At 67.6% G+C, this 219,169-nt stretch carries 224 protein-coding genes, 6 pseudogenes and 1 riboswitch (1 of these 231 running past the window's edge); of the genes and pseudogenes, 130 read left to right on the top strand and 100 right to left on the bottom strand.

What is annotated here, in order from left to right; translation table 11 throughout:
• From RTY13_RS02510 to RTY13_RS02500, 3 genes are all read left to right on the top strand, one after another.
• A protein-coding gene (locus tag RTY13_RS02510; protein WP_312780876.1) for an amino acid permease crosses the window boundary here: on the top strand, nucleotides 1-1,108 show its 3' portion. The gene continues 188 nt to the left of window position 1, outside the view; the window shows 1,108 of its 1,296 coding nt (coding positions 189-1,296); its start codon lies off the left edge, out of view; it ends in the stop codon at nucleotides 1,106-1,108.
• An 86-nt stretch (nucleotides 1,109-1,194) separates the two neighbouring features.
• Complete coding sequence (carA, locus tag RTY13_RS02505; RefSeq protein WP_312780874.1) at nucleotides 1,195-2,355, top strand: glutamine-hydrolyzing carbamoyl-phosphate synthase small subunit; 1,161 nt, start codon at nucleotides 1,195-1,197, stop codon at nucleotides 2,353-2,355.
• 1 nt (nucleotide 2,356) lies between these two features.
• A complete protein-coding gene (locus RTY13_RS02500; protein ID WP_312780873.1) occupies nucleotides 2,357-3,325 on the top strand; it encodes a hypothetical protein in 969 nt (322 codons plus the stop codon).
• Nucleotides 3,326-3,328: 3 nt separating this feature from the next.
• Here RTY13_RS02500 and RTY13_RS02495 read toward each other — a convergent pair whose 3' ends face one another.
• Complete coding sequence (locus RTY13_RS02495; protein ID WP_312780872.1) at nucleotides 3,329-3,790, bottom strand: hypothetical protein; 462 nt, start codon at nucleotides 3,788-3,790, stop codon at nucleotides 3,329-3,331.
• 76 nt (nucleotides 3,791-3,866) lie between these two features.
• Nucleotides 3,867-4,133 carry a hypothetical protein gene (locus RTY13_RS02490; protein ID WP_312780870.1) on the bottom strand — a complete coding sequence of 89 codons (267 nt, stop codon included), beginning with the start codon at nucleotides 4,131-4,133 and terminating at the stop codon, nucleotides 3,867-3,869.
• A gap of 196 nt (nucleotides 4,134-4,329) precedes the next feature.
• Here RTY13_RS02490 and RTY13_RS02485 point away from each other — a divergent pair, with 196 nt between their 5' ends.
• The 3 genes from RTY13_RS02485 (at nucleotide 4,330) to rpoD (ending at nucleotide 9,488) form a co-directional block, all read left to right on the top strand.
• Complete coding sequence (locus tag RTY13_RS02485) at nucleotides 4,330-5,466, top strand: patatin-like phospholipase family protein (RefSeq protein WP_312780868.1); 1,137 nt, start codon at nucleotides 4,330-4,332, stop codon at nucleotides 5,464-5,466.
• A 128-nt stretch (nucleotides 5,467-5,594) separates the two neighbouring features.
• The gene (dnaG, locus tag RTY13_RS02480) at nucleotides 5,595-7,475 is read left to right on the top strand and encodes a DNA primase (RefSeq protein WP_312780867.1); all 1,881 of its coding nucleotides are present in this window, start codon (nucleotides 5,595-5,597) and stop codon (nucleotides 7,473-7,475) included.
• A gap of 75 nt (nucleotides 7,476-7,550) precedes the next feature.
• Nucleotides 7,551-9,488: an RNA polymerase sigma factor RpoD gene (gene rpoD / locus RTY13_RS02475; RefSeq protein ID WP_312780866.1), complete on the top strand. Its 1,938-nt coding sequence runs from the start codon at nucleotides 7,551-7,553 to the stop codon at nucleotides 9,486-9,488.
• A gap of 220 nt (nucleotides 9,489-9,708) precedes the next feature.
• Here the strand turns inward: rpoD and RTY13_RS02470 are convergent, their stop codons facing one another.
• The 4 genes from RTY13_RS02470 to RTY13_RS02455 all read right to left on the bottom strand — a co-directional run bounded on the left by RTY13_RS02470 (nucleotide 9,709) and on the right by RTY13_RS02455 (nucleotide 11,612).
• Nucleotides 9,709-10,056, bottom strand: a complete 348-nt coding sequence (locus tag RTY13_RS02470; RefSeq protein ID WP_312780865.1) for a DUF1428 domain-containing protein — start codon at nucleotides 10,054-10,056, stop codon at nucleotides 9,709-9,711.
• Between the two features lie 145 nt (nucleotides 10,057-10,201).
• A complete protein-coding gene (locus RTY13_RS02465; RefSeq protein WP_312780864.1) occupies nucleotides 10,202-10,693 on the bottom strand; it encodes a VOC family protein in 492 nt (163 codons plus the stop codon).
• Nucleotides 10,690-11,166 (bottom strand): SRPBCC family protein, encoded by a 477-nt coding sequence (locus RTY13_RS02460; protein WP_312780863.1) that lies wholly within the window; start codon nucleotides 11,164-11,166, stop codon nucleotides 10,690-10,692. The genes RTY13_RS02465 and RTY13_RS02460 overlap by 4 nt, the downstream gene beginning before the upstream one ends.
• Before the next feature lie 2 nt (nucleotides 11,167-11,168).
• Nucleotides 11,169-11,612 carry a VOC family protein gene (locus RTY13_RS02455; RefSeq protein ID WP_312780862.1) on the bottom strand — a complete coding sequence of 148 codons (444 nt, stop codon included), beginning with the start codon at nucleotides 11,610-11,612 and terminating at the stop codon, nucleotides 11,169-11,171.
• 57 nt (nucleotides 11,613-11,669) lie between these two features.
• On the opposite strand from RTY13_RS02455, the gene RTY13_RS02450 reads away from it, so the two are divergent.
• On the top strand, nucleotides 11,670-12,359 hold the full coding sequence (locus RTY13_RS02450; RefSeq protein ID WP_312780861.1) for a helix-turn-helix domain-containing protein: 690 nt from the start codon (nucleotides 11,670-11,672) through the stop codon (nucleotides 12,357-12,359).
• A 158-nt stretch (nucleotides 12,360-12,517) separates the two neighbouring features.
• On the opposite strand, the gene RTY13_RS02445 is transcribed toward RTY13_RS02450, so the two are convergent.
• A complete protein-coding gene (locus RTY13_RS02445; protein WP_312780859.1) occupies nucleotides 12,518-12,733 on the bottom strand; it encodes a flagellar basal body rod C-terminal domain-containing protein in 216 nt (71 codons plus the stop codon).
• Nucleotides 12,734-12,957: 224 nt separating this feature from the next.
• Between RTY13_RS02445 and RTY13_RS02440 the strand changes: the two genes are divergently transcribed.
• Together RTY13_RS02440 and RTY13_RS02435 are read left to right on the top strand one after the other, a co-directional pair.
• On the top strand, nucleotides 12,958-14,958 hold the full coding sequence (locus tag RTY13_RS02440; RefSeq protein ID WP_312780857.1) for a DEAD/DEAH box helicase: 2,001 nt from the start codon (nucleotides 12,958-12,960) through the stop codon (nucleotides 14,956-14,958).
• A gap of 50 nt (nucleotides 14,959-15,008) precedes the next feature.
• Nucleotides 15,009-15,347 (top strand): Mpo1-like protein, encoded by a 339-nt coding sequence (locus tag RTY13_RS02435; RefSeq protein WP_312780855.1) that lies wholly within the window; start codon nucleotides 15,009-15,011, stop codon nucleotides 15,345-15,347.
• 254 nt (nucleotides 15,348-15,601) lie between these two features.
• On the opposite strand, the gene RTY13_RS02430 is transcribed toward RTY13_RS02435, so the two are convergent.
• Nucleotides 15,602-16,156 carry a 3D domain-containing protein gene (locus RTY13_RS02430; protein WP_409450270.1) on the bottom strand — a complete coding sequence of 185 codons (555 nt, stop codon included), beginning with the start codon at nucleotides 16,154-16,156 and terminating at the stop codon, nucleotides 15,602-15,604.
• Nucleotides 16,157-16,558: 402 nt separating this feature from the next.
• Here RTY13_RS02430 and RTY13_RS02425 point away from each other — a divergent pair, with 402 nt between their 5' ends.
• The 4 genes from RTY13_RS02425 (at nucleotide 16,559) to RTY13_RS02410 (ending at nucleotide 19,316) form a co-directional block, all read left to right on the top strand.
• Nucleotides 16,559-17,590, top strand: a complete 1,032-nt coding sequence (locus RTY13_RS02425; RefSeq protein ID WP_312780852.1) for a S1/P1 Nuclease — start codon at nucleotides 16,559-16,561, stop codon at nucleotides 17,588-17,590.
• Between the two features lie 90 nt (nucleotides 17,591-17,680).
• Complete coding sequence (locus RTY13_RS02420; RefSeq protein ID WP_312780850.1) at nucleotides 17,681-18,466, top strand: RNA methyltransferase; 786 nt, start codon at nucleotides 17,681-17,683, stop codon at nucleotides 18,464-18,466.
• A gap of 135 nt (nucleotides 18,467-18,601) precedes the next feature.
• Nucleotides 18,602-18,931, top strand: a complete 330-nt coding sequence (locus tag RTY13_RS02415) for a GIY-YIG nuclease family protein (RefSeq protein WP_312780849.1) — start codon at nucleotides 18,602-18,604, stop codon at nucleotides 18,929-18,931.
• A 61-nt stretch (nucleotides 18,932-18,992) separates the two neighbouring features.
• Nucleotides 18,993-19,316, top strand: a complete 324-nt coding sequence (locus tag RTY13_RS02410) for a YnfA family protein (RefSeq protein WP_312780848.1) — start codon at nucleotides 18,993-18,995, stop codon at nucleotides 19,314-19,316.
• On the opposite strand, the gene RTY13_RS02405 is transcribed toward RTY13_RS02410, so the two are convergent.
• The 3 genes from RTY13_RS02405 to RTY13_RS02395 form a co-directional block, all read right to left on the bottom strand.
• Nucleotides 19,313-20,014 carry an NAD-dependent deacylase gene (locus tag RTY13_RS02405; protein WP_312780847.1) on the bottom strand — a complete coding sequence of 234 codons (702 nt, stop codon included), beginning with the start codon at nucleotides 20,012-20,014 and terminating at the stop codon, nucleotides 19,313-19,315. The two genes, RTY13_RS02410 and RTY13_RS02405, sit on opposite strands and share 4 nt — an antisense overlap.
• The gene (locus RTY13_RS02400) at nucleotides 20,011-20,304 is read right to left on the bottom strand and encodes a hypothetical protein (RefSeq protein WP_312780845.1); all 294 of its coding nucleotides are present in this window, start codon (nucleotides 20,302-20,304) and stop codon (nucleotides 20,011-20,013) included. The genes RTY13_RS02405 and RTY13_RS02400 overlap by 4 nt, the downstream gene beginning before the upstream one ends.
• 61 nt (nucleotides 20,305-20,365) lie before the next feature.
• Nucleotides 20,366-21,253 carry a LysR family transcriptional regulator gene (locus RTY13_RS02395; RefSeq protein ID WP_312780844.1) on the bottom strand — a complete coding sequence of 296 codons (888 nt, stop codon included), beginning with the start codon at nucleotides 21,251-21,253 and terminating at the stop codon, nucleotides 20,366-20,368.
• 168 nt (nucleotides 21,254-21,421) lie between these two features.
• Here RTY13_RS02395 and RTY13_RS02390 point away from each other — a divergent pair, with 168 nt between their 5' ends.
• The 9 genes from RTY13_RS02390 to RTY13_RS02350 all read left to right on the top strand — a co-directional run bounded on the left by RTY13_RS02390 (nucleotide 21,422) and on the right by RTY13_RS02350 (nucleotide 29,829).
• Entirely contained in the window at nucleotides 21,422-22,528 is a 1,107-nt protein-coding gene (locus tag RTY13_RS02390) for an S-(hydroxymethyl)glutathione dehydrogenase/class III alcohol dehydrogenase (protein WP_312780843.1), read from the top strand.
• A 17-nt stretch (nucleotides 22,529-22,545) separates the two neighbouring features.
• Nucleotides 22,546-23,010, top strand: a complete 465-nt coding sequence (locus tag RTY13_RS02385) for a GFA family protein (protein ID WP_312780841.1) — start codon at nucleotides 22,546-22,548, stop codon at nucleotides 23,008-23,010.
• 95 nt (nucleotides 23,011-23,105) lie between these two features.
• A complete protein-coding gene (locus tag RTY13_RS02380) occupies nucleotides 23,106-23,492 on the top strand; it encodes a VOC family protein (RefSeq protein ID WP_312780840.1) in 387 nt (128 codons plus the stop codon).
• Between the two features lie 80 nt (nucleotides 23,493-23,572).
• Nucleotides 23,573-24,274 carry a hypothetical protein gene (locus RTY13_RS02375; RefSeq protein ID WP_312780839.1) on the top strand — a complete coding sequence of 234 codons (702 nt, stop codon included), beginning with the start codon at nucleotides 23,573-23,575 and terminating at the stop codon, nucleotides 24,272-24,274.
• 65 nt (nucleotides 24,275-24,339) lie between these two features.
• Entirely contained in the window at nucleotides 24,340-24,897 is a 558-nt protein-coding gene (locus RTY13_RS02370; protein WP_312780838.1) for a hypothetical protein, read from the top strand.
• Between the two features lie 15 nt (nucleotides 24,898-24,912).
• Nucleotides 24,913-25,746 (top strand): S-formylglutathione hydrolase, encoded by an 834-nt coding sequence (fghA, locus tag RTY13_RS02365; protein WP_312780836.1) that lies wholly within the window; start codon nucleotides 24,913-24,915, stop codon nucleotides 25,744-25,746.
• A 6-nt stretch (nucleotides 25,747-25,752) separates the two neighbouring features.
• Entirely contained in the window at nucleotides 25,753-25,998 is a 246-nt protein-coding gene (locus tag RTY13_RS02360; protein ID WP_292083576.1) for a hypothetical protein, read from the top strand.
• Nucleotides 25,999-26,113: 115 nt separating this feature from the next.
• Entirely contained in the window at nucleotides 26,114-27,946 is a 1,833-nt protein-coding gene (locus tag RTY13_RS02355) for a DUF885 domain-containing protein (protein ID WP_312780834.1), read from the top strand.
• A gap of 92 nt (nucleotides 27,947-28,038) precedes the next feature.
• Nucleotides 28,039-29,829: a DUF885 family protein gene (locus RTY13_RS02350; protein ID WP_312780832.1), complete on the top strand. Its 1,791-nt coding sequence runs from the start codon at nucleotides 28,039-28,041 to the stop codon at nucleotides 29,827-29,829.
• Nucleotides 29,830-29,910: 81 nt separating this feature from the next.
• On the opposite strand, the gene RTY13_RS02345 is transcribed toward RTY13_RS02350, so the two are convergent.
• Nucleotides 29,911-31,041, bottom strand: coding sequence for a DUF1176 domain-containing protein (locus RTY13_RS02345; RefSeq protein ID WP_312780829.1), 1,131 nt, complete (start codon nucleotides 31,039-31,041; stop codon nucleotides 29,911-29,913).
• Between the two features lie 197 nt (nucleotides 31,042-31,238).
• Between RTY13_RS02345 and RTY13_RS02340 the strand changes: the two genes are divergently transcribed.
• Both RTY13_RS02340 and RTY13_RS02335 read left to right on the top strand, forming a co-directional pair.
• A complete protein-coding gene (locus RTY13_RS02340) occupies nucleotides 31,239-32,459 on the top strand; it encodes an NADP-dependent isocitrate dehydrogenase (RefSeq protein WP_312780827.1) in 1,221 nt (406 codons plus the stop codon).
• 265 nt (nucleotides 32,460-32,724) lie between these two features.
• A complete protein-coding gene (locus tag RTY13_RS02335; RefSeq protein WP_312780825.1) occupies nucleotides 32,725-33,291 on the top strand; it encodes a DUF2939 domain-containing protein in 567 nt (188 codons plus the stop codon).
• Between the two features lie 235 nt (nucleotides 33,292-33,526).
• Here RTY13_RS02335 and alaS read toward each other — a convergent pair whose 3' ends face one another.
• The 7 genes from alaS to RTY13_RS02300 all read right to left on the bottom strand — a co-directional run bounded on the left by alaS (nucleotide 33,527) and on the right by RTY13_RS02300 (nucleotide 44,128).
• Complete coding sequence (gene alaS / locus RTY13_RS02330) at nucleotides 33,527-36,172, bottom strand: alanine--tRNA ligase (RefSeq protein WP_312780823.1); 2,646 nt, start codon at nucleotides 36,170-36,172, stop codon at nucleotides 33,527-33,529.
• Nucleotides 36,173-36,304: 132 nt separating this feature from the next.
• Nucleotides 36,305-36,787, bottom strand: a complete 483-nt coding sequence (rraA, locus tag RTY13_RS02325) for a ribonuclease E activity regulator RraA (RefSeq protein ID WP_312780821.1) — start codon at nucleotides 36,785-36,787, stop codon at nucleotides 36,305-36,307.
• A 318-nt stretch (nucleotides 36,788-37,105) separates the two neighbouring features.
• Nucleotides 37,106-38,185, bottom strand: coding sequence for a recombinase RecA (gene recA, locus RTY13_RS02320; RefSeq protein ID WP_312065489.1), 1,080 nt, complete (start codon nucleotides 38,183-38,185; stop codon nucleotides 37,106-37,108).
• A 144-nt stretch (nucleotides 38,186-38,329) separates the two neighbouring features.
• Entirely contained in the window at nucleotides 38,330-39,841 is a 1,512-nt protein-coding gene (locus RTY13_RS02315; RefSeq protein ID WP_312780819.1) for a CHAD domain-containing protein, read from the bottom strand.
• A gap of 88 nt (nucleotides 39,842-39,929) precedes the next feature.
• On the bottom strand, nucleotides 39,930-40,679 hold the full coding sequence (locus RTY13_RS02310; protein ID WP_312780817.1) for an SDR family NAD(P)-dependent oxidoreductase: 750 nt from the start codon (nucleotides 40,677-40,679) through the stop codon (nucleotides 39,930-39,932).
• Nucleotides 40,680-40,804: 125 nt separating this feature from the next.
• Complete coding sequence (gene acs, locus RTY13_RS02305) at nucleotides 40,805-42,745, bottom strand: acetate--CoA ligase (RefSeq protein ID WP_312780815.1); 1,941 nt, start codon at nucleotides 42,743-42,745, stop codon at nucleotides 40,805-40,807.
• 30 nt (nucleotides 42,746-42,775) lie between these two features.
• Nucleotides 42,776-44,128 (bottom strand): DcaP family trimeric outer membrane transporter, encoded by a 1,353-nt coding sequence (locus RTY13_RS02300; protein WP_312780814.1) that lies wholly within the window; start codon nucleotides 44,126-44,128, stop codon nucleotides 42,776-42,778.
• A 172-nt stretch (nucleotides 44,129-44,300) separates the two neighbouring features.
• On the opposite strand from RTY13_RS02300, the gene RTY13_RS02295 reads away from it, so the two are divergent.
• Nucleotides 44,301-44,915 (top strand): response regulator transcription factor, encoded by a 615-nt coding sequence (locus RTY13_RS02295; RefSeq protein WP_312780812.1) that lies wholly within the window; start codon nucleotides 44,301-44,303, stop codon nucleotides 44,913-44,915.
• Between the two features lie 165 nt (nucleotides 44,916-45,080).
• Here RTY13_RS02295 and RTY13_RS02290 read toward each other — a convergent pair whose 3' ends face one another.
• Nucleotides 45,081-48,470 (bottom strand): PAS-domain containing protein, encoded by a 3,390-nt coding sequence (locus RTY13_RS02290; protein ID WP_312780810.1) that lies wholly within the window; start codon nucleotides 48,468-48,470, stop codon nucleotides 45,081-45,083.
• 89 nt (nucleotides 48,471-48,559) lie between these two features.
• Nucleotides 48,560-50,215 (bottom strand): MFS transporter, encoded by a 1,656-nt coding sequence (locus RTY13_RS02285; protein WP_409450279.1) that lies wholly within the window; start codon nucleotides 50,213-50,215, stop codon nucleotides 48,560-48,562.
• A 266-nt stretch (nucleotides 50,216-50,481) separates the two neighbouring features.
• Between RTY13_RS02285 and RTY13_RS02280 the strand changes: the two genes are divergently transcribed.
• Entirely contained in the window at nucleotides 50,482-50,637 is a 156-nt protein-coding gene (locus RTY13_RS02280) for a hypothetical protein (RefSeq protein WP_312780807.1), read from the top strand.
• A gap of 6 nt (nucleotides 50,638-50,643) precedes the next feature.
• Here RTY13_RS02280 and RTY13_RS02275 read toward each other — a convergent pair whose 3' ends face one another.
• The 3 genes from RTY13_RS02275 to RTY13_RS02265 all read right to left on the bottom strand — a co-directional run bounded on the left by RTY13_RS02275 (nucleotide 50,644) and on the right by RTY13_RS02265 (nucleotide 54,170).
• Complete coding sequence (locus RTY13_RS02275) at nucleotides 50,644-52,089, bottom strand: NAD-dependent succinate-semialdehyde dehydrogenase (protein WP_312780806.1); 1,446 nt, start codon at nucleotides 52,087-52,089, stop codon at nucleotides 50,644-50,646.
• Between the two features lie 81 nt (nucleotides 52,090-52,170).
• Nucleotides 52,171-52,776: a response regulator FixJ gene (gene fixJ, locus RTY13_RS02270; protein WP_312780805.1), complete on the bottom strand. Its 606-nt coding sequence runs from the start codon at nucleotides 52,774-52,776 to the stop codon at nucleotides 52,171-52,173.
• Nucleotides 52,773-54,170 (bottom strand): sensor histidine kinase, encoded by a 1,398-nt coding sequence (locus RTY13_RS02265; protein WP_312780803.1) that lies wholly within the window; start codon nucleotides 54,168-54,170, stop codon nucleotides 52,773-52,775. Before RTY13_RS02265 ends, fixJ begins: the two co-directional genes overlap by 4 nt.
• Before the next feature lie 429 nt (nucleotides 54,171-54,599).
• Between RTY13_RS02265 and RTY13_RS02260 the strand changes: the two genes are divergently transcribed.
• From RTY13_RS02260 to RTY13_RS02195, 14 genes are all read left to right on the top strand, one after another.
• A complete protein-coding gene (locus tag RTY13_RS02260) occupies nucleotides 54,600-55,340 on the top strand; it encodes a TorF family putative porin (protein ID WP_312780801.1) in 741 nt (246 codons plus the stop codon).
• Between the two features lie 33 nt (nucleotides 55,341-55,373).
• Nucleotides 55,374-57,323 carry a methyl-accepting chemotaxis protein gene (locus RTY13_RS02255; protein WP_312780800.1) on the top strand — a complete coding sequence of 650 codons (1,950 nt, stop codon included), beginning with the start codon at nucleotides 55,374-55,376 and terminating at the stop codon, nucleotides 57,321-57,323.
• On the top strand, nucleotides 57,323-57,604 hold the full coding sequence (locus RTY13_RS02250; protein WP_312780798.1) for an STAS domain-containing protein: 282 nt from the start codon (nucleotides 57,323-57,325) through the stop codon (nucleotides 57,602-57,604). Before RTY13_RS02255 ends, RTY13_RS02250 begins: the two co-directional genes overlap by 1 nt.
• On the top strand, nucleotides 57,601-57,966 hold the full coding sequence (locus tag RTY13_RS02245) for a response regulator (RefSeq protein ID WP_312780796.1): 366 nt from the start codon (nucleotides 57,601-57,603) through the stop codon (nucleotides 57,964-57,966). The genes RTY13_RS02250 and RTY13_RS02245 overlap by 4 nt, the downstream gene beginning before the upstream one ends.
• A gap of 10 nt (nucleotides 57,967-57,976) precedes the next feature.
• On the top strand, nucleotides 57,977-60,295 hold the full coding sequence (locus RTY13_RS02240; protein WP_312780794.1) for a chemotaxis protein CheA: 2,319 nt from the start codon (nucleotides 57,977-57,979) through the stop codon (nucleotides 60,293-60,295).
• A 5-nt stretch (nucleotides 60,296-60,300) separates the two neighbouring features.
• On the top strand, nucleotides 60,301-60,774 hold the full coding sequence (locus tag RTY13_RS02235) for a chemotaxis protein CheW (RefSeq protein ID WP_312780793.1): 474 nt from the start codon (nucleotides 60,301-60,303) through the stop codon (nucleotides 60,772-60,774).
• On the top strand, nucleotides 60,771-61,637 hold the full coding sequence (locus RTY13_RS02230; RefSeq protein WP_312780791.1) for a protein-glutamate O-methyltransferase: 867 nt from the start codon (nucleotides 60,771-60,773) through the stop codon (nucleotides 61,635-61,637). Before RTY13_RS02235 ends, RTY13_RS02230 begins: the two co-directional genes overlap by 4 nt.
• Nucleotides 61,634-62,674, top strand: coding sequence for a chemotaxis response regulator protein-glutamate methylesterase (locus tag RTY13_RS02225; protein WP_312780789.1), 1,041 nt, complete (start codon nucleotides 61,634-61,636; stop codon nucleotides 62,672-62,674). Before RTY13_RS02230 ends, RTY13_RS02225 begins: the two co-directional genes overlap by 4 nt.
• 11 nt (nucleotides 62,675-62,685) lie before the next feature.
• Nucleotides 62,686-63,075, top strand: coding sequence for a response regulator (locus RTY13_RS02220; RefSeq protein ID WP_105563813.1), 390 nt, complete (start codon nucleotides 62,686-62,688; stop codon nucleotides 63,073-63,075).
• Entirely contained in the window at nucleotides 63,072-63,617 is a 546-nt protein-coding gene (locus RTY13_RS02215) for a chemotaxis protein CheD (protein WP_312780788.1), read from the top strand. Before RTY13_RS02220 ends, RTY13_RS02215 begins: the two co-directional genes overlap by 4 nt.
• Nucleotides 63,617-63,973 (top strand): hypothetical protein, encoded by a 357-nt coding sequence (locus RTY13_RS02210; protein ID WP_207823086.1) that lies wholly within the window; start codon nucleotides 63,617-63,619, stop codon nucleotides 63,971-63,973. Before RTY13_RS02215 ends, RTY13_RS02210 begins: the two co-directional genes overlap by 1 nt.
• Entirely contained in the window at nucleotides 63,973-64,563 is a 591-nt protein-coding gene (locus RTY13_RS02205; protein WP_312780787.1) for a response regulator, read from the top strand. The genes RTY13_RS02210 and RTY13_RS02205 overlap by 1 nt, the downstream gene beginning before the upstream one ends.
• Nucleotides 64,564-64,573: 10 nt before the next feature.
• The gene (locus RTY13_RS02200; protein ID WP_312780786.1) at nucleotides 64,574-65,032 is read left to right on the top strand and encodes a chemotaxis protein CheE; all 459 of its coding nucleotides are present in this window, start codon (nucleotides 64,574-64,576) and stop codon (nucleotides 65,030-65,032) included.
• A 71-nt stretch (nucleotides 65,033-65,103) separates the two neighbouring features.
• Nucleotides 65,104-65,778 carry a DsbA family oxidoreductase gene (locus RTY13_RS02195; RefSeq protein WP_312780785.1) on the top strand — a complete coding sequence of 225 codons (675 nt, stop codon included), beginning with the start codon at nucleotides 65,104-65,106 and terminating at the stop codon, nucleotides 65,776-65,778.
• 99 nt (nucleotides 65,779-65,877) lie between these two features.
• Here the strand turns inward: RTY13_RS02195 and RTY13_RS02190 are convergent, their stop codons facing one another.
• From RTY13_RS02190 to thiC, 4 genes are all read right to left on the bottom strand, one after another.
• A complete protein-coding gene (locus tag RTY13_RS02190) occupies nucleotides 65,878-66,693 on the bottom strand; it encodes a hypothetical protein (protein WP_312780784.1) in 816 nt (271 codons plus the stop codon).
• Between the two features lie 73 nt (nucleotides 66,694-66,766).
• Nucleotides 66,767-67,450: a nucleotidyltransferase domain-containing protein gene (locus RTY13_RS02185; RefSeq protein WP_312780783.1), complete on the bottom strand. Its 684-nt coding sequence runs from the start codon at nucleotides 67,448-67,450 to the stop codon at nucleotides 66,767-66,769.
• A 150-nt stretch (nucleotides 67,451-67,600) separates the two neighbouring features.
• Nucleotides 67,601-68,422, bottom strand: coding sequence for a pentapeptide repeat-containing protein (locus tag RTY13_RS02180; RefSeq protein ID WP_312780782.1), 822 nt, complete (start codon nucleotides 68,420-68,422; stop codon nucleotides 67,601-67,603).
• Between the two features lie 262 nt (nucleotides 68,423-68,684).
• Entirely contained in the window at nucleotides 68,685-70,598 is a 1,914-nt protein-coding gene (gene thiC / locus RTY13_RS02175; RefSeq protein ID WP_312780781.1) for a phosphomethylpyrimidine synthase ThiC, read from the bottom strand.
• A 63-nt stretch (nucleotides 70,599-70,661) separates the two neighbouring features.
• Nucleotides 70,662-70,771, bottom strand: a riboswitch (TPP riboswitch).
• A gap of 56 nt (nucleotides 70,772-70,827) precedes the next feature.
• Here thiC and RTY13_RS02170 point away from each other — a divergent pair.
• The 4 genes from RTY13_RS02170 (at nucleotide 70,828) to RTY13_RS02155 (ending at nucleotide 73,998) form a co-directional block, all read left to right on the top strand.
• The gene (locus RTY13_RS02170) at nucleotides 70,828-71,280 is read left to right on the top strand and encodes a GNAT family N-acetyltransferase (protein ID WP_312780780.1); all 453 of its coding nucleotides are present in this window, start codon (nucleotides 70,828-70,830) and stop codon (nucleotides 71,278-71,280) included.
• Between the two features lie 238 nt (nucleotides 71,281-71,518).
• Nucleotides 71,519-72,211 (top strand): aspartate/glutamate racemase family protein, encoded by a 693-nt coding sequence (locus RTY13_RS02165; RefSeq protein ID WP_312780779.1) that lies wholly within the window; start codon nucleotides 71,519-71,521, stop codon nucleotides 72,209-72,211.
• 9 nt (nucleotides 72,212-72,220) lie between these two features.
• The gene (locus tag RTY13_RS02160; protein ID WP_312780778.1) at nucleotides 72,221-73,156 is read left to right on the top strand and encodes a nucleoside hydrolase; all 936 of its coding nucleotides are present in this window, start codon (nucleotides 72,221-72,223) and stop codon (nucleotides 73,154-73,156) included.
• On the top strand, nucleotides 73,153-73,998 hold the full coding sequence (locus tag RTY13_RS02155; protein WP_312780777.1) for a ribokinase: 846 nt from the start codon (nucleotides 73,153-73,155) through the stop codon (nucleotides 73,996-73,998). The genes RTY13_RS02160 and RTY13_RS02155 overlap by 4 nt, the downstream gene beginning before the upstream one ends.
• 40 nt (nucleotides 73,999-74,038) lie before the next feature.
• Here the strand turns inward: RTY13_RS02155 and RTY13_RS02150 are convergent, their stop codons facing one another.
• Nucleotides 74,039-75,178 (bottom strand): zinc-dependent alcohol dehydrogenase family protein, encoded by a 1,140-nt coding sequence (locus tag RTY13_RS02150; RefSeq protein ID WP_312780776.1) that lies wholly within the window; start codon nucleotides 75,176-75,178, stop codon nucleotides 74,039-74,041.
• 103 nt (nucleotides 75,179-75,281) lie between these two features.
• Here RTY13_RS02150 and RTY13_RS02145 point away from each other — a divergent pair, with 103 nt between their 5' ends.
• Nucleotides 75,282-75,674 carry a thioesterase family protein gene (locus RTY13_RS02145; RefSeq protein ID WP_312780775.1) on the top strand — a complete coding sequence of 131 codons (393 nt, stop codon included), beginning with the start codon at nucleotides 75,282-75,284 and terminating at the stop codon, nucleotides 75,672-75,674.
• On the opposite strand, the gene RTY13_RS02140 is transcribed toward RTY13_RS02145, so the two are convergent.
• Nucleotides 75,671-75,880 carry a hypothetical protein gene (locus RTY13_RS02140; protein ID WP_312780774.1) on the bottom strand — a complete coding sequence of 70 codons (210 nt, stop codon included), beginning with the start codon at nucleotides 75,878-75,880 and terminating at the stop codon, nucleotides 75,671-75,673. The two genes, RTY13_RS02145 and RTY13_RS02140, sit on opposite strands and share 4 nt — an antisense overlap.
• Nucleotides 75,881-76,002: 122 nt before the next feature.
• On the opposite strand from RTY13_RS02140, the gene RTY13_RS02135 reads away from it, so the two are divergent.
• Nucleotides 76,003-76,776, top strand: coding sequence for a YebC/PmpR family DNA-binding transcriptional regulator (locus RTY13_RS02135; RefSeq protein WP_292085645.1), 774 nt, complete (start codon nucleotides 76,003-76,005; stop codon nucleotides 76,774-76,776).
• 19 nt (nucleotides 76,777-76,795) lie between these two features.
• Here RTY13_RS02135 and RTY13_RS02130 read toward each other — a convergent pair whose 3' ends face one another.
• The gene (locus tag RTY13_RS02130) at nucleotides 76,796-77,458 is read right to left on the bottom strand and encodes a hypothetical protein (RefSeq protein ID WP_312780773.1); all 663 of its coding nucleotides are present in this window, start codon (nucleotides 77,456-77,458) and stop codon (nucleotides 76,796-76,798) included.
• Between the two features lie 127 nt (nucleotides 77,459-77,585).
• Here RTY13_RS02130 and RTY13_RS02125 point away from each other — a divergent pair, with 127 nt between their 5' ends.
• Together RTY13_RS02125 and RTY13_RS02120 are read left to right on the top strand one after the other, a co-directional pair.
• A complete protein-coding gene (locus tag RTY13_RS02125; protein WP_312780772.1) occupies nucleotides 77,586-78,284 on the top strand; it encodes an MgtC/SapB family protein in 699 nt (232 codons plus the stop codon).
• Between the two features lie 62 nt (nucleotides 78,285-78,346).
• On the top strand, nucleotides 78,347-79,051 hold the full coding sequence (locus RTY13_RS02120) for an MgtC/SapB family protein (protein WP_312780771.1): 705 nt from the start codon (nucleotides 78,347-78,349) through the stop codon (nucleotides 79,049-79,051).
• 134 nt (nucleotides 79,052-79,185) lie between these two features.
• Here RTY13_RS02120 and RTY13_RS02115 read toward each other — a convergent pair whose 3' ends face one another.
• Entirely contained in the window at nucleotides 79,186-80,421 is a 1,236-nt protein-coding gene (locus RTY13_RS02115; RefSeq protein WP_312780770.1) for an MFS transporter, read from the bottom strand.
• A complete protein-coding gene (locus RTY13_RS02110; protein WP_312780768.1) occupies nucleotides 80,414-80,827 on the bottom strand; it encodes a MarR family winged helix-turn-helix transcriptional regulator in 414 nt (137 codons plus the stop codon). Before RTY13_RS02110 ends, RTY13_RS02115 begins: the two co-directional genes overlap by 8 nt.
• Before the next feature lie 94 nt (nucleotides 80,828-80,921).
• Between RTY13_RS02110 and ruvC the strand changes: the two genes are divergently transcribed.
• From ruvC to RTY13_RS02025, 17 genes are all read left to right on the top strand, one after another.
• On the top strand, nucleotides 80,922-81,440 hold the full coding sequence (gene ruvC / locus RTY13_RS02105; protein WP_312780767.1) for a crossover junction endodeoxyribonuclease RuvC: 519 nt from the start codon (nucleotides 80,922-80,924) through the stop codon (nucleotides 81,438-81,440).
• The gene (ruvA, locus tag RTY13_RS02100; protein ID WP_312780766.1) at nucleotides 81,437-82,060 is read left to right on the top strand and encodes a Holliday junction branch migration protein RuvA; all 624 of its coding nucleotides are present in this window, start codon (nucleotides 81,437-81,439) and stop codon (nucleotides 82,058-82,060) included. The genes ruvC and ruvA overlap by 4 nt, the downstream gene beginning before the upstream one ends.
• A 148-nt stretch (nucleotides 82,061-82,208) precedes the next feature.
• Nucleotides 82,209-83,237: a Holliday junction branch migration DNA helicase RuvB gene (gene ruvB, locus RTY13_RS02095; protein ID WP_312780765.1), complete on the top strand. Its 1,029-nt coding sequence runs from the start codon at nucleotides 82,209-82,211 to the stop codon at nucleotides 83,235-83,237.
• A gap of 74 nt (nucleotides 83,238-83,311) precedes the next feature.
• Entirely contained in the window at nucleotides 83,312-83,713 is a 402-nt protein-coding gene (locus RTY13_RS02090) for a hypothetical protein (protein ID WP_312780764.1), read from the top strand.
• Between the two features lie 3 nt (nucleotides 83,714-83,716).
• The gene (ybgC, locus tag RTY13_RS02085; RefSeq protein WP_312780763.1) at nucleotides 83,717-84,172 is read left to right on the top strand and encodes a tol-pal system-associated acyl-CoA thioesterase; all 456 of its coding nucleotides are present in this window, start codon (nucleotides 83,717-83,719) and stop codon (nucleotides 84,170-84,172) included.
• A gap of 124 nt (nucleotides 84,173-84,296) precedes the next feature.
• Nucleotides 84,297-85,052 carry a protein TolQ gene (tolQ, locus tag RTY13_RS02080; protein WP_312780762.1) on the top strand — a complete coding sequence of 252 codons (756 nt, stop codon included), beginning with the start codon at nucleotides 84,297-84,299 and terminating at the stop codon, nucleotides 85,050-85,052.
• Nucleotides 85,053-85,055: 3 nt separating this feature from the next.
• Nucleotides 85,056-85,517, top strand: coding sequence for a protein TolR (gene tolR / locus RTY13_RS02075; protein WP_312780761.1), 462 nt, complete (start codon nucleotides 85,056-85,058; stop codon nucleotides 85,515-85,517).
• A 6-nt stretch (nucleotides 85,518-85,523) separates the two neighbouring features.
• The gene (locus tag RTY13_RS02070) at nucleotides 85,524-86,402 is read left to right on the top strand and encodes a hypothetical protein (RefSeq protein WP_312780759.1); all 879 of its coding nucleotides are present in this window, start codon (nucleotides 85,524-85,526) and stop codon (nucleotides 86,400-86,402) included.
• 329 nt (nucleotides 86,403-86,731) lie between these two features.
• The gene (gene tolB / locus RTY13_RS02065; protein ID WP_312780758.1) at nucleotides 86,732-88,108 is read left to right on the top strand and encodes a Tol-Pal system beta propeller repeat protein TolB; all 1,377 of its coding nucleotides are present in this window, start codon (nucleotides 86,732-86,734) and stop codon (nucleotides 88,106-88,108) included.
• 152 nt (nucleotides 88,109-88,260) lie between these two features.
• The gene (gene pal / locus RTY13_RS02060) at nucleotides 88,261-88,815 is read left to right on the top strand and encodes a peptidoglycan-associated lipoprotein Pal (protein ID WP_312780757.1); all 555 of its coding nucleotides are present in this window, start codon (nucleotides 88,261-88,263) and stop codon (nucleotides 88,813-88,815) included.
• Nucleotides 88,816-88,924: 109 nt separating this feature from the next.
• A complete protein-coding gene (locus RTY13_RS02055; RefSeq protein ID WP_312780756.1) occupies nucleotides 88,925-90,076 on the top strand; it encodes a DUF3667 domain-containing protein in 1,152 nt (383 codons plus the stop codon).
• Between the two features lie 56 nt (nucleotides 90,077-90,132).
• Nucleotides 90,133-90,975: a tol-pal system protein gene (locus tag RTY13_RS02050; protein WP_312780754.1), complete on the top strand. Its 843-nt coding sequence runs from the start codon at nucleotides 90,133-90,135 to the stop codon at nucleotides 90,973-90,975.
• 131 nt (nucleotides 90,976-91,106) lie between these two features.
• Entirely contained in the window at nucleotides 91,107-92,357 is a 1,251-nt protein-coding gene (locus RTY13_RS02045; RefSeq protein ID WP_409450268.1) for an ATP-binding protein, read from the top strand.
• 52 nt (nucleotides 92,358-92,409) lie between these two features.
• A complete protein-coding gene (ftsH, locus tag RTY13_RS02040; RefSeq protein WP_312780751.1) occupies nucleotides 92,410-94,386 on the top strand; it encodes an ATP-dependent zinc metalloprotease FtsH in 1,977 nt (658 codons plus the stop codon).
• Between the two features lie 183 nt (nucleotides 94,387-94,569).
• Complete coding sequence (locus tag RTY13_RS02035) at nucleotides 94,570-95,784, top strand: acyltransferase family protein (RefSeq protein ID WP_312780750.1); 1,215 nt, start codon at nucleotides 94,570-94,572, stop codon at nucleotides 95,782-95,784.
• Between the two features lie 63 nt (nucleotides 95,785-95,847).
• Nucleotides 95,848-96,486 carry a hypothetical protein gene (locus tag RTY13_RS02030; protein ID WP_312780749.1) on the top strand — a complete coding sequence of 213 codons (639 nt, stop codon included), beginning with the start codon at nucleotides 95,848-95,850 and terminating at the stop codon, nucleotides 96,484-96,486.
• Nucleotides 96,487-96,490: 4 nt separating this feature from the next.
• The gene (locus RTY13_RS02025; RefSeq protein ID WP_312780748.1) at nucleotides 96,491-96,796 is read left to right on the top strand and encodes a transcriptional regulator; all 306 of its coding nucleotides are present in this window, start codon (nucleotides 96,491-96,493) and stop codon (nucleotides 96,794-96,796) included.
• Nucleotides 96,797-96,955: 159 nt separating this feature from the next.
• Here RTY13_RS02025 and RTY13_RS02020 read toward each other — a convergent pair whose 3' ends face one another.
• Together RTY13_RS02020 and RTY13_RS02015 are read right to left on the bottom strand one after the other, a co-directional pair.
• Entirely contained in the window at nucleotides 96,956-97,387 is a 432-nt protein-coding gene (locus RTY13_RS02020; protein WP_312780746.1) for a GreA/GreB family elongation factor, read from the bottom strand.
• A 35-nt stretch (nucleotides 97,388-97,422) separates the two neighbouring features.
• Nucleotides 97,423-97,563 carry a hypothetical protein gene (locus tag RTY13_RS02015; protein WP_312780745.1) on the bottom strand — a complete coding sequence of 47 codons (141 nt, stop codon included), beginning with the start codon at nucleotides 97,561-97,563 and terminating at the stop codon, nucleotides 97,423-97,425.
• A gap of 250 nt (nucleotides 97,564-97,813) precedes the next feature.
• Between RTY13_RS02015 and folP the strand changes: the two genes are divergently transcribed.
• On the top strand, nucleotides 97,814-98,641 hold the full coding sequence (folP, locus tag RTY13_RS02010) for a dihydropteroate synthase (RefSeq protein WP_312780744.1): 828 nt from the start codon (nucleotides 97,814-97,816) through the stop codon (nucleotides 98,639-98,641).
• On the opposite strand, the gene RTY13_RS02005 is transcribed toward folP, so the two are convergent.
• Together RTY13_RS02005 and RTY13_RS02000 are read right to left on the bottom strand one after the other, a co-directional pair.
• Nucleotides 98,611-99,153, bottom strand: coding sequence for an SRPBCC family protein (locus tag RTY13_RS02005; protein WP_312780743.1), 543 nt, complete (start codon nucleotides 99,151-99,153; stop codon nucleotides 98,611-98,613). The genes folP and RTY13_RS02005 overlap by 31 nt on opposite strands.
• Complete coding sequence (locus RTY13_RS02000) at nucleotides 99,150-99,461, bottom strand: metalloregulator ArsR/SmtB family transcription factor (protein ID WP_312780742.1); 312 nt, start codon at nucleotides 99,459-99,461, stop codon at nucleotides 99,150-99,152. Before RTY13_RS02000 ends, RTY13_RS02005 begins: the two co-directional genes overlap by 4 nt.
• An 81-nt stretch (nucleotides 99,462-99,542) precedes the next feature.
• Here RTY13_RS02000 and RTY13_RS01995 point away from each other — a divergent pair, with 81 nt between their 5' ends.
• The 3 genes from RTY13_RS01995 to RTY13_RS01985 all read left to right on the top strand — a co-directional run bounded on the left by RTY13_RS01995 (nucleotide 99,543) and on the right by RTY13_RS01985 (nucleotide 101,368).
• Nucleotides 99,543-99,884 carry a multidrug efflux SMR transporter gene (locus RTY13_RS01995; RefSeq protein ID WP_312780740.1) on the top strand — a complete coding sequence of 114 codons (342 nt, stop codon included), beginning with the start codon at nucleotides 99,543-99,545 and terminating at the stop codon, nucleotides 99,882-99,884.
• Nucleotides 99,885-99,955: 71 nt separating this feature from the next.
• Nucleotides 99,956-100,732 (top strand): bifunctional hydroxymethylpyrimidine kinase/phosphomethylpyrimidine kinase, encoded by a 777-nt coding sequence (gene thiD, locus RTY13_RS01990; RefSeq protein WP_312780738.1) that lies wholly within the window; start codon nucleotides 99,956-99,958, stop codon nucleotides 100,730-100,732.
• A gap of 63 nt (nucleotides 100,733-100,795) precedes the next feature.
• Nucleotides 100,796-101,368 (top strand): nucleotidyltransferase family protein, encoded by a 573-nt coding sequence (locus tag RTY13_RS01985; RefSeq protein WP_312780736.1) that lies wholly within the window; start codon nucleotides 100,796-100,798, stop codon nucleotides 101,366-101,368.
• Between the two features lie 195 nt (nucleotides 101,369-101,563).
• Here the strand turns inward: RTY13_RS01985 and RTY13_RS01980 are convergent, their stop codons facing one another.
• A complete protein-coding gene (locus tag RTY13_RS01980) occupies nucleotides 101,564-101,950 on the bottom strand; it encodes a hypothetical protein (protein ID WP_312780734.1) in 387 nt (128 codons plus the stop codon).
• A 262-nt stretch (nucleotides 101,951-102,212) separates the two neighbouring features.
• Here RTY13_RS01980 and RTY13_RS01975 point away from each other — a divergent pair, with 262 nt between their 5' ends.
• Genes RTY13_RS01975 through RTY13_RS01965 form a run of 3 tightly spaced genes read left to right on the top strand, consistent with a single transcriptional unit; the run spans nucleotide 102,213 to nucleotide 104,687 of the window.
• Nucleotides 102,213-102,551 (top strand): hypothetical protein, encoded by a 339-nt coding sequence (locus RTY13_RS01975; protein ID WP_312780732.1) that lies wholly within the window; start codon nucleotides 102,213-102,215, stop codon nucleotides 102,549-102,551.
• Nucleotides 102,552-103,232 (top strand): response regulator transcription factor, encoded by a 681-nt coding sequence (locus tag RTY13_RS01970; protein WP_207825428.1) that lies wholly within the window; start codon nucleotides 102,552-102,554, stop codon nucleotides 103,230-103,232. It abuts the gene before it with no gap.
• A 6-nt stretch (nucleotides 103,233-103,238) separates the two neighbouring features.
• Nucleotides 103,239-104,687, top strand: a complete 1,449-nt coding sequence (locus RTY13_RS01965) for a sensor histidine kinase (RefSeq protein WP_312780731.1) — start codon at nucleotides 103,239-103,241, stop codon at nucleotides 104,685-104,687.
• 34 nt (nucleotides 104,688-104,721) lie between these two features.
• Here RTY13_RS01965 and RTY13_RS01960 read toward each other — a convergent pair whose 3' ends face one another.
• Nucleotides 104,722-105,168 carry a hypothetical protein gene (locus tag RTY13_RS01960; protein ID WP_312780729.1) on the bottom strand — a complete coding sequence of 149 codons (447 nt, stop codon included), beginning with the start codon at nucleotides 105,166-105,168 and terminating at the stop codon, nucleotides 104,722-104,724.
• 120 nt (nucleotides 105,169-105,288) lie between these two features.
• On the opposite strand from RTY13_RS01960, the gene RTY13_RS01955 reads away from it, so the two are divergent.
• The 16 genes from RTY13_RS01955 (at nucleotide 105,289) to RTY13_RS01880 (ending at nucleotide 121,562) form a co-directional block, all read left to right on the top strand.
• Nucleotides 105,289-106,068, top strand: coding sequence for a LytTR family DNA-binding domain-containing protein (locus RTY13_RS01955; protein WP_312780728.1), 780 nt, complete (start codon nucleotides 105,289-105,291; stop codon nucleotides 106,066-106,068).
• A 92-nt stretch (nucleotides 106,069-106,160) separates the two neighbouring features.
• Nucleotides 106,161-107,525 (top strand): hypothetical protein, encoded by a 1,365-nt coding sequence (locus RTY13_RS01950; RefSeq protein WP_312780727.1) that lies wholly within the window; start codon nucleotides 106,161-106,163, stop codon nucleotides 107,523-107,525.
• 18 nt (nucleotides 107,526-107,543) lie between these two features.
• A complete protein-coding gene (gene ccmI, locus RTY13_RS01945) occupies nucleotides 107,544-108,359 on the top strand; it encodes a c-type cytochrome biogenesis protein CcmI (protein WP_312780726.1) in 816 nt (271 codons plus the stop codon).
• 33 nt (nucleotides 108,360-108,392) lie between these two features.
• On the top strand, nucleotides 108,393-108,884 hold the full coding sequence (gene ccmE / locus RTY13_RS01940; protein WP_312780724.1) for a cytochrome c maturation protein CcmE: 492 nt from the start codon (nucleotides 108,393-108,395) through the stop codon (nucleotides 108,882-108,884).
• Complete coding sequence (locus RTY13_RS01935; RefSeq protein WP_312780722.1) at nucleotides 108,881-110,869, top strand: heme lyase CcmF/NrfE family subunit; 1,989 nt, start codon at nucleotides 108,881-108,883, stop codon at nucleotides 110,867-110,869. Before ccmE ends, RTY13_RS01935 begins: the two co-directional genes overlap by 4 nt.
• A complete protein-coding gene (locus tag RTY13_RS01930) occupies nucleotides 110,866-111,357 on the top strand; it encodes a cytochrome c-type biogenesis protein (protein ID WP_312780720.1) in 492 nt (163 codons plus the stop codon). Before RTY13_RS01935 ends, RTY13_RS01930 begins: the two co-directional genes overlap by 4 nt.
• A 136-nt stretch (nucleotides 111,358-111,493) precedes the next feature.
• The gene (locus RTY13_RS01925) at nucleotides 111,494-113,056 is read left to right on the top strand and encodes a Do family serine endopeptidase (RefSeq protein WP_312780718.1); all 1,563 of its coding nucleotides are present in this window, start codon (nucleotides 111,494-111,496) and stop codon (nucleotides 113,054-113,056) included.
• 66 nt (nucleotides 113,057-113,122) lie between these two features.
• The gene (locus RTY13_RS01920; RefSeq protein ID WP_248117903.1) at nucleotides 113,123-113,794 is read left to right on the top strand and encodes a response regulator transcription factor; all 672 of its coding nucleotides are present in this window, start codon (nucleotides 113,123-113,125) and stop codon (nucleotides 113,792-113,794) included.
• Between the two features lie 9 nt (nucleotides 113,795-113,803).
• Nucleotides 113,804-115,219, top strand: a complete 1,416-nt coding sequence (locus RTY13_RS01915; RefSeq protein ID WP_312780716.1) for a HAMP domain-containing sensor histidine kinase — start codon at nucleotides 113,804-113,806, stop codon at nucleotides 115,217-115,219.
• Nucleotides 115,219-118,119, top strand: a complete 2,901-nt coding sequence (locus RTY13_RS01910; RefSeq protein WP_312780714.1) for a bifunctional [glutamine synthetase] adenylyltransferase/[glutamine synthetase]-adenylyl-L-tyrosine phosphorylase — start codon at nucleotides 115,219-115,221, stop codon at nucleotides 118,117-118,119. Before RTY13_RS01915 ends, RTY13_RS01910 begins: the two co-directional genes overlap by 1 nt.
• A 64-nt stretch (nucleotides 118,120-118,183) precedes the next feature.
• Nucleotides 118,184-118,843 (top strand): EF-hand domain-containing protein, encoded by a 660-nt coding sequence (locus tag RTY13_RS01905; RefSeq protein ID WP_312780712.1) that lies wholly within the window; start codon nucleotides 118,184-118,186, stop codon nucleotides 118,841-118,843.
• 62 nt (nucleotides 118,844-118,905) lie between these two features.
• Complete coding sequence (locus tag RTY13_RS01900) at nucleotides 118,906-119,478, top strand: RNA polymerase sigma factor (protein ID WP_312780710.1); 573 nt, start codon at nucleotides 118,906-118,908, stop codon at nucleotides 119,476-119,478.
• Between the two features lie 16 nt (nucleotides 119,479-119,494).
• Complete coding sequence (locus tag RTY13_RS01895; RefSeq protein WP_312780708.1) at nucleotides 119,495-119,920, top strand: hypothetical protein; 426 nt, start codon at nucleotides 119,495-119,497, stop codon at nucleotides 119,918-119,920.
• Nucleotides 119,917-120,447, top strand: a complete 531-nt coding sequence (locus RTY13_RS01890; RefSeq protein WP_312780706.1) for a periplasmic heavy metal sensor — start codon at nucleotides 119,917-119,919, stop codon at nucleotides 120,445-120,447. The genes RTY13_RS01895 and RTY13_RS01890 overlap by 4 nt, the downstream gene beginning before the upstream one ends.
• Nucleotides 120,448-120,607: 160 nt before the next feature.
• Complete coding sequence (locus RTY13_RS01885) at nucleotides 120,608-120,877, top strand: hypothetical protein (RefSeq protein ID WP_312780704.1); 270 nt, start codon at nucleotides 120,608-120,610, stop codon at nucleotides 120,875-120,877.
• A 274-nt stretch (nucleotides 120,878-121,151) separates the two neighbouring features.
• Complete coding sequence (locus RTY13_RS01880) at nucleotides 121,152-121,562, top strand: hypothetical protein (protein ID WP_312780703.1); 411 nt, start codon at nucleotides 121,152-121,154, stop codon at nucleotides 121,560-121,562.
• A gap of 172 nt (nucleotides 121,563-121,734) precedes the next feature.
• On the opposite strand, the gene RTY13_RS01875 is transcribed toward RTY13_RS01880, so the two are convergent.
• The 3 genes from RTY13_RS01875 to RTY13_RS01865 form a co-directional block, all read right to left on the bottom strand.
• A complete protein-coding gene (locus RTY13_RS01875) occupies nucleotides 121,735-124,131 on the bottom strand; it encodes an ATP-binding protein (protein ID WP_312780702.1) in 2,397 nt (798 codons plus the stop codon).
• 113 nt (nucleotides 124,132-124,244) lie between these two features.
• Complete coding sequence (locus RTY13_RS01870) at nucleotides 124,245-124,823, bottom strand: hypothetical protein (RefSeq protein WP_312780701.1); 579 nt, start codon at nucleotides 124,821-124,823, stop codon at nucleotides 124,245-124,247.
• A gap of 87 nt (nucleotides 124,824-124,910) precedes the next feature.
• Entirely contained in the window at nucleotides 124,911-125,324 is a 414-nt protein-coding gene (locus RTY13_RS01865; RefSeq protein ID WP_312780700.1) for a CBS domain-containing protein, read from the bottom strand.
• A gap of 136 nt (nucleotides 125,325-125,460) precedes the next feature.
• Here RTY13_RS01865 and RTY13_RS01860 point away from each other — a divergent pair, with 136 nt between their 5' ends.
• A complete protein-coding gene (locus RTY13_RS01860; RefSeq protein WP_312780699.1) occupies nucleotides 125,461-125,745 on the top strand; it encodes a hypothetical protein in 285 nt (94 codons plus the stop codon).
• Nucleotides 125,746-125,757: 12 nt separating this feature from the next.
• Here the strand turns inward: RTY13_RS01860 and RTY13_RS01855 are convergent, their stop codons facing one another.
• Entirely contained in the window at nucleotides 125,758-127,650 is a 1,893-nt protein-coding gene (locus tag RTY13_RS01855; protein ID WP_312780697.1) for a VWA domain-containing protein, read from the bottom strand.
• A gap of 181 nt (nucleotides 127,651-127,831) precedes the next feature.
• Here RTY13_RS01855 and RTY13_RS01850 point away from each other — a divergent pair, with 181 nt between their 5' ends.
• The 4 genes from RTY13_RS01850 to RTY13_RS01835 all read left to right on the top strand — a co-directional run bounded on the left by RTY13_RS01850 (nucleotide 127,832) and on the right by RTY13_RS01835 (nucleotide 133,180).
• The gene (locus RTY13_RS01850; RefSeq protein ID WP_312780695.1) at nucleotides 127,832-129,697 is read left to right on the top strand and encodes a monovalent cation:proton antiporter-2 (CPA2) family protein; all 1,866 of its coding nucleotides are present in this window, start codon (nucleotides 127,832-127,834) and stop codon (nucleotides 129,695-129,697) included.
• Between the two features lie 6 nt (nucleotides 129,698-129,703).
• Nucleotides 129,704-131,014: a nicotinate phosphoribosyltransferase gene (locus tag RTY13_RS01845; protein WP_312780694.1), complete on the top strand. Its 1,311-nt coding sequence runs from the start codon at nucleotides 129,704-129,706 to the stop codon at nucleotides 131,012-131,014.
• 87 nt (nucleotides 131,015-131,101) lie between these two features.
• Entirely contained in the window at nucleotides 131,102-131,674 is a 573-nt protein-coding gene (locus RTY13_RS01840) for an NADPH-dependent FMN reductase (protein ID WP_312780693.1), read from the top strand.
• A 54-nt stretch (nucleotides 131,675-131,728) separates the two neighbouring features.
• Nucleotides 131,729-133,180, top strand: coding sequence for a deoxyribodipyrimidine photo-lyase (locus tag RTY13_RS01835; protein ID WP_312780691.1), 1,452 nt, complete (start codon nucleotides 131,729-131,731; stop codon nucleotides 133,178-133,180).
• Here RTY13_RS01835 and RTY13_RS01830 read toward each other — a convergent pair.
• On the bottom strand, nucleotides 133,177-133,833 hold the full coding sequence (locus RTY13_RS01830) for a methyltransferase (protein WP_312780690.1): 657 nt from the start codon (nucleotides 133,831-133,833) through the stop codon (nucleotides 133,177-133,179). The two genes, RTY13_RS01835 and RTY13_RS01830, sit on opposite strands and share 4 nt — an antisense overlap.
• A 134-nt stretch (nucleotides 133,834-133,967) precedes the next feature.
• Here RTY13_RS01830 and RTY13_RS01825 point away from each other — a divergent pair, with 134 nt between their 5' ends.
• From RTY13_RS01825 to RTY13_RS01815, 3 genes are all read left to right on the top strand, one after another.
• A complete protein-coding gene (locus RTY13_RS01825) occupies nucleotides 133,968-134,372 on the top strand; it encodes a hypothetical protein (protein ID WP_312780689.1) in 405 nt (134 codons plus the stop codon).
• Nucleotides 134,372-134,569 (top strand): helix-turn-helix transcriptional regulator, encoded by a 198-nt coding sequence (locus RTY13_RS01820; RefSeq protein WP_312780688.1) that lies wholly within the window; start codon nucleotides 134,372-134,374, stop codon nucleotides 134,567-134,569. The genes RTY13_RS01825 and RTY13_RS01820 overlap by 1 nt, the downstream gene beginning before the upstream one ends.
• A gap of 145 nt (nucleotides 134,570-134,714) precedes the next feature.
• Nucleotides 134,715-135,653, top strand: a complete 939-nt coding sequence (locus RTY13_RS01815) for an alpha/beta hydrolase (RefSeq protein WP_312780686.1) — start codon at nucleotides 134,715-134,717, stop codon at nucleotides 135,651-135,653.
• A gap of 183 nt (nucleotides 135,654-135,836) precedes the next feature.
• Here RTY13_RS01815 and RTY13_RS01810 read toward each other — a convergent pair whose 3' ends face one another.
• A complete protein-coding gene (locus RTY13_RS01810; RefSeq protein ID WP_312780685.1) occupies nucleotides 135,837-136,667 on the bottom strand; it encodes an RsiV family protein in 831 nt (276 codons plus the stop codon).
• Between the two features lie 22 nt (nucleotides 136,668-136,689).
• Complete coding sequence (locus RTY13_RS01805; protein ID WP_312780684.1) at nucleotides 136,690-137,709, bottom strand: UbiA family prenyltransferase; 1,020 nt, start codon at nucleotides 137,707-137,709, stop codon at nucleotides 136,690-136,692.
• 126 nt (nucleotides 137,710-137,835) lie between these two features.
• Between RTY13_RS01805 and RTY13_RS01800 the strand changes: the two genes are divergently transcribed.
• Complete coding sequence (locus RTY13_RS01800; RefSeq protein ID WP_312780683.1) at nucleotides 137,836-138,051, top strand: DUF4287 domain-containing protein; 216 nt, start codon at nucleotides 137,836-137,838, stop codon at nucleotides 138,049-138,051.
• 9 nt (nucleotides 138,052-138,060) lie between these two features.
• On the opposite strand, the gene RTY13_RS01795 is transcribed toward RTY13_RS01800, so the two are convergent.
• Together RTY13_RS01795 and RTY13_RS01790 are read right to left on the bottom strand one after the other, a co-directional pair.
• A complete protein-coding gene (locus RTY13_RS01795) occupies nucleotides 138,061-138,465 on the bottom strand; it encodes a helix-turn-helix domain-containing protein (RefSeq protein WP_312780681.1) in 405 nt (134 codons plus the stop codon).
• Between the two features lie 13 nt (nucleotides 138,466-138,478).
• A complete protein-coding gene (locus RTY13_RS01790; RefSeq protein WP_312780679.1) occupies nucleotides 138,479-140,476 on the bottom strand; it encodes a TonB-dependent receptor in 1,998 nt (665 codons plus the stop codon).
• A gap of 186 nt (nucleotides 140,477-140,662) precedes the next feature.
• Here RTY13_RS01790 and RTY13_RS01785 point away from each other — a divergent pair, with 186 nt between their 5' ends.
• Nucleotides 140,663-141,304 carry a hypothetical protein gene (locus RTY13_RS01785; protein WP_312780677.1) on the top strand — a complete coding sequence of 214 codons (642 nt, stop codon included), beginning with the start codon at nucleotides 140,663-140,665 and terminating at the stop codon, nucleotides 141,302-141,304.
• A 4-nt stretch (nucleotides 141,305-141,308) separates the two neighbouring features.
• Here RTY13_RS01785 and ppk2 read toward each other — a convergent pair whose 3' ends face one another.
• Nucleotides 141,309-142,052 (bottom strand): polyphosphate kinase 2, encoded by a 744-nt coding sequence (gene ppk2 / locus RTY13_RS01780; protein WP_312780676.1) that lies wholly within the window; start codon nucleotides 142,050-142,052, stop codon nucleotides 141,309-141,311.
• A gap of 97 nt (nucleotides 142,053-142,149) precedes the next feature.
• Here ppk2 and RTY13_RS01775 point away from each other — a divergent pair, with 97 nt between their 5' ends.
• Entirely contained in the window at nucleotides 142,150-143,247 is a 1,098-nt protein-coding gene (locus RTY13_RS01775) for a serine hydrolase domain-containing protein (RefSeq protein WP_312780675.1), read from the top strand.
• Between the two features lie 226 nt (nucleotides 143,248-143,473).
• Nucleotides 143,474-143,677, top strand: a complete 204-nt coding sequence (locus tag RTY13_RS01770) for a cold-shock protein (protein ID WP_292083547.1) — start codon at nucleotides 143,474-143,476, stop codon at nucleotides 143,675-143,677.
• Between the two features lie 168 nt (nucleotides 143,678-143,845).
• On the opposite strand, the gene gluQRS is transcribed toward RTY13_RS01770, so the two are convergent.
• A complete protein-coding gene (gluQRS, locus tag RTY13_RS01765) occupies nucleotides 143,846-144,694 on the bottom strand; it encodes a tRNA glutamyl-Q(34) synthetase GluQRS (RefSeq protein WP_312780674.1) in 849 nt (282 codons plus the stop codon).
• A 7-nt stretch (nucleotides 144,695-144,701) separates the two neighbouring features.
• Complete coding sequence (locus tag RTY13_RS01760) at nucleotides 144,702-145,835, bottom strand: JmjC domain-containing protein (RefSeq protein ID WP_312780673.1); 1,134 nt, start codon at nucleotides 145,833-145,835, stop codon at nucleotides 144,702-144,704.
• 48 nt (nucleotides 145,836-145,883) lie between these two features.
• On the opposite strand from RTY13_RS01760, the gene RTY13_RS01755 reads away from it, so the two are divergent.
• The 7 genes from RTY13_RS01755 to RTY13_RS01725 all read left to right on the top strand — a co-directional run bounded on the left by RTY13_RS01755 (nucleotide 145,884) and on the right by RTY13_RS01725 (nucleotide 151,128).
• A complete protein-coding gene (locus RTY13_RS01755) occupies nucleotides 145,884-146,540 on the top strand; it encodes a DNA-3-methyladenine glycosylase (RefSeq protein ID WP_312780672.1) in 657 nt (218 codons plus the stop codon).
• Nucleotides 146,537-147,187, top strand: coding sequence for a trimeric intracellular cation channel family protein (locus RTY13_RS01750; RefSeq protein ID WP_312780670.1), 651 nt, complete (start codon nucleotides 146,537-146,539; stop codon nucleotides 147,185-147,187). Before RTY13_RS01755 ends, RTY13_RS01750 begins: the two co-directional genes overlap by 4 nt.
• Before the next feature lie 10 nt (nucleotides 147,188-147,197).
• Nucleotides 147,198-147,596, top strand: coding sequence for an ASCH domain-containing protein (locus RTY13_RS01745; protein ID WP_312780668.1), 399 nt, complete (start codon nucleotides 147,198-147,200; stop codon nucleotides 147,594-147,596).
• 137 nt (nucleotides 147,597-147,733) lie between these two features.
• A complete protein-coding gene (locus RTY13_RS01740; protein ID WP_207827356.1) occupies nucleotides 147,734-148,309 on the top strand; it encodes an HNH endonuclease in 576 nt (191 codons plus the stop codon).
• 175 nt (nucleotides 148,310-148,484) lie between these two features.
• A complete protein-coding gene (locus RTY13_RS01735; protein ID WP_035308713.1) occupies nucleotides 148,485-149,720 on the top strand; it encodes a tyrosine-type recombinase/integrase in 1,236 nt (411 codons plus the stop codon).
• Nucleotides 149,721-150,421: 701 nt separating this feature from the next.
• Nucleotides 150,422-150,808: a hypothetical protein gene (locus RTY13_RS01730; RefSeq protein WP_054764216.1), complete on the top strand. Its 387-nt coding sequence runs from the start codon at nucleotides 150,422-150,424 to the stop codon at nucleotides 150,806-150,808.
• A gap of 98 nt (nucleotides 150,809-150,906) precedes the next feature.
• Entirely contained in the window at nucleotides 150,907-151,128 is a 222-nt protein-coding gene (locus tag RTY13_RS01725; RefSeq protein WP_035308709.1) for a hypothetical protein, read from the top strand.
• Between the two features lie 18 nt (nucleotides 151,129-151,146).
• Here RTY13_RS01725 and RTY13_RS01720 read toward each other — a convergent pair whose 3' ends face one another.
• The 3 genes and pseudogenes from RTY13_RS01720 to RTY13_RS17685 all read right to left on the bottom strand — a co-directional run bounded on the left by RTY13_RS01720 (nucleotide 151,147) and on the right by RTY13_RS17685 (nucleotide 154,822).
• Nucleotides 151,147-152,052 (bottom strand): hypothetical protein, encoded by a 906-nt coding sequence (locus RTY13_RS01720; protein WP_052005029.1) that lies wholly within the window; start codon nucleotides 152,050-152,052, stop codon nucleotides 151,147-151,149.
• A gap of 83 nt (nucleotides 152,053-152,135) precedes the next feature.
• Nucleotides 152,136-154,526 (bottom strand): annotated as a pseudogene (locus RTY13_RS01715) (error-prone DNA polymerase); the annotation flags it as partial.
• Entirely contained in the window at nucleotides 154,487-154,822 is a 336-nt protein-coding gene (locus tag RTY13_RS17685; RefSeq protein ID WP_409450278.1) for a GcrA family cell cycle regulator, read from the bottom strand. The gene RTY13_RS17685 and the pseudogene RTY13_RS01715, both read right to left, overlap by 40 nt.
• On the opposite strand from RTY13_RS17685, the pseudogene RTY13_RS01710 reads away from it, so the two are divergent.
• Both RTY13_RS01710 and RTY13_RS01705 read left to right on the top strand, forming a co-directional pair.
• Nucleotides 154,808-155,239 (top strand): annotated as a pseudogene (locus RTY13_RS01710) (efflux RND transporter periplasmic adaptor subunit); the annotation flags it as partial. The gene RTY13_RS17685 and the pseudogene RTY13_RS01710 sit on opposite strands and share 15 nt — an antisense overlap.
• 8 nt (nucleotides 155,240-155,247) lie before the next feature.
• Nucleotides 155,248-155,559, top strand: a pseudogene (locus tag RTY13_RS01705) (efflux RND transporter permease subunit); the annotation flags it as partial.
• Here the strand turns inward: RTY13_RS01705 and RTY13_RS01700 are convergent.
• From RTY13_RS01700 to RTY13_RS01690, 3 genes are all read right to left on the bottom strand, one after another.
• Nucleotides 155,531-156,739, bottom strand: coding sequence for a hypothetical protein (locus RTY13_RS01700; RefSeq protein WP_312780664.1), 1,209 nt, complete (start codon nucleotides 156,737-156,739; stop codon nucleotides 155,531-155,533). The pseudogene RTY13_RS01705 and the gene RTY13_RS01700 overlap by 29 nt on opposite strands.
• A 32-nt stretch (nucleotides 156,740-156,771) precedes the next feature.
• Nucleotides 156,772-157,449 (bottom strand): ParB/Srx family N-terminal domain-containing protein, encoded by a 678-nt coding sequence (locus RTY13_RS01695; RefSeq protein WP_312780662.1) that lies wholly within the window; start codon nucleotides 157,447-157,449, stop codon nucleotides 156,772-156,774.
• A gap of 159 nt (nucleotides 157,450-157,608) precedes the next feature.
• The gene (locus RTY13_RS01690) at nucleotides 157,609-158,571 is read right to left on the bottom strand and encodes an ArdC family protein (RefSeq protein WP_058096495.1); all 963 of its coding nucleotides are present in this window, start codon (nucleotides 158,569-158,571) and stop codon (nucleotides 157,609-157,611) included.
• 235 nt (nucleotides 158,572-158,806) lie between these two features.
• Here RTY13_RS01690 and RTY13_RS01685 point away from each other — a divergent pair, with 235 nt between their 5' ends.
• From RTY13_RS01685 to RTY13_RS01655, 7 genes are all read left to right on the top strand, one after another.
• Nucleotides 158,807-159,400, top strand: a complete 594-nt coding sequence (locus RTY13_RS01685) for a DUF6088 family protein (RefSeq protein WP_058096496.1) — start codon at nucleotides 158,807-158,809, stop codon at nucleotides 159,398-159,400.
• On the top strand, nucleotides 159,393-160,409 hold the full coding sequence (locus RTY13_RS01680) for a nucleotidyl transferase AbiEii/AbiGii toxin family protein (RefSeq protein ID WP_058096497.1): 1,017 nt from the start codon (nucleotides 159,393-159,395) through the stop codon (nucleotides 160,407-160,409). The genes RTY13_RS01685 and RTY13_RS01680 overlap by 8 nt, the downstream gene beginning before the upstream one ends.
• Before the next feature lie 12 nt (nucleotides 160,410-160,421).
• A complete protein-coding gene (locus RTY13_RS01675; RefSeq protein ID WP_012115023.1) occupies nucleotides 160,422-162,218 on the top strand; it encodes an ATP-dependent nuclease in 1,797 nt (598 codons plus the stop codon).
• Nucleotides 162,219-162,227: 9 nt separating this feature from the next.
• Complete coding sequence (locus tag RTY13_RS01670) at nucleotides 162,228-164,054, top strand: UvrD-helicase domain-containing protein (protein ID WP_012115024.1); 1,827 nt, start codon at nucleotides 162,228-162,230, stop codon at nucleotides 164,052-164,054.
• 22 nt (nucleotides 164,055-164,076) lie between these two features.
• Nucleotides 164,077-164,973 carry a 3'-5' exonuclease gene (locus tag RTY13_RS01665; protein ID WP_012115025.1) on the top strand — a complete coding sequence of 299 codons (897 nt, stop codon included), beginning with the start codon at nucleotides 164,077-164,079 and terminating at the stop codon, nucleotides 164,971-164,973.
• 219 nt (nucleotides 164,974-165,192) lie between these two features.
• On the top strand, nucleotides 165,193-166,326 hold the full coding sequence (locus RTY13_RS01660; RefSeq protein WP_312780647.1) for a hypothetical protein: 1,134 nt from the start codon (nucleotides 165,193-165,195) through the stop codon (nucleotides 166,324-166,326).
• Nucleotides 166,327-166,645: 319 nt separating this feature from the next.
• Nucleotides 166,646-166,876, top strand: coding sequence for a helix-turn-helix transcriptional regulator (locus tag RTY13_RS01655; RefSeq protein ID WP_012114961.1), 231 nt, complete (start codon nucleotides 166,646-166,648; stop codon nucleotides 166,874-166,876).
• A 21-nt stretch (nucleotides 166,877-166,897) separates the two neighbouring features.
• On the opposite strand, the pseudogene RTY13_RS01650 reads toward RTY13_RS01655, so the two are convergent.
• From RTY13_RS01650 to RTY13_RS01630, 5 genes and pseudogenes are all read right to left on the bottom strand, one after another.
• Nucleotides 166,898-167,530, bottom strand: a pseudogene (locus RTY13_RS01650) (IS5 family transposase); the annotation flags it as partial.
• A gap of 10 nt (nucleotides 167,531-167,540) precedes the next feature.
• Entirely contained in the window at nucleotides 167,541-168,017 is a 477-nt protein-coding gene (locus RTY13_RS01645; protein ID WP_012114960.1) for a peroxiredoxin family protein, read from the bottom strand.
• Between the two features lie 34 nt (nucleotides 168,018-168,051).
• Complete coding sequence (locus RTY13_RS01640) at nucleotides 168,052-168,858, bottom strand: SDR family NAD(P)-dependent oxidoreductase (protein ID WP_012114959.1); 807 nt, start codon at nucleotides 168,856-168,858, stop codon at nucleotides 168,052-168,054.
• The gene (yghU, locus tag RTY13_RS01635; protein ID WP_012114958.1) at nucleotides 168,855-169,739 is read right to left on the bottom strand and encodes a glutathione-dependent disulfide-bond oxidoreductase; all 885 of its coding nucleotides are present in this window, start codon (nucleotides 169,737-169,739) and stop codon (nucleotides 168,855-168,857) included. The genes RTY13_RS01640 and yghU overlap by 4 nt, the downstream gene beginning before the upstream one ends.
• The gene (locus tag RTY13_RS01630) at nucleotides 169,633-170,946 is read right to left on the bottom strand and encodes an NADH:flavin oxidoreductase/NADH oxidase (protein WP_312780641.1); all 1,314 of its coding nucleotides are present in this window, start codon (nucleotides 170,944-170,946) and stop codon (nucleotides 169,633-169,635) included. Before RTY13_RS01630 ends, yghU begins: the two co-directional genes overlap by 107 nt.
• A gap of 544 nt (nucleotides 170,947-171,490) precedes the next feature.
• Here RTY13_RS01630 and RTY13_RS01625 point away from each other — a divergent pair.
• A complete protein-coding gene (locus RTY13_RS01625) occupies nucleotides 171,491-172,069 on the top strand; it encodes a TetR/AcrR family transcriptional regulator (protein ID WP_232014870.1) in 579 nt (192 codons plus the stop codon).
• Between the two features lie 170 nt (nucleotides 172,070-172,239).
• Here the strand turns inward: RTY13_RS01625 and RTY13_RS01620 are convergent, their stop codons facing one another.
• From RTY13_RS01620 to RTY13_RS01595, 6 genes and pseudogenes are all read right to left on the bottom strand, one after another.
• On the bottom strand, nucleotides 172,240-172,728 hold the full coding sequence (locus RTY13_RS01620) for a peroxiredoxin family protein (RefSeq protein WP_012114951.1): 489 nt from the start codon (nucleotides 172,726-172,728) through the stop codon (nucleotides 172,240-172,242).
• Between the two features lie 50 nt (nucleotides 172,729-172,778).
• On the bottom strand, nucleotides 172,779-173,291 hold the full coding sequence (gene msrA, locus RTY13_RS01615; RefSeq protein WP_012114950.1) for a peptide-methionine (S)-S-oxide reductase MsrA: 513 nt from the start codon (nucleotides 173,289-173,291) through the stop codon (nucleotides 172,779-172,781).
• Entirely contained in the window at nucleotides 173,291-173,737 is a 447-nt protein-coding gene (gene msrB, locus RTY13_RS01610) for a peptide-methionine (R)-S-oxide reductase MsrB (protein ID WP_012114949.1), read from the bottom strand. Before msrB ends, msrA begins: the two co-directional genes overlap by 1 nt.
• Before the next feature lie 151 nt (nucleotides 173,738-173,888).
• Complete coding sequence (locus RTY13_RS01605) at nucleotides 173,889-174,764, bottom strand: LysR family transcriptional regulator (protein WP_012114948.1); 876 nt, start codon at nucleotides 174,762-174,764, stop codon at nucleotides 173,889-173,891.
• Nucleotides 174,765-175,035: 271 nt separating this feature from the next.
• Nucleotides 175,036-175,193 (bottom strand): annotated as a pseudogene (locus RTY13_RS01600) (IS5/IS1182 family transposase); the annotation flags it as partial.
• Nucleotides 175,194-175,254: 61 nt separating this feature from the next.
• Entirely contained in the window at nucleotides 175,255-175,557 is a 303-nt protein-coding gene (locus tag RTY13_RS01595) for a hypothetical protein (RefSeq protein WP_012114947.1), read from the bottom strand.
• A gap of 35 nt (nucleotides 175,558-175,592) precedes the next feature.
• Here RTY13_RS01595 and RTY13_RS17680 point away from each other — a divergent pair, with 35 nt between their 5' ends.
• The 5 genes from RTY13_RS17680 to RTY13_RS01575 all read left to right on the top strand — a co-directional run bounded on the left by RTY13_RS17680 (nucleotide 175,593) and on the right by RTY13_RS01575 (nucleotide 183,948).
• Nucleotides 175,593-176,105, top strand: a complete 513-nt coding sequence (locus RTY13_RS17680) for a topoisomerase DNA-binding C4 zinc finger domain-containing protein (RefSeq protein WP_012114946.1) — start codon at nucleotides 175,593-175,595, stop codon at nucleotides 176,103-176,105.
• A 123-nt stretch (nucleotides 176,106-176,228) separates the two neighbouring features.
• Nucleotides 176,229-176,513 (top strand): JAB domain-containing protein, encoded by a 285-nt coding sequence (locus RTY13_RS17675; RefSeq protein WP_409450277.1) that lies wholly within the window; start codon nucleotides 176,229-176,231, stop codon nucleotides 176,511-176,513.
• Nucleotides 176,510-177,421 carry a toprim domain-containing protein gene (locus tag RTY13_RS01585; protein ID WP_312780635.1) on the top strand — a complete coding sequence of 304 codons (912 nt, stop codon included), beginning with the start codon at nucleotides 176,510-176,512 and terminating at the stop codon, nucleotides 177,419-177,421. The genes RTY13_RS17675 and RTY13_RS01585 overlap by 4 nt, the downstream gene beginning before the upstream one ends.
• 38 nt (nucleotides 177,422-177,459) lie before the next feature.
• Entirely contained in the window at nucleotides 177,460-179,526 is a 2,067-nt protein-coding gene (locus RTY13_RS01580) for a ParB/RepB/Spo0J family partition protein (protein WP_052004749.1), read from the top strand.
• A 141-nt stretch (nucleotides 179,527-179,667) separates the two neighbouring features.
• The gene (locus RTY13_RS01575; protein WP_035307822.1) at nucleotides 179,668-183,948 is read left to right on the top strand and encodes a strawberry notch-like NTP hydrolase domain-containing protein; all 4,281 of its coding nucleotides are present in this window, start codon (nucleotides 179,668-179,670) and stop codon (nucleotides 183,946-183,948) included.
• 170 nt (nucleotides 183,949-184,118) lie between these two features.
• Here RTY13_RS01575 and RTY13_RS01570 read toward each other — a convergent pair whose 3' ends face one another.
• The 3 genes and pseudogenes from RTY13_RS01570 to RTY13_RS01560 form a co-directional block, all read right to left on the bottom strand.
• Nucleotides 184,119-184,424 carry a hypothetical protein gene (locus tag RTY13_RS01570; protein WP_035307824.1) on the bottom strand — a complete coding sequence of 102 codons (306 nt, stop codon included), beginning with the start codon at nucleotides 184,422-184,424 and terminating at the stop codon, nucleotides 184,119-184,121.
• A gap of 115 nt (nucleotides 184,425-184,539) precedes the next feature.
• A complete protein-coding gene (locus tag RTY13_RS01565; RefSeq protein WP_035307825.1) occupies nucleotides 184,540-184,977 on the bottom strand; it encodes a DUF305 domain-containing protein in 438 nt (145 codons plus the stop codon).
• Between the two features lie 30 nt (nucleotides 184,978-185,007).
• Nucleotides 185,008-186,825 (bottom strand): annotated as a pseudogene (locus RTY13_RS01560) (heavy metal translocating P-type ATPase); the annotation flags it as partial.
• 26 nt (nucleotides 186,826-186,851) lie between these two features.
• Between RTY13_RS01560 and RTY13_RS01555 the strand changes: the two are divergent.
• A protein-coding gene (locus tag RTY13_RS01555; RefSeq protein WP_312781766.1) for an IS3 family transposase occupies nucleotides 186,852-188,002 on the top strand; the annotation gives its coding sequence in 2 pieces (ribosomal slippage) (nucleotides 186,852-187,065 and nucleotides 187,065-188,002; 1,152 coding nt in all).
• A gap of 15 nt (nucleotides 188,003-188,017) precedes the next feature.
• Here RTY13_RS01555 and RTY13_RS01550 read toward each other — a convergent pair.
• From RTY13_RS01550 to RTY13_RS01495, 12 genes are all read right to left on the bottom strand, one after another.
• Nucleotides 188,018-188,518, bottom strand: a complete 501-nt coding sequence (locus tag RTY13_RS01550; protein ID WP_312780631.1) for a TnsA endonuclease N-terminal domain-containing protein — start codon at nucleotides 188,516-188,518, stop codon at nucleotides 188,018-188,020.
• Nucleotides 188,519-188,646: 128 nt separating this feature from the next.
• Nucleotides 188,647-189,189, bottom strand: coding sequence for an alginate export family protein (locus tag RTY13_RS01545; protein WP_054764187.1), 543 nt, complete (start codon nucleotides 189,187-189,189; stop codon nucleotides 188,647-188,649).
• A gap of 315 nt (nucleotides 189,190-189,504) precedes the next feature.
• Entirely contained in the window at nucleotides 189,505-189,990 is a 486-nt protein-coding gene (locus RTY13_RS01540) for a methyltransferase family protein (RefSeq protein ID WP_054764186.1), read from the bottom strand.
• Complete coding sequence (locus RTY13_RS01535; protein ID WP_137721941.1) at nucleotides 189,987-190,115, bottom strand: DUF2474 family protein; 129 nt, start codon at nucleotides 190,113-190,115, stop codon at nucleotides 189,987-189,989. The genes RTY13_RS01540 and RTY13_RS01535 overlap by 4 nt, the downstream gene beginning before the upstream one ends.
• Entirely contained in the window at nucleotides 190,115-191,116 is a 1,002-nt protein-coding gene (cydB, locus tag RTY13_RS01530; RefSeq protein ID WP_035308644.1) for a cytochrome d ubiquinol oxidase subunit II, read from the bottom strand. Before cydB ends, RTY13_RS01535 begins: the two co-directional genes overlap by 1 nt.
• The gene (locus tag RTY13_RS01525) at nucleotides 191,106-192,533 is read right to left on the bottom strand and encodes a cytochrome ubiquinol oxidase subunit I (RefSeq protein ID WP_066627970.1); all 1,428 of its coding nucleotides are present in this window, start codon (nucleotides 192,531-192,533) and stop codon (nucleotides 191,106-191,108) included. The genes cydB and RTY13_RS01525 overlap by 11 nt, the downstream gene beginning before the upstream one ends.
• 9 nt (nucleotides 192,534-192,542) lie before the next feature.
• Complete coding sequence (locus RTY13_RS01520; protein ID WP_035308649.1) at nucleotides 192,543-193,337, bottom strand: sulfite exporter TauE/SafE family protein; 795 nt, start codon at nucleotides 193,335-193,337, stop codon at nucleotides 192,543-192,545.
• Between the two features lie 8 nt (nucleotides 193,338-193,345).
• A complete protein-coding gene (locus RTY13_RS01515; protein WP_066627968.1) occupies nucleotides 193,346-194,623 on the bottom strand; it encodes an FAD/NAD(P)-binding oxidoreductase in 1,278 nt (425 codons plus the stop codon).
• Nucleotides 194,620-195,042 (bottom strand): TIGR01244 family sulfur transferase, encoded by a 423-nt coding sequence (locus tag RTY13_RS01510; protein ID WP_035308653.1) that lies wholly within the window; start codon nucleotides 195,040-195,042, stop codon nucleotides 194,620-194,622. Before RTY13_RS01510 ends, RTY13_RS01515 begins: the two co-directional genes overlap by 4 nt.
• Nucleotides 195,043-195,071: 29 nt before the next feature.
• Complete coding sequence (locus RTY13_RS01505; RefSeq protein WP_035308654.1) at nucleotides 195,072-195,491, bottom strand: DUF6691 family protein; 420 nt, start codon at nucleotides 195,489-195,491, stop codon at nucleotides 195,072-195,074.
• Complete coding sequence (locus tag RTY13_RS01500) at nucleotides 195,488-195,922, bottom strand: YeeE/YedE family protein (protein ID WP_035308657.1); 435 nt, start codon at nucleotides 195,920-195,922, stop codon at nucleotides 195,488-195,490. Before RTY13_RS01500 ends, RTY13_RS01505 begins: the two co-directional genes overlap by 4 nt.
• A 12-nt stretch (nucleotides 195,923-195,934) precedes the next feature.
• Nucleotides 195,935-196,876 carry an MBL fold metallo-hydrolase gene (locus tag RTY13_RS01495; protein ID WP_035308659.1) on the bottom strand — a complete coding sequence of 314 codons (942 nt, stop codon included), beginning with the start codon at nucleotides 196,874-196,876 and terminating at the stop codon, nucleotides 195,935-195,937.
• 104 nt (nucleotides 196,877-196,980) lie between these two features.
• On the opposite strand from RTY13_RS01495, the gene RTY13_RS01490 reads away from it, so the two are divergent.
• The 3 genes from RTY13_RS01490 to RTY13_RS01480 are packed head-to-tail and all read left to right on the top strand — an operon-like array spanning nucleotide 196,981 to nucleotide 198,477.
• Nucleotides 196,981-197,640 carry a peroxiredoxin gene (locus RTY13_RS01490; protein WP_035308662.1) on the top strand — a complete coding sequence of 220 codons (660 nt, stop codon included), beginning with the start codon at nucleotides 196,981-196,983 and terminating at the stop codon, nucleotides 197,638-197,640.
• Nucleotides 197,637-198,056: an ArsR/SmtB family transcription factor gene (locus RTY13_RS01485; protein ID WP_035308664.1), complete on the top strand. Its 420-nt coding sequence runs from the start codon at nucleotides 197,637-197,639 to the stop codon at nucleotides 198,054-198,056. The genes RTY13_RS01490 and RTY13_RS01485 overlap by 4 nt, the downstream gene beginning before the upstream one ends.
• Before the next feature lie 25 nt (nucleotides 198,057-198,081).
• On the top strand, nucleotides 198,082-198,477 hold the full coding sequence (locus RTY13_RS01480; protein WP_035308666.1) for a cupin domain-containing protein: 396 nt from the start codon (nucleotides 198,082-198,084) through the stop codon (nucleotides 198,475-198,477).
• Nucleotides 198,478-198,480: 3 nt separating this feature from the next.
• Here RTY13_RS01480 and RTY13_RS01475 read toward each other — a convergent pair whose 3' ends face one another.
• The 10 genes from RTY13_RS01475 to dsbD all read right to left on the bottom strand — a co-directional run bounded on the left by RTY13_RS01475 (nucleotide 198,481) and on the right by dsbD (nucleotide 208,503).
• Nucleotides 198,481-199,974, bottom strand: a complete 1,494-nt coding sequence (locus RTY13_RS01475) for a murein L,D-transpeptidase (protein ID WP_081836188.1) — start codon at nucleotides 199,972-199,974, stop codon at nucleotides 198,481-198,483.
• Nucleotides 199,975-200,009: 35 nt separating this feature from the next.
• Complete coding sequence (locus RTY13_RS01470; protein WP_035308668.1) at nucleotides 200,010-200,783, bottom strand: substrate-binding domain-containing protein; 774 nt, start codon at nucleotides 200,781-200,783, stop codon at nucleotides 200,010-200,012.
• Nucleotides 200,783-201,682, bottom strand: coding sequence for an MBL fold metallo-hydrolase (locus RTY13_RS01465; RefSeq protein WP_312780623.1), 900 nt, complete (start codon nucleotides 201,680-201,682; stop codon nucleotides 200,783-200,785). The genes RTY13_RS01470 and RTY13_RS01465 overlap by 1 nt, the downstream gene beginning before the upstream one ends.
• Nucleotides 201,683-201,746: 64 nt before the next feature.
• Nucleotides 201,747-202,397, bottom strand: a complete 651-nt coding sequence (locus tag RTY13_RS01460; protein ID WP_312780621.1) for a peroxiredoxin — start codon at nucleotides 202,395-202,397, stop codon at nucleotides 201,747-201,749.
• A 99-nt stretch (nucleotides 202,398-202,496) separates the two neighbouring features.
• On the bottom strand, nucleotides 202,497-203,021 hold the full coding sequence (locus RTY13_RS01455) for a DsrE family protein (RefSeq protein ID WP_052005017.1): 525 nt from the start codon (nucleotides 203,019-203,021) through the stop codon (nucleotides 202,497-202,499).
• A 29-nt stretch (nucleotides 203,022-203,050) separates the two neighbouring features.
• Nucleotides 203,051-203,668: an SAM-dependent methyltransferase gene (locus RTY13_RS01450; protein WP_035308670.1), complete on the bottom strand. Its 618-nt coding sequence runs from the start codon at nucleotides 203,666-203,668 to the stop codon at nucleotides 203,051-203,053.
• Nucleotides 203,669-203,679: 11 nt separating this feature from the next.
• Nucleotides 203,680-205,107, bottom strand: a complete 1,428-nt coding sequence (locus tag RTY13_RS01445) for a bifunctional metallophosphatase/5'-nucleotidase (RefSeq protein WP_035308671.1) — start codon at nucleotides 205,105-205,107, stop codon at nucleotides 203,680-203,682.
• A gap of 8 nt (nucleotides 205,108-205,115) precedes the next feature.
• Nucleotides 205,116-205,790 carry a DsbA family protein gene (locus RTY13_RS01440; protein WP_035308672.1) on the bottom strand — a complete coding sequence of 225 codons (675 nt, stop codon included), beginning with the start codon at nucleotides 205,788-205,790 and terminating at the stop codon, nucleotides 205,116-205,118.
• 23 nt (nucleotides 205,791-205,813) lie between these two features.
• Nucleotides 205,814-206,608, bottom strand: coding sequence for a TlpA disulfide reductase family protein (locus tag RTY13_RS01435; RefSeq protein WP_312780618.1), 795 nt, complete (start codon nucleotides 206,606-206,608; stop codon nucleotides 205,814-205,816).
• Nucleotides 206,605-208,503, bottom strand: a complete 1,899-nt coding sequence (gene dsbD, locus RTY13_RS01430) for a protein-disulfide reductase DsbD (RefSeq protein ID WP_224764426.1) — start codon at nucleotides 208,501-208,503, stop codon at nucleotides 206,605-206,607. Before dsbD ends, RTY13_RS01435 begins: the two co-directional genes overlap by 4 nt.
• A 62-nt stretch (nucleotides 208,504-208,565) precedes the next feature.
• Here dsbD and RTY13_RS01425 point away from each other — a divergent pair, with 62 nt between their 5' ends.
• The gene (locus RTY13_RS01425) at nucleotides 208,566-209,219 is read left to right on the top strand and encodes a response regulator transcription factor (RefSeq protein ID WP_035308676.1); all 654 of its coding nucleotides are present in this window, start codon (nucleotides 208,566-208,568) and stop codon (nucleotides 209,217-209,219) included.
• A complete protein-coding gene (locus tag RTY13_RS01420) occupies nucleotides 209,216-210,547 on the top strand; it encodes an ATP-binding protein (protein WP_035308677.1) in 1,332 nt (443 codons plus the stop codon). Before RTY13_RS01425 ends, RTY13_RS01420 begins: the two co-directional genes overlap by 4 nt.
• 398 nt (nucleotides 210,548-210,945) lie before the next feature.
• On the opposite strand, the gene RTY13_RS01415 is transcribed toward RTY13_RS01420, so the two are convergent.
• The 3 genes from RTY13_RS01415 to rpmB form a co-directional block, all read right to left on the bottom strand.
• Complete coding sequence (locus RTY13_RS01415) at nucleotides 210,946-211,110, bottom strand: hypothetical protein (protein WP_312780615.1); 165 nt, start codon at nucleotides 211,108-211,110, stop codon at nucleotides 210,946-210,948.
• Nucleotides 211,107-212,813 (bottom strand): M1 family metallopeptidase, encoded by a 1,707-nt coding sequence (locus RTY13_RS01410; protein ID WP_312780614.1) that lies wholly within the window; start codon nucleotides 212,811-212,813, stop codon nucleotides 211,107-211,109. The genes RTY13_RS01415 and RTY13_RS01410 overlap by 4 nt, the downstream gene beginning before the upstream one ends.
• Before the next feature lie 262 nt (nucleotides 212,814-213,075).
• Complete coding sequence (gene rpmB / locus RTY13_RS01405; protein ID WP_312780612.1) at nucleotides 213,076-213,372, bottom strand: 50S ribosomal protein L28; 297 nt, start codon at nucleotides 213,370-213,372, stop codon at nucleotides 213,076-213,078.
• 215 nt (nucleotides 213,373-213,587) lie between these two features.
• Here rpmB and RTY13_RS01400 point away from each other — a divergent pair, with 215 nt between their 5' ends.
• On the top strand, nucleotides 213,588-214,082 hold the full coding sequence (locus RTY13_RS01400) for a DUF3617 family protein (protein ID WP_312780610.1): 495 nt from the start codon (nucleotides 213,588-213,590) through the stop codon (nucleotides 214,080-214,082).
• Nucleotides 214,083-214,166: 84 nt separating this feature from the next.
• On the opposite strand, the gene RTY13_RS01395 is transcribed toward RTY13_RS01400, so the two are convergent.
• Together RTY13_RS01395 and fdxA are read right to left on the bottom strand one after the other, a co-directional pair.
• The gene (locus tag RTY13_RS01395; protein WP_296172362.1) at nucleotides 214,167-214,733 is read right to left on the bottom strand and encodes a CarD family transcriptional regulator; all 567 of its coding nucleotides are present in this window, start codon (nucleotides 214,731-214,733) and stop codon (nucleotides 214,167-214,169) included.
• 312 nt (nucleotides 214,734-215,045) lie between these two features.
• Complete coding sequence (gene fdxA, locus RTY13_RS01390) at nucleotides 215,046-215,387, bottom strand: ferredoxin FdxA (RefSeq protein WP_207825511.1); 342 nt, start codon at nucleotides 215,385-215,387, stop codon at nucleotides 215,046-215,048.
• 170 nt (nucleotides 215,388-215,557) lie between these two features.
• Between fdxA and RTY13_RS01385 the strand changes: the two genes are divergently transcribed.
• Nucleotides 215,558-216,193: a YceI family protein gene (locus RTY13_RS01385; RefSeq protein ID WP_312780606.1), complete on the top strand. Its 636-nt coding sequence runs from the start codon at nucleotides 215,558-215,560 to the stop codon at nucleotides 216,191-216,193.
• A 121-nt stretch (nucleotides 216,194-216,314) separates the two neighbouring features.
• On the opposite strand, the gene RTY13_RS01380 is transcribed toward RTY13_RS01385, so the two are convergent.
• Complete coding sequence (locus tag RTY13_RS01380; protein WP_312780605.1) at nucleotides 216,315-216,602, bottom strand: RNA-binding S4 domain-containing protein; 288 nt, start codon at nucleotides 216,600-216,602, stop codon at nucleotides 216,315-216,317.
• Entirely contained in the window at nucleotides 216,599-219,097 is a 2,499-nt protein-coding gene (locus RTY13_RS01375; RefSeq protein ID WP_312780604.1) for a helicase-related protein, read from the bottom strand. Before RTY13_RS01375 ends, RTY13_RS01380 begins: the two co-directional genes overlap by 4 nt.
• Between the last annotated feature and the right edge of the window lie 72 nt (nucleotides 219,098-219,169).

The raw sequence follows: 219,169 nt of genomic DNA, 5'->3' as shown, positions 1-219,169 counted from the left end.
GTTCGGCGGTCTGGGCCGGATGCAGCCGGACGCCGACGGCCTGTCGGACTTCACCCGGCGCGGCATGGGCCGCTTCATCGGCTATCAGACGGGGCTGGCCTACTGGGCCGCCTGTCTGGCGGGCAACGTGGCCCTGGCGGTGGCCGGCACCGGCTATCTGGCCTTCTTCATTCCGGCGCTGAAAGAGCCCTTGTGGGCGGCGGTCAGCAACCTGGCCCTGATCTGGCTGACAACGGCGGCCTACGCCAGCGGCGCGAAAACCGCTGCACGGTTCGGGGCCATCACCCTGGGTCTCGGCCTGATCCCCATTGTCCTGGCCATCGTCGCGGGAGCCATGGCCTTCAGCGGCGACACCTTCGCGGCCTCGTGGAGCCCGGGCGATCAGCCCCTGCTGAAGACGGTGCCGGCCTCGCTGGCCATCATCTTCTGGGCCTTCCTGGGCGTCGAGAGCGCCGCGGCCCTGTCCAGCCTGGTCAAGAACCCCTCGGTCGACGTGGGCCGCGCCTCGCTGGGCGGCGTCGCCCTGGCCTTCATTGTCTATGTCGCGGCCAGCATCGCCGTCTTCGGCGTCATTCCGGCCGACGTCCTGGTCCATTCGACCAGCCCCTATGCTGATCTGGTAGCGCGGGTCATGGGCTCGTCCGTGGCCGGTCTGGTCGCGGCCTGCGCCGTGATCAAGGTGCTGGGCACCATCGCCGGCTGGACCATGCTGGCGGGCGAGACCTCGCGCGGGGCCGCCGAGGCCGGCTGGATGCCGCGTTGGTTCGGCGGGGCGCAAAAGGGCAAGACGCCGCTGAGCAACCCCATCCTCAACTGCGTGGTCATGAGCGCTCTCGTCATCGCCAGCGCCCAGCCGACCCTGGGCGAGCAGTTCGGCGTCCTGATCGGCGTCACCTCGGTGCTGACGCTCTGCCTCTACGCCCTGTGTTCGATGACGCTGTGGAAGCTGACCACCAAGACTGGCTGGCGCGCCCTGGCTGTCGTCGGCGTGGTCTTTTCGGCCTTTGCGGTCGCGGCGGCGGCGGGCGGCTATATCCTGCCCAGCGTCGGATTCTTCGCCCTGACCAGCCTGGCCTGGGTCTGGGTGCGAAAGGGCCAGAAGGTTTAATCTCCGGGGCGTGTTGACCCCGCCCCTGCATCTCTTTAGTCACGCCGCCGTTTGTCTGCCCGTATTCATTGTTAGGAGCCTGCGCCATGACGACCCAGATTCTGTCCGGCGCCACTGGCGTCCTCGCGCTCGCTGACGGCACCATCCTGCAGGGGATCGGCGTCGGCGCCGTCGGCACGGCCCTCGGCGAGGTGGTCTTCAACACCGCCATGACGGGCTATCAGGAAATCCTGACCGACCCCTCCTACATGAGCCAGATCCTGGCCTTCACCTTCCCGCACGTCGGCAATGTCGGCGTGAACGTCGAGGACGTGGAGCAGATCGGCGACGGTTCGGGGACCTCGGCGCGCGGCGCCATCTTCCGCGACGTCCCGACCGATCCGGCCAACTGGCGCGCGGGTGGCGACCTCGACGCATGGATGAAGCGCCGTGGCGTGGTCGGTCTGTCAGGTGTGGACACCCGCGCCCTGACCAAGATCATCCGCGACAAGGGCGCGCCTCACGCTGTCATCGCCCACCACCCGGACGGCCAGTTCGACCTCGACGCCCTGGTGGCTCAGGCCAAGGCCTGGACCGGCCTGGTCGGCCTGGACCTGGCCAAGGACGCCTCGACGCTTCAGGCCTTCGACTGGAACGAAGGCGTATGGGAATGGCCCGCCGGCTATCCCAAGGTCGATGCGACCGACAAAAATGTCGTGGTCGTGGACTATGGCGTGAAGCGCAACATCCTGCGCGCCCTGGCCTCGACCGGGGCGAAGATCACCGTGGTTCCGGCCAATACCCCGGCCGAGGACATCCTGGCCCGCAATCCTGACGGCGTGGTTCTGTCGAACGGTCCGGGCGACCCGGCCGCGACCGGCGAATACGCTGTGCCCGAGATCAAGAAGCTGGTCGCCAGCGGCAAGCCCCTGATGGGCATCTGCCTGGGCCACCAGATGCTGGCCATCGCGCTCGGCGCCAAGACCATCAAGATGGATCAGGGCCACCACGGCGCCAACCATCCGGTGAAGGACCTGACCACGGGTAAGGTCGAGATCGTGTCGATGAACCACGGCTTCACCGTGGACCGCGACAGCCTGCCTGACGCCGTGGTCGAGACCCACGTCAGCCTGTTCGACGGCACCAGCTGCGGCATCGCCGTCAAAGACAAGCCGATCTTCAGCGTCCAGCACCACCCGGAGGCCTCGCCCGGGCCGACCGACAGCCTCTATCTGTTCAACCGCTTCGCCGAGTCGATGAGGGCCTGACGTGTCGGGGCCGGCGGCGAAATCGGCCTATCTCGGCTGGGTTGCTGACGCGATCAGCGGGGAGAGGGGCATCGCCTCGCCCGCGACCAGGGCGCCCAGCGATCTGATCCTGGGTTACGCCACCGGTTATGACGTCGCCGACGTGGCGCCGTTCGTGCGGTCCTTGCGCGCGGTCTGGGATGGTCCTCTGGTCCTGGTGGTGGATCAGGACCCGGCCCTGCTCGCCTTCCTGGCGGAACATGACGTCGAAGGCGTCGCGCCGCGTTCGGTCGGCGCGGGCGCCTGGGCGCCCCATGCCGTGATGGCCCGGTTTGCCGCCTTCGACGCCCTGATGGCCGAGCGTCCCTGGGCGCGACACGTCCTGATGACGGACGTCCGCGACGTGGTGTTCCAGGCCGATCCCTTCGTCCCCGCGCCACAGGGCTCCGAGTTCTTCTCGGAATACGATGAGGGAACGCTGGCCGATCACGCCTTCAACATGAAGTATCTGCGCGGCGTCGGCGGGTGCGACATCGCCCGCGCCCTGTCCGACAAGCCGTGCGTCTGCGTCGGCACCGTGGTCGGAGGCCGTGACGCCATGATGCGTTTCTGCCGGACCCTGTTGATGCTGGCGGCCATTCCCCGCTCGGAAATCGGCGGCGCCTTCGGCGCTGATCAGGCGGCCTGCAACATCGCGCTTCATCTCGGCATGATCGAGGGCGAGGTGAAGCCTAACTACGGTCGGGTGGCGACGCTCGGTCTGACGCCGGGGGCGGAACTGACGGTCGCGGATGGACGCATCGTCAACCCTGACGGCGGCGTCAGCGCCATCGTTCACCAGCACGACCGCCATCCTCATCTGCTGGAAGCGGCCTATGGGCGATGGGGCGATGGACTGGAACGACGCGAACGCGTGCGACTCCAGAGCGCCGCCCAACGCCGTCGCAAGCTGAAGGACTCCCTCCTGCGCCGCCTGCCCGAGTTGCGCTGACGATCAGCCGACGAAACCGTCGCGGATCGAAATTGACCGTTTCAGGCGTTCGGCGCGCTGGCCCCAACGTTTGGGGTCGGTGGCGGCGGCGACCACGCCGATGACGGCGCCCTCGGCGTTCTTCAAGGGGTAGGAGTCGACGAAGACCGGCTGAGGACCGGCCTCGCCGCCCAGCAGCCAGACCTCGTCCGTGATCGGCTCGCCCGACTTTATCGCGCGGATCACGGGCAGATCCTCGAGTCTGGCGATCGAGCCGTCCTGGGCGAAAACCTGGAAACGATCGGCGTAGTCTTCGGGACGTGCGCCGATCGGGTCCTTGATCTCCAGCCCCGGCACGCCGCCTGCCACCGCCAGCACTTCGCCGCTGGGCGCCGCATGCAAAATGACGGCGCCGCCCAGTCTTTCCGCCATGACGTCCAGCAGAGGACGAAGAAAGGCGGCGTGGGGGTGATCAGCGTCAGACATGGAAAAGCTCAGCAATCTTCTTCAGACCTAGGCTCGAACCCTGAATTTTTCTGTAATTCTCGCGGTTGCGAAAGCCCTAGGGCAGTTGGACAAAGGTCGAATGCCGGCGCAGTTCACAGGCCTTGCGCACCGCGACCGGCGCGGCCGAAATCCAGTAGGCGGCGTCGTCGGTGCGGCGGGCCAGTTTTCGCTCCTGACCGCGGCGACGGCGCGCGGCGGCGTTGTCCAGCAGGCGCGCGTGCAGGGCGCGGGGCGTCAGGAACGGAATGGCGGGGGAGCCGGGGACGGCGACGGCGTCGGGGCCTTGGGGCTCCACCGCCGGGCGGGCGATGGCGATGAACATCAGAAGCTTCCGTAAAGCGAATCAATCCACAGGTTGTGGATAACATGGTTGTCGCGCGGCATTTCGTTCGCATTCGGACGAGGGCGAGGCCGGGACGGCCTTCTTGGTTAATGAAAACCTAACGCGGATTTTCGGGCCCGGCGCTTTTCCATCTGTCATCGATCCCGCCTAGGGTGGCGGGCCTTGGAGGACGCCCATGAGTTTCAGCCTGTTGCGGACGGTCGCCGTCGTTCTGAGCGCCGGACTGCTGTTGTCGGCCTGCGCCAGCGGGGCGCGCAGCGATTTCGGCCTGAACGAGCGCGACGCCGCCTTTCCCGTGGGCTTCCCCAATGTCCGCTATTCCGTCGAGGACGAAGCGGCGGCTCAGAGCATCGAGCAGCAGCTGGGCGAGGGCGTGCCCAAGGGGGCGGACGGTCATTTCGACCTGATCGCCCTGTCCGGCGGCGGGGCCAACGGCGCCTTCACGGCGGGCCTGATCAACGGCTGGACCGCCAGCGGCAAACGGCCCGATTTCGAGGTGGTGACGGGGGTGTCGACCGGCGCCCTGGCCGCCCCCTTCGTCTTCCTCGGTCCGCGCTGGGATGCGCGGTTGAAGGAGGCCTATACCGGCGGCGAGGCGACCGGGCTGCTGAAGAGCCGGGGGCTGCGCGCCTTTGTCGGGTCGGGCGTGTTCAGCGGTCTGCCGCTGCGTGAACTGGTCGAGCGCAATGTCGACGAGGCCCTGCTGGCCGAGGTGGCGGCCGAGCACGCCAAGGGCCGGCTGCTGCTGGTCGCCACCACGGATCTGGACGCCCAGCGCGGCGTCATCTGGAACATGGGCGCCATCGCCGAGCGCGGCGGGCCGGAGGCCCTGGCTCTGTTCCGCGACGTCCTGATTGCCTCGGCCAGCATTCCCGGCGCCTTTCCACCCGTCATGATCCGCTCGCAAGCGCAGGGCGCGGTGTTCGAGGAGATGCACGTTGACGGCGGGGTGATGAACCCCTTCGTGGCCCTGCCGCAGATCATGTGGAACTGGGACGACGTGTCGGGCGTGTTTCAGGGCGCGCGCCTGCACGTCGTGGTCAACGGCAAGGACGCCCCGCGCTTCGCCGTCACCCGCGACGCCGCCGTTCCGGTTCTGACCCGCAGTCTGGACGCGGTCCTGGGCGGCCAGCTTCGCGCCACCATCGCGGCCAACCGCGCCTTCGCCAGCCGCAACGGGCTGGAGTTCCATGTCGCCGCCATTCCCGAGGATTACGACGGCGCCAACAGCCTGGACTTCAACCAGGCCTCGATGCAGGCCGTCTATGATCTGGGCGAGGCCCTGGGCCGCACCGGCGAGGCGTGGAAGTAGGGTGGCGTCCGGTTTCGACGCACTTATCCCTGATCTTCACAGGGCTGTGGACAAGGTCGTCGGGGATCATCATGTCTTGAGATCGCGGCGGGCCTTTCCCTCATCGCCACGCCGGGGTGTCTGAAGACGTGCGTTTCGACGATCGTTTCCTCGAAGAATTGAAGGCCCGCCTTCGCCCGTCCGACGTCATCGGCCGGACGGTGAAGCTCAAGCGTCAGGGGCGCGAATATGTCGGTCTCAGCCCCTTCTCGAAGGAGCGGTCGCCCAGCTTCTTCGTCAACGACGACAAGGGCTTCTTCCACGACTTTTCGTCCGGCAAGCACGGCGACATCATCAGCTTCCTGCAGGAGACCGAGCGTCTCAGCTTTGTCGAGGCGGTGCAGCGGCTGGCGGGCGAGGCGGGGATGCAGCTTCCCGCCGAGGACCCGCAGTCAGCCGAGCGCGAGGCCAAGAAGCAGGGCCTGACCGACTGGATGGACCTGGCCCAGAAATGGTTCGCCGCCAACCTGCGCCGCTCGGTCGGCAAGGCGGCGCGCGAATATCTGGAAAAGCGCGGCCTGCCCGAGGATCAGTGGGAGCGCTTCGGCCTGGGCTACGCACCCAATGACCGCGAAGGGCTGAAGAACGCCCTGATCCAGCGCGGGGCCAAGCCGGGGGATCTGGTCGAGGCGGGCATGCTGATCTCGCCCGACAGCGGCGGTGCGCCTTATGACCGGTTCCGCGACCGGCTGATGTTCCCCATTCTGGACGCGCGCGGGCGGATCGTCAGCTTCGGCGGACGGGCCATGAACCCCGACGACCGGGCCAAGTATCTGAACGGGCCGGAAAGCCCGCTGTTTCACAAGGGCGCCACCCTCTACGGCCTGCCCGAGGCGCGCCGCATCCTGGGGGCCGAGAGCCGGGGCGAGCAGGGGATCATCGTCGTCGAAGGCTATATGGACGTCATCGCCTGCCAGCGCGCGGGCTTGCCGGCGGTCGCGCCCATGGGCACGGCCCTGACCGAAGAGCAGATGGAGCGTTTGTGGCGGGTCTCGGCCGAGCCGGTGCTGTGCTTCGACGGCGACGCCGCGGGGCTGCGCGCCGCCTATCGCTCGATCGAGCGGTCGCTGCCCCTGCTGAAATCGGGCCGGTCCTTCCGTTTCGCCCTGCTGGACGCGGGGCAGGACCCGGACGACATCCTGCGCGACAAGGGGGCGCCGGCCCTGCGTCACGCCCTGAGCGAGACCCGGCCCTTCATCGAGGTCCTGTTCCGCCGCGAAGCCGAGGCCGAACCGCTGGACACGCCTGAGCGCAAGGCCGGGCTGAAGGGACGTCTGCGTCAAGCGGCCAGCGCCATTCAAGACAAGGACCTGGCCGAGCAGTACCGGCGCGACCTGTTCGAGCGTTTCGACGCCCTGTTCCCGCGCCAGCAGCAACAACAGACTTTCCAGCAGGGCGGACGGCCCGGTCCCGGTGGGCGCTGGCGCGGTCCGCCGCCCAAGCTGGGCCAGACGGCCGAGGGCGCCCAGGCCATGCAGGCCCTGTTCCGCTCCATCGAGCCGGTGGCCGCCGCCCTGGCCCACGGCGCGGTGGATGATCCTGAGCGAATGGACGATCATCTGGAGGCCATCGCCCGGCACGGCTTCGGCGATCCAGCCCTGGACGGACTGGCGCAGGAACTGGTCCGGTTACGCTTTTCGGGGCAGAGCCTTGACTCGGCCGCGATCCGACGCCATCTGGCCCACTCGGGTCATGATGCCTTGATGCACGAGGTCGAGAAGGCGGCGGCGAAGTCCGGCGCGCCATTCCTGGCTGCAGACAAGCCCCTCGGCGAGGCGAGGATCCGGTGGTCGCAGGCGTTCGACGCTCTGACCCGCGTAGCGGCGTTGGAGCAGGCGCTGGCGTCAGCAAAGTCGGATGCCCACAAGGCGTTCGACAACTCGGCCTTCACCCTGGTGAAAGCCGAGCGCGATGCATTGCGACGGGCCATCAAGACCGGAACGATTTGGGAAGACGCGGCTTCTTCGTAACCAACGAAGTCGTCGGGCGTTGTATTTTCGCCGCAGGGGACTGATCACCCTCCAGCGGTCGTGGAGACAGACTGAATGAGCGCGCAGACCGAGACGCAGGACACCGAAGCCAATACCGACGGGCCCCTGCTCGATCTGACGGACGCCGGCGTCAAGAAGTTCATCAAGCAGGCCAAGGCCCGCGGCTATGTCACGATGGAGGAGCTGAACAAGGTCCTTCCGTCGGAAGAAGTGACCCCGGACGCCATTGAAGACACCCTGGCCATGCTGTCGGAAATGGGCGTCAACGTGGTCGAGGCCGAGGAAGACGCCGCAGAATCGACCGGCACCGACGTGGCCGCCGCCGCCGAGACCTCGGTGGCCGAGACTCCGGCCAAGTCGGCCTATGACCGCACCGACGACCCCGTGCGCATGTATCTGCGCGAAATGGGGTCGGTCGAACTGCTGAGCCGCGAGGGCGAAATCGCCATCGCCAAGCGTATCGAGGCCGGCCGCGACGCCATGATCTCGGGTCTGTGCGAAAGCGCCCTGACCTTTGAGGCCATCATGGTCTGGCGCGAGGAACTGGCCAACAACCGCATCCTGCTGCGCGAAGTGATCGACCTGGACGCCACCTACGGCATTCTCAATCCCTCGTCCTTGCCGCACAACCAGCCCGCGCCGGGTCAGCCGACCGGCGAGCCGGACGGCGACGGCGACAAGCCGGAAGGCGAGGACGAGGACGAGGACGACTTCGACGACGGCGGCGGCATGTCGATCTCGGCTCTGGAAGCCGAGCTGCGCGACGGCGTCATGGAGGTGCTGGACGCCATCGCTTCGGACTTCGGCGGTTTCCGCAAGCTGCAGGACAAGCTGGTCGAGGCCCGCCTGAAGGGCGAGGTGCTGAGCGCCAAGGATCACAAGGCCTATGAGACCCTGACCGCGGCCATCAGCGATCGTCTGAAGACGATGAAGCTGAACAACAACCGCATCGAGGCCCTGGTCGAACAGCTGTATGCGATCAACAAGCGCCTGATCGGTCTGGAGGGCCGCCTGCTGCGCCTGGCCGACAGCTACGGCATTTCGCGTCCCGAGTTCCTGAAATCCTATTTCGGCTCGGAGCTGGACCCCAACTGGTCGGAACGCGTCAAGGAAATGGGCGTGCGTTGGACCAAGTTCAGCGACAATGAAGCCGCCCAGATCGCCAAGATCCGTGCCGACGTCGCCGCCGTGGCGACCGAGGCCGGCCTGCCGATCGACGACTATCGCCGCATCGTCCAGACGGTCCAGAAGGGCGAGCGCGAAGCCCGTCAGGCCAAGAAGGAAATGGTCGAGGCCAACCTGCGCCTCGTGATCTCGATCGCCAAGAAATACACCAACCGCGGCCTGCAGTTCCTGGACCTGATCCAGGAGGGCAACATCGGCCTGATGAAGGCGGTCGACAAGTTCGAGTACCGTCGCGGCTACAAGTTCTCGACCTACGCCACCTGGTGGATCCGTCAGGCGATCACCCGCTCGATCGCCGACCAGGCGCGCACCATCCGCATCCCGGTGCACATGATCGAGACGATCAACAAGATCGTCCGCACCAGCCGCCAGATGCTGCACGAGATCGGCCGCGAGCCGACCCCGGAAGAACTGGCCGAAAAGCTGGCCATGCCTCTGGAGAAGGTGCGCAAGGTCCTGAAGATCGCCAAGGAGCCGATTTCGCTCGAAACCCCCATCGGCGACGAGGAAGACAGCCACCTGGGCGACTTCATCGAGGACAAGAACGCCGTCCTGCCGATCGACGCCGCCATTCAGTCGAACCTGCGCGAAACCACGACCCGCGTCCTGGCCTCGCTGACCCCGCGCGAGGAACGCGTCCTGCGGATGCGTTTCGGCATCGGCATGAACACCGACCACACCCTGGAAGAGGTCGGCCAGCAGTTCTCGGTGACCCGCGAACGCATCCGTCAGATCGAGGCCAAGGCCCTGCGCAAGCTGAAGCACCCCTCGCGGTCGCGGAAGTTGCGGTCCTTCCTGGACAGCTGATCCAAGACAACAAAGGGCGGCTCGCAAGAGCCGCCCTTTTTCTTTGGCGTCTTTCCTCCCCATTCCATGGGGAGGTGGATCGGCGGCGAAGCCGACGAGACGGAGGGGGCGGCGCAAGCCTGTCCGCGTTTCAAGCGCCGACCGCACAACGTCGCGTCGCCCCCTCCACCGCTACGTGGTCCCCCTCCCCACAAAGCGGGGAGGAAGATCGAGGCGGCCCTCAGTTCTGGAAGATGGTTTCGAAGCCGCCCCACATCATGCGTTTGCCGTCGAAGGGCATGTCCATGTCGGCCATGGCGGGGTCTTCCTGCATCTTGGCCCAGGCGTCGTCAGCGGTCTTCTTGTCGGGCCAGACCAGCCAGGAGAAGACGACGGCCTCGCCCTCTTCCAGCTTCACCGCCATGGGGAAGCTGGTGACCTTTCCGTCCGGCACGTCCACGCCCCAGTTCTCGATCTGAGCGGTGGCGCCATAGCCCTTGAACAGGGGCCAGGATTTGCGGGCGGACTCGATATAGCGGTCCTTGTTCTCGTTCTTCACGGGAGTCAGGAAGCCGGTGATGTAAGCCATCTTGGTGTCTCCTTCGGAGGTTGGCCCCTATCGCTCGCCGCGCGGCGGCTCGCTGTTTGAGGGCAGGGGGCGGATAGTTGAGGCAGGCGGTCGTCGGGTCTTGGTCGAAAGCGACAGGGCGGGCGGACAAGCTTAGCTTGACTGCTTACCCAGCCTTGTCAGCAGCGGCCTCGATGGCGGCGATGTCGATCTTCTGCATGGTCATCATGGCCGTGAAGGCGGCCTTGGCGCGGGCGGGGTTCGGGTCGCTGAAGAAGGCCATCAGGCGGCGCGGGGTGATCTGCCAGTTGACCCCCCAGCGGTCCTTGCACCAGCCGCAGTCGCTGGCGCGTCCGCCGTTGTCGATGATGGCGTTCCACAGGCGGTCGGTCTCGGCCTGATCGTCCGTCATGATCATGAAGGAGACGGCCTCGGTCTGCGGGAAGGTCGGGCCGCCGTTCAGGCCCATATAGGGCCGCCCGGCTAGGGTGAACTCGACCACCAGCTCCGCGCCCTCGGCGCTGGACGGATTGTCGGCGGGGCTGGTCGCGATGCGGTCCACGTGGCTGTCGGGCAGGCCCAGCGAGACGTAGAACTCGGCCGCCTTCTTCGCCTGACCCAGGTCGTACCAAATGCAGGGGATGATCTTGTCGCTCATGACGTCGCCTCCTGTGCGGCGAGATGCTCGGCCACCTCGCCCAGTTGATCGGCGGCGGCGCCCCAGCCGGGCTCGAAGCCCATTTCGGTATGGGTCTTCATGGCCTTGTCGTCCCAATGGCGGGCGCGGGCGGTGTAGCGGGTGCCGTCGCCTTCGGGTTCGAACGTGTCGATGCGCACGAAGTTCATCTCGCCGGGCTGGGGAATCCAGCCCTCGGTCATGGCCCCGGTGGTGACGATGCGGCGCTCGGGGATGATCTCCAGCACCACGCCACGATACTCATGCCGCTCGCCCTCGGGCGACTGCATGACGATGTCGGCGCGACCGCCGGGACGCAGGTCGTAGTCGACCGAGGGCGTTGTCCAGGGGCGAGGGGTGAACCATTCGGTTCCGTGTTGTGTGAAGGCCTTCCACACCGTTTCCGGCGAGGCCTTGAAGATGCGGCTGACGCTCAGCTCGAACAGGTCGGTCATGATCAGCCGCCCCCGACCTGGGCGGCGAAGGCCTCGGGGCCCTCGGCGGCGGCTTCGGGGTCCATCCACATGACTTCCCAGATATGACCGTCCGGGTCGGCGTAGCTGCGGCCGTACATGAAGCCGTAGTCCTGCCTGGCGTTGGGGTCGGCCTGACCGCCGGCCTTGGCGGCGCGGTCGATCACGGCGTCCACGGCGTCACGGCTGTCTTCAGAGACGCAGATCAGCACCTGGGCCGTCTTGTGCGCGTCGGGGATGGCGCGGTCGGTGAAGCTGGAGAACTTCTCGTGGGTCAGAAGCATGGCGTGGATGGTGTCGGAAAACACCATGCAGGCGGCGGTGTCGTCCGAGAACATGGGGTTCTTGGCGGCGCCCACGGCCTCATAGAAGGCGACCGAGCGCGGCAGGTCGGTGACAGGCAGATTGACGAAGATGAGCTTGTTCATTTGGCGATCCTCCCTGATCTGGCGTAACGGTGTCCTATCGTGTTATGTTAGTCAACCATGAAGTTAGAAAAAGTAACTAACGAATCCGCCGACCGTTCCCGCCGCTATCACGACGCCTGCGGCGCCGCGCACGGACTCGACCTCGTCGGCGAGCGCTGGGCCCTGCTGGTGATACGAGAACTCATGATGGGGCCGAGGCGTTTCAGCGACCTGCGAAAGGACCTGTGCGGCTTGTCGGCCAATGTCCTGACCCAACGGCTGGAGGGGCTGGAGGTCTCGGGCATTGTCCAGCGCCGCAAACTGCCGCCGCCCGCCTCGGTCCAGGTCTATGAGCTGACCGACTGGGGCTATGAGATCAAGCCGGTCTTCATGGTGCTGGGCCGCTGGGCCGCGCGCTCGCCCCAGCACGATCCCACCCTACCGATCAGCGCCGTGTCCATCATGCAGTCGTTCGAGACCATGTTCGATCCGGACCTGGCGGCCGATGCCAACATGCGGCTTGGCTTTGCGATGGATGAGGACCGCATGGTGGTGACCGTGAAGGACGGCGAGATCACCACGCGGCGCGGCGAGGTCGAGGACGGCGACGTGATCGTGCGCGCCGCCCCGCCGATCGTGGCCGCCGCCGTCTACGGCAAGGTTCCGCTGGCGGCGCTGGAAGGCGAGGGGGCGATGATCATAGAGGGCGACTGCGCCGTCTTCGCCCGCTTCATCGACTTCTTCCACCTGCCCGAGAAGGCGGGGTAGGTCGCCACCAGCATCCGCTCATCCCCGCGGAGGCGGGGACCCAGGGCTTTGGCTGCAAGCGTGAGCCTCAAGTCGAAGGCGTGCGCATCCTCTATTGCGGTTTGCGCGGCTCCTACTGGGTCCCCGCCTCCGCGGGGATGAGCGGAAAACTTGGGGCCCTAAACCAGAATATCCAGCAGGGTCCCCGTCATCTCGTCCGCCGTCCGCGCCACGGCGGCGTTGGCGGAGAAGTCCTGTTTGGCGCGGATCTGTTCGACGGCCTCCACGGCCAGATTGTCGATCGAGCCTGTCGCCGTGCGTCGGGCGCTGGCCTCGAAGCGGTTGGCGGCGTTCTGCATTCCGGCGGCGGCGATGCTCAGGGGCGGGATCGTCATGATCGGTCTCCGGGCGGCGAAGGGAACTCTGCGGACGGTCAGGATCGTGGCTTTGAGGTCAATGACGCCTGAACAAGCGTGGTGAACGGCGGTCTTTTTGCGGAAATCCGCCGCATCGGGGCCGTTATTGGTGTATAGAGACCGCCTCCTCATCGCCCGGCCGGCTGTTCGCCTTGGCCGGGCGCGGTCGTTTTACGGCCGCCATGCTCTTTTTCAGGTCGTATATGCCCTTTCCCGCGATCCACCCCGCGCTAGACCGCGCTCTCGCCAACAAGGGCTATGCCGAGCCCACCCCCGTCCAGGCGGCGGTTCTGGAAGGCCACGGCGAGGCCGACATGCTGGTCTCGGCCCAGACCGGATCGGGCAAGACGGTGGCCTTCGGCCTGGCGGCCGCCTCTTCGCTGCTGGGTGAGAACGAGACCTTCGGTCCGGCCGACGCCCCCCTGATGCTCGCGATCGCCCCGACGCGCGAACTGGCGCTGCAGGTCTCGGCCGAGCTGGAATGGCTGTACGGCGAGTCCAAGGCCAAGATCACCACCTGCGTCGGCGGCATGGACGCCCGCAAGGAAGCCCGCGCCCTCAACTTCGGCATCCACATCGTGGTCGGCACGCCCGGCCGCCTGAAGGACCACATCGACCGCGGCAACCTCGACCTGTCGGCGCTGAAGGTCCTGGTGCTCGACGAGGCCGACGAGATGCTCGACATGGGCTTCCGCGAGGACCTGGAATACATCCTGGAGCAGTCGCCGCCCGAGCGCCGCACCCTGCTGTTCTCGGCCACCATCGCTCGCGACATCGCCATGATGGCCAAGCGCTATCAGCGCGACGCCGTGCGCATCGACACCGTCGACCGCAGCCAGCCGCACAGCGACATCGAATACCGCGCCCTGCGCATCGCCCCGAACGAGATCGAGCACGCCGTCGTCAACGTGCTGCGCTTCTATGAGGCCCCCGGCGCCCTGGTCTTCTGCTCGACGCGCGACAGCGTGCGTCACCTGCAGTCGTCGCTGCTGGAGCGCGGCTTCGCCACCGTGGCCCTGTCGGGTGAAATGGGCCAGCGCGAGCGCACCGACGCCCTGCAGGCCCTGCGCGACGGCCGCGCCCGCGTCTGTGTCGCCACCGACGTGGCCGCGCGCGGTCTGGACCTGCCCGATCTGGGTCTGGTGATCCACGCCGAACTGCCGATCAACAAGGCCACCATGCTGCACCGCTCGGGCCGCACCGGCCGCGCGGGCAAGAAGGGCACCTCCATCCTGCTGGTGCCGAGCAGCCGTCGCCGCAAGGCCGAGATGCTGCTGGGCTCGGCAGGCGTCGAGGCGACCTGGGCCGGGGCGCCCACCGCCGACGAGATCCTGGCCAAGGACGAGCAGCGCCTGCTGGCCGCCCCGGTCTTCGCAGAGGAAGGCAATGAGGACGACGCCGGCCTGATCGCCAAGCTGGTGGCCGAGCGCACGGCGGAAGATCTGGCCCGCGCCCTGCTGGTCCTGCTGCGGAAGGATCTGCCGGCCCCCGAAGATCTGGTCGATCCGGGCCAGGGCCCGCAGCGCAAGCCGCGTGGCGAGCCGGGCGACAAGTTCGCCGCCGGCGCCTCGCCCTTCGAGCGTCTGCAGCCCGACCAGGTCTCGTGGTTCCGCATGGACATCGGCCGGAACCGCAATGCCGATCCCAAGTGGCTGATCCCGATGATCTGCCGTATCGGCGGCATCACCAAGCAGCAGATCGGCTCGATCAAGACCTTCCCCGAAGAGACCCGCTTCGAGATCGCCAACACCCACGTCGAGGCCTTCAGGAAGCTGGCGGCCATGAACACCAACGAGGCGAACATCACGCCGTCGGAAGCCCCGCACGCGGGGATGTTCAAGGGCGGGACGCGCAACCGCCGCGACGAAGGCGGCGAGCGCCCCTACGCCAAGAAGCCCTTCCGCCGCGACGAGGACGGCGAGGGCGGTCGTCCGCCGTTCAAGAAGAAGCCGTGGCAGCCGCGCGAAGGCGAGGCCGACGGCGAACGTCCGGCCTTCAAGAAGAAGCCCTATGCCCCCCGCGCCGACGCGCCGGAAAGCAGCCAGTTCTTCGACAAGCCCTACGAGAAGCCTTTCGCCAAGGGCCCGGGCGCCAAGAAGCCGTTCAAGCCCAAGTCGGACTTCAAGGCCGGCGGCAAGCCGGGCTTCAAGCCGGGCGGCAAGCCCTTCGCCAAGGGCCCCAAGGGCGGCAAGCGCTTCGACTGACCGCTGATCGCTGACTTGCCCCCGGTTCAATCCGGGGGCAGGCTGCGGCCATGACCGCACGCGAACCGCAGACTGGAAGCGATGACGGGGGGCGCTACGCCTCCTTTTCCGCGTTCTATCCCTATTACATCCATGAGCATTCCAACCGGACCTGTCGCCGCATCCACGTGGTCGGGACGGGGCTGGTGATCGCCGCCTTCGGAGCCTTCTGCGTCACGCGCAACGCCTGGTGGCTGCTGGCCATGCCGCTGGTCGGCTACGGCTTCGCCTGGGTCGGACACTTCTTCTTCGAGAAGAACCGGCCGGCGACGTTCAAATACCCGCTGTGGAGCCTGATGGGCGACTTCCGGCTCTTCTTCGAGACGGCGACGGGCAGGCGGAAGTTCTAGCGCCTCTTCTTCTTTCCTCCCCATTCCATGGGGAGGGGGACCACGAAGTGGTGGAGGGGCTACGGCGGCGGAACCAAGAAGCCCCTCCGTCTCGTCGGCTTCGCCGCCGATCCACCTCCCCACTGCGTAGGGAGGAGAAGCCCCTCCGTCACGGCCGCTTCGCGTCCGCGCCACCTCCCCATTGCATGGGAAGGAAAAGCAAAAAGGCGACCGGATCGCTCCGGTCGCCTTTTTCGCCGGTAGGTCGGAAAGTCTTAGTTCGAAGCGGTCTGCCAGGCGGGCGGGCAGCCGTCGAAGTCGCCAGCGTCGGCGATGGTCAGGGTCTTCATGTTCAGGCTCTGGGCCTGGCGCATCGAGCCGCGGCCGTGGCCCGTATAGAGGTCGATCTTGGCGCCCTTGATCGCGCCGCCGGTGTCCGAGGCGTACCAGTAGCCGTCGTGGACCTCGCCGTTGGCCAGGCGCAGGCCGACCGTTTCGCGGATGAAGAGCTTGGTGCGGCGCGGGATGACCCGGGGGTCGACGGCGACCGTGCGCATGGCGATCGGTCGGCAACCGAGCGAGTCGTTGCCCGTCGCGCCGCCGCCGCCTGCATGATAGAGGCGGGCCGAGGCGCGCCAGTCGGGATCGCCCGCCATCAGCTCGGCCTGTTCGGCGGAAAGGGCGGACGTATCGATGGAACTTTCAGCCGCCGCGGCGGTTTCCATTGCAGCCGTTTCGATCGCGACAACGGCTTCATAAGGTTGAGGCTCTCCGGAACCGGAGAAGGCCATAGCCCAGAACATGGCAAGCGCAGCGGCTGTGTTCAGCATCGAACAGACTCAGGAAGCACCGGTCCCGACACGATCCGGCAGCGGGTTTTTGACCTCCAATTGTGTCAAAAACGTGTTGATTGAGATCAGGCGCGCCCCTGCGGCACGATCATCGTTCGATTAGTCCACAGGTCGATGAGCATATCGCTCAAATGTCACAGCATATGTGACAGCAACGAAATCAGTATTCGTTCTGCATGGCTTCTATACTGTGCGGATCAGCTGTTCGGTTAACACCTAAGTCTGATCGTGTAACACTTTATTGCGAAGAAAGTCTGCGTTTCGGCTCAAGATAACGGCGGCGTGATCGCGCGGCCGCGCGACGACCGGCATGGGTGGAGGCGGGACCGGGAATGGGATAAGCGGTCGTTTCCCCACGAATTTTTCCGCCGGTGTCCTGCGATGAAGCGCCAAGTCAAACGCCTGATGATCTCTGCCGCCGCCCTTGTACTGGTCGCGGCCCCCGCCGTTCATGTGGACGCCTGGGGAAACACCGGCCACCGCCTGATCGGCGTGGCGGCCATGCGCGGCCTCAGCGACGACCTGCCGGCCTTCCTGCGCACGCCGGGCGCGATCGCCGACGTGGGCGAACTGGCGCGCGAGCCTGATCGCTGGAAGGGCGCCGGCCAGCCGCACGACCGCGAGCGCGACACGGCCCACTTCATCGACTTTGACGACAACGGTCATGCGATGACGGCCAGCGGTCCGCACATCGACGCCCTGCCGCGGCTGAAGTCGGACTTCGACACGGCCCTGGTGCAGGCGGGCATCAAGATCGACGAGGTCGGCTATCTGCCCTACGCCCTGATGGACGCCTATCAGAACCTGGGCCGCGACTTCGCCTACTGGCGCGTCCTGACTGCCGCCGAGGGCCGTGAGACGGACCCCGGCAAGAAGGCCTGGTACCGCGCCGATCGCGAGCGCCGCGAGGCCCTGATCCTGCGCGACATCGGCGTCCTGGCCCACTATGTCGGCGACGGTTCGCAGCCGCACCACACCTCGATCCACTTCAACGGCTGGGGCGACTACCCCAACCCCGAGGGCTTCACCAACTCGCGCCGCACGCACGGAATCTTCGAGGGCGAGTTCACCTCGCGCGTCGCCCGTCTGGACACGGTCGAGGCGGCCATGAGCCAGCCGCAGGTGTCCGACCTGGACCTGCGCGCCCGCACCGCCGGCTATCTGAAGACCACCCTGGGCACGGTCATTCCCTTCTACCGTCTGGAGAAGGCGGGCGGCTTCAGGGACGCCGACCCGCGCGGCGCGGCCTTCGTCAACGAACGCCTGGCGGCGGGCGCCTCGGAACTGCGCGACCTGATCATCCTCAGCTGGCGCGAGAGCGGCACGGCCTCCATCGGCTGGCCCGCCGTCAAGGTGGCCGAGGTCGAGGCCGGGACGGTGGACCCCTGGACCTCGATGATCGGCGAGGACTGAGCATGAGGCTCTCACTGGGTTCCCGCCTCCGCGGGGATGAGCGGGATCAGGTTCTTCTCCCTTAGGGGGAGAAGGGTTACAGAGCGCCCCATGACTGAACTCACGCCCCCCGTCGTCATCCTCGACAAGTCCCAGATGGCCGAGAACATCGGCGCGGTCGCCCGCGTCATGGCGAACTTCGGCCTGTCGGAACTGCGGCTGGTCAGCCCGCGCGACGGCTGGCCCCAGGACCGCGCCTGGGCCACCGCCTCGGGCGCCGACTGGGTGCTGGAGGGCGTCAAGGTCTTCGACAGCGTGGCCGAGGCGATCCACGACCTGAACACCGTCTTCGCCACCACCGCCCGCCCGCGCGAGACGCGCCAGCCGGTGCGCACCCCGCGCGAGAGCGCCCGCATCCTCTATGACGACACGGCCTCGGGCCTGAAGACCGGCCTGCTGTTCGGCGGCGAGCGCGCCGGTCTTGAGACGACCGACATCACCCTGTGCGCCGGCATCACCACCATTCCGATCGACCCGAAGCACCACTCGCTGAATCTGGCCCAGGCCGTGGCCATCAACGCCTATGAGTGGCGCACTCTCATCCTCGACGCCCCGCCGCCGCGCTTCCGGGAAGGCGAGCCGCCGGCGTCGAACGAGCTGCTGGTCGGCATGTACGAACACTTCGAGGCCGAGCTGGAGGCCGGGGGCTTCTTCCACCCGCCCGAGAAGAAGCCGTCGATGAGCCAGAACCTGCGCGTCATGCTGGGCCGCGCCGCCTTCACCGAGCAGGAAGTCGCCACCATGCGCGGCGCCATCCACGCCCTGGCCAAGGGCCGCGGCCGGGTCCTGGCCAAGCTGGCCGAGAAGCGCGCGGCGGAAGCGAAGAAGGGCGAGTAGGGCTCTCCGCCCTCCGCCGTCATCCTCGGGGCGGCGTAGCCGAGCCCGGGGACCCAGACCGATGAACAGGGTGCGCCTTGTCCTGTCGAGGCCCTGCGTGCTGAATAGCCTGGGTTCCAGGGTCGGTTGGCATCTTTGAACGACGGATTGGGGGAGGCGAGGCTGCGAAATCCAGACGCGATCATCGCCGCCTACATCATGGCCAGCCGTCGCAACGGCACGCTCTACACCGGCGTCACGAGCGACCTTCATGCTCGCATCTGGCAGCATAAGCTTGGCACGTTTCAGGGCTTCACCGACGTCTATGCCTGCAAGGGTCTGGTGTGGTTCGAGCCTCAAGCTGGCATGGTCGAGGCTATTCGTCGGGAGAAGCAGATCAAGAAATGGCCGAGGCAGTGGAAACTCAATCTGATCGAGGCGGGCAACCCGCAGTGGGAAGACCTGGCGGCCTCATGGTTCGCTTGACTGTCTGGGTCCCCGGGCTCCGCTCGCAAGCGCGAGCGGCCCCGAGGATGACGGAGGTAAAGTGAAACTCGCCCTCATCTACCCCCTCGCCGCCCTGGCCGAGATCGGCGGTTGTTTCGCCTTCTGGGCCTGGCTGAAGCTGGATCGGTCGCCGGTCTGGCTGGTTCCGGGCGTGCTCAGCCTGATCGCCTTCGCCTGGCTGCTGACCCTTGTGCCGGCCGAGACGGCGGGGCGGGCCTTCGCGGCCTATGGCGGGGTTTATATCGTCGCTTCGCTGGCGTGGATGGCGCTGGTCGAGAAGACGACGCCGGACCGCTGGGACGTCATCGGCGGCGCGGTCTGCCTGATCGGCGCGGCGGTGATCCTGTTCGGGCCGCGCGGCTAGAGCGCGTTGAAGAAGGCGGGCACGGTCTCGCTGGCGGGGCCATAGACTCCCTCGTCGAACAGGCGCGCGCCCTGGGTCGGCTCCAGATTGATCTCCACCGTCCGCGCTCCGGCCATCCGCGCTGACTGCACAAAGCCCGCCGCCGGATAGACCGCGCCCGAGGTGCCGATGGAGACGAACAGGTCGCAGGCCTCTAGCGCCGCCTCGATCCGCTCCATCGCCAGCGGCATTTCTCCGAACCAGACGATGTGGGGGCGTAAGACGCCCTGCGGATGATGCGGCGAGGCGTGGGCGGCCTCCAGATCGCCGGTCCAGTCGCAGACGACGCCCGACGCGGTGCAGCGGGCCTTCAGCAGTTCGCCGTGCATATGGAGCAACTCGAACCCCGCAGCGGGCGGCGTCTCCGCGTGCGCCCGGTCGTGCAGGTCGTCGACGTTCTGCGTCACCAGCAGGAAGTCGCCCCACCACCGCGTCGCCAGATGGGCCAGGGCCCGGTGCGCGGCGTTGGGCTGGACCCTGGCCAGATGCCGCCGCCGCTGGTTGTAGAAGTCCTGCACCAGGGCCGGGTCGGCCGCGAACCCCTCGGGCGTCGCCACCGCCTCGATGCGATGCCCCTCCCACAGCCCGTCCGAAGCGCGGAAGGTCGGCACGCCGCTCTCGGCCGAGACGCCGGCGCCGGTCAGGACGACGAGGTTCATCGCTGGGTTTTCCGTTTGCGTCGCTGATGCGCCAGCAGGCTTTCCGAGGCGGCGTATTCAGGCGGCAGGTTGAACTTGGCGCGTCGGTCGTAGTCGCGGGCGCTCTTGATATCGCCAGCGCGCATCATCCGGGATGCTCGCCACGCGACGAAGCCGCACCATGTCGACGCCAATGCCAGGGCGAGCAGCCATGCTAGCAAGTAGCCTGATCTAAGCAGGACCAATGGCATGAAGGGTAGGGCGGCGGGGGCGAATGCTGCTTTCGGCCCAAAGGTGAAGTTGTAGGACAAGCGTGTGTCCACCCAGCGTCGAACCATCAGATATGCGGATCGTCTTGGCATCGTCGCCACCCTAGCGCCGGTCGGGCGACGCCGACAGCCGCTCGTGCAGCCAGTCGATCATGGCGCGGACCTTGGGCGGGACGTGGCGGGGGTGGGGGTGGACGGCCCAGACGCCTTCGTCGGGCGGGCGGGCCTCGTCCAGCAGGGAGACGAGGGCGCCCGACGCTAGGGCTTCGGCGACGTAGAAGTCGGGCAGCTGGCACAGGCCCAGCCCCTGCAGGGCCGCGTCCAGCACCGCAGCGCCGGAGTTGCAGCGCCAGCGGCCGGAGGCGCGAAGGCTGACCTCGCGCCCGGCCTCGGTGAAGCGCCAGTGCTCGGATGAGCCGATCAGGCCGTCGTGGCTGGCGATCTCGGACAGGTCGCGCGGGGCGCCGCGGCGGGCCAGATAGTCGGGGCTGGCGCACAGGATCAGCCGTCGTGAGGCCAGCCGTCGCGCCATCAGCCGCGAGTCGGTCAGGTGGCCGAACCGCACCGCCAGATCATAGCCGTCGCCGACCAGATCGCGCAGCCGGTTGTCCAGATCCAGCTCGATCCTCAGCTCCGGGTGCTGGCGCGCGAAGGCGTTGACGGCGGGGGCGATGAAACGTTCGCCATAGGAGACCGAGCAGGTCATGCGCAGCAGGCCGCGCGGGGCCTGATCGTCGGGCTGGACGGCGGCCAGGGCCTCGTCGCGCTCGTCGATCAGGCGACGGCAGCGGGCCAGAAAGTCGCGGCCTGCGTCGGTCAGTTCGACCCGGCGGGTGGTGCGATGCAGCAGGCGGGTCTGCAGCCGGTCTTCCAGCCGGGCGATCTCGCGGCTGACCGCCGAGGTCGACAGGCCCAGCCGTTTGGCGGCGGCCGAGAAGCTGGCCTGTTCGGCGACAGCGGTGAATTCGTCGATCCCGTCCCAGCGGCTCATCGGGACGTTCGATCATGATTATTGCCGTACGACAATAATGTTTTGCGGTTGTCGCCATATCCGCTCCGCCGCGACGGGCGTAGAACAGACGCCAATTCAGTCACCTTAGTCCCTGAAGCAGCGAGCGACCGCGTCGCGAGCGTTAGGGACCTCCGAAGGGCCCAGATCATGAAAACCCGCGCCGCCGTTGCGTTCGAAGCCAAACGCCCGCTCGAGATCGTCGAGGTCGATCTGGAAGGTCCGCGCGCCGGCGAGGTGCTGATCGAGATCAAGGCCACCGGCGTCTGCCACACCGACGCCTATACGCTGGACGGTCTGGACAGCGAGGGCATCTTCCCCTCGATCCTGGGCCACGAGGGCGCGGGCGTGGTGGTCGAGGTCGGACCGGGCGTGACCAGCCTTGAGGTCGGCGACCACGTCATCCCGCTGTACACGCCGGAATGCCGCCAGTGTAAGTCGTGCCTGAGCCGCAAGACCAACCTGTGCACCTCGATCCGGGGCACGCAGGGCAAGGGCCTGATGCCCGACGGCACGTCGCGCTTCAGCTACAAGGGTCAGCCGATCGCCCACTACATGGGCTGCTCGACCTTCTCGAACTATACGGTCCTGCCCGAGATCGCGGTGGCCAAGATCCGCAAGGACGCCCCTTTCGACAAGGCCTGCTACATCGGCTGCGGCGTCACGACGGGCGTGGGCGCCGTGGTCAACACAGCCAAGGTCGAGCCGGGCGCCAACGCCGTGGTCTTCGGCCTGGGCGGCATCGGCCTGAACGTCATCCAGGGCCTGAAGCTGGTCGGGGCCGACATGATCGTCGGCGTCGACATCAACGGCGACAAGGAAGAATGGGGCCGTCGCTTCGGCATGACCCACTTCGTCAATCCCAAGGATGTGTCGGACGTGGTGGCGCATCTGGTCGAGATGACCGGCGGCGGCGCCGACTACACCTTCGACTGCACGGGCAACACCGTGGTCATGCGTCAGGCGCTGGAAGCCTGCCACCGCGGCTGGGGTGAGAGCGTGGTCATCGGCGTGGCCGAGGCGGGCAAGGAGATCGCCACCCGTCCGTTCCAGCTGGTCACCGGCCGCGTCTGGAAGGGCTCGGCCTTCGGCGGCGCGCGTGGGCGGACGGACACGCCCAAGATCGTCGACTGGTACATGGACGGCAAGATTGAGATCGACCCGATGATCACGCACACCCTGCCGCTGGAACGCATCAACGAGGCCTTCGACCTGATGCACGAGGGCAAGAGCATCCGCTCGGTGATCGTCTTCTAAACGGGGAAGGACATGCGATGAGTGACTGGAAACTGCCGTGGACCGGCGCCTGCCTGTGCGGCCAGGTGAAGGTCCGCGTGACCGAGGCGCCGGTTGTCGCCGCCGCCTGTCACTGTCGCGCCTGCCAGAAGCTGACGGGCGGGGCCTATTCGCTCAGTCTGATGCTGCCGGCGTCCGGGCTGTCGGTCGAGGGCGAAACCGAGATCGGCGGCCTGCACAATCCCGTGCCGGAGCATCACTTCTGCCCCTCTTGCAAGAACTGGCTGTTCACGCGCGGCATCGCGGGCGGGGCCTTCGTCAACGTGCGGCCCAGCCTGCTGGACGACGGGGGCTGGGTGGTTCCCTATGCCGACACCTGGACGGCGCAAAGCCTGCCGGGCGTGCAGTCCGGCGCGCGGGTGCATTACCCCGAGTTCCCGCCGGTCGAGGACTATGCCGGGCTGATGGAAGGCTACGCTCGCGACGGCGTCCGGCCGGGCTGAGGCGTTGCGGCAATAGTCAGTTGCCAAAAGAAACTTTATAGGCCTAGCTTGCTGTGCCCGGCGAACCGGCCGGGCGCATCATCGGGAGGAAGACCATGTTCACCCACGTCACCGTCGGGGCCAACGACCTTGAGGCGTCGCACAAATTCTATGACGTGGTGCTTGGCGCGCTGGGCCATCAGCCGGGCACGGCCAGCGACCAGCCCATGCCGGGCGTCTGGTACATGACGCCGCGCGGCATGCTCGGCGTGGTCAAGCCGCGCGACGGCCAGGCGGCCTGTCACGCCAACGGCGGCACCATCGGCTTCGCCGCGGCTAGTCCCGAGGCGGTCGTCGCCTTCGCCGAGGCCGGGGTTGCAGCCGGCGGCACGGCGATCGAGGATCCGGCCGGACCGCGCAACACGCCCTTCGGCGTCCTGCATCTGGCCTATCTGCGCGACCCGTCGGGCAACAAGGTCTGCGCCCTGCACCGGCCGTCGTAAAAGCCAGGCTTGCGACAACTGACCACGGGGCGACGTCGGGCTGATCCGCTACCACCCCTCGATCAATGGGGAGGATCATCATGAAATTCGACGCGCAAAAGGCTCTGATCGCCTATTCGGGCGTGCTGACGGCCGTCTTCGTGGGCGTCATGGTCTCGGGGGCGGTGTCAGGGGTCGGCCCGGCCCGCTTCACCGAGATCGACGTCCAGCGCATCAATGTGCGCGAGCCGGACGGCACGCTGCGGATGGTGATCTCCAACCAGACATCCTTCCCGGAAATCCCCTATCGCGGGCGCGAGGTGCCGCATCCGGGTCGCGATTCGGCGGGCATGCTGTTCATGAACGAGGAAGGCACCGAGGTCGGCGGCCTGGTGTTCGGCGGCAAGAACGCCGACGGGGTCAAGACGTCGGGCGGCAGCCTGACCTTCGACGGCTATGAACAGGATCAGACGGTTCAGATCATGGGCTTCCAGCAAGGGGCGCGACGGGTGTCCGGCGTCTTCGTCAACGACCGGCCCGAGGAGTCGATCGATTTCGCTGTGCTGGAGAGCCTGGCGAGTCTGACCCCCGAACAGCAGGAAGAGGCGATGAAGACCGCCAATCTGGAGGGCTTCCCGCGCGCCTTCCTGGGGCGTCAGGGCTCGGGCGCGTCGGAACTGGTGCTGCGCGACGGCGCGGGCAAGGCGCGTCTGGTGCTCAGCGTGGCGGCCGACGGCGGGGCGCGGATCATCTTTATGGACGAGACGGGCCGCGCGACGCGCGTGGTGACGCCCGAAGGCTGACGCGGGTCTATCTGCCCTGGTCCGCACGGGATAAAGCAGGGCGAAGGTTTGAAGGCGGAGACGAGATGAGGGCGAAAGCGGCGATGACGGCGGGGCTGGCGGCGTTCAGCCTCTCGCTGGGATTGGCGGCCTGCGACCGGGGCGTCGACGGATCCCCTGTGGCCGAAGCGCCGGCCGAGGCCTGGGTGGGCAAGGACGTGGTCCTCTATCTGCCGGATCCGGTCATGAAGGCGCGGGTCGAGATTTCGGCCCTGACGCCCTATGTCAACGCCGCGACGACAGCGGCCGAGGGGGCGTTCCGCGCCGCCCCGGTCCAGCCCGGCGCCTCGGGCATGGTGTTGCTGATGGTCAAGCCGGGCGGGCGGGCGAAAGCCTGGGTCGTCACCGGCGACCCGGCCCCTAGCCCCGAGACGGTCGCGGCGGTGGTCAAGGCGGTCGAGGCCGTGCCCGCGCCCGCCGTGCGCGAGGGGCCGGTCCTGGTCGGCGTCGGCTTCGAGGCCTGGGGCGGCGGCGCGCCGCCTGTCGGGGCCAGCCCGCCCATCCCGCGCGACTGGTACAGCTATTTCCCGAAGGACGGCGGCCGACTGGACGACGCCTTCATGGCCCGCGTCTGGCCTGACTGATCGGAGTTTGAGTTGATGGAAACGGTCAAGACCCACGTCGTTCACGGCGGAACCCTGCGTTATCTGAAGCACGACAGCGCCGCGACGGGAACGCCCATGACCCTGTCGGTCTTTGTCCCGGCCGGCGAGGGGCCGTTCCCGGTCCTGATCTGGCTGTCGGGCCTGACCTGCACCGAGGACAATTTCACCACCAAGGCCGGGGCCTACAAGGCCGCCGCCGAACACGGCGTCATCATCGTGGCGCCGGACACCAGCCCGCGCGGCGAGAGTGTCGCCGACGACGCCGCCTATGATCTGGGCCAGGGCGCGGGCTTCTATGTCGACGCAACGCAAGCGCCGTGGGCGCCGCACTTCCGTATGGAGACCTATGTCACGGACGAGTTGATTGCTCTGATCGACGCGGAGTTTCCGACCACGAAGACGCGTTCGATCTTCGGCCATTCCATGGGCGGGCACGGGGCGCTGACCCTGGCCCTGCGCCACCCCGACCTGTTCAAGTCGGTTTCGGCCTTCGCCCCGATCTCGTCGCCGACGCACTGTCCCTGGGGCGAGAAGGCGTTTTCCGCCTATCTGGGCGAAGATCGCGCCGAATGGGCGAAACACGATGCGGCTCTGCTGATCGAAGGCGGCGCGGCGGCGGGGCGTTTCGACGACATCCTGGTGGATCAGGGCGAGGCCGACAGCTTCCTGGTCGATCAGTTGAAGCCCGAGCTTCTGGTCGCGGCGGCCAAGGCGGCGGGACAGCGGCTTACCCTTCGGATGCAGGCGGGCTATGATCATTCCTACTTCTTCATGGCCAGCTTCGTGGACGACCACGTGGCCTTCCATGCGACCCGCCTGAAAGCCTGAGACTTCATGACTGACGCCGCCCCCGACTTCGCCCACGTGGACTTCGACGAGATGTTCGCCGCCCTGTGCAGCGAGGTCGGCTTCTGCCTGCATGAAAAGGGTCAGAAGAAGGTGATCGCGGCCCTGCCCAAGGGGCTGGACGCGGCGATGAAGGCGGTTCTGGCCGCCGAGGGCGTGGATGAGCCCAATGCGCCGGGCGACCTGAAGAAGGCCGTGCGCGACTGCCTCAAGGCCCACGTCCAGCCTGGCTGAACCCGCCAACGGGCGAAGGATGGAGGAAACTTCATCCGCGCCGTGATCATGGCGCCTTGCGGGGCGGCGCCGCTTCGATAGTGTCCCCTCCCATCGCTTTTGGGAGGAAGCCCCGATGATGGACCGTCGCCGCCTGTTGATGACCGCCGCCCTGGGAGGCGCGTTCGCGACCTCGGGCGCCGCCCGCGCATTCGCGCAGACCGCCGCCGCTCCGGCTGCGGGTCCCGCCTCGGCCCAGTTCCTGGCCCTGCTCGACAAGATCGCCCAGGAGATGGTCCTGTCCGATCCCGAGACCCTGACGGCCCTGGGCATGGACCGCGGGCCGATGGCCCAGGCGCGTTTCAAGCTGAGCGACCGCTCGCAGGCCAAGATCGACGCCGACAAGGCCAAGTTCATCGACGGCATGAAGGCCGTGAAGGCCATCGAAAAGGCCCAGCTGACGCCGACCGAGCAGACCTATTACGACTCGCTGGAGTTTTTCGGCGACACGGTGATGGAGGGGTACGGCTTCCCTTACGGCGGCGGCATGTTCCCGTCGCCCTACACGGTCAGCCAGCTGGGCGGGTCCTATCAGCAGATCCCCGACTTCCTGGACAGCCAGCATCGCATCGAGGCGGCGGACGACGCCGACGCCTATCTGTCGCGCCTGTCGGACTTCGCCAAGGGGCTGGACGCCGAGCGCGAGCGGATGCTGGCCGATTTCGCCGCCGGCGCCGTGCCGCCCGACTTCGTCATCGACCGCACCCTGACCCAGATGGCCGCCATCACCGGCACGGCCCCTGCCGACTCGGTCATGAGCCAGTCGCTGGCGCGCCGCACCGCCGAGAAGAACATCTCCGGCGACTGGGCCGCACGCGCCCAGGCCATCCTGGCCGGCGAAGTCTATCCGGCCATCCAGCGTCAGGCTGACGCCCTGAAGACGGTGCGTCCCGGCGCGATCCACGACGGCGGCGTCTGGCGCCTGCCCAAGGGCGAGGACTATTACCGCTTCGGCCTGAAGTACTTCACCACCTCCTCGATGACGCCGGACGAGGTGCACCAGATGGGGCTCGAGCAGGTGGCCGAGATCTCGGCCCGCACCGACGCCCTGCTGAAGGCGCAGGGCATGACGCAAGGCACGGTCGGCGAACGCGTGGCCGCCCTCGGCAAGGACCCGCGCTTCGTCTATCCGAACACGGACGAGGCCAAGGACGAGCTGATCAAGGAACTGAACGCCCAGATGGTGGCCATGCAGGCGCGCATGCCCGACTATTTCGGCCGCCTGCCCAAGTCGCCGTGCGACATCAAGCGCGTGCCCAAGGCCATCGAGGCCGGTGCGCCGGGCGGATATTACCAGCCGCCGGCTCTGGATGGCTCGCGTCCGGGCGCCTACTACATCAACCTGCGTGACACGGCGGAATGGCCCAAGTGGACCCTGCCGACCCTGACCTATCACGAGGCGGTGCCGGGCCATCACTTCCAGATCGCCCTGCAGCAGGAGAAGCCGGACACCCCGTTGCTGATGAAGGTCATGGGCTTCTCGGCCTATTCCGAGGGCTGGGGCCTGTACGCCGAGCAACTGGCGGACGAGATCGGCGCCTATGAGAACGATCCCTTCGGCCAGATCGGCTATCTGCAGTCGCTGATGTTCCGCGCCGCGCGTCTGGTCGTCGACTCGGGTCTGCACCACAAGCGCTGGAGCCGCGAGCAGGGCATCCGCTACATGGTCGACACCCTGGGCGACCAGGAATCCAGCATCGCCACCGAGGTCGAGCGCTACTGCGTCTGGCCGGGCCAGGCCTCCAGCTACAAGGTCGGCCACACCACCTGGGTCAAGCTGCGCGAGGACGCCAAGCGACGTCTGGGCAGCCGCTTCGACATCAAGGGCTTCCATGACACCGGCCTGAACCTGGGCGGCGTGCCGCTGACGGTGCTGGAGCGGACCATGAACGCCTGGACGCCTGCCTAGGCCCTTTGAACCACGGGCGCGCCGGCCTGATGATCGTCTGAGTGAAAGAGGGGGCGCGCGGCGTCGCGCTGTCCTCGTCGGGGAGTACCGCCATGATCGACCGCCGCCGCCTGTTGTTGACCGCCGCCGCCACCGCCGCCGTCGCGCCCTCTCTGGCCCATGCGGCGTCCGGTGATGCCGATGCGCGCCTGAACGGCCTGCTCGACGGCTGGTTCGAGGCCGACATCGACGAGTCGCCCGAGCGCGCCACCAACCTGGGCCTGGACAAGGGCGCCCGCGCCGGTCTGTCGTCCAAGCTGAGCGAGGCGGGTCCCGACGCCATCCGCAAGGACCGCGACAAGGCCATCAACCGCTGGGCTGCGCTGCGCGCCTTCGACCAGACGGGCCTCAGCGAAGCCGGCGCCCTGAACTACGCCATCGCCGCCTTTGGTCGCGAGACCTCGGCCGAGACCTCGCGCTTCGCCTATGGCGCGGGACCGGGCCGTCCGTCGCCCTATGTCGTGACCCAGCTGTCGGGCGCCTATTTCGAGACGCCGGACTTCATGGACAACCAGCACCGCATCGAGGATGCGGCGGGCGCCGACGCCTTCCTGTCGCGCCTGTCGGCCTTCGCCGGGGTGCTGGACGGCGAAACCGAAAAGGTCCGCGAGGACGCCGGCCTGGGCGTCATCCCGCCTGACTTCATCATCGACCGCATGCTGCCCCAGGTCCGCACCCTGCGTGATACGAACGCCGCCGACCTGGCCATGATCAAGTCGCTGGTGCGCAAGACAGCCGCGCTCAACCTGACCGGCTATGACGCCCGCGCCGCCGCCATCGTCGATCAGCAGATCAAGCCCGCCCTGGCCCGTCAGGTCGCGGCCCTGGAGGCCATCCGCCCGCAGGCGACGCACGACGCCGGGGTCTGGCGTTTGCCGGACGGCGAGGCCTTCTACGCCAACGGCCTGAAGTCCAACACGACCACCACCCTCAGCGCCGCCGAAATCCACAGGATGGGCAAGGAGCAGGTCGCCGAGATCAGCGCCGAGATCGACGCCATCCTGAAGTCGCAGGGCTATACGCAAGGGACGGTCGGCGAACGCGTCCAGGCCCTGAACAAGGACCCGGCCCAGTTGTTCGCCAACACCGACGAGGGCAAGGCGGAGCTGCTGGTCTGGCTGAACCATCTGGTCGCCGAACTGGAGCCCAAGCTGCCCTCCGTCTTCGGTCGCCTGCCCAAGACCCACGTCGAGATCCGCCGCGTGCCGGTGTCGATCCAGTCGGGCGCGCCGGGCGGCTATTACCAGGGGCCGCCGCTGGATGGCTCGCGTCCGGGCGCCTACTACATCAACCTGCGCGACAGCGGGAACTGGCCGAAGTTCGCCCTGCCGACCCTGACCTATCACGAGGCCTCGCCGGGCCACCACCTGCAGGTCGCCCTGCAGCGTGAGTCGGGCGAGCTGCCGCAGTGGCGCCGCGCGGGCGGCTTCTCGGCCTACAACGAAGGCTGGGCCCTCTACGCCGAGGCTGTCGCCGCCAACGACCTGAACGCCTATGCGGACAATCCGCTGGGCCGGGTCGGCTTCCTGATGTCCTATCTGTTCCGGGCCGTGCGTCTGGTGGTCGACACCGGCATCCACTCGGAACGCTGGAGCCGCGAACAGGCGGTCGAATACATGGCGGCCTCGGGCGCCAAGCCGCTGGACGCCTCGAACAGCGAGATCAACCGCTACACCGTCTGGCCGGGCCAGGCCTGCGCCTACAAGGTCGGCCACACCGTCATCGCCCGCCTGCGCAAGGAGGCCGAGGCCCGGCCCGGCTTCGACCTGCGCGCCTTCCACGACAAGGTGCTGATGAACGGCTCCCTGCCGCTGGCGGTGCTGGAAGCCCAGATGCGAGCCTGAGGCGCCGATCAGGGTTGAAACGAAAGACGGCCCGGACGTTCGCGCGTCCGGGCCGTTTTCATGTCCGGCGCTGGATGGCGGTCAGGTCGCCGCGCGCCAGGTGGTCGGCCACAGGTCCTGGGGAACAGCCGTGCAACTGGGCATGACCTTCTCGTCCAGCAGGGCGAAGCGTTCGCCGGTCCAGGCCCAGACGCCCATGCGGCCGCAGTCGCCGAGACCGCGCCCCTTGCCGAAGGCGAAGAGGGTGCGGGTCTTAGGGTCATAGCGGCTGTTGACCAGGGTCTCTTCACTGCCCGCCGCCGTGGGAAAGGCGACCGGCCGGGGCGCGGTCCCGTCGGCCGGAGTGATGAAATAGGTCTGGCTGAAATTATAGGCCCCTTCGCCGCACGGCACGCTCCACAGCAGCTTGTCCGCCGCCAGACGCGAGACCTCGACGCTCGGCTCGAACCGTTCGCCCCTGCGGGTTTCGGCCAGGCATTCCTTGACCTTGGGGTGGGCCAGAAGCGCCGGGGACAGGTCGTCCTGAACCAGACCGTTCTGGGCGACGGCGGCGGCCACGGTCACGCGCGGGGCAGGCGGGGCGGCGGGCACTTCGGCGGCGGGCCGGTCGCCGCGCCGGATCAGGGCGGTGGGGGTGTTCAGCCGCCCCTGACGCTCGTCGATCCACAGGAAGGCGGCGGCCGCCCCGCCCAGGCTGACCTTCATCTGTTCATCCCCGCGTCGCAGGGCCATGAAGGAGCCGTTGCCCAGATCGTGCAGCAACTGGGCCGAGGGCGTCCTGAAGGCGATGACGTCGCCTTCCTCGTCCATCTTGGTGTTCTGGCCCGCATAGCGGCGGCCGTCGATCTCGGCGTAGACGTCGCCTTCGCCGTCCTCCAGACCCCAGCCGCCCATGTGGACGACGGGCCGTGCCTCGGCGCCGGGAGCCAGGGAAACCAGGACGAAGCCCATGTTTTCATGCGCCGAACCAAAGGCCACGCAGTGATTGGTGTTGTCGCAGGTGGCGGTCCAGTCGCGGAACTCGCGCGTCACGCTGGGCGGATTGGCGGTCGTCCCGGCGGACGGCGACGTCGCCGCCGTCTCGACCGCGACGTCGGAGGCGGCGGGGGCCGCGGCGGGCGAGGCGTCGCCCTCCTTCTTGCCGCAGGCCCCCAGCGCCAGAGGCAGGGTCAGGGCGGCGGAAGCGGTCAGCAACAGGCTGCGAAGCGTCATGTCGGGCGTCTCATCAGCGAGAGGGGAAAGATCAGGGGCGGGCCCCATGAACGGTCAAGCTGGCCGCTGGTTCAAGTCATGTGGGGGCATTTTGCGCAGGAGCGCCGATCGCGCCGCTCAGCCTTTGCGCCCGCGCCCGCGTCTCGCTATACCGCCCGCACGATATTCCTTCCCTGATTAAGAGACAGAGGCAGAGCATGGCCAAGATCAAGGTCGCCAACCCCATCGTGGACATCGACGGCGACGAAATGACCCGGATCATCTGGCAGATGATCAAGGACAAGCTGGTCTTCCCCTACCTGGACCTGGAGCTCGACTACTACGACCTCGGCATGGAGCACCGCGACGCCACCGACGACCAGGTGACGATCGACGCGGCCCACGCGATCCAGAAGCACGGCGTCGGCGTCAAGTGCGCCACCATTACCCCGGATGAAGCCCGGGTGAAGGAATTCGGCCTGAAGAAGATGTGGAAGTCGCCGAACGGCACCATCCGCAACATCCTGGGCGGCGTCGTCTTCCGCGAGCCGATCATCTGCAAGAACGTGCCGCGTCTGGTTCCGGGATGGACCCAGCCGATCGTCGTCGGCCGTCACGCCTTTGGCGACCAGTACAAGGCCACCGACTTCCTGATGCCGGGCGCCGGCACCCTGTCGATCAAGTTCGTCGGCGACGACGGCCAGGTGATCGAGCACGAGGTGTTCAAGTCCCCGTCGGCCGGCGTGGCCATGGGCATGTACAACCTCGACTTGTCGATCCGCGACTTCGCCCACGCCTCGTTCAGCTACGGCCTGGCTCGTAACTATCCGGTCTATCTGTCGACCAAGAACACCATCCTGAAAGCCTATGACGGCCGCTTCAAGGACCTGTTCCAGGAAGTCTTCGACGAGCACTATGCCGAAGAGTTCAAGGCGCGCGGCCTGACCTACGAACACCGTCTGATCGACGACATGGTGGCCGCCGCCATCAAGTGGTCGGGTGGTTTCGTCTGGGCGTGCAAGAACTATGACGGCGACGTGCAGTCGGACATCGTGGCTCAAGGCTTCGGCTCGCTGGGCCTGATGACCTCGGTGCTGATGACGCCGGACGGCAAGGTCATGGAAACGGAAGCCGCCCACGGCACCGTGACCCGTCACTATCGCCAGCATCAGAAGGGCGAGGCCACCTCGACCAACTCGATCGCCTCGATCTTCGCCTGGTCGGCCGGCTTCAAGCACCGCGCCAAGTTGGACGACAACGGCGCCCTGCTCGAGTTCGCCGAGACGCTGGAACGCGTCGTGGTCGAAACCGTCGAGTCGGGCTTCATGACCAAGGACCTGGCCCTGCTAGTCGGCGACCAGCAGTCGTGGCTGACCACCGAGGGCTTCCTGGACAAGGTCTCGGAAAACCTGCGCAAGGCTCTGCCGAACATCGGCTAAGGCCAGCAACGCGCTCACGCTGCTTGAGCGCGTAGTCGTGAACATCAAGGCCCGCCGACCCGGCGGGCCTTTTTGTTGTCTGCAGCCCTCCCCACAGCCGTCATCCTCGGGTCAAGCCCGAGGATGACGGCGAGGACGAATGACACCGGGTGTTAACGACGCCCTTGAGCCCCCTTTCGAACCATGTCCTTAATGTCGCTGGGGGTTTCGAGTTTGTATCGCAGATGTCGCTGACCCGTCGCGTTTGTAAGGCAGGGGAGGGCCGATGAACCGCAAGCTGATCATTCGACTGGGAGGCGCCGCCGTGGCGGCCTTCGTCCTGGCCTATGCCGCATCGCCGCTGCTGGCGGCGCGATCCCTGGTGCAGGCGGCCAAGACCGGTGACGAACAGGCGCTGGAGCGCCAGGTCGACTTTCCCGCCTTTCGCGCCAGCCTGAAGGACGAGCTGAGCGAGCGCATGGTCAGCGAGATGCGCAAGGACAGCCGGCTGAAGGACAGCGGCCTGTCGGGTCTGGGCATGATGCTGGCTCCGGCGCTGGTCAGCGGCGCGGTGGACGCCTTCGTCACGCCACAGGCTATCTCGGCCATGGTGCAGGAGGGGCAGGCGCCCAAGCCGGATCTGGCCAAGGTCGAGCCGGAGGTCGGCCCGAAGCACGAGAGCCAGCCCGAGAGCAAGAAGGTGCGCCAGTCGTGGAGCTATCGCGACCTCGACACCTTCGCCGTCACCCTGACCCGCGACGACCAGCCGGACGAGCAGGTCTCCCTGCTGATGAAGCGCCGCAACCTGTTCGGCTGGAAGCTGGCGGGGATTGATCTGAGCAAGGCGGAGTAACGCATTCTCTGCTCCCTTCCCCCTCGAGGGGGGAAGGGTCGGGGATGGGGGTGTGCACGCCGCGCGTTGAGGATGCGGCGCGAGAGGCGCGACGTCTCACGCGCCAGCCTTCAAGCGACCTGCCTTCACCCCCACCCAACCCTCCCCCCTCGAGGGGGAGGGCTTTGATCCCGGCCAAAGAAAAAGGGCGGTGCATTCGATGCGCCGCCCTTTCCTGTTTCAGTCCTGAGAGGGCTTAACCCTTCAGCGCCGCCCGGATCGCGTCCAGACCGGCTTCGGCTTTCGAACCGTCCGGGGCGCCGCCCTGGGCGAAGTCGGGCTTGCCGCCGGCGCCCTTGCCGCCCATGGCGATGACGGCGTCGCGGGCTAGATCAGCGGCGTTCACCTTGCCGGCCATGTCAGGCGTGGCGGCGACGGTGATGGCCGCCTTGCCGTCGACCACGCCGACCAGGGCGACGACGCCCGAGCCGAGCTGCTTCTTGAAGTCTTCGGCCACGCCGCGCAGGCCCTTGCCGTCCACGCCGTCCAGAACGCGGGCGATCAGCTTGACGCCGTTGATTTCTTCCGGGGCCGCATTGGCGCCCGCGCCGCCGCCCAGCGCAAGCTGCTTCTTCAGGTCGGCGACCTGCTTCTCCAGCGTCTTGACCGAGGCCTGCAGGCCCTCGACGCGGGCCGGAACCTCGGCGGTCTGGATCTTGAAGCCCTGGGCCAGCGAACGGGCGACATTGGCCTGATCCAGCAGGAAGCGGCGGGCCGCATCCCCGGTCAGGGCCTCGACGCGGCGCACGCCGGCGGCCACGCCGCCTTCCGAGACGATCTTGAACAGGGCGATGTCGCCGGTGCGGAAGACGTGGGTGCCGCCGCACAGTTCCACCGAATAGGCGCCGGGGCCGCTCAGGGCATGGCCGATGGTCAGGACGCGGACCTCGTCGCCGTACTTCTCGCCGAACAGGGCCACGGCGCCGGCCGCGATGGCGGCGTCGGGCGTCATCAGCTCGGTCGTAACCGGGACGTTCTGGCGGATGACGGCGTTCACCTCGTCCTCGACGCGGGCGATCTCCTCGTCCGTCATCGGGGCGTTGTGGCTGAAGTCGAAGCGCATGCGCTCGGCGTCGACCATCTGGCCCTTCTGGGCGACGTGGGCGCCCAGGACGTTCTTGACGGCGGCGTGGAAGAGGTGGGCGGCCGAGTGGTTGGCGCGGGTCGTCGGGCGCGAGCCTTCCTCGACCGTGGCGGTCACGACCGCGCCGGTCGCCAGCGACCCTTGCGTCACTTCCAGCGTGTGAACGTGCAGGTCGCCGCCGTGCTTCTTGGTGTCCAGGACGCGGCCTTGGCCGCCGCTCCAGACGAAGGCGCCCTTGTCGCCCGCCTGGCCGCCGCCTTCGCCGTAGAAGGGGGTCTTGTCCAGCAGGACCTCGACCGTGTCGCCGGTCGCGGCGGACGCCGCCTCGGCGCCGTCCTTGACGATGGCCAGGACCTTGCCTTCGCTGGTCTCGGACTCATAGCCGGTGAACTCGGTGCCGCCGTGCTGGTCGCGCAGGGCCAGCCAGGCGCCGGCCGAGGCCGTCTGGCCCGAGCCCTTCCAGTGCTCGCGCGAGCGGTCGCGCTGCTCGGCCATGGCGGCCTCGAAGCCGTCGACGTTGACGCTGAAGCCGCGACGGCGGGCCTCGTCCTGCGTCAGGTCCAGGGGGAAGCCGTAGGTGTCGTAGAGGGTGAAGGCGGTCTGGCCGTCCAGCATGTCGCCGGCCTTGAAACCGGTCGTGGCCTGATCGAACAGGTTCATGCCGCGGCCGAGCGTGGTGCGGAAGCGGATCTCTTCCTGCTTCAGCGTGTCTTCGATGAAGGCCTGGGCGCGGCCCAGCTCGGGATAGGCCTCGCCCATCTCCTCGACCAGGGTCGGCACCAGACGGTGCATCAGCGGGTCGGCGGCGCCCAGCAGGTGGGCGTGACGCATGGCGCGGCGCATGATGCGGCGCAGGACATAGCCCCGGCCTTCGTTCGACGGGGTCACGCCGTCGGCGATCAGGAAGGCGGTCGAGCGCAGATGGTCGGCGATGACGCGGTGCGACGGCGCGCGCTCGCCCTCGGCCTTGGTCGAGGTCAGCTCTTCCGAGGCGTTGATCAGGCTCTTGAACAGGTCGACTTCATAGTTGGAGTGGACGCCTTGCAGGACGGCGGCGATGCGCTCCAGACCCATGCCGGTGTCGACGCTGGGCTTGGGAAGGTTGCGAACGATCTCGTCGTTCTCCTTCTCGTACTGCATGAAGACGTTGTTCCAGATCTCCACGAAGCGGTCGCCGTCCTCGTCCGGCGAACCGGGAGGACCGCCGAAGATGTGGTCGCCGTGGTCGTAGAAGATCTCGGTGCAGGGGCCGCACGGACCGCTGTCGCCCATGGCCCAGAAGTTGTCGTTGGTCGGGATGCGGATGATCTTCTCGTCCGCGAAACCGGTGACCTTCTTCCAGATGTCGAAGGCTTCGTCGTCGGTGTGATAGACGGTGACCAGCAGGCGCGCAGGGTCCAGGCCGAACTCCCTGGTCAGCAGGGTCCAGGCGCTCTCGATGGCGTGGTCCTTGAAGTAGTCGCCGAACGAGAAGTTGCCCAGCATTTCAAAGAAGGTGTGGTGACGCGCGGTGTAGCCGACGTTGTCCAGGTCGTTGTGCTTGCCGCCGGCGCGCACGCATTTCTGCGAGCTGGTTGCGCGCTTGTAGGGCGGGGTCGCGCCGCCGGTGAAGTAGTCCTTGAACGGCACCATGCCCGCATTGACGAACAGCAGGGTCGGGTCGTTCTGTGGCACCAGCGGAGCCGACTGCACCTTCTCGTGGCCGTCGGCCGCGAAGTAGTCGAGGAAGGTGGAGCGGATCTGTTTCAGGCTGGTCATGGCGTATCGCTCTAAGGAATTCGGGCGCGCGGGGAGAATATCGGAACGGGCGTCATATAGGGATTTTGCGCCGAGCGCATCACTGGCGCGTGATCGCGTGCGCCGACGCGCGCTTTTCCCGCCCGGCGGCCGCTAATCGTGCAGGCGACGCGGGGCGACGATGACGCCGTCGGCGTCGGCGTAGAGCCAGTCGCCGGGGGTGAAGATGACGCCGCCGAAGGCGGTGGGGATGTCGATCTCGCCGATGGCGTCGCGGTCGGCGCGCAGGGGGATGGTCCCGACGGCCTTCACGCCGACCGGCATGGTGTTGATGACGCCGCTGTCGCGGATGGCGCCGTGGACGACGATCCCGGCCCAGCCGTTGTCGATGGCCAGGGTCGCCAGGTTGTCGCCGACGAGGGCGCGTTTCAGAGAACCGCCGCCGTTGACCACCAGCACCGCGCCCTGACCGGGCCGCTCCAGCGCCTGACGGACCAGGGCGTTGTCGTCCAGCACGCTGAGGGTGCGGATCGGGCCGTGAAAGGCCGTCGTCTGACCGAAGCTGCGGAACGGAAACTGGCAGACCTTCACCACATCGGGATGGGCGTCGCAGAGGTCGGCGGTGGCGGGGGTCATGGCAGGCTCCGGGGTCTTGAGGTCGACAGATTGCCCGGCGGGACGGACCGAGAAAAGAGGCGGTTCATTTCAACGTCCGCTCATCCCCGCGGAGGCGGGGACCCAGTGCTTTGGCTTCAAGGCGGCTCGGTCCACGAACAAGCAACCAGCCCGGCGCTCTCACTGGGTCCCCGCCTCCGCGGGGATGAGCGGGAGAGGGGAGGCGACAAAAAAGCGGCCCGCCCGAGGAACTCGGGCGGGCCGGCTCCGTCCGACCGACCCCGCGGGGTCGGTAGGCGGGTCGCGGGGACGACGGACGGAAGCTGTGTCGGAGGGGGATCAGCCCTCCAGATCTTGACCTTCGTCAGGCTCGGGCGCGCCCAGCATGTCGTCGGCGATCTTGGCCGTGGACTGGCGCACGGCCTTCTCGATGGCGAGGGCCATGTCGGGGTTGTTCTTGAGGAACTCCTTGGCGTTCTCGCGGCCCTGACCGATGCGGGTCGAGTCGTAGGAGAACCAGGAGCCCGACTTCTCGATGATGTTGGCCTTGACCCCCAGGTCGATGATCTCGCCGATCTTGGAGATGCCTTCGCCGTACATGATGTCGAAGATGACCTCGCGGAACGGCGGGGCGACCTTGTTCTTGACCACCTTGACGCGGGTGGTGTTGCCGACGACCTCGTCGCGGTTCTTGATCGCGCCGGTGCGGCGGATGTCGAGGCGGACCGAGGCGTAGAATTTCAGCGCATTGCCGCCCGTCGTCGTCTCCGGCGAGCCGTACATGACGCCGATCTTGTGACGGATCTGGTTGATGAAGAGGACGATGCACTTGGACTTGGAGATCGAGGCCGTCAGCTTGCGCAGGGCTTGGCTCATCAGACGGGCCTGAAGGCCGGGCAGGCTGTCGCCCATCTCGCCCTCGATTTCAGCGCGCGGGGTCAGGGCGGCGACCGAGTCGACCACCACGATGTCCACGGCGCCCGAGCGCACCAGGGTGTCGACGATTTCCAGCGCCTGTTCGCCGGCGTCGGGCTGCGACACCAGCAGGTCGTCGAGGTTCACGCCCAGCTTCTGGGCGTAGACGGGGTCCAGCGCGTGTTCGGCGTCGACGAAGGCGGCCACGCCGCCCTTCTTCTGGACCTCGGCCACGGTGTGCAGGGCCAGGGTGGTCTTGCCCGAGGATTCCGGGCCGAACACCTCGATCACCCGCCCGACCGGCAGGCCGCCGATGCCCAGGGCCATGTCCAGTCCCAGCGAACCGGTCGAGACGCTCTCGATTTCGTTCACCTGCCCGGCCTTGCCGAGCTTCATCACCGAGCCCTTGCCGAAGGCGCGATCGATCTGCGCGATCGCCGCCTCAAGAGCGCGTTGCTTTTCGCCGTCTTCTTTACCCACGAGCTTCAATGCCGCCTGTGCCATTGGTTTTCTCTCCCTTGCCATGATTCCATTCTGGGCTTTGGGAGAGACCCGCCAGGACCCGCTCCCTCTGTGAGACGGACTATGTGCATGGTTTGTTCTGGTTCACAAGATGTTCTCATTTGCGGGGTGAGAACAAAATGCGATCTACGACCGTTTCTGACGTGATCGACGCTGGGTCCAGAAGGGCTTGGCGTCGTGAAAACCCCCGCCAGCCTTGAGCGCGGCGGCCAGAAGCGCGGCCTCGTCGCGTTCACGCCGACCGATGACGCGTCCGGCGGCGAAGGCCACGCTTGCGTCGTCTAGAGCGGCCTCGCCGGGGATGCGGTCGCGCGCCACGGCCAGATCATTGAGGGCGCCCAGCCGGTCCTGCAGCCGTTCCAGCGCCTTCAGATAGCGGGCGCGGCGACGACGCGCGGGGAACAGGTCGGCGAAGAACTCGGCGGCGTAGCGCAGACGCTTGGCGCGGATGCGCAGGTGGTGGCGGGCCTCGGCGTCCAGATCGGTCAGGTCGCGGGCGCGTTTTTCGACCTGACGGTGCAGGTGGCTGAGGGCCTCGGCGGCGAAGGGGGTGATGGGGGCGTCGGGCAGGGCCGTCGTCTCGATCCAGGCGGTCGTCTCCAGCATCAGCAGGGCGTAGCGCGGCGAGGCGATGGCCGCCAACACGCGGTCATAGGCCTGACCCCGAGCGGTCAGCAGGTGGCGCCCCAGCGGCGCAAGGTCAGGAGAGGGGGCCTCCAGCGCTGTGGGGTGGAAGACGTCGCGGATAAAGACGTCGAGGTCGCGGGCGGCGTCGGCCTCGCGCGCCAGCCACTTCAACTCCGTCTCTATGCGCTCGCGCTCGGGCTCGGCCAGCAGGGGCTTGAAGACGCCGACGGCGGCGCGCAGGCGGCGCAGGCCGACCCGCATCTGATGCACGGCCTCGGGGCGGCGCACGACGTGCAGCAGCTCGGCGTTGGCCGAGGCCTGGGCCAGACAGACCATGGCGATGCGGCGGAAGGCGACGGCTGTTGTCGCATCGGGCGACAGCGGGGTGGCGACGGCGCGGCGCGGGCAGCGGCTGATCTCGTCGGCCAGCCGCCAGCCGCGCTCGGCCTTGCTCTCGAACACGGGGACGATGGAGAGATCTTGGGCCAGCCGTCGGGCCAGGCTGAACAGGGCGGAGGGTTCGCCCGCTTTCAGCTCCAGCTCCAGTTCGTAGATGGGCTCGCGTTTGTCGTCCGCCGTCAGTTCGCCCGCGTCGAAGGCGACCTCGATGCGGGCGCCCTCCCAGTCGACCATGCGGATGCGGCGCACGACCGTGGTGGCGAAGCGGGGGGACAGGTCGCGGCGGCGTCCCTTCAGCAGCCTGTGGGCGGGCGTGGCCTTGAGCGCGGCGCGGTCCAGCGCCTCGGAGGCGACGGGGGCTTCCCACTCGTCGCGGGCGGTCTGGCCGGGCGCGGTCTGGCGCTTGAGGGTCTGGACGAAGCCGTCCGGCGTGGTCCGCACCCGCAGACCGCACCCCGCCGCGCGCAGCACGCCGTCGGGGGTGTCGAAATAGACCGAGCGCAGGGACTGGCTGGTCTGCGGCCCTTGCAGCGCCGGGTGTCCTGATAGGCGCACGACCGCGCCCGGCCCGAGCCGGAACTTCAGTTCGGTTTCGGTCGCGGGCGAGGCCATGGGGCTATTCTAGGCTTCTCGCGGTCATCCCGGAAGCGGCGAAGCTGTGCGTGATCCTCCCCCGCTCCGCAGGGGAGGATCGGAGCTGTCAGCCCCGCGCCACCTGGAACCCCGCGAAGGACTGGCTGACAGGCATCAGCTCCAGCGCATTGATGTTCAGGTGCGGCGGCAAGGTGGCGACCCAGAACAGGGTCTCGGCGATGTCTTCGCCGGTCATGGGCTGGGCGCCGCCGTAGAGGGCGTCGGACGCGGCCTGGTCGCCGCTGGTGCGGACCAGGGTGAACTCGGTCTCGGTCATGCCCGGCTCGATGGAGGTGACGCGCACCCCGGTGCCGTGCAGGTCGGAGCGCAGACCCAGCGAGAACTGGCGCACGAAGGCCTTGGTGCCGCCATAGGCGTTGCCGCCCTTGTAGGGATAGGACGCGGCCACCGAACTGATGTTCAGGATGGCGCCCTTGCGCGCGATCAGGCGCGGCAGCAGGCGGCGCGTGATGGTCACCAGACCGGTGATGTTGGTGTCGATCATCTGACGCCATTGATCCAGATCGGCCTCCTGGGCGGCGGCCGTGCCCAGCGCCAGCCCGGCGTTGTTGATCAGGACGTCGATGTCGCCAAAGCCCGCGGGCAGGGCGTCCAGAGCCGCATCGATAGCGGCTTCGTCGCGGATGTCGAAGACGAGGGGATGGACCACGTCCGCGCCCAGTTCGGCGACCAGTTCGTCCAGACGCTCGGCGCGTCGGCCGGTGGCGATGATTTTCCAGCCCGCCGAGGCGAAGCGGCGCGCCGCCGCCTGTCCGATGCCCGAAGTGGCGCCGGTGATGAGGACGGTTCCGCTCATGGTCTGCTCCTGTTCGCTGTCGGGGGCTGTCTAGCGCCGCCTTGGCCCAGGCTCAAATGACGAAACGGCCGACGCCCCCTTTCAGGAACGCCGGCCGCTTGCTCCGGGGAGAGCGGGGGAGGTCATCAGGCGGCCCGGTTCTTCACCAGGTCGTCGACGACCGAAGGGTCGGCCAGGGTCGAGGTGTCGCCCAGGGCGCCGATCTCGTTCTCGGCGATCTTGCGCAGGATCCGCCGCATGATCTTGCCCGAGCGGGTCTTGGGCAGGCCGGGCGCCCACTGGATCACGTCGGGGGCGGCGATGGGGCCGATCTCCTCGCGGACCTGGGCGACCAGGGCCTTGCGCAGGGCGTCGGTCGCCTCGACCCCCTTGTTCAGGGTGACATAGGCGTAGATGCCCTGACCCTTGATGTCGTGGGGGAAGCCGACCACGGCGGCCTCGGCCACGTCGTCGTGCAGGACCAGGGCGCTCTCGACCTCGGCCGTGCCCATGCGATGGCCCGAGACGTTGATGACGTCATCGACCCGGCCGGTGATCCAGTAGTAGCCGTCGGCGTCGCGGCGGCAGCCGTCGCCGGTGAAATACTTGCCCGGATAGGTCGAGAAATAGGTGTCGAAGAAGCGCTGGTGATCGCCATAGACGGTGCGCATCTGGCCCGGCCAGCTGTCGGTGATGCATAGATTGCCCTCGGTCGCGCCGTCCAGAACGCCGCCTTCGGCGTCGACGATCTGCAGCTCGACGCCGGGCAGGGGCTTGGTGGCCGAGCCGGGCTTGAGGTCCGTCGCGCCGGGCAGGGGCGAGACCAGCACCCCGCCGGTCTCGGTCTGCCACCAGGTGTCGACGATGGGCAGGCGGCCCTCGCCGACCACCTCATGATACCAGCGCCAGGCCTCGGGATTGATCGGCTCGCCGACCGAACCCAGCAGGCGCAAGCTCTTGCGGCTGGTCGCCTTCACCGGGGCGTCACCTTCGCGCATCAGCGAGCGCAGTGCGGTGGGGGCGGTGTAGAAGATCTCGACCTTGTGCTTGTCGATGACCTCCCAGAAACGGCTGACGGTCGGATAGTTGGGCACGCCCTCGAACAGCAGGGTCGTGGCGCCATTGGCCAGGGGCCCATAGACGCCATAGGAGTGACCGGTCACCCAGCCCACGTCGGCGGTGCACCAGAAGACCTCGCCGGGACGATAGTCGAACACCAGCTCGTGGGTGTAGCTGGCCCAGAACAGATAGCCGCCGGTGGTGTGCAGCACCCCCTTGGGCTTTCCGGTCGAGCCCGAGGTGTAGAGGATGAACAGGGGATCCTCGGCCTGCATCGGCTCGGGATGGCAGTGGGCCGTGACCTTGGCGGCCTCGGTCGCATAGTCCCGGTCGCGGCCCTCGACGAAGCCGACGTCCGCGCCGGTGTGGCGGATCAGCAGGACGCCGTCGACGCCCGAGACCTTTTCCAGCGCCTTGTCGACATTGGCCTTCAGCGGGACCTTCTTGCCGCCACGGCAGCCCTCGTCGGCGGTGATGACGAAGGTCGAGCCGCAGTCCTCGATGCGCCCGGCGATGCTGTCGGGCGAGAAGCCGCCGAAGATGACCGAGTGGACCGCGCCGATCCGCGCGCAGGCCAGCATGGCGTAGGCGGCCTCGGTGATCATGGGCAGATAGATGGTGACGCGGTCGCCCTTCTGGACGCCGTTGGCCTTGAGCACATTGGCCATGCGGCAGACGCGTTCGTGCAGCTGGCCGTAGGTGACGTGTTCGCTGTCGCTCGGCTCGTCGCCTTCCCAGATGATGGCCGTATCGTTTTCGCGATGGGGCAGGTGGCGGTCGATGCAGTTGGCCGAGACGTTCAGCACGCCGTCCTCGAACCAGCGGATGCGGAAGTCTTCCTTGTTGAACGACACGTCCTTGATCTTCGACGGGAAGGTCATCCAGTCGAGGCGTTTGGCCTGTTCGCCCCAATAGGCGTCCGGGGTCTCGCGCGCCGCGATCCGGGCCGTGTCATAGGCGGCGCGGTCCATGTGGGCGCGGGCGGCCAGGTCGGCGGGGACGGGATAGATTTCCGGATCAGTGGACACGCGTTTCCTCCAGTCTCGTTCTTGTTCTTCTTAGAAGCCGTATTTGGCGAACAGGATCAGACGGGTCATGTCGCCGTCCAGTCCCGACTCCAGCTTGCGGTCAGCGAACATCAGTTCGGCCCCGACATCAAACGCTGATACGGGCGACCAGATGAGGTTGGCGTGCAGGCTCTGGGCCGAGCGGTTGGCGCCCGTGCCGGTCAGCAGGACGTCGTTGTCCACCTTCTGCGCCGACCAGATCAGGCTGGAGCGCCAGCCGGGCGTCCAGACGTGGCGATAGGCGGCGAAGCCGGCGACCACGCCGATGGCGTCCAACTGGCCCGAGGCGTCCAGCACCGCGTCGTTGGAGAAGTTGAGCCCCAGATAGCGGCCCACGCCCTCGCCGCCCGACAGCATGAAGCGCAGGTCGTCCTGGGCGCCGACCTTGACCTTGGCCGAAGCCGACAGGCCCCAGCCGGTGGCCGTGTCGTCGACGGCGCTGGCCGGGTTTTCATACTTCAGTTGGCGCAGCAGGCCCGCGAACTGGATGTCGCCCCAGGGGCGGCTGAGGGCATAGCGGGCCGTCAGGTCGGGCAGGCTGTTGTCGTCGGCGATGATCCGCGCGCCGCCGCCGAAGGGGGTGACGGTGGTCTCGGGGTTCTCGACCGCTATGGAGAAGGGACCGCGCGTGTAACGGACCTGAACCTGCCGGGCGAAGACCGTGCCCTCGGCGGCGCCGACGAAGTCGGCTGATTCCGGCAGGACGGCGGTGTTCTGGAAGTTGGTCCACTCCTGACCGATCAGCCAGTTGTCGATGGTGACGAAGGCGCGGCGCAGGGCGGGGGTCGAGGCGCTGGTGATGCGTTGATCGCCGGTTCCGGGCAGGCTTTGGAAGTCCATCTCCAGCCGGGTGCCGACCTTGCGGCCGCCGACCAGACCGTCGGTGGTCAGCCAGAAGCGGGTCTGACGGGCGTTGAAATCCATCGCCGTGTCTTCCTCGGCGCCCCCGACCGGGATGGAGCCGGGCAGGTGGTAGTCACGCAGCAGGTCGCCGTTGGCCGGATCGCCCCCGGAATAGCGGGACGCCATGGCGTCGACCTTGACGAAGCCGCCGAACTTCACGGTGTGGTCGCCGATGCGGAAGCCCTCTTCGCGAGGGCTTGTCGAGACGGGCGTCGGGGCCGGCGGGGCGGCCGGGCGGGTCTCCAGACGGATGATGTCCTGGGCTTGCGCCGACTGTTGCGTGCGCGCGGCGGCGACCTCGGATTTCAGGCTGTTCAGCTCGGCCTCGAGCTGGGCGATGCGCGCCTCGAGGGCCGCATTGGCGTCCTGCGCCCAAACGGCGCCGGGCGCGAACAGGAGCGCAGCCGCGGCCGCGCCGCCGAGCAGGCGGTGTCTTCCCATGTCATATCCTCCCGGGTTCATCTGATGCGAACCTCGAGACCGCAGCTTTCCGTGCGAGGGCGGTTTGCGGCCATTAGCCATTGGTCTAGTTTCGACCAAAGTCGAGGCGCGACATGGTGTCGTCACAGCGCGGCCTCGACCCGAAAAAGAACCGCGCACGGGAAGGATTTTCATGGATCGCATCGTCGTCGCCGACGACCACCCTCTGTTTCGGGCGGCGTTGAGATCGGCCGTCGAAAAGGCCGCGCCCGGCGCCGTGATTGCGGAATGCGCCAGTCTGGCCGAGGTTCTGGCGACGCTAGGCGAGGGCGCGGCCGACCTGCTGCTGCTGGACCTGAAGCTGTCGGACAGCGAGGGCATGGCGGGCCTGAGCCGCATCCGCGCCGATCACCCCGCCGTGCCTGTCGCCGTGGTTTCGGCCAGCGAGGAGCCGCCGACCGTGCGCCGCGCCCTGACGCTGGGCGCCGCCGGCTTCATCCCCAAGTCCGCCGCCCTGCCGGTCATGGTCGAGGCGATCGAGGCCATCCTGGCCGGCGACGGCTGGGCTCCCGACGTGGGCGAGCCGGGCTCGGAGGAGGGCGACCTTGAAGCCCGCATCGCCAGCCTGACCCCGTCGCAACTGCGCATCCTCGAAGGCCTGAAAGCCGGGCGGCTGAACAAGCAAATCGCCTTCGACCTCGGCGTCACCGAGGCCACCATCAAGGCCCACCTGACCAGCGTCTTCCGCAAACTGGGCGTGCACAACCGCACCCAGGCGGTGATTTTGGCGCAGTCGATCGACTTGTAACGCGCGGCTGCTTTCCTCCCCTTCATGGGGAGGGTGGCTGAGCCGTCAGGCGAAGCCGGGTGGGGGCGCTATGGTAGTTCAGGCGCTGCGGACAATCTGCCTCGCCCTCCCCACCCGGTCGCTCCGCGACCACCCTCCCCATGAAGGGGAGGGAGATTTTCAGAGTCAGCGCGACAGAAACGCCTTCAGCGCCGCTGGCTTGACCGGCTTGGGCAGCAGGGTCGCGCCCGCCGCCGTCGCCGTCTCTTTCAGACCTTCGCGGGTGTCGGCGGTGACCAGGCCAATGCGGCGCAGGCCCCGCGCGCGCAGGGCGTCGACGACCGTCAGCCCGTCCGCCCCGTCGCCCAGATGCAGATCGACCAGGGCGGCGTCGAAGGGGCCCTCGGCGGCGATGCCTTCGGCCACGGTGCGGACGGTGGTGGCCTGGGCCCCCCAGCGGGTCAGCAGGGCGGTCAGGGCATCGAGGATGGCCGGTTCGTTGTCCACGCACAGCACCCGCAGCCCCGACAGCGGCAGGCGGACGTCGCCCTCGGCAAGCGGCGCAATCACGACCTCGGCGGCGGCGCGCGGGGCGCTGACGCGGAAGGTGGTGCCGCGCCCGACGCGCGAGGCCATCGACAGGGGATGGCGCAGCAGGTCCGACAGCTTCTGCACGATGGCCAGGCCCAGACCCGCGCCCGGCTCGTCCACCGGAGCGCCGGGCAGGCGGACGAACTCGCCGAAGACGTTTTCACGGTCGGCGTCGGGGATGCCGCGCCCGGTGTCGCAGACCAGCATCCGCACCGTCTCGCCGTCTCGCCGCGCGCCGACCAGCACCCGGCCCCGGTCGGTGTAGCGGATGGCGTTGGCCGTCAGGTTCTGCAGCATGGAGCGCAGCAGGTCGTGGTCGGAGGCGACCCACAGGCCCGAAGGCACGACGGTCAGGCGCAGCCCCTTGGCGCGGGCCATGGGGGCGAACTCGCGGCGCAGCTCGGCGAACAGGGCGTCCAGCGACAGGGGGGCCACGGCGGGCTGGACCCCGCCCGCCTCCAGCTTGGACAGGTTGAGCAGGGCGGTCAGCAGGCGGTGGGCGCTGTCGATGGAACGGTCGGCGTTGGTGGCCAGACCGCGCGCGGCGGACCCCGCCGCCAGCGCCGGTTCCTCCTTCAGGGCGGCGATGAACAGGCGGGCGGCGTGCAGGGGCTGCAGCAGGTCGTGGCTGGCGGCGGCGAGGAAGCGGGTCTTGGACACGGTGGCGTCCTCGGCCAGACGGCGGGCTTCTTCGAGCCGTTCGGTGCGGTCGGCGACGCGAGCCTCCAGTCGCTCGTTGGCCTCCTCCAGATCGCGCGCCGCGCGGCGCAGGGCGGTGATGTCGGTATAGCTGGTGGCGTAGCCGCCGCCGGGGATGGGGGCGCCCGACGAGCGCAGGATGCGGCCGTCGGGTTGCTCGCGCTCGTGGTCGTGCGGGATGCGGCGCGACAGGGCCTCCAGCCGCCGCTCGACCCAGGCCTCGATGTCGCCAACGTCGGCGTCGCTCTCACCGCGCTCGGCGTTCAGGCGATAGACGGCGGCGATGGGCAGACCGACGTGGACGAAGCCGGGCGGCAGGTCGAACATCTCGACATAGCGCCGGTTCCAGGCGGTCAGACGCTGGTCCTCGTCCACCACGCTGACGCCCTGGTCGATGTTGTCCAGGGTGGTCTGCAGCAGGTCGCGGTTGAACTGGACCGCCTGCGAGGCCTCGTCCAGCATCCGCACCACGTCCTCGGGCGCGCGCCCCCCGGCGGCCAGGGCGGCGGCGATGACGCGCCGGGCGGAGGCGGCTCCGACGGCCCCCGCCAGCATCCGCTCGGCGGCGCGGGCCAGACCGGCCTCGGCCGGGTCGGCGTCGCGCAGCTTCTGGTCGGTCTCTCGCGCCCAGGCGGCGAAGGCGCGCTCGGCTCGCTCGTCGCCGATGAAGCGGGCGACCAGGGCCTTGAGGTCGCCGACCGAGGCCCCGGCGGCGGCCCCGCGTCCCTCCATCCAGTCCGGACCCAGCCGGTCGACGAAGGCGCGGGCCTGGACCCGGTCGATCAGGCGCGGCGTCCCCAACCTGGAGACGGCGACGAAGACCCCGAGGTTCAGCGCCAGACTGAGGAAGACCCCTGCCGCGAACGGGTCGGCCAGCCCCAGCATGGCCGGAACGTTCAGGCCAAATCCGGGCGCCAGCTGCGGCGCCGCCAGCATGACCACCCAGACAGTCATGCCGACCGCCAGCCCCGCCAGGGCTCCTCTTGAGCGCCCGCCGCGCCACAGCACCGCCCCGAAAAGGGCGGGCGCCAACTGGGCCAGGGCGGCGAAGGACACCAGCCCCATGGCCGCCAGCCCGCTGGATTGGTCCATGGCCTGATAATAGACCCAGGCCATCAGCAGCAGGGCGACGATGGCCACCCGGCGGATGTTCAGGATGGCGCGCGCCATGTCGCCGGAGCGTTCGCCGCGACTGCGACGCTCGGCGGCCAACAGGGGCAGGACCAGGTTGTTGGACACCATGGCCGACAGGGCCACGGCCTCGACGATGACCATGGCCGTCGCCGCCGAGAATCCGCCGACGAAGACGATGGCGGTCAGGGCCGAATGTCCGTTGTTCAGCGGCAGGGCCAGCACCAGCAGGTCGGGATTGACGTGGGGGGCGAAGAGGCCGCCCGCCGCCACCAGGGGCAGGACGGCCAGGCTGGTCAGCAACAGATAGAGGGGAAAGATCCAGCGTGCCCGCCGCATCTGGGCCGGATCGCCGCCCTCGACAAAGGCGACGTGGAACTGACGCGGCAGGCAGAAGATGGCCAGGCTCGCCACCAGGACAATGGCCCAGAAGCGCCCGTCCAGATCGGGCCAGCGGGCCAGATCGCCGAGGCTGGCGGTGACATGGGCCGAGGCCGGCGCGTGACGCAGCAGCATCAGGGCGAAGACGGCTACCGCCAGCAGGGCGGTCAGCTTGACGATGGACTCGATGCCGATGGCCTGGATCAGGCCGCGATTGTGCTCGGTCAGGTCGGGACGGCGCGCCCCGAACAGGATGGCGAACCCGGCCAGCACCCCGGCCATGACCAGAACTGTCAGGCTCTCCGAGCCTGCGACGGGCGTCCCCTCGGTGATCATCTCCCCGGCCATGGACAGGGACTTCAACTGCAGGGCGATGTAGGGCAGGGAGCCGAGGATGGCGACGGCGGCGACCGCCGCGCCCAGGGCCGGGCTCTTGCCGTAGCGCGAGGAGATGAAGTCGGCCATCGAGCCGACGTTCTCGCGCCGGGCCGCCGCAGCGATCCGCTTCCATAGCGGAAACAGCACCGTCACCCCGAGCGCCGGACCGATATAGATGGGCAGGTATTCCCACGCCGAGCGCGCCGCCGTGCCCACCGCCCCGTAATAGGTCCAGGAGGTGCAATAGATGGCCAGCGACAGGGCGTAGAGCGACGGCCCCAGCGCCCCGCCGCGCGTCTTGATCGACGGGCGTTCGTACCACCAGGCCACCGCGAACAGGGTCGCCATGTAGGCGGCCACCAGGGCCAGGGTCGCGAGGCTGAACATGACCGACATGTGGGACGCAGCGGGGCTTTGGGACAAGAACAAAAAGAGGGGCGGCCGGAAACCGGACCGCCCCTGCAGGTTGGCGAAGTTTATCGACCTCAGTCGTGGATGTTCACGTCCTTGCCTTCCTTCACGAAGAGGACGCCGATGATCAGGGTCAGCACCGCGATGGCGATGGGGTACCAGAGGCCGTAGTAGATGTTGCCCGTGGCCGCGACCATGGCGAAGGCCGTGGTCGGCAGGAAGCCGCCGAACCAGCCGTTGCCGATGTGATAGGGCAGGGACATGGAGGTGTAGCGCACCTTGGTCGGGAACATCTCGACCAGGGCGGCGGCGATCGGGCCGTAGACCATGGTCACATACAGGACCAGCAGGAACAGGATGCCGATCACCATGGGCTTGTTGACCAGGGCGCTGTCGGCCTTGGCCGGATAGCCGGCCTCGGTCAGGGCGGCGGTCAGCCCGGCGTCCCAGGTCTTCTTCTGGGCGTCGAAGTCGGCCTTGGCCAGAACCTTGCCGTTGAAGCTGTCGACCACGCGTTCGCCGATACGGACCTGGGCCACGGTTCCGGCGGGCGCGGCTTCATTGACATAGGTGATGCCGGCCTTGGCCAGGTGAGTCTTGGCCAGATCGCACGAGCTGTTGAAGACGGTCTTGCCCACCGGGTCGAACTGGAAGTGGCAGTCGGCCGGGTCGGCGTAGACGGTGATCGGCGCCGAGGCGGCGGCGGCGGCCAGACGCGGGTTGGCCGCACCCGTCAGGGCGTTGAACAGCGGGAAGTAGGTCAGGGCGGCCAGCAGGCAGCCGACCATGATGATGGGCTTGCGCCCGATCTTGTCCGACAGCCAGCCGAAGAAGACGAAGAAGGGCGTCGCCAGCGCCAGGGCGGCGGCGATCAGGATGTTCGACAGGGCCGGATCGACCTTCAGCGTCTTCTCGAGGAAGAAGAGGGCGTAGAACTGACCCGTGTACCAGACCACGGCCTGACCGGCGGCGAGACCGAACAGGGCGATCAGCACCAGCTTCAGGTTCGGCCACTTCATGAAGCTGTCCTTCAGGGGCGTGGTCGAGCCCTTGCCTTCGGCCTTCATGCGCTTGAAGGCCGGGCTTTCCGACAGCTTCAGGCGGATCCACAGGCTCACGCCCAGCAGCAGGATCGAGACGATGAAGGGGATGCGCCAGCCCCAGCTGACGAAGGCTTCCTCGCCCAGGGCGAAGCGGACGCCCAGAATGACCATCAGGCTGAGCAGCAGGCCCACGGTGGCGGTGATCTGGATGAAGGAGGTGTAGAAGCCGCGCTTGCCGTGCGGGGCGTGCTCGGCGACGTAGGTGGCGGCCCCGCCGTACTCACCGCCCAGGGCCAGGCCCTGAACCAGGCGCATCAGTACAAGGATGATCGGCGCGGCGATGCCGATGGCGGCGTAGGGCGGCAGCAGGCCGACCACGAAGGTCGACAGGCCCATCAGCAGCATGGTGACCAGGAAGGTGTTCTTGCGTCCCCACAGATCGCCCATGCGGCCGAAGACGATGGCTCCGAACGGACGCACCGCGAAACCGGCGGCGAAGGCCATCAGGGCGAAGATGAAGCCGGTGGTCTCGTTCACGCCCGAGAAGAACTGGGCGGAGATGATCGCGGCCAGCGAGCCGTAGAGATAGAAGTCGTACCATTCGATGACGGTGCCGACGGACGACGCAAGGATCACCAGCCGGTCGTTCTTGTCGACCGTGTGCTCCGCGCCCTCCGCCGCACTCATGGTGCGGTCGGTCATGGGCAGTCCCTTCCTGTATGGCCGCGTTTCGCGACCGTTTCCTCGCGACCCTGTTGCCGGATCGTCGGAAGGGAGAGTGACAGCAGGTCGCGGGCTTTGGAGAGAGCGACTTTGGTCGAACGGCGTCTATCATCCGTGTGGGATGCGAAATCTGGGCCTGCGCGGGCTTTTCCGTGTTGTCCCGGGCCGCGACAGGCATCACATGAAGACTTGGCGTCGCTGTTCGGCGACCTTGGCGCGAGAGGACATCCATGGCCCGCAAGCCCAACTACAGCTTCGAACGACAGGAACGCGAACGCGCGGAAGCCAAGAAGGCCGAGGCCAAGGCGGCGGCGAAAGCCGCCAAGCGCGCCGCCAAGGCCGCCGGCCGCGCGGAGGGCGACGAGACCGAACCGTCCGAGGACTGATCGGGCCTACAGCCCCATGCAGAGGTATTTGATCTCCAGGTAGTCCTCGATGCCGTGGTTGGAGCCTTCGCGGCCTAGGCCCGACTGCTTGATCCCGCCAAACGGCGCGACCTCGGTGGAGATCAGGCCGGTGTTGATGCCGATCATGCCGGTCTCCAGCGCCTCGGCCACGCGCCAGACGCGGCTCAGGTCGCGGGCGTAGAAGTAGCCGGCCAGGCCGAAGATGGTGTCGTTGGCCAGGGCGATCCCTTCTTCTTCCGTCTCGAAGCGGACGACGCCCGAGACGGGGCCGAAGGTCTCCTCGCGGCACATCTCCATGTCCTGGGTGACGCCCGACAGGACGGTCGGCTGGACGAAGGTCATGCCCAGGGCGTGACGCTTGCCGCCGGTCAGCAGGGTCGCGCCCTTGGCCAGGGCGTCGGCCACGTGTTCCTCGACCTTCTTCACCGCCTTCTCGTCGATCAGGGGGCCGATCTGAACGCCGTCGTCCAGACCGTTTCCGACCTTCAGCGCCTGGGTCGCCTTCACCAGTTTCTCGACGAATTCGTCGTGGACCCCGGCCTGCACATAGAAGCGGTTGGTGCAGACGCAGGTCTGGCCCGCGTTGCGATACTTGGAGGCGACGGCCCCCGCCACAGCCGCGTCCACGTCGGCGTCGTCGAAGACCAGGAAGGGGGCGTTGCCGCCCAGCTCCAGGCTCATCTTCTTGATGGTGTCCGATGACTGTTTCATCAGCAGACGGCCGATCTCGGTCGAGCCGGTGAAGCTGATCTTGCGCACCGCCTCATTGGACGTCAGCTCGCCGCCGATGGCCGAGGCCGAGCCGGTGACGACGTTGAACAGGCCGGGCGGAAGGCCCGCCTCCTCGGCCAGCACCGCCAGGGCCAGGGCCGTCAGCGGAGTCTGGCTGGCCGGTTTCAGCACCACGGCGCAGCCGGCCGCCAGGGCCGGGCCGACCTTGCGGGTGATCATGGCGGCGGGGAAGTTCCACGGCGTGATGGCGCCCACCACCCCGACCGGCTGGCGCAGCGTCACCAGGCGCTTGGACGCGTCGTGGCTGGGGATGACCTCGCCATAGGTCCGCTTTCCTTCCTCGGCGAACCACTCGATGAAGCTGGCGGCATAGGCGATCTCGCCCTTCGCCTCGGTCAGGCTCTTGCCCTGCTCGCGGGTCAGCAGACGACCCAGGGCGTCCTGCTCGCTCATCATCAGATCGAACCAGCGACGAAGGATGCGCGCGCGCTCGCCCGCCGTCCCGGCGGCCCATGGCTTCATCGCGGCCTCGGCGGCGGCGACGGCGCGACGGGTCTCGGCGGCGCCCATGTCGGGCACGGCGGCCAGCACCTCGCCCGTCGCCGGGTCCGTCACCTCAAAGGTCGCGCCGCTGTCGGCGTCGACCCAGCGGCCATCGACGTAGGCTTGACGGCGAAGCAGGCGGGCGGGATCGGGCATGGGTGGCTCCTGACGCGAGGGGAGTCGCCATAACGCGCCGCAAAGGCGCCGGCTGCAAGACGACGAAACGCCCAGGCGGCTCTAGCCCAGCGCCAGCCCCAAACGGACCAGGGCGGACAGGCTGTCGGCCTCCATCTTGGTCATGACCTTGGCGCGGAAGACCTCGACCGTGCGCGGGCTGATGTCCAGATCCAGGGCGATGGCCTTGTTCGAGTGGCCGTGGATCAGGGCGTCGAAGACCTGACGCTCGCGCGGGGTCAGGCGGGTCAGGCGTTGTTCGGCGGCGGCGCGGGCGGCCTGTTCGTGGCCGACGTCGTTCAACCGGGCCAGGCAGCCACGCACGGTCTCGATCAGACGGCGCGGATCAAAGGGCTTCTCGATGAAGTCGACGATGCCGGCCTTCATCATCTGCACCGCCATGGGCACGTCGGCGTGGCCGGTGATGACGATGACGGGCCAGGCCGCGCCGCGCAGCTGCGCCAGACGGCGCACGACCTCGTCGCCCTCCATGTCGGGCATGCGCACATCGGTGATGACGCAGGCGGTCGCGTCCTCGGGCAGATGGCTGAAGAAGTCGACGCCGCTGGCGAAGCCGCGCGCCCGGATGCCTTCGCCGCGCAGCAGCATCAGCAGGGAGTCGCGGACGGCGGCGTCGTCGTCGATGATGAAGACGGAATGGAGGCTCATGCGTTCTCGACGCTCGGTTCTCGGTTGAGGGTGAACGAGAAGGCGGCGCCCCCCAGCGCGCTTCTCGAGACTTGCAGACGTCCGCCGTGGCTTTCGACGATGGTGCGGGTGACGGACAGGCCCAGGCCCATGCCGCCGGTCTTTGTGGTGGTCAGCGGTTGGAATATGCGGTCGATCTGGTCGTCGGCGATGCCGGGGCCATTGTCCTCGACGCTGATGCGATACTGGGTGTCGGACAGCGGGCGGCCGATGATGACCACCTCGGGTGCGGCATGGTCTTCGAAGGCCTCGACGGCGTTGCGGGTCAGGTTGACCATCGCTTGCTGGAACTGGATGCGCTCGGCCAGAACCCGATCGTCGTCCGCCGCCACATCCATGCGGATGGCCACGCCCTTGGCGGATCCGATCATCGTCAGGATGGGGCCGAGGTCCTCGACCATCGAGGAGGCGCGTTCGCTGTCCAGCTTGCGAGCTTCGAGGGTCAGAAGTTCGCGCATCCGTCGGATGATCTTGCCCGCGCGCAGAAGCTGCCCCTTGGCCAGCTCGACGGTGCGCAGGGCGCTGTCGCCCAGGGCGCCGGCCTTTTCCATGTCCACCTGGCTGGCGTGCAAGTAGGTGGCGGCGGCGCTCAGCGGCTGGTTCAGTTCATGGGCCAGGGTGGCGGCCATCTCGCCGAGCGAGTTGAGGCGCCAGACCTTGTTCAACTGGGCGTGCAGTTCACGCGCCTGGGCGTCGGCGGCATGCCAGCGGCTGAGGTCGGTCAGGCACAGGGCTATCTGTTCGCCGCCGGTCGCCGCCGGAACCAGGCCGTACTGGATGCTCAAGGGGAATGTGGCGCCGTCGGGACGCAGGCCGGTCCAGTGACCGTCCTTGGCTTCCAGCGAACCGCCGGTTCCCTTGTCCGTCTGGATGGCGGTCAGGTCGAAGCCGGGCGCCAGTTCGGTGAAGGGGCGTCCCCGCGCGGCCTTGTCTTCAAGGCTGAACAGGGCGGCGGCGGCCGGGTTCAGGCGTCGGATCACGCCGTCGGCGGCCAGCATCACCACCGGCACCGAGGCCAGGGCGGTGTTCAAGATGGCGTCCTTGGCGGCCAATTCGCGCGCCAGATCGCGGCGCTGGCTGTCCTGGGCCCGGAAGGCCCAGCACAGTTCGGCCAGGACCCAGGATACGCCTGCGAACAGGACGGCGTTGGTCAGGGCGTCGGTCAGGCTCTCGCGCGGCACCAGGGTCAGGTTGACGGCGACGGACAGGGCGATAGCAAGGCCCGTGGCGGTGCGCCCCGCCAGCATGGCCGTGAGGACGACCGCCGGCATCATGGGCAGGTAATAGAACTGACCCAGGCCCTCCAGCAGACTCCGGAAGCCGACAGCCCCGCCGACCGCGACGATGGCCAGCACAATGCCGCTCCAACGCCGACGCGAGACGACGCCTGCGAAAGACAGAAGGCTATCCAACGCCGATTGAATGGGCTTTCTCCTCACGCGTCTGGATGATTGAGCGGCAAGCTGGGGAGCTTCAAACTACAGCATTTCGCCGTGGCGGGCCTTCTATACATAGGTCGAGCTTTTCGCAAACTGGACATTAACCATGATGTTCTGCGCGCTTGTTCGATCGACCTGAGGCCTTGCGGAGATGTATGAAGGCAAGAAAATGGCGATTACTATTGGGGCGGCGTGAAGTCGTGCTGGCTGATGCTCTGCCCTCTGACGCGGGGGAGTGAAGGCTTGAACCTTAGCGGCAAGCCCTTGCCAAAATCTGACCGAGTGCGGATTTCTACGTAGTTCGGGATTTACAGAAATCTACGGTTGTTCGGCCAAACAGACCTCATGATCACTGAGGTAGAAATGCTCGAACAGCGTTGCGTAAAGCGCCAGAACGGCGCCGTCTTCACCCCGCTCCTCGCCGGCCTGGTCGCCGTGATGGGCGCCAGCGCCGCCGAGGCGCATTCCATTGCAGCCCCCGATTTCAGCGCCCAGGTGGGCGTCGCCAGCGAATATGTCGGCAAGGGTCTGGGCAAGAGCGCCGGCGATCCCAGCGTCAACGGTTCGGTCGAAATCTCCACCGGCGCCTTCTACGCCAGCGTCTTCGCCTCGACGGCCAAGCTGTCGCAGGGCTCGGACGCTGAGATCGTCAGCGCCATCGGCTGGCGTCCGGAAGCCGCCGGTTACAAGTTCGACCTGTCGGTGGTGAACCGCGACCTGCCGGGCACCCGCGCCGGCGTCGACGCCAACTACTGGGAATACCAGGCCGACGCCTCGCGCAAGATCGGTCCGGTCAGCACCCGCCTGCGCGTCAACTATACGCCCGACGGCTTCGCCGCGACCAAGGAGGCTTGGTGGGTCGAGCTGCAGGGCACGGTTTCGGTCGGACCCAAGACCAAGGCCTCGGCCGCCATCGCTGACCGCTCGGCGGACGGCGGCGCCGAATACGCCGCCTGGAATGTCGGCGTGAAGCACAAGCTGACCGAGAAACTGGCGCTGGACGTGCGCTGGTACGACACCGACAGCCACGCCCTGGGCGAGAACTACGACGGCCGCCTGGTGGGCGCGCTGACGTTCGCGCTCTGAGCCGATTGAACAGAAAGTTCGGGGGAAAGACCAATGAGCATGTTGAGCGATCTGAAGATCGAACGGAAACTGATGGCGGCCTTCGCCGTCGTCATCCTGGCCATCGCCGCCATGGGGATGACGGTATTCATGCAGGTCAATGCGCTGGAAAACGCGCGCATGGACCGTGTGCGCGCCTCGGCGACGCAGCGTGAAGCCGAGACGGCGAAATTCTATCTGGCGCGTCAGGAGAGCAGCTATCGCGGCTTCCTGCTGTCGAAGGACGTCTATTACCTGGAGCGCCTGGCTGCTCACGGTGAGAACTTCGGCAAGAGCCTTGATCGGATCGCCCAGTTGGATCGCAGCAGCGAGGAGGAGGTTCGCGCCGCTCGCGCCGCCGCCGCTGAGTGGAACAAGAACGTCGTCGAGGCTGGCCGCGTTCTGGCCGCTGATCCCGCCACCTATGCCCAGGCCGTGGCCATGGTTGGTCGCGAAGGCTCTGCGGACAAGTACATCAGCCCGGCCGAGGACGCGCTGGAAACCCTGGTCGAAGAGAAGTCGCAAGAGAGCCGCGTCTTTGGCGAGATCCAGGACTCCGTCGCCAAGTCGGTGCGGATGGTGCTGATCGGCGGGGTCGTCCTGGCCCTGATCATCGCCGCCGCCATGGCCTTCATGCTGAGCAACCTGCTGGGCAAGCCGCTGATGTCGATGACCTCGGCCATGCGTCGCCTTGCCGGCGGCGACACCTCGATCATCGTCCCGGCCATGGGCCGCAAGGACGAGGTCGGCCAGATGGCCTCGGCCGTCACGGCCTTCAAGGACGCCGCCATCGCCAACGCCCGTCTGGAAGCCGAGGCTGTGGCCCAGCGTCAGGCGGCGGAAGACGAGCGCGCCCGCGTCGAGGCCGAGAAGGCCAAATCGGCCGAGGAAGATCGCGTCGCCATCACCGCCCTGGCCGAGGGGCTGCAGGCCATGGCCGGCGGCGACCTGACCCACCGCATGACCGTTCAGGTCGCGCCCAAGGCCGAACAGCTGAAGACCGACTTCAACGCCGCCATCTCGCAACTGGAACAGGCCGTGGCCGTGGTCGTCACCAACGTCGCCGCCATCCGTTCGGGTTCTAGCGAGATTTCGCAGGCCTCGGACGACCTGTCGCGCCGCACCGAGCAGCAGGCCGCTTCGCTGGAGGAAACCGCCGCCGCCCTGGACGAGATCACCGCCACGGTGAACAAGACCGCCGATGGCGCTCGTCAGGCCTCGGGCGTGGTCCAGTCGGCCCGCGGCGACGCCGAGAAGAGCGGCGTCATCGTCCGCGACGCGGTCGAGGCGATGAACGCCATCGAGCAGTCCTCGGCCCAGATCGGCAACATCATCGGGGTGATCGACGAGATCGCCTTCCAGACCAACCTCCTGGCCCTGAACGCCGGGGTCGAGGCGGCCCGCGCGGGCGACGCCGGTCGCGGCTTCGCCGTGGTCGCCTCGGAAGTGCGGGCCCTGGCCCAGCGTTCGGCGGAAGCCGCCAAGGAGATCAAGACCCTGATCTCGGCCTCGGGCCAGCAGGTCGGGGCAGGGGTGACCTTGGTCGGTCAGACCGGCGAGGCCCTGCAGCGCATCGTCGACCGCGTGGCGGAAATCGATGGTCTGGTGAGCGAGATCTCGGCCTCGGCCCAGGAACAGGCCACCGGCCTGCAACAGGTCAACACCGCCGTGAACCAGATGGACCAGGTCACTCAGCAAAATGCTGCGATGGTCGAGCAGTCGACCGCCGCCAGCCACTCGCTGTCGCAGGAGGCCGACGTCCTGGCCGCCTCGGTGTCGCGCTTCCGCACGGGGCAGGCCGCAGCACCGGTCGCCGCGAAGAAGCCGGCGCCGGTCGCCCCCGCCGCTGCTCCGGCCCGCACGCCCGAGCCGGTGGCCCAGACCATCGCCGCGCTCAAGACTGTCGGTCGCGGCGGCGCCGCCCTCAAGCCTCAGCCCATTGAAGACGGTTGGGAAGAGTTCTGATGTCGGGCCTGATCACCCTTCCGGCCGTGCTTGATCTGCGCGCCGCCGAGCCCCTGAAGGCGCAACTCCTGGCCGTTCGCGGCCAGGAGACGGCCCTGGACGCCTCGGCCGTCGAGCGTCTGGGCGGCCTCTGCCTTCAGGTCCTGCTGTCGGCGCTGGCGACCTGGCGCGCCGACGGTCAGGCCTTGACCTTCATCAATGTTTCCGAGGCCTTCGCCTCGCAATGGAGCGCCCTTGGGGCCTCCGCCGCGGACCTCGCTCCGCAAGGACAACTCGCGTGACCAAGACCATCCTGACTGTCGATGATTCCCGCACCATGCGGGACATGCTGATGCTGGCGTTGAAGGACGCCGGGTATCGCGTGGTTCAGGCCGAGGACGGCGTCCACGGTCTGGAGGTGCTGCGGGCCGAGAACCCCGACATCGTCATCACCGACATCAACATGCCCCGCATGGACGGCTTCGGCTTCATCGAAGGCATGCGCGCCGACCCCAACCACAAGGCCACCCCGGTCCTGGTCCTGACCACCGAGAGCGACGCCGCCAAGAAGCAGCGCGCCCGCGAGGCCGGGGCCACCGGCTGGATCGTCAAACCCTTCGACCCGGCCAAGCTGGTCGACGCCGTCCGTCGCGTCGCAGCCTGAGGAACTTGAGATGAGCGACGATCCGTTCGAGGCCATCAAGGTCACCTTCTTCCAGGAGTGCAGCGAACTGCTGGGCGACCTGGAAACCAATCTGCTGGCGCTGGAAACCGGCGAGGGCGACATCGAGACGATCAACGCCGTCTTCCGCGCGGTCCACTCGGTCAAGGGCGGGGCAGGGGCCTTCGGCCTGGAAGACCTGGTGCGCTTCGCCCACGTCTTCGAGACCCTGATGGACGAACTGCGCTCGGGCCGTAAGGAATGCGACGACCTCACGATCAAGACCCTGCTGCGGGCCTCCGACGTCCTGGCTGACCACATCGCCGCCGCACAAGGAACCGGGGCGCCGGTGGACGCCGCGCGTTCGGCTGGTCTGGTGGCCGAGCTGGAGGTCCTGACCCACGGCGTCGCCGCCTCGGTCGCCTCCGCGCCGGTCGCCGCCGCCGCTGATGAAGACGACTTCGGCTTCACGCCCCTGACGCTGGACCTGGCCGATTTCGGCGCTCCGACCGAGCTGCCGTCGCTGGAGCTGCCGTCGCTCGACCTGCCTTCGCTTGATCTGCCGGACCTGGCCGCGCCGAGCGCCGCCGCCCCGGCTGCTGGCTGGCGCATCGTCTTCCGCCCGCATCCGCGCCTCTACGCCAGCGCCAACGACGTCAGCCTGTTGCTGCGCGAACTGACGCGGCTGGGCCAGACCTCGGTCGAGCTGGACGCCAGCGGCCTGCCGTCGCTGGACGTGCTGGACGCCGAGGACGCCCACCTGATCTGGACCATCGTCCTGACCGGCGACGTGGCCGAGGCGGCGGTGCGCGACGTCTTCGACTTCGTCGAGATGGACTGCGATCTGAGCATCACCGCCCTGGGCGGCGCCCCGTCCCCCGTCGAGGCCTCGCTGCCGCCGCTGCCGGTTCTGGACGCGGCCCCCGCCGAGCCTGAGATCGACATCGCCGCCCTGCTGGCCAAGGCCGCCGCCCCGGTCGAACCCGTCGCTACGGTCGAAGCCCCCGCGCCGGTCGTCGCTGCGGCCTCGGTTCCGGCTCCGGCGCCTACGCCGGTCGCCGCCGCGCCGAAGCCGGTCGCGCCCGCCGCTCCGGCCCCCACCGCCGCGCCTTCGGCTCCCGCCGCCGTCGCCCCGGTGACCATCCGCGTCGACCTGGATCGCGTGGATCGCCTGATCAACGTGGTCGGCGAACTGGTCATCCAGCAGGCCATGTTGGCGCAGCGCGTCACGGAGAGCGGCCTGGCCCGCTCGTCGGACATCGCCCTGGGTCTGGAAGATCTCGAGCTGCTGACGCGCGACATCCAGGACAGCGTCATGGCCATCCGCGCCCAGCCGGTGAAGTCGGTCTTCCAGCGCATGCCGCGCCTGGTCCGCGAAGTCGCCGAGATGACGGGCAAGCGCGTGCGTCTGGTCACCTCCGGCGAGGATACCGAGGTCGACAAGACCGTGGTCGAACGCCTGGCCGAGCCGATCACCCACATGCTGCGCAACGCCATCGACCACGGGCTGGAAAGCCCGGAAGAGCGCGAAGCCGCCGGAAAACCCGCCGAGGGGACCGTCCGGCTGGCCGCCCTGCACCGTTCGGGCCGGATCGTCATCGAGATCGCCGACGACGGCAAGGGCATCAACCGCCCCCGCGTGCGCGGCATCGCCGTCGATCGCGGTCTGATCGCCGAGGACGCCGTCCTGACCGACGACGAAGTCGACAATCTGATCTTCCTGCCGGGGTTCTCTACCGCCGAGACCATCACCGACGTCTCGGGCCGGGGCGTGGGCATGGACGTGGTCAAGCGTTCGATCCAGGCCCTGGGCGGCCGCATCTCGATCAGCTCGGTTCCGGGCAAGGGCTCGACCTTCACCCTCAGCCTGCCGCTGACCCTGGCGGTTCTGGACGGCATGGTGGTGTCCGCCGCCGAACAGACCCTGGTGGCCCCCCTGTCGGCCATCGTCGAGAGCCTGACGCCCAGCGTCGAGGACATCCACTACGTCGGCGGCCATGACGCCGTGATCCGCTTCCGCGAGGCCTTCGTGCCCCTGGTGGACGTCGGCCGCGTCATGGGCTTCCGCGACGGCGCGGCCGATCTGGCCAATGGCGTGGTGATGATCGTCGAGACCGAGGCCGGCTCGCGCGCCGCCCTGCTGGTGGACGCCATCAACGGTCAGCGCCAGGTCGTCATCAAGAGCCTGGAAACCCACTACCGTCACGTCGACGGCGTCTCGGCCGCGACCATCCTGGGCGACGGCAGCGTCGCCCTGATCCTCGACATCGACGCCCTGGTCATCGCCGGGCGCCGCAAATCCAACCGCCCTGAACTGAAGATGGCGAGCTGAGCATCATGACCGAAGTCACCCCCAACGTCGCCGGCACGGACCGGGAACTGATCGCCTTCCGCATCGGCGAGCAGGAATTCTGCGTCGACATCATGAACGTCCGCGAGATCCGCGGCTGGACCCCAGCGACCCCGTTGCCGCGTTCGCCATCCTATATGAAGGGGGTGATCAACCTGCGCGGCATCGTCCTGCCGATCATCGACCTGGGCGCCCGCTTCGGCCTGGCCACGACCGAGCCGACCGCCCGCCATGTCATCATGGTGGCCCATATCGGCAGCCGCCTGGTCGGCCTGCTGGTCGATGCCGTGTCCGACATCGTGCAACTGACGGACTCGACCATCCAGCCGACGCCCGACGTCGCCAGCGACCATGTGAAGACCTTCGTCCAGGGGATCTTCGCCGTCGAGGGCGGCCGCATGATCAGCCTGATCGACCTCAACCACGTCTTGCCGGCCGAAAGCGAAGTCGAAGCCGCATGACCACCGCCTCCGGGCGCACGTCCCTGGTGGAAGGCGAGTTCGTCTTCACCGCCGAGGACTTCCGCCACATCGCCCAGACCCTGCACGCCCACGCCGGCATCGCCCTGAGCGAGGGCAAGGCCGCCCTGGTCTACTCGCGTCTGGCCAAGCGCTTGCGCGTCTTGGGGCTGCGCAGCTTCCGCGACTACTGCGCCCTGATCGAAGGCGTGGAGGGCGTCGACGAGCGTCAGGCCATGACCGCGGCCCTGACCACCAACGTCACCCGCTTCTATCGCGAGCCGCACCACTTCGATCACCTGCGCGACCACGTCATGCCGGAGCTGGCGGCGCGGGCGCGGGCCGGCGGGCGCGTGCGGCTGTGGTCGGCGGCCTGCTCCAACGGACAGGAGCCCTATTCCATGGCCCTGACCGTGCTGGACGTCCTGTCGGAAGCCGCGGATCTGGACGTGCGCATCCTGGCCACCGACATCGACCCCAACATGGTCGCTGAGGGCGCTGCGGGGGTCTATTCCGAGGAGCTGCTGTCGCCGGTCCCGGCGTCGGGCCGCAAGCATTTCGAGCCTGTCGCGGGCCGACCCGGCCTGTTCAGCGCCGACGCGACCCTGCGTCGTCTGGTGAGCTTCCGCGAGCTGAACCTGATCGGCGACTGGCCGATGAAGGGCAAGTTCGACGTCATCTTCTGCCGCAACGTGGTCATCTATTTCGACGACGCGACCCAGGAAATGGTCTGGAGCCGCTTCACCCCGATGATGAACCCCGGCGCCACCCTCTACATCGGCCACTCCGAGCGCGTCAGCGGCCCGGCGGTTGCGCAACTGCAGACCTGCGGCCTGACCGCCTACAGGCTGGGAGGCCGGGCATGAGCGAGCCTGTCCGCGTCCTGATCGTCGACGACAGCGCCACCATGCGCAGCCTGATCAGCGCCGTCCTGCGCCGCGATTCCGAGATTTCGGTGGTCGGGACGGCGGCCGATCCGCTGGAGGCCCGCGCCGCCATCAAGGAACTGAACCCCGACGTCATCACCCTGGACGTCGAGATGCCCAATATGAACGGGCTGGAATTCCTCGAGAAGATCATGCGGCTGCGGCCCATGCCGGTGGTCATGGTCTCGACCCTGACCCAGGCCGGCACCGATGTGACCCTGGCGGCGCTGGAAGTCGGCGCCGTGGACGCCGTGGCCAAGCCCGCGCCGGGCGTCCCGGCCCAGGAAGCCTTCGCCGACCTGGCCGACAAGGTGAAGATCGCGGCGCGTTCTCGTGTGCGCCCGTTGGAAGCGCGCGAGGCCCGCGCGGTGGACGGCGCCTATCGCGCCGACCCCAATCACATCCTGGCCATCGGCGCCTCGACCGGCGGGGTCGAGGCCCTGCTGAACATCCTGTCGACCTTCCCGGCCAACTGCCCGGTCACCGTGGTGACGCAGCACATGCCCGCCACCTTCACCAAGAGCTTCGCGGCTCGACTGGACAAGGCGTCGGGCGCCACGGTCACCGAGGCCGTGGACGGCGCGCCCCTCATGCCCGGCCACGTCTACATCGCCCCCGGCGGCGAGCGACACCTGGAGGTCTCGAACGGACGTTGCCGCCTGGTCGCCGCCGACACGGTCAACGGTCACCGCCCGTCGGTGGATGTCCTGTTCAACGCGGTCGCCCGCCTGGGCCGTCCCATGACCGGGGTCATCCTGACCGGCATGGGCAAGGACGGCGCCAAGGGCCTGCTGGCCATGCGTCAGGCCGGCGCCCGCACCCTGGGCCAGGACGAAGCCTCCAGCGTCGTCTACGGCATGCCGCGCGCCGCCTTTGAGCTGGGCGCCGTGGAGCGCCAGCTGTCTCTGCCCCGTCTCGCCCCCGCCATCCTCGACCTGTGCGCCGCCGGCGCCCACGCCGCAAAGCCTGTCGCGTAAGGACTACCCGTATGCCTGCCGCCTCCGCCCTCAATGTCCTGGTCGTCGACGATCAACTGACCATGCGTTCCCTGATCCGCAACAGTCTGCAGCAGATTGGCGTGCGTGAAATCTCCGAAGCCGCCGACGGCGAGCTGGCGCTGCGGTCGATCATCACCAAGCCGGTGCATCTGGTCATATCCGACTTCAACATGCCGAACCTGGACGGCCTGGGCCTGCTGCGCGCCATCCGCGCCCACCCCCCGACCTCCAAGACCGCCTTCATCATGCTGACCGGCCGCGCCGATCGTGAACTGGTGCAGCGCGCGGTGCAGTTCGGCGTGAACAACTACCTGGTCAAACCCTTCACCACCGCCCAGCTGAAAGAGAAGCTGGAAGGCGTGTTCGGCCCCCTGACATGATCAGCCACGGCGATCAGCAGACGGCCGAGAAGCGCGTCCATGTCGGCCAGGGCGAGCACTATGTGACGTCCGATCGCGACGTCGTGCTCTCGACCGTGCTCGGCAGCTGCGTCGCCATGTGCCTGCGCGACCCCGTGGCCGGGGTCGGCGGCATGAACCATTTCCTGCTGCCTGAAGGCGCGGGGGCGGGGACCGACGCCGGGCGTCGCTACGGCGCCTACGCCATGGAACTGCTGATCAACGACGTGCTCAAGGCCGGCGGTCGTCGCGACCGTCTGGAGGCCAAGCTGTTCGGCGGCGGCCGCATGTTCGATTCGCTCAAGGATGTCGGCATGTCCAATGCCGACTTCGCCGAACGTTTTCTGGCCGACGAGGGCATTCCCGTCGTCGGCGCCAGCCTGAGGGGCGCCGGGGGGCGTCGCGTACATTACTGGCCGGTGAGCGGTCGGGCGCTGCAACGCGCGGTCACGGATGCGGTCGCCCCGCGTCCGGCCCCGCCGCCTCCGCCGCCCGTCGATTCCGGTGCGCTGGAGCTGTTCTGATGAACGACTATGATACGAAAGGCTTGCTGAGCGCCGTCGCCGCCGAACTGGCCGACATTCGCGCAGGGGTGGACGAGGCCGGCGGCCTGGTGTCCGAGCTGCTCCGTCTGGCCCCGCCCGAGCAGCGCCTGACCTATCTGACGCGGATGCAGGCCTTTGACGTGCTGAGCCAGCGTGTGGACGCCCTGTCGGGTCTGGCCGGCGCCCTGGCCGCCGATCAGCCGATGGATACGGCCCTGGCCGCCCTGCCTCTGGCCGAGATGGCCGACCGCCTGCGCGAACTGTCGTTCCGGGGACGCCCCCTGTCCGAGCCCGCCCCCGCCGCCGTATCCGGCGACCTGCTGCTGTTCGACTGATGAGCGCCGCCGACCGCGTCAATCTGGAGCAGTCGACCGTCCTGCTGATCGACGACAATGCGCAGGCGCTGGACATGCTCAGCTCCGTCTTCCAGGGCTTCGGCGTCAAGGAGCAGATCAAGTGCGCCTCGGCGACCGAGGGGGTGCGCGTCATCCAGAACCGGGCCGTCGACCTGATCGTCATCGACTGCGCCGACCCGGAGATGGACAGCTACGCCTTCGCCCGCTGGCTGCGGCGCGAAACGCCCGCGCCCCTGCGCTTCATCCCCGTCATCCTGCTGACCGGCCACGCTTCTCAGGCCAAGGTGCAGGAAGGCCGCGACTGCGGCGTCAGCTTCGTCGTCACCAAGCCCCTGACCCCCGCCGTCCTGCTGCGCCGCATCCTGTGGCTCGCGGGCGACGAGCGCGAGTTCGTCGAGTGCGCCACCTACGTCGGACCCGACCGGCGCGTGCGCAACTTCGGCCCGCCTCTGGGCGTGGCGGGGCGCCGCAAGGACGACCTGTCCGCCCACGTCGGCGCCGCCGTCGAGGAGAATATGGATCAGTCCGATATCGACATGCTGATGAAGCCCCAAAGGGTCGCCCTGTGAGTATCGCCAAGTGACCGAAGCCCGCACCCTGAAGATCAAGACCACCCTGGCGCGGCAGATGGCCCAGCCGGGCGGCCGCACCGTCGCCGACGTGGAACGCCGCGCCAACGAGCGGCTGGAGCGCCACCGCGACGACGTGATGACCACGGTCGCCGGCACGATCACCGAGCTGGAACTGGTCGCTGCCGCCGCCGCGCCGGGGTCTGAGCCCCAGGTCTACAGGCTGGCCTCGTCCCTGCTGGACACGGCGGGCTTCTTCGACACCGGACCGCTGTACGAGGCCGGCTACAGCCTGTGCGACGTGGCCGACCGGATGCAGACCAGCGGCGCCTGGAGCTGGCCCACGGTCGCCGTCCACGTCCAGGCCATGCGCCTGATCCTGACCGGCGGCTGTCAGGCCGGCCCCACCAGCGACGCCCTGCTCCTGGGCCTGCGCTCGGTCGCGGCCAAGGCCAGGCAGGACGGTTGAAACCGGCGCGTCGGGACTGGCGCGGCTGATCAGCAACACCATATGGTGCGGATAACCAGAGGAACCGCACCATGACCGACGCCGCCCCCGCCCTGAAGACCCTGAAGATCGACTTCGTCTCCGACGTGGTCTGCCCTTGGTGCGCCGTGGGGCTGGGCGGGCTGACGACCGCGCTGGACAAGCTCAAGGGCGAGGGGATCGACGCTGACATCACCTTCCAGCCGTTCGAGCTGAACCCGCAGATGGCGCCCGAGGGCGAGAACATCGTCGAGCATATCGGCGCCAAGTACGGCTCCACCCCCGAACAGTCGGCCCAGAACCGCGAGATGATCCGCGCCCGCGCCGCCGAGGTCGGCTTCGACATGCGCATGGGGCCGGACAGCCGCATCTGGAACACCTTCGACGCCCACCGCCTGCTGCACTGGGCCCACGAGACGGCGCCGGAGAAGCAGGAGGCGCTGAAACGCGCCCTGTTCACCGCCCACTTCACCGACAACCGCAACATCACCGACGCCCGCGTCCTGACCGAGGCCGCCGAGGCGGCGGGGCTGGACCGGGCCGAGGCGGGCGAGGTCCTGGTCTCGGGCCGCTATGCGACCGAGGTGCGCGGCGCCGAGGACCTGTGGCGGGCGCGGGGCATCACCTCGGTCCCGGCCGTGGTCGTCGAGGGCAAGTACCTGATCAGCGGCGGCCAGCCGGCCGCGGCGTTCGAGCAGGCCCTGCGCCAGATCGCGGCGGAGGTTTAAGGGCGCGTCCTGAAAGCCCTCCCCCTCGAGGGGGGAGGGTTGGGTGGGGGTGTGGTCTGCGGTCGCCTGTTTTGGCGAGGGAGGCGGCGTCTCCTGCGCTCAGTCCGGCGCTGGCGGCGGGCCCACCCCCATCCCCGACCCTTCCCCCCTCGAGGGGGAAGGGAGATCGAGAAAAACAGAGTCCAATTCGTCTGAAACGTCTGAAATCCGGCCCTCGGGGTCGAGGCGGGCCTTGAGGGCGGCCATGCGGGCCTCGATGGCGCGGCGACCGGCGTGGTCGTCGGGGGAGAGGCGGGCGGCGTCGCGGGCGACCTCGGCGACGGCCTTCAGGTCGGCTTCCAGCGCAGCGGCGGGGTCGGGGGCGGGGGCTGGCGCAGCAGCGGCCAAGAGGGTGGGGTCTGTGAGGGCGCGCCAGGTGCGCAGCCAGGAGGCGGCCTCGGCGGCGCGGCCGCGTTGCAGGGCGCGGTTCAGGCGCATCAGGGCCTGGGCCGCCATCCGGGTCAGGTCGGGCGGAGCGGCTTCGGGGTTCTCGTCCTGCGGATCGGGCCAGATGTCTTCGATGTCGCTGCGGCGCCAGCCCTCGCGCGCGGCGCGGGACCGCAGGGTCCCCAGCTTCAGGTCATAGCGGGCGCAGACGGCCTCGGCCGCGTCCCCGGCCAGATAGTCGCGCCGCGCCGCCGCCCAGATCGCCCCGGAGCGGACGCGATAGCCGTCCCGCGCCTCCGGCGCCTCATGGTCATGGCCGCGCCCGGCGTCGTCAGGCTCGGGCGCCTCGGCCCGCATGGCGGAATGGGCGGCGGTCGAGGGACGGATGTGGTCGGGGATGTAGGTCGTGTCGCCGAACTCGTCCTGCTCCCACCGTCCCGAGGCGACGATCCGGGGCTCGCCCTCGTGCCAGTATGCCGCGTCGTCCATCTCGCCTCCTCCTGCCTGCGGGAAGGAGGTTGGCGGACGGGTGCGTCAGGATCGGACGGGGAGTGACCGAAACTTAGTCATAAGGTGGAGATCCCCTTAGACGTAGCTTTGTCAAACGTGGAGACGTGGCTGCCAAGGAGCCGAAACGCTCCAAATCTTCCGGACCAATCTTTTCCTTTTTGAAGCCCAGCTTCTTTCGGGAAGCACCATACTGATTAACGGCTTCTATTGCTAACTCCACAAGCTTAGGTGCGGGAGCTGTAAACCGTCGATCAATGATTTCCTTTAGCCCAGGCAAACCAGAATAAGCTTCAAGCTCCTTAGATCCGAATATAGCTTCCTGATCTTGAGCAGCGTTAGCTATTATCAGGGTTCTAATGCCCCAAATTAATCTTTTTCGCGCTTTGCGAATGCTTAGTGCTGCTGGTGGTTCTGTAAGAAACCAAATAAGAGCGGATGCTTCGCGAATTTCGGATTGATAGGAATCTTTAAATGTGAAGCTTTCCCTTACTCGTTCAAAGGTCCCTGCGGTGTCATGAAGAATTTTTCCCTCACGACATAAGTGAAGCAAGAATAGGTCGCCGTTCTTTGATTTTTCAATCAAGGAGTCGAATGGGTAATTGTAAAGGCTGGCTCCTCGGGCTGCGACTTCTTTACTTATTCGGCCAGAATCTGTTACGCCGAGTAGGTCTACGTCGGACGATTGACGGTGGTCTCCTCGGGCGCGGCTTCCGTATAAAACTAGGCTAAGCAGCATTATCTTACTCTGCTCAAGCGAGCTACTATGGTCGCGAAAAACACGGTGTAAAAAATCAAAGCAATTAGCAGGTGGACGGAAAATGCAGCTTGAAGGCTGGCGCTGGCTCCAGCGGGAACCGCTTTCGTGTAGCCAGCAACTGTCGTGACGTCAAAGCTGGCTTGGAGGGGCAGTGAGATAGTTTTTTCTCTGGAATAATACAGGCTTCCGGCCATGAATAACGTCATCAAGGCAATTAATGGGCGGAGTGCGCTGGCCCCCCCATGCGTTCAATATTCCAAACGTCCAGAGCAAACCAAGCTCAATGGACCAGAATATTGCAACCGCAGCATACCATGCGGATGCCCATCGAAATCTATTGATTGTGTTGTATGTTGCCCTGCAACATTTATCGTATGCTTGTTGAGTTTCGAATACTCTTACGCTTTCGTAAAATGTTCTATCATCACCAAGGTATCGGTGGTTATTTAGAAGCATTCTAGCTATCGTTGACTTTGCTAGCTCGTGCCTGTGCCACTGATACATCTTTGATGCATTTTTTGTCGTTAGTATTTTTTCATCAAGCTGCGTCCATAGAGATTTGTTGAAATCGCTAGGGTTGCTGATAAATACATCTTCTAGGACGGTCTCGTTGGTTGAGACTGCCATTTTTTCCCAGATACAATCTCGGAATTCTACGTCTCTAAACGTAGTTTGCCCAAATGAACTTCCGCGGAACGTGCATTTTGAGAACTTAAAATTTTTAAATGTGCTTAGAGATAAATCGCAATTTAAAAATTCGCATTTGTCGAAGACGACTTGGCTTTCATTCGAGCTGATCCCTTGAAAATCACAATCTGAGAAGCGAATTTTCTTAAAAAATCGCAAGCCACCTGCGTCAATGAACTGTTTAAGCTCTGCTAGGTCGAAATAGGATTTAGTTGGGCCGGTATCGGTCCCAAAATTCCAGTCACGCGCCTTCAGTTTCCCCACGAGGCGGGGGTCGTAAATCGGTTCCCAATAGCATTGGGCTCTGCGCGTTCGGCTCCGCAGCGTGCTCATCGCTAGACACTAGCAGAGCCCAACGTGCTGCCAAGCTAAAGCCTTTATCTTCGTTCCGGCTGCTAGTTTGGGATTTGCCATGCCCGGTGAATTTTTGGATTGTGCAACCATTCTTCGAGGATCGGACGCGAGGCCAGTCTGAAGCCGCCTCGCGTCCATAGTCCTGACCCCCGCGTGGGCCGGGTCGGGCCGGTTAGACCTTCACTTCAATCGCTGCCCCGCCCGCCCGGAACTTCGCGCTCATCTCCGCCATGCCGGCTTCGGCTTCGGCGAGGCTGGCGCCCGCATCATTCTGCGCCGCCGCGGCGTCGCGGATGTCCTGGCTGATCTTCATGCTGCAGAACTTGGGGCCGCACATGGAGCAGAAGTGGGCGGTCTTGTGCGCCTCCTTCGGCAGGGTCTCGTCGTGGTATTTGCGGGCGGTTTCGGGGTCGAGGCCGAGGTTGAACTGGTCCTCCCAGCGGAACTCGAAGCGGGCGCGGGACAGGGCGTCGTCGTGCAGGCGGGCGGCGGGGTGGCCCTTGGCCAGGTCGGCGGCGTGGGCGGCGATCTTGTAGGTGATGACGCCGTCCTTGACGTCCTGACGGTCGGGCAGGCCGAGGTGCTCTTTCGGCGTGACGTAGCAGAGCATGGCCGTGCCGAACCAGCCGATCATGGCCGCGCCGATGGCGGACGTGATGTGGTCGTAGCCGGGGGCGATGTCGGTGGTCAGCGGGCCAAGCGTATAGAAGGGCGCCTCGTGGCAGTGCTTGAGCTGCTCGTCCATGTTGGCCTTGATCTTGTGCATCGGCACGTGGCCGGGTCCTTCGATCATGACCTGACAGCCCTTGGCCCAGGCGATCTTGGTCAGTTCGCCCAGGGTGCGCAGCTCGGCGAACTGGGCCTCGTCATTGGCGTCGGCGATGGAGCCGGGGCGCAGGCCGTCGCCGAGGCTGAAGGAGACATCATAGGCCCGCATGATGTCGCAGATGTCCTCGAAGTGCTCGTAGAGGAAGCTCTCCTTGTGGTGGGCCAGGCACCACTTGGCCATGATGGAGCCGCCGCGCGAGACGATGCCCGTCACGCGCTTGGCCGTCATCGGCACGAAGGGCAGGCGCACGCCCGCGTGGATGGTGAAGTAGTCCACGCCCTGTTCCGCCTGTTCGATCAGGGTGTCGCGGAAGACTTCCCAGGTCAGGTCCTCGGCGATGCCGTTCACCTTCTCCAGCGCCTGATAGATGGGCACGGTGCCGATGGGGACGGAGGAGTTGCGGATGATCCAGTCGCGGATGTTGTGGATGTTGCGGCCGGTCGACAGGTCCATGACGTTGTCGGCGCCCCAGCGGGTGGCCCAGACCAGCTTGTCCACCTCGTCGTCGACGCTGGAGAGGACGGCCGAGTTGCCGATGTTGGCGTTGATCTTCACCAGGAAGTTGCGGCCGATGATCATCGGCTCGACTTCGGGGTGGTTGATGTTGTGCGGGATGATGGCGCGGCCGCGGGCGATCTCCTGACGCACGAACTCGGGCGTGACGAAGTCGGGAATGCTGGCGCCGAAGTCTTCGCCGTCGCGGATGCAGGGGGCGTTCTGCTCGCGGCGCAGGTTCTCGCGGATGGCGACGTATTCCATCTCGGGCGTGATGACGCCGGCCTTGGCGTATTCGTACTGGGTGACAGGGCGGCCCTCGACGCCCTTGAAGACCTGATGGTTCGAGACGTCGAAGCGGGGGGCCAGGTGCTTGCCGCTGGCGTGGCCGTTGTCCTCGGGTTTGACCTCGCGCGGGTTCGCGACGGGGGCGATGTCGCCGCGATCCAGCTGCCACGACGACTTCACGCGGGGCAGGCCCTTCTTGATGTCGATGGTGACGGCAGGGTCGGTGTAGGGGCCGGAGCTGTCGTACATCGTCACCGGCGGCTCATTGGCGCTGGGGTGGACGGCGACCTCGCGGAAGGGGACGCGGATGTCGGGGTAAAGCTCGCCCGCCACATAGACCTTGACGCCGCCGGCGCGGGGGCCGGTGGGGATGCGGCCGTGCTCGGCGGCGACGGCCTTGCGGGCGTCGGCGAGGGGCAGCTCCACATTGGGTTCGTGGGGTTGTTCGGTCGTCGCGGTGACGTTGATGTTCATGGCGGCCTCAAAACGTTTGAGGTCCGCCGACGTCGGGCGTGCCGGTCCCGTGGCGTGAAGCCGGGGCCGGAAGCGTACTCATCCCTTCGCCGGCATGACCCGGATCAGGTTCGACGGGTCAGAGGAGAAACCTCTATCTCAGCCGCTCGATTGCGACCCCCCGGAGAACGGCGCGACCCTAGTCCGTTTCGGGGGTAGGTCAAGCGAGGCGGGCATGGCAGGAAGGGGAATGATCCTTTCCCGCACCTATCGCCCCGAAGACATGGCCGGGTGCCTGGCCCTGTTCGACAGCAATACGCCGCGCTTCTTTGACGCCAGCGAGCGCGAGGGGTTTGTCGGGTTTCTGCAGGACCAGGCTTTGCGCTGGCCCTATCAGGTGATCGAGCGCGAGGGGCGCATCGTCGGCTGCGGCGGCCATGCGGTCGAGGCGGACGGCGTCAGCGTCGCCCTGTGCTGGGGCATGGTGGATCAGACGCTACACGGTCAGGGGCTGGGGCGGGTGCTGACCGAGGCGCGGATCGCGGCGGCGCGGGCGACGCCGGGGATCCGCCGCGTGATCCTGAACACCAGCCAGCACACCCAGGGCTTCTATGCCCGCTTCGGCTTTGAGATCGAGGCGGTCACGCCCGACGGGTTCGCGCCCGGCATCGACCGCTGGGACATGGTGCTGACGCTGGATTGAGGAAGGGGGGGCGGTCCGGCTTCTCAGTCGGGGGGGCGTTAAGGCCGGACCGCCACAGACGACATCGGGGTTGGGGGGCGTCCGATGTGTCCGATGCAATAACAACGGACCTGAAACTTGGTTCCGCAAGAATTCGCGCGTTCACCATGATTGTTGAACGCGGGTCGGCGAGGGGGCGGTTTCCTTCGTCAGCGAACGGTTGAAAGATGTGTTTCCGAGCAAGACAGGGGCGCGCTGCATGAAGACTTTGGGCGTTCTGGGCGGCATGGGACCGGCGGCGACGCTGGCCTTTCTGGCGCGGGTCCAGGCCCTGACCCCGGCCAGCGGGGATGAAGATCATGTGCGGGTGGTCATGGACATGAACCCCCAGGTCCCCAACCGGCACAGCCAGCCCGAGGCGGCGGGGCGCATCCTGGGCGAGATGGCGGCGCGGCTGCGCGATGCCGGGGCCGAGGTCCTGGCCATGCCGTGCAACACCGCCCACGCCCATGCCGGGGCGATCCGGGCGGCGGGTGTTCCCTTCATCGACATGGTGGCCGAGACGGCGAAGGCTGCGGCGGCAGGGGGCGCGGCGCGGATCGGGGTGCTGGCGACGCCGGGCGGCGAGGCGCTCTATGCCGAGGCTCTGGCGGCTGAGGGCGTGGAGATGGTGCGGCTGTCCGACGCCGACCGGGCGCGCTTCATGAGCGTGGTGTTCGGGGTCAAGGCGGGCGATGTGGGGCCGGAGCAGAGGGCGGCCATGCGTGAACTGGCGGCGGCCCTGATCGCGGCGGGGGCGCAAGGGATCATCGGCGGCTGCACCGAGGTGCCGCTACTGCTGGACGCAGGCGATGTGGCGGTTCCGCTGACGGACTCGACCGAGGTGCTGGCGCGGGTCTGCGTGGCGGCGTGTCTGCAGGTTGACCTTCTCCCGCAAGGGGAGAAGGACTAAAGCGGGACGGTGAAACAGTCTCTCATCATTGATTGCGATCCCGGCGTCGACGACGCCACGGGCTTGCTGACCGCCTTCGCCTCCTCCGACCTCGACCTGCTGGCCGTGACCACGGTCGGGGGCAATGACAGCGCCATGCAGACCGCGCGCAACGCCCGCATCCTGCGCCAGATCGCCGGACGCGAGGACGTGCCGGTCTTCGTCGGGGCCGAGCGGCCTCTGAAGCGCGAACCCGCCGGGGCGGGTGAGTTCCACGGGGCCGAGGGGCTGGGCGATCTTGAGCCGTTCGAGCCCGCCGCGCCGGCGGGCGAGGGGACGGCGGCCGAGGCCATCGCCAGGCTGGTGATGGAGCGGCCGGCAGGCAGCGTGGCCCTGATCGTCATGGGGCCGATGACCAACCTAGCCCTGGCCATGCGGGCCGAGCCGAAGCTGGCGGACCATCTGGGGCCGGTGGTGGTCATGGGCGGGGCGCGCTCGGAAGGCGGCAACATCACCGCCAGCGCCGAGTTCAATATCTGGGCCGACCCGGATGCTGCGGCGGAGGTCTTTGCATCGGGCTGCCGGATGATCGTCCTGGGGCTGGACGCCACCCATCAGGTGCGCTCGACCGAGGCGCGCATCAGGGTGATCGAGGCGGTGGACACGGCCTCTGGGCGGACGGCGGCGGGGATGCTGCGCTTTTCGCAGCGGACCGAGCGCGAGATCGTCGGCTGGGACGCCGGGCCGCTGCACGATCCCTGCACCGTGGCCTGGCTGCTGAAGCCGGAGCTGTTCGAGCTGGCGCCGTGCCGGATCGCGGTGGAGACCGAGAGCGATCTGACGCGCGGCCATACGGCGGTCGAGTTCCGCGTCGAGGCCGCGACGGCCAGGCATTTCTGGGCGACAAGGGCGGATGCGGACGGGGTCTTCGCCCTGATCGCCGAACGACTGGGAGAAGGGCGATGAGGATCACCGTCGTCGGGTCGATCAATCTGGACATGGTGGCGTCCGCGCCCAGCCTGCCGGTGCCGGGCGAGACGGTGACGGGCGCGACCCTGGCCCGTCACGCGGGCGGCAAGGGCGCCAATCAGGCGCTGGCGGCGCGGCGGCTGGGGGCCGAGGTCAGCCTGATCGGACGGGTCGGCGAGGACGAGATGTCGGGCGCGGCTGTGGCCCTGATGCTGGCGCACGGGGTGGACCTGTCGGGGGTCGAGACAGACATCGCGGCGCCGACGGGGGTGGCCCTGATCGCTGTCGATCCGAGCGGAGAGAACCAGATCGTGGTCGCCGCCGGGGCCAACCACTTCGTCACGCCGGAGCAGCTGCCGTCGCGGATCGAGACGCCGCTGATCGTCCAGCTGGAGCTGCCGATCGAGACGGTCGAGGCGGCGGTGGGTCGGGCGACCGACTTCGTCTGCGCCAACCTGGCGCCCGCCGCGCCCGTGTCGGAGGCCCTGTTGCGGCGGGCCGACCTGATCGTGGTCAATGAGACGGAGGCGGCCTTCTATGGCGAGGCCCTGCACGTCGGCGGCGGTCTGGTGGTGGTGACCAAGGGGGCGCGCGGGGCGGTCATGTACCGGCGCGGCGTCGAGATGGCCTGGGCCACGCCGCCGCGGGTTCACGCCATCGACGCGACCGGGGCGGGCGACGCCTTTGTCGGGGCTATCACCGTGGCCCTGCTGGACGGGATGACGCCGGACGCGGCCCTGCACTTCGCCTGTGCGGCAGGGGCGCTGGCGGCGACGCGGCCGGGCGCTCAGCCGTCGCTGGGGACGCGCGAAGAGGTCGAGGCCTTGCTGGCGGGGTGAGGTTTCCCCCTCCCCATGAAGGGGAGGGGGAAAGGCGCGCCTAGAAGCGGATCACCTGTCGCACGGCCCGCCCGTCGGCCAGGGCGTCGAAGGCGGCGTTGATGTCGTCCAGCGCCAGGGTTCCGCTGAGCAGGCGGTCGACCGGCAGGCGGCCCTGGCGGAACAGGGCGACATAGCGGGGGATGTCGCGGGTCGGGACGCAGGTCCCGATGTAGGAGCCCTTCAGCGTGCGTTCCTCGCCGACCAGCGACACGACGTTGACGGCCAGGGCGGCCTCGGGCGGGGGCAGGCCGGCGGTGACGGTGGTCCCGCCGCGCCGGGTCATGCGCCAGGCACTGTCGAGAGCGCGGACCGAGCCGGCCATCTCGAACACGAAGTCGGCGCCGCCACGGGTCAGGGCGCGGACCTGATCGACGGCGTCGGGAGCGGCGGCGTTGACGGTCTGGACCACGCCCTCCGGGCCGAGCGAGCGGGCGAGGGCCAGCTTGTCCTCCGACAGATCGACGGCGACGACCGGCGAGGCGCCCGAGGCCAGGGCGCCGAGGACGCTGGCCAGGCCGACGCCGCCGAGGCCGACGACCACGGCGGACTGGCCGGCGCGGAGACCCGCCGTGTTCACCACGGCCCCGACACCGGTCAGGACAGCGCAGCCGAACAGGGCGGCGTGCTCGAACGACAGGTCGGGGTCGATCCTGACGAGGGAGCGGCGCGAGACCACGGCGTGAGAGGCGAAGGCCGAGCAGCCGAGGTGGTGGTTGAGGGGCTCGGGCCCGGCGTGCAGGGCGCGTCGGCCGGTCAGAAGCTCGCCCTTGCCGTTGGCGGCGGCGCCCGGCTCGCACAGGGCGGGGCGACCCTCGGCGCAGGGGCTGCAATGGCCGCAGGACGGCATGAAGACCATGACGACGTGGTCGTCGACGGCGAGGTCGGCGACGCCCTCGCCCAGGGCCTGGACGACGCCCGCCGCCTCGTGTCCCAGGGCCATCGGCAGGGGGCGGGGGCGGTCGCCGTTGATGACCGAGAGATCCGAATGGCACAGGCCCGCCGCCTTGACGGCGACCAGGACCTCGCCCGGTCCGGGATCGTCGAGGGTGAGGGTCTCGATGCCGAGGGGGCGGCTGTCGGCGTAGGGGCGCGCGGCGCCCATGTGGCGCAGGACGGCGGCGCGGGTGGTCGTCGGCATGGTCACGTCTCCCATCTGATGTCAGGCTAGGCGACTGACGCAGGGGAGGCCAAGGGGGATGACGGAGCGGAGCAGGGGGAGGCGCGGCGACTATGCGCGGTTCGTGCGGCTGACGACGCGCTGGGCCGACAATGACGCCTATGGCCACGTCAACAACGTCGCCTACTACGCCTTCATCGACACGGCGGTGAACCAGCTATTGATAGAAGAAGGTCTTCTGGACGTGGCGGGGTCCGAGGTGATCGGGGTGGCGGCGGAATCCGGCTGTCGGTTCCACGCCTCGGCCGCCTATCCCGACGTGATCCACGCCGGGGTGCGGGTCGGACGGCTGGGGTCGTCCAGCATCCGCTACGAGGTCGGCCTGTTCCGCAACGACGAGGACGAGGCGACGGCGGAGGGTTTCTTCGTCCATGTCATGGTGACGCGGGCGACCATGAGGCCCGCAGCCATCCCCGAGGCGCTGCGGGCGTTTCTGGAAGAGCTGACCCGGCCTTAGCGTTCGTCGTATTGGCGCAGCAGGAACAGGGTTCCGACGGCGGTCAGGGCACCCAGGGCGAAGGCGGCGACCAGGGAGCCGGTGGCGGCGGCGGTGGAGACGGTGACCGGGCGCTTGGCGTACCATTCGACGATCTCGCCCGCGTGGGCGTGGTCGATGCCCTCGTCATAGGCGTCGTCCAGATAGGTTTCGTCGGCGGCGGCCATAGGCGTCTCCTTATTGCCTGCGCTAAATCCCCGGCGCGGTCGGGCGGTTCCCAGTCGTGACAGAGGATCGCACATCCAGTAAAGGGCGCGCCTCACGTTTCAGAAATCTGGCAGCGAGATTCATGGCCGGCCACTCGAAATTCAAGAACATCATGCACCGCAAGGGGCGCGCCGACGCCCAGCGCTCGAAGCTGTTCTCCAAACTGTCCCGCGACATCACCGTGGCCGCCAAGTCGGGCATGCCCGACCCGGCCCTGAACCCGCGCCTGCGTCTGGCGGTCAACAACGCCAAGGCCGAAAGCTTGCCCAAGGACGTCATCCAGCGCGCCATCAACAAGGCCGCCGGCGGCGACGCCGACACGATGGAAGAGGTCCGCTACGAGGGCCGGGGTCCGGGCGGCGTCGGCATCATCGTCGAGGCCCTGACGGACAACCGCAACCGCGCGGCCTCGAACATCGGCACGGCCTTCAAGAAGAACGGCGGCGCCCTGGGCGAGATGAACTCGGTCGCCTTCATGTGGGACAAGGTGGGCAAGATCACCTATCCCGCCGAGGCCGGCACCGAGGACGCCGTCATGGAGGCCGCCATCGAGGCCGGCGCTTCGGACGTCGAGAGCGATCTGGTCAAGCCGGACATCTATGAGGATGCGCCGGGCCACGTGATCTGGACGGCCTATGAGGACCTGAACGAGGTGGCCGAGGCCATGTCCAAGGTCCTGGGCGACCCGAAGTCAACCGCCATCGTCTGGAAGCCGCAGTCGGAAGTGCCAGTGACGGGCGAGGCCGTCGGCACCCTGTTCAAGCTGTTGGACGCCCTGGACGCCGAGGACGACGTGTCGTCAGTCTATTCCAACGAAGACATCTCGGACGAAGACGCGGCCAAGTACGCGGGCTGATCGTCCTGAGGGCTGCCTTCTAGCGGGGGCAGGTCTGCATCCAGTCCGGATCCGGCTCGGCGGCCCTGAGGTCGCCGAGCGTCGGGATGTTGCGCTCGGCGTCGGCGCTGACGGTGATGTGGGACATGGCCGAGGCCGTGGGCGCCTCGCGATTATAGACCGTCAGGGCGAAGGGCGCGTGGCCCGGCGCCTCGACGCGCCAGACGCTGTTGCTCTCGCCGGCGCCGAAGGCGTAGCAGCCGATCGGATCGACGCTGGCCCCGCGCACCCGCAGGGCCTCGACCGGATCGAAGGGCACGGGTTCGCCCGTCGCCGACCATTTGAAGATGATCTGGGTCGTAGGCGTGCGCGTGGTCTCGACGTTCAGATCCGCCAGCCGGCCCTGCGACGGCGAGGTCCAGCGGACCATGGAGGCGCGGCGCTGGACGTCGGCCGGGTCGAGCGCCGAGGGCGTGCCGGCGACGAAGACCGACAGGATGGCGTCGACCATCTGGTTGGCGCGGGTGACCTTGGGCCACTGCTCGGCGCAGGCGCCCTCGGCGTAGCTGGCCATGTTGGCGGTTCGGGCTAGGGCCAGGGTGCAGCGCTGCATGAACTGATCCTGCGTCTCCTGCGCGGCGGCGGGCGTCGTCATCAGGCAGGGCAGGCAGGCGAGAGAGGCTACGAAGAGGGCGGCGCGCATGGCGGCTTCCTTTCGGAGATCGCTGATCGAGGAAGAATGCGCTCGATGCCGGAGCGGGGCAAGCGGAGCCGGGGCCAGCGGCGGACCGCCCGTCGGAACAGGCGACGCGGCCGACCGTTGCCGTGACATGACCCTGACGCAGATCGAAACCTTCGCCCTGCCGATCCTGGGCGCCGTCGTGGCGGGCGGGATCATCGGGTTCGAGCGCGAGTGGCGCGGTCGGGCGGCGGGGTTCCGCACCCATATCCTGGTCAGCCTGGCCTCGGCCCTGCTGATGCTGGCGGCCATGGGTCAGGCGGACTGGGCGTTTCGCGCCCTGCCGGACGAGAACATCGTCACCGACCCGACGCGGATGGCGCATGGGGTGCTGACCGGGATCGGCTTCCTGTGCGCGGGGGTCATTTTCCGCACCGGGTTTTCCATCCACGGGCTGACGACGGCGGCGAGCCTGTGGATCACCTCGGCCATCGGCCTGTTGTTCGGGGCGGGGCTGTTCACCCTGGGGGTGGTGGGGACGGCGACGACGGGGGTGATCCTGGTGGCCCTGCGGCTGGTCAGCGTGCGGCTGCCGGCGCGGGTGCTGACCGATGTCGAGGTGCGCTGGCGCCGCGAGGGACCCTCGCCCGAGGTCGAGGTCGAGGCGGCGCTGAAGGTGATCGACCCGATGCCGCGCCATGACCGGTTCGAGCTGATCGACGGCGGGACGACGGTGCGGCGCAGCTGGCGCGTCAAGGCCGGGGGCGAGGCCGAGCTGAAGGCGCTGGCGGCGCGGCTGTGCGCCCTGCCGGGGGTGACGGAATACGTGCTGGATCCCCGCGACGACTGACCCTTGCGGCAGGACGCGGCGCGGTCCACGGTGAGCGGTCCTGCGCAGCTTGAGGGGCGGACATGACGGTGGCCGGAGTATTGGACTGGGGCCTGATCGGGCCGGTGGCGGCGGCGATGACGGCGGGCGGTCTGATCGGGATCGAGCGGACCTATCACGGCCATCCGGCGGGGTTCCGCACCCATATCCTGGTCTGCATGACCTCCTGCGTCCTGATGCTGGCGGCCATGCATCAGGCGACCTGGGCCTTTGTCGCCTTGCCCGACCAGAGGCTGGTGATCGACCCCACCCGGATGTCGCACGGCATTCTGACGGGCATCGGCTTCCTGTGCGCCGGGGTGATCTTCCGCGAGGGCTTTTCCGTCCACGGCCTGACCACGGCGGCGTCGCTGTGGACCACCTCGGCGGTGGGGGTGATGTTCGGGATCGGCATGTGGGACCTGGGTCTGATCGCCGGGGGCGCGACCCTGCTGGTGCTGGCCATCCTGAGGTTCCTCGACGCCCGCCTGCCGCATGTCGGCGTGGTGGACGTGACCCTGCGCTGGGCGCGCGGCGAGGCGCCGGGCGAGGCGATCCTGCGCGGCCTGCTGGCCGACAGCGGCCTGAAGCCGGTGCGGGTCGGCCATGTGGTCAGCCATGACGGCCAAATCCACGAGCACCACATCAAGGCGCGCGGGCCGATGCCCTTGCGGGTCGACGACCTGTCGGCGCGGCTGACGCAGCAGGGCGGGCTGGCCGGGTTTTCGGTCATGCCCAGGGACGACTAGGCAGCGGGGGCTGACGCTCTACATGCAGAAGGCGATGGCGGCGTCGAGCCAGACGGCGAGGCCGTGACGGCTCCACAGCCAGCCGCCGAGGGCCGCCAGGGCGACAAGGCCGCAGCCGATGGCGAGGCGGCGGCTCATTCGGCGGGGACCGTTTCAGGGCGCACGACCGGGGCCTCGCGCACCGGGACATTGGCCAAGGCGGCCATGACGGCCAGGGCGATGGAGAGGGTCCAGATCGCCGTATAGGAACCGGTCAGGTCGAAGGCCACGCCCGCCAGCCAGGCGCCCAGAAACGCCCCGACCTGATGGCTGAGGAAGACGATGCCGGCGAGCGCCGACAGGTGGCGCACGCCGAAGATCTGGGCCACCAGACCATTGGTCAGGGGCACGGTGCCCAGCCACAGGAAACCGAAGGTCGCCGCGAAGATCAGGGCGCTGGCCGGCGACAACGGAACAAGCAGGAAGACGGCGATGGCCACGGCGCGCAGGGCGTAGAGCAGGGTCAGCAGGCCCTTCTTCGAGCCCCTGGAGCCCCAGGCGCCCCACAGCCAGGAGCCGGCGATGTTGAACAGGCCGATCAGGGCCAGGGAGGCGGCCCCGACCCCGCCCGACAGGCCCATGTCACGCAGGTAGGCGGGCAGGTGGGTGCCGACGAAGGCGACGTGGAAGCCGCAGACGAAGAAGCCGAGGTTGAGCAGGGCGTAGCTGGGGTTGGTCAGGGCCTCCTTCAGCGCGGCCTTCAGCGGCAGGCCGTCGCGGGCGGTCGGGGCCGGGGGCTTGCCCGCCACGCCGAGCGCCAGAGGAATGATCAGGGCGACCATACCGCCGAGAACGAAGAGGGTGAGGCGCCAGTCGAGGGCGTCGAGCAGGCCCTGCGCCGCCGGGACCACGAGGAACTGGCCGAAGGAGCCGCCGGCGGTGACGATGCCGAAGGCCAGGGTGCGTTTCTCGGGCGGGACGGCGCGACCGACGGCGCCCAGCACCACCACGAAGGTCACGCCCGCCATGGACAGGCCGACCAGGGCGCCGAAGCCCAGCATCAGACCCAGGGCGTCGGCGGCGGTGGCCGCCACGGCCAGACCGGCCAGATAGACCAGGGCGCCGCCGACCGCGACCTTGCCCGCGCCATGCTTGTCGGCCCAGGCCCCGACGAAGGGCTGGATCAGGCCGAACAGCAGGTTCTGGGCGGCGATGATCAGGCCGAAGGTCTGGCGGTCGATCTCCAGATCCAGACCGACGGGGCGCAGGAAGAGGCCGAAGGACTGACGCACGCCCATGGACAGGGTGACGATGACGGCGCCGGTCAGGATCATGATCCAGGCGCGGCGCGACAGGCCGGAGGCGGGGGCCGGGGAGGCGGCGTCAGGCATTGATTTCCAACTCACTCAACAGGTCGATCAGGGCCGCCTCGCGCGGGCCGAGCAGGGCGGCGACGCGGGTCTGGGCCGTGGTCCAGTGCGGCAGGGCGTCGGCCAGCTTCTGAACGCCGCCGGGGGTCAGGCCGAGGGTCTGGCCGCGCGCGCCGGGCGTGGCCTCGGCGACGACCCAGCCCTGACGGATCAGCGGCTGCAGGGTGCGCCAAAGGGCGCTCTTCTCATGCAGGGTGGCCTCGGCCAGATCGCCCAGCCGTGAGGGGCCGAGCCGGGCCAGGGTCCGCAGCACGGCGAACTGGTTGATGTTCAGCCCGACGTCCGTCAGCGCCTCGTCATAAAGCCGCGACAGGGTACGCGAGGCGCGGCGCACGCGGCCGCAGATGCAGGGAGAGACGACATCCATTGCATATGCAAAGCACGCGATCATTGCATATGCAATAAGAAAGGCGCGACGCGCGGTCATTGTTCGCTAACCCTCTTTGGGGCAATAGGAACGGATGGCGAACGAAACGACTCGCATCCTGGGGCTGGACCCCGGCCTGCGCCGCACCGGCTGGGGCGTGATCGAAAGCGAGGGCAGCCGCCTGCGCTGGATCGCTCACGGGGTGGTGACGCCCGCCGAGAAGGCGCCTTTTCCCGAGCGACTGCTGCACCTGCTGGAGGAGGTCGGTTCGATCTGCGCGGCCTACAGCTGCGACGAGGCGGCGATCGAGGAGGTCTTTGTCAACATGAACGGGGCCTCGACGCTGAAGCTGGGCCATGCGCGGGCGGCGGTCATGCTGGCCCCTGCAAGGGCGGGCCTGAGCGTGGCGGAGTACGCCCCCAGCCTGGTCAAGAAGGCGGTGGTCGGGGCCGGGCAGGCGGACAAGAGCCAGGTGGCCTTCATGATCAAGCGGCTGCTGCCGGCGGCGGGCGAGGTGAAGGCGGATGCGGCGGACGCCCTGGCGGTGGCCATCACCCATGCGCATCATCGGCGGAGCTTGAGCCTGAGTGCGAGTTTGAGGGGCGCGGCATGATCGGGCGTTTGCGCGGGGTTCTGGCCGAGGTCGGGGAGGCGGAGTGCCTGATCGACTGCGGCGGGGTGGGCTATGTGGCGACCTGCGGGGCGCGGACCCTGGGGCGTCTGCCGGCGCCGGGCGACGAGACGACCCTCTATATCCATAGCCAGTGGAGCGAGGACGCGGGGCCGCGTCTGTACGGCTTCCTGTCGCGTGACGAGCGGCGCGCCTTCACCCTGCTGCTGGCCATTCAGGGCGTGGGGCCGAAGGCGGCGCTGAGCGTGCTGGACGTCCTGCCGCCGGGCGAACTGGCCTCGGCCGTGGCGCGCGAGGACAAGGCGGCGGTGGCGCGGGCCAATATGGTGGGGCCCAAGCTGGCCCTGCGCATCGTCACCGAACTGAAGGGCAAGGCCCTGGGCGACGCCCACTTCGCGCCGGTCGCGCCGGGCGTCCACGCCGAGGTCGCCGCCGCCCCGCCGCCGCCGAGCGTGACGGGCGAGGCGGTCGCGGCCCTGCTGGGTCTGGGCATAGCCGAAATCAATGCGCGCCGGGCGGTGGATCAGGCCTTGATCCGGCTGGGGGATGAGGCCGAGCTGCCGGCGGTGATCCGCGCGGCCCTGCAGGAGCTGGGGCGGTGACTTCCCCTATCCGCTCATCCCCGCGGAGGCGGGGACCCAGTGCTTTGGCTTTCGGCGCCGTCGCCCGGTATGAAGGCGGCATGATCGGAACCGTGCGTCGTGTCGCTCAAACCTGGGTCCCCGCCTCCGCGGGGATGAGCGGTCAATCATGAGCGAGCGTTTGGTGACCGGCGACGCCGCGCCCGGCGAGCAGCACGACCGCGCGCTGCGGCCGCAGACCCTGTCCGAGTTCGTCGGCCAGTCGGCGGCCAAGGGCAATCTGAAGGTCTTCATCGACGCGGCGCGCGGCCGGTCCGAGGCGCTGGATCATGTCCTGCTGTTCGGTCCTCCGGGTCTGGGCAAGACGACGCTGGCGCAGATCGTGTCGCGCGAACTGGGCGTGGGCTTCCGCGCTACCTCCGGCCCCATTCTGGCCAAGGCGGGCGATCTGGCGGCCATCCTGACCAATCTGGAGCCGCGCGACGTCCTGTTCATCGACGAGATCCACCGCATGGCCCCGCAGGTGGAGGAGATTCTCTATCCGGCGATGGAGGACCATGTGCTGGACCTGATCATCGGCGAGGGGCCGTCGGCGCGCAGCGTGCGCATCGACTTGGCGCCCTTTACGCTGGTGGGGGCGACGACGCGGGCGGGGTTGCTGGCGACGCCGTTGCGGGACCGGTTCGGCATTCCGCTGAGGCTGGAGTTCTATTCGCCCGAGGAGCTGACGGCGGTGATCCGGGGGGCGGCGCGCAAGATGGGCGCGACCATCACCGAGGACGGGGCGATGGAGATCGCGCGCCGGGCGCGGGGCACGCCGCGCATCGCCGGGCGTCTGTTGCGCCGGGTGCGGGACTTCGCCGACGCCGAGGGAGGGCAGATCGACCGGCTGGCGGCGGCGCGGGCGCTGGCGCGGCTGGAGGTCGACGAGCAGGGGCTGGACAGTCTGGACCGGCGCTTCCTCAAGGCCCTGATCGAGAACTATGGCGGCGGGCCGGTGGGCATGGATACGCTGGCGGCGGCCATCGCCGAGGCGCGCGACGCGGTCGAGGACGTGATCGAGCCCTATCTGCTGCAACAGGGCTTCATCATGCGCACCCCGCGCGGCCGCGTGGCCTGCGCCAAGGCCTATGAGCATCTGGGGCTGACGGCGCCGCAGGTGCAGCCCGCGCCGCCGCCGGACCTTTTCGGAAAGTAGGCGCAAGTCATTCGCAAAGGGGCTTCACCGCCGCATCAAACCCGGCCATGCTTCATGGCGAAGGGAGACGGGCGATGGCGCGAGGCGGGATCGGCAAGGACCAGATGATCGTCGTGCTGGCCGCGGCGGTGCTGTTGCTCGGTGCGCTGAGTCTGGTCGCCGTCAGTCAGGGCGCGCGCTTCGGGCCGAAGCAGGCGAGCCCGGCCGAACGGGCCCTGACCCAGGTCAAGGCGCAGATGGGGCCGACCGCCGAGGTGCGCTATCTGGAAAACGGCAAACGCCGCGCCGTCTGCGGTTACGCCGGGATCGCCGGGCAAAAGCAGGCCGTGGCCTTCGTCTCGCGGCCCAATCGCATCCTGATGGGCGACGATCCCCTGGGCGCCGAGTTCGCCGACATGAAGGCAGAGTTCTGTCCGGGCTTCAACGCGACGGCCCCGACGGCTAAGGCCTCAGCCACGACTTCCGCTCAGGGCTGACCCATGACCGACCAACCGACCGCCGGCCGTTTCGACGGGCTGGATCACCTGCTGCCGGTGCGGGTCTATTACGAGGACACCGACTTCACCGGTCTGGTCTATCACGCCAACTATGTGCGCTATTTCGAGCGGGGGCGGTCGGACTTCCTGCGGCTGGCGGGGGTGGGCCATGTCGAACTGCTGGAGCAGGACGAGCCGCTGGCCTTTGTCGTGTCGGACCTGGTGATCAAGTATGTGAAACCGGCGCGGATCGACGACGCCCTGGTGGTGCGCACCCGCTATGAGGCGATCAAGGGGCCGCGCCTGATCATCCGCCAGACGGTCGAGCGCGACGGCGAGGCGCTGTGCCGGGCCGATGTGACGGCGGTCTGCATCCATCTGGACGGGCGGCCGCGACGCCCGACGAAGCGGCTGATCGAGCTGGTGACGCCCTGGCTGTCGGGTGAAGCCTCGCAATAACGAGGTTGTCAGATCGGCCCCCCGTGACGCAGGAGCCGACGACCGCTAGACCCGCCGCCATGAAACCGCCACGTCCGCCCGCTCGATAAGGTCGGACGACACCGGACCCACCCAAGGACCCCGCATGACCGCCCCAGTCGACGCCTCGCTGCTGAATCCCATCGAGCTGTTCATGACCGCCGACTGGGTGGTGAAGACCGTGATGGTCGGCCTGGCTGCGGCCTCGGTCTGGTCCTGGACCATCATCATCGACAAGGGCGTGCGCTTCGCCCGCATGAACGCCCGTGCGACCGAGTTCGAGAAGCAGGTCGAGAGCGGCCGCTCGCTGGAAGACGTGGCCGCGCAGGCCGGCCCGCAGCCCGCCGATCCCCTGCCGCGCATGCTGGTGTCGACCCTGCAGGACTGGCGCGAGGCGCGCTCGCGCGGGGCCATGACGGACACCCAGGGCAACATGCTGATCGCCCGCATCGACCGCGCGCTGGATTCGGTCATCGCCCGCGAGAGCCAGAAGATCGAGAACGGTCTGGGCGTCCTGTCGGTGGTGGCCACCGCCTCGCCCTTCATCGGCCTGTTCGGCACGGTCTGGGGCATCATGAACGCCTTCGGCAACATCGCGGCGGCGGGCAACACCAATCTGACGACGGTGGCGCCGGCCATCGCCGAAGCCCTGTTCGCCACGGCCATCGGTCTGGCGGCGGCCATCCCGGCCTATATCGCCTTCAACGCCTTCTCGGTGTCGGCGGGCAAGTTCACCGGCCGTCTGGAAGCCTTCGCCGACGACCTGCAGTCGGCCATCGCCCGCCGTCTGGGCGCGCCCTCGGCCCCGCCGCCGCCGCCCCCGCCGCCGTCCGCTGACCTGAACCTGCGTCGGGGCGCCTGATCCATGGCGATGGGTGGAGGAGGCGGAAGCTCGGGCGGGCGCGGTCGTCGCCGCGCGCGCAAGCGTCCCTTGAGCGAAATCAACGTCACGCCGCTGGTCGACGTCATGCTGGTGCTGCTGATCATCTTCATGATCTCGGCGCCCCTGCTGACCGTCGGCGTGCCGGTGGAGCTGCCCAAGACCGAGGCCAGCGCGGTCGAGACGAACGACAAGCCGATCACGGTCTCGATCGATCAGAACGGGGCCATCTTCATCGGCGAGAGCGAGGTCCGCTGGGAGAACCTGGCGATTCGCGTGGCCGAAGAGGGCGGCGAGAAGGCGCGCGACAAGGCCGTCTTCATCCGTGCCGATGGCCGCGCCCCCTATCAGGCCGTGGCGCGCGTGATGGCGCGCCTGTCCGCCTCGGGCTTCACCAAGCTGAACCTGATCACCGACACCGCCGCCGACGAGCCGGCGGAGGGCTGACGGACCTTGCGCCGCCCCAGTCCCGCCATCCTCGGCTCCATCGCCCTGCACGCGGGGGTGGTGGCGCTCGCCTTCGTGTCGTGGTCGTCGAAGGACGAGCCCAAGCCGCTGGTGAACTCGGTGCCGGTGTCGATCGTCTCGGACATCGAGATCGCCGCCGCGCCCGCCGACAATCCGCAGCACGAGCCCTCGCCCGAGGACGGAGCCACCGCGCCGGTCGAGACGCCGCCGGAACCGGTCCCGCCCGAGCCCAAGCCGACGCCGCCGCAGCCCAGGCCCACCCCGCCCGCACCGAGGCCGGTTCCAACGCCCCCGGCCCCGCGTCCCACGCCTGCGCCGACGCCGCGTCCGACCCCGCCCAAGCCGACGCCGCCAGCCCCCGCGCCGCGCCCGACGCCGACCCCGCCGCGTCCCACCCCGCCGGTGCCCGCGCGTCCGACGCCGCCCGCACCGGCGCGCCCGGCGCCGGCCACGCCCGCGCCCGGCCTGGACCTGGACGCCCTGGCCGGTCCGCCGCGTCCCACCCAAAACCGGGGCCGTCCGGCGACGGGTCAGCAGGGCTCGGGTCAGGCCAGTCAGGCGACGGGGCCGCAGATCACGGCCATCTTCAATCAGGTCTATGACAACTGGAACGTCTTCATCGTATGCAACATGCCAGGTGGGAATGAGCTGCGCATCCAGATGGATGTGACCTTGTCGCCTGACGGGCGGATCACGCGGGGGCCGACCCTGGTCAATCCGCAGTCGAGCGCCGTCTATCGCTCGGCCGCCGATGAAGCGATGCGCGCCCTGCGTCAGACAGCGCCGTTCGACGTGCCGACGGGCTTCCCCGGCGGGGCCTATCGTCCGACCTTCAACACCGAACGCGCCTGCGCCAACCGGTGAGCCGTAGCGTTCCCTCTCCCGGCGGGAGGGCTTGAGCCTCCAAGAGCGAAGCGATTGGCCAGGCGAAAGGGTGAGGGGCTGAGGTCTGCCGTCGGCGCAAGCCGTGGCGCGGCGGCTTGCGCCGAAGGAACGCTTCGACCCTCATCCGGCCCTTCGGGCCACCTTCTCCCATCGGGAGAAGGGATCAAGGCGGAAGAGGTGCAGGAATGCTTGCCTTCAAAGTCTGAAAGTCGCCCCATTCCGGGGCAAGCTTGTCTTTCACAAACTGGTTTTTGTCATACGGTCTGGCGATAAGGACCGACGAGCCGTCCAACTTCTGGGAGTTCCCTATGCGTCTGCACCTTCTTCTCGCCTCGACCGCCGCGGTCCTGATGGCGGGTCCGGCGACAGCTCAGACGCAGCCTCAGGCGACGCCGGCTCAGCAATCGGGGCCGGTCGAGGTCGAGATCGATCAGGGCGTGCTGCGCCCGCTGCAGATCGCCGTCGTGCCCTTCACCGGGCAGAACGGTCCGCAGATCTCCAACGTCATCAGCGGCAACCTGAAGCGCTCGGGCTTCTTTGACCCGCTGAACCCGGCCAGCTTCATCGAGACCGGGCTGACGCTCGCCAATGCGCCCAACTTCCCGCAGTGGACGAGCATCGGGGCGCAGGCGGTGCTGTACGGCGGGGTGACGCCGCGCGCCGACGGGCGGGTGGACGTGGGCTTCCGCCTGTATGATCCCTACCGGCAGTGTCAGCTGGTCAGCTATCAGTTCACCGCCACCAGCGAGCAGTGGCGCCGGATCGCGCACAAGATTTCGGACGTCATCTATCAGCGCATGACGGGCGAGGCGGGCTTCTTTGATTCGCGCGTCCTGTTCGTGTCGGAGAGCGGCACCCAGCTGAACAAGCTGTCGCGTCTGACCATCGTCGATCAGGACGGCTACAACCCCGTCTTCCTGACCCAGGGCGACGAGATCATCATGTCGCCGCGCTTCTCGGCGTCGAACCCGGACGAGGTCACCTATGTGGCCCTGGGCAAGGATTACAGCCGCATCTACCTCTACAACCTGTCGACCGGGCGCCGGGAAAGCCTGGGCGAGTTCGACGGTCAGGTTCTGGCGCCGCGTTTCTCGAACGACGGGACCAAGATGGCCTTCTCGATCATCCGCGGCGGCAACACCGACGTCTATGTGATGAACCTGCGCACGCGTCAGCTGTCGCGCCTGACCAGCGATCCCGGCATCGACACCTCGCCGTCATTCAGCCCGGACGGCAACCAGATCGTCTTCACCTCGGACCGGTCGGGTTCGGCGCGCCTCTATACGATGCGGGCCGATGGATCGGGCCAGAGGCCGATCTCGCGCGGCGGCGGCATCTATACGGCTCCGGCCTGGAGCCCGCGCGGCGACATGATCGCCTTCACCAAGCAGTCGGGCGGCCGTTTCCATATCGGGGTGATGAAGTCGGACGGGACGGGCGAGCGCACCTTGTCGTCCAGCTACTTCGAGGAAGGCCCGTCGTGGGCGCCGAATGGCCGATACATCGCCTTTGCGCGTCAGAGCCCGGGCGGCGACACCCGTCTGTGGACCGTCGACCTGTCGGGCCGGGTGGTGGCTCAGGCGGGCTATGACGGGCGCGGTTCCGACCCGGCCTGGTCGGGCCTGCTGGACGCCCCGCCGGTCAATCTGGGCATCGGGCAGGGGCCGGATTCCTGCCCTGCCTGATCCGCTTACGGCTTCGTGAGATCACGAGCGGAGCCATTCCCATAAACTGTGCGTTATCGCGTCTGGCGCGACGCGGCGCCGCAGTCTAGCTGACCGCAACAACAGCCAAGCTTGAGGCCGCCGTCCTCAGACCGAACCAAGGAGACGACCCGATGAACACCTCGACCCTGATCAAGCTGGCGACTGTCAGCGCCGCCGTCGCCGCCCTGGCCGCCTGCGCGCCCAAGCCCAAGGTCGAGCCGGCCGTGCCGGTGCAACCGGCCCAGCCGACCGGCCCGCAATACCCGACCGCCCCGACCGGCCCCGTCACCGGCGGCAACGTCGGCGCCGCCACGCCGGGTTCGGAGCAGGACTTCGTCGTCAACGTCGGCGACCGCGTCTATTTCGACCTGGACAGCTACTCGGTGCGCCCGGAAGCCCAGCCGCGTCTGGACGCCCAGGCCGCCTGGCTGGCCCGCTACCCGCAGGTCACGGTCCGCATTGAGGGCAATGCCGACGAACGCGGCACGCGCGAATACAACCTGGCCCTGGGCGCCCGCCGCGCCGAGGCCGTCCGCACCTATCTGATCCAGCGCGGCGTCCCCGCCGGCCGCATCGACACCATCAGCTTCGGCAAGGAGCGTCCGATCGCGGAAGGCTCGAACGAGTCGGCCTGGGCCCAGAACCGCAACGCCCACACCGCAATCGTGTCGGGCGCCCCGCGCTAAACACCGCGGAAGCGACAGAATGAAGGGAGGCGTCGGCTTTGCAGCCGGCGCCTCTTTTCTTTGAGGGCGCAGCGGATCAAAGTCCGCGCCGAATCCGGGGGGAAGTTGAGTGATTGATCTGGAAGCAGCGGGCGGCGCCATGGCGGGCGGCATCATCGCGGGGGCCATCGAAAAGCCGACGGGCAAGGCGGGCGAGCACCACACGACCTGCGCCGACTGCGGCGCCGAGGTCACCGGCAACTTCTGCTCCAACTGCGGTCAGGCGGCGCACGTGCACCGCACCCTGCTGCACCTGGGCGAAGAGCTGCTGCACGGGGTCATGCATTTCGACGGCCGCTTCTGGCGCACCCTGCCGCTGCTGGTCGTCAATCCGGGGCGGCTGACGCGCGAGTGGGTCCAGGGTCGGCGGACGCGCTACGTCTCGCCCCTGGCCATGTTCCTGTTCACCCTGTTCGTGATGTTCTTCGCGCTCAGCTTCATGCCGCATTCGGAGATGAAGCTGCAGGGCTTGCCGGAGCAGATCACCGCCCAGCGCGAGGCGATCGCCGAGGCGGAGGTGGTCGTCGCCGCCGCCCAGAAGGAGGTCGACGCCGCCGCCGCCGCGATGGAGCCCGCCGACGGCTCGCCGCCAGCGCCCAACAGCGGCGCGCGGGCCGGGGTCGCCGCCGGAGTGCTGGCCGCCGCCCAGGCCGGGGTGATCAGCGAGAAGGCCAAGCTGGAGCGTCTGGAGCACGACGCCGTCGAGGGTCGCAAGGACGGCCTGACGCCGGGCAGCTGGCAGGCCCAGGTGGCCGACCTGGCCGCCGACGTAGGCAAGGACGGGAACGCCAACGGCCTGACCAAGACCGTGGCCAAGAAGCTGAAGAACCCGGACCTGGCGCTCTACAAGCTGCAGCAGACCATTTACAAGTTCGCCTTCCTGCTGGTGCCCCTGTCGATCCCCTTCGTGGCCCTGATGTTCCTGTGGAAGCGGGGCTTCACCCTGTACGACCACGGGGTCTTCGTCCTCTATTCGCTGACCTTCATGTCCCTGCTGCTGATGGCGGTGGTGGTGCTGGCGACGTCCATCAAGGGGGCGGGCCCGTTCGCGGGGCTGGCGGCGAGCCTGATCGTGCCGGTGCACATGTTCGCCCAGCTGAAGGGCGCCTACAGCCTGAAGATCTTCTCGACCCTGTGGCGGACGATCGCCCTGCTGATCTTCTGCGAGATCGCGGCGACCCTGTTCATCGTCTCGATCATCTATCTGGGCCTCGGCCACTGACCCTTGCCTCGAAACCGGCCTTGCGAGCGCCGCAAATCGATGGGACGACTTGAGACATGCTGAAGCTGCCTTTTTCCAAATCCGCCGCCCTGACGGCCATCGGTCTGACCCTGATCGGGGGCGCAGTCGTGGCCCAGGTCGCGCCGATGGAGCCGGTCCAGTGGGACAAGCGTCGTCTGGACCAGCTGGACCGCAACGTCCGTCGTCTGGAGCGCGCCCTGACCCAGAGGAACGCCGCCGGTCAGCCCGTTCTGGTCGAACCTGATCCCGAGGTCGTGGCGATGCAGGGTCAGGTTTCGATCCTGGAGCGGCGTCTGGCCGACGTGGAGCAGACCTTCCAGCGGATGAACGCCGACAGCGAGCGCCTGACCTTCCAGCTGGACGAGGCGACGCGCGACAACGCCGCCCTGAGCCGCCGCCTGCGCGATCTGGAAGGCCGGGTCGAGCGCGCCGAAAAGGCCGCCGAGGAACAGGCCGAGCTGAACGGGCCGATCGTCGCCAACTCGCCGACCGGCGATGCGGCCCAGGACCTGACGGCGGCGCTGCGGCTGCTGGGCACCGACGGCGTGCGCGGACAGCGGGCGCTGGAGACGGTCATCGTCACCTGGCCCAATACGCCGCAGTCGCGTGAAGCCAGCAGCCGTCTGGGCGACCTGCACGTCGCCGCGCGCGACAACGCCGCCGCCGTGCCCGCCTACGCCGCCGCCCTGAACGGCTGGCCGCGCACGCCCTGGGCGCCGGAGACGACGCTGAAGCTGGCCGAGGCCCTGCGCGCCACCGACCGGGCCACCCAGGCCTGCGGCGCCCTGAACGAATTCACCCGCCGCTACGCCGAGACCGCGACCGCGGCGCAGAAGACCCGCGCCACGCAACTGCGCACGCGCGCCGCCTGCACCTGAGCGCAGCCGACGCCGATGCTCTGACCAGCCGGGTCTTCGCCCGGCTGGAGGCGCGGCTGGACCGCGAGCGGAGCGAACCGCTCGCGCTGGCCCTGTCGGGCGGGGGGGACTCCGTCGCCCTGCTGCACCTGGTGGCGGACTGGACCAGGGCGAACGGGCGGCGGCTGCTGGCCCTGACGGTGGATCACAATCTCAACGCCATGAGCGCGGACTGGACCGGGTTCGCGGGCGAGACTGCGCGCGCGCTCAAGGCCGACTGGCGGGGGCTGAGCTGGGACGAGGCCGCGCCCGGTCCCGGCCTGACGGCGCGGGCGCGGGCGGCGCGGCACGGGCTGATCGCCGAGGCGGCGCGGGCGGCGGGGGCGCGGGTCGTGCTGCTGGCCCACACCCTTGATGACGTGGCCGAGGCCGACTGGATGCGGGCGCGCGGCTCGACCCTGGGGCGGGTGCGCGAATGGTCGCCGGCGCCGGTCTGGCCGCAGGGGCGGGGGCTGATGCTGCTGCGGCCCCTGCTGGGCGAGCGGCGCGAGGGGCTGAGGGATTATCTGAGAGCGCGAGGGCAGGGCTGGGTCGAGGACCCGGCCAATGCGGACGAACGCTTCGGGCGCAGTCGGGCGCGGGCGGCCCTCCGTGCGGAAGCCCTCCCCCTCGAGGGGGGAGGGTTGGGTGGGGGTGTAGCTGCTACCCTTGCTGATCAGGTTGCGGAGACGCGGGCGGTTTCGCCTCCCGCGCCACAGAGACAAACACCGTACGCACACCCCCATCCCCAACCCTTCCCCCCTCCGCCAGCGGGAAGGGAGTTAAATTGGGCGGGCGTGCTGGACATTCCGCGCGACGCCTCGGCGTCCACATTGGCGGCGGCCCTGCTGTGCGCGGGGGGCGGGTCGGTTCCGCCGCGCGGGGAGCGGCTGGAACGGCTGAGGGCGAAGCTGGCGGGGGGCGAGGATTTCGCGGTGGGTCTGGCGGGGGCGCGGGTCCAGGCGGAGGGGGCGGCGGTTCTGCTGATGCGCGAACCGGGCGAGATGAAGCGGCGTCCGCCGGAGACCGTAATCCTGACGCCCGGCGTCGCCGCCGTCTGGGACGGGCGGTTCGAGATCACGGCGACTGAGCCGGGCTGGCGGGTCGAGGCGGCGGCGGGGCGGCTGGCGACGCTGCCGGAGCATGATCGGCGCGTGGCGGCGGCGCTTCCGGCGGCGGCGCGCGGGGGCCTGCCCGTTCTGGTTCGGGACGATGGAAGCGGCCCGATTCTGGCATGGCGGGGGGCGAGCGTACGGACGCTGGGGGCGCGGCGTCTGGCGCTGGCCTTGGGCGAAACGACGCAGGAGAGCGACCTGTTTCATCCCATGCATGGCGAAACGCCGCCGACTGACCTATTTTCCTAGAAAGACTGCTGATCGGCGGGGCCTGAGGGCGCGCCGAGAAACCGAGGACCGAATGAATCTGCGTAATCTAGCCATCTGGGGCGGGCTGCTGCTGGTGCTGGTCGCCGTCTACGCCGCTTTCGGCCAGAACGGCGGCGCGGCCATGCCGGGCGCCAAGGCCGCGGCGGCCGGACGCCCTGCACCCATCACCTATTCGCAGCTGATCACCGCCATCAATGGCCAGGAGATCAAGACGGCGACGGTGCGTGGCGACATGGTGACCGGCGTCTACAAGAACGACAGCAAGTTCACGACCGTGACGCCGCTGCCCAACGCCGACATCATCGACAAGATGCAGGCCGCCGGCGCGGCCGTGGACGTCAAGAGCACGCGTCAGCCCTGGTGGTCGGGTCTGCTGGGCCTGCTGCTGCCGGTGGCCCTGATCATCGCCTTCTGGTTCTTCATCATGAACCGGATGCAGGGCGGGGCCAAAGGCGCCATGGGCTTCGGCAAGTCCAAGGCCAAGCTGCTGACCGAGCACAAGGGCCGCAAGACCTTCGACGACGTCGCCGGCGTGGACGAGGCCAAGGACGAACTGCAGGAGGTCGTCGACTTCCTGAAGGACCCCGGCAAGTTCCAGCGTCTGGGCGGCAAGATCCCCAAAGGCGCGCTGCTGGTGGGCCCTCCGGGTACCGGCAAGACCCTGCTGGCGCGCGCGGTGGCGGGCGAGGCGGGCGTGCCCTTCTTCTCGATCTCGGGTTCTGACTTCGTGGAAATGTTCGTCGGCGTCGGCGCCAGCCGCGTGCGCGACATGTTCGAGCAGGCCAAGAAGAATGCGCCCTGCATCATCTTCATCGATGAAATCGACGCTGTCGGTCGTCACCGCGGCGCGGGCCTCGGCGGCGGCAACGATGAGCGCGAGCAGACGCTGAACCAGCTGCTGGTCGAGATGGACGGCTTCGAGGCGTCCGAGAACATCATCCTGATCGCGGCGACCAACCGTCCCGACGTGCTGGACCCGGCCCTGCTGCGTCCCGGCCGCTTCGACCGTCAGGTCGTGGTGCCCAATCCCGACGTCTCGGGCCGCGAGCGCATCCTGCGCGTCCACATGAAGGACGTGCCCCTGGCCGCTGACGTGAACGTCAAGACGCTGGCGCGCGGCACGCCGGGCTTCTCGGGCGCGGACCTGGCCAACCTGGTCAACGAGGCGGCCCTGATGGCGGCCCGCAAGGACCGTCGCATGGTCACGCACCGCGACTTCGAGGACGCCAAGGACAAGGTCATGATGGGCTCCGAGCGGAAGTCCATGGCCATGAACGAGGAAGAGCGCCGCCTGACCGCCTATCACGAGGCCGGTCACGCCATCGTCGCCATCAACGTCAAGATGGCCGACCCGGTGCACAAGGCGACCATCGTCCCGCGCGGCCGCGCCCTGGGCATGGTGATGCAACTGCCGGAAGGCGACCGCTATTCCATGAAGTTCCAGCAGATGATCGACCGCATCGCCATCATGGCCGGCGGCCGCGTCGCCGAGGAGCTGATCTTCGGCCCCGAAAGCATCACCTCGGGCGCCAGCTCGGACATCGAGCAGGCGACCAAGCTGGCGCGGGCCATGGTCACGCGCTGGGGCTTCTCCGAGAAGCTGGGCACGGTGGCCTATGGCGAGAACCAGGAGGAGGTCTTCCTCGGCCACTCCGTCTCGCGCAGCCAGAACGTCTCGGAAGAGACGGCCCGCATCATCGACGAAGAGGTCCGCCGCATCGTCACCGAAGGCTGGGACGAGGCGCGCCGCATCCTGACCACCAAGGCCGAGGACCACGAGAAGCTGTCCCAGGCCCTGCTGGAATACGAGACCCTGTCGGGCGATGAGATCCGCGATCTGCTGGAGAAGGGCGTCGCCCCGAACCGTGACGAGGCCAACGACACCGTGGCCGGGCCGTCGGTTTCGGTGCCGGTGACTCCGGTCTCGGACGGGGTCGAGGTCGAGGTGGTGAAAACCTCGGAGGCCGAGCCGGCCGCCGCGCCGACGACGAGCGTGCCGACCGCCTGACCGGATCGGATGGGCTGAAATGAGGAGGGGCGGGCCGCGAGGCTCGCCCCTTTTTCGTGCGATCTTCCTTGCCCGCTCATCCCCGCCTCCGCGGGGATGAGCGGAGAATAATGCGTTAGACAGACTAGTTTGTAATTTAGACAAGTCTGTGAGATATGGCGTTATCCGAAACAGGAGGACGCCATGACGGCATCCCAATTCGATCAAACCGAACGCCTGCATGGCCTCGACGGGCTGCGGGGCGCGGCCCTGCTGCTGGGGGTGGTGCTGCACGCCACCCTGTCCTTCTTCCCGACGCAAATCTGGATCGTGGCCGATGATCAGAAGTCGGTCTGGGCCAGCGGGCTTTTCTTCGTCATCCACCTGTTCCGCATGGGCAGCTTCTTCCTGATCGCGGGCCTGTTCGCCCACATGATGCTGAAGCGGCGCGGCGTGATGGGCTTCATCAAGGATCGGCTGGTCCGCATCGCCGGACCGCTGGCGGCCTTCTGGGGGCCGGTGCTGGCGGGGATCGTGGCGGTGCTGATCTGGAACGCTTCGCTGATGGGGCTGACGGCCGCCGACGCCCCGCCGCCGCCCAAGTACGACTGGACCAACATCCCCCTGACCCATCTGTGGTTCCTGTGGGTGCTGCTGTGGTTCTACGCCGTCCTGGTGATCGGGCAGGCGGTCGTCGCGCGGCTGGATCGGGCGGGGCGTCTGGGGCGCGGGCTGGACCGGCTGGCCGGCGGCCTGATCGCGCCGTGGGGGCCGCTGGTTCTGGGCGCGCCCCTGGCCCTGGCCCTGTGGTTCGAGCCGAACTGGATCGCCTTCTTCGGTATTCCGACGCCGGATGCGGGTCTGGTTCCCGAGACCTCGGCCCTGATCGGGTTCGGCCTGGCCTTCGGCGTGGGCGCGCTGCTGGACCGTCGGCGCGAGCTGCTGAAGCGGATGGAGCTCTGGGCCCCGGTCTGGCTGGGGCTGGCCCTGGGCGCGGGGACGATGGCGCTGATGCTGTCGGGCGGGCCGACGCCCGTGCTGACGCCGATGACCGATCCGGTAGCCAAGGCCATGACGGCGGCGGCGTTCGGCGTGGCGACCTACGCCAGCATGTTCGCCGTGGTCGGTCTGGCCCTGAGGTTCTGGTCGGGCCACAGCGCCCTGAGGCGCTATCTGGCCGACGCCTCCTACTGGATCTACATCGTCCATCTGCCGCTGGTGATGGCGGCCCAGGTGGTGGTGAAGGACTGGCCGCTGGTCTGGCCGGTCAAGCTGGCCATCGTCGTGGTCGGGGTCATGGCTGTCTGCCTGGCCAGCTATGAGCTGACGGTGCGCCACGGCTTCATGGGGCGCTGGCTGAACGGGCGGCGCGTGCCTTGGCGCAAGGCGCGCGTCGGCGTCCCGCTCGCCGCCGAATAGCTTGCCAACCTTGGCGGCTGCGTCCATCCGGGAAGGCAGCCGCGTCGCGCCAGGAATCACCCGATGATCGACAAGTCCCGCACGCCCGAAGCCGACCTCGCCTTCATGCGCTCGATCGTGGAGGGCAACGGGCGACCGCCGATGACCCTGGCCGTCTGCTATCTGGCGGGCGGGCTGCTGTACGGGCTTCAGTGCCTGTTCCACGTCGGCCAGGTGATCGGCCTGATCCGTTGGCCCGATCTGGCCAATCTGATCTTCGTCGTCGGCATCACTGTCGCCTTTCTGGCGGTCCTGACCTGGGCCATCCTGAAGGATCGCAAGGCCGGGCCGTCCAACCGGGGGCCGCTGGCGACGCGGGTGACCTCGGCGGCCTTCAGTGCCACCGGCATGGCCAACGCCGCCGTCATCATCGTCTTCGGCGTGGGGGCGGTGCGGGATCAGGATTTCGCCGTCTGGCTCTATTACGCCGCCATCGTCTTCGCCCTGCAGGCGGCGGCCTGGTATGTGGCCTGGGTGCTGAAAAAGAAGGGCTGGATGCTGGCCGTATCGCTGGGCGGATGGGTCACGGCGGTGGCCCTGGGCGTGCTGGTGCGCCAGCCGGTCGCCTATCTGGGGGTCTGCACCGCAGCCCTCTTCCTGCTGTTCGCCCTGCCGGGCTGGGCCCTGTTCCGCGACGCGCGGTCGGGCGGCAAGGCCGCCTGACGTCATGGGCCTGGCCGACGATTTCGGACGGATCGACGAGGTCATCCACGGCCGCATGCGGCTGGGGATCATGGTCTATCTGGCCGACGTCGAGGCGGCGGACTTCACCGAGCTGAAGACGGTGCTGGAGGCGACCCAGGGCAATCTGTCGGTCCACCTGAAGAAGCTGGAAGAGGCGGGCTATGTCGCCATCAGCAAGAGCTTCGTGAACAACAAGCCCTTGACCCGCATTGCCATCACGCCGGAAGGGCGGGCGGCGTTCGCCGCCTATCTGGACGCCCTGGGCGGGTTGATCGGGCGGAAGGGATAGCGGCTTTCCTCCCCATTTTATGGGGAGGTGGCGCGGAGCCGAAGGCGACGTGACGGAGGGGGTGACTCGGCGGGAGAGGGCGGTGTCGCCCCCTCCACCACTTCGTGGTCCCCCTCCCCATGGCATGGGGAGGTGATATCAGCGTCGGCGCAATGTCTTTCAGTGGGCGACGGCCTCGATGGGGTCCTCGTCCTCGATCAGGACGGCGGTCAGCTTGCGGGTCTCGCCCGAGGGATCGGGCCAGACGATGGACTGGCCTTCTTTCAGGCCGATCAGGCCGGCGCCGACGTGGGACAGGATGGAGACGCGACCGGCGTCGATGTCGGCCTCGCGCGGCAGGACCAGCTGGACGCGGCGCACGTCGGGGTGGCGGTCGTCGGCGTAGTGCAGCCAGCGGTTCAGGCCGACCACGTCGCGCGGCATGTCGGCGTCGTCGCAGACCTCGGCGCGGTCCAGTTCCTGTTGCAGCAGGCCGGCGGGGCCTGTGCCGGGCAGGTCGCCGACCAGACGGTCCAGGGCGTCGAAGTCGGCGCGGCTGAGAAGGATGCCGGGCAGGGCCGGAGGGCGGCCGCGGGTCTTGGCGGTGGTCATGTCGTTTCTCGATGTGAAGGAAAAGAAGAAAAGGGTCAGGCGGCCGAGGGGTCGTCGTCGTCGCCGTCGTCAGCCGGGGGCGCGGGTTCGGGCGCGGGCGGCGTCGCGGGGCGGCGGCTCGGGAAGGGCAGGATGTCGGCGCCGCGTGCGGGCGGATCGTCTTGGGCTGGGGTCATGGCAGGCGTGTTCGCGGACGGCCGACGGGCGGCGTGCGCGATCCTGAATGTTGGAAGACTAGGAAAAAAGCGAAGCGACGCGCCCCGTAGCGGGCGACAGCGCAGGCTGGCCGCTACGGGTTAGATGCCTTCGACGCGGCGACCCGCGTGGGTGAGGCGTCGAGCCTGGCTGACGAAACGTTCCATAGTGGCTAGAGGCTGGGCCTCAGCGCGCGGAAAGTCAAACCGGCGCCCCGGGAGTTCTTGTCGCATGGACGTTCAATCCCTCGTGAAGCCGCCGTTGGTCATGGGTATCGTCAACGTCACGCCCGACAGTTTTTCGGACGGGGGACGGCACGACACGCGTGAGGCGGCGCTGGCCCATGCGCTGCGGCTGATCGAACAGGGGGCCGACGTGCTGGACATCGGCGGCGAGAGCACGCGGCCGGGCTCGGACCCGGTGAGCGAGCACGAGGAGATCGCCCGCACCCTGCCGCTGATCGCTGCGATCCGGGCGCGCTGGGACGGAATGATCAGCATCGACACCATGAAGCCGGGCGTGGCGCGGGCCGCCGTTCAGGCGGGCGCGACGATGTGGAACGACGTGACGGCCCTTATGCACGACCCCGAGAGCCTGGCGACGGCGGCCGAGCTGGGCTGCGAGGTGGTGCTGATGCACATGAAGGGCGCGCCCAAGACCATGCAGGACGACCCGCGCTATGACGACGTGGTCGCCGAGGTGGTCGCCCATCTGGCGGCGCGGGCCGAGGCGGCCATGCAGGCGGGCGTGGCGCGCGACAGGATCTGGCTGGACCCCGGCATCGGCTTCGCCAAGACCACGGCGCACAACCTGACCCTGACAGCGCGGCTGGAGGCCCTGGTCGATCTGGGCTGGCCGGTGCTCTACGCCGCCAGCCGCAAGCGGGTCATTCAGGGCGTGGATGCAACGGCCGTCGCCGCGAGCGACCGGCTGGGCGGCTCATTGGCATTGGCGCTGGAAGGCGCCCGTCGTGGCGCGCGGATGGTGCGCGTTCACGACGTGCGCGAGACGGTGCAGGCGCTGAAGCTTCAGGCCGCCGTGGCGACTTCCGTCGCATAGGCGTCGCGCAGGGCGCTCCAGCGCGGCCAGTTCCACGGGTGGGGCGTGCGGCTGGCGGCGTCGTCCAGGCCTTCCATGTGGTGATGCCAGCCCGCCAGGGTGTTGGCGACGTTGGATTCCCAATCGCGCGACATGCGGTGGATCAGGGTCAGAAGGGTGCCGTCGCCGTCGGGCGACAGCCGCCATGAGACGACGGAATCCTCGCCGCCGAAGGTGTGCTCGAACCGGGTGAAGGGCTGGAAGACCAGGACCTCGTTGGCCTGTCGGCGGACTTCCGGGGTGTCGGGGAATTTCTCGGTGGCGGGCTGGCGGAAGTTCAGGTCCATGCGGCCGCCGGGCCTGGGGTCGATCACGGCCTCGGCCAGCCAGCAGGCGAGGCCTTGCGGCGTGGTCAGGGCGGCCCAGACGCGTTCGGGCGCGTGGCGCAGGCGGCGCTCGAAGCGGATTTCATAGCCGCCGTCGATCTCGGTCGCCCGGCCCTGGTCATCGCTCAGAGTCAGTGCGTCGGTCATTGCGGAAACTCCTTGTCGAGATGGTTTTCAAGCGCGTCGAGACGATCGGTCCAGAAGCGGCGATAGGGCTGCAGCCAGGCGTCCAGTTCGGCCAGGGGCGCGGGGTTCAGGCGATAGAGTCGGCGCTGGGCGTCCTTGCGCACCGTGACCAGGCCCGCTTCGCGCAGGACCGACAGGTGTTTGGACACGGTCGGCTGGCTGACGGGCAGGGCGTCGACGAAGTCCCCGGCGGGGCGTTCGCCGTCGGCCAGCATGGCGATGATGGCCATGCGGTGCGGTTCGGACAGGGCTTGCAGGGCGAGGTTCATTTCTATCGTTTATTGGCAATATAGATGATTGTCAATGTAAAGGGCGTTGCCTCTGCGGGCGCCTTCGGCCATGCAGCCGTCATGTCTTGGCTTCTGTCTTTCAATCCGTGGGTGGTGCTCGTCGTGGCGGGCCTGCTCGAGGTCATGTGGGCCTCGGGCATCAAGCATGTCGGCCTGCAGCGGCCGGTGCTGTCGCTGGGTGTGGCCGCAGCCCTGGTCGCCAGCATGGTCGGGCTGTGGATCGCCACGCAGAAGCTGCCGGTGGGCACGGCCTATGCGGTGTGGACGGGCATCGGCGCCGTGGGCGCGGCGACGGTCGGGATCGTGGTCTATGGCGAGCCGGCGACGGCGGTGCGGGCGGTCTGCATCCTGCTGATCGTGGCGGGCATCGTCGGGTTGAAGCTGTTTTCGGGAGCGCACTGATGGGCGAGGCCAACCTCCCTCAAGCAGTCTCCGGCCGCGCCGGAGACGATAGGGACCAAAAAAAAGGCCGCGTGTTGATTCTGGCGGGCTCGGATTCCGGCGGGGGGGCGGGCGTCCAGGCCGACATCAAGGCGGTGACCATGCTGGGCGGGTTCGCCGCCACGGCGATCACGGCGATCACCATCCAGAACACCCTGGGGGTTCACGGCGTCTATCCCCTGCCGATCGACGTGATCGAGGCCCAGGCCAGGGCGGTGCTGGACGACATCGGGGCCGACGCCCTGAAGACGGGGATGCTGGGCTCGGTCGAGGTGGTCGAGGCGGTGGCCGGCCTGATCGACTACGCCGGAAACGTGCCGGCGGTGGTGGACCCGGTGATGATCGCCAAGGGCGGCTCGCCCCTGCTGGAAGATCGCGCGGTGGAGGCTGTGCGGCGGCTGATGGTGCCGCGCGCGGCCCTGCTGACCCCCAATGCGCCCGAGGCCGAGGCTCTGACCGGGATCGCGGTGGCCGATCTGGACGGCCAGCGCCGGGCGGGCGAGGCCCTGCTGGAGTTGGGAGCGCGGGCCGTGCTGATGAAGGGCGGCCATGTGCCGGGCGAGACGGTGATCGACCTGCTGCTGACCCGCGACGGCGAGACGGTGCTGGAGAGCGAGCGTCTCGACACGCGTCATACGCACGGCACTGGCTGCACGCTGGCGAGCGCCTGCGCGGCGGGCATCGCCAAGGGCCTGCCGCTGCAGACCGCCGTCGCCGAGGCCTGGGCCTATGTCGCCGAGGCCATCCGCCGCGCGCCGGGCCTGGGTCAGGGCCATGGACCGCTGGATCACGGCTGGCCGATCCGCTGAAGCCCTTCTCCTTCAAGGGAAGAAGGGCTTGGCGGGGATTCGGAATCGCCTTTTGACGACCCCATGAGCCTTGAGACCCGACTGATCGAGATCGTCCGCGCTGACCCGGCGCTGATGCATGTGCTGAGCGTGATGCGCGACCTGGACCTGCCGGACTGGCGGCTGTTTTCCGGCGCAGTCTATCAGGGGGTGTGGAACGACCGGACCGGGCGGCCGGTCGGCTATGGCATTAAGGACTACGACATCGGCTATTTCGATCCCGATACATCCTGGGACGCCGAGGACGTCATCATCAGGCGCGTCGCCGCCTCCTTCGAACCGCCGTTGCGCGATCTGGTCGAGGTGCGCAATCAGGCGCGGGTTCATCTGTGGTTCGAGAGCAGGTTCGGCGAGCCCTATGCGGCCCTGACCTGCACCGACGATGCTCCGGCCCAGTTCGTGGCCCCGGCCTTCGCCCTGGCCGTGCGGCTGGAGAAGGACGACACGATCAGCGTGGCGGCGCCCTATGGCCTGCAGGACGTGTTCGACATGGTGATCCGGCCCAATCCGGCGCGCGGCCTGGCCAGGGGCTGGGACAAGGTGGTCGCCAGTGCGCGCGGGCGTTGGCCCGAGATCACGGTGATCGAGCCGGGCTGATCTCGGTCGTCATCCCGGCCGAAGCGGAGCGGAGAGCCGGGACCGCCCAAGGCGCTGCGCTTCCTGCGGTCCCGGATAGCCCTGTGGGCTTCCGGGATGACGGTTGAAGGTACGAAAAGGGCGCGACCCTTGCGGATCGCGCCCCTCGGTCGGGCCTCGGACAGGGAGGGATGAGGCCCGGCTTCCGGTCAGCCGTTAGTGGCGGCGGCCGTTGTAGTCGTTGCGCTCATAGCGGACCTTGGCCGACAGGCGGTCGTAGCGACGGTCCAGATCCTCGCGCTCCCAGCGGGTGAGGCCGCCGCGCATGTAGCTGCGCTCCAGACGGACCAGGCTGTTCAGTTCGTCCTGCAGACGCGAGGCCTCGCGGCGGCTGAGCTGGCGGGTCTGGACGCCGCGATCGATGCGACGGTCCAGGTTGTGCTTGCGCTGGGCGATGGCGTTCCAGCCGCCGTAATTCTGTTCGTAGCCGTGGCCGCGCGAGGGACCGTGGCGGTCATAGGCCCCATTATAGGATTGGGCGGCGGCGGGCAGGGCGGCCGAGGCGACGGCGACGGCCAGGGCGGGGATCAGCAGCTTCTTCATGGTCTTGGCTCCTTCGGTTCGTCGCAACCGGATCGGCTGCGTTGACCCCAAAAGACCACCCGGCGGCTGAGCCGCATCTGAACGGCGCGTTTCAGACTGCGTTCATCAGCATGAGAAGTTCTTCATCTTCATCCACATGCGCGTCCAAGTCGCATATGGGCGACAGCGACGGAGAATCGGCGCGCGTGCGTTCCTTGTCCGGATGAACAGCGGTAGACTGTGTTCAGCCCCCGTTCAGAGGCCACTGTCTAGAAGACAAACCATGATGCCTATTCGAGCCCTCCTGCTGGCCGGCCTGATCGCCCTCGTCCCCCTGACGGACGCGGCGGCCCAGTCGCGCGGCCGCGACCGGGACCGCGATGATGATCGTCGCGAGCAGCCCCGGAACTATCCGGGGCAGGGGCTGCGTGACGCACCCCGCTCGGCCCCGCGCGCGGACCCCGGCGATGTCGCCCGGCGGGTCCAGTCCAACCGTCCCGGCCGGATGCTGGGCGTGCGCGAACGCGGCGGCGACTATGTGGTGCGCTGGGAGTATCCGGGCGGACGCGTGTCGGACATACAGGTTGACGGCCAGTCCGGCCGGGTTCGCGGAGACGACTGAATGCGGGTGCTGCTTGTCGAGGACGACGTCGATCTGTCGCGCCAGCTGAAGACCGCCCTTTCCGACGCCGGATACGCCGTCGACCATGCCCCGGACGGCGAGGAAGCCTGGTTCCTGGGCGACACCGAACCCTATGACGTGGTGGTGCTGGATCTGGGCCTGCCCAAGATCGACGGCGTGTCGGTGCTGGAGCGCTGGCGCCGCGAAGGCAAGGCCACCCCGGTGCTGATCCTGACGGCGCGCGGCGCCTGGTCGGACAAGGTGGCGGGCTTTGACGCCGGGGCCGACGACTATCTGACCAAGCCGTTCCATACCGAAGAACTGCTGGCCCGCCTGCGCGCCCTGCTGCGCCGCTCGGCGGGTCACGCGGCGGCGACGCTGACCTGTGGCGGGCTGAGGCTTGATCCGCGCGCGGCGCGGGCGACGGTCAATGGCGAGCCGTTGCGGCTGACCAGCCTGGAATACCGCCTGCTGCACTACATGATGATGCATCAGGGCCGGGTCATTAGCCGCACCGAGCTGGTCGAGCACCTGTATGATCAGGACTTCGACCGCGACTCCAACACCATCGAGGTCTTCGTCGGGCGCCTGCGCAAGAAGATCGGCTCGGACCGGATCGAGACGGTGCGCGGCCTGGGCTATCGCCTGTCGCCGCTGGCCGGCGAGAGCGACGCGGCCTGATTTCGCATGACCGACGCCGGGGCGGCTGAAGCGCCCGCCAAGCCGCACGGGAACGAATGGGGCCGCTGGTTCGGGCGGCCCGGAAAGTCGCTGACGCGGCGGCTGATCTGGCTGGCCTCGGCCTGGATTCTGGTGGCGCTTGTGGTCACCGGGGTGGTGCTGACCTCGGTCTTCCAGGAATCGGCGCTGCGGCGGCTGGGCAATATGCTGGGCGACACCATCGACGAGACGGTGGTGGCCGCCAGCATCACCCCAGAGGGCGAGGTCTTCGTCGGCGAAATCCGCGATGCGCGCACAGAGCGTCTGTTGTCCGGCAAGTACTGGATGGTGGCCGAGCCCGGGACGGACGGGCGACTGCAGGTGGTGGCGCGGTCCGCCTCTCTGGGCCGGGCCGATCTGGAATACGCGCCCGATCTGGACGAGCGGCTGCGCGAAGCCTTCGGCCAGACCATCAGCTACAACGCCGAGGACGGCCCCAAGGGCGAGCCCCTCCGCATCGCCGCCAGCATGAAGCAGCTGCCGGGACGCACCGCGCCGATCGTCTTCTTCGCCGGGGTCGACCGTTCCGACATCGACGCCGACACGCGCCAGTTCGCCACCGTGACCTGGGTGGCCATGCTGCTGCTGGGGGCGGGTCTGGTCTCGGCGGTCTTCATTCAGGTGCGGGTCGGTCTGCGCCCGCTGTTCGACCTGCGCGACGAGATTTCGGACGTGCGCAAGGGCCGCTCCCATCGGGTCGAGGGGGTCTATCCGCTGGAGATCCAGCCCCTGGCCGAACAGGTCAACCGGCTGCTGACCCATAATCAGGAGACGGTGGAGCGCCAGCGCACCCACGTCGGCAACCTGGCCCATGCGCTGAAGACGCCGCTGGCGGTCATGCTGGCGGAGGCGGGGATGACCGAGGGCGTCCTGCCCGACATGGTGCGCAAGCAGACCCGGGTCATGCAGGATCAGGTGGACCACCACCTGCGCCGCGCCCGAGCCGCCGCCCGCGCAGCCCATGGCTTGGGCGAGACCACGCCCGTCGGCGAGGTGCTGGACGAACTGGCGGTCATGCTGGAGCGGGTGTTCGAGACCAAGGGCGTCGAGATCGACTGGCGCGCGCCGGACGACCTGGCCTTCCTGGGCGAGCGTCAGGACCTGCAGGAGATCTTCGGCAACCTGATCGAGAACGCCGCCAAATGGTGCAAGCGCCGGGTGCGGATTTCGGCCGGCGCCTCGCTGCCCGGCCAGATGGTGGTGGTGGTCGAGGACGACGGCCCCGGCCTGCCCGCCGATCAGCGCGACGCGGCTCTGAAGCGCGGCACGCGGATGGACGAGGACACGCCGGGGACGGGCCTCGGCCTGTCCATCGTCGAGGACCTGACGCGGGCCTATGGGGGACGCGTGACTCTGGCCGACAGCGACATGGGCGGGCTGAAGGTGCTGCTGGAGCTGCCCGCGGCGGAGGGGTGAGAGGGCATCCGCCATCGCGACCTCTGACTGCCTGCTACGGCGCATAGCTGGTGGAGCGGCGGACGGCCACCATCTGGAACTTCTGCCCGCCGTGGTACAGAACCGTCCCGCACATGGTGTCGGGCCTTCCCGTGAGGCGGCCTTCGAACACGACCTCGCCTTCTCGCGACGCGACCGACATCCTGACGGCCCCGCCTTCAAGCGTGAGGCGACGAACAGCGACGGTGTTGGTCCGATAGGGCGTGAGCGAACCGGCGTAGGCCCCGTCCATATGGCCCAAGGCGAGCACGCCGGGTGAAGCGGTTGGGCCGGCCTGGATCAGGAAGTCCCATTGGCCGGCCAGGTCCGGCGCCTCTCCCGCGGGGACGAAAGGCGCAGCTTCGCACGCCGTGAGCGACGGCGCGATGGCCAGGGCCGGCGGCGACGTCGCTGCTGCGGCGAGGGCTGCGGGCAGGGCTAGAACAGCGTGCAGGCGTTTCATGGAGCTATTCCTCTGGGTCTCGCGGCGTCGGCCGCAGGTCCGCCGTTTCTGGCCCGGTCGCTCGTCTAGACAACGCGGAATTTCGCCAATAGCTTTTCGCGCTTCGGGGATACGGGGCCGATGCCGTTCACGATGCGCCAACGACAAGCTTGGTCCCTGGCGAGGCGGGGCGCGCCCGTGCTCGGGATGGGCCTTTTGCTCGGATTTGCGGGGCCGTTCGGGTCGAATCCGCCGCTGAGCGCGCCGGTTCGCTATGCTTTCTGGATCAGCATGGCGTTCGTGGGGTACGCCGCCGCGCTGGCGGCGAACAAGCTTGTTCCCGAACCCTCTAATCCGCGTCCCGTTCTTCGTCTGGGTGCGGTGGCCGTCGCCTCGGCCTTGCCGCTAACCTTTGTCGCGGCCTGGGTGATCCCGCTCGTCCGACCCGGTCACATCTATGACCTTGAGCAGCTCCCGGCCCTGTTCTGCGTGGTCGCCGCCGTCCAGCTCGCCATCGTCTTCACGCTGCTGCGCAACCGGGAGGTGACGCCCCGACCGCCCCTGGCGCGGCACCGGGGAGGGGCGGGCGCGTTTCCGCACGCCCTGCTTTCGCGCTTGCCGCGCCGGTTGGGCCAGGAGATCGTCGCGCTCGAGGCGGAGGATCACTATCTGCGGGTTCACACGATCCTGGGGTCGGATCTGATCTTGATGCGTCTGTCGGACGCCGTCGCCGCGATTGAACCCGATCTGGGCTTTCAGGTGCATCGGAGCTGGTGGGTGGCCCAGGACGCCATCTGCGACATCCTTCGCTCGGAGCAGCGGTCTCAGCTCAAGTTGAGGAATGGGCTGCTGGTGCCGGTAGGGCGCACCCACGCGGCCGCCGTGCGCGCGCGAGCCTCCCGCCCGCCATCAAGCGACTAGCAGCCCTGGGGGAGGGGGCAAAATCCCCTGTTAACCCGAAGGGCGCACCCTGACCCCAATGGCCGGGATTCGGTTCGGCCTGAGGAGAGTGCATGGCGGACCTGTCGGTCGCGCAAAGGGCCGCCCTGGCCCAGCTGATCGCCGCTTGCCCGGATCATCTGCTGTCCCAGCTGGAAGCGCTGGCGGCGGCGATGACGGGGGATCGGGCGTGGGCGCTGCGCGACATGGTCGAGGCCGAGGGGCTGGACCGCCGACGGCGCGACGCGGCCTTTGCGCCGCTGACGCCGCTGTTCCGGCGGCGCGAGGACGGGCTGGAGGGGCTGAACTTTCCCGCCAGCGCGCCAGCGCGGCTGTGGAAGCTGGCCACGCGCAATGAACCCGAACTTTTGCCGCAGCTGGATCGCGACGACGAACTGTCGCGCATGGTGGCTGATCGGCTGTGCCTGAGCGCGGCCTCGGCGGTGCGCGATCAGGGCGAGACCCTGTGGCCCGGAGCGAGCGCGGCTGCGGTCGCGGAGCTGGCGGCCTGTTTCGATCTGGCGGGACTGGCGCGACGTAGCCTGGGCTTTCTGGAGACCTGGCTGGGACGACCGGGGCCGGAGGCGACGGCGGAGCTGAAGCTGGCGCTGCGACAGGCGGCGTCGATCGCGCCCGACGGGGCGGCGCGGCTGATGGAGATCTTCTTCGCCCATCTGGCGGACGCGCGGATGATGCTGCGGCTGGTGGCCCAGGCCACGCCCGCCGCCGGGCGCGAGACGGTGGTCAGCGAAAGTGAAATGGCGGTCTTCGTCGATCGGGTGGTGACGGCCCTGGCGCATCGGGCGGCGGAGGCGGCGGCGTTCGATCCGACGGCGCCGGGAGCGGATGGCGGCCTGTTGAAGGCCGATCTGGACTGGTGCGCCGAGACCCTGTCGGAGATCGACATGACCCTGCCGCTGCGGGCGGACAGCGCCTGGGGCAAGGCGGTGCGGCAGGCGCGGGTGAAGATCGGCCTGCGGTTGTCCGAACTGTTCAGCGCCGCCGAGAAGGCGACGGGCAAGGTGCTACCGGTTGAGCGCACGGCCATGGCGGGACGGATGAGCCGTCCGGCGCCGCGACTGGACGAGGCGGTGGACGCCGAGGCGGCGGATCGGGCCAGGGCCCTGACGGCGGTGATCGGCCTGGTGCGGGGACCGGCCACAGTGTTCGGCTGCGAGGCCGAGCGGCGCCAGACGGCGGAGGGCCTGACCGGCAAGCTGGCGACCTGGGCCGACGAGGCGCTGGAACGGCTGAACGACGGCGAGGCGACGGACGAGGGGGTCGCGCGCAAGCGGATCGCTCTGACCGCCGAACTGCTGGGCCTGATCGGGGCCAGGGAGGCGCAGCGTACGGTGCGGCGGCGGCTGACGGTGGCCGGGGCGCCGCCCAGCGTCGCGATCGAGGCTGCGACCTCGGGAGCCTCGCGTCGGCGCGCCTGATCCGCTAGAGCGGCGGGCATGACGATCTTCTGGATCATGACGGGACTGGCGGCGGCGATGGCCGGGCTTCTGGTGCTGGCCGGCGCGCGACGCGGGGCGGATGCCGAGGCTGTGGTCGATCGCGACGCCGCCGGGCGCGAGCTGGCCGAGCTGGACCGGTTGAAGACGCGCGGCCTGCTGGACGAGGCGGGCTGGACCGCCGCGCGGGCCGAGGCGGGACGGCGACTGCTGGCGGCGCGCCGCGACGCGCGGGCGCCGGTGGTGGGCGCGAAGGACCGTCTGTGGGTTCTGGGCGGGATCGGCCTGACGGCGGCGGCGTCGCTGGCCCTCTATCTGGGGCTGGGTGCGCCGGGCATGGCGGATCAGGCCTATGAGACGCGGGTGCGCGACTGGGCCTCTTCGCCCGAGACGCTGGAGCCGGCCCAGGCGGCGGCGGTGATCGGCCGCATCGTCAGGGATCGGCCCGACGATCACCAGGCCCTGACCATGCTGGGCGCGGCCCGTTTCGAGGCGGGCGATCCGATCGGGGCGGCCTCGGCCTTCCGTCGGGCGCTTGCGATCAAGCCCGACGACGCCCAAAGCTGGGCGCGGCTGGGCGAGAGCCTGGTGCGGGCCAACGAGGGCGCGGTCGGCGGCGACGCCGAGGCGGCCTTCGTCGAAGCGCTGAAGCACGACCCGGATCAGCTGGGGGCGCGCTACTTCCTCGGCGAGGCGGCGCTGAAGCGCGGCGATAAGGCCGGGGCGGCGGCGGTCTGGGGGCCGCTGATCGCGGCGCTGGAGTCGAACGATCCGCGCCGGGCCGAACTGCAACAAAGACTGGGCGGAGCCGGATGAGCCTGCGCCGCAACCCTTTTGTGATGTCCTGAGATGAGCTGGCTTCCCAAATCGCCCAAGGCGCGGCGGCGTCTGTGGATCGTGGCTGCGGCGGCGCCCGTGCTGGCCCTGGCGGTCGGCCTGTCGCTGTGGGCCATGAAGGACAATGTCACCTATTTCTTCTCGCCGTCCGAAGTGACCGAGGAGGCCGCGCCGGTCGGGCGGGTGATCCGTCTGGGCGGGCTGGTCGAGGCCGGCAGCGTGGTCAAGGGCGCGGACGGGACGGTGGTCTTCGTCGTCACCGACAATGCGGGACGCAGCAAGGTCAGCTATCACGGCGACCTGCCCGACCTGTTCCGCGAGGGACAGGGGATCGTGGCGCAAGGGTCGTTCCGGCCCGACCGCGTGTTTGAAGCCAGTCAGGTGCTGGCCAAGCACGACGAGACCTATATGCCGCGCGAAGTCGCCGACCGCCTGAAGGAAAAGGGCGAGTGGCGGCCGGAGACCGGCGAAGCCCCGCCAAGCAACGCGAGCCGCAGCCTGTGATCGTTGAACTGGGGGCGTTCGCGCTGATTCTGGCGCTGGTTCTGGCGGCGCTGACCACGGCGCTGGCGACGGCGGGACGGCTGAGGCTCAGCCCGGTGCTGGCGGGCGCGGGCGGCGGGGCGCTGATCGCCTCGGCGTCGGCGACGGCGTTGGCGTTCGCGGCCCTGATCTACGCCTTCGCGGTGTCGGACTTCTCGGTGTCGAACGTGGCCCTGAACAGCCATACCGACAAGCCGATGCTCTACAAGGTGGCCGCCGCCTGGGGCAGCCATGAGGGCTCGTTGGTGCTGTGGTGTCTGGTGATGACCGGCTTCGGCGGGGCGCTGGCGCTGGCGCGCGGCCTGCCGTTCGGGCTGAAGACCTCGGCCGTGGCGGTGCAGGGCGCGCTGTCGACCCTGTTCCTGGCCTTCGCCGTCTTCACCTCCAATCCGTTCGCGCGTCTGGACCCGGCCCCGGTGCAGGGGGCGTCGCTGAACCCCCTGTTGCAGGACCCGGCGCTCGCCATCCACCCGCCGCTGCTCTACGCGGGCTATGTGGGCTTTTCGGTCTGTTTCTCGCTGGCGGTCGCCGCCCTGATCGAGAAGCGGGTCGATCCGGCCTGGGGCCGCTGGGTGCGGCCCTGGGCGCTGGCGTCCTGGGCCTTTCTGACGGTCGGCATCCTGCTGGGCTCCTTCTGGGCCTATTACGAGCTGGGCTGGGGCGGCTGGTGGTTCTGGGATCCGGTCGAGAACGCCAGCTTCATGCCGTGGCTGGCGGGGGCGGCCCTGCTGCACTCGGCCATCGTCACCGAGCGGCGCGGGGCGCTGGCGGGGTGGACGGTCTTCCTGGCCATCCTAGCCTTCACCTTCTCCATGCTGGGGGCCTTCCTGGTGCGCTCGGGCGTGCTGACTAGCGTTCACGCCTTCGCCGTCGATCCGCAGCGGGGGATGATGCTGCTGGCCATTCTGGGCGTGGCGGCGGGGGCGGCCTTCATCCTGTTCGCGTTGCGGGCGCCGGCCATCCGGTCGGGCGCGGCCTTTGCGCCCATCAGCCGCGAAGGCGCGCTGGTGCTGAACAACCTCTTCCTGACGGCGGCGGCGGCGACGGTGCTGCTGGGGACCCTCTATCCGCTGATCCTCGAGGGAATTTCGGGGGCGACCATTTCGGTGGGGCCGCCCTATTTCAACGCGACCTTCACGCCGCTGCTGGTGGTGGCCTGTCTGATCCTGCCCGCCGGGCCTTTGCTGGCGTGGAAGCGCGGCGACCTGAAGGGGGCCTTGCAACGTCTGTGGCTGGCGGCGGGTCTGGCGGTTGTGGCGGCCTTTGCGGCCTTCGCGCTGTTCGAGCCGAAGAAGGCGATGGCGGCGGCGGGCTTGGGCGTCGGGGCCTGGCTGATTTTCGGCGCCCTGGCGGAACTGGGCGTGCGCACCAAGGCGTTTCGCGCGCCGCTGGGCGAGACCTTGCGCCGGGCCAGGGGCCTGCCGCTGGGGGCCTGGGGCATGACCCTGGCCCACGCCGGTCTGGGCGTCTTCATCCTCGGGGCCGTGGTCGAGACCAGCTTCAAGGCCGAGGCGGCGGCGGCGGTTCCCCTGGGCGGCGTCGTCTCGTCGGGGCCGTGGCGGGTGCGTCTGGACGCCGTCGAGGTGATCGAGGGCCCGAACTATCTGGCCGAGCAGGGCCGGCTGACCGTCATGCCGGTTTCGGGGAGCGCGGTTGAACGCACCGTCACCGCCGAGCGCCGCTTCTTCCCGGCGGGCGGGCAGACGACGACCGAGGTGGGCCTCGACTTCCGCGGGCTGGACGACGTCTATGTGGTCATGGGCGAGCGCGCCCGCTCCGAGGGCGGCGAGCAGGCCTGGACGGTGCGGGTCTATTACAATCCGTGGGCGCGGCTGATCTTCCTCGGCCCGCTGATCATGGCCCTGGGCGGGGTGCTGTCCCTGCTGGATCGGCGACTGCGGGTTGGCGCGGGTTCGCGCAAGAAGACGGTGGAGGCCAGGGCGTGAGGCGGCTGGCGGCACTGACCGGGGCGTTGGCCCTGATGGCGGGGGCTGCCATGGCCGAGCCGCCTCCGGCGCCGGATCGTCCCCTGCCCGACGCGGCGCAGGAGGCGCGGGCGCGGGCCCTGTTCAGCGACATCCGCTGCGTCGTCTGCCAGCACGAATCCATCGCCGACAGCCCGGCCGGCATCGCCGCCGACATGCGCCGTCTGGTCCGCGAGGAGATCGCGGCGGGCAAGAGCGATCAGGCGGTGCGTCAGGACCTGGTGCGGCGCTATGGCGACTACATCCTGTTCCAGCCGCCGGTGCGGGCGGGAACCTGGCTTCTGTGGTTCGGGCCGTTCGCCCTGGTGCTGGGCGCCGGGGCGGTCTTCGTCTGGCGGTCGCGGCGTCGCCGGGTCGAGGTTCAGCCTCTGACGGCGGACGAGGAACAGGCGCTGGCGGACCTGACCGCCGAACCTGACGAAAGCGAGAGCCTTTCGCCGCGATCCTGACGCAAGCGCGCCTCACGGCGAACGCGGATCAGGGACAACCATCGCGAGGGCGTGCATTGGCTTGGGCCGTAACGCCCTATATTCATGGGCGAACGGAGCTTCTGGAGCTCCGGCTTTCAGGACTGCAAGGACGACGATGCTGAAGCGCAAGGAGTTCATTCTGGGGGCCGCGGTCGGCCTGACCTTCGCCGCCGCCGCGACGGCGGGCGGGGTCATCAGCTGGCCGGGCGCCCACGCCGCACCCGCCGCCGCGCAGGCGGGACGGCTGGTCCCCTCGGCCGGGGCCGCGGGCCTGGCCTTTGCGCCGCCGCAGGGCGCGCCGCTCAGCTTCGCCGACATCTTCCAGCAGGTCGCGCCCGCCGTGGTGCAGATCGACGTCAAGACGCGGGTCCAGCGCCCGGCAGGTACGATCCAGATCCCGGGCTTCGGCGCCGTGCCTATCCCCGGCGCGCCGCGCGGCGGTTCGGGCGAAGAGGGCGAGGACGACAACTCGACCACGGCCCTGGGCGCCGGTTCGGGCTTCCTGATCTCGGCCGACGGCTACATCGTCACCAACAACCACGTCGTCGAGAACGCCGAGGAGATCAACGTCAAGTTCAGCGATGGTCGCGAGCTGAAGGCGCGTCTGATCGGTCGCGATCCCCTGACAGATCTGGCGGTGATCAAGGTCGAGGGTTCGTCGTTCCAGTTCGTCTCGTTCGAGGACAAGGCAGAGCCGCGCGTCGGCGACTGGGTGATCGCCGTGGGCAATCCCTTCGGCCTGGGCGGCACCGCCACGGCGGGCATCGTCTCGGCCAAGGCACGGGACATTGGCGGCAACGAGAACCCCTACACCGACTTCATTCAGATCGACGCCGCCATCAACCGGGGTAACTCGGGCGGGCCGACCTTCGATATCTATGGCCGCGTCATCGGCGTGAACACCGCGATCTTTTCGCCGACGGGGGGCTCGGTCGGCATCGGTTTCGCCATCCCGGCCGGTATCGCCAAGGAGACCACGGATCGCCTGATGCGTGGCGAAAAGATCGAGCGCGGCTACCTGGGCGTCACGATCGGCAACCTGACCAACGAATACCGCGAAAGCCTGGGCCTGCCGGAAGGCACCAAGGGCGCCTACATCACCGACGTGACGGCCGGCGCGCCGGGCGAACAGGGCGGATTGCAGGTCGGCGACGTGGTTGTCAGCCTGAACGGGCGTCCGATCGAGGGCAGCAATGAATTGACGCGCGCCGTTGGCGCGGTGAAGCCGGGCGAAACCCTGCGTATGGATCTGTTGCGCGAAGGGCGTCGTCAGACGATCTCGGTTCGCGCCGGAACGCGCCCGGCCAATCTCGGCGCGGCCCAGACCGAGGGCGGAGACGAGGCGGCCCCGGATGCGCCCGCCGCTGTCGCCGGTGAAAAGGTCGAGGGGTTGACGGTGGCGCCGATCAGCGCGGCCTTGCGCAGCCGTTATGAGCTGCCCGAGAATGTTCGGGGCGTGGTGGTGACCGCCGTTGAGGCGCGCTCCGAGGCCGGTCGTTTGCGCTTCCAGCCTGGCATGGTGATCATTCAGGCCAATGGGCGGAATGTGGCCACCGTTGGCGAACTTCGGGCCGCCGTTGAGGCGGTGAAGACGGCGCGTCGTCCGGGCGTACTGCTGATGGTGCGGACGGCAGGCGGCAACGTGCCGATCGTTCTGCCCTTCGCCAAGTCTGAATAAGGCGTAACTCACAGGATCGGCGGCGATGCGCTAACATCGCCGCCGAATCTTTTTTGGGAGGGGTCCATGCGTATTCTGGTGGTCGAGGACGACGCTGAAGCGGCGACCGCGATGGTGCGCGGCCTGTCCGAGGCCGGGCACGAGGTGACGCACGCCGTGGACGGCGCCTTTGGTCTGCTGGAATCGCAGAAGGGCGGCTACGACGTCTATGTCGTGGACCGCATGATGCCGCGTCTGGACGGCGTCGGCATGGTCGAGACGGTCAGGAAGGGCGGCGATCAGACGCCGGTCCTGTTCCTGTCGGCCCTGGGCGAGGTCGAGGACCGGGTCACGGGTCTGAAGGCCGGCGCGGATGACTATCTGGTCAAGCCCTACGCCTTCGCCGAGTTGATCGCCCGGGTCGAGGCCCTGGCGCGCCGTCGCGAGACGGGCGGGGTGCAGACCGTGCTCAAGGTCGGCGATTTGGAGATGAACCTGATCGGCCGCACCGTGCATCGCGGCACGACCGAGATCGACCTGCAGCCGCGCGAGTTCCAGCTGCTGGAGTTCCTGATGCGCCACGCCGGCCAGTCGGTGACGCGCACCATGCTGCTGGAGAAGGTCTGGGAGTACCACTTCGACCCCCAGACCAACGTCATCGACGTTCACATCAGCCGCCTGCGCTCCAAGATCGACAAGGGCTTCGACAAGGCCATGCTGCAGACCGTGCGCGGCGCGGGGTACCGGCTGGAGGCGTAAGGCCCCCGGATGAAGCTGCCCTCTCTCTTTCGGCGGACGCCGTTTCGGCTGACGCTGCTGTTTCTGGCGCTGTTCGTGGCCACGGCCAGCGCGGTGCTGGCCTATGTCTATGTGGCTTCCGCGTCCGAGGCGCGGGCGCGGGCCGAGGCGGGGGTGCGCAGCGAGGTCGAGGCCCTGACGGCGGTTTATCGCACGCGCGGCGTGGACGCCCTGAACCAGGCCATGGTGGACCGGACGCTGCGGGGCGGGTCCTACCTCTATCTGCTGATGGACAAGGATCGGAAGACGATCACCGGCAATATCTCGACCTCGCCCCTGGACCCCGGCGAGGCGGTGCAGGGCGGGCGCTGGGACGACTTCCGCTTGACCGACACCGACGAGGAGGGCCGGGTGCGCAAGCGTCAGGCCATCGGCGTCGAGATGCCCTTGTCGGGCGGCGAACAGCTGTTCGTCGGCGAGGATATCGGCGACATCGAGGCCTATCTGGCGCGTCTGACCCAGGCCCTGTGGGGGGCCATGATCATGGTCCTGGTGCTGGGCGTCGGCGGCGGATTGTGGATCAGCCGGGGCGTCGAGCGGGCCATGGGCGGCCTGAACCGGGTGGTCACGGCGGTTCAGGAAGGCGACCTGAAGGCGCGGGCACCGATCCGCCATTCCGGCGACGAGCTGGACGAGCTGGGGCAGGGGCTGAACACCATGCTGGACCGGCTGGAGGCCTCGATGGCCTCGATCCGGCACGCCGGGGACGCCATCGCCCACGACCTGCGCTCGCCGCTGACCCGGATGCGGGCCAAGCTGGAGGTGGCGCTGATCGACGCCGAGGCCGGCAAGGTGTCGGGCGTGGACGCCCTGAGCGTCGCGCTGGACGAGGCGGACCTGCTGCTGAAGACCTTCAACACGGTGCTGGCCATCGCGCGGCTGCAGGCGGGCGGGGCGCCCGATCCCAAGGTGTTCGACGCCGCCGAACTGGCGACCGACATGGCCGAGCTCTATGAGCCCTCCGGCGAGGACAAGGGGCTGGAGTTCTCGGCCGAGATCGAGAAGGGGCTGATGATCGAGGGCAACCAGCCCTTCCTGGCCCAAGCCCTGGCCAACATCATCGACAACGCCATCAAATACACGCCCGAAGGCGGGGCGGTGAAGTTCCGCGCCCGACGCCGCTCGTCCGGCGAGATCGAGTTTTCCGTCACCGACACCGGGCCGGGCGTGCCGGACGAGGATCGCGAGCGGGTGCTGCAGCGCTTCGTGCGGCTGGACAACAGCCGCACCGAGCCGGGCTCGGGTCTGGGCCTGTCGCTGGTGACGGCGGTGGCCGAAGCCCACGGCGGGCGAGTGCAACTGGATGAAGGTCCGGGGGCCTATGGCGGGCAGGGGCCGGGTCTGCGGGTGGCTCTGGTCCTGCCCCCGGCGAGCGGGACGAACTGATGAGCGATGCTCTGGGGGCGAGGCTGAGGCCGTGCGGGCCGGTGCGCGACGCGGAGGCGGCGGGGCGCATCCATGAGCGGCTGGTCGAGGCGGCGGACGAGGGCGGCTGGCGCGGGGCGCTGGACGGCGCCTGGGGCGCGCTGGAGCCGGTGTTCGCGTCCTCGCCCTATCTGGCCGGGCTGGCGCGGCGCTGGCCGGAGCGGTTGCGGCAGATTCTGGAGACGGCGCCCGAGGCGCGGCTGGCCGAGATCCTGGCGGCGACCGACGCCCTCGACGGCCCGGCGGATGAGGCCAGGGCGCCGCTGCGGCATTTGAAGGCCGAACTGCATCTGCTGACGGCGCTGGCCGACCTTGGCGGGGTCTGGGATCTGGATGCGGTGACGGGCGCCCTGTCGCGCTTTGCCGATGCGGCGGCGCAGGCGGCGATGCGTTGCGTGGCGCATGACCAGAGGCGGCGCGGCAAGCTGATCTCGGCGACGGATGATCCGCGCGGGCCCGTGCCGGGCCTGTTCGTTCTGGCCATGGGCAAGGGCGGGGCGTTCGAGCTGAACTATTCCTCCGACATCGACCTGTCGCTCTTCTTCGAGCCCGAGGTGCTGGAAGGGGCGCTGGCCGAGGGCGTCGAGGCGCAGGGTTTTGTCAATCGTCTGGCCCAGGGTCTGGCGACCCTGCTGACCGAGCGGACGGCGGACGGCTACGTTTTCCGGGTGGACCTGAGGCTCCGGCCCGATCCGTCCTCGACCCCGCCGGTGGTCGCTGCGCCGATGGCCCTGGCCTACTACGAATCCGTCGGTCAGAACTGGGAGCGGGCGGCCTTCATCAAGGCGCGGGTCTGCGCCGGGGACGCGGCCGAGGGGGCGGATTTCCTCAAGGCCCTGGTCCCCTACATCTGGCGGCGCAGCCTGGACTATCAGGCCGTGCTCGACATCCAGTCGATCAAGAAACAGATCCACGTCCACAAGACCGGCGAGGGGCTGGAGGCGGCGGGCGCCAATCTGAAGCTGGGGCGCGGCGGCATCCGCGAGATCGAGTTCTACGTCCAGACCCAGCAGTTGATCCTGGGCGGACGCGACAAGGGCCTGCGGTCCTCGCGGACGCTGGAGGCGCTGGAGGCCCTGACCGAGCGCGGCCATGTGACGCCCGAGGCGCGCGACGAACTGGCGGCGGCCTATCATGAGCTGCGGGGGCTGGAACATCGGGTGCAGATGCTGGCCGACGAGCAGAGCCACGTCCTGCCGCTTGATCCCGAGCGCCGGGCGGATGTGGCGGCGCTGGCGGGACAGGGCGATCTGGCGACCTTTGACGCCGGGGTCGAGGCCGTGCTGGTCGGGGTCAACCGACGCTACGGCGAGCTGTTTGAAGGCGGCGAGGAGCTGTCGTCGCCTTATGGCAGCCTGGTCTTCACCGGGGTCGAAAATGATCCCGGCACGCTGGAGACCCTGAAGCGGATGGGCTTTTCCGAGCCCGCCACCGTGTCCGACACCATCCGCAGCTGGCACCATGGCCGCATCCCGGCGACGCGGACGGCGCGGGGGCGCGAGCTGTTCACCCGGCTGGCCCCGCAACTGCTGACGGCGGTGGCCAGGACCGGGGCGCCGGATGCGGCCTTCCGGCGGTTTGCGGTCTTTTTCTCGGGCCTGAGCGCCGGGGTGCAGGTGCAGGCCCTGTTCCTGAACCAGCCCAAGCTGTTCGATCTGGTGGTCGGGGTCATGGCCTTTGCGCCCAGATTGGCCCGCGCGCTGGGCCGTCAGCCCCAGGCCCTGGACGGGGTGCTGGACGCGCGCTTCATGACGGCCCTGGGCACCGACACCGGCGTGGCCGATCAGGTGGTGCGCGAGGCGCGCGAGGCCGGAGATTTCGAGGGGGCCATGAATGCGGTGCGCCGCCTGCACCGCGAGCAGACCTTCCGCATCGGCATGCACGTCATCACGGGGCGGACCACGGCCGAGCAGGCCGGGTGGACCAACACGTCGCTGGCCGACGCCTGCATGCGGGGGCTGGCGCCGGCGGCCCTGGCCGAGGCCGAGCGGATGGGCGGGGCATTCGAGGGCGCGGTCGCCGTGGTGGCCCTGGGCAAGGCCGGTTCGCGCGAGATGACGGCGGGATCGGACCTGGATCTGATGACCGTCTATGCCGCGGCGCCCGAGGCGACCTCGGCGGGCAAGGGCTGGAGTGCGGACCTCTTTTACGGCCGCTTCACCCAGAGGCTGATCGCCGCCCTGTCGGCCCACACCGCCGAGGGCGGGCTCTATGAGGTGGACATGCGGCTGCGACCGACCGGGTCCAAGGGACCGGTGTCGGTGCGGCTGGAGGCGCTGGAGGCCTATTACGCCGAGGAGGCCGAGACCTGGGAGTTCATGGCCCTGACGCGCGGGCGGTTGGTCTGGGCCAGCGACGCGGCCTTTGGCGCGCGGGTCGAGGCGAGGCTGGAGGCGGCGCTGCGGCGGCCGCGTCCGCCAGGCGTCGACGTGGCGCGTGACGTCCGGGCCATGCGCGACCTGATGGACCGCGAGCGGCGGCCCAAGGGTTTCTGGGACCTGAAGCTGTCGGCGGGGGCGCAGGTCGACGCCGAATTCGTGGCTCAGTACCGCCAGCTGTGCGCGGCGGCGGCGGGGCAGCCGCTGACGGTCTCGACGCTGGAGGCGCTGAAGGACGATCCCCTCCTGGCCGAGACCTGGCGCACGCATCAGCAACTGGGGCAGCTGATGGCCTGCGCCTTTGAGGACAAGGGCGACCCCGACGCGGAGCCTACGGGCTTCCAGAAGCGGCTGGCGACGACGGTGGGCTCGCCGGACTTCGAGACGCTGAAGGCGCGGCTGATCGATCTGCGTCTGCGGGCGCGGCGGGCGTTTGAAGAGGCGCTGCCGCAGGGGCTGGAAGGCGGTCGCGACGGAAACTGATCCGGACGGCGTTTCATTTCTCGACAGGGAGTTTTTCGGGCCTCGGCCCGTGGAGACCATCGAGATGAACAAGACCCTTGGCGGCGTGGCCGCCATCGCCTTTCTGACCGCTTTCGGCGGCATGGCCATGGCCCAGACCGCCGCGCCGCAACGGCCCGCGCGTGCGGCCATGGCCCAGCCGGTGACGCAGGCCGACTTTGTCCAGCGCCGCGTGGAGCGCCTGCGCGCCGCCGACGCCAACCGGGACGGCACGGTCACGGCCGAGGAAATGCGCGCCGCCGCCCAGGCCAAGCGCGCCGAGCGTCGCACCGCCCTGTTCGAGCGTCTGGACGCTGACAAGGACGGTTCGATCAGCCGGGCCGAGTTCGAGGCGCCGCGCGCGGACGGCCAGAGGGCGGGCCAACGGGCCGGTCGGGGCGAACGTGGCCACCGCGGGCCGCGCGCCGAGCACGCCGGTCGCGGCCATCGTGGCGGGATGCATGGCGGGGCTCAGCGGATGGGCCGCAACGGCGAAGGCCGCGCCCCCATCGTGATCGCCGAGGCGGAGCAAAAGGCCGCACAGGCCTTCGCGCGTCTGGACGCTGACCACAACGGGACGCTGACTGTCGAGGAACGCCGTGCGAGCATGCAGGCGCGTCGCGCAGAGATGCGCGAGAAGCGTCAGGAGCGCCGCCAGGCGGCCCCGGCCGCTGCGGCGTCGCCTTCGACGCCCGCTTCGGAGTAGGGTGATGTCGGGGAAGGCGGTGCAGCCGTCGGCCCGTTTCGTGAACGGCGAAAGAGGCTGGATTGGCGAAGACCGCCGACCCCGACGAGGAACTGGTGCGGCGCGTGGGTCAGGGCGACCCTGCGGCGATCCAGGCCATGGTCGCTCGCAAGCTGCCGCGCATGCTGACGCTGGCGCAGCGGATGCTGGGCGACGCGGCGGAGGCTGAGGACGTGGCCCAGGAAGCGATGCTGAGAGCCTGGCGACAGGCGCCGCGCTGGACGCCGGGTCAAGCCAAGTTCGACACCTGGCTGCACCGGGTGGGGCTGAACCTCTGCTACGACCGGCTGCGGCGTCGGCGCGAGATCGCGACGGAGACGCCGCCGGATCGGCCCGACGACGGGCCGGCGCCGGACCGTGGCCTGCTGGCCCTGGAGACGGGCGCGCGGGTCGAGGCGGCCCTGGCGAAACTGCCCGAGCGGCAGCGCGAGGCCATTGTCCTGTGTCACTATCAGGAACTGGGAAACATCGAGGCGGCGGGGCTGATGAACGTCAGCGTCGAGGCCCTGGAGAGCCTGCTGTCGCGCGGACGGCGGGCGTTGCGGACGGCGCTGGCCGATATGGCGCCCAATGCGGTGAGAGCGGCGAATGGGTAAGGCGGGGGCTGGAACCATGACGATGACCTACGAGCGGTTTGAATATCTGGCCGACGCCTATGGCGGCGACCTGCGGCGCTGGCCCGAGGCCGAGCGCGAGGCGGCGCGCGTCCTGAGGGATGCCGACCCGCGCGCGGCGGCCCTGCTGCGCGAGGCCGACGGGCTGGACGCCCTGCTGGACGCGGCGCCGCGCGCGGTCGCGTCGCACGCCCTGCGCGAGGCGGTGATCGCCGGCGCGGCGGGGGCGGGGCTGAAGACGCGTCGGCGCGGGCCTGGGCCTCTGGCCTGGCTGTCGGGCGCTGGATGGGCGGCGGCGGCCTGCGCCGGGGTGGTGTTCGGGGTCAGTCTGACCGGCCACCTGACCGCCGACGTCCAGGCCGACGCGGTGCTTTATCAAGCCAGTCTGACCAGCGCGGACGACACGGAGGTTCTGGGCGGATGACGTCGCGCAGTATGAAGATCGCCCTGGCCGTTTCGGTCGCCCTCAACGTCTTCGCCGCGGCGGCGGTGGGCGCCGTCTGGGTGGCGCGCGACAAGATCGAGCACCGGATCGCCGAGGCGCACAAGTCAGGGCGAAGCGAGCCGGTCTGGGACGTGATCGAGCGGATGGACCCGACGGTGCGCGATCAGGTCAAGGCGCAGCTGCGGGCCGCCGCCATGCAGGCGCGGCCTGACTTCGACGAGGCGCGTGCGGCGCGGCGCGAGGCCATCGCCCTGACCGGGGCCGAGACCTTTGATCCAGTGGCGGTCGCCGCTCTGCTGGAGCGCTCGCGGGCGTCCGAGGCGCGCGGCCGGTCGCGGCTGGAGACCGGGGCGGTCGAGACCCTGAGCCGGCTGAGCCCGGCGGACCGCAAGGCCCTGGCCCCCATCCTGTCGCGTCACAAGGCCAAGCGGGATGCGCGCAAGCCCGAGAAGGCCGAGAAGCCGGTCGCGGCTGCGGCTGCGGCGCCGGCCGTGGCGGCGCGATAACCTCTCCCATCTCCCGGACGGCCGTCAGGCCGATCCGGGACCCACGCATCGGCAGGAAGGCTGACCGCCCGAACCAGATGCTGAAAGCCGACCTGATGAACGTCAGCTAGGGGTGGTTTGCTGACCTTGATCCTATGAGGCGAGCCCCTCAAGGTGGCCCATGGCACAAATTGAAATCTTCAGAATTATTGTGATGATTGCTGCAAGTTTGGCTTGCGGCGGCGTGTTCGCGGTATCATTTTTTGCATTGATGATACGAGAGCGTCGCAGCCCATCTTACAGCTATATATTCGAGCTTCTGGGAGCCAAGCTCTCATTTTACCAAGGAGCCGATCGTCTTTTGGTGCTCGCGTTTCGATGGGGACTGCTGGGTGGTTGGGCTCTGATGATCCTGAACATCGCGTTACTTGTCCTCCAGCGTGTCGGGTAAGGGTGGCGATGACAACGAAGCGGATCATGTTGATCACTGCGGCCTCTGCGGCCCTTATAGTCGTCGCGTGGGTGGGGTTCACGATTGCCGCCAATGTAGGCTTCGATTTCGCGGTGCCGCTTGTTCATCTGGGCTGACCGAACGTCCGCAACGGGTCGTGAGCCGAAGTTCGCTTAAAGGTGGAAAACCGACACGGACAATGCTCAGTTTAGGCATGGTCAATCCAACCCTTTCTTGTAGCTGGACATCACTCAGGGCTGGGTGCGCGTTAGCTATGCTGGCCTTGCTAGGCTGTGCAGACGAGAGCGACTACGGCTTGCACGGCCACTGGTTCCCCACGGAAATCAACGGCCAAGACGTCACCGGGTCTAGCGTGGAACTGCGGCTCGACGACATTGAGACAACCGATCTCACGCCCACCGCTTACGAACTACGCCTCGGCTGCGCAGATGCGGGCCGATGGGATTCGAAACGGGAAATGTTGGTCAGCGACGCCACATACGCGGGCCGGGCGCCGCAGGATGAATGTCAGGCTGTGGACGCGCCCCGTCTGGACGCCTTGCGTCGCATGATCCACGAAGGGGTCAAGATCGGGGTGGATGCTGAGACCTACGAGGTCAGCTTTTCGACCGCATCCGGACAATCGGCCCGCTTCACCTACTTCCCTTCGCCCGTTGTCGACTGACTGTCTGTGGCCCTGCTCGCGCGCGGACGGACGCCGCTAAGGTCCGTAATGGGTTGAGTGCAGTCATGGCTTCCCAGGCGTCGGCTTCAAATGGCAGGAGCGAGGAAGCGTCCGCTGTCTGGGTTCCGGGTTCGCTGCGCGCCCGGAATGACGTCGGGCGGGTGCTAGCGCCTCAGGCCGCCTGCGGCTGAACGCGCTGAACGGGGGCGCCGGCCGGGGCCATGGCGCCTTCGGGGGCGCGCAGGGGGAGGTCGAACCAGACGGTGGTGCCGTGGCCGGGTTCGCTCTCGATGGTCATGCGGCCGCGATGCAGTTCGATCAGGGACTTGGTCAGGGCCAGGCCCAGGCCGGTGCCTTGCGTGGTCTTGGAGTGCTGGCCCTCGACCTGTTCAAACGGCTGGGCCAGGCGCTCCAAGTCGGCGGCGGCGATGCCGATGCCGGTGTCGGTCACCGAGACGCGGACATGGTCGGCGTCGTGGGCCGCGATGGCCACGGTGACGGCGCCGCCCTCGGGCGTGAACTTCACCGCGTTGGAGATCAGGTTCAGCATCACCTGCTTCAGGCCGCGATGGTCGGCCTCGACCTGAACGGCGTCGGGGGCGACCAGGCCGAGGGTCAGGCCGGCCTCCATCGCCTTGCCGCGCATCAGGCGGATGGCGTCGTTGCACAGACCGTTCAGGGAGACGGCTTCATAGTGAAGGGTGAGCTTGCCGGCCTCGATCTTGGCCATGTCGAGGATGTCATTGATCAGGCTGAGCAGGTGCTGGCCTGACTGGTGGATGTCGGCGGCGTAGCCCTTGTAGCGCTTGTCGCCGAGGGGGCCGAACATCTCGCCGGCCATGATTTCCGAGAAGCCGTTGATGGCGTTCAGCGGGGTGCGCAGTTCGTGGCTCATATTGGCCAGGAACTCGGACTTGGCCTGGTTGGCGGCCTCGGCGCGGGTCATGGCGACCTCGTACTTGCGCGCCAGCAGGGAGAGTTTGGCCTCGCGGTCCTCAAGCTCTTCGACCATGCCGCGCAGTTCGTCGGCGGCGCGGCGGCGCTCGGCCTCCTGACGGCGGATGACGGTGATGTCGGCGGCGATGACCACGGTGCCGCCGTCGCCGGTGAAGCGCTCGGCCATCTGCAGCCAGCGACCGTCCTTCAACTCGACCTCGCGCACGCCCGCGCGGCCGCTGGCGGAGGGATGCTCGGCCTTGACGGCCTCGGCGGCGATCAGGTTCAGGGCATCCTTCTGGGCCCCTTTGCGGACCACGCCGGCGGGGAAAGCGAAGGCGTCCTGGAAGGCCTGGTTCCACAGGATCAGGCGGCCCTGACGGTCGAACAGGACGAAGGCGTCCGAGACGCTTTCGATGCCGTCGCGCAGGCGGTTCTCGGCGGCCTGGGCCTGGGCCTTGGAGCGGCGGGCCTCGGTGATGTCGAGGGCGATGCCCAGGAGGCTGGTGAAGCCGGCGTCGCGGCGCGGCTGGCGCGACTGGCCGCGCGCGTCGATCCAGCGGACGCCGCCGCCGGTCACCGGGACCGGGAAGGTGACGTCGAAGGCGCCGGTGGCCATGGCCTGATCCAGGGCGCCGACCAAGGTCTCGCGATAGCGCGGATGAACGCGTTCGATCAGGGCTTGGGTGGTCAGAATCTGGCCCGGCTCGACCTCCAGCAAGGCGGCCATGTAATCGGACAGGACGACCTCGCCGCGCGCCAGGTCCCACTCCCAGACGCCGCAGCGGGCGGCCTCGACGGCGACGCGGAAGCGGCGCTCGGTGTCGGCCCACAGACGGCTGGCGCGGGTCTGGCGCCAGTTCTGCACGGCCAAAACCCCCAGCATCAGCAGAACCAGCAGCAGGGGACCGGCCAAGATCCAGGCGTCGTCCAGCCAGGCCGACAGACCGCCGCTTGCGGGCATGGCGGCGACGACGGCGTGGCCGGTGTCGCCGAGGGGCGCCGAGGCTGTCAGGTGCAGGCGGCCGTCGGCGTCCCTGGTCGGCCGGGCGACGTCGGCGGGGACCTGGGCGGCGGGGAGGAGGCTCAGAGTCGTGCCGGACAATTCGGCCTTGAGTTCAGGCACGGGGGTTCGGGCGATGATCGCGCGTCCGCTGGTGAGGGCGCGACGGGTCAGGAGGGCGCCGTCGCGCAGCGCATAGGCCGAAGACGCCTGGGGCGGGGTCTCGGCGCCGGTCTTTCCGCCGACGGCGGCCAGCACCTGACCGTTCGGATCCGTGATGACGAAGGCGGCGTCAGGGGCGACGACGCGGGCGCGATCCAGGGCCTCGATCACCTGGGTCGGGCGTTCGCTCAGGTCGCGCGCGGCGAGCGCCAGGGCGCGATCGGTCAGGGCCAGGCGGCTGGCGATCCGGCTGGCCGTCAGCCGGGCCTCCAGCGCCAAGGCTTCGACCTTGACGGCCTGGGCCTCGCGATCGGGTCGGCCGTCATCGCGGACGACCAGAAGGGCGTAGGTGGTGATGACCAGGGCGCAGGCGAGCAGCAGGACGCGCACCCACGGCATGTGCCCGCGCGTGGTCCGATCCGTGGCGCGGCGGCCCGGCTGGTAGCTGCGACGCTCCTTGCCCTGCAAGCCGATCCTCTCATCCTGAACAGCAGAGGGGAATCTAGGCTGCGTCGCGGATTCCTGTCGAGGGCCAGGGCGTCAGGTCGTTCGCCTTGGAGGCGAACCGGTGCAGGAATGACTCAGGCGGCCTGTTCGGCGGCGGCCGTTGCAGGGCGCGGGGCGTCGCCGGGGGCCGCCAGGACGTCGGTGATCTGACGCAGGACGTCGCGGGCGCGGCGGGCCAGACGCAGGCTTTCCGGCGGGGCGTCGTCGGGGGTCTCGGAGACGCTTTCGACCAGTTCGCGCGCCAGGTCCATCAGGTCGGGCGCGGCCGCGATCAGGCGGGACTGGAACTCTATGCGCTGAGGATCGCGGTCGTACTCGGCGCCCGGCACGCGCCAGCCGCCCCAATCGGCCTTGTCGGTGACGACGACCGGGTAGGAGCCGGGGAAGGGATGGTGGGCGCAGTCGGCCGGTTCCTGCCACTTGTTGCGGGCGCGCAGCACGCGCCAATCGCCCAGGATTGCAGCGGCGGCGTCTTCGGCCGGTAGCTGCAGTTCGGCGGCCTGGAACTCGCGGCCCAGGCCGACATCATAGGTGATGCGGACCGGCTCGTCGAAGCCCTTGGCCCAGACGGGCTGAATCTGCTCGACCTGCGCCCAGACGCCGACGCTTTCGACCCAGACCTTCTGGCCCTTCTGGAACTGCGCGCGCGCCATGCGGATCTCCCCTGCGAAGGGGGCAGCATGGCGCGTCAGCGGTTATCGTCGGGTTCCGCGTCGTGGTTAGCGCGCGTTAAGTCCCGATCAGGAGGGGCGGGAGATCTCTTCCAGCGCCTCGCCGGCGTAGCGTTCCTTGACCCGCGTCGACAGGTCGCCGAGCGAGACCACGCCGACCAGGCGCCCGTCCTTGTCCACGACCGGCAGACGGCGCACCTGACGCGAGCTCATCAGGTCCAGCGCGGCCTTCAGATCATCGTCGGCGCGGACGACCAGGGCGTCGCGGCTGAGGAATTCGACCACTCGCGAATTTGGCGCAGCCCCCGTCGCCACGGCGCGCACCGTGATGTCGCGGTCGGTGATGGCCCCCACCAGGTTCGCGCCGTCGGCCACGGGGATGAAGCCGAAATCGCCCGCCGCCATGCGCGCGGCGACTTCCTGAAGGGTGTCGTTGGGACGGGCCACCTGCACGTCCTTGCTCATCACGTCGCGGATCTTCATGGGTCTCTCCCTTGCCGACCGACTGTCAGGCTTGACGGTAGGAACCCGCGCGAGGGACGCCGGTTCCGGGCGATGGATGCGGGGAACGGTGGTCGCGGCGGCCCGTTTGCCTGTGATCGCTGGCCGGAGACCCGCCATGACCGACGCCGTGAAGACGCCAGACCCGCGCCGGGGCATGCCCTCGCCGGAACTGAGCCGGGGCGACTTCACCGCCCGCTTCCTCAGCGCCTATCAGGACCCGGCCTTTGACGCGGGCTATTTCGAGCCCTACGCCACCAGCCACGACGCCTTGGACAGGGACAAGGACATTCAGGCCGAGGTCAGGATCGCCGCCGAGGAGCTGGCGCGGGCGATGCAGGCCCGCCGCGACGGGCGGCTGGCGTCCACCGGCGAGGGGCTTGAAGGTCCGCGCCAGAAGTAGGTCAGAAAGGCCTCAGGGCTCTCTTCGTTCGGGCAGGGTCTGGGCGGCGCGGACCAGTTGCACGAACTCGGCGCGGTCGCCGTAGAGGTCGTCGCCGCGCGACCCTTGCGCCTGTTCGAGGATGGCGTCCCAGCCATAGTCGGCGCTCATCCAGGGATCGTCGCGCAGCTTCTGGCCGAAGGCGGCGACGGCGATGGCCCAGCGTGTGGCCTCCGGGAGCTGGGCGGTGACGCGGCCAGCGGCGGGATTGGCCAGAACCTGCTGGATCAGTTCGGAGCGGGTTGCGTCGGGCTGTTTGTAGCGGACCTGGATGAAGCCGATCTCGCCGTTGGGATCGCCGCCGCCGGTGGCGACGCGGTTGTCGGGATAGCGACGCTCCGGGATCTGCGTCGGGCCGCCGACGGGGGTGATTTCATAGAGGGCGGTGACGGAAGCGCCCGAGCCGACCTCGCCCGCGTCGATGGCGTCGTTGTCGAAGTCTTCCTCGTTCAGCAGGCGGGTTTCGTAGCCGATCAGTCGCCATTCAGCGACGCGGGCGGGATTGAACTCGACCTGGATCTTCACGTCGTCGGCGATGGGGAAGGCGCCCTTGTCGAATTGGGGGCCGAACAGGCGGCGGGCCTCCTGCAGGTCGCTGACATAGCCTGCGGTTCCGTTTCCGGCCTGGGCGATGGCCTGCATTCGGGCGTCCTGATAATTGCCGCGGCCGAAGCCGTAGACGGACAGGTAGATCCCCGTCTTTCGCTTGTCGGCGACATAGTCCTCCAGCCGTTTGTCGTCGGTGACGCCGACGTTGAAGTCGCCGTCGGTGAACATCAGGATGCGGTTGACCTTGTCGCGGCCGAAGCTGGCCTGGGCCTGGTCATAGGCGTTGGTCATGCCGGTGGCGCCCGCCGTGCCGCCGGAGGCGCGCAGCGAGGCGACGGCGCAGCGCAGCTTCAGCTTCTCATTGCCCGAGGTGGGGGCCAGGGTCGTGCCGGCCCCTTCGGCGTAATAGGCCACGGCGACCCGGTCCTGGGGCCGCAGGCGGTCGATGATCAGATTCATCGACTGCTTGGCCAGGTCCAGCTTGTCCGGGCTGCGCATCGAGCCCGACACATCGACCAGGAAGGTCAGGTTCAAGGGGCGGCGCTGGCCCTCGGGCAGCTCGTAGCCCTGCAGCCCGACATGGACGATCTGGCGGCCCGGCGCCCAGGGCGAGGCGGCGACGGCGGTGGTGACGGCGAAGGGCCGTGCCGCCGAGCTCGGGCGGGCGTAGCCGTAGTCGAAGTAGTTGATCATCTCCTCGACCCGCACGGCGTCGCGCGGCGGGGCCCTGCCGTTGTCGATGAAGCGGCGGACGTTGGCGTAGGCGGCTGTGTCCACGTCGATCGAGAAGGTAGAGACGGGCTGTTCAGCCGTGCGCTTGACGGGATTGGGCGTGGCGTCGGGATAGCGCTCGGTGTTTGCGGGCGAGGGCGGGGCCATGCCGCCGGGCGCATGGGGCCCGATGCGCGAACCGCTGACGACGACGTTCTCTACGGTCGTGCGGCCGTCCGGCGTCGTCGAGATGACGGCGGGACGCGTCGGGGCTGGGGGCGCGGGCGGTGGAGGAGGAGGCGGCGGTGGCGGTCCATACACGACGACCGGCGGGCCGCTGTACTCGACCCGATCCTGCTTCTTGGTCGGCTCGATCGGAAGCGTCACGGGGGGAGGCGGCGCCTGGCGAAGCACGACGGGCGGGCGAGGCGGCGAGGGCGGGGCGGGCGGCGTCAGTTGAAAGCCGAACGCGCGGCAGGCGGCGTCGGTTGGGACGCCGTCGCGCAGCGGCTGGGGAAGGGGCGCGGCCATGACCGGGGCCGGGGCGGCGGTCATCAGGGCGGCGATGGCGGCCAGGACCCTGGCGGTCGGATTATGGTTGGGCATCGAACGATCTCCTCCATCCCTGCAGCGCCTACTAGTATGACGATGTTCGGCGGAACTGTGGCGGTTATTTCGCGCTGATAGGAGGGGGCGGCGAGGTGTGGGGCGGACGCCTCGGACGCATGACCCCTCGCAATCGCGCCGCTTCGCCCCCACAATGGAAGCCTAGACTTAAGGGTGAGCGATGGCCGAGGCTTCGACAGGACTGGATCTGGGCCATGTGGCCGCCTTGCTGGCGGCGGGGGTCGTGGCGGTGCCGGTCTTCCGCAAGATCGGGCTGGGCTCGGTGCTGGGCTATCTGGCGGCGGGCGTGGCCATCGGGCCGTTCGGCCTGGCCCTGTTCCGCGAGCCGGAGACCATCCTGCACGTCGCCGAGTTCGGCGTGGTCATCTTCCTGTTCATCATCGGTCTGGAGATGCGGCCCAAGCGTCTGTGGGGGATGAGGAACGAGATCTTCGGCCTGGGCGCGGCCCAGGTCGGGCTGGCGGGTCTGGCCCTGACCCTGGTGGCCATGGCGGCGGGGGTGTCGGCGCCGGTGGCCTTTGTCGGCGCCATGGGCTTCGTCATGTCCTCGACCGCCGTCATCGTGCAGATGCTGGAGGAGCGCGGCGACCTGCCGACGCCGGGCGGGCAGAGGGCCGTGTCCATCCTGTTGTTCGAGGACCTGGCCATCGTGCCCCTGCTGGCCATTGTCGCCCTGCTGGGCGCCTCGATGGGGCAGTCGGCGGAAAGCACGACGCCCCTGTGGCAGTCGATCGGTCTGGCCCTGGCGGCCCTGGCGGGGGTGCTGGTCGTGGGGATTTACGCCATCAATCCGGTGTTCCGTTTCCTGGCTCGCAACGGCGGGCGCGAGGTGATGACGGCCGCGGCTCTGCTGGTGGTGGCGGGCACGGCCTGGATCATGGACGGGGTCGGCCTGTCGATGGCCATGGGCGCCTTTCTGGCCGGGGTGCTGCTGTCGGACTCGACCTTCCGGCATCAGCTGGAGGCCGACGTCGAGCCGTTCCGCGCCATCCTGCTGGGGCTCTTCTTCCTGTCGGTGGGCATGGCGCTGGACATCGGGGTGGTGATCGCCGACTGGCGCGTCGTGGTGGCGGGGCTGATCGCCTTCATGGTGGTCAAGGCCCTGGTCATCTATGTCGTCGCCCGGCTGTTCAAGGCGCGCCATCATGAGGCGATCGAGCGCGCGGCCCTGTTCGCGCAGGGCGGCGAGTTCGCATTCGTCCTTTACGGCGCCGCGGCGGCGGGCGGGGTGATCGACGGCCAGGCCAGCGCGGCCCTGACGGCCATCGTCATCCTGTCCATGGCCCTGACGCCGCTGACCACCCTGGCGATGAAGCGCTGGCTGCCTAGGGAGGCGGGCCTGTCGCCGGAGGACGCCGAGGGCGTGGATGCGGCCGAGGGCCTGCGCGGCCAGGTGCTGATCATCGGCTTCGGACGCTTCGCCCAGGTGGTGTCCCAGCCCCTGCTGGCGCGCGACGTGGACGTGTCCATCATCGAGAACGACGTGGAGATGATCCAGGCCGCCGGCAATTTCGGCTTCAAGGTCTATTACGGCGACGGGACGCGTCTGGACACGCTCAGGGCCTCGGGCGCAGGCAAGGCCGAGGCGGTGCTGGTCTGCGTCGACAAGCCGGAGGCCGCCGACAAGATCGTGCAACTGGTCAAGTCCGAGTTCCCCGGCGTGAAGCTGTTCGTGCGCGCCTTCGATCGCGGGCACTCGCTGCGCCTGATCCAGGCGGGGGTCGATTATCAGGTGCGCGAGACGTTCGAATCCGCGCTGAAATTCGGCCAGGCCGTGCTCGAGGAGCTGGGCCTGCCCGAGGATGAGGCCGCCGACGTCATCGCCGACGTGCGCCGTCGCGATGAGGCGCGTCTGGATCTGGACCTGACCGGCGGGCTGAAGGCCGGGGCCGCCCTGATGCGCGGCAACATGCCGACGCCGCAGCCGACGCCCTATATCAAGCCGCACCGCGAGGGCCGCCTGGTCAACGAGGACGAGGCCCCGCCCGAAGCCATCATCGAACCGGCGGTGCAGAAGGCGGACTGATCCGGCATGGCGAGCGTCGATCTGGCCAAGCGGGCCTATGACCACGGCTGGCGGCTGGACCCCATCGTCCGCAGCCTGCTGGACACCGACTTCTACAAGCTGCTGATGCTGCAGCTGATCTGGCGCCAGCATCGCGAGGTGCCGGTGACGTTTTCCGTCATCAATCGCACCACTAGCGTCCGGCTGGCCGAGGAGGTGGACGAGGCGGAGCTGCGGGCGCAGCTGGATCATGCGCGGACGCTGCGGTTCTCGAACCGCGAGCTGATCTGGCTGGGCGGCAACACCTTCTATGGGGTGAAGTCGATCTTCAGCCCCGACTTTCTGGCCTGGCTGGCGGACTATCGCCTGCCTGACTACGACCTGTCGCGCGGGGCGGACGGGCAGTTCCGGCTGGAGTTTTCGGGGCCCTGGGCCGAGGTCACCCTGTGGGAGATCCCGGCGCTGTCGATCCTCAATGAACTGCGGAGCCGGCGGGCCTTGCGGCGTCTGGGGCGGTTCGAGCTGGACGTCCTCTATGCGCGGGCCAAGACGAAACTGTGGGGCAAGGTCGAGCGGCTGAGAGCGCTGGAGCCGCTGGCCATCTCGGACTTCGGCACGCGGCGGCGGCATGGCTTCCTGTGGCAGGGCTGGTGCGTCGAGGCGCTGAAGGAGGGGCTGGGGTCAGCCTTCATCGGCACGTCGAATGTGCTGCTGGCCATGAACAACGACCTGGAGGCGGTGGGCACCAACGGCCACGAACTGCCTATGGTGCTGGCGGCGCTGGCGGGGGACGACGACGCGGCCTTGCGGCGGGCGCCCTATCAGGTGCTGGAGGAATGGCGCGCGACCTATGACGGCAACCTGCTGATCGCCCTGCCGGACGCCTTCGGGACGCGGGCCTTTCTGGCCGATGCGCCCGACTGGCTGGCCGACTGGAAGGGCTTCCGGCCCGACTCCGCGCCGCCGATCGAGGGCGGGGAGGAGATCCTGGCCTGGTGGAAGGCTCAGGGGCGCGATCCGCGCGAGCGGCTTCTGGTCTTCGCCGACGGCATGGATGTGGATACGATCGAGGCGACCCACGCCCATTTCAAGGGACGGGTGCGGACCAGCTTCGGCTGGGGCACCAATCTGACCAACGACTTCCGCGACTGCGCGCCGGCGCCCATGCCGGAACTGACGCCGATTTCCCTGGTCTGCAAGGTGACGCAGGCGGGCGGGCGTTCGGCGGTCAAGCTGTCGGACAATGTCGAGAAGGCCACCGGCGACCGGGCCGAGATCGAGCGCTATCTGCGGGTCTTCGGCGAGGCGGGGCGGGGGCGGCAGGCGGTCACCGTCTGAGGGAACCGCAAAGCTTGGTGAGGCATTTCGCCAGAGGCGGCGGTCGGCGTCGTCTCAACCTAGCTTCAGCCCAGCAGGATGCGCGTCATGACCACCTATAACGTCGGCTATATCGTTGGTTCGCTGTCGAAGAATTCGATCAACCGCAAGCTGGCCAAGGCCCTGATCAAGGTCGCGCCCGAAAAGCTGAAATTCCACGAGGTCTCGTTCGCGGACCTACCGCTCTATTCCTACGACTACGACGCCGATTTTCCCGAGGCGGCTACGCGGTTCAAGGCGGACCTGAAGCGCTCGGACGCCATCCTGATCGTCACGCCGGAATATAACCGTTCCATCCCCGGCGGGCTGAAGAACGCCATCGACTGGGCCAGCCGGCCCTATGGGACCAACAGTTTCGCGCGCAAGGCGACGGCGGTGATCGGGACCTCGCCGGGCGCCATCGGCACGGCGGTGGCGCAACAGAGCCTGCGCAGCGTCCTGGGCTTCCTGCAGGCGCCGCAGATGAACGCGCCCGAAGCCTATATCCAGTTCAAGCCGGGCCTGATCGACGACGACGGCAATGTCAGCGTGCCCGAGACGGAGCAGTTCCTGCGCGACTATATGGAGGAGTTCCATCAGTTCATGGCGCGGGTGCTGACCGTCTTGCCGCGCGACGCCTGATCCATCAGGGAAGCGGAGCCGTATTCAGGGTTTCGCCCCCGTCAGGACCGCCGCTTGCCCGCATCCCCGCCCGTCATCCTGTGGTTCCGCCGCGATCTGCGGCTGGCCGACAACCCGGCCCTGCATCACGCCCTGACGACGGGGCGGCCGGTGCTGCCGGTCTATGTTCTGGACGAGCGGCTGGAGGGGCGGCCCATCGGCGCCGCCTCGCGCTGGTGGCTGGACAAGAGTCTGCGCGCGCTGGACGCGGACCTGAGGGTGCGCGGCGGGCGGCTGATCCTGCGCAGCGGTGACGCGGAGGCGCAGCTGCATCGTCTGATCGCCGAGACGGGCGCCGATCAGGTCTTCATGAACCGCCTGTTCGAACCCGAGGCCTTCGCCCGCGACGCCGACATCGCTCATGGATTGAAGGCGGAGGGCGTCGCATGCCGGGGCTTCAACGCCAGCCTGATAACCCGACCGGGGGCGGTGCTGAACGGGTCGGGCCATCCCTACAAGGTGTTCACGCCGTTTCTGAAGGCGCTGCTGAGCGTCGCCGAGGCTCCGGCGGGGCTGGAGGCGCCGGAGGCGATCCCGGTTGCTGACACTGTGACGAGCGAGGCGGTCGACGACTGGGGCCTGCATCCGGTGCGGCCCGACTGGTCGGCGGGCTTTGTCGGGACGCCGGGCGAGGCGGGGGCGAAGGCGGCGCTGCACGCCTTTGTCGCCGGGGGCTTGAAGACCTACGCCACCGACCGCGACTGGCCGGATCGGGCCGGGACCAGCGGTCTGGCGGCGCACCTGCACTGGGGAGAGATCGGTCCGTGGCGGGCGATTGAGGCCGTGCGCGCAGCCGCCGCCGAGGGCCGGGTTCCGGCGGGCGAGGCGGAGAAGTTCGTCGCCGAGATCGGCTGGAGGGAGTTCTCGGCCCATCTGCTGCACCACTTCCCCTATCTGCCGGAGCGCGCGTTTCGGCCGGAGTACGACGCCATGCCGTGGCGGGGCGACGCCGAGGGTCTGGCGGCGTGGAAGGCGGGGCGGACGGGCTATCCGCTGGTGGACGCCGGGATGCGCCAGCTGTGGGCGACAGGGACCATGCACAACCGGGTGCGGATGGTGGTCGCCTCCTTCCTGATCAAGCACCTGCTGATCGACTGGCGCGAGGGCGAGGCCTGGTTCTGGGACTGCCTGACCGACGCCGATCTGGCCAGCAATGTGCAGAACTGGCAGTGGGTGGCGGGGTCAGGGGCGGACGCCGCCCCCTATTTCCGCGTCTTCAATCCGACGGCCCAGGGCGAGAAGTTCGATCCTCAGGGTCGCTATGTGCGGCGCTGGGTTCCCGAGGTGGCGGGATTGCCGGATCGGTGGGTGCATGCGCCGTGGAGCGCGCCGCCGATGGTTCTGGCCGAGGCGGGGGTGAGGCTGGGGGCGACCTATCCCCGGCCCATCGTCGATCATGTCGAGGGCCGCGAGCGGGCGCTGGCGGCGCTGAAGACGGTCAGCGCCAGCCGGGGCGAGAGCGATTAATCCAGCGACCAGACGCGCGAACGCTTGACCTCCTGATCCTCCAGCTCGCGCGTGGTGGGGACGGTGTATTCGGCCAGCAGGGTCAGGCCGGACTTGGGGAAGTAGGTGCGACCGGGGTCGCCGACGATGACGCGGGTTCCGTTGGCCTGGGCCTTTTTCAGCCATTTCAGGACGGCCTCGGCCATGGGCTTTTCATAGAAGACGTCGCCGGCGCAGATCAGGTCGACAGGCGGCGGCGGAGCGTCCAGCAGGTTGGCCTCGGTGAAGGCGATCTCGACAGAGTTGGACCGGGCGTTGGCGGCCACGGCGGCGGCGCAGAAGGGGTCGATGTCGGCGGCCAGGACGGAGGCCGCGCCCGCCTTCATGGCGGCCACGGCGACCAGCCCCGAGCCGGTGGCCAGATCAATGACGCGCTGGCCCGCGACCTGATCCGGGTGGTCCAGCAGCCAGCGCGCCAGGGCCTGACCGCCGGCCCAGGCGAAGGCCCAGAAGGGCGGCGGCAGGCCCATCTCGCCCAGTTCTTCCTCGGTCAGACGCCACAGGGGCGTGATCTCGTCCGCCAGCCACAGCGAGATTTCCGGCGCATGGGGCACGGCCTGCAACCGGGTGTTGGCGGCGATGAAGTCGGGGGCGTTGGCGGGGGTCAGGCGCATGGGGGTTGTCTAGGGCAGAAGGGGGCGGGCGGCGAGGGGCTTGTGCGGGGTCAGGCGCCCCTGACGAAAAGTCAGGTTGACATGACAAAATCTCGATGTAAGGTCGGCCTTACATTCAGTCAGGAGCGCCTTCCATGTTGACGCTGTCCAAGCAGACCACCCCCGCCGGCCGCCGCTATGTGATCCGCACCATGGCCTTCATGGGCGGCTATGTCGCCGTCATGCTGGCGACCATCGGCGGGGCCTTCGACACGATCCAGAACACCCCCGCCGCCTGGGCCCTGGCCCTGACGGTGGCCGCGCCGATCGCCGGTCAGATCTGGGCCACCCTGAGCTTCATGCGCGACAGCGACGAGTTCGTCCGCGCCGTGACCGCCAAGCAGTTCATCGTCTCGGCGGGCGTGGCCATGGCCGCCTTCAGCGCCTGGGGCTTCGGCGAGAGCTTCGCCGGGGCGCCCCACGCCGAGGGCTGGATGATCTACCCGCTGTTCTGGGCCGTGTTCGGCTGCGTCTCGCCCTTCATCCGGTCGTCGAACTGATGAAGAACCGTCTGAAACTGCTGCGCGTCGAGCGCAACTGGACCCAGGAGCAGCTGGGTCAGGCGCTGGGGGTCTCGCGTCAGGCCGTCAACGCCCTGGAGACCGAGAAGCACGACCCCTCGCTGGACCTGGCCTACCGGATCGCCGCCCTGTTCGAGCGGCCGGTGGAAGAGGTCTTCGAGAACCCCCACGCCTGACGCCCGTCTGACCTTCGTGTCAGTTTAACCTTACTTTTTCGTCCCTGCCTTCCGCCGTCATTTCCGGGCTCGCCCCGGAAAGCGATCTCGCATGCCCCGAACGCAGGGGGCGACGGCGGGCCATGTCCAATCGAAAGGAAACGCCATGTCCAAGATCTCCGCTCCCGCCAAGACCCTTCGCGCCTACGCCCTGGCCGCGGCCATCGGCTGGATCGCCGGAAACATCGTCTCGCCGGCGCAAGCCGCCCCGGTCGAAGTCGCCGTGACCCAGGCGGCGGCTCCCGCCTTCGCTTCGGACCGCCTGTCGGTCGAGGTGACGGGGCAGGGGCCCGACGTCATCCTGATCCCCGGCTTCGCCTCGTCGCGGGATGTGTGGCGCCCGCTGGCCGAGCGCCTGTCGGCGACGCACCGGGTGCATCTGGTGCAACTGGCGGGCTTCGCCGGCGAGGCTTGGACACATGGCGACGGCGCCTTCGTCCAGCCGGCCGTGGACGAGGTGGCGCGTTACGCCAAGACCCTGAACCGGCCCGCGATCATCGGCCATTCCATGGGCGCCCTGACCGGGCTGCTGGTGGCGCAGCAGCATCCCGAGGTCGTCGGCAAGCTGATGAGCGTCGACAGCCTGCCCTTCTTCAGCGCCCTCTACGGCCCGACCGCGACCGCCGAGACCGCCAAGCCCTTCGCCGAACAGGCCGCGGCGGGCATTCTGAACGCCGACGCCGCCGGTTATCGGGTCCAGCAGGAGCGAACGGCGGGGGGTATGATGCGCAGCGAGGCCGGGCGCGCGGCCATGGTCGAATGGTCGATGACGTCTGACCGTCACGCCATGGCCTCGGCCATCCGCGACGTGATGACGACCGACGCTCGTCCTGGTCTGGCGGCCATGACCACGCCGGTCTGGGCGGTCTATGCGGCGGACGCCGACGGCGGCGTGCCGAGCGCCGTGGCCGATGGGATGTGGGCGCGGGAATATGCGGCCCTGTCGGGGGTGAAGCTGGTGCGGGTGGATGACAGCCGTCACTTCATCATGAACGACCAGCCGGAGCGGCTGGGCGCGCTGGTGGATGAGTTCCTGGCGGACTGAAACCATATCCGCTCATCCCCGCGGAGGCGGGGACCCGGAAAGAGCCTCACGCGCCGCCTATGGATGCGCACCGCCAGACCTGAACGTTCACGCTTGCAGCCAAAGCACTGGGTCCCCGCCTCCGCGGGGATGAGCGGATGGAAGGGGCGCGCCCGAGTGGATCAGGGCGCGCCTTGGCTTCCCTTACTTCGGCCGCAGGTCGCTGGTGACGTCGCCGGTCTTCAGCGGCTGGCCGCCGAACTCGGCGGCGTAGGCCGGGGCCAGCAGGGTCTGGAAGGCGGAGGCGGGCAGGGTCAGGTAGTAGGGGCCTTCGACGTAGGGGCCGACGGCATAGGCGTCGAGCAGGAAGGTCAGGCCGCCGGCCTTGCCCGCCGTCGCGCTGGGGGCCAGGACCACAGCTACGTCCTTCAGCTTGGGGCAGGACCAGGTGTCGCCGCCGACCTTGACCGGGGTCGCGCCGGGGCGGGCCTTCTTGGCGGTGTTGACGGCGTCGCACAGGGCGCGCTCCAGCGACGACAGGTCGGCGCCCTTGGCGAAGAGGTCGGCCGGGCTGATGCGGCGCTTCTCGGTCTTGTCCCACAGCAGGGCCGTGGCCACCGTGTTCGGGTGGGCGCCGCCGGAATAGTCGAAGTCGGTGCGCATGGCGCTGAACAGGCGGCCGGTCTGGACCGGATCGCCATAGACGATGGTCTTCTCGTAGGGGCCCATGGCGCTTTCGCCGCCGGCCTCGGTGCGGTCGGCCTGGGCGCCCTCAGCGTATTTGGCGAGGTCGGCGACCTCATGGCGATAGAGGCTGGCGTAGAGCTCGGGCTGGGTCTTGATGGCCTCGGGCAGGGTCAGGCTGGTCTTGGCGTAGGGGGTGGCGCTCTCGTACTTCAGCGGGCCGTCGGCGGCGACGGCGGTCGCGGCCTTCGACGCCTCGGGCGCCTTCTGCTCGTTACGCTGACATGCGGCGAGCGAGGCCGCGACGGCGACGGTGACGAGCAGAATGCGAGCGGTACGCGAGGGGATCATGCCGGGTACTCCTAAGGCGAGATCAGTAAGCTAGGCCGTTCAACGCAATGGCGGCCAGAAGGATCAATCCAGCTTCACGATTTGATTTGAACAGGCGCAGGGCCAGGGCGGCGTCGTCGGGTTTCAGGCGCTTCACCTGCCAGGCCAGATGCAGGGCGTAGGCCGTGAGGCCGACGTAGAAGACGGGGCCGAGGCCGGCGGCGAAGCCCGCCGCGCCCGCCAGCAGGACGGCCAGGGCGTAGAAGACCGCCACGCCCGGCTTGACCTGCGACCCCAGTCGTCGGGCCGAGGACTTGATCCCGGCCATGGCGTCGTCCTCGATGTCCTGCAGGGCGTAGATGGTGTCGTAGCCCAGGGTCCAGAAGACGCCGCCGGCGTAGAGCAGCAGGGCCGAGATGGCGACATGGCCCATCTGGTTCAGGCCCTCGGCCATCCAGTAGGCGTCGCCGCTGGCGCGGACCTCCAGCACATAGAGCCAGCCCAGGGAGAAGAGGCCGCCGGTCGCTGCCGCGAAGCCCAGCAGGGCACCCCAGTTGAAGGTCAGGCCCAGCCAGGCCTGGGGCCACCAGGTGATGCGCTTCATGAAGGGATAGGCCGCGACCAGACCCAGCGACAGGGCGCCCAGCAGCACCGACATGAGGTTCATGGTCAGCAGGATGCACAGGCTGATCAGGCTGAGGCCGCCGACGAAGGCCCAGGCCTGTTTGACGCTGATCTGGCCCGCCGGAATGGGGCGCTGGGCGGTGCGGGCCACCTGGGCGTCGAAGTCGCGGTCGACGATGTCGTTCACGGCGCAGCCCGCCCCGCGCATCAGACAGGCCCCGATGGCGAAGCCGACGATCAGCCATAGCTCATAGCCGCCGAAGGGGCGATCGTACTGGTTCAGGGCCAGCATGATCCCCTGCCAGCCGGGCAGCAGCAGCAGCCATGTGCCGATGGGTCGGTCGAAGCGACCCAGCTTCAGCCACGGCTTCAGCCCCTCGGGGGCGTAGCGGTCCACCCAGTTCTGGCGGGCGGCGTCGGGAAGCGGGGCTGTGCTCATGACAGGGGTCTTAGACCCTGAAGCGGGCGCGGGTGAAGGCCCTGCGTCCGATCCGCGTCATGCGAGGAGGCTTGCGGGATGGGGTCAGGCGGCGCTTAGTGTCGGTAAAACTGGAGGGAGCCGCCGATGACTGAAGCGCCGATCAAGGGCCCTGCGTCCTATTTCCCCTCTATCGAGAAGAAGTACGGACGACCTATCAGCGAGTGGAAGGCCGAGGTCCGCGCCGCCTATCCCGCCAAGCATATGGAACTGGTGACCCTGCTCAAGGACGAACACGACATGGGCCACGGCCACGCCAACGCTATCGTGGCGCATACCCTGGCGGAAGACGGGCTGAAGTAGATCGGTTCGTCAGGTGCGCCGGTCCGGCCCCAACGCCTCGATAATCAGACACTCCGACACCGTGCCCTGGCGGCATTGCGAAAGCAGGGCCGACAGTTCGCGACGCAGGGCCTCCAGATCGGTGATCTTGCGTTCGACCTCGGCCAGATGGGCGCGAGTCAGTTCGTCGACCGTGGCGCAGGACTGATCGCGGCGGTCAGACAGGGCCAGAAGATCCCGCACCTGCTCAATGGAGAAGCCCAGGTCGCGGGCGCGGCGGATGAAGGACAGGCGGTTCAGTTCCGCCTCGCCATAGGCGCGGTAGTTGCCCGCGGTTCGGGCGGGCGCAGCCAGAAGGCCGATGCGCTCATAGTAGCGGATGGTCTCGACCTTGGTGTCGGTCCGCCGCCCCAGTTCGCCGATGCTCAGCGTCACGCCCGCCTCCGGTTCAGTGTCCGCCGCCGAAGCGGATGCGCACCCCGCCGTTGACGGTGAAGCCGTCGGTCGGGCCCCAGGCCTCGGTCGTCCAGCGGCCGTCGTTGGCGCGTTGCGGCAGCAGCAGCGGATGATGTTTGGTCACGCGTTCGTTCAACAGGTTTTCGGCGTTCACGAACAGGCTGTAGCGCCCCAGGATGATCTCGCCCAGAAGGCCGACCTCCAGATAGGAGGGGCTTTCGCTGCGATACGGATTGTCCTCCAGCGCCTGCTTGCCGGTGTAGTAGACCTCCAGCCCCAGACGGCCGCGATCGTGCTCCTCCCACATGGCGACCAAGCCGGCGGTGTGGCGCGGGGTGACGGGCGCAGCGCGGCGCGACAGGCCGTCGTCCTCGGGCTCCGTCGCATCGACGAAGACATAGCTGCCGGTCAGGGTGAAGGGGGCGCGGCGATAGCGCAGCAGGGCCTCCAGCCCGCGCGTGCGGGTCACGCCGTCGACATTGATCAGACGGATGCGCGCGGGCCCGGCGTCCACCGCGCGCACGGCGTCATCCAAGTCGGAGCCGAACAGCGTCAGATTGGCTTCGATCGGCCCTTGGCGATAGCCGACATCCAGCGAGGCGGTGCGAGCGACCTCTTCCTTCAGGCCGTCCAGCGGTTCCAGCCGCGACAGGCCGGTGGCCTCGGTCACGTCGACGAAGGGCGTGGGGGCGAAGAAGCCCTGCCCCGCCGAGGCGCGCACGGTCCAGCGGCCGGGGCGATACAGCAGCGATAGGCGCGGGCTGAACTGGCCGCCGTATTCGCTGTGATGGTCGAAGCGGGCGCTACCGGCCAGGGTCAGCTCAGGACTGAACTCATGCTCGACCTGGGCGAAGACGCCGGGGACCGTGTGGGTGTAGTCGAAGCCGGAGAAGGTCTGGCTGTCATAGCCGTCGACCTGCACCGCCGCCCCGGCCAGCCAGGTGGCGGCGCCGATTTCCGAGCCGTAGGCGGCTTCCATAAAGCCGGTGTCGTGACGGTCCTCCTCGAAGACCTCGCCGAACTGATGGTCATGGGTCTGGGTCATGGCCGAGGCGCGAAGGTGAAGCGTGCCTGAGCCGACCGGCAGGCTGGCGACCAGACCGGCGTCGAAGCGGTCGGTGTCCTGGGCCTGGACGAAAGGGCGGCCGTCGGGCGTGGTCCGGTCCGGCTCGGTTCCGCCGCTGCGGGTCTCGGTCATGGCTCCGAGGGTAAGGAAGGCCTCGCCGCCGTTCTCGCCCTGCCAGAACAGGCGCGGACGCAGGGACCAGCGCTCATAGGCGGCGATGTCGCTCCAGCCGTCGCCGTCCAGGTCCTGTCGGCTCTGGCGGTGATAGCCGCCGACCAGCGACTGACCCCAGGCGCCGCGGAAGGGCGCCGAGGCGTAGGCGGTCAGGTCCTGACCGTCGCGGCTGGTGATGTTGGCCAGAACCTCGATCTCGGCCTCGTCGCCGGGACGGCGCGACACCAGGTTGATGACCCCGCCCAGCGCCGAGGGACCGTAGAGGGCCGAAGCCGCGCCCTTGATGACCTCGACCTGACCCAGGTCGGTCGGCGGAATCTGCAGCACGCCCAGCGACGAGGCCTGACCGCCGTACAGAGGCAGACCGTCGGCCAGAAGCTGGGTGTAACGGCCGCTCATCCCCTGCATGCGGATGTTGGCGGCGCCCAGGGCCGGCGAGGTCGTCTGCACCCGCACCCCGCCGGTCTCATTGACCAGCATGGCGATGCTGCCGGGCGTCATCAGCAGCTTTTCCTCGATCTCCTCACGACCGATGACCTCGACGCGGATCGGCTCGTCCTGGATGCGGCGGCCCGAGCGGGTAGCCTGGACGATGACGTCCTCGACCTCGGTCGCCTCGTCCTGATGGTGGTTGTCGTCGTGATGATCGGCGTCCTGAGCCAGAGCCGGAGACGCGGCGAACGCAAGGACGGAGGCGACCGCCGCCAGAAGGGGCCGGCGAGCGGGCGACGGAACGAAGGAGGAGAACACGCGGACTCCGGTACAGCGGGGGAAACGGGAAGTTGGCCTTGAACCGAGGCGGTCCGCCATGGCGGTCTCTTGCACCCTGTAGCGGCTATAGGGTCAAGGCGGGATCTGCTTTCGGATGCGGAAGCGCTTTTCTATGCCGTAAAGGCTATATCAGCGAAGGTTGTCGACGACCTGGAGGTGCATTCCATGACCGCGATCCGATCCGCGGCTCGTCCGCCTATCATCCTGTATCTGACCTGGATCATCCTGATCGGAGCGGCTGTTGTCGGCTTCATCACCGACGAGTTCAGCGTGACCTTCGTCGGTGTCGGGACCCTGCTGCTGTCGCTGGTTCCGATCTGGCTGGGCGAGAAGATAGGGGTGAGGCTGCCGACGGCCTTTGTCAGCGCCATCGCCGCCTTCCTGTGCGCCACCCTGCTGCTGGGCGAGGTCGGGGATTTCTATGAGCGCTACTGGTGGTGGGACGTGGTGCTGCACGGCGGGTCGGCCATCGCCTTTGGGCTGGTCGGGTCGCTGTTGATGCTGATGCTGGTCAAGGGCGAGCGGCTGAAGGCGGCGCCGATCACCATGGCCTTCTTCGCCTTCTGCTTCGCCGTCATGATTGGGGCCCTGTGGGAGATCTGGGAGTTCACTCTGGATCAGCTGTTCGGCCTCAACACCCAGAAGTCCGGTCTGGTCGACACCATGTGGGACCTGATCGTGGACGCCATCGGCGCCCTGATCGGGGCCAGCGCGGGCTGGGCCTATCTGAAGGGACGGCACGGTCCACTGGCGGACGCGCTGCGGGCCTTCGTCGACAAGAACCGCCGCCTGTTCGGCGACGACTGAGGCGTCACTTCGCCAGTCGACCCTTGGCCTTGTCGGCGGCGAAGACGATGTCGGAATCGGGCTTTTTCGCTTCCAGCGTGGGGCAGTTCAACTGGCGCAGGACGTGGCGGATGATGTTCAGCCGGGCCTTCTTCTTGTTGTCGGTGGCGACGACGGTCCAGGGCGCATAGTCGGTGTGGGTGCGTTCCAGCATCTGGTCGCGGGCGGCGGAATAGTCGGCCCAGCGTTTCTGGGCCTCGGCGTCCAGGGGCGAGACCTTGAAGCGTTTCAGCGGGTGGGTGACGCGTTCTTCCAGCCGACGGGATTGTTCGTCCTGGCTGATGTCCAGCCACAGCTTGATCAGGATCGTGCCCGACTGGGTCAGCATCCGCTCGAAATGCGGGGCGTCGTGCAAGAAGCGCTCGTGCTGGGTCGGGGTGCAGAAGCCCATGACCGCCTCGACCCCCGCCCGGTTGTACCAGGAGCGGTTGAAGAAGACGATTTCACCGGCCGCCGGCAGGTGGCTGGCGTAGCGCTGGAAATACCACTGGGTCAGTTCGCGGTCGCTGGGCTTGGGCAGGGCGACGACGCGGGTCTGGCGAGGGGCCATGAACTCGGTCATGCGCTTGATGGCCCCGTCCTTGCCGGCGGCGTCGCGGCCCTCGAGGACGATCACGACCTTGAGACCCTGTTCGATGGCCCAGGCCTGGGTCTCGACCAGCTGGATCTGCAGGGCTTCCAGGGTGTCCTCGTAGTCGTTCTTGGCCATGGGCGCAGCGTCCTGTTGTCGCGAGGGGCGAAGCTTGCGGCGAATTCACTGGCGCCGCCAGCCTGGCTGTTGTGGGTGGAACGCAAAGGAGCCCGAAATGATCAATCGACGTCATGCCATGGCCGCCGGCGCCGCCGCCTCCGTGTTGCCCTCGGTCGCCACGGGCGAGCCTGTGACCGCGTTCGATGCGGCCCTGGGCGCCGCCTTTGACGGGGTGAAGCCGGTCGCCCTGGCGGGCGGGGTGGTGACGCCCCAGGGACTGGAATGGTCGGGCGTGCGCGGCGTTCGCCGGACCGGGCAGGAGGCCTCGGCCCTGGCGGGCGACCGCTGGCACCTGGGCTCGAACACCAAGGCGATGACGGCGGCGGTGTTCGCGCGTCTGGTCGAGCAGGGGCGGGCGCGCTGGGCCATGCCGTTGAGCGAGGCCTTCCCCGGCATGACGGTGGATGCCGGTTGGGACGGGGCGACGCTGGACGCCTTCATGACCCATACGGCGGGTCTGAAGGACGAGGCGGTTATGGGCATGGCCTGGCTGATGACGGCGCGAGCCGATCCGAAGTCTCTGTCGGAACAGCGCCGGGCCATCGTTGAGAAGGCCCTGTCGGCGCCGCCGTCGGGGACGCGCGGGACGTTTGAATACGGCAACGCCAACTATGTCCTGCTCGGCGCCGCCATCGAGGCCGTCACCGGCGGATCGTGGGAAGAGGCGATGCAGGCCGAACTGTTCACGCCCCTGGGCCTGAGCTCGGCGGGCTTCGGGGCGCCGAAAGGTGAGAACGCCTGGGGTCATCGCCGCATGGGCGAGACGGCGATCGCCATGGACCCGAACGACGACGGTTCCGACAATCCTCTGGCCCTGGGGCCGGCGGGAACGGCGCATATGACGGCGGCCGACTATGGCCGATTCCTGCAGGTCTTCCTGACCGAGGGCGGGGGCTGGCTGAAGCCCGAGACGATACAGCGGCTGATCGCGCCCCCCGAGGGGCAGGGGTACGCCTATGGCTGGATCGTCCTGCCGCCCCAACCCTGGGCCAAGGGGCCGGTCATCGCGCACGAGGGCTCGAACACCTTGTGGCACGCCATCGCCATCGTCGACCCGGCGGGCGGTCGCGCCCTGTTCGGCCTGTCGAACGACGGCGGACGCGGCGGTCCGGCCTGCCAGGCCCTGGCCATGGGGCTTTTGCGCGCCTTGTAAGGCGAGGGCGGACGAGGACGGCGTTAACCGAAACGCCGTGCGGCGGGATTCGCTTTACAGTTGACGGACTGTGGATAGTCGGGTGACAACATCGCTGCAGTCCGGATTTCACGTGGGGTCCAAACCCGCGTCTCGCTCCTTCGCCTGAACGAGCTTGTCCAGATGGGCTGACGGGTGCTCCCGCGTGGACGCCCGCCTGGCAAAGCGCGTTTACGGAGACGCAGATATGGCGACCGGCACGGTCAAGTGGTTCAACCCCACCAAGGGCTACGGCTTCATCCAGCCCGACAACGGCGGTTCGGACGTTTTCGTCCACATCACCGCGGTTCAGAAGGCTGGCCTGCAAGGCCTCGATGAAAACGCCAAGGTCGAATACGAGCTGGAAAACCAGCGCGGCAAGACCTCGGCCGTGGACCTCAAGGTTCTTTAAGGCCGACGAACCCGATCAGGGTTCTGAGATTGAAAGGCGCGGGACCAGCCGGTTCCGCGCCTTTCTTTTTGCCCGGTAGAGAAGGGCGCTAACGCGCGGCTCGCGGAGCCGCGCGTTAGCGCAGAAGTAGAGCATCGACGTAGAGCCTCCCTCGTGAGCGGGGGGAGGTCAGAACCCCAGTTCCGCCCGCAGGGCCTCGGGCATCAGGCCGCCGGCGCGAAGCTCGGCCAGGGTCACCGACTGGTCGCGCTTGGCGTAGCGGCGGCCGTCGGGGCCGGTCAGCAGGCGGTGGTGGCGATAGACGGGCGCGGGCCAGCCCATCAGGGTCTGGATCAGTCGCTGGATGTGGGTGGCCTCGAACAGGTCCAGACCGCGCACGACATGGGTGATCCCCTGCAGGGCGTCGTCGTGGGTGACGGCCAGATGATAGGCGGTCCCGGCGTCCTTGCGCGCCAGCACCACGTCGCCGGCTGTTTCAGGGCGGGCGCGGACCAGACCCGTTTCGCCATCCGGACCTTCGCCTTCCTCGATGAAGGACAGCGCAGTCCACGCCGCCTCGCCCAAGGCCTCACGCGCGCGATCCAGCGACAGCCGCCAGGCGTAGGCGCGGCCCTCGGCCAGCAGGCGGGCTTCATCCTCGGGCGCATGGGGGCCGGGGCGCACGGCCTCGGCGGGGCCGTGCGGAGCGTCGCCGATGGCGTCGAGAATCTCTTTCCGTGTGCGGAAGCAGCGGTAGAGCAGGCCGCGTGCCTTCAGGGCGTCGATCACGGCGTCGTAGTCGGCCAGATGCTCGGACTGGCGCCGCACCGGCGTCTCCCAGTCCAGCCCGAGCCAGGCCAGGTCCTCGGAGATGGCGGCGTCGTACTCGGGTTTGCACCGCGTCGGGTCGATGTCCTCGATGCGCAGCACGAAGCGGCCACCCGCCTCGCGGGCGGCGCTCCAGGCGGTCAGGGCCGAAAAGGCGTGGCCCCGGTGCAGGCGTCCGGTCGGCGACGGCGCGAAGCGGGTGGCGAACATCGGCCGATCAGAAGCGCTTGAGCGCGCCCGCCTTTTCGGCCTGATCGACGGCGGCGCGGATATCGGCCTCGGCCACGAAGTCGAACTGGGCGATCAACTCCTCGATGGCGAAGTCGGGTTGGGACAGGGCCCAGTGCATGGCGTGGGCCGCGGGACCGGCGAAGGCGGGGCCGAGCAGCCCCGTCGGTCGATAGGCGGTGAGCGTCAGTTGTTGCGGCAAGGCGAACCGGGCCGGACGCGGGACCAGCTTTTCCTGCGTCATCGCCACTTCGTCGCGGAAGGCGGGCAGGGCGGCCAGACGGGCCAGGCGTTGGCCGAGGTCGGCGAGATGGGCCTGCAGCGGGCGTCCGCCGCCCATGGCTGCGGGCGGCATGTAGGCGCGGAAGGCCGGGTCCTGCATCGCCGCCTGTTCCAGCAGGGAGAAGATGATCCGTCCATAGAGCGGCGTGACCGAGAAGGTCACGTGCAGCGAAGCCCCGTCCTGGGCCAGGGCGTCGTGGTACCAGCCGCGCGGCAGGTAGAGGACGTCGCCGGGACGCATTCGCACCTCGGTCATCAGTCGGCCCCGGCTCTGCTCCAGCCAGCGGCGGGTCTCGGGCGTGTCGGGGGGGAAGTCGACGGGGTTTTCGGCGCGGTTCTCATACAGGCGCCAGACCTTTTCGCCCTCGACCTGAAGGGCGAAGACATCGTGCAGGTCGTAATGGGTTCCAAAGGCCTGCACACCCTTGAACGAGCAATAGAGGTTGGCTCCGATGGCGGCGGCGAAGGCCCGGCCCAGCATGGCCGAGACGTCCGCCAGGCGCGGGGTCAGTTCCTGCGCGTCCCCGGCGATGAGGCTGGCGCCGGTGGCCAGAAAGACCGCGACCTTGGCCGGATCAGGGCGTAGCACAGCGCCAGACTGGGTCTGGACGTGGCGGCAATATTGGTCGGGCGTGACGGCGACCGTGTCGCGCACCAGTTTCAGGCTATTGGCGGACCAGATCGACGACTGGTTCAGCAGGGCGTTGAAGCCGTCCCAGTCCAGCAGCGCTCGCTTGCCAGCGCCGTCCCCGGCCGGAATATGCAGCGGTTTTCGGCCGTGAAACTCGGCGAAGAAGCGATCAGGGGTGATCGGGTGAAGAAGTTCGTCCAGACTATGCATCGGTCGCCAAGCTAGAGCGGCGCCGTTTCCCTGTCGATACGGACCATCATGGCCACAGCTCCTTCCGCCCTGTCCATCGCCATCGCGCGCGAGGCCCTGGCCGCCGCCGATCCGGCCCTGGCGCGGGCGCACGCCTCGACCCCCGTGTTCGAGTGGCGGCTGAGGCCTGGAGGATATGAGGGCCTGTTCCGCATGATCGTGGAGCAGCAGGTCTCGGTCGCCGCCGCCGCCTCGATCTGGAAGCGGACGGTCGAGGGGCTGGGGGGCGTCGTGTCGCCGGACGCCGTGCTGGCGCTGGATGTCGAGACGCTGCGCACCTTCGGCCTGTCGGGGCAGAAGGCGAAATACGGTCACGAGATCGCCCGCGCCCACACCGAGGGCCGCATCGACTTCGACCACCTGGAGCGGCTGGACGACGCCGAGGCCATCGTGGCCCTGACAGCCATCAAGGGCGTGGGCAAGTGGACGGCCGAGACCTTCCTGATGTTCTGCGAGGGACGCCTCGACGTTTTTCCCGGCGGCGACGTGGCCCTGCAGGAGGCGATGCGTTGGGCCGACGCGGGCGAGGTGCGACCGAATGAGAAGCAGGCCTATGCCCGGGCCGAAATCTGGCGGCCGCATCGCGGGGTGGCGGCGCATCTGCTCTGGGGGTGGTATGGAGGGGTCAAGCGTGGCGATATCGCGCTGGAGGACCCGCCGACTTGACCCCGCTGATTGACGCCGACCTGACCCGTCCCGAGACCGTCCTGCCCTTGCTGGACTTCGCTGGCGTGGCCGTTTTCGCCGCGACGGGCGCCCTGGCCGCCGCGCGCGAGAAGCATGACCTGGTGACCTTCGCCTTCTTCGGGGCCATCACCGGGGTCGGGGGCGGGACGCTGCGCGATCTGCTGATCGGGGCGCCGGTCTTCTGGGTGCAGGATTGGCGCTATATCGCCGTCTGCGTGGCGGCGGCGACGGCCTTCTGGATGCTGGGGGCCAGGACCTGGCGTTTCCGGGCCCTGCTGTGGCTGGATGCGGTCGGTCTGGCGGCCTATGGCGTCATGGGGGCGGCCAAGGCGGCGTCTTACGGCGTGGCGCCCCTGATCTGCGTGGTCATGGGGGTTCTGACCGCCTGCTTCGGCGGGGTGGTGCGCGACGTCCTGGCGGGGCAGCCGTCGATCCTGCTGCGGCGCGAGCTGAACATCACGGCGGCCCTCTTGTCGGCCGGCCTGTTCGTGACCTTGAAGGCGCTGACCGTGCCGACCTGGCCGGCGGTGGGCGTGGCGGTTGTGGCGGGCTTTGGCCTGCGCGCCGGCGCCCTGAAGTGGGGGTGGAGCCTGCCGGCCTTCCCCAGCGCCCCTACCCGAAATTGAGGACTGAGCCATGACCGATGTTCCCGCCGCCTATCGCGACGCGCCGCGCTGGCCGTTCGGCGACAGCCCTGAACTGGCCGACGAACTGCTGGCCCTCGTCATTGCGGGCGGCAAGACGGCCACCTGTTCCTCGCTGGCGGCGTGCGAGGCGGACATCATGCCGACGGTGGGCGAGGTCAGCGTCATCCTCGACGGGGCGGGCGCTCCGCGCTGCGCCATCCGCACCACCGAGGTCGAGATCATGCCCTTCGAGGAGGTGAGCGAGGACTTCGCTCGCGCCGAGGGGGAGGGCGACCTGACCTATGAATGGTGGCGCGACGCCCATGAGGCCTATTACCGCCGCGAAGGGACCTGGGCGCCGGGCATGAAGGTGGTCTGCGAGCGGTTCGAACTGGTCGAGGTCTTCTGAGGCGGCGTCACGAAAACGCTGCATGTCGGTCATGGCGATGAGGGAGAATCGGGCGTAGGCTTCTACCTGCAAGACTAGGGAAGGAGACGTGTCCTCACTCCTGTCGCCTCAAGATCCCCCCGTATGAGCGGGAGGGCCTGATGCAGGTCCTGACCCGTCCCCCGTCCGGCTTTCCCGCCCTGGTGCTGAACGCCGACTTCCGTCCTTTGTCCTACTACCCCCTGTCGATCTGGCCCTGGGAAGAAGTGGTCAAGGCCGTCTGGCAGGAGCGCGTCGATGTGGTCGCCACCTATGACAAGGTGGTGCGCAGCCCGTCGATGGAGATGCAGCTGCCCAGCGTCATCTCGCTGAAGTCCTATGTCGATCAGGACCGCAAGCCCGCCTTCACCCGCTTCAACGTCTTCCTGCGTGACGGCTTCGCCTGCCAGTACTGCGGCGAACAGGGACTGGCCCAGGACCTGACCTTCGACCACGTCATCCCCCGCTCGCGCGGCGGCCGCACCACCTGGCAGAACATCGTCGCAGCCTGCGGCCCGTGCAATCTGCGCAAGGGAGGGCGAACGCCTCAGCAGGCGGGCATGCCCCTGCTACGCCGCACCGCCCATCAGCCCAATTCCTGGGAGCTGCAGGAAGCCGGGCGTCGCTTCCCGCCCCACTACCTGCACCAGAGCTGGCTGGACTACCTCTACTGGGACATAGAGCTCGAACCTTAGGGTTCTTTTCAGTTGCTCGAAATGGCTCAAACACCCTTGTGGTGGGCAGGTTCAGGGTTCGTTCTTTTACCGCTGATTTCTCGATTATCCTCCGAAATCCTCCCGGCTGGTGACCATGTGGTGACCAAAACCGGGACCAGAAACGGGACCCCTCGTGGGCCCGAGGAGAGATCGAATGGTTCAGAACCCGAGGTCCGGAAAGATCACCAAACGCCTGGTCGACGCCCTGACGTCTGAAGGGGTGCGCTTCACCCTCTGGGACACGCAGCTCAAGGGTTTCGGGGTGCGCGTCGCCGTCAGCGATACCAAAACCTACGTCGTTCGATACAGGACGATCGGCGGCGCTGACCGCCTCCTTCACATCGCTCGCCATGGCGTCGTGACCGCCGAGGAAGCCCGCGAACGAGCGGCCGCTGTACTGGCCGAAGTCGCGTCAGGTGGTGACCCTCAGGGGACCAAAGTCGAACGACGCGAAGAACTGACCATGTCGGAGCTCTGCGACCTCTACATGAAGGAGGGCGTGACGATGAAGAAAGCGACGACCCTTCGGATCGATCGCATCCGCATCGCCCGCCACATCAAACCCCGCCTGGGCAAGATGAAGGTCACCGATATCGGCCGAGCGGACATCGAGCGGCTGATGGTCGATGTCGGGTCGGGACGCATTCGTGGAGAGGCGACGCCGCACACTCGCGGCGGTATTCATGCGGCCTCGCGCACGGTCGGACTGCTGGGCGGTATCTTCACGTTCGCCGTTGAGCGGGAGTTCGTGAAGACCAACCCCACGCGAGGGGTGAAACGCTACAAGGACAACCGTCGGGACCGCTTCCTTTCCCCGGCCGAACTGGCCCGGCTCGGCGATGTCCTGGCGGAGCTCGAGAAGCATGGGGGCGATCCGCGCCACATCAACATCATCCGCCTGCTGGCGCTGACCGGCGCCCGCAAGAACGAGATCGCCAGGCTCAAGTGGTCGGAGATCGACCGCACCATGGGGATGCTCCGGCTGGAGGATTCCAAGACCGGGGCGAAGGTGATCCGTCTCGGGAGCGCGGCGCTGAAGCTGATCGAGGGCCTGCTCTCGAACGGGAGCATCTACGTGTTCCCGGATCGGAAGGATCCCAAGCGTCCGATCGCCAATCTCGACTGGGCCTGGGTCGGCATCCGCAAACGCGCCGGGATGGAAGACCTGCGGATCCATGACCTTCGGCACAGCTTCGCGAGCGCCGGGCTGGCCGGCGGCGAAGGGCTTCAGCTCATCGGCAAGCTGCTCGGCCACAGTCACGTCAGCACCACAAGTCGATACGCCCACCTGGCGGACGACCCGGTCCGTGCCGCCGCCGACAGGATCAGCGAGAGCGTCGCCGCCTCTCTCGCGGGCTGGTCGGTTGAAGACGGACAGACGGCCCATTGAAAGACGGCCGCCCGGCGGGTCGCCGGGCGGCCGAAGTTGTCGCGATGGACTGGGGAGCTAGGCGCCCTCGTGAGCGGCCTCGCCCCAATGTCCGGCCTGGCGAGGCTGGCTCGACGAAGACCGGAGGCCCGAGAGCTGGCTGCGCGCCCACTCGTGCAGCAGGCTCTTGGGGTAGTAGGGGGTCCGCCCGAGGTGGGTGCAGGGCGGTCCGTCAGACCGGGTGCAGAACACCTTCGCCAGTGTCGACGGTGACCGGCGGATGCCCATACGTAGAAGCTCGGTGGACGCTTCCTTGCGGGTCAGCAGCATTTCCTCAGTTCCGTGAAGATGTAGACCGGCCATGTGGCGCTCCTTTCCGTCTGAACCAGAACTGCAACCAAGCAAGCATCGACGGAAATAAACCGCAACCGGCGGACGTAGAGAACTGATGGACGGAATGAATAGGTGACCTGTTCGATCTGTTTCGGCCTGTTCCGATCTGGTTCTGAGTAAGGAAATCGATCACAGCCTTGTGAGATGGGTCGCTTATGAACTTCGGTTTTTCTTGGATCCCGCGGAGAAGCAAGACATCAAGCGGTGGTGAATGAAGGTGGCCTTGGCGTTGCCCTCGAGTGCGGACATAGTCGAGCGGGCTTTTACGCCCATACTGGTGAACCACAGCCGTTCAGGGGAACTGCATGTCTAGCTTCACGGATCGAGCCATGAGCGCCGAGGTATCGCCCGAGCTTTTTGCGGCGTCGTTGGAAGCCATCGGCGAACTGCCTGCGGATCAACGTGGTTCGTTCGAAGGTCGCGCCTTCCGCCTGTTCAGACTACTCGAGGAGCGTGACGAAGCGGATGAGGCAGCGCTTAATGCCTTTGCCATTCAGCTTCGGCTGGAGGCGCTCGCGCGGTTGCATGATGATCGTGGTCTGCGAGCCTGGACGCTTCCGGGGGACGCCGAAGGCGCTGACTACATACATGCCGACGTAGTGGCTGCCGCGGCAGTTGAGCCGCTTCTGGCGATCGATGATCACACAGTCGGATTCGATCTCGAGTCTTTCCGCGCGCGCGTGCTGGCCGACGCGGCTGTGCGCGGACACGCCTAGCCGGGACATCCTTCGTCATGCCAAGGCGCACAAAGTCACTGAAGCGAGGTGCGGCCGGCGACGCGGCCCCCGCAGGAGATATTGCGACGCGCGCCGGCGTGGTCGCCCAGCGCCTGCTCGCGGAGCGCGGCCTCCACTATCTCGAGGATATGTTACCCGACGATGCCCGAGAGTTGCTCCGAGCGGCTTGGCGTGAGGCCGCCGAACAGATGTTCGAAGGGCGTGACCTCGATGTTGTGCAGGCGGAAATCGACATCATGATCGACAGCCTGGATATGACCGAGCCGCCACCGCCCATGCATCGGTCCGAAATGCACTGACGCCTGCGGCATCACCCCTCATCGCGGTGGAGAGACGATGACCTTCACGTCAATCAGGCCGGTCCGTGGTTTAGACAGATCGGACTGGAAGCCTGCAGGGTTTTTCAGGTGGTTGTCGGGATCGTAAACGAGGCAGATGAGCCGGTCGACTTCGCTGTTACCGCCGTAATCGACAAAGTCGTTGGCGAGTTCTTTCTTGATCTTGGTCGTGTCGGACTTGCGGACGTATTTGAGTTCCACCATCGCCCGCAGCGGTTTGAGAAAGAACTCGCACCTCGACGCGCTGCCGGCGACGGATGGGCTCCATTCCTCTTCACGCACATCCGGGAAGTAGGCGGCGAGGATCGAGCGGAACAGGTATTGGCAGTCCCACTCGTCCTTGATGGCATAAACCGCTCCACCGTGCGGGTGGGTCTTCAAAGCAAGGACACTCTCGTGGAAACGGCGGGCAAGTGTGACGATCAGGTCCAGATCCGCGGTTTCGGAACTGACTGTGGCAGCGGGTGGCGAGGGTTTGCGTGCCAAGGTGTAATCAATGGCTCCGAGAACGTGGAAAACCTGCCGGCGGGCGACGTCGACGATGTGTGGTGCGCCGACGATCTTGTGCTTGAGTTCGTAGGCGGCCTGCTCCTCGTCGAGGTCGTCGACCATTGCCTGCACGAAAGCCCGGTACGCTACGAGCCCCTGCTCAAATCGCTCAGGTGAGGCGAACATCTCATTTGGGATCCGGACGTCCGCCACAAACTCCTCGGAGTAGTGGTAGAGATTGGAAATGATATCGCGCGATGTGCCATGCCATGGATCCTTCCAGGACCCTGGGTAGCCCTTCGCATCTTGCATGGCGCCGCGAAACTCATCGTCGATCGCGATGCGGGCTTTACGAAGATACTCCAGGCTCTCGACTGCCCACTCCATCTTGTCCATCAAATAGCCCCGGGGTTGGTCTCGTCCTTAATGCGGAGCTTTAGGATGCCGTAGGCGGCTGGGAAAGTGGTGCGATCTCATGCCTACCGAAAGTCCCGCGTCCTGACTCGAATGCCCTCGAGCGACAGGTCCGGAATGTAGATGTCCCGGGCCTTGGGTGTCCGGGCGTCCGGCTTACTGCCCCGATAGACCTCGTCGCCCCGCCCATGCGGCAACCGGAACTCGCCCCTCCGGCCCAGCGACGCCAAGAGGTCCGAGCCGTCGTGCAGCCGCTCGGCGACGATGTGCACCACCTCGCCTTCGCGCTGCACCCTGCCGTCGACCACCAGCAGGCTGGCGCCCAGCACCACCCGCCGCTGCTGCTCGTAGAGGCTCGGCCAGATCACTAGATTGGCCACACCGGTCTCGTCCTCGATGGTGATGAACATCACCCCCTTGGCCGATCCCGGCTTCTGACGGACCAGAACGAGGCCGGCGACCCGGGTCAGGCGGCGGTCGCGCATGGCCGTCCCGTCGGCGCAGGTCATCACATGCCGGACCTGGAGTTCGTCGCGCAGGAAGGCCAGCGGGTGGTCCCGCAGCGTCACGCCCACATGGGTGTAGTCCTCCACCACCTCCTGACCGGCGGGCATGGCCGGCAGGGCAGCATCAGGCTCATCCACCTCCGGCACGAGTTCGCCGGCCTCCGCCGAGGCCGCCGCGAACAGCGGCAGGGGATCGTCGCGGAGCGCCTTGATCGACCACAGGGCGTCGCGGCGGGACAGGCGGAGCCCCTCCAGAAAGGCGTCGGCCTCGGCCAGTCGCGTCAGGGCCCCGACGGGCGTCATGGCCCGTCGCCACAGATCGTCGATGCCGGCGAAGGGCCGATCCCCGCGGTTCGTCACCAGCCGGGCCGCGTCCCCGTTGGCCAGGCCCCGCACCATGCGCAGTCCCAGCCGCACCGCGAACCGGTCCTCCCGCTCCGTGGGCTCCAGGGTGCAGTCCCAGCGACTGGCATTGACGCAGACCGGCCGCACCTCGACCCCGTGCTCGCGGGCGTCCCGCACGATCTGGGCCGGCGCGTAGAACCCCATCGGCTGGGCGTTGAGCAGGGCGGCGCAGAAGACATCGGGATGCCAGCACTTGAGCCAGGAGGAGGCGTAGGCGATCAGGGCGAACGACGCCGCATGGCTTTCCGGGAAGCCGTAGGATCCGAAGCCTTCCAGCTGGCTGAAGGTCTTCTCCGCGAACTCGGCCGTATAGCCCCGCTCGACCATCCCTCCGACCAGCTTGTCCTTGAAGTGGCTGACCCCGCCGGTGAATTTGAAGGTCGCCATGGCGCGGCGCAGCTGATCGGCTTCCGACGCGGTGAATCCGGCGCATTCGATCGCCACCCGCATCGCCTGCTCCTGGAACAGGGGCACGCCGAGCGTCTTGCCCAGAACCTCCTCCAGTTCCGGCTTGGGAAAGACGACCGGCTCCTTCCCCTCGCGGCGCCGCAGGTAAGGATGGACCATGTCGCCCTGAATGGGGCCCGGTCGCACGATGGCGACCTCGATCACCAGGTCATAGAAGGTGCGCGGCTTGATGCGCGGCAGCATGGCCATCTGCGCGCGGCTTTCGATCTGGAAGACCCCGAGCGTGTCGGCCTTGCGGATCATGGCGTAGGTCTTGGGATCCTCGGCCGGGATGGAGGCCAGGTCCAGATCCATGCCCTTGTGATCGCGCAACAGGTCGAGACCGCGCCGCATGCAGCTGAGCATGCCCAGCGCCAGGACATCGACCTTCATGAACTTCAAGGCGTCGATGTCGTCCTTGTCCCATTCGATCACCTGACGATCCTTCATCGCCGCCGGCTCGATGGGCACGAGATCGTCCAGCCGGTCGTCGGTCAGGACGAACCCGCCGGGATGCTGGGACAGGTGGCGCGGAAACCCGATCAGCTGTCGTGACAGGTCCAGCGCCAACCTCAGACGCCGGTCCTCCAGATTGAGGTTCAGCTCCTCGGCGTGCCGATCCTCGACCCCCTCCGACGAATAGCTCCAGACCTGGGACGAGAGGGTCTTGATCAGGTCTTCGGTCAGGCCCAGCGCCTTGCCGACATCGCGCAGGGCGCCGCGCGAGCGGTAGCGGATGACGGTGGCGCACAGGGCGGACCGGTCCCGCCCATAGGTGTCATAGATCCACTGGATCACCTCCTCGCGGCGCTCGTGCTCGAAGTCGACGTCGATGTCCGGCGGCTCCTTGCGCTCCTGACTGACGAAGCGTTCGAACAGGAGGTCGTTGCGCCCCGGATCGATGGAGGTGACGCCCAGCACGAAGCAGACCGCCGAGTTGGCGGCCGACCCTCGCCCCTGACACAGGATGTCCCGGCTGCGGGCGAAGCGGACGATGGAGTGAACGGTCAGGAAGTAGGGCGCATAGCCCAGGGTCTCGATCAGTCCGAGCTCGTGTTTCAGCGCCGCCCGCACCTTGTCAGGCAAGCCTTCCGGATAAGGCCCTCCACCGACAGCGGTGTGGGCCGATAGGCGATCGCTGCATGGGCGGCGCAGAAGGCGCCGCGTTCAGACGGACGACCGCAGAGGCTGAAGGCGGCGTCGCCCGGTTCGCCATACGGCCAACGGCAATCCATCCGCCTCACCGACAGAATGGTCGCAACGCCATCGGGCGGCGGCTCGGGCGCCACGTGATGCGCCGCCTCGCGACGAGTCCGGGCGCCTGTGCGCCCCTCCGAGAGGCCGAGGCGAGCGACCTTGCCGAGGACGGCGTTGCGGGTGCCCTTGCGGCCAATGTGCGTGCCGGTGCGCCAATGCGCGTGACCGGGCCGAACGGCGAGTTCGACGCCGTCGTCACCGGCGTCGCCGCCGACGCCGGTCTCAGCGAAAGCGGCGCGACCGTGATCCGGGCCCGACCCTCTGGCGCGTCTCTGCCGCCAGCCGGTTCGGCCGTCACTGGCGCCATCGTGACCGGCGAGGCGACTGGCGGGATGACCGTGCCCACCGAGGCGGTCCAGACCGTCGATGGAAACACCGTGGTCTTCGTGCAGGTCGAGGGCGGCTTCCAAGCCGTGCAAGTGCTCGCAGGCCGCCAGGCCGCGGGCCGCACCGAGATCCTGCGCGGGCTCACCGGATCTGAACGCGTGGCGTCCGCCAACGCCTTCCTGCTCAAGGCCGAAATGGCCAAGGGCGAAGCCGAGCACGGGCACTAGGGGGCGTCATGTTCAAAGCACTTATCGAAGCCTCGGTCCGCTTCCGATGGTTCGTGGTCCTGGCGACGGCGATCGTCGCCGCCTTCGGCCTCTACAACCTGACGCAGCTACCCATCGACGCCGTGCCGGACATCACCAACCGGCAGGTTCAGATCAACACCATCGCGCCAGCGCTCGCGCCCGAGCAGATGGAACGTCAGGTCACCTATCCGCTCGAAACCGCGATGGCGGGTATTCCTGGCATCCAGACCACGCGGTCGCTGAGCCGAAACGGCTTCAGCCAGGTCACGGTCATCTTCTCCGACAACACGGACAGCTTTCGATCAGGGCCGAGGCGATCGACGAGCGCACGACGTCGTCGAGCGACTGGGTGGCGAAGACCACCGCCACGCCCTTCTTGCGGAGCGTCTTCAGCCACTCGCGGATACGGGCGGCGAACGCCGTCTCGCCGAGGAACAGCCAGGCCTCGTCGAGGATCAACAGGGTCGGCCGGCCGTCGAAGCCGCGCTCGATCTCGTGGAACAGCGCCGCGAGTACAGGCGCGACCGCCGACGGGGTCGCCATCAGGCTCTCGAGCTCGAAGCATTCGAAGGCGGCGAGCGTCTCGTCTTCCGGAGCGACGCCGTCGATCAGGGCGCCATGAGGCCCCTTGAGCGTCAGGGGCTCGAGAGCCGCGGCCACGGCCTTGTCCTGGACCAGGGCCGTGAAGACGGTCAGCGTCCGCTGCGCCACGGGGGCCTGGGCCAGGGCGCCGAGCGCGGCCCAGATCTCCTCGCGAATGCGCGGCGTCGGCTCGAGGCCCGCGAGCCGGACGGCATCCGCCAGCCACTCCGAGGCCCAGGCCCGTTCGCCGTCATCCTCGATGCGCGCCAGGGGCTGGAGGGTGAACGCGCCGCCGGGCTGGAGCGGATGGCCGTAGGCGCAGGCGTCCGAGCCGAGGGCTTCGAGCGCGCCGTCGCACTCGTCGGTCTTGGCCGCCGCATCCGTATCGAGGAGCGGGACCTCCTCCTTGGTGATGGCCTCGCGCAGGAGAACCCCGACCCCCTTGCGCTTGGCGAACCAGCGCTTGCGCAACTTGACGAGCTCCACCTCGGCGTCCGCCTTGTCCAGACCGATCCAGCGCGCGCTCCAGCGATAGGGGAAGGGCAAGGCCCCGAGGGCGTCGAGCAGTCCCGGCCGCGTGCTCGCCGGAAGCCCCCGCACCGAGACCACCTTGAGCGTCTGGCCGTCCAGTGTCGGAGACACGCCGCCGAGCAGGGGCGCGTCCGCCAGCCAGGCGTCGAGGAACATCGGCGTCGCGGGCAGCGCGAGCCGGACCGACCTCGGAGACACGCAGTCGTGCAGCCAGGTCAGGATCTCCACGTCGTCGAGCATCGCGACTTCCGGAAGGGCGTCGGCCAGAAGGTCGACGATCTGCGCGGTCTCGCGGGCGAAGGCGTCCAGGGCGGTGCGCCAGTCCCGGCTCGCCGGATCTGCGCCGTCGAACAGGACGCGCTCCACCCGGCGGGTCTGGTCCGCCGGCGGAAGCCAGGTCAGGGCCGCCCGATAGTCGGTCTCGTAGGCCGGCTCGCTGGTCTCGAAGAGGGAGCGGCGCTCGGCGTCGACCAGCCAGGCCGCGGCGATCTCGAACTCACTCGTGGGATAGGGCTGGGCGGGGCGGCGAGCTGTTCGAGCGTCATGCCGTCATCGGCATAGATCTCGAGCAGGGCCGGCGAGACGGACGTGAGCCGCAGGCGCTGCTTCACCACGGTGACGCTGACGAAGAAAGCGGCGGCGATGGCCTCCTCGGTCATGCCCTTGTCGCGCATGGCCTGAAAGGCGCGGAACTGGTCGAGCGGATGGAGCGGTGCGCGTTCCATGTTCTCGACCAGCGACACCTCGTCGATCAGGATGTCGCTGTGGGCGTCGCCAATGACGCAGGGGACCGGAGCATTTCTGGCCAGGCGCTTCTGCTTCACCAGCAATTCGAGCGCGCGATAGCGGCGGCCGCCGGCGGGCACTTCGAACATGCCGGTCTCATGGCCATCGCCATCGAGGACCGGGCGCACATGCAGGCTCTGGATGAGGCCGTGCCGGGTGATGGACTCGGCCAATTCCTCGATCGAGACGCCGGCCTTGACGCGGCGGACATTGGACTGACTCAGCACCAGCTTGTTGAAGGGAATGTCGCGCGCCGACGACAGGGTGATCTTCTGAACGGCAGTTGCCATGATCTTGACTCCGCGACGGGCGCCGAGAGCCTCTCTCTCGACCTCCAACCCGTCACGAAGCGAAGCGCCGCCCTCTCACTCTCAGGAGGGCAGCGCCACGGAAGCGAAAAGGCGTGAAGCCGGAGACCTGCTTTCCCGCCTTTCCGGTTTTCAGGTCGATCATGCTGCCTGCCGTTCACCATCTGCCGAGGCGTCGTCGGAGCTGAGATCGGCGTCCGGCAGGAAGCCGAGCAGCCAATCGGCCGCCTTGCTCGCCTGGGAGGCGGCGCGGACGATGGCGCGATTGTCTTCGCGCAGCACCTCCAGCCAGGAGCCGATATAATCGGCATGACGGACGGTGGGCGCGATGCCGAGGGATGCGCAGCAGAAGGCCGCGTTGATCTCGGCCACCAGTTCCTCGAAGGCGTATTTCCTGGTGCCGAAGCCGCCGGTCAAGTCGCGGCCGAGCCGGGAGGCATGGCCGGTGGCGTGCCCCATCTCATGCAGGGCCGTGCGATGCCAGTTGATCGGCTCGAAATATGCCTGGGGCGGCGGCACCTGCACATAGTCGTGTGCCGGCACATAGAAGGCGCGGTCGCCGCCGATGCGGAATTCGATGCCCGTGGCCCGGATCAGGGCATCGACCTGCGGCTCGATGAGACCGGGCGGAGGCGGTGGAGCAACGATGGCGACATCCTCTGGCAGGCCGTCGCATTGCGCCGCGTTGAACACGGTGAAGCGCTTGAGGAACGGGATCGCCGCCGCTTCCTCGCCGGCCTCACGGGCGCGGCGCTTTTCGTCCTCTGGGGTGAAACGATCGGCATAGACGACGGTGGTGCCGCGTTCGCCCCGGCGGACATTGCCGCCGAGCGACAGGGCCTGACGGAAGGTGATCCAGCTCTGGCCGGGAAAGCCGTGCTGGATCACTGCGCCCCAGAGGATCAGCACATTGATTCCCGAATAATGCCGCCCGGTCGCGGCGTTCCTCGGCATGGCGAGGGGCGCCTTGGCCGTGGCGGTGCCCCAGGGCTGGACCCAAGGGAAGCGGCCTGCCTCCAGCTCGTCGATGATTTTGCTGGTGATGTCGTCGTAAAGGCTCGTCCGGCCGGAGCCGGCACGCCCGTTGCGGTCATTCCTGAACATCGCGGTTCTCCGCGACGGGCGCCGGAGACCTCTTCTCCAGCCCTCAACCCGCCACGGAAACCCCGTCCGCACTCTCACTCTCCAGGGGGGCGTTGCGGGGCTCTCCCCGCAGAAGGGGTCGGCCGAGACCCCGGCTCGGCCGCAGGGGAAGGCTTTCCCCCTTATCCGGCCTGTTCTCATGGGCATCCTTGAAAACTGTCAGAAACTCGCATATGTTTCCAACAGGAGAAAGACGATGACACGGCTAACCGAACAGATTCTGTCGCATGCGACGGGCCTGCCCGAAGGCGCCCCTGTGTCTGCCAAGAGCCTGCTTCACCTCGGAAACCGGGCGGCCGTGGATCAGGCATTGTCGCGTCTGTCCGAGCGCGGGCAGCTCATCCGCGCCGGTCGCGGCGTCTATCTGCGTCCCATCGCCAGCCGGTTCGGCACGCGCACACCTTCGGTCGAGCAGGCTGTCGAGGCCCTTGCGAACCAAAAGGGGGAGATCATCGTCTCGAACGGCGCCGCCGCGGCGAACGCCCTTGGCTTGACGACGCAGGTGCCCGTCCGCTCGGTCTATCTGACCTCCGGGCGCAGCCGAAAAATGCACCTCGGCAAGCAGGTCGTGGAATTGCGGCACGCACCGCGCTGGCTATTGGCGCTGGCCAACCGGCCGGCGGGGGAGGCTGTGCGGGCGCTGGCCTGGCTCGGCCCGGAAAAGGCGGAGGCCGCGCTCACGACATTGAAGCGGAAGATGCCGCCTGGCGTGTTCGGCGAACTGGTCGCCGCCGCGCCGCAGCTTCCGACATGGCTCGCGCAGAGCGTTGGCAAGGCGGCCTATGGCTGACGTCTTTCTCCAGCTTTCGGCCGAGGATCGGCGCGATGCGCTGGGCGTCGCTGCCGACCGCTCGGGCCGGCCTACCCATCTTCTCGAAAAGGATGTGTGGGTGGTGTGGGCGCTGGCGACCCTCTACGCCGCGCCGCTCGGCGACCATCTGGTGTTCAAAGGCGGCACGTCGCTGTCGAAAGCCTATCAGGTCATTCGTCGGTTTTCGGAGGATGTGGATCTGACCTACGACATTCGGGCGATTGCGCCCGATCTGGTCGGGGACAATGGCGAGGGTCTGCCGAAAACCCGAAGCGAGGAAAAGCGCTGGTCCAGCGAGGTCCGCAGGCGGTTGCCAGCATGGGTCGCGGAGACCGTGCAGCCCGTGATCGCGAACGCGCTGGCCGCCGAAGGTCTGGCTGCGGTCATTCGCGTCGAGGATGAGAGGCTCTTTATCGACTATGAGGCGACCGCAGCCGGGTCCGGCTATGTCGCGCCCAGCGTCATGCTGGAGTTCGGCGCCCGCTCGACGGGTGAACCGGCGAGCGGGCGCGACGTCGTCTGCGATGCGGCCGGCCTGATCGACGGGCTGATATTCCCGACGGCGCGGCCGCGCGTCATGCACGCGGAGCGGACGTTCTGGGAGAAGGCGACCGCCATCCATGTCTTCTGCCTCCAGGAACGGCTACGCGGCGACCGCTTCGCAAGACACTGGCACGATGTTGTCCGGCTGGATGAAACCGGCTTCGCGAACGCCGCTTTCGCCGATCGCGAACTGGCCAACGCTGTCGCCCGGCATAAGGCGATGTTCTTCGCGGAGAAGGCCGCCGACCGCACGCCGATCGACTATGCAGCGGCCGTCAACGGCGGCTTGCAGCTCGTGCCGGTCGGCGATGGCGCAAAGGCGTTGGAGGACGACTATGCCCGCATGGTCGAGGATGGGCTGCTCTTCGATGACGCCGAGCCGTTCGAAGCGCTCATGGCGCGATGTACAGATATAGCTGCGCGGGCTAACCGAATGGGGGCCTAAAGGGGGGCGGCGTTGAAGATATTCTCGGTAGGGATCGAAAATTTTCGCGGCATCCAGTCGGCCAAACTGGTGCTGCCTGATCACGCCGTACTGATCGGCGACAACAATACCGGCAAATCGTCGGTATTCGAAGCGATCGATCTCGCCTTGGGGCCGGACCGGCTGAGCCGGCGACCCCCCGTGGATGAGCATGATTTCTATCAGGGGCGCTATCTTCCTAGCCCAAACCCCGATGCTCCCGAGGGCGCGGAGCCCGGCCCCGCGCCGAAAATCACGGTCGAGGTGACGATCACCAATCTGTCGCCGGAGCAGGAGGCACGATTTGGAGCCAACGTCGAGTGGCTGAATACTACTACCGGAGACTTCTATCAGGAGGCCAACCCGGCTGGGGTCGATGCTGCCGAGATCAAGGCGGCGCTGCGCGTCACATTCGTCGGCCAATACGATCCCGATGAGGATGACTTCGTCGGCAACAGCTATTTCACGCGCAGCCTTTCAGAGGATGAGACACCTGCATCGTTCTCGAAGAAGGACAAGCAGCACTGCGGATTTCTTTTCCTGCGGTCGTTGAGGACAGGATCTCGGGCGCTCAGCTTGGAACACGGCAGCCTGCTGGACATCATCCTCCGGCTGAAGGAAATCCGGCCGCAGATGTGGGAAGGGACGATCGGAACGCTCGCAGCCTTCGATGTCGCGAGCGACCCGTCCATTGGCATCTCAGGCGTGCTCGAGAGCATCGACAAGTCGCTGAAGAAATACGTCCCGCGCGAATGGGGAGTGAAGCCGCACCTAAAGGTGTCGAACCTGACGCGCGAGCATTTGCGCAAGGTCATCACCGCGTTCATCGCCACGGGTGCGGGCGATCATGCCGCTCCCTTCTTTCGGCAGGGAACAGGGACGATCAACATGTTGGTGCTCGCGATGCTGTCACAGATCGCCGAGGACAAGCAGAACGTCATTTTTGCGATGGAGGAAGCCGAAACGGCGATTCCGCCATACGCGCAGAAGCGGATTGTCCATGAGCTTCGCAAGCTGTCGGCGCAGTCGATCTTCACGTCGCACTCGCCGTATGTGCTCGAAGAATTCAGCCTCGACGAAACCGTCATCCTCTCGCGATCGGACAATGGCCAACTGAGCCAATCCAAAATCGAGTTGCCTGAGAGCATCAAGCACAAGCGTTATCGGCAGGATTTCCGAACCCGATTTTGCGAGGGGCTTCTTTCGCGCCGAGTTCTCATCGCCGAAGGCGCTACGGAGGCGACCTCCTTCCCGGTCGTCGCGCGGCGACTGGCCGAGCTCAACCCGGCTGCTTATGCGTCTTTGGAAGCCTTGGGCGTCTGCGTGATCGACGCCGGAAGCGAGACCCAGATCGCCGACCTTGGAGCGCTGTACAAAAGTCTTGGGAAACGGACCTTTGCGTTATGCGACAAGCAGACGGATGCCGCCAAGGTGGCCATAGAAGCCCAGGTGGAACGCCTGTTCATGCACGACGAGAAGGGTATTGAGGATCTGATCCTCAAGAACACCACCCAAGCGGCCCTGGAGCGGTTTGCCGATCAGCTCGATTGGCCACAGCATCTGCTCGCGAAATACCCCGACCCAAAAGCTCAGGCTGCTGCCGCGCTCGGGGCCTATTTCAGCTGGTCGAAAGGCAATTGGGGAATCGCTGAGTTCTTGGCACAGTGTTCCGAAGCTGAGATCCCGCAGTGGCTACGGGATGCCTGCGTCACCCTGAAGGCACTGTGTGATCCGCCTCTACAGCCAGCCGAGCCCGAACCCGAAGACGATTTTGCTGACCTGTTAGGATAGGCGATTACTGTGGTCGACCTAACAGAAGCGCAGAAGGAAATTCTACAAGCTGTCGGGCATCAACTCGTCACCGGCGGTCCCGGTTCGGGGAAGACTACCGTCTCTATCCTCAAAGCGGCCAAGATCGCGCGGGAGGAATTGAAGCCAGGACAGCGCATCCTTTTCCTCAGCTTCGCGCGTGCAACCGTTTCGCGCGTGCTGGAGGCAATCGACGAAGAAAGCGCAATCACGCGAGAGGAGAGGCAACGGATCGAGGTCGATACCTACCATTCGTTCTTCTGGCGCATCCTTAAAACGCACGGCTACCTTGTCGGCTTTCCACGACGGATGACGATCCTCACGCCTCCGAATGAGGCGATTGCATTGTCGGCGGTTCGAAGCGGCTACAAGGCGGCCAAAAATCTGTCGGACGAGGAAAAGGCTGAGAAGCGCGCGAAGGAGGAAGCGGAGCGTGTCCGGCTGGCGACCGAAGAAGGGAAGGTCTGCTTCGACCTCTTCGCAGACCGCGTGGCGACCCTGCTTCATGGCTCAGATAAGGTTCGAGCGCTCGTCTCTACGATGTATCCGTACATTACCCTGGACGAGTTTCAGGACACCAGCGCCGATCAATGGCGAGTGGTCCAAGCCCTCGGCGCCAACAGCACGTTGATCGCTCTTGCCGACCCGGAGCAGCGCATATTCGATTTCATCGGCGCCGATCCGGAAAGGCTGAACCACTTCAAGGCCGATTTCGCGCCGACGGTCCACGACCTTGCCGGTGACAACCATCGGAGCAAGGGGACGGAGATTGCCCTATTCGGCAACGACATCCTGACCGGCAATTTTCGGCAGAAGGAATACCAGGGTATCGGCTACGCGCCGTTCGCGTCGAACCCCAACCAAGCTTATGCTTCACTGGTTGGCCAGGTGTTGCAAGCCCGGAAGCGCTTGGTTGAGTCTGGCCGGCGTGACTGGTCGTTGGCCATTCTCGTGCCGACCAAGAAAATGACGCGGATGGTGTCTGACATCCTGCGCGAGCCATTCGGTAATGTTCCGTCGATTTCTCACTCAGCAGCAGTTGATATGGAAGGCCCGATCCTCGCCGCAGAGATCATTGCTTTCCTGCTCCAAAAGTGCGGGCATGACGGAAGTTTCGACGAATTTGTCGAGTTGATGTGCAGCTATTTTCACGGTCGAGGAGGCACGGCGCCGACCAAGGGCGACATGGACGAGGCTGCGCGGTTCCGGAAGGCGCTGTCCAAGTGGAACGAATGTCTAGCGAAAGGACGAACAACGCCTGGTAACAGCGTCTTGCAAGGAACCTTTGCCGTGCACCAGGCAACTGCCGCACTGACATTCACAGGTGATCCGGATGCAGATTGGGTCTCGGTGCGCGACGTTCTGGATACTGGGGCCTGTGAGCGACTGAAGGATGTCGCAAAGGACGTCCGTAACGTGCGTCTGCTTGAGCGCGGTACGCAGCTCCGTCAGGGGTTGGCGCAGGACTGGCGTGACGTCGGCCGCTATAGCAACGCCCTTGCGATCACCCGCCAGTCGTTTGTTCAGGAGCATTTCGCAACAGCCCACAAGCCTGAATCCGGCGTCGTGGTGATGAACATGCACAAGGCGAAGGGAAAGCAGTTCGACGAGGTTGTGATCTTTGAAGGATGGCCAAAACGGTTCAAGGGCGAAATCGTGGCCAATCCTGACCGGATCGTCTTCGGCAATGTCCACGACGGGGTGATGACTCAGGCGCGTCAGAATTTTCGGGTCAGCATCACGCGCGCAAAGGCACGCACGACGATCATGACACCAAGGGATGATGTCTGTGTTTTGCTCAGACCCGTACCGGCATGACTCAAGCCTCTGGGTATGAAGGATGACGACATCTTCTGATCATCTGGAGTCCATGGCGCAGACGCTAGAGGCTACCGGGGATTATCGCGTCATCCGGCGTCTTAAGCCGCGTCCATCCAATATGCCGTCTCCCGCAACGCCCGTCCGACTCGGCATGGTGGTGGATGTCGAGACCACGGGGCTAGATCCCCAGCGTGACGAGATCATAGAACTCGCCATGACGCCATTCAGCTACGGCTTGGATGGCACCATTTTCAGCGTGGGCGACAGCTTCCAAGGGCTGCGTCAGCCGAGCGAGCCTATCCTCCCGGAAATCACCGCGATCACGGGCATCACCAACGAGATGGTGGCCGGCCAGATCATTGATCCCGCCGTGGTGGCCACATTCGCGGCGCCGGCTTCACTCTTCATCGCGCACAACGCGGCGTTCGACCGCCGCTTCTTTGAACGATTCAGTGACGTGTTCTCGACGAAGCCGTGGGCATGCTCGCTCAGCCAGATCGACTGGGCGGCGGAAGGATTTCAGGGCGCGAAGCTCGCCTATCTCGCTCAGGCGGCCGGCTTCTTCTATGACCGCCACCGCGCGATGCACGACTGTCTTGCGACGATCGAGCTGTTGGCGATGCAGCTGCCCCGATCTGGTGTTACGGGCCTTAGCCGCCTTCTGGATGGTGCTCGTACTGTCTCCTGGCGCATCTGGGCGGAGAACTCGCCCTTCGACCTCAAGGATGTTCTCAAGGCGCGGGGATACCGCTGGAACGGCGATCCCGGCCCGCATCCCCGCGCTTGGTATATCGACGTTCCCGAAGCCCAACGCGAGGCCGAGGTGCGGTTCTTGAGCACGGAGATCTATCGGTATGAGGTCGATCCCCCCGTCCGGCGGATCGATGCCTATGATCGGTTTTCAGATCGCATCTAAGCGCCACCAAGGGTCGGGCTAACTCTTGCGCTGGTCGTATCCGTTGCCGCCCTCGACGTTTCCGGCCGCCTTCAATAAATCCCCGATGGAGCGTCCGCCGATCCGGCAGGTGCCGACTACACGGTCGTAGGACTTAGCAACCGACGCCGCAAACCAGCATGGGCGATCCTCGCTGCCATCGAGCACGCGCAGAAGGCCCCGCTGGCGCGGGAGTTCGCGGTGGTCCAGAAGAACTGGGGCCGGGTCGCACAGAAGGATGCGACACTTCAAACATTGCTCAAACAGCGCCAAGAGGCAGAGGCGATCACCTGGCTAAGCCGGTGGGAGTTGGACGCCTTGGTGGATATGGCTCTCGGCGCCCCTGGCGTCGTGACTGGCCGAGCACTCTATCGCCACCTTCCGGACCTTTTCGATTTCCAGGAGCAGCATTTCGCGCGGCTCGTACGCTTCTGCTGGACACGGCTGCGCACCTATCTGGATCGCCCTGTTTTCTGGTCGGTCTTGCCCGGCGAGGACGCCACGCAGAAATATCAGAATGCGTGCGTTGATGGCTGCCTGGAGGCCGTCCTCGACGAACATTTTTGGCTGCGCAAATCCAAGGTCAACCCTGATGGGCTGATTGAGGATCTGTCGACGGCGCTCGCAGCGAACGTCGGCACCTTCGGGTTCAAGGGGGCGAAGAAGAAGGACAAAATTCGTATCCGTTGTCACGCTGCGGTGCCGTTTGGGGGCGCCGAGACAGAGGCGCATCGACAGGACCATGATGTCAATGAACCGCCACCGGCGCGCTCTGAGGAAATCCGCAGCGCGTTCAACACGCCGTTCTGGCCCCACGTCCTGGCAACAACCTCTGTCGGACAGGAAGGTCTCGACTTTCATAGTTGGTGCGACAGGCTCGGCCACTGGGATCTTTGTTCCAGCCCGGTTGACCTGGAGCAACGAGAAGGCCGCGTTCAGCGCTTCGGCGGACTGACTGTCCGACAACCGCTCGCCCGAAAACTAGGTGAACAAGCGCTTGCGCAAGCACGAGGCCAAGCATCGTCGCCGTGGGACATCATCGCACGCGACGCCGACAAGGCATTCGCGAATGATAAAACCGGCCTCAGCCCGTGGTGGGCGATGGAAGGCGCAGATCTAAAGCGACATTTGTTCGCGCTTCCCCAAAGTCGCGACATTGATCGATTTGCGAAATTGAGGACGCAGAGGCTGCTCTATCGCCTTGCTTTGGGACAGCCGAACCAAGAGGATCTTGTCGATCTCCTGACGCATCACGACGTGGAAACGACGCGATCACTGCAAGCATTGACCCTCGATCTGTCCGCATTTTCACGACAGAAGAACCTCGATAAATAGCGGGCTTGCCATTCGGCGCTCCCGGCTCGTCCATCCTGTTCATGCGGGACAAGCAGCCCCTCACGCGGCCTGATCATCCCAGTCGGCGTCGTGCAGTTTCCCGCCTATTTATATCCCTGACTAGCCGCGTTCCCTACGCCTGAAGATTGATACTTCCCTGGCCACTTGCGCGCGCTCATGTTCGGTCGTGCAGGAGCGTGCGCCATCGAAGCTCGGCCATCGCGTCGATGCCTCTCCAATGACAGACGCATTTCGGAATGCGTCTCGCGCTTGATCGTCAACAATGACCGCGGCAGGTTTTCTTGCTGAAGGAGGGCATATGTCACAGACCACATTCCTCACACCAGAAGAAGTAGCCGAACGCTATCGTGGCAGCGTTTCCGTTGGCACACTTCGGAATTGGCGTGTGATGAAAATAGGGCCGTCGTTCGTAAAAATCGGCAAAGCGGTTCTCTACCGGGTCGATGAGCTTGAGGCGTGGGACGACAAGAATCGTGTGCAGTGCCGCGCCCCAAGGCGAATTGAACAAAGCGCTATGGATCGTGCTTGATCGCTTAGAGTCCATCTGGGATCAATTCGTGTTTTTGCATAGCTTTCGGAGCATGAGGCGAACGGTGGCCCAGCGCAGGAAGGTGAGGCCGGTGCGGTTGAGGTACTCCCAGTCCTTTGCCAATCGGCGGCAACGGTTGAGCCAGGCGATGGTGCGCTCGACGATCCATCGTCGAGGCAGGATGACGAACCTGTGCACGTCCGAGCGTTTGACGACCTCGACGTTGACCTGGGCACCGGCGGCGGCGAGGCCGTCGCGGAATTTTGGTCCCTGCTAACCGCTGTCGGCGTAGAGCTTGAGCAGAAACGGATAGAGGCCGAACAGCGCGCCCATCAGCAACACACCGCCGTCGCGATCCTGCACGTCGGCGGCATGCACGATGGCCCGCATCGACAGGCCCTGTGTGTCGACCAGGACGTGCCACTTCTTACCTTTGATCTTCTTGCCGGCGTCGTAGCCTGGCGGATCGACCGAGCGCCCCCTTTTTTCGGCGCCCTTGACGGTCTGGCTGTCAATGATCGCCGCTGTGGGACTGGCCTCCCGGCCCGCTGCCTCACGACACGCAACATAGAGCGCGTGATGGATGCGCTCCAGCGCCCCGTCCCAGTCCCATCGCCGGAAGTAATCGTTGACCGTGCTCCGCGGCGACAGATCAACCGTTTTTTTAGTTGCCTGCCAGGGACTTGAAGTGACGTACAAAATTCAGAACATCGGCGGGCATAAGGCGACCGATCGCGCGGGTCGAGTAGACAGCTGTCACGATCCGGCCCTCTGGATCGATGACGAACCCGGTCGCTTGGAGGGCTAGCGGATTCTCATTGACGAAGGCGCCGGTGGCTGCGGAAACTGCTCGTGCATCCGCGCTGTAGCCGACCGGAAACCCTAGCTTGTGCTTGTCGACGAGCGCCTCCGATTTTTCCCGATCGTCCGTCGATACTGAGACGACCCTGATCCCGTCCTCGGCGAACTTGTCCGCCGCTCGCGCAAATTCGGCGAGCTGGGCGTTGCAGTATGGACACCAGGAACCACGGTGGAACAGGATAACACCGAACCCGCCCGCCAGATCTCCGGGCAAGTGGATTTCGCCGCCGCCAGCGCGACCAAAGATGAATGAGGGAAAGACGTCGCCATTCTGCAGCATCACAATTGCACTCCTTGTTAAATTCTTTTGGCGCTCAAAGCGCCGAGTGGTCCTTCACCGCTTCTTCCAACGCCCGCTTCAACCCGAGAAAGCGTTCGTCGACTGCGGCCGGGTTTTCGCGGTTGAGCGCGATCATCTGCGCACGTGTCTCGCCGCCGCGGATTACTTCGAACGCCCGGGCTTCGATGCCGGCAACGATCGCATCGGCGACGGCGGAAGCCGGCTCGCGCGAAAAGCCTAGATCGGGTCCGGCGCGGTTCGATTTCATCATGGGCGTATCGGTGCCACCCGGATAGACGGTCATCACGTGGATGCCCTCACCCTTCAGTTCGCGCCGCAACGCCTCGCCGAAGTTGGCAAGCCCGGCTTTCACCGCGGCATAGGTCGCATAGAACGGTGCACCGACGAGCGCTATCCCGGAGGAGATGTTGACAATCACGGCATCGCCGCCTTCCCGCAGGACTGGCAGCGCCGCCCGGGTCAACATGATCGGCGCCACGAGATCGATATCGATCATCGCCTGCAGTTCGGCTTCGGGCGTGTTCTCAAGGCGTCCAGCCCGAACCCCACCTGCATTGTTGACGAGGATGTCCAGGCCGCCGAGCTTTTGCAACGCTCCTTCCAACGTTGTAGCGCGGCCCTCCGGCGTGGCAATGTCGGCGACGACGCCGTGAACCTCACTGTCCCCTGCCTTCAGCTCGGTGACAGCATCCGCGACCATTTTGGCGCGGCGGCCGGTTATAGCTACCCTCGCGCCCTTGGCCAGAAGCGCGTGGGCAAGGGCCAGTCCGATGCCGCTCGATCCGCCAGTGATCAGAATGCGTTTGCCATCAATGTTCACGAGCGTGCTCCTTCCAGCTTATCCTGTGTCCTGTTCTCGAAGTCGGACGCGTTGTGGCGTTCGTGGAGTTGGCTCGACGGCTCGCCCGAAGTCCGGTTGACCTTGCGGCCGCGCGTCACCGCCGGTCGGCCATAGATCTGTTCGGCCCAGCGATTCACGTGCGTGTATTCGTGCGTAGAGAGAAACTGCGCCGCGTCGCCATACTGCCAGCCCTTCACCACACCGCCATACCAGGGCCAGATCGCGATATCGGCGATGGTATATTGCGAACCGGCAACATACTCGTTGTCGGCAAGACGCCGGTCGAGAACGTCGAGCTGGCGTTTCACCTCCATCGCGTACCGGTCGATGGCGTATTTGATCTTCTCCGGCGCATAGGCATAGAAATGGCCGAAGCCGCCGCCGAGGAACGGGGCCGAGCCCATCTGCCAGAACAGCCAGGATAGCGTTTCGGCGCGCATCGGCTGTTCCGTCGGCAGGAAGGCGCTGCCGAATTTTTCCGCCAGGTGCATCAGAATCGCGCCGGATTCGAAGATGCGGATCGGCGTCGGGCCGGAGCGGTCCATCAGCGCAGGGATCTTGGAGTTCGGATTGACCTCGACGAATCCGGAGCCGAACTGGTCGCCGTCGCCGATCTTGATCAGCCAGGCGTCATATTCGGCGCCCTTGTGACCGGCCTCGAGCAGTTCCTCTAACATGATAGTGACCTTCTGGCCGTTCGGCGTGCCCAGCGAATAGAGCTGGAAGGGATGCTTGCCGATGGGCAGCTCCTTATCATGGGTGGAACCGGAAATCGGGCGATTGATACTGGCGAACTGACCACCATTGCCCTTCTCCCAGGTCCAGACTTTCGGCGGCGTGTACTCTGCGGTATTCGTCATGGTCGCTCCTGTGACGTCTCAATGGCCAGCTTAGGCCGCCGGAGGATAATTCGACGGGAACAGCGCGCGCTTTGTCTCCTCGTCGTTCACTTTCTTGAAGGCGTGGTCCTTGCCGACTTCTCGCGCTCTGGAGGCGGCAGGCCGTGCATCGACAGCTTCGAATAGGCGCTTGAGGTTGGGAAAGGCCGCCAGCGGGTCTTCCGCCCCTTTGCGTACACGGGAGGCGCAATCGAGCCAGCCCCAGGCGGACATGTCGGCGATCGTGCACCCGCGCGGCGAGGGCGAGCTGATAGCCGTGCTCGAGGGTCATGCCCTGCGGACGTTCCCGTCCTGAGATGCCGCCGCTTGAGCAGTCGATCGCGTCGACGCCGAGGTCCTTCAGTCGTTGTGCGAGGTAGATTGTGTCGTCCACTTGCCAGCCCTCGGGATGCCAGTCGGTGACCGATAGGCGGAAGACCAGTGGGTATTCGTCTGGCCAAACCTCGCGGATCGCTGCGGCGATCTCGAGTGCCAGACGGCATCGTCCTTCGAGGCTTCCGCCGTAGTCATCGCGCCGTTGGTTCGCGAGCGGCGAGTAAAACTGGTGGATGAGAAACCCATGCGCGGCGTAGACCTCGATCACCCGGAAGCCGGCCTCGCGTGCTCGCTCAGCGGCAATTCGGAACGACGCGATCACTTCCCTGATGTCCTCGATGCTCATCGCGGCCGGAGCAGGCCAGCCTTCCGCGTATGGGATCGCACTCGGCCCGAGTGCAGCCCACGGTTTTTCACCGCGCTGTGCGATGTCTTCCGAGTCGACCGGTGTCTCACCGTGCCAGGGGCGGCGTTCGCTCGCCTTGCGGCCCGCATGGGCGAGCTGGATGCCTGCAACTGCTCCCTCTTGCGAGAGGAAGCGAGTGACCGCCGCGAGCCGGTCGATGTGGGCGTCCGACCATATCCCGAGGTCGCCATGTGTACGCCGGCCATGCTCCTGCACCGCAGTAGCCTCGCAGAACACCAGCGCGGCGCCTCCGAGTGCGAACCGACCGAGGTGGACCAAGTGCCAGTCGTTCGCCACGCCGTGCTGCGCGCGGTACTGGCTCATCGGTGAGACGACCACCCGGTTCTTTAGCGTTACACCGCGCAGCAGGAATGGTTCAAACAGCGTCATCTGGTACGTCTCTCTTCGTTGTAATTGGCTTTGGTCTGCTTCGAGCGGTGTCGTCATTGGGGTTGCACGATCCGCCACGATGCCGACCCTCGCAGCGTCCAGCCACGCAGAATCTCGAGTCCTGACAAACCGTCCGATGACGGAGGTGCAGTCGGCGCAGCGCAGCATACAGGGCCGCGTACATACGCGGTTTCGCCCGCAAGCGGCTGGCTGCGATCGTGATCGCGCTGCCACGCGACGTCGCCGAGCTCACGATGCTCGCGAAGGAAGATTACATTTTTCCGCATGCCCAAAATACGCCGGACTGGTTTGCCTCACCGGAGCCGTCACGACGCAGGCTCCGAGCAGCCCAGAGCAGACCCTCAAGCCGCGTGCCCCGCCATGCGTTCCGCTCGTGTAACTTCAATCGCCTCCTGGGCAGCCATGATTCCAGCCTTTGGATCGTCCAAGGCTGCCGGCAGAGAAACGATGACGGCGGTCACACCTTGAGTTTTAGTCCATTTGTTCTAGAATGCATCGGCGCGGACAATATGGCAAGACGCGAAGCTGGAATTTGCGAGAGCGCCGGATGGCAAGACCAAGAGAATTCGATGAGGAAGCCGTGCTCGACGCAGCAATGCAGTGCTTCTGGCGCCGCGGATACGAGGCAACATCCGTGCGCGATCTTATCGACAAGACCCGGATCACCGGTGCGAGCCTTTACAACGCATTCGGGGATAAACGCGCGCTCTTCATCAAATCGCTGGACCGTTATGTCGAACACAGCGTTGCGGATCGGATCCGGCGTTGCGAGGCATTGCCGCCCCGCGAAGCCATCGAAGCGTTCTTTTCCGATGTCTTGAAGCGCTCGCTTGAGGATCCTGAGCGCAAGGGATGCATGCTCGTGAACACCGCGCTCGACGCGGCACCCCCCGACGAAGCGTTCCGGGAAAACGTCGCGGCCGTGCTCATGCGCATCGAGATGTTTTTCCTGGGCCGAATAGAGTCGGGTCAGGCCGATGCCACGATCGCATCACTGCTGCCGGCAGAGGATATGGCACGGCATCTCCTGAGCGTGCTGATGGGATTGCGCGTGCTCGCGCGCGTGCGACCCGAGCCAGCTTTGCTGAAGGGAATCGTAGCGTCGGCTCTCGGAATGCTCGATTGCGCAAGAAAGGAAAAGGCTTTGCCCGCGATCTGATCAGATAGCATAGAGCACCTGATGCGGGATCATCGAGGACAGGGCTCTCTCTCTCTCTCTCTTTCTCTTTCTCTGTCGGAATGCGTTGCGGAGATCATCTAGGGCTGCGCACGACTTCACCGGCCCGGGAATTATACCGCTGGGCCGCCGCGGCATCCAGGCTCCTTTTATCAGGCCGTGAGCGGCCGAAGTTTCTGGATGAGGCTCTCCGCGTCGAGCTGAAACCCGTTATACACGACGCGACCATCGGGTGCGATCACCACAAACCATGGGGTTCCGCCGGACCGGTAGGCCTCCATGATTGCTGGCGCAGCGTCTACTGAGCCCGAGCCCGCGACAGCATGACCAAATGGAAGACGCAGTCCATATCGGCGTTGGTTTTCCCGCAGACGATCGAAGGTATTGACTTCCGAACCCTCGAACACAGTCTGTATCGCCGCCAAGCCAACTCCCTTATCGCGAAATTCCTCGGCAAGGGTCACGAATGTGGGAAAACCATGTGCATGACAGCCTGCACACCAATCCTGAAAGAAGTACAATATTTTGAAACCTTGCCCCAACTCGGCCAAGGTCAAGGAGCTACGCTCGTCACCATTTTCATCGATCCACCGGATATTCTCCAGCGGAGGGGCAGGCAGACCCACAATTCCCGTTTCCATGAAGCCCTCCGATGTCGGCTCGCGGCGTTAAACCACGAGCCGCAGGTTTGCTAAGCGGCAGCACCGGCCCTGCGCGGCAACACCCAGTCCGGACGTGCAAAGTGGCAGGTGTACCCGTGGGGAATTCGCTCGAGATAATCCTGATGCTCGGGCTCTGCCTCCCAGAAATCACCGACTGGCTCGACCTCGGTGACGACCTTGCCTGGCCATAGGCCCGACGCTTCAACATCTGCAATCGTATCGAGCGCAACGGCCTTCTGCTGGTCGTTGGTAAAATAGATCGCGGAACGGTAGCTCGCGCCTCGGTCGTTCCCCTGACGGTTGAGCGTCGTCGGGTCGTGGATCTGGAAGAAGAACTCAAGCAATCGGCGATAGGTGGTCTGAGAGGGATCGAAGGTGATCTCGATCGCCTCGGCATGAGTGCCGTGATTGCGATATGTCGCATTCGGCACATCGCCGCCCGTGTAACCGACACGGGTGGAGATTACACCGGGCAGCTTGCGGATAAGATCCTGCATGCCCCAGAAGCAGCCGCCGGCGAGAACAGCGCGTTCAGTCGTCATCAGATATCCTCCACCTGGTTGAGATATTCACCGTAACCTTGGCTCTCCATCTCGCCGCGGGGTACGAAGCGCAGCGAAGCCGAATTGATACAGTAACGCAGGCCACCGCGATCGCTCGGCCCGTCGGGGAAAACGTGGCCGAGATGGCTATCGCCATACGTCGAACGCACTTCCGTCCGGATCATACCGTGGCTGTTGTCGCGTAGTTCATTCACGTTCGCAGGTTCGATCGGCTTGGTGAAGCTCGGCCATCCGCAGCCCGACTCGTATTTGTCGGACGATGCGAACAGGGGTTCGCCTGAGACGATATCGACATAAACGCCGGGTTCCTTATTATGGAGAAGCGCACCGGTTCCTGGTCGCTCGGTCGCACTCTGCTGCGTCACCCGATATTCCTCAGGTGACAGCTTGGCGATAGCAGCTTCTGTCTTCTTGTAGGCTGTCATGGATTCCTCCTTCGAACTCATACCCGAGAAAATGGATATTCGATCCGAAGGTGTCCAATACGCCGCAACTATAGTTTTGATGTTGTCACCGGCATGCACTGGGAACGCTTGTGTGGTCGCCGCACCATAAAGGCCCGCGCCTTCACGGAATTCACGACCACACATACCGCTCTATCAGTACACGGAGCTGCCGCAGCGCCGTTGCCGTTCCAGATCCCGAAATCGATTGGAATGCCACCGTGCGCGACAGGTCGAGCGTATCGACCGGGCGTAACGTCAAGCCCTCTACGATTGCCGAACGTTCAGGCAGCATGCAAACGCCCGCGCCCGATGCCACGGCTTGTTGAATCAAATCCTCCCGTTCGGATCTGAGCCGTGGGATCATGAAAATCGCGCGCTCGTTCAAATGGTTTTGCACGCGCGTGCGGAATTCGCACTGGAGGCGATCGAGGTAAGGCTGTTCCGATAGCTCGACAAGAGACACCGAGGCTTGGCTTGCCAGGCTGTGTCCATGCGCCATCGCCAGTAACAGTCGCTCACGGAACATTTCAACGGTTGCAATCTTGGTGTTTCCGGCCGCTGGATCCGTGCAGAAGCACCCGTCAATTTGACCGCCGAGCAGGCGCTCCATCCCCTCGTCGCGGGTGATCGGCTGAAGAACCAGTTCAAGCATCGGCATCTGTCGAAGGGCGTGTTTCAGAAATTCCGTAATCAGTGCTGGCGCGATGGTATTCACGATACCCAGCGTCAAGGTCTCGCGGCGGCCGCGAACCCGATTGAGGGATATTGCCCGAACCCGCTGTTCGCGGTCGGCGATCGCAGCGAATTCGGATCGTATGTCGCGGCCGAGCGTTGTCAGTCGACTGTCTTTTCCATCGCGATAGACCAACGTTCCGCCCAACTCCTGTTCGAGCCGCTGGATCGCGCGGGTGAGCGTGGGCTGAGACACCCCGCTGCGCATGGCTGCTTCGGTGAAGTTGAGGGTGTCTGCCAGGTTCAGGAAATATCGAATCTGGTTGAGTTCCATTGTTCTTCCTTCGTCGCCTACTCAAGCATCGACTTCAGACCGGACAAGCACCGTCGGCCGAAGGGATGCTTCCGTACAGAAACTATACACGCGGCGATGTCACGGTAATGACTTGTGAGGAGCCCCCCGCGATAGACGCTCTTGTGAGGTGGTCCCGCCTTCTTGGACAGTTTGGCGGCGAAGTTAAGCTACTCCCGGATGTGATTATCCCGCCAGTAGGCATTGTTGCGCAAATCCTCTGAAGGCCGGAGTGCCCTTTCCCTGGACAGACCTATCCTACGCGCTGCGTGAGCGGCGTTCCGAGGGCGGTGAAGCGGTTCAGGATTGCGGCCTGATCTGAAGCTCGGCGACCTGCCTTTCGAAGTCGCGGGACATGACGTGCGCTCCTAGGAGCTTGAAGCAGCGCATCTTGGTCTCGACTAGAGTCCGAACTCGCTACAAACACCGGATGGCGGCAGCGAGACTAATGGTATTTTGATCGCATGCTGCGTTAGGGCTTGGCGGTCATGAGTCGACAGGCGAGCTCGTGGTCAGCCCAACGCGTCGCGAAGGTGTCGGAAACCTCGAACCAACTGCCGTCATTCCCGGCGCCGTGATAGAGGCCCATGCAAGAACATTGGCACTCATGCCCGATAGCGTTCTGACACGTTGGGGAGCATTTCTCCTGCTCGCGGTAAGGCTGAATAACGTAGACCTTGCTGTACTTCGCCAACGCCCGTTCGACGAAATCGTTGAACCAAGCTTTCGGCAATTCCCAGTATTTCTTGCCGTCAATCCAGACCGGGCTTTCCAAGCCGGATTACCGACGATCCGATCCTCCAGATAGCGATGCCCGAACCCGACCCATATCCCCTGGCTGAGGAGCGCCGCCTTTTCTACGTCGCGCTCACGCGGGCTCGCCGTCAGGTTCGCATTTGCACCCTGGCCGATGCGCCGTCGCGCTTTCTGATCGAGCTAGCGAGAACCGGCGCAGTGGAGATCGAAGCGGAGGAAGGCGTTCTGAGCCCGTGCCCGAAGTGCGGCTGCGGCACCATGAAGCGGTACGACGGCCAATATGGCCCGTTCGAGGCATGCAGCACCCACCCTCGTTGTGATTTCAAGCGCAACATCTCGGTGGAAAGTTCCCGTGCGGGGGCACCGTCCAATCGGGTGAGGATCGCACGCCCGATGTCAGTTGGAGATTATTGTCCCACCTGTGGTGATGGATCGATGGTCGTTCGTTCCGGCGGAGCATATCAACCGTTCCTGGCTTGCTCGGGTTATCCTTCCTGCAAGACTACCGCTGCCCTTGACGGAGGCACTGAGGGTGGCGCAACTCGGAGGCAGACGTTGCCCGGTTGATCATCTAGCCGGAACCGGCTCGCGGACGGCTCCAGATGCTCCACCGAATCGGCGAGATAGAAGCCTGAGCCGGAAGGGATTGGATTGAGCGCCGTGCATCAAAGGAATTCACTGCGCGCGCCGATGATCGCTCGTGACCATCACAATAGCGCACCAAATGCCGATCCCCAATCCCGGCACCACCTCTGGAATCACTTAGAAAAAATGCTTGCATTTCAATACGATAAAGCAAGTCGTAGGATGATCCACAATCACCCTTCGGGCGATCCCGAGCCGTCCCGCGCCGACATCGAGATGACGCGGAAGATCGTCGACGCCGCCAAGGTCTTCGACATCCAGGTTCACGATCATCTGGTCGTCGGGAGGGACGGTACGGCCAGCCTGCGCACCCTCGGGCACTTCCGGTGAGCCTGCGCCAGATCGTGGCGATCCTCGGCGGAGACCTCTACCAGAACGGCTTGCGCGCCAATGTGCCGGCGCCCGGCCATGGGAAGGCGGACCGTTCCGTCTCGCTCCTGCTCGATGGCGGCCGTGTCGGCATCCACACCTTCGGCGCGGCCGATTGGCGGGAGGTGCGCGACGACCTGCGGCGTCGCGGACTGGTCGATCACGGCGGTCGGCTCATGGGTGTCGCGGACACGCCGGACAGGCCCGTGATCGACCACCCCCGACGGCGGGCGGTCGCGGGTGCGCTCTGGCAGGATGGGGTAAGGCCCGCCCGGACCGGCGTGGTCGCACGTCACCTCGCCGTGCGCGGCGTCGCTTGGCGGGAAGACCTCGACGACCTGCTCGAACATCCCCGCGCGCCCCTCTCGGTCTACCGGCCGGGGCGGCGCGTCGGACGCGCGATGATGACCGGGATCCGGTCGCCCTCGGGGGATCTCACGGCCGTCGAGCTCACCTATCTCGCGACCAACGGGCAGGTCGCATCGGGTCTGAGCGTTCCCCGCAAGACCGTGGGCCAAGTCCCGCCGGGATCGGCCGTACGGCTGCGTCCCGCGGCGGCGCGGATGCTGGTGGCCGAAGGCGTCGTCACCACCCTGTCCGCCATGGTCCGCTTCGACCTGCCGGGCTGGGCGCTCATGTCAGCCGGAAACCTCTCGCGGTGGCATGCACCCCACCATGTTTCGACGGTTCTAATCGCCGGAGACCGGGGCGAAGCCGGGGAGATCGCCGCGATGCGGCTGGCCAGGCGGCTCGAGCGCGATGGCGTGGAAGCGATCGTCGCCTTTCCCCCAGCCCCGTTCGGCGACTGGAACGAGGCCGCTCGAGACCATCAGAAAGCGGGAAAGGAAGAGCGCGGACGGGCGCCGTAAAGGCGGGGATGGACCTCGCCTACGGCAGGAGAGCCCTCATGTCCCGTTCCACCGCCGTCGCCGTCGTCGCCACCCCCTTCCAGGTCGCGTCGACCCGTAACCGCCCGCTGGTCCATCTCCGTGATCTCGACATCGCCCCGGAGAACCTTCGCTTCGGCGAGCCCTCCGACGATGACATTCCGCTGCTTGCCGAGACTCTGTTCGCCGCCGGTCAGCTGCAGCCCCTGACCGTCCGGCCCGGTCGAAAGAAGGAAGCCGCCAACATGGCGCTCGACGGCAGGCGGCGCTTGCTGGCGCTTCGTCTTCTGGTCGAACAGGGACGTATCGACGACAGCTTCCTCGTCGATGTCTTCGTCGAGACGGATCCCGCCCGCCAGGCCGCGGCCGTCCTGCTCACCAACACGGCCGTGCCGGTCCATGTCGCCGACATCATCGCGGCGATCGGCCGGATGCTGAAACGCAAGCTCGGCGTGCCCACGATCGCCAAGGCGCTGGGATACGCGGAAATCGACATCAAACGTCTCGCGGCCCTTGCCGCCCTGCCGGATGTCGCGCTGCAGGCGCTGCGGCTCGGCCGGCTGAACCTGCGCCAGGCGCGCCTGCTCGCCAGGCTCTCCGACCCCGACGAGCAGGCGGAGCTGGCCCGGATGACCCTCGACGGTCACGGTTTCCAGGATTGGCGCGTGACCGAAAAGCTCGACGAGGCTCGCGTCACCGCGCGCGACCCTCGCTGCGCCCTCATCGGCCCGGAGCGATACGCCGAGGCCGGCGGCCGCTCCGAGACCGATCTGTTCGGCGAGCTGCCGCCGGTGCTGCTGGACCCGGCCATTCTCACGGAGGCCTGGACCCGACGTGCACGGGAGATCGCCCTGATCTACGAGGCCGAGGGCCTGGCGGTCCACGTCACGGCGGGCCCCGAACCGGACCTGCCGGACGATCTGGAAGCCGCCGGTTACGTCTACGGCGGCATGCTTCCGGCCACGGAGATGGCGGCCTACCGCGACAAGCGAGACGCCTTCAACGCCGCCGTCGAAGGGGTCGAGGCGGTCCTGACGGAGACGACCGACGCCGAGGCGGTGGACGCCGCGCTCGACGTCATGATCCGCGACCGCCTGGCCATGGATCAGGCGGGATGGAGCGGCCGGGCAGCCACGACCCTGGTCCTGCGTCCTGCACTACGCACCGGGATCGAAGTCCGGTGCTTCACGCCCGTGGAACCGGAAGTCGAGGACGAGACCGACGATGAGGCGCCCGCCTCCGCGGGGGGCATCGCTGCCGCTCCCGTCTACCGGCCGCCCGAGGTCGATACGCCGGAACCCGAGACCGAGGGCGTCAACCACGCCCTTCACGCCGTGCGCACCGACGTGGCCACCCGCGGTCTGATCCGCGCCCTCGCCGACGATCCCGGCGTCGCCTTCACGGCGCTGATCGCCCGCCTGTTCAATCAGCTGGCCGTCAGGACCTCCGGCCAGAGGTCCGAGTCCGCCCTCGCCCTGACCGCGTCCGCCTTCAAGCCGACCGGCGGTCGCGTCATCGAGGCGTTGGACGGCGAGGTCCGCCAGAGGCTCGACGATCGACGCGCCGCGTGGGAGGCGTCGGGCCAGACGGTGATCGCCTGGGTGCATGGTCTCGCCCATGGCGACAAGATGGGTTTGCTGGCCGAGCTCACCGCCCTCTCCCTGGATGTTCGGGAGGAGCGGACCACACTGATCCGCAAGTCGGCCCGGGCCGAAGCCGCTGAACTCGCCGAGCTTTGCGGCGCGGACATCAGTCTGCACTGGACCCCGGACGCCGAGTTCCTGAAGCCGCATTCCAAAACCCTGCTGCTGAAGATGCTGGAAGAGATGGACCGGGCCGATGTGAGAGCGGCCCTGCTGAAGAAGGCCGATCTGATCCCCTGGGTCGAGGAGAATGCGGCCGAGAAGGGATGGGCGCCGGCCAGCCTGTCCTGGACCACACCGCCCGACGTCGACGAGGTCGCGGCGTCGGACGCTGACGGTCCGGAGAGCGATACGGCGGAAGAGAGCGAAGGCGATGCTGACGACGGCGTCGGCGCCTTCGAGGTCACCGCTGAAGGCGAGGCGGCGCTCGACGACGCCGCCTGATCCAGGCGTGAAGACGACGAGGCCCGTCGCGACATCGTCGCGGCGGGCCTTCGTCATGGAAGGCGGGAGGAAGGGCGGCTGGGCGCGAGCCTGGAGGACCGGAGGGATGAGCCCGCCGCTCCAGGCGACGGAGCCCTTCCCATGACCGCCGCGCAGACACCGCCTCAGACCGCCAGCCTCTCGCTCTTCAGCGCACCACGCCCGTGCGACCGCGCCGCCAACCTCATGGCCGCAGCCCGGGTGCTCGCCACCCACCTGGCCCGGTCCCGCCCGCTGCACCGCAAACTGGTCTCCAGCGTCATGACCACCGGCTTCGGCGGGTCGGACGCCGAGGGCTTGTGGAACTGGCGGGACGCCTATGAGGCCATCGAGGCGGCGACCGTTTTGCAGATCCGCCGGCTGGCGCCCCAGGTGTCGCGGCTCGAGGACGCGCCGGCCGCCATCGCCGTCCTTCTGGCGACGGTCGGCGCCCTGGGTCTGACCCACAGCCGACGCAGCGAAGATCAGATCGCGCTGGACCAGTTCTCCACGCCGCCGGAACTGGCGGCGCTCGTGGTGCTGGCCGGTCAGGTTCGCCCGGGTGACCAAGTGCTGGAGCCTTCGGCGGGCACCGGGCTGATCGCTATCGTGGCCGAGGCCTGCGGCGGAGTTCTGACGCTGAACGAACTGGCCGAGGGTCGCGCCGTCCTGCTCGACGGCCTCTTCGTTTCGGCGACGCGGTCACGTCTTGATGGACGACGCGTCCAGAACCTGTTGCCGGGCGCGGGCGGGTTCGACGTCGCGGTCTGCAATCCGCCCTTCACCGATCTGGAGGCGCATCTGACCGGGGCCTTCTCGGCCCTGGCCGATGGCGGGCGCCTGGCCGCCGTCGTGCCGATCACCGCCCTCATCGACGAGGGTCTGATGCGTCGGTTGAGCGCCAGGGGGCGTGTCGTCGCCCGGATCGGCTTTCCGCCACGCGCCTTCTCCAGGCACGGCACCAGCGTGGAGACCGGGTTGCTGGTTCTGGACCGGCTCGAGGGCGGCGCCGCGGTCGCTGCGCTCGCGAACGGTGAAGATCTCGCCGCCTGTGCCGCCCTGGCCTCGGCTGTGCCCGAGCGCGTCAAGGCGAGGCCGAGGGTTCGCCTCGAACTCGGGGCGCAGACCTTGCTGGCGCCCCGGGACCGGTCACTCGCCCTGCCGTCCGGGCGTCTCGGCTTCCTCGCGGGAGCGTCCCCCATCACCTATCAGACCCTCGCCTGGACGGGCGAGGGCCGCGATGTCGGCCTCTACCAGGCGCACCGGCTGGCGCGGATCGCCCTGACGGCGCAGACGCCCCACCCGTCAGCCCTGGTCGAGTCCGGTCCGATGGCCTCGGTCGCCCCGCCCGCCCCGTCATACCGGCCGGTCCTTCCGGCGGCGGTGCGTCTCGACGGCCGGATCTCCGACGCCCAGCTGGAGACGGTCATCTACGCCGGCGAGGCTCACGCCGGCATGCTGCCCGCCTGGTGGACGCCGGGAGAGTCGGCTCGTCAGCTCAGGTTGTCGCGGGAGGAGGATGAGGGTTCCGTCCAGCTCCGGCGCGGCTTCTTCCTTGGCGACGGCACCGGCTGCGGCAAGGGCCGGGAGATCGCCGCCGTCATCGCCGACAACATGGCCCAGGGGCGGACCAAGGCCCTGTGGTTGTCGAAGAACGACTCCCTGCTGGACGACGCCCGGCGCGATTGGGCCGCCATCGGCGGCGGGGCCCACGACATCGTGCCGCTCAACAGCTGGAAGTTGGGAGATGGCGTGCGGCTGGATCGCGGGATTGTCTTCACCACCTACGCCACCCTGCGTCAGCCTGCGCGCGGCCAGAAGATGTCGCGGCTCGACCAGATCGTCGCCTGGCTGGGCGAGGATTTCGACGGGGTCATCGCCTTCGACGAGGCCCACGCCATGGCCAACGCCGCGGGGGGCGGCAAGGGGGCGCGGGGAACGAAGAAGGCCTCCCTGCAGGGGATGGCCGGCCTGGCGCTTCAGAACCGGCTGCCGAACGCCCGGGTGCTCTATGTCTCGGCGACCGGCGCCACCACCGCGGAGAATCTGGCTTACGCGGCCCGTCTGGGTCTTTGGGGCGGGCCGGAGGCGCCCTTCGTCACCCGCGACGACTTCCTCGACGCCATGGACAAGGGCGGGGTCGCCGCCATGGAGCTCGTCGCGCGCGAGCTCAAGGCGCTCGGCCTCTATGTGGCGCGGTCGTTGTCGTTCGAGGGCGTCGAGTACGAGCCGCTCTTCCACGCCCTGACCGAGGACGACATCAGCATCTGGGACGCCTGGGCCGACGCCTTCCAGCTGATCCACGCCAATCTGGGCGAGGCGCTGAAAGCGACCGGCTTCAATGATGAGGAAGGCAAGGCCAAGAGCGGCCTGGCCGCCTCAGCCGTCCATTCCGCGTTTGAAGGCGCCAAGCTGCGCTTCTTCGGCCACCTCCTCGCGGGATTGAAGGCGCCGACGCTTGCGGCGTCGATCCGGGCGGACCTGACCGAAGGGCGTTCCGCCGTGATCCAGATCGTTTCGACGAACGAGGCGGTGATGGAGCGAAGACTGGCGTCCATCCCGCCGGAGGAATGGAACAACCTCTCCATTGACCTGACGCCGCGCGAATATGTCCTCGACTATCTGCGCGAGGCTTTCCCGGTGAATCTCATGGAGGCGATCGAGGGTGACGACGGCTCGGTGACGCTGGTCCCGGTCATGGTCGACGGCCGGCCCGCCGTGAGCCAGGAGGCGTTGCGCCGGCGCGAAGACCTGATCGAGAAGATGGCGCTCCTGCCCGCCGTGCCCGGCGTTCTGGACGCCCTTCTGGACACCTTCGGAACAGAGGCGGTCGCAGAGATCACGGGACGGTCGCGTCGCGTCGTCGCGCGCGACGGACGCCGGCTCGTCGAGCGCCGCGGCGCCTCGGCCGCGCGGTCGGAGACCGACGCCTTCATGTCCGGCCGCAAGCGTATCCTGGTCTTCTCGGACGCAGGCGGCACAGGACGCAGCTACCACTCCGACCTCTCGGCGCCGAACCAGCAGCGCCGCTCGCACTACCTGGTCGAACCGGGCTGGCGGGCGGATGCCGCCATCCAGGGTCTGGGGCGCAGTCATCGCACCCATCAGGCCTGTCCGCCGCTGTTCCGCCCGGTCACCACCGACATCCACGGCGAGAAGCGGTTCACCTCGACCATCGCTCGACGGCTGGATTCGCTGGGAGCCCTGACGCGCGGCGAACGCCGAACGGCCGGGGCCGGTCTGTTCCGGGCCGAGGACAATCTGGAAAGCCCGTGGGCGCGACGCGCCTTGCTCGTCTTCTATGGCGCGCTCGGCTTTGGCGAGCTGTCGTCCATGACGCTGGAGGACTTCGAGACCAGGACCGGCCTGAAGCTGCGCGACGCCGACGGGGGGCTCAAGCTCTCCGACGACCTGCCGCCGATCCACACCTTCCTGAACCGGCTGCTGGCGTTGCGCATCGCCGACCAGAACGCCCTGTTCGCCGACTTCGACGGCATCCTTTCAGGCATTCTCGAAAGGGCCGCCGCCTCGGCCGACCTGGACCGCGGGCTGGAGGACATCGAGGCTGAGGAGTTGGCCGTGGTGGAGGAGGAGACCATCCGGACCGACGTCTCGACCGGGGCGGAAACCGCACTCGTCACCTTCGAACTCAAGGTGCGGCGTGAACTCGTCAGCTCGGACGCGGCGTTGGCAGGCGCTGAAGGCTCGGCCTTCCGCCTGGTCGTCAACGACCGTTCCGGCCGCGCCGCCCTGGCCGAGTTCGGGTTGACCACCACGACCGATGACGACCGGCTTGTTCCGGCGGTGCGCCTCTTGCGGCCTGACCAGCATCAGGTCACGCCGGAGAAGACGTTCGAGGAGTCGGCCTGGGCCCAGACCGATGAGGCGGCGTGGCGGGCGGTCTGGGACGCCGAAGTCGCCGCGACCGATCCGTGGCGGACGCGCCGCCTGACCCTGGCGACCGGCCTTCTGTTGCCAATCTGGGGAAGGCTGCCGTCCAAGGGCTGTTCGGTTCGCCGCGTACGCGCGCCGGACGGTCGGCGTTGGCTGGGCCGCGTGCTGGACGAGGTTCAGGCCGCCAGCCTGAAGACGGCGCTGGGCCTGACCGAGGTCGGCGACGCCTGGGCCGATGGCGGGCGCACCGCTGCGGCCGTACTCGACCGCAATGTCCAGCTCGCCCTTTCGGGCGGCCTGTGGCTCAAGCGATCGCGGGTCATGGACCGCTGGCGGCTGGAAGTGGTCGGGGGCCGCACCGACCGTGACGCCCTGGTCTCGCTCGGCTGCTTCGTCGAGATCATCGCCTATGCCCCACGGGTCTTCGTTCCGGTGGACCGGCCCGATGTCGTGGAGGGGGTGCTGCGCCGCCATCCGGTCCAGTCGATCCTGGAGGGTGCCGCAGCCTAGCGAAACAGCGACTTACGCTTGCCGGCTCACTGCGGGTCGCCGGGCGCGATACCGACAAGTCCGGCGACTGGAATCAACAGCGGCAGCGCGCCGACGATTACCAAATGGGAAGAGCGACACCGTCCCGCGAAACCCAGACCGGCTGCGGCCTGGCGGTCTGCGCTGCAGTCTCAAGGCCGTGCCGCTTCGGCCACTCCGGGGTGATCGTGATGACGCGGACCGAACTGCAACTGATCTCGCGTCAGAACAAGAAGGCCGAACCCCAAGAGACATACAGTCGCCATGGCGGCGGTCATGACCCGTCCAGCCTGCCCCTTCCGCCCGAGACGATAGGTCATGATCGCCAGGAGCGACATGAGAACGCCGAAGGACACGAACACCGGGATGCGGTAGGTCGCCGCCAGCGGTACGGCGAGACAGACGACGATCGCGCCGGCGACGAGGCTCGCGCCAATCGCGATCAGTGTGTCCTGCACCGGCCGGAACGGCTCTGGCCTCCCGTATAGCTTGGACCGGCCGCGCCCCTTGTAGCGCCCTGGACGCCATCGAGGAGCCTTGCTCCGGATCGGGGATCGCTTGCCCCCCATGGCTTCAGCCCTGCGCGTCCGCCGGGCGAGCCGCGCGGTTGGCCAGCCACACCCGCATACGGACAATTTCAGCTTCCTGAGTCCGAATGATCTCCTCCGCGAGGCCCTTGACCTCGGGATCCGAACCTTGGTCGAGCGCAATCCTTGCCATGGCGACCGCCCCCTCGTGGTGGGCGATCATCCCGCGCATGAAGTCGACATCGGCGTCGCCGCTGTAGTCGATGTTCATAGCGGCGTGCATCCGCTCGTTCGCCTCCTTGTAGGAACGGGTGGCGGGATTATCCGAGGCGGCATCGCCGTGCCCGGCATGCTGGTCGATCGGGCGTGCATCGACTGCCGTCGGCTCCGGCGCCGGGCGACCCTGCCGCGAGAGCATCCCGAAGCCGAAGACCGAGATCAGGAGAAAGGCGGCGATGACGCCAACCCAGCCGAGACGTTTCATTGGACTATCCTTTGCTTTCCTGAAGGCGGGTCATTCGACGCCGCGCGGACCGCGCCACGCCAGAAGGCGAAGCGCGTTGAAGACGACCAGCAGGGTGGAACCCTCGTGGAGGGCGACGGCAGGGCCGATGCCGAGACCGAGGATCGTCGCCGGGACGAGGAACGCCACGACCCCGAGGCTGACGAACAGGTTCTGGCGGATGATGCGGCGGGTTTGACGGCTGAGACCCACGGTGAAGGGCAACTTCGACAAATCATCCGCCATCAAGGCTACGTCGGCGGTCTCCAGGGCGACGTCCGATCCCGCCGCACCCATGGCGACGCCGACCGTCGCGGTGGCCATCGCCGGAGCATCGTTGACGCCATCGCCGACCATGGCGACCTTGGTCTCCGCCCGGAGTTTCTTGATGGCGTCGACCTTGTCCTCCGGCATCAGGTCGCCCCACGCCTCGGTCAGCCCGACCTGACCGGCCACCGCCTGGGCCGCCTTCTGGTGGTCGCCCGAGATCATGATCATGCGGCGAATGCCGAGCGCGCGGAGCGCGGTAAGGGTCTCGCGCGCCTTGGCCCGAGGCGTGTCGAGAAGGCCGATGACCCCGAGATCCTTTGTCCCGCGGCGAACCACCATGAGCGTCCGTCCCTGGTTTCGAAGGCCCGCGACGGCGATCTCGGTGTCCGGTGCGAGCGGAGCGATGGCGTCCGAACCGAACATCTCCGGTTTGCCGATCCAAACATCCTGGTCGTCCAGGCGTGCCGTGACGCCCTTGCCAGTCAGGCTACGCAAATCCGTTGCGGTTCGAACGGGGGCGGCGACCAACCGCTGGCTTCCGTCGCGGACGATCGCTTCCGCCAAGGGGTGATCGCTGAGCCGTTCGACCGCGACAGCAATCTCCAGGAGCTCGCTCTCTGTCGTCTGGCCGAACGGAACGACATCGGTGATCCGCGGCCGCCCCTCGGTCAGCGTCCCGGTCTTGTCAAACGCGATGGCGTCGAGCGCTCCCAGGTTTTCGAGCGGCGCGCCACCCTTGACGAGAACCCCGGCGCGGGCCGCCCGGGCGACCCCGGACAACACCGCGCTCGGCGTGGCGATCGCGAGAGCGCACGGACTGGCGGCCACCAGCACGGCCATCGCCCGATAGAAGCTGTCGCGGAACGGCTCGTCGACGACAACCCATGCAAACAGGAGGACGAAGGCCAGACCGAGCACGAGGGGCACGAAGACGCGCTCGAAGCGATCGGTGAAGCGCTGGGTCGGCGACTTTTGGGTCTCGGCCTCACTCACCATCCGGACGACCTTGGCCAAGGTGGTGTCGTTGGATCGACGCGTCGTTTCGATCTCGATGGCGCCGCCGCCGTTAATGGTGCCGGCGAAGACCACCGACGCCGCCGAGACATTCGCCGGCTTGGCGCGGGCCTCCTCGGGGTTCAGGACAGGCTGCTTGTCCACCGGAATGCTCTCCCCTGTCACGGGAGCCTGGTTCACGCTGGATGTTCCCTTCACGACGAAGCCGTCGGCCGGGAGACGCTCGTTCGGCCGGACGACGACGAGGTCGCCGACTTCCAGCTCTTCGACCGGAAGTTCGACGACGGCCTCTCCTCGCCGCACATGAGCGGTGCGCGGGGCCAAGGCGGCCAGAGCCTCGATCGCCTTCTTGGCGCGACCCATCGCGAAGTGTTCGAGGGCGTGCCCGAGGCTGAACAGGAACAGTAGCAGCGCCCCTTCCGCCCAGGCTCCGAGCGCCGCGGCGCCGGCTGCGGCCACCAGCATCAGGGTGTCGATCTCGAAACGCTTGCGCCGCAGATTCCCGACAGCCTCGCCGACCGTGAACCAGCCGCCCAAGGCATAGGCGATCAGGAAAAGGCCGAAGGGCAGCCATCCTGCGGGAGCAGGAGGCCGGTGTAGCGACGGCGGAGGTGTGCCGACGCCACGGGGTCAGCTCGGCGACCTTTTACAAATGGAAGGCCAAGTTTGGCGGGCTCGACGTGTCGGAGGCTCGGCGGCTCAAGGCGCTCGAGGATGAGAACGCCCGGCTGAAGCGGATGCTGGCGGACGCGATGCTGGACAACGTGGCCCTGAAGGACCTGCTGGGAAAAAAGTGGTGACGCCCGCCGGCTATCGCGAGGCGGCTGGCCATCTGCAGGCCGCCTACGAGATGAGCGAAAGGCGGGCGTGCCGTGTTCTGGGCGTCGATCGGACGAGCGTGCGCTATCAGGCGACGCGCCCGGACGACGGCGCTCTGCGCGACCGGCTGAAGGCCCTGGCCCAGGAACGTCGACGGTTCGGCTATCGTCGCCTGCACGTGCTGCTGCGGCGCGAGGGCCATGCGGTCAACAGGAAACGGGTCCAGCGGATCTATCGCGACGAGCAACTGACGGTGCGCCGGCGCGGCGGCCGGAAGCGAGCGATGGGCACGCGGCGACCGCTGGACCTGCCGCTGGCGCCCAACCAGCGCTGGTCGCTGGACTTCGTCGCAGACCAGCTGACGGACGGGCGGCGCTTCCGCATCCTGACGGTGATCGATAACTGTACGCGCGAGTGCCTGGCGCTGGTGGCCGACACCTCGCTGTCGGGCGCGCGGGTCGTGCGGGAGTTGGACGCCGTCATCCGGCAGCGAGGGCGGCCCGACACCATCGTCAGCGACAACGGCACGGAGTACACCTCGAACGCGGTCCTGGCCTGGGCCGACGACACCGGCGTCGGCTGGCACTACATCGCGCCGGGCAAGCCCCAGCAGAACGGCTTCAACGAAAGCTTCAACGGGCGGCTGCGTGACGAGCTGCTGAACGAGACGCTGTTCCGCTCGCTGCCGCACGCTCGCGCCGTGCTGGAGGCGTGGCGACGCGATTACAACGAGCAGCGTCCGCACTCGAAGCTCGGGTGGCTGACGCCGCAGGCTTATGCAGAAGCGCTCACCGGACACATCGGCCGGCCTGCTGCGCTGGTTGATGGCTGCGCAGACCGGCCTCTTGCCAACCCAGCCGATCACAGCTCAGATCAACCTAGGACTCTCGTTATGGCTGGATGAGAAACGGGGGTCACGTCACTTGGCGAGGACAATCGCCTGCACCCGACGCACCATTTCCTGATCTACGCTGCCTCGCAGGGTCGGGGCGATCAGCTCGGCGTTCACCTGACGCTGTGTGCGAATGGTGCGTTCGGTCACCACGCGGTAGCCGACATCTCTCTCGGCGAAATACCGGCGAGCGGCGCGGTACTTCGGCGCCAGTGTTCCATACCCCGAGCGTAGGATCGCCAGCGGTTTCACCTCGAAGACCACGCGTCGAAAGCCGTGAGGCCAAGGCGAGCGTGTCTGCCAGACCGCCATGATGTCGGGCGTATAGGTACGCGCCTGGCCATCGACCGTAAGACTGATCGTCATCGGCTGAGTGACCACGTCGCGGATGTGGCCGTCCACCTCCAGCGACATCAGGAAATCGCGTTCCAGTTTGGACTCGTAAAGAAGCGGTCCGCTCGGATAGCGCGAGGGCATCTGCCCTGTCACTGAGCGGCGGCCCGGCGGAATGCGTCGGCGCTTATGCACTTCGGTATCTTGTCGCATTATTTGCCAAAGTCCTAGATTTTGTCGCAGTTTTTGGTGGATGAAATCGGAGCTTTGGGCACCGCTAACGGGTCATTTCAGGCTTGGTTTGTCGCATCGGGTGCCGGAACTCACACCTGGGCCGCCGCCTCGACCTCGACATCCCACGCCCCGGCCGCCGGCGAATGGCGCCAACGGACGCCGGGCGTCGCCAGCCGGCGGTTTCGGGTCTGCTGGTCCGCGTCATCGCTTTCGGTCAGGCCGTAGACATAGAGGTCGAGCGACCGCCGCTGGCCGAGGTCGCGAGTCCAAAACAGGCCGGCGAACTGCAGGTTGGAACTCTCTCGATCCCACGCGATCCGATTGTCCTCGATGGCGGCCCTGTCGTCCGGCAACCGCACCTGCGGCATGACCCAGAAGGCCGTCAGCGCGCCGTCGGCCAGGGGCGTGTCGAAACGGGCGCCGGTATAGGCGTTGGTGGTGTTGCGAAAATTCTGGCGAGAAACGAAACGCTTGGAACCCAGATCCATGGTGAAGCGGCCGAGTTTCAGTGTCCGCTCACGTCGCGCGCCGAGACGGATCTTGGCGTAGGCCTGAACCAACTCCAGCGCATTGACCTCGCCAACGCCGACCGACGACAGCGGACCTTGCCCGAACGCCCGCGAATCGAACACCTCGCCCGAACGTCACGTGACCCACATCCCGCTCGACGGCCAGCGTCAGCCGCGTCGTCAGGACGGCGTCGCTTGGCTCCGCCATCGGACAAAACTGGCCTGACAGCGTCTCTCCCCGCGCGCGCGCCGATCCGGAGACGCGCCAGCTATCCTGGGCGTCCGTGGGTTGCCCGGCGGCGGCGATCGCACCGCTCATGAGGAGGCCCATCAGCACCGGACAAGCGTTCCCGTGGTTGGCGCGGGCCTCTTGATGTCTCCCATCGTCGTTTCCTGCTGCGTTTTGTCGCAACAGGCCGGGCCAAGCTTAAGCCAGCCTTAAGGTGATTGCGACGGCATCCGCCGCCCAAACCAGCGGTCCACGCGATCGGCGTAGGCGGACCAGGCTGGCCCGAAGAGGGCCGTCAGGTGTCGTTCCTCGCGCCGGATGGCGAGGCGGTCGGTGGCGAAGGCGGCGACGGGGGCGGCCACGAAGAACCAGGCGTTGTCGAACAGGCCGCCGAGGCCGAGCAGCAGCAGGCCGTTGGCGAGATAGATCGGGTTGCGGCTCCAGGCGAACGGACCGGTCGTGACCAGAGCGGTCGCCGCCCGGTGCGGCAGGATGTTGGCGCGCCACCGCCGCATCACCAGCATGGCCCAGAGGTCCAAACCAAGGGCGAGCCCGACCAGGAGGCCGCCAGCGGCGAAGGCGCCGGGGAAGAGAGCGGGCGGGGACCACAGACGCGCCGTGATGAGCGCGACAAGGACGGCGCCGCCCGTGATGAGCGGCGGCCAGGGCCAGCGGTTCGGCGCCTGCGGGCTCACCCCCCGGCCAGCTTGAGAACGCCGCGCAGCAGATAGGCGACGATGCCCAGGACGCCCACGCCCAGCGCCCAGAGCGCGACGAACCAGAGGCCCTGCCGGAGCCCGTTTGTGGAGCCGCGACGCATCAGTGGTAACCGTCGTCGCCGACCTTGCCGCGGAACACCCAGTAGGCGTAGGCGGTGTAGGCTAGGATGATCGGGATCAGGATCAGGGCGCCGACCAGCATGAACAGCTGGCTGGAGGCGGGAGCTGCGGCCTGCCAGAGGGTGATCTCGTCGGGTACGGCGTAAGGGAAGACGCTGACGCCCAGCCCGGCGAAGGTCACCGCGAACAGGCCCAGCGACAGCAGGAAGGGCCAGACCTCACGCTTCTGACGCATGGTCCAGAAGAAGGCGGCCGCGACGATCAGGACGAGCAACGGCACCTGGGCCGTCAGAAGCACGCCGGGCCAGTCGAACCACCGGCGGGCGTATTCGCCGTCGAGGAACGGGGTGGCCAGGCTGACCGCGCCGATCATCAGCAAGGTCGCCGGTCCCAACTTCCAGGCCTGGGACCGGGCGTGGGTCTGGAGCGCGCCATCCGTCTTCATGTTCAGCCAGGTGGCGCCGAGAAGGGCGTAGCCGACGACGACGGCCACACCGGTCAGCAGGCTGAAGGGGCTGAGCCAGTCCCACCAGCCGCCGCCATAGGCGCGACCGGACACTTCGACCCCCTGCAGGATGGCCCCCAGGGTGACGCCCTGGGAGAAGGCGGCCAGGAGGGAGCCGCCGAAGAAGGCGACATCCCAGACGGGCTTGGCCCGCACGGTGCGCCAGCGGTATTCAAAGGCGACGCCCCGGAAGACCAGCCCCAGCAGCATGGCGATGATCGGCGTGTAGACCGCCGGCATCAGGACCGCATAGGCGAGGGGGAAGGCCGCGAACAGGCCGCCACCGCCCAGGATCAGCCAGGTCTCGTTGCCGTCCCACACCGGGGCGATCGAGTTCATCGCCTTGTCGCGCTGATCGCCGGCCTTCAGTGTCGGGAACAGGATGCCGACACCCAGGTCGAACCCGTCCATGACGATGTAGGCGAAGACGGCGAAGGCCAGCAGACCGGCCCAGACCAGGGTCAGATCAACGCTCATGATCAGTCTCCTCGCCAGTCGGGATGGGACGGTCGGGGTCGATGGCGGGGGCAGGCGTGATGCCCGCCGTGCGGATCGGCGTTTCCGCCACGCCCGGCTCGCCGCGATGAGGCGCATGGCTCATCAGACGCAGGATGTAGAAGACCCCGGCGCCGAAGACGGTGAAATAGACCACGGCGAAAGCGGCCAAGGAAGTCGCGACGGCAGGCGCCGCCAGAGGCGCGGCGCTGTCGGCGGTGCGCAGCAGGCCGTAGACGGTCCAGGGCTGGCGGCCGACCTCCGTGGTGATCCAGCCCGCCAGCACGGCGACGAACCCCATCGGTCCCATGATCAGGGCGAAGCGGTGCAGCCAGGGGGCGTCATAGAGGCGGCTGCGCAGGCGGGCGTACAACCCCCATAGCCCCAGCAGCAGGATGGCCATGCCCAGTCCCACCATGACGCGGAAGGACCAGAAGACGATCTCCACCGGCGGCCAGTCGGCGCGGGCGACGGTGTCGAGACCGGCCAGAGGCGCGTTTGGATCATGCTTCAGGATCAGGGACGACAGCTTCGGAACCTCGACCGCGCCATGGACGGTGGCGGCCTCGCGATCGGGCAGGCCGAACAGGATCAGCGGCGCCCCGTCCGGGTGGCTTTCGAAGTGGCCTTCCATCGCCATGACCTTGGCGGGCTGGTGCTCCAGGGTGTTCAACCCGTGCATGTCGCCGATGAAGATCTGCACCGGAGCGGCGACCAGGATCATGCCCATGGCCATGGCGAACATCTTGCGCGCGCCCTTGTTGGTCCGCTCCTTCATGAGGTGCCAGGCGCCGACCGCGCCGACCACCAGACCGGTCGTCAGGTAGGCCGCCAGCAGCATGTGGGCGAGGCGATAGGGGAAGGACGGGTTGAAGACGATCTTGAACCAGTCGGCCGGGATGAACTGGCCGACCTCGTTGATGGCGTAGCCTTGCGGCGTCTGCATCCAGCTGTTGACGGACAGGATCCAGAAGGCCGAGGCGAAGGTGCCGATGGCGACCATCAGGGTGGCCAGGAAGTGCAGCTTCTTGCCGACCCGGTTCAGGCCGAACAGCATCACGCCCAGGAAGCCCGCCTCGAGGAAGAAGGCGCTGAGCACCTCATAGGCCATCAGGGGGCCGATGACGGGTCCGGCCTTGTCGGAGAAGACCGACCAGTTGGTGCCGAACTGATAGGACATCACCAGACCCGAGACGACGCCCATGCCGAAGGCGACGGCGAAGATCTTCAGCCAGTATTTGAAAAGGTTCAGATAGAGCTCGCGCCCTGTCTTCAGCCACAGGGCCTCCAGCACGGCCAGATAGCTGGCCAGGCCGATAGAGAAGGCCGGGAAGACGATGTGGAAGGCGACGGTGAAGGCGAACTGCATCCGAGCCAGGATCAGGGCGTCAAGTTCCATGGAAGCGTTTCAACCGATCAAGCCGAGCGCGCCGGCGCTGCGGTAAAGCATATATAAGGCGACGACGAAGATCAGCCCCGCGAAGACGGTATTCAAGACGCCTTTCTGTCCCGACAGGGCCTTGGCGAGCCGTGCGCCGACCAGACCGCCCAGCACGCCGCCGCCGATGAAGACGGCCGCCAGGGGCCAGTCGACCCAGCCATCAAGGGCGTAGTTGAAGGCCGTGGTCAGGCCGAAGGCGGTGACGCCGACCAAGGAAGAGCCGACGGCATAGTAGATCGGCATGCGGGTCGAGAACATCAGGCTGGGCACGATAAGGAAGCCGCCGCCGATGCCGAAGAAGCCCGACATCACGCCCGTGGCCAGGCCCGTGCCGACGAGCTTGGGTGCATTGCGCCGATCAAGCTGGACGTTCGGGTCTCCGCCGGCGGAGCGGCCCCGCAACATCAGTACGCCGACGACCAGCATCAGGACGGCGAAAAGGGCCAGCAGCTTCTGACCATCCACGGCCTTGCCCAGGCTCGAACCCAGAAAGGCTCCGAGCACCCCGGCGACCGCGAACAGACTGGCAATTTTCCATTTCACCGTGCCGTGGCGGGCATGATTGATCACATTGGCGAAGGCGTTGGCGGCCACGGCGAAGGCGCTGGTGCCGATCGCCAGGTGCGGCTCCTTGACCCCGACCAGATAGACGATCAGCGGCACGGCCAGGATGGACCCGCCGCCGCCGACCAGGCCCAGGGTGAAGCCGACGAGCGAGCCGGCGCCGGCGCCGAGGCCGTACTGCAGCGGAGACAGGTCCATGATCAGGCTCAGGCGACAGCAGGGCGAAGCTGGGGGGCGGGTTCGATGTGGTGGGGGCCGGCCAGCCATTCGCGACCGCGCAACATCCCAAGCCAGTAGATTTCGGGCAGGGCCTGGGCCTTCAGATGCCAGGCCAGACGGGTCGGCTTGGTCCCGTCGAGCATCCATTTCGGGAAGCTGGGCAGGAGCTTGCCGCCATAGCCGAACTCGGCCAGCACGATCTTGCCGCGCTCGACCGTGAGCGGACATGAGCCATAGCCGTCATAGACCGCCCGCATCGGCTGGCCGTCCAGCAGCGACAGGATGTTCTCGGCCACCACGGGCGCCTGTTTGCGGGCGGCCGCAGCAGTCTTGGCGTTGGGTGCCGAACAGGCGTCGCCCAGACCGAAGACGTTTTCGAACCGCTTGTGGCGCAAGGTGGCGTCATCCACCTCGATCCAGCCGCTTTCGGCGGCCAGCGGACTTTCGCGAATGAAGTCCGGCGCCGTCTGCGGCGGGCAGACGTGCAGGAAGTCGAACTCGCGCCGAACCTGGCGAACTTCACCGTCCGCACCGGTCACGGCGAAGGTCGCGATCCGCGCCGGGCCGTACACCGCCACCAGTTTCGATCCGAAGTTCAGGTCGATGCGGTATTTGCTGACATATTCCATCAGGGCCGGAACGTAGTCCTTGACCCCGAACAGCACCGGGCCGGCGTTGTGGAATTCGATCTCGATGTCGTTTCGACCGTGGTCGCGCCAGTGATCGGCCGACAGATACATGGCCTTCTGCGGGGCGCCGGCGCATTTGATCGGCATGGGCGGCTGGGTGAAGATCGCCCGACCGCTCTGCATCGCCTGGACCAGCTTCCAGGTGTAGGGCGCGGTCTCATAGCCGTAGTTGGAGGTGACGTTGTTGCGCCCGAGCGTTTCCGCCAGGCCCGGAATGGCGCCCCAGTCCAGCTTCAGTCCCGGCGCCGCGACCAGCATGCGATAGCCGATCCAGCGGCCGTCGGTCAGTTCGACGCGATCGTGGATGGGGTCGAAAGCCGCGACCGAGCCGCGCACCCACTGGGCGCCTTGGGGGATCAGGTCCTCGGTGCGGCGCCGGGTCCGCTCGGGCGTGAAGACGCCGGCGCCGACCATGGTCCAGCCGGGCTGATAGTAGTGATGTTCGGATGGCTCGACGATGCGGACATCAAGGTCGGGGCGACGACGCAGGAGGCTGGCGGCTGTGGCGATGCCGGCGGATCCGCCGCCGACGATCAGGACATCGCAGGACTCCAGGGGGGCGTACTGGGCGCTCATGACGCGGCTCCTTCGAGACGGGGACGCAGGGCGCCGAGGTCGTAGCCGGCGCTCTTGGCGCGTGCGATCAGATCGTCAGCGCTTATCGAGGCGACGTTCGCCAGCGCCCACAGGGTGGTCGTGCGCGTGCCGGTGCGGCAGAAGCCGAACACAGGCTGGGGCAGGTTGGCCAGAGCCTCGCGGAAGTCCGCCACGTCCTGGTCGGAGATTGCGCCGCCGACCACGGGAACATGGGCGAAAGCCAGTCCCGCAGCCTCGGCGGCCTGGCGCAGATCTTCGGAGCTGGGCTGGCCGGGCTCTTCGCCGTCGGGTCGGTTGGAGATCACCGACCGGAACCCTTGGGCCGCGATGTCGGGCAGGTCTTCCGGGGCGATCTGGGGCGAGGCGGACAGGGCCTCGTCCAAAGGGCGAATATGCATGGCTTTGTCTCCCTAGGGTCTTTTCTGGTTCAGGCGTTTCGGTCGAGGGTCAGGCGGAACAGCGCCATGCCGGCCGCGAGGGCGCCGACGAAGACGAAGGCCTGCCAGGCGCCGGTCGTCAGCGCCGCAAGCGCCGGGCCGGGGCACAGGCCGACCAAGCCCCAGCCAAGGCCGAACAGGGCGGCCCCGCCGACCAGAGGGGTGTCGATGGTCCGGCCCTCGGGCACATGGAAGGTGTCGGCCGCGACCGGAGCCTCCATGCGCCGGCGGATCAGCCAGGCTATGGCGGAGGGGATCAGCGCCCCGCCCATGACGAAGGCCAGAGAGGGGTCCCAGGCGCCCGTCACATCCAGGAAGGCCAGGACGCGGGCCGGGTTGATCATGTCGGACACCACCATGCCGGCGCCGAACAACAAGCCGCACAGGACGGCGACGATCAGCCGGCTCACGCCAGGCCTCCCAACAGGTGGCGGGTGACGAAGACGGTCAGGGCCGCGACGGCCATGAAGACGCCGGTGGCGACGATGGAGCGGGGCGACAGGCGGGCCAGGCCGCAGACGCCGTGGCCGCTGGTGCAGCCCGAGCCCCAGCGGGTGCCGAAGCCGACGATCAGGCCGCCGAGCACCAGCAGCCAGACCTCCGAAGTGATCTGCACCTCGGGCCTGCGGATCAGGGCCGAGGCCAGGGCCGCGCCGCCCAGCAGGCCGGCGATGAAAAGCAGGCCCAGAATGCGCGGCGCGCCTTTTGACAGGCCGGTCGCTGCGGCGGTCAGGCCGGAAATCCCGGCTACGCGCCCATTCAGCAACAGATAGAGACCGGCCGACAGGCCGACCAGCAGACCGCCGGCCAGCGGCCAGATGAAGGGAAGAGGCTCAAGCATCGGAGCCTCGCCTCACAGCGCGTTCAGCGGGACCTTGAGGTAGCGCACCCCATTGTCCTCGGGCTCGGGCGGGCGGCCGCCGTTCATGTTCACCTGAACCGACGGCAGGATCAGCTTGGGCATGGGCAGGGTGGCGTCGCGCTGGGTGCGCATGGCCACGAACTCGTCCTCGCTGACGTCGTCGCGAATATGGATGTTGCCTGTCCGCTGGGCACCGATGGTGGTCTCCCAGGCGAACTCGGTCCGGCCCGGCGGCGCCTTGTAGTCGTGACACAGGAAGACCCGCGCCTCGTCCGGCAGGGAGGTCAGGCGATGGATCGAGCGGTACAGGGTCCGGGCGTCGCCGCCGGGGAAGTCGCAGCGCGCCGTACCATAGTCGGGCATGAACATGGTATCGCCGGGGAAGACGGCGTCGCCGATGACATAGGCCAGACAGGCCGGGGTGTGGCCGGGCACGTGCAGGACCGTGGCCTTCAGACCACCGATCTCAAACCGGTCGCCGTCGTTGAACAGATGGTCGAACTGGCTGCCGTCGCGGCGGAAGTCGGTCCCTTCGTTGAAGATCTTGCCGAAGACCGCCTGGACGGTGAGGATTTCATGGCCAATCGCCAGCTGACCGCCGAGCTTTTCCTGGAGATAGGGCGCCGCCGACAGGTGATCGGCATGGGCGTGCGTCTCGAGCAGCCACTGAACCGTGAGACCTTCGGATTTCACGTAATCAATGAGCGCATCGGCCGAAGCGTGCGTGGTGCGGCCCGACGCCGGATCGTAGTCCAGCACGCTGTCAATGATGGCGCAGACGTCGGAGCCGGGATCGCGCACGACGTGGCTGACGGTGAAGGTGGCTTCGTCGAAGAACGATTTCACGACAGGGCGTTGGCGAGGATCGCCCAGCGCGGCGCGCACGATGTCGGCGGCGTCGTCGCGGGCGGGGTCGGGTGTGGGCGAGGACATGACGTGTCTCCGTTTCGGTGACTCAACACATATACTCATTCATAGTTCGTGCAAGTATGTATTTTAATGTAGCGGAAACGGTGGGATGCGCTTAGCTTGCGGCTATGGACACGATCGACACCGGGCCAGCCGTCTATCCCCCCGCAATGCGCGCCCTGCGCATCAACGATACGGCGCCGGACTTCACGGCGCGCACGACTCAGGGCGAAAGGCGCCTCAGCGACTACCGTGGACGCTGGCTGGTGCTGTTCTCGCATCCGGCGGACTTCACGCCGGTCTGCACCAGCGAGTTCGTGGCCCTGGCCCGGCAGGCCGACGCCTTCGCGGCGATCGACTGCGATCTGATGGCCCTGTCGGTGGACAGTCTGTATTCGCACCTGGCCTGGCTGAAGGACATCTTCCGCCGCTTCGGCGTGAAGGTGCCGTTCCCGATCATCGAAGATCCCTCCATGGCCATCGGCCACGCCTTTGGCATGGTGGACGCCGGCTCGAGCGACAGCGCCACGGTGCGCGCGACCTTCGTGATCGATCCCGAAGGCGTGGTGCGCGCCATCAGCTGGTACCCGATGAACATCGGCCGCTCGGTTGATGAGTTGCTGCGTCTCGTCACCGCCCTGCAGACCTCGGACCGTGAGGCGGCCTCCACGCCGGCGGGCTGGACGCCCGGCGACGCACTGCTGGAGCCGGCCGCCACCACACTGGACGCCGCCATCGCCGACGGTGACGGCGATGCACCCTGGTACTATCGCGAGCGCAGCGCATGACCGACGATCAAGCGGCCGCGATGGAGCGGTTGAAGGAAAAGGCGCCGGAGGCCGCAGAGCTGTTGCGCCAGCTGGCCAACGCCAACCGGCTGCTGATCCTGTGTCATATCGCCGAAGAGGAGCGCTCGGTGGGCCAGCTCGAGGCGGACCTCGGCATCAAGCAGCCGGCGCTATCCCAGCAACTGGCAGAGCTGCGCCAGTATGGCCTGGTCAAGACCCGCCGTCAGTCCCGCTCGATCTTCTATTCGATCGCCGACGAGCGCGCCCAGGCGGTCATGGGGATGCTCTACGAAATCTTCTGCGGCGATGCGAAGGCGGTCGGCGCGCGAGCCGCCGCCCCGGCGCCCCGCACATCGACGCCGGCGCGCGGCGACACAGCTCAGTTCGCCCGCATCACCGCCGTCGCACGTCGCTGACGGCAAACCCGCACAGGAGACTCTAGTGAAGGGCTTCATCGACAATATCGAACGTCTGACGGAAGAGAACACAGACTTTCGCCGCGTTCTGTACACCGGCCACAATCTGCAGCTCGTCCTCATGGCCATTCCGCACGGCCAGGAGATCGGCGAAGAGGTCCACGACGACCGCGACCAGTTCTTCCGCATCGAGGCGGGCGAGGGCGAAATCTGGATCGACGGCGTTCGTCACGCCGTGAAGGCGGATGACGGGGTCATCGTCCCTCAGGGCGCCCGCCACAATGTGGTCAGCACGGGGTCCGAGCCGCTTCGGCTCTACACCCTTTATGGTCCGCCGGAGCATCGCGACGGTACGGTTCACGCCACGGTGGAAGAGGCCTCCGCCGACCACGAGCATTTCGACGGCCGCACGACCGAATAACCGTCAGGGGCCGACGTCGTCCGCATCGGCGCGCCGGTCGTCGGGCCGCGGCAGGTGCAGGTCGATACCCAACGCCTCCGCCAGACGGGTGTCGCGACGATAGATGTCATCGCGAAAGGCGACGCGGCCCTGGCCGTCCAGAAAGGCCGTCCAATAAAGCAGGCGCACGTCGATCGGCCGACCGGTCGCCACCCGGACGGTCTCGCCGCTGTCCAGCGCGGCGTCGAATCGGGCGAGCCTCGCGGGGTCGGGCGCAAGCAGCAGCCGAGCGAAGCCGACCGCGTCCTGCACCCGCACGCAGCCGTGGCTGAGATGGCGGAAGCTCCGGTCGAACGCACCCCGCGACGGGGTGTCGTGCAGGAAGATGGCGTAGCTGTCCTGAAGTTCGAACTTGACCTGGCCCAGGGCGGCGTTCGGGCCAGCGCGCTGAACCACCATGCCATTCTGAATCGTCATGTTGTTCGCCCGCATATAGGCGGCGCCGCGTGGCAGGATCTCGCGCTGGGCGATGGAAGTCGGCACCGTCCAGGGCGGATTGGCGACCACCGAGGCGAAGGGCCGTTCGAGGCTGGGCGTCGCATTGTCGGCGTCACCCGTCACGACCCGCATCGAATGCACGGGCCGACCGTCCTTCCAGTAGACCATGATGGAGGCGGCGGTGTTCACCTCGATCCGTTCCGGGGCGACGTCTCTCTTCAGCCAACGGCGGCGTTCCAAATTCAGCGCGATCTGGCGAGCGCGGGCCTCGGCCGAAATCGAGAGCGCCCGCTGTGTCGCCGGGCCGATGCGGGCGTCCGCTTCAAGACCGTGGCGCACCTGGAACGCCCGAACGGCCTCTTGCACAATGGAGCCGTATTCACCGCCAGACGGGCCGACCATCGCGGCGGCGGCTTCGCTTAAATCGCCTTCCACCCGAAGGCGCGGCAGGAGGGCGGGAAGGCGCGGGTCGGACGCAAATGGTTCGATCGTCGCGCCCAGGGCAAAGGGCGGCCAACCGCCGCGGTCGGCGATGGCGCGATAGCGGAGGAAGCCGTCGCACAGGCCCTGATAGCCGCGGTCCTGGGGTGCGAGGCCGGCCATCGTCGCCGCAAGTGTTCCGTCGTCGACCGCCTTTGCGAGGAGAGGCGGCGTGTCGACTTGGTTGCGATCCATCTCCCAGAGCGTCTCGACGGATGCTGGATCGACCCGGCCATGGGCGAGCGCCTCAGCCAGGATCAGGACGGCCTGGGTCAGTTCTGCTTCGCTAAGGGCGAGACCGTCGGGCGCCGACAGCCCGTGGCGGTCCGCCAGAGCTAGGGCGTCCATGGCTTGCCGGCGCGCGGACCCCGCCCAGGCGGGGCGTCCGCCGCGGGCCGCGTAGAAGGCTGTAGTCAGAACAGTGATGTCAAAGGCGGCGGGCGCGGGTGCTGCTCGCGCCGCCGTAGAGACCCAGAGCGGCGCCGCTGCGGCCGCCAGCAGGTGTCGGCGGTTCAGGATTGAGGAGCGACGATCAACCATGCCGCCGACACCGCAGGGTTCACCTTAAGGCAGGCTTAAGGTTGGCCGGTCCGCCAGCCCCACCGCGCGAAGATGGCGGCCCCCTCGTCGGACTTCAGAAAGTCGAGGAACGGCTGGGCGTCGGCGTCCTGGCGGCCGGTCTCTGTCACAACGGCGCCGGCGTCGCGGTAGATGCGGTAGGGCTCTTCGACCTCGACCACATCAGCGAGGTCCGGATTGGCGACCTGCCAGATGCCCCAGATGATCCAGGCGTCCAGCGTCGGGTCGTCGATCCAGGCTTGTCGGGCCTCGGCGCTGTTGCGGGCGTAGACGACGATGTTACGACGCAGGGCGCGCACCTTGGCGATGTCGCCGGTGCGACCGGCCATGTCCTCCCACAGGCCGTTCTGGCCCGCGCCGTTGACAACCAAGACCCGGCGATCGGGCTGGAAAAGATCCTCAAGGCCGCCGATGCCGTCCGGATTTCCCGGCCGAACGAGGATGGAGGCGGTGCGCAGATAGAGCGGCTCGACCGCCTCGGCGCGGATGCGGCCCTCCAGGGCGCTGACGAAGTCGGTCATCATCGTCTCGGAGCCTGAGAAGATCAGGTCGCCATCCGCCTTGGCCTGGTCCAGCCATTGGGGCGTGGGTCCGGCGACGACGGCCACGGCGCGACCGGTGCGCGCCTCATAGGCCTTCGCGGCGTCGCGCATGGCGGGGGAGGGGCCGCCGGGACCGTAGACATGAAGTGGATCGGCGGGCGTCTGGGCGTGGGCGGCCAGGGCCGTTGCGCTCAGGAGGGCGGCCAGCGTCAGTGCGGACGGGCGCATCAAGAATTCTCCTGGGGTGGGGCGAAGTGATTGGCGGGAATCTTGAAATAGACGCGCCCGTCCGGCGCGGCCGGCGGCAGCACCCCGCCGCGGATGTTCACCTGAAGCGCGTAGAGCATCAGATTCGGCAAGGGCAGGGTGGCGTCCCGATCGTCGCGGAGCCGCACGAAATCCGCCTCGCCGCGTCCGCCGCCGACATGGATGTTGTCCGCCTTCTGCTCTCTCACGGTGCTGAAGCAGGCGGGCTCGCGGCCATCCGGGCCATAGTCGTGGCCAACGAAGACGGCGGTCTCTTCAGGCAGGGCCAGGATGTCCTGGATGCTTCGGAAGAGAGTCTTCGAGTCGCCGCCCGGAAAGTCGGCGCGCGAGGTGCCGGCATAGGGCATCATCAGGGTGTCGTGGACGAAGGCGTTGCCGCCAATCACATAGGTGATGGAGGCCATGGTGTGCCCCGGTGAGAACATCACCCGCGCCGGCAGGTCGCCAACAGCGAACGTGTCGCCAGCCTTGAAGAGTCGGTCCCACTGGCGACCATCGGCCGGAAAGTCGTCGTCCAGGCCGTAGATGTCCTTCCACAGCTTCTGGACGCCGATGACCTTTTCGCCGATGGCGGTCGGCGCGCCCAGTTTCTCGTTGAGGAAGGGCGCGGCGGAGAAGTGGTCGGCGTGGGGATGGGTGTCCAGCAGCCACTCGACGGTCAGGCCCTTCGCCTTGACGTAGTCCAGGATGGCGTCGGCGTTGCGGGTCGAGGTCGCCGCCGCCTTCTCGTCGAAATCCCAGACCGGATCGATGATCGCGCATTTGCGGCTGACCGGGTCGGAGACGACATACTGCCAACTGCCGGTCTTCTTGTCGTGGAGCGCCGCGATGCGCGCTCCGCCGTGGTCGATGATCTGCATGAAGGCTCCGTTTGGTTTGCGAAGAAAAAGGCCGGACCGCTTGCGAGGTCCGGCCGGAATCCGATCAGGCGGCTTTCGGGGCGTCGGGGAGGTCGCGCGTCGAGAAATACCAGTCGGTGTAGACGTAACCCTCGGAAGCGCGAGCCTCGGCCGCCTCGGCGGCCTTGGGCGGGGGGACGATGGCCGGTTGGCCAGGGCGCCAGTTCTCAGGCGTCGCGACCCCGTTGGCGTCGGACGCCTGGAGCGCGGTGAGCAGCCGAACGAACTCTTCGATGCTGCGGCCATTGCTCATGGGATAGTAGACCATGGCGCGCAGCTTGCCTTCCGGATCGATCAGGAAGGTGGCGCGAACAGCCGAGGTGTCGGCCGCCCCGGGGTGGATCATTCCGTAGGCCTGGGCCACCTCCATCTTCAGATCCTCGATGATGGGGAAGGGGATTTCGACGCCGAACTTCTCCTTGATGTTCCGGGTCCAGGCTAGGTGCGAGAAGATGCTGTCTATCGAGAGGTCCAGGAGCTCGCAGTTCATGGCGGCGAACTCATTCGCATGCTTGGCGAACCCGATGAACTCGGTCGTGCAGACCGGGGTGAAGTCCGACGGGTGCGAGAAGAGGATCAGCCATTTGCCGCGGTAATCGGCCAAGCTGCGATCCCCGTGCGTGGTGCGGGCGTGAAAGTCGGGGGCGGGTTCGTTGAGGCGGGGCAGTCCGGTCATGTCGATATCTCCTTCAGACGCCCCAATGAACAATTACATACATACTTACGCAAACTAATAGTTCTTATGCTCAGGAAAGGTTCCGCCTATGCCGAGCCGTCAGTTCACAACCAGGGCGTATCCGGCCTGTTGAAGGTGGATGACCGTCATCAGGGCGGCGAGATCAACGCTCACGCCCGCTTCGAGATCGGCTTGCGCGATGCCGTTCCCCGCCATGGCCTGGCCGCACAGTCGAACCTGGACGCCGGCGGCGATGAGGGCGCGGATCAGGGCGCTGTTGGGGTTGGCGTCGCCCTTGCCGCGCGCGGTCCAGGCGGCGTCGGAGAGAACTGCAGGGGTGGCGGCGCCGTGCAGGACGACCACGATCTGACGGTGGTCGGCGTCCACGCCGCCCGCCGCCAGCATATTCACCAGCCGCGCGACGCGATCCAATCCCTTCAGCGGCCTGTCGTCCGCACCGCCCTGGGACACGTCGAAGATGACCCGATAGATGCGCGACGGATCCGGCTGTTCGCCGGCCTCGGGCAGGGGCTTGAAGCCGCCGAAGCCTGAGACAGCCTGGGCGAAGCTCGGGGAGGCCGCCAGGGAGGCGGCCAAGGACAGGGCGATCACGAGGGTTTTCATGGCGGGTTCCGGTGTGCGGGCGCTGGGGGTCAGGGACGGCGGGCGATGAGATCGATCAGGGCGGACCGGCCGCTGTGGCCGGCGCCTTCGGAGACGTCGCTGTCGTGGCTTTTCAGATGCAGGATGTCGAAGTCGGCGAAGGCGTCGCGGAGCAGCGCCTCGGTGTAGAGGTTCTCGACCTGCCCCGGACCGCCGGTGCCATAGGCGATCTGTTCCGGCCGATAGCCCTGCAACAGGACCAGGCCGCCAGGCTTCACGGCCGCCTTCATACGCTCGAAAAGTCGGTCGCGCTGGGGAGGCGGGGCGAACTGAATGAAGACGGCGACCACGACGTCGAACGCACCCTGCGGCCAGCCCCAGGTCTCGAAGTCCGCCACCTGGGCGTCCAGTGTGACGCCACGTCGCTCGGCCAGGGCGAGGGCCTTCTCGACCGCGCGCGGGGCGATATCCGTGGTGGTGACGGCCAGGCCCTGTTCGGCGAGCCACACGCCGTTTCGGCCCTCGCCGTCGGCGACCGCCAGAGCGGTCATGCCGGGCTGGAGCCGCGCGATCTGAGCGGCCAGGAAGGCGTTGGGCGTCTCGCCGAACAGATAGTCCTGGCGGTCATAGCGGCTGTTCCAGAAGTCGCGGGCGGCGACGGAGTCCATAAGGTGTTCCTTCAGATGATGAGGACGCTGACGGGCAGATCGGTCTCGCCAGGCGTATGGTCGGCGAACCAGGATTCAAGCGCCCCCACAGTGTCGATGTCGAGCGTCCGGCGGTCTCGCCCGTAATGTTCGGGCACCCCTTGGGCGGTGACGAAGGCCACCAGATAGTCCGCCTCCGGCTCGACAGGGCGGTCTCCGACCAGCAGGCGGTCGAGGCGCTGCCCCTTGGGATTCTCAAGCTTCACGAAGGCCGTGAGACCCCGGCAACGTTTGATGTAGCCGCCCATCTGCTCATACGGGTCGGCGGCGAAGGTGCGCTCCAGATTTTCTTCCAGCATCGCTTGCAACTCGGCCCCGGTCAGCGTCGTGCGTGAGATCGGCGGATTCATCGGCGCCATATTGTAGAGGTCGCCCAGAGTGACCGGACCCGGCGCGACGGGCGCGCCGTAGCGCCAGCCGTTGGAGAAGGCGATGTCCACGCCCGCCGCCTGCGCCGCCGCCGCCAGCAGGACGTCGTCCATCGGCGCGCTGGCCATGGCGTAGCGGTGAAGGGGGATGGCGGTGCGGCCGACGATGCGCGCCAGACGCTCGCGCTCGGGCGCCAGGGCCATCTCCACCAAGCCGGCGACTTGATCGTCTTCGGGGCCAGCGTCCACGGCTATGAGCCGATGGCGCCGCAGGCACACGCGGCCCTCTGCAATCTCCAGATCCAGCCGGCCGATATAGGCGCCGTGGCAGCCGGACTGGATGATCAGGGTGTCGCCGACGCGGGCCGGTTCGTGCAGGCGGTTATGGGTATGACCGCTCAGGATCACGTCGATGCCCGGCGTTTCGGCGGCCAGCTTCAGATCCTGCGGAAAGCCCAGGTGCGACAGCAGGACGACCAGATCGACCTTTTCCTCGCGGAGCTGGTGCAGCTGCTCGCGGGCTTCGGCCACACCCATTTCAAACCGCACGCCTTCAGAGAAGGCGGGGGGCATCGTCTTGTCGATGATGGGGCAGGCCAGGCCGATCACGCCGATCCTCAGACCGCCGCGCTCGAACACCCACCGCCCGTCGAACTCCGGCGCGCCGTCATCCTTGCGGAAGACATTGGCGGCCAGGACGGGATAATCCAGTCCCGCCGCCAACGCCTTGAACCCCGCCGGGCCATAGGCGAACTCCCAGTGCGCCGTCATGGCGTCGATCTTCAGGGCGTTCATGATCGGAACCAGCGCCTCGCCCCGGCTGGCGACGGCGACCCGCGTGCCATGGAAGGTGTCGCCGTTGTCCAGGGTCAGGCATGCACCTTCGGCGCGCGCCTCTTCGAAGAGGCGCGCGATGCGGGCGACCCCGCCCAGCCGTTCGAACCGCCAGCCGCCTTCGGTGCGCACCAGTTCGGGATGCGGCTCGAGATAGCCGTGGAGGTCGTTCAGCTGGAGCAGGGTCAGGGTGGTCATGGTCGGCTTCAGCGCAGCGGTTGTCCGGAGCGGATACGACCGATCACCGCTTCGAGTTGCGCCTGGGGCATGCCGCCGGGGATCAGATTGCCGTTGATGATAAAGGCGGGCGTGCCCTGCAGGGCCAGGGCCGCCGCTTCTCGACCATTTCGGTCCAGCACCGCGTCGATGTCTGCGCGGTGTTCGGCCAGGTCCTGATTCAGGCGCGCCATGTCCACGCCGGCCGACTGGACCAGACGGGTGATGTCCGCCTGGTCGCCGATGCGCGACGGCGACAGCATGAAGGCGTTATGGACGGCCTCGTACTTGCCCTGATAGGCGGCGGCGAGGGCGGTCCGGGCGGCGGTCTCCGAGACGTCGCCGAAGATCGGCCAATCCTTGTACAGGACGCGCACCTTGGTGTCCGCCTTCAGCAGGCCGTCGATCTCAGGCTGCATCTTCTTGCAGTAGGGGCAGTTGTAATCGACGAAGCCGATGATGGTCACATCGGCGTTCTCGGCGCCGATGAAGGGCGCTGCGGGATCGCGCAGCAGGTCATTGAAGCCGACCTGGGCGATGGGCGGCATGTCTTGTCCGGAGGCGGCGGAAGGGCTGGCGGGCGCCGCGCCGTTGTCGGCGTCGGCCGGGCCGCAGGCGGCGAGCGCCAGGACGGCGGCGAAGGCAGGGGCGAAGGTGCGGTTCATGGAAGCTCCGTGAGGCGAGGGGGTCAGTGCAGACGCGCGATTTCGGTCGCGATCTGTTCGGGGGCGATTTCCCCCATGTGGGCCTTGGCCAGACGGCCGTCGGCGTGGAGGAACAGGGTCACCGGAAGGCCGGCCGTACCGTAGTGGCGGGGCAGCGCCATGGCCTCGTCGAACAGCACATGGTCGAGGGCCAGCCCCTGGCTCTGCAGAAAGGCCCGAACGCCGGCTTCGCCCTCGCCCTGGTTGACGAAGAGGAAGCGCACATTCGGATGGGCTTTTTCGGCCTGGGCCAAAGCCGGCATCTCGCGCCGGCAGGGCGGGCACCAGGTGGCCCAGAGATTGATCACCGTAGGCCGATCGATCGGCGCCGAAAGGTCGATCGCCGGTGCGTCCATCGCGGCCAGCGTCAGGGCGGGCGGCGCCATGGGCTGCGTCGCCGAGGCCAACTGATGGGCGGTGGTCCAAACCAAGGCGCTGGCCAGCACAGGCGCAATGGCCCAGGCGCGTTCGCGCGTCGTGCGCAGCAGCAGAATGGTGGCCAGGATCACGACCGGCGCGACCCAGATCCAACTGAATCCGCCCTGCCAGACCGCGAGCGCCCGCCACGGGTCAGCCCCGAAATACTCCCAGTGCGTCGCCACGTGACCGAGGCGGGCGACCGCCAGACCGCCGAAGACTAGGACCGTGCTCCACAGGTTGAAGCGCGGGCTGACCCGGCTGGCCAACAGCCCGACGCCGATCATGAAGACGAACACGCCGGCGATGATGGCGAACCGCTCGCCCGACAGGACGAGCGGGCCCAGGGTGATGGCGTTCATGCGGCGGCTCCGGCGCTCTGCAGGGCGGAGGCGACGTCTTGGGCCGACATCTCTCCGATCAGTCGGCTGCCCGGCGCTTCGGTCGCCGAGGGCGACAGGAAGATCATCGTCGGCGGTCCGATCACTCCGTGCCGCTCAAGAAGCGCGCGCGCCTCGGGCGTGCTGCGCGTGACGTCGACCTTGATGAGGTCGGTGTTCGAAAGGCCGGCGATGACCGCGGGGTCCTCGAACACCGTCCGCTCGATCACCTTGCAGCTGACGCACCAGTCGGCGGTGAAATAGACCAGGGCGGGACGTTCGCGCGCGGCGGCATCGGCGACGGCGCGGTCGAGCGCCGTCTGATCCAGCACGACCGCTGCGGTTTCGACCGGCGCGGCGGCTGAGATTCCAGCGGGCCGCGCCAGGGGCTCAAGCGGACGCCACGGGTCGTCCGCCCCGAGACTGAGGCCGACCAGCAGCAACAGGCCCCAGGTCGCGGCCGCCAGGCCAGCGACACGTGCGACGCCGTTTCTCAGATTCGGGCTCAGCGGCTGGAACAGGCCGAGAGCCGCCGCCAGACCGAGCGCCAGCGCCGCGCCGAAAGCCAGCGTCGCGCTCGGCGGCAGGATGCGGCCGGCCAGCCACCAGGCCATGCCCAGGAAGATGAAGCCGAACAGCATCTTCACCCGGTCCATCCACGGCCCAGCCTTGGGCAGGAAGCGCGCGCCGACCGTGCCGAACACGATCAAGGGCACCCCCTTGCCCAGGCCCAGGAAGAACAGGGCCGCCGCGCCCAGCCCAACGTCGCCGGTCTGTGCGATATAGAGCAGGGCACCCGCCAAGGGCGCGGTGACGCAAGGGCCCACGATGAGGGCGGAGACGAAGCCCAGACCTGCGGCTGAGGGCAGGGACCGCCGTCCGTCACCGCTGTCGCGGGACAGGCGGCTGGTCCAGGCCGAGGGCAGTTGCAACTCGAAGCCGCCGAACATGGACGCGGCGAGAACGACGAAGACGACAACCAGAGCGCCGATCGCCCAAACCGACTGGAGCGCCATCTGCAGGTTCTGTCCGGACCAGGCGGCCGCGACGCCCAGCAGGGCGAAGGCGACGGAAAGGCCCAGCACATAGGCGACCGAGAGCATCAGGCCTCGGCGCGTACCGCGCCCGTCCACGCCGCGTCCGATGACGCCGGCCAGGATCGGGTACATGGGAAAGACGCAGGGCGTGAAGGCCAGAAGCACGCCGAAACCGAAGAAGGCGAGCAGGACCCAGGTGGCCCCGCCCTGCAGCGCCAAGCGATCGACGAAGCCCGGGCTGGGGTCCGGGATGACCGCCGGCGATGGCGCGACCGGCGGAGGCGCCAACGCGCCCTCATCACTCGCGAGTGCGGGTGTGGGTGCAGCGCCCGGCGCCTGGATCGCCAGCAGAGCGGCGGCCTGAGCGGTCTGCGCATCGGCCTCCCGAGCGGCAACCTCGGACTGCGGCCGGGTCGGCACGTCCACTGTCCGCGTCATCGGCGGGTAGCAGATCGAGTCCTCGAGGCACCCCTGGTAGGTGATGTTGACCGACGTCGGGCCGCCAACCTGCGTCAGGGTCTGCGCCGATAGGGTCGCGCGACCCTCGTCATGCCAGACGTCGACGACGCCAAAGCCCGGATCGTCCTTGGTTTCGCCGGTCGCAAGCTCCAGAGGCAGCGATGCTTTCCCGCCCGGCGTGCTGGCGACGGTGTGGTCACGATAGAGATAATGGCCGGGCGCAATGTCCCAGGCGAAGGCCAGGTCGCCGTCAGCCTCACGCGTCACCGTCAGGGAGAAGGCCTTGTCAGGCGATAGCGGAGCCTGACCCAATGCCGAACCCGGAAGGGTGAAGGACAGGATCGCGAGAGCGGCGGGCAACAGTCGGCGGAAAAACCTCATGGCCATCTCGTCGGCAAACGAGCTTAAGTCAGGCTTAAGCCGCAACTTCCACCTCACGCCGCATGAGACTGCTCGCCATAGAAGATGATCCCGTTCTCGCCGACGGCCTCCAGGTCGGGCTCAGCGCCTGCGGCTGGACGGTCGAAGTCGTCGGGCGGGTCGAGGACGCCCTCGCGGCGCTGGAAAGCTCGGCGTTCGATGCGGTCGTGCTGGATTTGGGTCTTCCTGATGGCGACGGCCTTTCGGTGCTGCGTTTCGTTCGCGAGCGCGACATGGATGTCGGCGTGGTGGTCTTGTCGGCGCGCGATGACAGTCGGGACCGCATTGTGGGTCTGGACGCCGGCGCGGACGACTATGTCGGCAAGCCTTTCGATCTCGACGAACTGGCGGCGCGACTGCGCGCGGTGCGGCGTCGCCTGCTTGGGCGCTCGGCGCCCGCCTTGCGCCACGGCGGGGTGACCCTTGATCCCCAGTCGCGTCTGGCTTGGCGTGAAGAGGGGGACCTGCCCCTTTCGAGACGTGAGTTCGCCATCCTGGAGGCCCTGATGGAACGGCCTGCACAGGTCCTCTCGCGCAGTCAGCTAGAAGAACGCCTGTACGGTTGGCAGGAGGAGATCGGCTCTAACGCGGTGGAAGTGCACATCCACTATCTCCGGGCCAAGTTGGGAGCCGGCTTCATCCGCACCGTCCGCGGCGTAGGATACACCCTGCAATGAGCTCGATCCGCCTGCGTCTGTTCGCCACCCTCGCGCTCGTGACCGCCCTCGTCTGGGGCGGCGCGGTCGTCTGGGTCGAGATCCAGACCCGGGCCGAGGTGCAACGGGTGCTGGACCGGCGCCTGATGGAGTCGGCCCGCATGGTCTCGTCCCTGATGCAGGCCGGCAGCGTGCGCCCGGCGATGCAGGCTCCGGAAAGCGGGGCCGCCGATGTCTACGACCGTCAGCTCTCCTGCCAGATCTGGTCGCTGGAAGGCGATCTGATTGGTCGGTCCCAAAGCGCGCCTGCGGAGCGGTTGTCGGAAGGGGGCGACGGTTTTTCAGAACGCACGATCCGGGGCGAGCGCTGGCGCGTCTACACGGTGCATGATCGTGATGCCGGTTTCAGGGTCATGGTCGGGGACAATCTGGCCGTTCGCGAGCACCTGGTCGGCAATGTCGTCACCGCTTTGATCGGTCCGGCGGTCCTTGGTCTGCTGGTGCTTGGCGTATTGATCTGGTGGTCGGTAGGGCGGGGGCTGACCCCTATTCGACAAATGACCCGCAGCCTTGCGGTACGGGATGCGGAAGATCTGACGGCGTTGGACGTATCGCCGGACGCCCGCGAACTCCGTCCCTTCGCCCTGGCGCTGAACGACTTGATGTCACGCCTTGGCGCAGCGCGACGTCGCGAGGCCGAGTTCACGGCCGCTGCCGCGCACGAATTGCGTACGCCTCTGGCAGGCCTGCGCGTCCAGGCGCAGATTGCGGCGTCGTCTTCGGATACGGCCGTTCGAAGACGCGCGCTGGAGCAGATCCAGACCTCTGTCGATCGCACTGCCCGCCTCGTCACAGGTCTTCTCGTCTTGGCGCGCGAGGACGAGATGCCGGTTAGCGACGAAGATCGCCGCTGGGTGACGCTTCGGTCGCTGTTTGCAGGAGCGGAAGGCGATGATCGGGTGTCGATCGTTGAAGGTGACGCGCTGCTTAACGTGGATCCAGATCGCTTCGAGGCAGCGGCTGCCAATCTCCTCGCCAACGCGCAGGCGCATGCGGCATCCTCAGTCGTGATCAGTTACGACCCGACTTCCGGGCGTTTAATCGTCGAGGACGACGGCCCGGGCGTGGCCTTCTCGGATCTGCATCGGCTGGGTAGGCGCTTCTTCCGTGCGGCCAATGCACCTTCCGGAGGGAGCGGTCTGGGCCTCTCTATCGTCCTCGCCACAGTGAAGGCCCATGGGGGACAGGTGCAGTTCTTGCGCTCACCAGGAGGCGGTCTCCGTGTCGAGGTGATAGTTGCTATTGAGGCTTCGGGGTCGATGCATAAGCCTAGCACGCTGACCGACTAACAACGATCTCGGCACGCCGAAAGGGTGAGCTCGGGGCCGATCGCGGATCGGAGGCGGACATTAGATGTTCTCACCTCCAGCGTCTGCTGATGCAAACGGCTGCTGGTCGCACAGCGAGGATAGCCCGCACGCACCCCACTGCTGGCTCACTAAGTTGGGCTAGGGCTTTCGGCGGCTCAGCGGCCGCTGGTCGGGAGATTTCCGACCGGGTTTCTGCTATGGGATTTCAGGAAGTGGGTATTGATCCAGATTGCTGGCTCTTCCCCTCTTCTGGTGACCATATGGTGACCAATCGTCGCTGAGATTTCCTAAGTTCTTAGAAAAATCAGCTTTATCAATAGGATAGAACGAGAGTTCGCGGCATCGAATATCCTCTACTGGGACATCGAGCTGGAGCCCTAGTCCTGATCCTTCGGAGGGATCTGGCGAATGCGGTCTTCCATGGTGGTGAAGACGGTCAGCTTGGGCGGCGTGTCCGGGCGAGGCAGGCGGTGGAAGGCCATCCACCAGGCGAAGGCGACGAAACCGACCACGGCGGCGCAGGCGATGATCTCGAAGATCATGAGGCCGGCGCCTGCTGCGACGCCTTCCAGACCTCGAGGTATTCAAGGCGGCGCAGCACCTTGGAGCCGGGGTCCAGCAGCACGTGGACGCCGGCGGGGGCGGTGAAGCTGGCGCGGCCGTCGGTCATGGGCAGGGTGCGGGTCTGGCCGTCCACCTCGACCTCGACTGGCAGGGGGAAGGGGCGGCCGTTTCCGGTCTTCCATTCCAGGGTCACGCGCTCGCCGTCGCGGGTCATGACCAGGTCGGGCAGGGCGGCCTGATACAGGTAGGCGTCGAAGAACCAGCCGAGGTCCTGGCCGGTCACGGCGTTGACGATGGCGATGAACTCCGGCGTCGTGGCGTAGCGGGGCGCGAAGTTGCCGGGCTTGGGATCGGGGCGGCCGTAGACCAGCCGACGCAAGGATTCGTAGAAGGCCTCGTCGCCGATATGGAGGCGCAGGGTGTGGGCGATCAGGGCGCCCTTGTAATAGAGGTCCAGCCCCGGCCCGGTTTCACTGTTGTAGACGGTTCCGGCGTCCTGAGGCTTGCCCGAGACCACAGGGAAGCGATTGGACAGCGTCAACCGCATGGTCTGCAGTTCGGACTGCATGGCGCGTTCGCCGTTCAGCCAGCGGGCGTAGAGGGGCTGCATATAGGTGCCGAAGCCCTCGTGCAGCCACATGTCGTCCCAGTCGGCGTTGGTCAGCTGATTGCCGAACCACTCGTGCGCCAGTTCGTGTTGCAGCAGCCAGTCGTAGCCCTTGCCGTCCAGCTTGTAGCCGTTGCCGTAGGCGTTGATGGTCTGGTGCTCCATGCCCAGGTGCGGGGTCTCGACCACGCCCATCTTCTCGTCCCCGAAGGGGAAGGGGCCGATGGTGGCCTCGTAGAAGTCGAGCTGCTTGGGGAACTCGGCGAAGAGGGCGGCGGCCTTGGCCGGTTCGTCCGTGGCCAGGCGCCAGAAGCGCAGGGGAATCACATTGCCGAAGCGGCTGGGGTAGTCGGCGGCCATCTCGACGAAGGGGCCGACGTTCAGGCTGATGGCGTAGGTGTCGGGCTGGCGCGCGATCCAGTTCCAGGTGGTCGTGCCGTCGCCGTTGTCGGTCTTGCCCAGGAATCGGCCGTTGGCGGGGGCGCTGAGGGCGGACGGGACGGTGATGTGCAGGTCCACGCGGTCGGGCTCGCCCTGTGGATGGTCGACGCAGGGCCAGAACAGGTCGCAGCCCTCGCCCTGCACCGCGCTGGCGATCCACGGCTGGCCGTCAGGCGTGGTCGACCAGACGAAGCCGCCGTCCCAGGGCGCGCGCTTGGCCTGATGCGGGCGACCGGCGTAGGCGATGCGGACTGAGGCCGTCTGCCCGGGCGTCAGGGCGCGGGGCAGGGGGATGGTCAGGCGACCGTCCGGGTTGGACCAGCCAGCGACAGCCTGGCCGTCCACGGTGATGGAGGCGATGGCGAATAGGGTGTCCAGTTCCACCACGACGGCGGGCGTGGGCGCTGTGGCGGTGAAGTCGAGGACGGCGACGGCCTCGATCGACTGGGTCTCGGGCAGGAGCTTGAACGACAGGTCGGCCTTGTCGAAGCGCAGGGCCAACTGCTCGGGCGTGCGCGCCGTGCCGCTGGATAGGGTGAAGGCCGTCGAATCGCGAGCCGGGGCGGCTTCCTGAGCGAGCGCAGGCGCCGACAGCAGGGCTGTGGCCAGGCAGAGGGCGGCGGTCAGGCGCAAGGCGATGGCTCCACGAGGATCGAGCCGGGAGGGTAGCGGTTGGGGCGGGGCTCGCAAGCCCGCACCCCGCTTGCCGTCATCCTCGGGCTTGACCCGAGGATCGAGCTTAGGGCGCGCTCGGCCTTGCGGACGTCGCGCAGGCGGACAACCTGATCCTCGGGTCAAGCCCAAGGATGACGGCCTAAATGGTGAGCGAAGAAGCAGACAAAGAAAAAGGCCGGTGTTTCCACCGGCCTCTTCAGATCTTGTCAGACGGCGCTGATTAGGCGGCGGTCTGTTCAGCCAGCTTGGCCTTGACCTGACGCTTGATGCGCAGGGCGGCGGTCGACAGCTTTTCGTCGCGAGCCTTGACGATGAAGGCGTCCAGGCCGCCCTTGTAGTCCAGGGTGCGCAGCGCGGCGTTCGAGATGCGCAGCGAGAAGGTTTGGCCCAGCGACTCGGAAGCCACCTTGACCGTCTTCAGCGACGGCAGGAAGCGGCGCTTGGTCTTGATGTTCGAGTGGCTCACATTGTGGCCGACCATCGGGCCGATACCCGTGAGTTCGCAACGACGCGACATCTTAAGATCCTCAAGGTCACATCCGCGAACGTGTGCGGACGCATGAAACAGGTGCACGCAGCGGGCGGACCCCTGCGAGAGAGGGGGCCGTATAGAGGAATGACTCGGAGGCCGTCAAGGCTGGAGTCGAGTCAGGCTGGGGATTGCGCCGTGATGACCGCCGGGGATCGTCATCGTTCAGCCGACGTTCAACGACCTGCTATATAGAGGATCGCATGAAGACCTATCGGAAATTCCCCATGAAGACCCTGTCCGTCTCGCTGGCGCGCGCCGCGGCCGTGGCCGCCCCCGTCGTCGCCGGCGCCGTGATGTTGGCCGCGCCGGCCTCCGCCCCGCAGGCCCAGGCCAGCCGCAGCGAGGTCCTGCCCGGTTATTGGGAATACACCACCAGCGTCATGGGCGCGCGCGACACGGAGCAGAAGTGCGTCCGTCCCAGCGAGATCAATCGCTTCTTCGGCGGCCTGTCGACGCGCAAGTGGCAGTGCACCTATCCGACGCGTCAGGTCGGGGACGGCAACGCCCGCTTTGAAGGCAGCTGTCAGGACCGCAAGGGACGCCGCATCAATGTACGCCTGAACGGCACCTATCAGACCGAGAGCTTCCGCTTCAACGGCGGGGCCCAGTTGGCGCGCGGCACGCCCTATATCCCGGCCAGCATCACGGCTCGGCGGATCAGCGCCCAATGCCCGGCGAACGCGGAGTATTTCTAAGGCTGAGTCGCAGGGATGTGATGGTCATAGAAAAAGGCCCGGCGTTTCCGCCGGGCCTTTGTCGTATCCGTCTGTCGCCGTGGATCAGGCGGCTTCGGCCTCAGCTTCGGCCTCTGCGGCGGCCAGTTCAGCGGCGGTCGGGACCGGCTTCTTGGCGCTCAGCGACTTGGCGAGAAGGGCGACGGCGGCGTCCTTGTCGATGCGGTTGGCGGCGGCGACTTCGCGAGCCATGCGGTCCAGGGCCGATTCGTAGAGCTGACGCTCCGAATAGGACTGTTCCGGCTGGGTGTCGGCGCGGTGCAGGTCGCGGACCACCTCAGCGATCGAGATCAGGTCGCCCGAGTTGATCTTGGCTTCATATTCCTGGGCGCGACGCGACCACATGGTGCGCTTGACGCGAGCGCGGCCCTTGAGGGTCGTCAGGGCCTTGGTGACGGTGTCGTCGGCGGCCAGGGTGCGCAGGCCGGCGGTCTTGGCCTTCTTGGTCGGGACGCGCAGGGTCATTTTTTCGTGGTCGAAGGTCACGACATAGACCTCCAGCGACATGCCGGCGACTTCCTGAGTCTCGATGGCGGCCACCTTGCCGACGCCATGGGCGGGATAGACCACCGCGTCGCCAACCTTGAATTCCAGACCGGTCTTGCTCGTCATGTCATTCCTTTCCCGGAACAGGGGCGAAGCGAGGCGCTGAGCGCAGCTGATGGGCGAAAACAACCCCGCCGCCGGAAACTGGTCCCGTCGGTTGGGCGGTCAGGTCACACATCAGAAGCGAAAGCGGATCACCGAACCTCTGGCCGACCCCGTCTGTTCGGCGGGGGACTGTCGCAAACGCGGGCGGCGCGCATGACTGCGGAACCGCCCGTTTCGAATAGGGAGGAACCTATCATAAAATTAGGAAATCTCAAAACATCCACAGGACGACTGAGCGGTTCCGGCACTTTGTGACCGGATTGTGTTCAGGTCTTAGGAGCCCTTGCCGGGCTTCTCGCTGAAGTATTTCTCGAACTTGCCGGTTTCGCGTTCGTACTGTTCGCGGTCGGCGGGCGGCGTGCCTTTGACGGTGATGTTGGGCCAGACCTTGGCGTATTCGGCGTTGACCTGCAGCCACTTGCCGTCCGGCTCGTCCTCGGTGTCGGGGACGATGGCGTCAACGGGGCATTCCGGCTCGCAGACGCCGCAGTCGATGCATTCGTCGGGCGCGATGACCAGGAAGTTCTCGCCCTCATAGAAGCAGTCCACCGGGCAGACCTCGACACAGTCCATGAACTTACATTTCACGCAGGCGTCGGTGACGATGTAGGTCATGGCGGTCGGGTGGGCTCTCTGGCGCAATCAGGGTCGAGGGCGGGCACATGGCCCCGTCGGAACCAACTGTCAACCGAGGGCGCTGTTCAGCGGCGCGGGGCGCTTGACGGGGCGGGGGCGTCTCTGCATCCCATGCGATTACAGATCATCGCTCAGAAGGAGGTTCGCCCATGCGTTTCGTCACCCGTTCCGCAGTCGTCCGCATCGGCGCCGGGGCCCTGGCTCTCAGCCTTCTGGCCGGGGGCGCCGTCGTCGCCCAGGCGGCCCTGACCCGCGTGCCGTCAGAGGTCCAGGGCGGCGACTACAAGCTGGATCCCGCCCACGGCAAGATCACCTGGTCGGTCGATCACCTCGGCTTCTCGACCTATGTCGGCCAGTTCGTGAACGTTCAGGCCGAGCTCAAGCTCGATCCGGCCAATCCCTCGGCCAGCAGCCTGACGGCGACTATTCCGCTGACGGATGTGGCGTCGAACTCGGATGGTCTGAACCGCCACCTGCAGACGGCGGACTTCTTCGACACCGCCAACCACCCGGTCGCCACCTTCCGTTCGACACGCATCGTCGTCGATCCGTCCGATCCCGACGAAGCGACGGTCTATGGCGAACTGACCCTGCGCGGGGTGACCAAGCCGGTGACCATGGAGGTCGACTTCAATCAGGCCGGCCAGACGCGCGGCGGCTACAAGGCCGGCTTTGACGGCGAGGCCAAGATCAAGCGCTCGGACTTCGGCATCACCTTCGGCCTGCCGGCCCTCGGCGACGAGGTGGAGTTGCACATTGAAGGCGAGTTCGTGAAGCAGGGCTGAGTTCTCCTCCCCATGCAATGGGGAGGTGGCGCGGCCGCGTGGCGGTCGTGACGGAGGGGCCGTCTGCAAAGAGCCCCTCCACCGCTGCGCGGTCCCCCTCCGCACAGGGCGGGGAGGAAAATCAGCCTTCCGGCGCGTCGAGCGCGGCATAGAGGGCGCGGGCTTCCTCGGGAGGGCCGCGCCTTTCGCCTAGATGGAGCACGCGCACGGCGATCAGCCGCCCGCCTTGTGCGAACAGGATGTCGTCGCCGGGGTGGACGCTGCGGCTGGGCTTGTCGAGCCGGGTCTGGACGCCGTGGTGGGTCAGGCGGACGGCGCCGCGCTCGACCATGTCGGCGGCCAGGCTGCGGGTTTTGGCGAAGCGGGCGCGCCACAGCCACAGGTCGATGCGGCAGCTTTGCACGCTCATGCAGAGGCGCCCTTGCGCCTCGGGCGGCGCTTGCGGCGCGGGGGCGCGGGCGGCTGGGTCAGTTGGGCCAGGGCGGCGAAGGGCGAATCCTTGGGCGGCGGCGCGGGCTTGCCCGGGCGCGGGGCCTTGTCGGCGCGGGGGAGACGCAGGGCGGCCTGCACCTGTCTGGCCTGTTCGGCGGTCCAGCCCAGTTCGTTCAGGGCTTCGGACGACAGCGGGGCCTTGCCCGTCGCGCGCGACAGGTCGGCGAAGCGTTCCAGGGCCTCGACCGGCGCGCTCCATGATCCGATCGCGCGGCGACCGAAGGCGGACAGCGCGCGGGGCGACGGCGCGGGCGAGGACAGGGGGATCAGGGCCTCGCCGCCGGGGCGGAAGGGCTCGGTCACGAAGGCTTGCGCCAGCAGCCGGGCGCGGGGCTTGAGTGCGCCGGGCAGCCATACCGAATGGGCGCCGACGCGGATGGCGAAGGTCTTGACCGTGCGCCGCTCATGCTGGCTCAGCGCCGCCAGATCGCGTTCGACCTCGGCGCGGGGAATGACGCCGCCCGCCTCGATCAGGCGGAAGGCCAGACCGCGCGGCAGGCCGGTCAGGGCACCGCTGTCGACCGCCTGACGCAGGCGGCGCAACTCACGCAGGGCGCGCCCGGCCTCGGACGCCAGCCAGGCCTCGGTGCGGCGCTGCGCCCGTTCGCGCGCCGGGACCGGGCCGAGTTCGCCCAGCAGCCGCACGCGCGGCGCGAATGGATCGTCATTGGTGATGCGGGCCGTCAAAGCGCCCTGCCACAGGACGTCGCCGCCGCCCGAACGCGGATTGGGAATGACGCTGAAGGCCTCGTCGGCCTCGGCGGCCAGCCTGCCGAGGCGCCGGGCGATCTCAGGCCCGACGGCGCGGGTCGCGGCCTGACGCAGGGCGCGATCGGCCAGGGCAGAACCGCCGGCGTCGGGGGTGAAGTGGACCCCTTCCAGATGGCCGACCACCTCGCCCTCGACCGTCACCTCGCCGTCGTCGCCCACGCCCGCGAGGGTGTCGGAGCGCACGTTCAGCGCCCGCATCAGGGCCGTGGTGCGCCGGTCCACAAAGCGCGCCGTCAGCCGTTCGTGCAGGACGTCGGACAGACGCTCTTCCAGCGCCTTGGTCTTGTCGCGCCAGCCCTGCGCCTGATCCATCCAGTCGGGGCGGTTGGCGATGTAGGCCAGGGTCCGCACCCCGGCGAGGCGGGCCGACAGCTGGTCGATCTGGCCGTCGTCGCGGTCCAAGTCGTTGAAGCGCGGGGCCACCCAGTCCTCGGTCAGACGGCCGCGGCGGCTGGTCAGGGCGGTGAAGATCTCTTTCGACAGGCGGGCGTGTTCGTCCAGCGTCGTCTTCTGGAAGTCCGGCAGCTGGCAGGCCTCCCACAGACGCATCAGGGCCCCGCGTGAACGGGCGATCTTCTTGATGTCGTCATCGGCCGCAAAGCGCCGCAGTAGGGTCTCGTCCAGAGCCTGGGCCGTCAGCCGCAGGCCGAAGCGCTCGGGCGAGACGGTTAGCGAGCGCAGCAGGTCGGGCAGGGTGTCGAAGTCCAGCCGTCCGTGACGCCATTCGGCGGCCTCGACCGGATCGAAGCGGTGGCTGATCACCTGTTCGAGGATGTCCTCGTCCAACTCCTCGGCCTCGCCCGTGACGCCGAAGGTGCCGTCGCGCAGGTGGCGTCCGGCGCGACCGGCGATCTGGCCGATCTCGGCGGCGTGCAGCCAGCGGGTGCGCCGGCCGTCGAACTTCCTGAGCCCGGCGAAGGCGACATGGTCGACATCCATGTTCAGCCCCATGCCGATGGCGTCGGTGGCGACCAGGAAGTCCACCTCGCCCGACTGGAACAACTCGACCTGGGCATTACGGGTGCGGGGGCTCAAGGACCCCATGACCACGGCGGCCCCGCCTCTCTGGCGGCGCAGCAGCTCGGCGATGGCGTAGACCTGCTCGGTCGAGAAGGCGACCACGGCGCTGCGGCGCGGCAGGCGAGTCAGCTTCTTGGACCCGGCGTAGGACAGGGTGGACAGGCGCTCGCGGGTGACGATCTCGGCGTCTGGGACCAGGGCGCGGATCAGCGGCCCCATGGTCCCGGCCCCCAGGAACATGGTCTCGAACCGGCCGCGCGCATGCAGCAGGCGCTGGGTGAAGACGTGGCCGCGTTCCGGGTCGGCGACCAGTTGGATCTCGTCGACGGCCAGGAACTCGACCTGGCGCTCCAGCGGCATGGCCTCGACGGTGCAGACGAAATAGGCCGGGCGCGGGGGGACGATTTTCTCCTCGCCGGTGATCAGGGCGACGGCGGCGGCCCCGCGCTGCTTGACGATCCGCTCGTAGATTTCGCGCGCCAGCAGGCGCAGCGGCAGGCCGATCATGCCCGAGGCGTGACCCAGCATCCGTTCGACCGCCAGATGGGTCTTGCCGGTGTTGGTGGGGCCCAGGATCGCCGTAACGCGCGATGGGGCCAGACCTGCGGAACGATCACTCATGTCGAGTTCAAGGTGGAGAAGCGCCCTGGGTTTCTCAAGCGAAACCGCAGATCGAGGGCAAGAATGAACAGA

Source organism: Brevundimonas sp., assembly GCF_032055285.1.
Taxonomy (GTDB): domain Bacteria; phylum Pseudomonadota; class Alphaproteobacteria; order Caulobacterales; family Caulobacteraceae; genus Brevundimonas.
Note: the sequence above shows the minus strand (reverse complement) of the source record. Positions and strands in the feature narration are given on the sequence as shown.

What these genes read in the sequence shown, in the direction of transcription:
- RTY13_RS02030 (WP_312780749.1), top strand. Translation starts at nt 95,848, where the DNA reads ATGATCGACAAGTCCCGCACGCCCGAAGCCGACCTCGCCTTCATGCGC.
- RTY13_RS01805 (WP_312780684.1), bottom strand. Translation starts at nt 137,709, where the DNA reads ATGAGCACAGCCCCGCTTCCCGACGCCGCCCGCCAGAACTGGGTGGAC.
- RTY13_RS01680 (WP_058096497.1), top strand. Translation starts at nt 159,393, where the DNA reads ATGGCTGACGTCTTTCTCCAGCTTTCGGCCGAGGATCGGCGCGATGCG.
- RTY13_RS02165 (WP_312780779.1), top strand. Translation starts at nt 71,519, where the DNA reads ATGAAGACTTTGGGCGTTCTGGGCGGCATGGGACCGGCGGCGACGCTG.
- RTY13_RS02250 (WP_312780798.1), top strand. Translation starts at nt 57,323, where the DNA reads ATGTCGGGCCTGATCACCCTTCCGGCCGTGCTTGATCTGCGCGCCGCC.
- RTY13_RS01825 (WP_312780689.1), top strand. Translation starts at nt 133,968, where the DNA reads ATGTTGACGCTGTCCAAGCAGACCACCCCCGCCGGCCGCCGCTATGTG.
- RTY13_RS02490 (WP_312780870.1), bottom strand. Translation starts at nt 4,133, where the DNA reads ATGTTCATCGCCATCGCCCGCCCGGCGGTGGAGCCCCAAGGCCCCGAC.
- RTY13_RS01415 (WP_312780615.1), bottom strand. Translation starts at nt 211,110, where the DNA reads ATGATCTTCGAGATCATCGCCTGCGCCGCCGTGGTCGGTTTCGTCGCC.
- RTY13_RS01665 (WP_012115025.1), top strand. Translation starts at nt 164,077, where the DNA reads ATGACGACATCTTCTGATCATCTGGAGTCCATGGCGCAGACGCTAGAG.
- RTY13_RS01645 (WP_012114960.1), bottom strand. Translation starts at nt 168,017, where the DNA reads ATGCTGCAGAATGGCGACGTCTTTCCCTCATTCATCTTTGGTCGCGCT.
- RTY13_RS01435 (WP_312780618.1), bottom strand. Translation starts at nt 206,608, where the DNA reads ATGAACGCCATCACCCTGGGCCCGCTCGTCCTGTCGGGCGAGCGGTTC.
- RTY13_RS02015 (WP_312780745.1), bottom strand. Translation starts at nt 97,563, where the DNA reads ATGACCCCAGCCCAAGACGATCCGCCCGCACGCGGCGCCGACATCCTG.
- RTY13_RS01910 (WP_312780714.1), top strand. Translation starts at nt 115,219, where the DNA reads ATGAGCGATGCTCTGGGGGCGAGGCTGAGGCCGTGCGGGCCGGTGCGC.
- RTY13_RS02240 (WP_312780794.1), top strand. Translation starts at nt 57,977, where the DNA reads ATGAGCGACGATCCGTTCGAGGCCATCAAGGTCACCTTCTTCCAGGAG.
- fghA (WP_312780836.1), top strand. Translation starts at nt 24,913, where the DNA reads ATGGAAACGGTCAAGACCCACGTCGTTCACGGCGGAACCCTGCGTTAT.
- RTY13_RS02455 (WP_312780862.1), bottom strand. Translation starts at nt 11,612, where the DNA reads ATGAACAAGCTCATCTTCGTCAATCTGCCTGTCACCGACCTGCCGCGC.
- RTY13_RS01470 (WP_035308668.1), bottom strand. Translation starts at nt 200,783, where the DNA reads ATGCGCCCGTCCGCACTGACGCTGGCCGCCCTCCTGAGCGCAACGGCC.
- RTY13_RS01400 (WP_312780610.1), top strand. Translation starts at nt 213,588, where the DNA reads ATGAAGACCTATCGGAAATTCCCCATGAAGACCCTGTCCGTCTCGCTG.
- RTY13_RS01465 (WP_312780623.1), bottom strand. Translation starts at nt 201,682, where the DNA reads ATGCAGATCATCGACCACGGCGGAGCGCGCATCGCGGCGCTCCACGAC.
- RTY13_RS02170 (WP_312780780.1), top strand. Translation starts at nt 70,828, where the DNA reads ATGATCCTTTCCCGCACCTATCGCCCCGAAGACATGGCCGGGTGCCTG.
- RTY13_RS01515 (WP_066627968.1), bottom strand. Translation starts at nt 194,623, where the DNA reads ATGAGCGCCCAGTACGCCCCCCTGGAGTCCTGCGATGTCCTGATCGTC.
- RTY13_RS02310 (WP_312780817.1), bottom strand. Translation starts at nt 40,679, where the DNA reads ATGAGCGGAACCGTCCTCATCACCGGCGCCACTTCGGGCATCGGACAG.
- RTY13_RS01455 (WP_052005017.1), bottom strand. Translation starts at nt 203,021, where the DNA reads ATGAAAACCCTCGTGATCGCCCTGTCCTTGGCCGCCTCCCTGGCGGCC.
- RTY13_RS01605 (WP_012114948.1), bottom strand. Translation starts at nt 174,764, where the DNA reads ATGGAACTCAACCAGATTCGATATTTCCTGAACCTGGCAGACACCCTC.
- RTY13_RS02495 (WP_312780872.1), bottom strand. Translation starts at nt 3,790, where the DNA reads ATGTCTGACGCTGATCACCCCCACGCCGCCTTTCTTCGTCCTCTGCTG.
- RTY13_RS01850 (WP_312780695.1), top strand. Translation starts at nt 127,832, where the DNA reads ATGGCCGAGGCTTCGACAGGACTGGATCTGGGCCATGTGGCCGCCTTG.
- pal (WP_312780757.1), top strand. Translation starts at nt 88,261, where the DNA reads ATGAACACCTCGACCCTGATCAAGCTGGCGACTGTCAGCGCCGCCGTC.
- RTY13_RS02290 (WP_312780810.1), bottom strand. Translation starts at nt 48,470, where the DNA reads ATGTCGGTCATGTTCAGCCTCGCGACCCTGGCCCTGGTGGCCGCCTAC.
- RTY13_RS02235 (WP_312780793.1), top strand. Translation starts at nt 60,301, where the DNA reads ATGACCGAAGTCACCCCCAACGTCGCCGGCACGGACCGGGAACTGATC.
- yghU (WP_012114958.1), bottom strand. Translation starts at nt 169,739, where the DNA reads ATGACGAATACCGCAGAGTACACGCCGCCGAAAGTCTGGACCTGGGAG.
- RTY13_RS02115 (WP_312780770.1), bottom strand. Translation starts at nt 80,421, where the DNA reads ATGCCTGACGCCGCCTCCCCGGCCCCCGCCTCCGGCCTGTCGCGCCGC.
- RTY13_RS01775 (WP_312780675.1), top strand. Translation starts at nt 142,150, where the DNA reads ATGATCAATCGACGTCATGCCATGGCCGCCGGCGCCGCCGCCTCCGTG.
- ccmI (WP_312780726.1), top strand. Translation starts at nt 107,544, where the DNA reads ATGACGATCTTCTGGATCATGACGGGACTGGCGGCGGCGATGGCCGGG.
- RTY13_RS02435 (WP_312780855.1), top strand. Translation starts at nt 15,009, where the DNA reads ATGACCGCACGCGAACCGCAGACTGGAAGCGATGACGGGGGGCGCTAC.
- ruvC (WP_312780767.1), top strand. Translation starts at nt 80,922, where the DNA reads ATGGCGAACGAAACGACTCGCATCCTGGGGCTGGACCCCGGCCTGCGC.
- RTY13_RS01655 (WP_012114961.1), top strand. Translation starts at nt 166,646, where the DNA reads ATGTCACAGACCACATTCCTCACACCAGAAGAAGTAGCCGAACGCTAT.
- RTY13_RS02460 (WP_312780863.1), bottom strand. Translation starts at nt 11,166, where the DNA reads ATGACCGACCTGTTCGAGCTGAGCGTCAGCCGCATCTTCAAGGCCTCG.
- RTY13_RS01890 (WP_312780706.1), top strand. Translation starts at nt 119,917, where the DNA reads ATGACGTCGCGCAGTATGAAGATCGCCCTGGCCGTTTCGGTCGCCCTC.
- ybgC (WP_312780763.1), top strand. Translation starts at nt 83,717, where the DNA reads ATGACCGACCAACCGACCGCCGGCCGTTTCGACGGGCTGGATCACCTG.
- RTY13_RS01870 (WP_312780701.1), bottom strand. Translation starts at nt 124,823, where the DNA reads ATGGCGCGCGCGCAGTTCCAGAAGGGCCAGAAGGTCTGGGTCGAAAGC.
- ruvB (WP_312780765.1), top strand. Translation starts at nt 82,209, where the DNA reads ATGAGCGAGCGTTTGGTGACCGGCGACGCCGCGCCCGGCGAGCAGCAC.
- RTY13_RS01815 (WP_312780686.1), top strand. Translation starts at nt 134,715, where the DNA reads ATGTCCAAGATCTCCGCTCCCGCCAAGACCCTTCGCGCCTACGCCCTG.
- RTY13_RS01985 (WP_312780736.1), top strand. Translation starts at nt 100,796, where the DNA reads ATGAGCCTTGAGACCCGACTGATCGAGATCGTCCGCGCTGACCCGGCG.
- RTY13_RS01810 (WP_312780685.1), bottom strand. Translation starts at nt 136,667, where the DNA reads ATGATCCCCTCGCGTACCGCTCGCATTCTGCTCGTCACCGTCGCCGTC.
- RTY13_RS01375 (WP_312780604.1), bottom strand. Translation starts at nt 219,097, where the DNA reads ATGAGTGATCGTTCCGCAGGTCTGGCCCCATCGCGCGTTACGGCGATC.
- RTY13_RS01960 (WP_312780729.1), bottom strand. Translation starts at nt 105,168, where the DNA reads ATGAAACGCCTGCACGCTGTTCTAGCCCTGCCCGCAGCCCTCGCCGCA.
- RTY13_RS02485 (WP_312780868.1), top strand. Translation starts at nt 4,330, where the DNA reads ATGAGTTTCAGCCTGTTGCGGACGGTCGCCGTCGTTCTGAGCGCCGGA.
- RTY13_RS01490 (WP_035308662.1), top strand. Translation starts at nt 196,981, where the DNA reads ATGGACACGATCGACACCGGGCCAGCCGTCTATCCCCCCGCAATGCGC.
- RTY13_RS01745 (WP_312780668.1), top strand. Translation starts at nt 147,198, where the DNA reads ATGACCGATGTTCCCGCCGCCTATCGCGACGCGCCGCGCTGGCCGTTC.
- RTY13_RS01485 (WP_035308664.1), top strand. Translation starts at nt 197,637, where the DNA reads ATGACCGACGATCAAGCGGCCGCGATGGAGCGGTTGAAGGAAAAGGCG.
- RTY13_RS01630 (WP_312780641.1), bottom strand. Translation starts at nt 170,946, where the DNA reads ATGACGACACCGCTCGAAGCAGACCAAAGCCAATTACAACGAAGAGAG.
- msrA (WP_012114950.1), bottom strand. Translation starts at nt 173,291, where the DNA reads ATGACGACTGAACGCGCTGTTCTCGCCGGCGGCTGCTTCTGGGGCATG.
- RTY13_RS02090 (WP_312780764.1), top strand. Translation starts at nt 83,312, where the DNA reads ATGGCGCGAGGCGGGATCGGCAAGGACCAGATGATCGTCGTGCTGGCC.
- ppk2 (WP_312780676.1), bottom strand. Translation starts at nt 142,052, where the DNA reads ATGGCCAAGAACGACTACGAGGACACCCTGGAAGCCCTGCAGATCCAG.
- RTY13_RS02215 (WP_312780788.1), top strand. Translation starts at nt 63,072, where the DNA reads ATGATCAGCCACGGCGATCAGCAGACGGCCGAGAAGCGCGTCCATGTC.
- tolR (WP_312780761.1), top strand. Translation starts at nt 85,056, where the DNA reads ATGGCGATGGGTGGAGGAGGCGGAAGCTCGGGCGGGCGCGGTCGTCGC.
- RTY13_RS02445 (WP_312780859.1), bottom strand. Translation starts at nt 12,733, where the DNA reads ATGACGATCCCGCCCCTGAGCATCGCCGCCGCCGGAATGCAGAACGCC.
- RTY13_RS01475 (WP_081836188.1), bottom strand. Translation starts at nt 199,974, where the DNA reads ATGGTTGATCGTCGCTCCTCAATCCTGAACCGCCGACACCTGCTGGCG.
- RTY13_RS01840 (WP_312780693.1), top strand. Translation starts at nt 131,102, where the DNA reads ATGACCACCTATAACGTCGGCTATATCGTTGGTTCGCTGTCGAAGAAT.
- RTY13_RS01925 (WP_312780718.1), top strand. Translation starts at nt 111,494, where the DNA reads ATGCTGAAGCGCAAGGAGTTCATTCTGGGGGCCGCGGTCGGCCTGACC.
- fixJ (WP_312780805.1), bottom strand. Translation starts at nt 52,776, where the DNA reads ATGAGCCTCCATTCCGTCTTCATCATCGACGACGACGCCGCCGTCCGC.
- recA (WP_312065489.1), bottom strand. Translation starts at nt 38,185, where the DNA reads ATGGCACAGGCGGCATTGAAGCTCGTGGGTAAAGAAGACGGCGAAAAG.
- RTY13_RS02375 (WP_312780839.1), top strand. Translation starts at nt 23,573, where the DNA reads ATGAAATTCGACGCGCAAAAGGCTCTGATCGCCTATTCGGGCGTGCTG.
- tolB (WP_312780758.1), top strand. Translation starts at nt 86,732, where the DNA reads ATGCGTCTGCACCTTCTTCTCGCCTCGACCGCCGCGGTCCTGATGGCG.
- RTY13_RS02220 (WP_105563813.1), top strand. Translation starts at nt 62,686, where the DNA reads ATGCCTGCCGCCTCCGCCCTCAATGTCCTGGTCGTCGACGATCAACTG.
- thiC (WP_312780781.1), bottom strand. Translation starts at nt 70,598, where the DNA reads ATGAACATCAACGTCACCGCGACGACCGAACAACCCCACGAACCCAAT.
- RTY13_RS02130 (WP_312780773.1), bottom strand. Translation starts at nt 77,458, where the DNA reads ATGCGCGCCGCCCTCTTCGTAGCCTCTCTCGCCTGCCTGCCCTGCCTG.
- RTY13_RS01525 (WP_066627970.1), bottom strand. Translation starts at nt 192,533, where the DNA reads ATGGAACTTGACGCCCTGATCCTGGCTCGGATGCAGTTCGCCTTCACC.
- RTY13_RS01500 (WP_035308657.1), bottom strand. Translation starts at nt 195,922, where the DNA reads ATGCTTGAGCCTCTTCCCTTCATCTGGCCGCTGGCCGGCGGTCTGCTG.
- RTY13_RS01785 (WP_312780677.1), top strand. Translation starts at nt 140,663, where the DNA reads ATGACCGCGATCCGATCCGCGGCTCGTCCGCCTATCATCCTGTATCTG.
- RTY13_RS02275 (WP_312780806.1), bottom strand. Translation starts at nt 52,089, where the DNA reads ATGCCCGATCCCGCCCGCCTGCTTCGCCGTCAAGCCTACGTCGATGGC.
- RTY13_RS02440 (WP_312780857.1), top strand. Translation starts at nt 12,958, where the DNA reads ATGCCCTTTCCCGCGATCCACCCCGCGCTAGACCGCGCTCTCGCCAAC.
- RTY13_RS02210 (WP_207823086.1), top strand. Translation starts at nt 63,617, where the DNA reads ATGAACGACTATGATACGAAAGGCTTGCTGAGCGCCGTCGCCGCCGAA.
- carA (WP_312780874.1), top strand. Translation starts at nt 1,195, where the DNA reads ATGACGACCCAGATTCTGTCCGGCGCCACTGGCGTCCTCGCGCTCGCT.
- RTY13_RS01915 (WP_312780716.1), top strand. Translation starts at nt 113,804, where the DNA reads ATGAAGCTGCCCTCTCTCTTTCGGCGGACGCCGTTTCGGCTGACGCTG.
- RTY13_RS02425 (WP_312780852.1), top strand. Translation starts at nt 16,559, where the DNA reads ATGAAGCGCCAAGTCAAACGCCTGATGATCTCTGCCGCCGCCCTTGTA.
- RTY13_RS02350 (WP_312780832.1), top strand. Translation starts at nt 28,039, where the DNA reads ATGATCGACCGCCGCCGCCTGTTGTTGACCGCCGCCGCCACCGCCGCC.
- RTY13_RS02190 (WP_312780784.1), bottom strand. Translation starts at nt 66,693, where the DNA reads ATGGACGACGCGGCATACTGGCACGAGGGCGAGCCCCGGATCGTCGCC.
- RTY13_RS01440 (WP_035308672.1), bottom strand. Translation starts at nt 205,790, where the DNA reads ATGAACCGCACCTTCGCCCCTGCCTTCGCCGCCGTCCTGGCGCTCGCC.
- RTY13_RS02280 (WP_312780807.1), top strand. Translation starts at nt 50,482, where the DNA reads ATGGCCCGCAAGCCCAACTACAGCTTCGAACGACAGGAACGCGAACGC.
- RTY13_RS01970 (WP_207825428.1), top strand. Translation starts at nt 102,552, where the DNA reads ATGCGGGTGCTGCTTGTCGAGGACGACGTCGATCTGTCGCGCCAGCTG.
- RTY13_RS02340 (WP_312780827.1), top strand. Translation starts at nt 31,239, where the DNA reads ATGGCCAAGATCAAGGTCGCCAACCCCATCGTGGACATCGACGGCGAC.
- RTY13_RS01535 (WP_137721941.1), bottom strand. Translation starts at nt 190,115, where the DNA reads ATGCGTCGCGGCTCCACAAACGGGCTCCGGCAGGGCCTCTGGTTCGTC.
- RTY13_RS01860 (WP_312780699.1), top strand. Translation starts at nt 125,461, where the DNA reads ATGACCGACGCCGTGAAGACGCCAGACCCGCGCCGGGGCATGCCCTCG.
- RTY13_RS02000 (WP_312780742.1), bottom strand. Translation starts at nt 99,461, where the DNA reads ATGAACCTCGCCCTGCAAGCCCTGTCCGAACCGCACCGCATGGCCATC.
- RTY13_RS02315 (WP_312780819.1), bottom strand. Translation starts at nt 39,841, where the DNA reads ATGGCCTCGCCCGCGACCGAAACCGAACTGAAGTTCCGGCTCGGGCCG.
- RTY13_RS01450 (WP_035308670.1), bottom strand. Translation starts at nt 203,668, where the DNA reads ATGGACTCCGTCGCCGCCCGCGACTTCTGGAACAGCCGCTATGACCGC.
- RTY13_RS01385 (WP_312780606.1), top strand. Translation starts at nt 215,558, where the DNA reads ATGCGTTTCGTCACCCGTTCCGCAGTCGTCCGCATCGGCGCCGGGGCC.
- RTY13_RS01730 (WP_054764216.1), top strand. Translation starts at nt 150,422, where the DNA reads ATGAGCGCCGAGGTATCGCCCGAGCTTTTTGCGGCGTCGTTGGAAGCC.
- RTY13_RS02110 (WP_312780768.1), bottom strand. Translation starts at nt 80,827, where the DNA reads ATGGATGTCGTCTCTCCCTGCATCTGCGGCCGCGTGCGCCGCGCCTCG.
- dsbD (WP_224764426.1), bottom strand. Translation starts at nt 208,503, where the DNA reads ATGAGGTTTTTCCGCCGACTGTTGCCCGCCGCTCTCGCGATCCTGTCC.
- RTY13_RS02150 (WP_312780776.1), bottom strand. Translation starts at nt 75,178, where the DNA reads ATGCCGACGACCACCCGCGCCGCCGTCCTGCGCCACATGGGCGCCGCG.
- RTY13_RS02205 (WP_312780787.1), top strand. Translation starts at nt 63,973, where the DNA reads ATGAGCGCCGCCGACCGCGTCAATCTGGAGCAGTCGACCGTCCTGCTG.
- RTY13_RS01575 (WP_035307822.1), top strand. Translation starts at nt 179,668, where the DNA reads ATGACCGCCGCGCAGACACCGCCTCAGACCGCCAGCCTCTCGCTCTTC.
- rpmB (WP_312780612.1), bottom strand. Translation starts at nt 213,372, where the DNA reads ATGTCGCGTCGTTGCGAACTCACGGGTATCGGCCCGATGGTCGGCCAC.
- RTY13_RS02035 (WP_312780750.1), top strand. Translation starts at nt 94,570, where the DNA reads ATGACGGCATCCCAATTCGATCAAACCGAACGCCTGCATGGCCTCGAC.
- RTY13_RS02025 (WP_312780748.1), top strand. Translation starts at nt 96,491, where the DNA reads ATGGGCCTGGCCGACGATTTCGGACGGATCGACGAGGTCATCCACGGC.
- gluQRS (WP_312780674.1), bottom strand. Translation starts at nt 144,694, where the DNA reads ATGTTCGCCACCCGCTTCGCGCCGTCGCCGACCGGACGCCTGCACCGG.
- RTY13_RS02135 (WP_292085645.1), top strand. Translation starts at nt 76,003, where the DNA reads ATGGCCGGCCACTCGAAATTCAAGAACATCATGCACCGCAAGGGGCGC.
- RTY13_RS01820 (WP_312780688.1), top strand. Translation starts at nt 134,372, where the DNA reads ATGAAGAACCGTCTGAAACTGCTGCGCGTCGAGCGCAACTGGACCCAG.
- RTY13_RS01865 (WP_312780700.1), bottom strand. Translation starts at nt 125,324, where the DNA reads ATGAAGATCCGCGACGTGATGAGCAAGGACGTGCAGGTGGCCCGTCCC.
- RTY13_RS01580 (WP_052004749.1), top strand. Translation starts at nt 177,460, where the DNA reads ATGTCCCGTTCCACCGCCGTCGCCGTCGTCGCCACCCCCTTCCAGGTC.
- RTY13_RS01420 (WP_035308677.1), top strand. Translation starts at nt 209,216, where the DNA reads ATGAGCTCGATCCGCCTGCGTCTGTTCGCCACCCTCGCGCTCGTGACC.
- RTY13_RS01830 (WP_312780690.1), bottom strand. Translation starts at nt 133,833, where the DNA reads ATGCGCCTGACCCCCGCCAACGCCCCCGACTTCATCGCCGCCAACACC.
- rpoD (WP_312780866.1), top strand. Translation starts at nt 7,551, where the DNA reads ATGAGCGCGCAGACCGAGACGCAGGACACCGAAGCCAATACCGACGGG.
- RTY13_RS02360 (WP_292083576.1), top strand. Translation starts at nt 25,753, where the DNA reads ATGACTGACGCCGCCCCCGACTTCGCCCACGTGGACTTCGACGAGATG.
- RTY13_RS02255 (WP_312780800.1), top strand. Translation starts at nt 55,374, where the DNA reads ATGAGCATGTTGAGCGATCTGAAGATCGAACGGAAACTGATGGCGGCC.
- RTY13_RS01855 (WP_312780697.1), bottom strand. Translation starts at nt 127,650, where the DNA reads ATGCCCAACCATAATCCGACCGCCAGGGTCCTGGCCGCCATCGCCGCC.
- ccmE (WP_312780724.1), top strand. Translation starts at nt 108,393, where the DNA reads ATGAGCTGGCTTCCCAAATCGCCCAAGGCGCGGCGGCGTCTGTGGATC.
- RTY13_RS01880 (WP_312780703.1), top strand. Translation starts at nt 121,152, where the DNA reads ATGCTGGCCTTGCTAGGCTGTGCAGACGAGAGCGACTACGGCTTGCAC.
- RTY13_RS02465 (WP_312780864.1), bottom strand. Translation starts at nt 10,693, where the DNA reads ATGAGCGACAAGATCATCCCCTGCATTTGGTACGACCTGGGTCAGGCG.
- RTY13_RS01685 (WP_058096496.1), top strand. Translation starts at nt 158,807, where the DNA reads ATGACACGGCTAACCGAACAGATTCTGTCGCATGCGACGGGCCTGCCC.
- RTY13_RS01690 (WP_058096495.1), bottom strand. Translation starts at nt 158,571, where the DNA reads ATGTTCAGGAATGACCGCAACGGGCGTGCCGGCTCCGGCCGGACGAGC.
- ftsH (WP_312780751.1), top strand. Translation starts at nt 92,410, where the DNA reads ATGAATCTGCGTAATCTAGCCATCTGGGGCGGGCTGCTGCTGGTGCTG.
- RTY13_RS01955 (WP_312780728.1), top strand. Translation starts at nt 105,289, where the DNA reads ATGCCGTTCACGATGCGCCAACGACAAGCTTGGTCCCTGGCGAGGCGG.
- RTY13_RS02050 (WP_312780754.1), top strand. Translation starts at nt 90,133, where the DNA reads ATGCTGAAGCTGCCTTTTTCCAAATCCGCCGCCCTGACGGCCATCGGT.
- RTY13_RS02395 (WP_312780844.1), bottom strand. Translation starts at nt 21,253, where the DNA reads ATGAGCCGCTGGGACGGGATCGACGAATTCACCGCTGTCGCCGAACAG.
- RTY13_RS17675 (WP_409450277.1), top strand. Translation starts at nt 176,229, where the DNA reads ATGATCGCTCGTGACCATCACAATAGCGCACCAAATGCCGATCCCCAA.
- RTY13_RS02005 (WP_312780743.1), bottom strand. Translation starts at nt 99,153, where the DNA reads ATGACCGACGCACTGACTCTGAGCGATGACCAGGGCCGGGCGACCGAG.
- RTY13_RS02380 (WP_312780840.1), top strand. Translation starts at nt 23,106, where the DNA reads ATGTTCACCCACGTCACCGTCGGGGCCAACGACCTTGAGGCGTCGCAC.
- RTY13_RS02345 (WP_312780829.1), bottom strand. Translation starts at nt 31,041, where the DNA reads ATGACGCTTCGCAGCCTGTTGCTGACCGCTTCCGCCGCCCTGACCCTG.
- RTY13_RS01895 (WP_312780708.1), top strand. Translation starts at nt 119,495, where the DNA reads ATGACGATGACCTACGAGCGGTTTGAATATCTGGCCGACGCCTATGGC.
- RTY13_RS01495 (WP_035308659.1), bottom strand. Translation starts at nt 196,876, where the DNA reads ATGTCCTCGCCCACACCCGACCCCGCCCGCGACGACGCCGCCGACATC.
- RTY13_RS01760 (WP_312780673.1), bottom strand. Translation starts at nt 145,835, where the DNA reads ATGCATAGTCTGGACGAACTTCTTCACCCGATCACCCCTGATCGCTTC.
- RTY13_RS02185 (WP_312780783.1), bottom strand. Translation starts at nt 67,450, where the DNA reads ATGCTGCTTAGCCTAGTTTTATACGGAAGCCGCGCCCGAGGAGACCAC.
- RTY13_RS01800 (WP_312780683.1), top strand. Translation starts at nt 137,836, where the DNA reads ATGACTGAAGCGCCGATCAAGGGCCCTGCGTCCTATTTCCCCTCTATC.
- RTY13_RS02430 (WP_409450270.1), bottom strand. Translation starts at nt 16,156, where the DNA reads ATGCTGAACACAGCCGCTGCGCTTGCCATGTTCTGGGCTATGGCCTTC.
- RTY13_RS02225 (WP_312780789.1), top strand. Translation starts at nt 61,634, where the DNA reads ATGAGCGAGCCTGTCCGCGTCCTGATCGTCGACGACAGCGCCACCATG.
- ruvA (WP_312780766.1), top strand. Translation starts at nt 81,437, where the DNA reads ATGATCGGGCGTTTGCGCGGGGTTCTGGCCGAGGTCGGGGAGGCGGAG.
- RTY13_RS01395 (WP_296172362.1), bottom strand. Translation starts at nt 214,733, where the DNA reads ATGACGAGCAAGACCGGTCTGGAATTCAAGGTTGGCGACGCGGTGGTC.
- RTY13_RS01905 (WP_312780712.1), top strand. Translation starts at nt 118,184, where the DNA reads ATGAACAAGACCCTTGGCGGCGTGGCCGCCATCGCCTTTCTGACCGCT.
- RTY13_RS02300 (WP_312780814.1), bottom strand. Translation starts at nt 44,128, where the DNA reads ATGGGAAGACACCGCCTGCTCGGCGGCGCGGCCGCGGCTGCGCTCCTG.
- RTY13_RS01425 (WP_035308676.1), top strand. Translation starts at nt 208,566, where the DNA reads ATGAGACTGCTCGCCATAGAAGATGATCCCGTTCTCGCCGACGGCCTC.
- msrB (WP_012114949.1), bottom strand. Translation starts at nt 173,737, where the DNA reads ATGACAGCCTACAAGAAGACAGAAGCTGCTATCGCCAAGCTGTCACCT.
- RTY13_RS02155 (WP_312780777.1), top strand. Translation starts at nt 73,153, where the DNA reads ATGAGGATCACCGTCGTCGGGTCGATCAATCTGGACATGGTGGCGTCC.
- RTY13_RS01770 (WP_292083547.1), top strand. Translation starts at nt 143,474, where the DNA reads ATGGCGACCGGCACGGTCAAGTGGTTCAACCCCACCAAGGGCTACGGC.
- RTY13_RS01720 (WP_052005029.1), bottom strand. Translation starts at nt 152,052, where the DNA reads ATGGACAAGATGGAGTGGGCAGTCGAGAGCCTGGAGTATCTTCGTAAA.
- cydB (WP_035308644.1), bottom strand. Translation starts at nt 191,116, where the DNA reads ATGAGCGTTGATCTGACCCTGGTCTGGGCCGGTCTGCTGGCCTTCGCC.
- RTY13_RS02195 (WP_312780785.1), top strand. Translation starts at nt 65,104, where the DNA reads ATGACCGACGCCGCCCCCGCCCTGAAGACCCTGAAGATCGACTTCGTC.
- alaS (WP_312780823.1), bottom strand. Translation starts at nt 36,172, where the DNA reads ATGACCAGCCTGAAACAGATCCGCTCCACCTTCCTCGACTACTTCGCG.
- RTY13_RS01975 (WP_312780732.1), top strand. Translation starts at nt 102,213, where the DNA reads ATGATGCCTATTCGAGCCCTCCTGCTGGCCGGCCTGATCGCCCTCGTC.
- RTY13_RS02285 (WP_409450279.1), bottom strand. Translation starts at nt 50,215, where the DNA reads ATGAGTGCGGCGGAGGGCGCGGAGCACACGGTCGACAAGAACGACCGG.
- RTY13_RS01695 (WP_312780662.1), bottom strand. Translation starts at nt 157,449, where the DNA reads ATGGCAACTGCCGTTCAGAAGATCACCCTGTCGTCGGCGCGCGACATT.
- RTY13_RS01980 (WP_312780734.1), bottom strand. Translation starts at nt 101,950, where the DNA reads ATGAAGAAGCTGCTGATCCCCGCCCTGGCCGTCGCCGTCGCCTCGGCC.
- RTY13_RS01565 (WP_035307825.1), bottom strand. Translation starts at nt 184,977, where the DNA reads ATGAAACGTCTCGGCTGGGTTGGCGTCATCGCCGCCTTTCTCCTGATC.
- RTY13_RS17680 (WP_012114946.1), top strand. Translation starts at nt 175,593, where the DNA reads ATGCCCGAACCCGACCCATATCCCCTGGCTGAGGAGCGCCGCCTTTTC.
- RTY13_RS02020 (WP_312780746.1), bottom strand. Translation starts at nt 97,387, where the DNA reads ATGACCACCGCCAAGACCCGCGGCCGCCCTCCGGCCCTGCCCGGCATC.
- RTY13_RS01510 (WP_035308653.1), bottom strand. Translation starts at nt 195,042, where the DNA reads ATGCATATTCGCCCTTTGGACGAGGCCCTGTCCGCCTCGCCCCAGATC.
- RTY13_RS01520 (WP_035308649.1), bottom strand. Translation starts at nt 193,337, where the DNA reads ATGGACCTGTCTCCGCTGCAGTACGGCCTCGGCGCCGGCGCCGGCTCG.
- RTY13_RS01445 (WP_035308671.1), bottom strand. Translation starts at nt 205,107, where the DNA reads ATGACCACCCTGACCCTGCTCCAGCTGAACGACCTCCACGGCTATCTC.
- RTY13_RS02140 (WP_312780774.1), bottom strand. Translation starts at nt 75,880, where the DNA reads ATGGCCGCCGCCGACGAAACCTATCTGGACGACGCCTATGACGAGGGC.
- RTY13_RS02470 (WP_312780865.1), bottom strand. Translation starts at nt 10,056, where the DNA reads ATGGCTTACATCACCGGCTTCCTGACTCCCGTGAAGAACGAGAACAAG.
- tolQ (WP_312780762.1), top strand. Translation starts at nt 84,297, where the DNA reads ATGACCGCCCCAGTCGACGCCTCGCTGCTGAATCCCATCGAGCTGTTC.
- folP (WP_312780744.1), top strand. Translation starts at nt 97,814, where the DNA reads ATGGACGTTCAATCCCTCGTGAAGCCGCCGTTGGTCATGGGTATCGTC.
- RTY13_RS02420 (WP_312780850.1), top strand. Translation starts at nt 17,681, where the DNA reads ATGACTGAACTCACGCCCCCCGTCGTCATCCTCGACAAGTCCCAGATG.
- RTY13_RS02125 (WP_312780772.1), top strand. Translation starts at nt 77,586, where the DNA reads ATGACCCTGACGCAGATCGAAACCTTCGCCCTGCCGATCCTGGGCGCC.
- RTY13_RS02295 (WP_312780812.1), top strand. Translation starts at nt 44,301, where the DNA reads ATGGATCGCATCGTCGTCGCCGACGACCACCCTCTGTTTCGGGCGGCG.
- RTY13_RS01735 (WP_035308713.1), top strand. Translation starts at nt 148,485, where the DNA reads ATGGTTCAGAACCCGAGGTCCGGAAAGATCACCAAACGCCTGGTCGAC.
- RTY13_RS02405 (WP_312780847.1), bottom strand. Translation starts at nt 20,014, where the DNA reads ATGAACCTCGTCGTCCTGACCGGCGCCGGCGTCTCGGCCGAGAGCGGC.
- RTY13_RS01995 (WP_312780740.1), top strand. Translation starts at nt 99,543, where the DNA reads ATGTCTTGGCTTCTGTCTTTCAATCCGTGGGTGGTGCTCGTCGTGGCG.
- RTY13_RS02390 (WP_312780843.1), top strand. Translation starts at nt 21,422, where the DNA reads ATGAAAACCCGCGCCGCCGTTGCGTTCGAAGCCAAACGCCCGCTCGAG.
- RTY13_RS01950 (WP_312780727.1), top strand. Translation starts at nt 106,161, where the DNA reads ATGGCGGACCTGTCGGTCGCGCAAAGGGCCGCCCTGGCCCAGCTGATC.
- RTY13_RS01965 (WP_312780731.1), top strand. Translation starts at nt 103,239, where the DNA reads ATGACCGACGCCGGGGCGGCTGAAGCGCCCGCCAAGCCGCACGGGAAC.
- RTY13_RS01620 (WP_012114951.1), bottom strand. Translation starts at nt 172,728, where the DNA reads ATGGAAACGGGAATTGTGGGTCTGCCTGCCCCTCCGCTGGAGAATATC.
- RTY13_RS02355 (WP_312780834.1), top strand. Translation starts at nt 26,114, where the DNA reads ATGATGGACCGTCGCCGCCTGTTGATGACCGCCGCCCTGGGAGGCGCG.
- RTY13_RS02120 (WP_312780771.1), top strand. Translation starts at nt 78,347, where the DNA reads ATGACGGTGGCCGGAGTATTGGACTGGGGCCTGATCGGGCCGGTGGCG.
- RTY13_RS02260 (WP_312780801.1), top strand. Translation starts at nt 54,600, where the DNA reads ATGATCACTGAGGTAGAAATGCTCGAACAGCGTTGCGTAAAGCGCCAG.
- fdxA (WP_207825511.1), bottom strand. Translation starts at nt 215,387, where the DNA reads ATGACCTACATCGTCACCGACGCCTGCGTGAAATGTAAGTTCATGGAC.
- RTY13_RS01920 (WP_248117903.1), top strand. Translation starts at nt 113,123, where the DNA reads ATGCGTATTCTGGTGGTCGAGGACGACGCTGAAGCGGCGACCGCGATG.
- RTY13_RS01460 (WP_312780621.1), bottom strand. Translation starts at nt 202,397, where the DNA reads ATGACCGGACTGCCCCGCCTCAACGAACCCGCCCCCGACTTTCACGCC.
- RTY13_RS02370 (WP_312780838.1), top strand. Translation starts at nt 24,340, where the DNA reads ATGAGGGCGAAAGCGGCGATGACGGCGGGGCTGGCGGCGTTCAGCCTC.
- RTY13_RS02385 (WP_312780841.1), top strand. Translation starts at nt 22,546, where the DNA reads ATGAGTGACTGGAAACTGCCGTGGACCGGCGCCTGCCTGTGCGGCCAG.
- RTY13_RS01380 (WP_312780605.1), bottom strand. Translation starts at nt 216,602, where the DNA reads ATGAGCGTGCAAAGCTGCCGCATCGACCTGTGGCTGTGGCGCGCCCGC.
- RTY13_RS01755 (WP_312780672.1), top strand. Translation starts at nt 145,884, where the DNA reads ATGGCCACAGCTCCTTCCGCCCTGTCCATCGCCATCGCGCGCGAGGCC.
- RTY13_RS02230 (WP_312780791.1), top strand. Translation starts at nt 60,771, where the DNA reads ATGACCACCGCCTCCGGGCGCACGTCCCTGGTGGAAGGCGAGTTCGTC.
- RTY13_RS02450 (WP_312780861.1), top strand. Translation starts at nt 11,670, where the DNA reads ATGAAGTTAGAAAAAGTAACTAACGAATCCGCCGACCGTTCCCGCCGC.
- RTY13_RS01845 (WP_312780694.1), top strand. Translation starts at nt 129,704, where the DNA reads ATGGCGAGCGTCGATCTGGCCAAGCGGGCCTATGACCACGGCTGGCGG.
- RTY13_RS01885 (WP_312780704.1), top strand. Translation starts at nt 120,608, where the DNA reads ATGGCACAAATTGAAATCTTCAGAATTATTGTGATGATTGCTGCAAGT.
- rraA (WP_312780821.1), bottom strand. Translation starts at nt 36,787, where the DNA reads ATGACCCCCGCCACCGCCGACCTCTGCGACGCCCATCCCGATGTGGTG.
- RTY13_RS02335 (WP_312780825.1), top strand. Translation starts at nt 32,725, where the DNA reads ATGAACCGCAAGCTGATCATTCGACTGGGAGGCGCCGCCGTGGCGGCC.